This window comes from Arthrobacter sp. Hor0625 (assembly GCF_052567525.1).
The window spans coordinates 227,443-458,128 of record NZ_CP199586.1 but is presented as its reverse complement, the minus strand read 5'-3'; the positions used below and the strand labels follow the sequence as shown (position 1 = coordinate 458,128).

The 230,686-nt window shown below is 70.2% G+C and carries 182 protein-coding genes, 2 tRNA genes and 1 riboswitch (2 of these 185 running past the window's edge); of the genes, 115 read left to right on the top strand and 69 right to left on the bottom strand.

From position 1 onward, the window contains the following. Positions 1 to 839, top strand: partial view of a bifunctional phosphoribosylaminoimidazolecarboxamide formyltransferase/IMP cyclohydrolase gene (gene purH, locus ACTWLI_RS02015; RefSeq protein WP_445155046.1) — the 3' end only. 847 nt of this gene lie to the left of the window's left edge; 839 of the gene's 1,686 nt are visible here — the last part of the coding sequence; its start codon lies beyond the left edge, outside the window; its stop codon occupies positions 837 to 839. Between the two features lie 476 nt (positions 840 to 1,315). Here the strand turns inward: purH and ACTWLI_RS02010 are convergent, their stop codons facing one another. After that, positions 1,316 to 2,290 carry a trypsin-like serine peptidase gene (locus ACTWLI_RS02010; RefSeq protein WP_445155045.1) on the bottom strand — a complete coding sequence of 325 codons (975 nt, stop codon included), beginning with the start codon at positions 2,288 to 2,290 and terminating at the stop codon, positions 1,316 to 1,318. Positions 2,291 to 2,551: 261 nt separating this feature from the next. On the opposite strand from ACTWLI_RS02010, the gene ACTWLI_RS02005 reads away from it, so the two are divergent. Beyond that, entirely contained in the window at positions 2,552 to 4,771 is a 2,220-nt protein-coding gene (locus tag ACTWLI_RS02005) for an NADP-dependent isocitrate dehydrogenase (protein ID WP_445155044.1), read from the top strand. 128 nt (positions 4,772 to 4,899) lie between these two features. Here ACTWLI_RS02005 and ACTWLI_RS02000 read toward each other — a convergent pair whose 3' ends face one another. After that, positions 4,900 to 5,553, bottom strand: coding sequence for an SRPBCC family protein (locus ACTWLI_RS02000; RefSeq protein WP_445155043.1), 654 nt, complete (start codon positions 5,551 to 5,553; stop codon positions 4,900 to 4,902). Positions 5,554 to 5,848: 295 nt separating this feature from the next. Between ACTWLI_RS02000 and ACTWLI_RS01995 the strand changes: the two genes are divergently transcribed. Beyond that, on the top strand, positions 5,849 to 8,059 hold the full coding sequence (locus ACTWLI_RS01995; RefSeq protein WP_445155042.1) for a catalase: 2,211 nt from the start codon (positions 5,849 to 5,851) through the stop codon (positions 8,057 to 8,059). A 57-nt stretch (positions 8,060 to 8,116) separates the two neighbouring features. Here the strand turns inward: ACTWLI_RS01995 and ACTWLI_RS01990 are convergent, their stop codons facing one another. The 8 genes from ACTWLI_RS01990 to ACTWLI_RS01955 form a co-directional block, all read right to left on the bottom strand. After that, positions 8,117 to 8,671 carry a mucin-associated surface protein gene (locus ACTWLI_RS01990; RefSeq protein ID WP_445155041.1) on the bottom strand — a complete coding sequence of 185 codons (555 nt, stop codon included), beginning with the start codon at positions 8,669 to 8,671 and terminating at the stop codon, positions 8,117 to 8,119. Then, positions 8,668 to 10,044 carry a serine/threonine-protein kinase gene (locus tag ACTWLI_RS01985; RefSeq protein WP_445156100.1) on the bottom strand — a complete coding sequence of 459 codons (1,377 nt, stop codon included), beginning with the start codon at positions 10,042 to 10,044 and terminating at the stop codon, positions 8,668 to 8,670. Before ACTWLI_RS01985 ends, ACTWLI_RS01990 begins: the two co-directional genes overlap by 4 nt. 2,122 nt (positions 10,045 to 12,166) lie before the next feature. Further along, positions 12,167 to 13,237: a Gfo/Idh/MocA family protein gene (locus tag ACTWLI_RS01980; protein WP_445155040.1), complete on the bottom strand. Its 1,071-nt coding sequence runs from the start codon at positions 13,235 to 13,237 to the stop codon at positions 12,167 to 12,169. A gap of 459 nt (positions 13,238 to 13,696) precedes the next feature. Next, a complete protein-coding gene (locus tag ACTWLI_RS01975) occupies positions 13,697 to 14,797 on the bottom strand; it encodes a substrate-binding domain-containing protein (protein ID WP_445155039.1) in 1,101 nt (366 codons plus the stop codon). 80 nt (positions 14,798 to 14,877) lie between these two features. Beyond that, complete coding sequence (mmsB, locus tag ACTWLI_RS01970; protein ID WP_445155038.1) at positions 14,878 to 16,146, bottom strand: multiple monosaccharide ABC transporter permease; 1,269 nt, start codon at positions 16,144 to 16,146, stop codon at positions 14,878 to 14,880. 44 nt (positions 16,147 to 16,190) lie between these two features. Further along, a complete protein-coding gene (gene mmsA, locus ACTWLI_RS01965; protein WP_445155037.1) occupies positions 16,191 to 17,747 on the bottom strand; it encodes a multiple monosaccharide ABC transporter ATP-binding protein in 1,557 nt (518 codons plus the stop codon). 130 nt (positions 17,748 to 17,877) lie between these two features. Next, positions 17,878 to 19,068 carry an ROK family transcriptional regulator gene (locus ACTWLI_RS01960; RefSeq protein WP_056740077.1) on the bottom strand — a complete coding sequence of 397 codons (1,191 nt, stop codon included), beginning with the start codon at positions 19,066 to 19,068 and terminating at the stop codon, positions 17,878 to 17,880. Between the two features lie 72 nt (positions 19,069 to 19,140). Continuing rightward, complete coding sequence (locus ACTWLI_RS01955; RefSeq protein WP_445155036.1) at positions 19,141 to 19,659, bottom strand: gamma carbonic anhydrase family protein; 519 nt, start codon at positions 19,657 to 19,659, stop codon at positions 19,141 to 19,143. A 54-nt stretch (positions 19,660 to 19,713) separates the two neighbouring features. Here ACTWLI_RS01955 and ACTWLI_RS01950 point away from each other — a divergent pair, with 54 nt between their 5' ends. Next, complete coding sequence (locus ACTWLI_RS01950) at positions 19,714 to 20,253, top strand: DUF2231 domain-containing protein (protein ID WP_445155035.1); 540 nt, start codon at positions 19,714 to 19,716, stop codon at positions 20,251 to 20,253. A 272-nt stretch (positions 20,254 to 20,525) separates the two neighbouring features. Here the strand turns inward: ACTWLI_RS01950 and ACTWLI_RS01945 are convergent, their stop codons facing one another. Both ACTWLI_RS01945 and purU read right to left on the bottom strand, forming a co-directional pair. Further along, positions 20,526 to 20,924 (bottom strand): class I SAM-dependent methyltransferase, encoded by a 399-nt coding sequence (locus tag ACTWLI_RS01945; protein ID WP_445155034.1) that lies wholly within the window; start codon positions 20,922 to 20,924, stop codon positions 20,526 to 20,528. A 53-nt stretch (positions 20,925 to 20,977) separates the two neighbouring features. Further along, positions 20,978 to 21,838: a formyltetrahydrofolate deformylase gene (gene purU / locus ACTWLI_RS01940; protein ID WP_445155033.1), complete on the bottom strand. Its 861-nt coding sequence runs from the start codon at positions 21,836 to 21,838 to the stop codon at positions 20,978 to 20,980. A gap of 32 nt (positions 21,839 to 21,870) precedes the next feature. After that, positions 21,871 to 21,956, top strand: a riboswitch (ZMP/ZTP riboswitch). A 170-nt stretch (positions 21,957 to 22,126) separates the two neighbouring features. On the opposite strand from purU, the gene glyA reads away from it, so the two are divergent. The 11 genes from glyA to ACTWLI_RS01885 all read left to right on the top strand — a co-directional run bounded on the left by glyA (position 22,127) and on the right by ACTWLI_RS01885 (position 32,022). Then, positions 22,127 to 23,428 (top strand): serine hydroxymethyltransferase, encoded by a 1,302-nt coding sequence (glyA, locus tag ACTWLI_RS01935; protein WP_445155032.1) that lies wholly within the window; start codon positions 22,127 to 22,129, stop codon positions 23,426 to 23,428. A gap of 4 nt (positions 23,429 to 23,432) precedes the next feature. After that, positions 23,433 to 24,353, top strand: coding sequence for a bifunctional methylenetetrahydrofolate dehydrogenase/methenyltetrahydrofolate cyclohydrolase (locus ACTWLI_RS01930; protein ID WP_445155031.1), 921 nt, complete (start codon positions 23,433 to 23,435; stop codon positions 24,351 to 24,353). Positions 24,354 to 24,557: 204 nt separating this feature from the next. Then, positions 24,558 to 25,508, top strand: a complete 951-nt coding sequence (locus ACTWLI_RS01925) for an ABC transporter ATP-binding protein (protein WP_445155030.1) — start codon at positions 24,558 to 24,560, stop codon at positions 25,506 to 25,508. A 10-nt stretch (positions 25,509 to 25,518) separates the two neighbouring features. Further along, positions 25,519 to 26,373, top strand: a complete 855-nt coding sequence (locus tag ACTWLI_RS01920) for an ABC transporter permease (RefSeq protein ID WP_445155029.1) — start codon at positions 25,519 to 25,521, stop codon at positions 26,371 to 26,373. Next, positions 26,370 to 27,230: an ABC transporter permease gene (locus ACTWLI_RS01915; RefSeq protein ID WP_445155028.1), complete on the top strand. Its 861-nt coding sequence runs from the start codon at positions 26,370 to 26,372 to the stop codon at positions 27,228 to 27,230. The genes ACTWLI_RS01920 and ACTWLI_RS01915 overlap by 4 nt, the downstream gene beginning before the upstream one ends. A 34-nt stretch (positions 27,231 to 27,264) precedes the next feature. Further along, complete coding sequence (locus ACTWLI_RS01910) at positions 27,265 to 27,621, top strand: VOC family protein (RefSeq protein ID WP_445155027.1); 357 nt, start codon at positions 27,265 to 27,267, stop codon at positions 27,619 to 27,621. A 77-nt stretch (positions 27,622 to 27,698) separates the two neighbouring features. Further along, positions 27,699 to 28,271, top strand: coding sequence for a hypothetical protein (locus tag ACTWLI_RS01905; protein WP_445155026.1), 573 nt, complete (start codon positions 27,699 to 27,701; stop codon positions 28,269 to 28,271). Between the two features lie 10 nt (positions 28,272 to 28,281). Next, positions 28,282 to 29,115: an exodeoxyribonuclease III gene (locus ACTWLI_RS01900; protein ID WP_445155025.1), complete on the top strand. Its 834-nt coding sequence runs from the start codon at positions 28,282 to 28,284 to the stop codon at positions 29,113 to 29,115. 16 nt (positions 29,116 to 29,131) lie between these two features. Further along, the gene (gene trpS / locus ACTWLI_RS01895) at positions 29,132 to 30,247 is read left to right on the top strand and encodes a tryptophan--tRNA ligase (protein WP_445155024.1); all 1,116 of its coding nucleotides are present in this window, start codon (positions 29,132 to 29,134) and stop codon (positions 30,245 to 30,247) included. A 4-nt stretch (positions 30,248 to 30,251) separates the two neighbouring features. Further along, the gene (locus tag ACTWLI_RS01890) at positions 30,252 to 30,917 is read left to right on the top strand and encodes a 2'-5' RNA ligase family protein (RefSeq protein WP_445155023.1); all 666 of its coding nucleotides are present in this window, start codon (positions 30,252 to 30,254) and stop codon (positions 30,915 to 30,917) included. Continuing rightward, entirely contained in the window at positions 30,874 to 32,022 is a 1,149-nt protein-coding gene (locus tag ACTWLI_RS01885) for a YihY/virulence factor BrkB family protein (protein WP_445156099.1), read from the top strand. The genes ACTWLI_RS01890 and ACTWLI_RS01885 overlap by 44 nt, the downstream gene beginning before the upstream one ends. Here the strand turns inward: ACTWLI_RS01885 and ACTWLI_RS01880 are convergent. The 5 genes from ACTWLI_RS01880 to sdhC form a co-directional block, all read right to left on the bottom strand. Continuing rightward, a complete protein-coding gene (locus tag ACTWLI_RS01880) occupies positions 31,979 to 32,749 on the bottom strand; it encodes an alpha/beta hydrolase family protein (protein ID WP_445155022.1) in 771 nt (256 codons plus the stop codon). The two genes, ACTWLI_RS01885 and ACTWLI_RS01880, sit on opposite strands and share 44 nt — an antisense overlap. Positions 32,750 to 32,842: 93 nt before the next feature. Then, positions 32,843 to 33,625, bottom strand: a complete 783-nt coding sequence (locus ACTWLI_RS01875; protein WP_445155021.1) for a succinate dehydrogenase iron-sulfur subunit — start codon at positions 33,623 to 33,625, stop codon at positions 32,843 to 32,845. A gap of 1 nt (position 33,626) precedes the next feature. Then, a complete protein-coding gene (gene sdhA, locus ACTWLI_RS01870) occupies positions 33,627 to 35,426 on the bottom strand; it encodes a succinate dehydrogenase flavoprotein subunit (protein WP_445155020.1) in 1,800 nt (599 codons plus the stop codon). A gap of 120 nt (positions 35,427 to 35,546) precedes the next feature. Continuing rightward, positions 35,547 to 36,029 (bottom strand): succinate dehydrogenase hydrophobic membrane anchor subunit, encoded by a 483-nt coding sequence (locus tag ACTWLI_RS01865; protein ID WP_445155019.1) that lies wholly within the window; start codon positions 36,027 to 36,029, stop codon positions 35,547 to 35,549. A 2-nt stretch (positions 36,030 to 36,031) separates the two neighbouring features. Then, positions 36,032 to 36,412: a succinate dehydrogenase, cytochrome b556 subunit gene (gene sdhC / locus ACTWLI_RS01860; RefSeq protein ID WP_082575171.1), complete on the bottom strand. Its 381-nt coding sequence runs from the start codon at positions 36,410 to 36,412 to the stop codon at positions 36,032 to 36,034. A 292-nt stretch (positions 36,413 to 36,704) separates the two neighbouring features. On the opposite strand from sdhC, the gene ACTWLI_RS01855 reads away from it, so the two are divergent. From ACTWLI_RS01855 to ACTWLI_RS01740, 24 genes are all read left to right on the top strand, one after another. Next, a complete protein-coding gene (locus ACTWLI_RS01855) occupies positions 36,705 to 37,862 on the top strand; it encodes a mannose-1-phosphate guanylyltransferase (protein WP_445155018.1) in 1,158 nt (385 codons plus the stop codon). Between the two features lie 117 nt (positions 37,863 to 37,979). Continuing rightward, a complete protein-coding gene (locus ACTWLI_RS01850; protein ID WP_445155017.1) occupies positions 37,980 to 39,179 on the top strand; it encodes an amidohydrolase in 1,200 nt (399 codons plus the stop codon). Positions 39,180 to 39,402: 223 nt separating this feature from the next. Continuing rightward, the gene (locus ACTWLI_RS01845) at positions 39,403 to 39,795 is read left to right on the top strand and encodes a MarR family winged helix-turn-helix transcriptional regulator (protein WP_445156098.1); all 393 of its coding nucleotides are present in this window, start codon (positions 39,403 to 39,405) and stop codon (positions 39,793 to 39,795) included. A gap of 130 nt (positions 39,796 to 39,925) precedes the next feature. Continuing rightward, on the top strand, positions 39,926 to 40,357 hold the full coding sequence (locus tag ACTWLI_RS01840; protein WP_445155016.1) for an organic hydroperoxide resistance protein: 432 nt from the start codon (positions 39,926 to 39,928) through the stop codon (positions 40,355 to 40,357). Then, entirely contained in the window at positions 40,354 to 41,379 is a 1,026-nt protein-coding gene (locus tag ACTWLI_RS01835; protein ID WP_445155015.1) for an NADP-dependent oxidoreductase, read from the top strand. The genes ACTWLI_RS01840 and ACTWLI_RS01835 overlap by 4 nt, the downstream gene beginning before the upstream one ends. A gap of 333 nt (positions 41,380 to 41,712) precedes the next feature. Beyond that, positions 41,713 to 42,822 carry a BMP family lipoprotein gene (locus ACTWLI_RS01830; RefSeq protein ID WP_445155014.1) on the top strand — a complete coding sequence of 370 codons (1,110 nt, stop codon included), beginning with the start codon at positions 41,713 to 41,715 and terminating at the stop codon, positions 42,820 to 42,822. 166 nt (positions 42,823 to 42,988) lie between these two features. Beyond that, complete coding sequence (locus tag ACTWLI_RS01825; RefSeq protein WP_445156097.1) at positions 42,989 to 44,599, top strand: ABC transporter ATP-binding protein; 1,611 nt, start codon at positions 42,989 to 42,991, stop codon at positions 44,597 to 44,599. Continuing rightward, positions 44,592 to 46,022 (top strand): ABC transporter permease subunit, encoded by a 1,431-nt coding sequence (locus ACTWLI_RS01820; RefSeq protein WP_445155013.1) that lies wholly within the window; start codon positions 44,592 to 44,594, stop codon positions 46,020 to 46,022. Before ACTWLI_RS01825 ends, ACTWLI_RS01820 begins: the two co-directional genes overlap by 8 nt. Beyond that, positions 46,019 to 47,353, top strand: a complete 1,335-nt coding sequence (locus ACTWLI_RS01815) for an ABC transporter permease (protein WP_445155012.1) — start codon at positions 46,019 to 46,021, stop codon at positions 47,351 to 47,353. The genes ACTWLI_RS01820 and ACTWLI_RS01815 overlap by 4 nt, the downstream gene beginning before the upstream one ends. A 2-nt stretch (positions 47,354 to 47,355) precedes the next feature. Continuing rightward, entirely contained in the window at positions 47,356 to 47,790 is a 435-nt protein-coding gene (locus ACTWLI_RS01810; RefSeq protein WP_445155011.1) for a cytidine deaminase, read from the top strand. After that, the gene (locus ACTWLI_RS01805) at positions 47,787 to 49,121 is read left to right on the top strand and encodes a thymidine phosphorylase (protein ID WP_445155010.1); all 1,335 of its coding nucleotides are present in this window, start codon (positions 47,787 to 47,789) and stop codon (positions 49,119 to 49,121) included. Before ACTWLI_RS01810 ends, ACTWLI_RS01805 begins: the two co-directional genes overlap by 4 nt. Before the next feature lie 144 nt (positions 49,122 to 49,265). Beyond that, entirely contained in the window at positions 49,266 to 49,916 is a 651-nt protein-coding gene (locus tag ACTWLI_RS01800; RefSeq protein WP_445155009.1) for a DedA family protein, read from the top strand. 239 nt (positions 49,917 to 50,155) lie between these two features. Then, the gene (locus ACTWLI_RS01795; protein WP_445155008.1) at positions 50,156 to 50,872 is read left to right on the top strand and encodes a DedA family protein; all 717 of its coding nucleotides are present in this window, start codon (positions 50,156 to 50,158) and stop codon (positions 50,870 to 50,872) included. 64 nt (positions 50,873 to 50,936) lie between these two features. Continuing rightward, a complete protein-coding gene (locus ACTWLI_RS01790) occupies positions 50,937 to 52,100 on the top strand; it encodes an adenosine deaminase (protein WP_445155007.1) in 1,164 nt (387 codons plus the stop codon). A 76-nt stretch (positions 52,101 to 52,176) separates the two neighbouring features. Further along, entirely contained in the window at positions 52,177 to 52,776 is a 600-nt protein-coding gene (locus ACTWLI_RS01785; RefSeq protein ID WP_445156096.1) for a MazG nucleotide pyrophosphohydrolase domain-containing protein, read from the top strand. Positions 52,777 to 52,904: 128 nt separating this feature from the next. Then, positions 52,905 to 54,185, top strand: coding sequence for a phosphopyruvate hydratase (gene eno, locus ACTWLI_RS01780; protein WP_445155006.1), 1,281 nt, complete (start codon positions 52,905 to 52,907; stop codon positions 54,183 to 54,185). A 115-nt stretch (positions 54,186 to 54,300) separates the two neighbouring features. After that, complete coding sequence (locus ACTWLI_RS01775; RefSeq protein WP_445155005.1) at positions 54,301 to 55,053, top strand: septum formation initiator family protein; 753 nt, start codon at positions 54,301 to 54,303, stop codon at positions 55,051 to 55,053. A gap of 81 nt (positions 55,054 to 55,134) precedes the next feature. Beyond that, positions 55,135 to 55,851 (top strand): DUF501 domain-containing protein, encoded by a 717-nt coding sequence (locus tag ACTWLI_RS01770; protein ID WP_445156095.1) that lies wholly within the window; start codon positions 55,135 to 55,137, stop codon positions 55,849 to 55,851. Then, positions 55,848 to 56,795, top strand: a complete 948-nt coding sequence (locus ACTWLI_RS01765; RefSeq protein ID WP_445155004.1) for a Ppx/GppA phosphatase family protein — start codon at positions 55,848 to 55,850, stop codon at positions 56,793 to 56,795. Before ACTWLI_RS01770 ends, ACTWLI_RS01765 begins: the two co-directional genes overlap by 4 nt. Before the next feature lie 153 nt (positions 56,796 to 56,948). Then, the gene (locus tag ACTWLI_RS01760) at positions 56,949 to 58,490 is read left to right on the top strand and encodes a S8 family serine peptidase (RefSeq protein WP_445155003.1); all 1,542 of its coding nucleotides are present in this window, start codon (positions 56,949 to 56,951) and stop codon (positions 58,488 to 58,490) included. Positions 58,491 to 58,524: 34 nt separating this feature from the next. After that, on the top strand, positions 58,525 to 59,973 hold the full coding sequence (locus ACTWLI_RS01755) for an NAD(P)/FAD-dependent oxidoreductase (protein WP_445155002.1): 1,449 nt from the start codon (positions 58,525 to 58,527) through the stop codon (positions 59,971 to 59,973). An 88-nt stretch (positions 59,974 to 60,061) separates the two neighbouring features. Then, a complete protein-coding gene (locus tag ACTWLI_RS01750) occupies positions 60,062 to 61,036 on the top strand; it encodes an N-acetyltransferase (RefSeq protein WP_445155001.1) in 975 nt (324 codons plus the stop codon). Between the two features lie 98 nt (positions 61,037 to 61,134). Then, a tRNA-Leu gene (locus ACTWLI_RS01745) sits at positions 61,135 to 61,208 on the top strand. Between the two features lie 197 nt (positions 61,209 to 61,405). Next, a complete protein-coding gene (locus ACTWLI_RS01740) occupies positions 61,406 to 62,758 on the top strand; it encodes an ABC transporter substrate-binding protein (protein ID WP_445155000.1) in 1,353 nt (450 codons plus the stop codon). 920 nt (positions 62,759 to 63,678) lie between these two features. Here ACTWLI_RS01740 and ACTWLI_RS01735 read toward each other — a convergent pair. From ACTWLI_RS01735 to ACTWLI_RS01720, 4 genes are read right to left on the bottom strand one after another with little or no spacing between them, the layout of a single operon-like run. Beyond that, positions 63,679 to 64,452: an ABC transporter ATP-binding protein gene (locus ACTWLI_RS01735; protein WP_445154999.1), complete on the bottom strand. Its 774-nt coding sequence runs from the start codon at positions 64,450 to 64,452 to the stop codon at positions 63,679 to 63,681. Continuing rightward, a complete protein-coding gene (locus ACTWLI_RS01730; RefSeq protein ID WP_445154998.1) occupies positions 64,449 to 65,558 on the bottom strand; it encodes an ABC transporter ATP-binding protein in 1,110 nt (369 codons plus the stop codon). Before ACTWLI_RS01730 ends, ACTWLI_RS01735 begins: the two co-directional genes overlap by 4 nt. After that, positions 65,555 to 66,523: a branched-chain amino acid ABC transporter permease gene (locus tag ACTWLI_RS01725; RefSeq protein WP_445154997.1), complete on the bottom strand. Its 969-nt coding sequence runs from the start codon at positions 66,521 to 66,523 to the stop codon at positions 65,555 to 65,557. Before ACTWLI_RS01725 ends, ACTWLI_RS01730 begins: the two co-directional genes overlap by 4 nt. A 9-nt stretch (positions 66,524 to 66,532) precedes the next feature. Next, positions 66,533 to 67,816 carry a branched-chain amino acid ABC transporter permease gene (locus tag ACTWLI_RS01720; RefSeq protein ID WP_445156094.1) on the bottom strand — a complete coding sequence of 428 codons (1,284 nt, stop codon included), beginning with the start codon at positions 67,814 to 67,816 and terminating at the stop codon, positions 66,533 to 66,535. Positions 67,817 to 68,345: 529 nt separating this feature from the next. Between ACTWLI_RS01720 and ACTWLI_RS01715 the strand changes: the two genes are divergently transcribed. Then, the gene (locus ACTWLI_RS01715; RefSeq protein ID WP_445154996.1) at positions 68,346 to 69,257 is read left to right on the top strand and encodes a Bax inhibitor-1/YccA family protein; all 912 of its coding nucleotides are present in this window, start codon (positions 68,346 to 68,348) and stop codon (positions 69,255 to 69,257) included. Between the two features lie 105 nt (positions 69,258 to 69,362). On the opposite strand, the gene ACTWLI_RS01710 is transcribed toward ACTWLI_RS01715, so the two are convergent. The 3 genes from ACTWLI_RS01710 to galT form a co-directional block, all read right to left on the bottom strand. After that, positions 69,363 to 70,598 (bottom strand): acetyl-CoA C-acetyltransferase, encoded by a 1,236-nt coding sequence (locus ACTWLI_RS01710; RefSeq protein WP_445154995.1) that lies wholly within the window; start codon positions 70,596 to 70,598, stop codon positions 69,363 to 69,365. A gap of 86 nt (positions 70,599 to 70,684) precedes the next feature. Then, the gene (gene galK, locus ACTWLI_RS01705; protein WP_445154994.1) at positions 70,685 to 71,845 is read right to left on the bottom strand and encodes a galactokinase; all 1,161 of its coding nucleotides are present in this window, start codon (positions 71,843 to 71,845) and stop codon (positions 70,685 to 70,687) included. Beyond that, the gene (gene galT, locus ACTWLI_RS01700; RefSeq protein WP_445154993.1) at positions 71,842 to 72,993 is read right to left on the bottom strand and encodes a galactose-1-phosphate uridylyltransferase; all 1,152 of its coding nucleotides are present in this window, start codon (positions 72,991 to 72,993) and stop codon (positions 71,842 to 71,844) included. Before galT ends, galK begins: the two co-directional genes overlap by 4 nt. Before the next feature lie 78 nt (positions 72,994 to 73,071). Here galT and ACTWLI_RS01695 point away from each other — a divergent pair, with 78 nt between their 5' ends. The 4 genes from ACTWLI_RS01695 (at position 73,072) to ACTWLI_RS01680 (ending at position 77,409) form a co-directional block, all read left to right on the top strand. Then, a complete protein-coding gene (locus ACTWLI_RS01695) occupies positions 73,072 to 74,076 on the top strand; it encodes an aldose 1-epimerase family protein (protein WP_445154992.1) in 1,005 nt (334 codons plus the stop codon). Positions 74,077 to 74,279: 203 nt separating this feature from the next. Continuing rightward, positions 74,280 to 75,533, top strand: coding sequence for an AI-2E family transporter (locus ACTWLI_RS01690; protein WP_445156093.1), 1,254 nt, complete (start codon positions 74,280 to 74,282; stop codon positions 75,531 to 75,533). A gap of 12 nt (positions 75,534 to 75,545) precedes the next feature. Further along, positions 75,546 to 76,784, top strand: coding sequence for a threonine ammonia-lyase (gene ilvA, locus ACTWLI_RS01685; RefSeq protein WP_445154991.1), 1,239 nt, complete (start codon positions 75,546 to 75,548; stop codon positions 76,782 to 76,784). A 10-nt stretch (positions 76,785 to 76,794) separates the two neighbouring features. Further along, positions 76,795 to 77,409: a rhomboid family intramembrane serine protease gene (locus tag ACTWLI_RS01680; RefSeq protein WP_445154990.1), complete on the top strand. Its 615-nt coding sequence runs from the start codon at positions 76,795 to 76,797 to the stop codon at positions 77,407 to 77,409. Between the two features lie 51 nt (positions 77,410 to 77,460). Here ACTWLI_RS01680 and greA read toward each other — a convergent pair whose 3' ends face one another. Both greA and ACTWLI_RS01670 read right to left on the bottom strand, forming a co-directional pair. Beyond that, complete coding sequence (gene greA, locus ACTWLI_RS01675) at positions 77,461 to 77,955, bottom strand: transcription elongation factor GreA (protein ID WP_445154989.1); 495 nt, start codon at positions 77,953 to 77,955, stop codon at positions 77,461 to 77,463. A 180-nt stretch (positions 77,956 to 78,135) separates the two neighbouring features. Continuing rightward, positions 78,136 to 78,594, bottom strand: coding sequence for a DUF4307 domain-containing protein (locus tag ACTWLI_RS01670; protein WP_445154988.1), 459 nt, complete (start codon positions 78,592 to 78,594; stop codon positions 78,136 to 78,138). Positions 78,595 to 78,737: 143 nt separating this feature from the next. Between ACTWLI_RS01670 and mca the strand changes: the two genes are divergently transcribed. The 4 genes from mca (at position 78,738) to ACTWLI_RS01650 (ending at position 82,820) form a co-directional block, all read left to right on the top strand. Then, positions 78,738 to 79,643, top strand: a complete 906-nt coding sequence (gene mca, locus ACTWLI_RS01665) for a mycothiol conjugate amidase Mca (protein WP_445154987.1) — start codon at positions 78,738 to 78,740, stop codon at positions 79,641 to 79,643. A gap of 78 nt (positions 79,644 to 79,721) precedes the next feature. After that, positions 79,722 to 79,994: a hypothetical protein gene (locus ACTWLI_RS01660; protein WP_056740181.1), complete on the top strand. Its 273-nt coding sequence runs from the start codon at positions 79,722 to 79,724 to the stop codon at positions 79,992 to 79,994. Then, a complete protein-coding gene (locus ACTWLI_RS01655; protein WP_445154986.1) occupies positions 79,969 to 82,146 on the top strand; it encodes a thioredoxin domain-containing protein in 2,178 nt (725 codons plus the stop codon). Before ACTWLI_RS01660 ends, ACTWLI_RS01655 begins: the two co-directional genes overlap by 26 nt. Next, a complete protein-coding gene (locus tag ACTWLI_RS01650; RefSeq protein ID WP_445154985.1) occupies positions 82,143 to 82,820 on the top strand; it encodes an HAD family hydrolase in 678 nt (225 codons plus the stop codon). The genes ACTWLI_RS01655 and ACTWLI_RS01650 overlap by 4 nt, the downstream gene beginning before the upstream one ends. Positions 82,821 to 82,945: 125 nt before the next feature. Here ACTWLI_RS01650 and trhA read toward each other — a convergent pair whose 3' ends face one another. Next, complete coding sequence (trhA, locus tag ACTWLI_RS01645) at positions 82,946 to 83,587, bottom strand: PAQR family membrane homeostasis protein TrhA (RefSeq protein WP_445156092.1); 642 nt, start codon at positions 83,585 to 83,587, stop codon at positions 82,946 to 82,948. A 252-nt stretch (positions 83,588 to 83,839) separates the two neighbouring features. Here trhA and ACTWLI_RS01640 point away from each other — a divergent pair, with 252 nt between their 5' ends. Then, complete coding sequence (locus ACTWLI_RS01640) at positions 83,840 to 84,601, top strand: isoprenyl transferase (protein WP_445156091.1); 762 nt, start codon at positions 83,840 to 83,842, stop codon at positions 84,599 to 84,601. Positions 84,602 to 84,836: 235 nt separating this feature from the next. Next, a complete protein-coding gene (locus ACTWLI_RS01635; RefSeq protein ID WP_445154984.1) occupies positions 84,837 to 86,276 on the top strand; it encodes a PhoH family protein in 1,440 nt (479 codons plus the stop codon). Here the strand turns inward: ACTWLI_RS01635 and ACTWLI_RS01630 are convergent. Next, positions 86,273 to 86,923: a GNAT family N-acetyltransferase gene (locus ACTWLI_RS01630; protein WP_445154983.1), complete on the bottom strand. Its 651-nt coding sequence runs from the start codon at positions 86,921 to 86,923 to the stop codon at positions 86,273 to 86,275. The genes ACTWLI_RS01635 and ACTWLI_RS01630 overlap by 4 nt on opposite strands. A 153-nt stretch (positions 86,924 to 87,076) precedes the next feature. Here ACTWLI_RS01630 and ACTWLI_RS01625 point away from each other — a divergent pair, with 153 nt between their 5' ends. The 3 genes from ACTWLI_RS01625 (at position 87,077) to ACTWLI_RS01615 (ending at position 88,966) form a co-directional block, all read left to right on the top strand. Beyond that, the gene (locus ACTWLI_RS01625; protein ID WP_445154982.1) at positions 87,077 to 87,625 is read left to right on the top strand and encodes a prepilin peptidase; all 549 of its coding nucleotides are present in this window, start codon (positions 87,077 to 87,079) and stop codon (positions 87,623 to 87,625) included. Positions 87,626 to 87,634: 9 nt separating this feature from the next. Then, positions 87,635 to 88,105: an NUDIX hydrolase gene (locus tag ACTWLI_RS01620; RefSeq protein ID WP_445154981.1), complete on the top strand. Its 471-nt coding sequence runs from the start codon at positions 87,635 to 87,637 to the stop codon at positions 88,103 to 88,105. 201 nt (positions 88,106 to 88,306) lie between these two features. Beyond that, positions 88,307 to 88,966 carry a VWA domain-containing protein gene (locus tag ACTWLI_RS01615; protein ID WP_445154980.1) on the top strand — a complete coding sequence of 220 codons (660 nt, stop codon included), beginning with the start codon at positions 88,307 to 88,309 and terminating at the stop codon, positions 88,964 to 88,966. Between the two features lie 167 nt (positions 88,967 to 89,133). Here ACTWLI_RS01615 and ACTWLI_RS01610 read toward each other — a convergent pair whose 3' ends face one another. From ACTWLI_RS01610 to ACTWLI_RS01600, 3 genes are all read right to left on the bottom strand, one after another. After that, complete coding sequence (locus ACTWLI_RS01610; RefSeq protein WP_445154979.1) at positions 89,134 to 90,570, bottom strand: class II fumarate hydratase; 1,437 nt, start codon at positions 90,568 to 90,570, stop codon at positions 89,134 to 89,136. Positions 90,571 to 90,631: 61 nt separating this feature from the next. Further along, entirely contained in the window at positions 90,632 to 91,246 is a 615-nt protein-coding gene (locus ACTWLI_RS01605) for a carbonic anhydrase (protein ID WP_056740200.1), read from the bottom strand. A 10-nt stretch (positions 91,247 to 91,256) separates the two neighbouring features. Next, positions 91,257 to 91,946 (bottom strand): DUF4245 domain-containing protein, encoded by a 690-nt coding sequence (locus ACTWLI_RS01600; RefSeq protein ID WP_445154978.1) that lies wholly within the window; start codon positions 91,944 to 91,946, stop codon positions 91,257 to 91,259. A gap of 212 nt (positions 91,947 to 92,158) precedes the next feature. Here ACTWLI_RS01600 and glpX point away from each other — a divergent pair, with 212 nt between their 5' ends. Next, the gene (glpX, locus tag ACTWLI_RS01595) at positions 92,159 to 93,181 is read left to right on the top strand and encodes a class II fructose-bisphosphatase (RefSeq protein ID WP_445156090.1); all 1,023 of its coding nucleotides are present in this window, start codon (positions 92,159 to 92,161) and stop codon (positions 93,179 to 93,181) included. Between the two features lie 3 nt (positions 93,182 to 93,184). Here glpX and ACTWLI_RS01590 read toward each other — a convergent pair whose 3' ends face one another. From ACTWLI_RS01590 to ACTWLI_RS01565, 6 genes are all read right to left on the bottom strand, one after another. Then, the gene (locus ACTWLI_RS01590) at positions 93,185 to 94,180 is read right to left on the bottom strand and encodes an endonuclease domain-containing protein (protein ID WP_445154977.1); all 996 of its coding nucleotides are present in this window, start codon (positions 94,178 to 94,180) and stop codon (positions 93,185 to 93,187) included. Positions 94,181 to 94,338: 158 nt separating this feature from the next. Continuing rightward, a complete protein-coding gene (locus ACTWLI_RS01585; protein WP_445154976.1) occupies positions 94,339 to 95,298 on the bottom strand; it encodes a lipid II:glycine glycyltransferase FemX in 960 nt (319 codons plus the stop codon). 3 nt (positions 95,299 to 95,301) lie between these two features. Continuing rightward, complete coding sequence (manA, locus tag ACTWLI_RS01580) at positions 95,302 to 96,582, bottom strand: mannose-6-phosphate isomerase, class I (protein WP_445154975.1); 1,281 nt, start codon at positions 96,580 to 96,582, stop codon at positions 95,302 to 95,304. Positions 96,583 to 96,644: 62 nt separating this feature from the next. Continuing rightward, positions 96,645 to 98,282, bottom strand: a complete 1,638-nt coding sequence (locus tag ACTWLI_RS01575; RefSeq protein WP_445154974.1) for an LCP family protein — start codon at positions 98,280 to 98,282, stop codon at positions 96,645 to 96,647. Positions 98,283 to 98,292: 10 nt separating this feature from the next. After that, a complete protein-coding gene (gene purE, locus ACTWLI_RS01570) occupies positions 98,293 to 98,817 on the bottom strand; it encodes a 5-(carboxyamino)imidazole ribonucleotide mutase (protein ID WP_445156089.1) in 525 nt (174 codons plus the stop codon). Between the two features lie 71 nt (positions 98,818 to 98,888). Further along, positions 98,889 to 100,034 (bottom strand): 5-(carboxyamino)imidazole ribonucleotide synthase, encoded by a 1,146-nt coding sequence (locus tag ACTWLI_RS01565; protein ID WP_445156088.1) that lies wholly within the window; start codon positions 100,032 to 100,034, stop codon positions 98,889 to 98,891. Between the two features lie 232 nt (positions 100,035 to 100,266). Between ACTWLI_RS01565 and ACTWLI_RS01560 the strand changes: the two genes are divergently transcribed. After that, positions 100,267 to 100,836: a GtrA family protein gene (locus tag ACTWLI_RS01560; protein WP_445154973.1), complete on the top strand. Its 570-nt coding sequence runs from the start codon at positions 100,267 to 100,269 to the stop codon at positions 100,834 to 100,836. 66 nt (positions 100,837 to 100,902) lie between these two features. Here ACTWLI_RS01560 and ACTWLI_RS01555 read toward each other — a convergent pair whose 3' ends face one another. Next, entirely contained in the window at positions 100,903 to 101,628 is a 726-nt protein-coding gene (locus tag ACTWLI_RS01555; RefSeq protein ID WP_445154972.1) for a TIGR03089 family protein, read from the bottom strand. A gap of 398 nt (positions 101,629 to 102,026) precedes the next feature. On the opposite strand from ACTWLI_RS01555, the gene ACTWLI_RS01550 reads away from it, so the two are divergent. Genes ACTWLI_RS01550 through ACTWLI_RS01540 form a run of 3 tightly spaced genes read left to right on the top strand, consistent with a single transcriptional unit; the run spans position 102,027 to position 107,828 of the window. Next, complete coding sequence (locus tag ACTWLI_RS01550) at positions 102,027 to 102,572, top strand: WhiB family transcriptional regulator (protein ID WP_445154971.1); 546 nt, start codon at positions 102,027 to 102,029, stop codon at positions 102,570 to 102,572. A gap of 29 nt (positions 102,573 to 102,601) precedes the next feature. Continuing rightward, positions 102,602 to 106,024, top strand: coding sequence for a glycosyltransferase family 2 protein (locus ACTWLI_RS01545; RefSeq protein ID WP_445154970.1), 3,423 nt, complete (start codon positions 102,602 to 102,604; stop codon positions 106,022 to 106,024). Next, positions 106,017 to 107,828, top strand: a complete 1,812-nt coding sequence (locus tag ACTWLI_RS01540; protein WP_445154969.1) for a DUF5719 family protein — start codon at positions 106,017 to 106,019, stop codon at positions 107,826 to 107,828. Before ACTWLI_RS01545 ends, ACTWLI_RS01540 begins: the two co-directional genes overlap by 8 nt. Before the next feature lie 46 nt (positions 107,829 to 107,874). On the opposite strand, the gene ACTWLI_RS01535 is transcribed toward ACTWLI_RS01540, so the two are convergent. After that, the gene (locus ACTWLI_RS01535; protein ID WP_056740221.1) at positions 107,875 to 108,372 is read right to left on the bottom strand and encodes a metallopeptidase family protein; all 498 of its coding nucleotides are present in this window, start codon (positions 108,370 to 108,372) and stop codon (positions 107,875 to 107,877) included. A gap of 154 nt (positions 108,373 to 108,526) precedes the next feature. Here ACTWLI_RS01535 and ACTWLI_RS01530 point away from each other — a divergent pair, with 154 nt between their 5' ends. The 5 genes from ACTWLI_RS01530 to ACTWLI_RS01510 all read left to right on the top strand — a co-directional run bounded on the left by ACTWLI_RS01530 (position 108,527) and on the right by ACTWLI_RS01510 (position 113,520). After that, positions 108,527 to 108,916, top strand: coding sequence for a DUF3499 domain-containing protein (locus tag ACTWLI_RS01530; RefSeq protein ID WP_445154968.1), 390 nt, complete (start codon positions 108,527 to 108,529; stop codon positions 108,914 to 108,916). A gap of 82 nt (positions 108,917 to 108,998) precedes the next feature. Then, on the top strand, positions 108,999 to 109,241 hold the full coding sequence (locus ACTWLI_RS01525) for a Trm112 family protein (protein WP_445154967.1): 243 nt from the start codon (positions 108,999 to 109,001) through the stop codon (positions 109,239 to 109,241). 96 nt (positions 109,242 to 109,337) lie between these two features. Continuing rightward, complete coding sequence (ahcY, locus tag ACTWLI_RS01520; protein WP_445154966.1) at positions 109,338 to 110,816, top strand: adenosylhomocysteinase; 1,479 nt, start codon at positions 109,338 to 109,340, stop codon at positions 110,814 to 110,816. Positions 110,817 to 111,031: 215 nt separating this feature from the next. Beyond that, on the top strand, positions 111,032 to 112,258 hold the full coding sequence (locus ACTWLI_RS01515) for a L,D-transpeptidase (protein ID WP_445154965.1): 1,227 nt from the start codon (positions 111,032 to 111,034) through the stop codon (positions 112,256 to 112,258). Between the two features lie 17 nt (positions 112,259 to 112,275). Beyond that, positions 112,276 to 113,520, top strand: coding sequence for an Ig-like domain-containing protein (locus ACTWLI_RS01510; protein WP_445154964.1), 1,245 nt, complete (start codon positions 112,276 to 112,278; stop codon positions 113,518 to 113,520). Between the two features lie 52 nt (positions 113,521 to 113,572). Here ACTWLI_RS01510 and ACTWLI_RS01505 read toward each other — a convergent pair whose 3' ends face one another. Next, entirely contained in the window at positions 113,573 to 114,379 is an 807-nt protein-coding gene (locus ACTWLI_RS01505) for an RDD family protein (RefSeq protein WP_445154963.1), read from the bottom strand. Positions 114,380 to 114,460: 81 nt separating this feature from the next. Between ACTWLI_RS01505 and ACTWLI_RS01500 the strand changes: the two genes are divergently transcribed. Beyond that, positions 114,461 to 115,453, top strand: a complete 993-nt coding sequence (locus ACTWLI_RS01500; RefSeq protein WP_445154962.1) for a stage II sporulation protein M — start codon at positions 114,461 to 114,463, stop codon at positions 115,451 to 115,453. Between the two features lie 125 nt (positions 115,454 to 115,578). Continuing rightward, complete coding sequence (locus ACTWLI_RS01495; RefSeq protein WP_445154961.1) at positions 115,579 to 117,051, top strand: TIGR01906 family membrane protein; 1,473 nt, start codon at positions 115,579 to 115,581, stop codon at positions 117,049 to 117,051. A gap of 128 nt (positions 117,052 to 117,179) precedes the next feature. Here ACTWLI_RS01495 and ACTWLI_RS01490 read toward each other — a convergent pair whose 3' ends face one another. Both ACTWLI_RS01490 and ACTWLI_RS01485 read right to left on the bottom strand, forming a co-directional pair. Further along, positions 117,180 to 119,009 carry an AMP-dependent synthetase/ligase gene (locus tag ACTWLI_RS01490; protein ID WP_445154960.1) on the bottom strand — a complete coding sequence of 610 codons (1,830 nt, stop codon included), beginning with the start codon at positions 119,007 to 119,009 and terminating at the stop codon, positions 117,180 to 117,182. Positions 119,010 to 119,072: 63 nt separating this feature from the next. Beyond that, positions 119,073 to 120,803 (bottom strand): dolichyl-phosphate-mannose--protein mannosyltransferase, encoded by a 1,731-nt coding sequence (locus ACTWLI_RS01485; RefSeq protein ID WP_445154959.1) that lies wholly within the window; start codon positions 120,801 to 120,803, stop codon positions 119,073 to 119,075. 79 nt (positions 120,804 to 120,882) lie between these two features. Between ACTWLI_RS01485 and rsmI the strand changes: the two genes are divergently transcribed. Then, positions 120,883 to 121,806 (top strand): 16S rRNA (cytidine(1402)-2'-O)-methyltransferase, encoded by a 924-nt coding sequence (rsmI, locus tag ACTWLI_RS01480; RefSeq protein WP_445154958.1) that lies wholly within the window; start codon positions 120,883 to 120,885, stop codon positions 121,804 to 121,806. 203 nt (positions 121,807 to 122,009) lie between these two features. Then, entirely contained in the window at positions 122,010 to 123,509 is a 1,500-nt protein-coding gene (locus ACTWLI_RS01475) for an NAD-dependent succinate-semialdehyde dehydrogenase (RefSeq protein WP_445154957.1), read from the top strand. Here the strand turns inward: ACTWLI_RS01475 and ACTWLI_RS01470 are convergent. The 3 genes from ACTWLI_RS01470 to ACTWLI_RS01460 are packed head-to-tail and all read right to left on the bottom strand — an operon-like array spanning position 123,506 to position 128,495. Continuing rightward, positions 123,506 to 126,004 (bottom strand): transglutaminase TgpA family protein, encoded by a 2,499-nt coding sequence (locus ACTWLI_RS01470; protein ID WP_445154956.1) that lies wholly within the window; start codon positions 126,002 to 126,004, stop codon positions 123,506 to 123,508. The two genes, ACTWLI_RS01475 and ACTWLI_RS01470, sit on opposite strands and share 4 nt — an antisense overlap. Next, positions 126,001 to 127,392, bottom strand: a complete 1,392-nt coding sequence (locus ACTWLI_RS01465) for a DUF58 domain-containing protein (protein WP_445154955.1) — start codon at positions 127,390 to 127,392, stop codon at positions 126,001 to 126,003. Before ACTWLI_RS01465 ends, ACTWLI_RS01470 begins: the two co-directional genes overlap by 4 nt. A 14-nt stretch (positions 127,393 to 127,406) precedes the next feature. Beyond that, entirely contained in the window at positions 127,407 to 128,495 is a 1,089-nt protein-coding gene (locus tag ACTWLI_RS01460; protein WP_445154954.1) for an AAA family ATPase, read from the bottom strand. A gap of 162 nt (positions 128,496 to 128,657) precedes the next feature. Here ACTWLI_RS01460 and ACTWLI_RS01455 point away from each other — a divergent pair, with 162 nt between their 5' ends. From ACTWLI_RS01455 to ACTWLI_RS01435, 5 genes are all read left to right on the top strand, one after another. Then, positions 128,658 to 129,584 carry a TatD family hydrolase gene (locus tag ACTWLI_RS01455; protein ID WP_445154953.1) on the top strand — a complete coding sequence of 309 codons (927 nt, stop codon included), beginning with the start codon at positions 128,658 to 128,660 and terminating at the stop codon, positions 129,582 to 129,584. Positions 129,585 to 129,865: 281 nt separating this feature from the next. Continuing rightward, the gene (locus ACTWLI_RS01450) at positions 129,866 to 131,047 is read left to right on the top strand and encodes a ubiquitin-like domain-containing protein (protein ID WP_445154952.1); all 1,182 of its coding nucleotides are present in this window, start codon (positions 129,866 to 129,868) and stop codon (positions 131,045 to 131,047) included. A 136-nt stretch (positions 131,048 to 131,183) separates the two neighbouring features. After that, positions 131,184 to 132,092: a 16S rRNA (adenine(1518)-N(6)/adenine(1519)-N(6))-dimethyltransferase RsmA gene (rsmA, locus tag ACTWLI_RS01445; protein WP_445154951.1), complete on the top strand. Its 909-nt coding sequence runs from the start codon at positions 131,184 to 131,186 to the stop codon at positions 132,090 to 132,092. A 49-nt stretch (positions 132,093 to 132,141) separates the two neighbouring features. Then, a complete protein-coding gene (locus ACTWLI_RS01440) occupies positions 132,142 to 133,104 on the top strand; it encodes a 4-(cytidine 5'-diphospho)-2-C-methyl-D-erythritol kinase (RefSeq protein WP_445154950.1) in 963 nt (320 codons plus the stop codon). Positions 133,105 to 133,186: 82 nt separating this feature from the next. Further along, positions 133,187 to 135,016 (top strand): ABC-F family ATP-binding cassette domain-containing protein, encoded by a 1,830-nt coding sequence (locus ACTWLI_RS01435; protein WP_445154949.1) that lies wholly within the window; start codon positions 133,187 to 133,189, stop codon positions 135,014 to 135,016. Between the two features lie 72 nt (positions 135,017 to 135,088). Here ACTWLI_RS01435 and ACTWLI_RS01430 read toward each other — a convergent pair whose 3' ends face one another. After that, a complete protein-coding gene (locus tag ACTWLI_RS01430; protein ID WP_445156087.1) occupies positions 135,089 to 135,688 on the bottom strand; it encodes a TetR/AcrR family transcriptional regulator in 600 nt (199 codons plus the stop codon). A gap of 221 nt (positions 135,689 to 135,909) precedes the next feature. On the opposite strand from ACTWLI_RS01430, the gene ACTWLI_RS01425 reads away from it, so the two are divergent. The 11 genes from ACTWLI_RS01425 to sufU all read left to right on the top strand — a co-directional run bounded on the left by ACTWLI_RS01425 (position 135,910) and on the right by sufU (position 154,142). Beyond that, a tRNA-Gln gene (locus tag ACTWLI_RS01425) sits at positions 135,910 to 135,981 on the top strand. 221 nt (positions 135,982 to 136,202) lie between these two features. Continuing rightward, positions 136,203 to 137,687: a bifunctional UDP-N-acetylglucosamine diphosphorylase/glucosamine-1-phosphate N-acetyltransferase GlmU gene (gene glmU, locus ACTWLI_RS01420; protein ID WP_445154948.1), complete on the top strand. Its 1,485-nt coding sequence runs from the start codon at positions 136,203 to 136,205 to the stop codon at positions 137,685 to 137,687. A 5-nt stretch (positions 137,688 to 137,692) separates the two neighbouring features. After that, entirely contained in the window at positions 137,693 to 138,673 is a 981-nt protein-coding gene (locus ACTWLI_RS01415; protein WP_056740260.1) for a ribose-phosphate diphosphokinase, read from the top strand. A 281-nt stretch (positions 138,674 to 138,954) separates the two neighbouring features. Then, on the top strand, positions 138,955 to 139,578 hold the full coding sequence (locus ACTWLI_RS01410) for a 50S ribosomal protein L25/general stress protein Ctc (RefSeq protein WP_445154947.1): 624 nt from the start codon (positions 138,955 to 138,957) through the stop codon (positions 139,576 to 139,578). A gap of 102 nt (positions 139,579 to 139,680) precedes the next feature. Further along, a complete protein-coding gene (pth, locus tag ACTWLI_RS01405) occupies positions 139,681 to 140,268 on the top strand; it encodes an aminoacyl-tRNA hydrolase (protein WP_445154946.1) in 588 nt (195 codons plus the stop codon). 143 nt (positions 140,269 to 140,411) lie between these two features. Beyond that, positions 140,412 to 143,171: a LuxR C-terminal-related transcriptional regulator gene (locus ACTWLI_RS01400; RefSeq protein ID WP_445154945.1), complete on the top strand. Its 2,760-nt coding sequence runs from the start codon at positions 140,412 to 140,414 to the stop codon at positions 143,169 to 143,171. Continuing rightward, on the top strand, positions 143,149 to 145,884 hold the full coding sequence (locus ACTWLI_RS01395; protein WP_445154944.1) for a LuxR C-terminal-related transcriptional regulator: 2,736 nt from the start codon (positions 143,149 to 143,151) through the stop codon (positions 145,882 to 145,884). Before ACTWLI_RS01400 ends, ACTWLI_RS01395 begins: the two co-directional genes overlap by 23 nt. A gap of 325 nt (positions 145,885 to 146,209) precedes the next feature. After that, entirely contained in the window at positions 146,210 to 148,939 is a 2,730-nt protein-coding gene (locus tag ACTWLI_RS01390) for a LuxR C-terminal-related transcriptional regulator (protein WP_445154943.1), read from the top strand. 51 nt (positions 148,940 to 148,990) lie between these two features. Continuing rightward, positions 148,991 to 151,714 (top strand): LuxR C-terminal-related transcriptional regulator, encoded by a 2,724-nt coding sequence (locus ACTWLI_RS01385; RefSeq protein WP_445154942.1) that lies wholly within the window; start codon positions 148,991 to 148,993, stop codon positions 151,712 to 151,714. A gap of 630 nt (positions 151,715 to 152,344) precedes the next feature. Continuing rightward, positions 152,345 to 153,658, top strand: a complete 1,314-nt coding sequence (locus tag ACTWLI_RS01380; protein WP_445156086.1) for a SufS family cysteine desulfurase — start codon at positions 152,345 to 152,347, stop codon at positions 153,656 to 153,658. A 13-nt stretch (positions 153,659 to 153,671) separates the two neighbouring features. Further along, complete coding sequence (sufU, locus tag ACTWLI_RS01375; protein ID WP_445154941.1) at positions 153,672 to 154,142, top strand: Fe-S cluster assembly sulfur transfer protein SufU; 471 nt, start codon at positions 153,672 to 153,674, stop codon at positions 154,140 to 154,142. Between the two features lie 77 nt (positions 154,143 to 154,219). On the opposite strand, the gene ACTWLI_RS01370 is transcribed toward sufU, so the two are convergent. The 4 genes from ACTWLI_RS01370 to ACTWLI_RS01355 form a co-directional block, all read right to left on the bottom strand. Continuing rightward, entirely contained in the window at positions 154,220 to 154,633 is a 414-nt protein-coding gene (locus ACTWLI_RS01370; protein WP_445154940.1) for a VanZ family protein, read from the bottom strand. Positions 154,634 to 154,718: 85 nt separating this feature from the next. Next, on the bottom strand, positions 154,719 to 154,940 hold the full coding sequence (locus ACTWLI_RS01365; protein WP_056740279.1) for an SCO4848 family membrane protein: 222 nt from the start codon (positions 154,938 to 154,940) through the stop codon (positions 154,719 to 154,721). 3 nt (positions 154,941 to 154,943) lie between these two features. After that, positions 154,944 to 155,441: a DUF2505 domain-containing protein gene (locus ACTWLI_RS01360; RefSeq protein ID WP_445154939.1), complete on the bottom strand. Its 498-nt coding sequence runs from the start codon at positions 155,439 to 155,441 to the stop codon at positions 154,944 to 154,946. Between the two features lie 48 nt (positions 155,442 to 155,489). Beyond that, positions 155,490 to 157,025: an SDR family oxidoreductase gene (locus ACTWLI_RS01355; protein WP_445154938.1), complete on the bottom strand. Its 1,536-nt coding sequence runs from the start codon at positions 157,023 to 157,025 to the stop codon at positions 155,490 to 155,492. A 218-nt stretch (positions 157,026 to 157,243) separates the two neighbouring features. Here ACTWLI_RS01355 and mfd point away from each other — a divergent pair, with 218 nt between their 5' ends. Then, positions 157,244 to 160,879 (top strand): transcription-repair coupling factor, encoded by a 3,636-nt coding sequence (gene mfd / locus ACTWLI_RS01350; protein ID WP_445154937.1) that lies wholly within the window; start codon positions 157,244 to 157,246, stop codon positions 160,877 to 160,879. 6 nt (positions 160,880 to 160,885) lie between these two features. Then, on the top strand, positions 160,886 to 161,716 hold the full coding sequence (locus ACTWLI_RS01345) for a metal-dependent hydrolase (protein WP_445154936.1): 831 nt from the start codon (positions 160,886 to 160,888) through the stop codon (positions 161,714 to 161,716). 227 nt (positions 161,717 to 161,943) lie between these two features. Here ACTWLI_RS01345 and ACTWLI_RS01340 read toward each other — a convergent pair whose 3' ends face one another. The 4 genes from ACTWLI_RS01340 to ACTWLI_RS01325 all read right to left on the bottom strand — a co-directional run bounded on the left by ACTWLI_RS01340 (position 161,944) and on the right by ACTWLI_RS01325 (position 165,946). After that, on the bottom strand, positions 161,944 to 162,168 hold the full coding sequence (locus tag ACTWLI_RS01340) for a hypothetical protein (protein WP_445154935.1): 225 nt from the start codon (positions 162,166 to 162,168) through the stop codon (positions 161,944 to 161,946). A 63-nt stretch (positions 162,169 to 162,231) separates the two neighbouring features. Beyond that, positions 162,232 to 162,972, bottom strand: coding sequence for a deoxyribose-phosphate aldolase (deoC, locus tag ACTWLI_RS01335; RefSeq protein WP_445154934.1), 741 nt, complete (start codon positions 162,970 to 162,972; stop codon positions 162,232 to 162,234). Between the two features lie 113 nt (positions 162,973 to 163,085). Next, positions 163,086 to 163,961: an FAD-dependent oxidoreductase gene (locus tag ACTWLI_RS01330; RefSeq protein ID WP_445154933.1), complete on the bottom strand. Its 876-nt coding sequence runs from the start codon at positions 163,959 to 163,961 to the stop codon at positions 163,086 to 163,088. Positions 163,962 to 164,194: 233 nt separating this feature from the next. After that, positions 164,195 to 165,946 carry a phospho-sugar mutase gene (locus ACTWLI_RS01325; protein WP_445154932.1) on the bottom strand — a complete coding sequence of 584 codons (1,752 nt, stop codon included), beginning with the start codon at positions 165,944 to 165,946 and terminating at the stop codon, positions 164,195 to 164,197. Positions 165,947 to 166,167: 221 nt separating this feature from the next. Between ACTWLI_RS01325 and ACTWLI_RS01320 the strand changes: the two genes are divergently transcribed. Continuing rightward, positions 166,168 to 166,647 (top strand): RrF2 family transcriptional regulator, encoded by a 480-nt coding sequence (locus tag ACTWLI_RS01320; protein ID WP_445154931.1) that lies wholly within the window; start codon positions 166,168 to 166,170, stop codon positions 166,645 to 166,647. A 28-nt stretch (positions 166,648 to 166,675) separates the two neighbouring features. On the opposite strand, the gene ACTWLI_RS01315 is transcribed toward ACTWLI_RS01320, so the two are convergent. Further along, positions 166,676 to 167,494, bottom strand: a complete 819-nt coding sequence (locus tag ACTWLI_RS01315) for a purine-nucleoside phosphorylase (RefSeq protein ID WP_445154930.1) — start codon at positions 167,492 to 167,494, stop codon at positions 166,676 to 166,678. Positions 167,495 to 167,577: 83 nt separating this feature from the next. Here ACTWLI_RS01315 and ACTWLI_RS01310 point away from each other — a divergent pair, with 83 nt between their 5' ends. Further along, positions 167,578 to 168,993 carry an NAD(P)H-quinone dehydrogenase gene (locus ACTWLI_RS01310; RefSeq protein WP_056740777.1) on the top strand — a complete coding sequence of 472 codons (1,416 nt, stop codon included), beginning with the start codon at positions 167,578 to 167,580 and terminating at the stop codon, positions 168,991 to 168,993. A gap of 142 nt (positions 168,994 to 169,135) precedes the next feature. Beyond that, complete coding sequence (locus tag ACTWLI_RS01305; protein ID WP_445154929.1) at positions 169,136 to 169,342, top strand: hypothetical protein; 207 nt, start codon at positions 169,136 to 169,138, stop codon at positions 169,340 to 169,342. A gap of 69 nt (positions 169,343 to 169,411) precedes the next feature. Here the strand turns inward: ACTWLI_RS01305 and ACTWLI_RS01300 are convergent, their stop codons facing one another. Beyond that, a complete protein-coding gene (locus tag ACTWLI_RS01300; RefSeq protein ID WP_445154928.1) occupies positions 169,412 to 170,869 on the bottom strand; it encodes a benzaldehyde dehydrogenase in 1,458 nt (485 codons plus the stop codon). 109 nt (positions 170,870 to 170,978) lie between these two features. Continuing rightward, positions 170,979 to 171,845, bottom strand: coding sequence for a right-handed parallel beta-helix repeat-containing protein (locus ACTWLI_RS01295; protein ID WP_445154927.1), 867 nt, complete (start codon positions 171,843 to 171,845; stop codon positions 170,979 to 170,981). A 242-nt stretch (positions 171,846 to 172,087) separates the two neighbouring features. Between ACTWLI_RS01295 and ACTWLI_RS01290 the strand changes: the two genes are divergently transcribed. Then, positions 172,088 to 172,627 carry a flavodoxin domain-containing protein gene (locus ACTWLI_RS01290; protein ID WP_445154926.1) on the top strand — a complete coding sequence of 180 codons (540 nt, stop codon included), beginning with the start codon at positions 172,088 to 172,090 and terminating at the stop codon, positions 172,625 to 172,627. Here ACTWLI_RS01290 and ACTWLI_RS01285 read toward each other — a convergent pair. Continuing rightward, the gene (locus ACTWLI_RS01285) at positions 172,624 to 173,262 is read right to left on the bottom strand and encodes a hypothetical protein (RefSeq protein WP_445154925.1); all 639 of its coding nucleotides are present in this window, start codon (positions 173,260 to 173,262) and stop codon (positions 172,624 to 172,626) included. The genes ACTWLI_RS01290 and ACTWLI_RS01285 overlap by 4 nt on opposite strands. 155 nt (positions 173,263 to 173,417) lie before the next feature. Between ACTWLI_RS01285 and ACTWLI_RS01280 the strand changes: the two genes are divergently transcribed. From ACTWLI_RS01280 to ACTWLI_RS01270, 3 genes are all read left to right on the top strand, one after another. Next, on the top strand, positions 173,418 to 173,804 hold the full coding sequence (locus ACTWLI_RS01280) for a hypothetical protein (RefSeq protein ID WP_445154924.1): 387 nt from the start codon (positions 173,418 to 173,420) through the stop codon (positions 173,802 to 173,804). Between the two features lie 212 nt (positions 173,805 to 174,016). Further along, positions 174,017 to 174,853, top strand: coding sequence for an excalibur calcium-binding domain-containing protein (locus ACTWLI_RS01275; protein ID WP_445154923.1), 837 nt, complete (start codon positions 174,017 to 174,019; stop codon positions 174,851 to 174,853). Positions 174,854 to 175,097: 244 nt separating this feature from the next. Then, positions 175,098 to 176,510 (top strand): MFS transporter, encoded by a 1,413-nt coding sequence (locus ACTWLI_RS01270; RefSeq protein ID WP_445154922.1) that lies wholly within the window; start codon positions 175,098 to 175,100, stop codon positions 176,508 to 176,510. 152 nt (positions 176,511 to 176,662) lie between these two features. Here ACTWLI_RS01270 and ACTWLI_RS01265 read toward each other — a convergent pair whose 3' ends face one another. The 3 genes from ACTWLI_RS01265 to ACTWLI_RS01255 form a co-directional block, all read right to left on the bottom strand. Then, a complete protein-coding gene (locus ACTWLI_RS01265; RefSeq protein WP_445154921.1) occupies positions 176,663 to 177,394 on the bottom strand; it encodes a glutamine amidotransferase in 732 nt (243 codons plus the stop codon). A gap of 33 nt (positions 177,395 to 177,427) precedes the next feature. Continuing rightward, positions 177,428 to 179,236 carry an acetyl/propionyl/methylcrotonyl-CoA carboxylase subunit alpha gene (locus tag ACTWLI_RS01260; protein ID WP_445156085.1) on the bottom strand — a complete coding sequence of 603 codons (1,809 nt, stop codon included), beginning with the start codon at positions 179,234 to 179,236 and terminating at the stop codon, positions 177,428 to 177,430. 190 nt (positions 179,237 to 179,426) lie between these two features. Next, the gene (locus ACTWLI_RS01255; protein WP_445154920.1) at positions 179,427 to 180,104 is read right to left on the bottom strand and encodes a Maf family protein; all 678 of its coding nucleotides are present in this window, start codon (positions 180,102 to 180,104) and stop codon (positions 179,427 to 179,429) included. A gap of 82 nt (positions 180,105 to 180,186) precedes the next feature. Between ACTWLI_RS01255 and ACTWLI_RS01250 the strand changes: the two genes are divergently transcribed. Further along, positions 180,187 to 181,638, top strand: a complete 1,452-nt coding sequence (locus tag ACTWLI_RS01250) for a DUF222 domain-containing protein (protein WP_445154919.1) — start codon at positions 180,187 to 180,189, stop codon at positions 181,636 to 181,638. Positions 181,639 to 181,790: 152 nt separating this feature from the next. Here ACTWLI_RS01250 and ACTWLI_RS01245 read toward each other — a convergent pair whose 3' ends face one another. From ACTWLI_RS01245 to ACTWLI_RS01235, 3 genes are read right to left on the bottom strand one after another with little or no spacing between them, the layout of a single operon-like run. Further along, positions 181,791 to 184,337 carry an MMPL family transporter gene (locus ACTWLI_RS01245; protein ID WP_445154918.1) on the bottom strand — a complete coding sequence of 849 codons (2,547 nt, stop codon included), beginning with the start codon at positions 184,335 to 184,337 and terminating at the stop codon, positions 181,791 to 181,793. Position 184,338: 1 nt separating this feature from the next. Beyond that, positions 184,339 to 185,049: a TetR/AcrR family transcriptional regulator gene (locus ACTWLI_RS01240; RefSeq protein ID WP_445154917.1), complete on the bottom strand. Its 711-nt coding sequence runs from the start codon at positions 185,047 to 185,049 to the stop codon at positions 184,339 to 184,341. Positions 185,050 to 185,076: 27 nt separating this feature from the next. After that, a complete protein-coding gene (locus ACTWLI_RS01235; RefSeq protein ID WP_445154916.1) occupies positions 185,077 to 185,475 on the bottom strand; it encodes a YbjQ family protein in 399 nt (132 codons plus the stop codon). 182 nt (positions 185,476 to 185,657) lie between these two features. Between ACTWLI_RS01235 and ACTWLI_RS01230 the strand changes: the two genes are divergently transcribed. Beyond that, entirely contained in the window at positions 185,658 to 186,215 is a 558-nt protein-coding gene (locus tag ACTWLI_RS01230; protein WP_445154915.1) for a hypothetical protein, read from the top strand. 95 nt (positions 186,216 to 186,310) lie between these two features. Here the strand turns inward: ACTWLI_RS01230 and ACTWLI_RS01225 are convergent, their stop codons facing one another. Next, the gene (locus ACTWLI_RS01225) at positions 186,311 to 187,762 is read right to left on the bottom strand and encodes a dicarboxylate/amino acid:cation symporter (protein ID WP_445154914.1); all 1,452 of its coding nucleotides are present in this window, start codon (positions 187,760 to 187,762) and stop codon (positions 186,311 to 186,313) included. A 257-nt stretch (positions 187,763 to 188,019) separates the two neighbouring features. Between ACTWLI_RS01225 and ACTWLI_RS01220 the strand changes: the two genes are divergently transcribed. After that, entirely contained in the window at positions 188,020 to 188,379 is a 360-nt protein-coding gene (locus ACTWLI_RS01220; protein WP_445156084.1) for a VOC family protein, read from the top strand. Here ACTWLI_RS01220 and ACTWLI_RS01215 read toward each other — a convergent pair. From ACTWLI_RS01215 to ACTWLI_RS01205, 3 genes are read right to left on the bottom strand one after another with little or no spacing between them, the layout of a single operon-like run. Then, positions 188,376 to 190,085: a DUF885 domain-containing protein gene (locus tag ACTWLI_RS01215; RefSeq protein ID WP_445154913.1), complete on the bottom strand. Its 1,710-nt coding sequence runs from the start codon at positions 190,083 to 190,085 to the stop codon at positions 188,376 to 188,378. The two genes, ACTWLI_RS01220 and ACTWLI_RS01215, sit on opposite strands and share 4 nt — an antisense overlap. 53 nt (positions 190,086 to 190,138) lie before the next feature. Continuing rightward, a complete protein-coding gene (locus ACTWLI_RS01210; RefSeq protein ID WP_445154912.1) occupies positions 190,139 to 190,363 on the bottom strand; it encodes an acyl-CoA carboxylase subunit epsilon in 225 nt (74 codons plus the stop codon). After that, entirely contained in the window at positions 190,360 to 191,943 is a 1,584-nt protein-coding gene (locus ACTWLI_RS01205) for an acyl-CoA carboxylase subunit beta (protein WP_445154911.1), read from the bottom strand. The genes ACTWLI_RS01210 and ACTWLI_RS01205 overlap by 4 nt, the downstream gene beginning before the upstream one ends. A gap of 416 nt (positions 191,944 to 192,359) precedes the next feature. Here ACTWLI_RS01205 and ACTWLI_RS01200 point away from each other — a divergent pair, with 416 nt between their 5' ends. From ACTWLI_RS01200 to ACTWLI_RS01105, 20 genes are all read left to right on the top strand, one after another. After that, a complete protein-coding gene (locus tag ACTWLI_RS01200; RefSeq protein ID WP_445154910.1) occupies positions 192,360 to 193,265 on the top strand; it encodes an SDR family oxidoreductase in 906 nt (301 codons plus the stop codon). 185 nt (positions 193,266 to 193,450) lie between these two features. Further along, positions 193,451 to 194,368, top strand: a complete 918-nt coding sequence (locus tag ACTWLI_RS01195; protein WP_445154909.1) for a biotin--[acetyl-CoA-carboxylase] ligase — start codon at positions 193,451 to 193,453, stop codon at positions 194,366 to 194,368. After that, positions 194,361 to 194,966, top strand: coding sequence for a PH domain-containing protein (locus ACTWLI_RS01190; RefSeq protein ID WP_445154908.1), 606 nt, complete (start codon positions 194,361 to 194,363; stop codon positions 194,964 to 194,966). The genes ACTWLI_RS01195 and ACTWLI_RS01190 overlap by 8 nt, the downstream gene beginning before the upstream one ends. Next, positions 194,956 to 196,293 (top strand): adenylate/guanylate cyclase domain-containing protein, encoded by a 1,338-nt coding sequence (locus ACTWLI_RS01185; protein WP_445154907.1) that lies wholly within the window; start codon positions 194,956 to 194,958, stop codon positions 196,291 to 196,293. Before ACTWLI_RS01190 ends, ACTWLI_RS01185 begins: the two co-directional genes overlap by 11 nt. 152 nt (positions 196,294 to 196,445) lie before the next feature. After that, a complete protein-coding gene (locus ACTWLI_RS01180) occupies positions 196,446 to 202,631 on the top strand; it encodes an Ig-like domain-containing protein (protein ID WP_445154906.1) in 6,186 nt (2,061 codons plus the stop codon). Between the two features lie 165 nt (positions 202,632 to 202,796). Continuing rightward, a complete protein-coding gene (locus ACTWLI_RS01175) occupies positions 202,797 to 208,913 on the top strand; it encodes an Ig-like domain-containing protein (protein WP_445156083.1) in 6,117 nt (2,038 codons plus the stop codon). Between the two features lie 97 nt (positions 208,914 to 209,010). Further along, positions 209,011 to 209,982, top strand: a complete 972-nt coding sequence (locus ACTWLI_RS01170) for an AAA family ATPase (protein ID WP_445154905.1) — start codon at positions 209,011 to 209,013, stop codon at positions 209,980 to 209,982. 96 nt (positions 209,983 to 210,078) lie between these two features. Next, positions 210,079 to 211,410 carry a DUF58 domain-containing protein gene (locus ACTWLI_RS01165; protein ID WP_445154904.1) on the top strand — a complete coding sequence of 444 codons (1,332 nt, stop codon included), beginning with the start codon at positions 210,079 to 210,081 and terminating at the stop codon, positions 211,408 to 211,410. Further along, on the top strand, positions 211,407 to 213,941 hold the full coding sequence (locus ACTWLI_RS01160) for a transglutaminase-like domain-containing protein (RefSeq protein ID WP_445154903.1): 2,535 nt from the start codon (positions 211,407 to 211,409) through the stop codon (positions 213,939 to 213,941). Before ACTWLI_RS01165 ends, ACTWLI_RS01160 begins: the two co-directional genes overlap by 4 nt. A gap of 26 nt (positions 213,942 to 213,967) precedes the next feature. Continuing rightward, a complete protein-coding gene (locus ACTWLI_RS01155; protein ID WP_445156082.1) occupies positions 213,968 to 215,434 on the top strand; it encodes an RDD family protein in 1,467 nt (488 codons plus the stop codon). Further along, positions 215,431 to 216,459, top strand: a complete 1,029-nt coding sequence (locus ACTWLI_RS01150) for a PP2C family protein-serine/threonine phosphatase (RefSeq protein ID WP_445154902.1) — start codon at positions 215,431 to 215,433, stop codon at positions 216,457 to 216,459. The genes ACTWLI_RS01155 and ACTWLI_RS01150 overlap by 4 nt, the downstream gene beginning before the upstream one ends. Continuing rightward, on the top strand, positions 216,446 to 218,272 hold the full coding sequence (locus tag ACTWLI_RS01145; protein ID WP_445154901.1) for an FHA domain-containing protein: 1,827 nt from the start codon (positions 216,446 to 216,448) through the stop codon (positions 218,270 to 218,272). Before ACTWLI_RS01150 ends, ACTWLI_RS01145 begins: the two co-directional genes overlap by 14 nt. Continuing rightward, entirely contained in the window at positions 218,269 to 219,948 is a 1,680-nt protein-coding gene (locus tag ACTWLI_RS01140; protein ID WP_445154900.1) for a protein kinase domain-containing protein, read from the top strand. Before ACTWLI_RS01145 ends, ACTWLI_RS01140 begins: the two co-directional genes overlap by 4 nt. A 101-nt stretch (positions 219,949 to 220,049) precedes the next feature. Further along, entirely contained in the window at positions 220,050 to 220,754 is a 705-nt protein-coding gene (locus tag ACTWLI_RS01135; RefSeq protein WP_445154899.1) for a hypothetical protein, read from the top strand. Beyond that, a complete protein-coding gene (locus ACTWLI_RS01130) occupies positions 220,751 to 225,196 on the top strand; it encodes an FtsK/SpoIIIE domain-containing protein (RefSeq protein WP_445154898.1) in 4,446 nt (1,481 codons plus the stop codon). Before ACTWLI_RS01135 ends, ACTWLI_RS01130 begins: the two co-directional genes overlap by 4 nt. 171 nt (positions 225,197 to 225,367) lie before the next feature. Further along, entirely contained in the window at positions 225,368 to 225,634 is a 267-nt protein-coding gene (locus tag ACTWLI_RS01125) for a hypothetical protein (protein WP_445154897.1), read from the top strand. Positions 225,635 to 225,783: 149 nt separating this feature from the next. Further along, a complete protein-coding gene (gene ligA, locus ACTWLI_RS01120) occupies positions 225,784 to 228,057 on the top strand; it encodes an NAD-dependent DNA ligase LigA (RefSeq protein ID WP_445154896.1) in 2,274 nt (757 codons plus the stop codon). Next, entirely contained in the window at positions 228,054 to 228,884 is an 831-nt protein-coding gene (locus tag ACTWLI_RS01115; protein ID WP_445154895.1) for an inositol monophosphatase family protein, read from the top strand. Before ligA ends, ACTWLI_RS01115 begins: the two co-directional genes overlap by 4 nt. Positions 228,885 to 228,962: 78 nt before the next feature. Continuing rightward, positions 228,963 to 229,466, top strand: coding sequence for a GNAT family N-acetyltransferase (locus ACTWLI_RS01110; RefSeq protein WP_445154894.1), 504 nt, complete (start codon positions 228,963 to 228,965; stop codon positions 229,464 to 229,466). A gap of 128 nt (positions 229,467 to 229,594) precedes the next feature. Beyond that, positions 229,595 to 230,116 (top strand): hypothetical protein, encoded by a 522-nt coding sequence (locus ACTWLI_RS01105; protein WP_445154893.1) that lies wholly within the window; start codon positions 229,595 to 229,597, stop codon positions 230,114 to 230,116. A 101-nt stretch (positions 230,117 to 230,217) separates the two neighbouring features. Here the strand turns inward: ACTWLI_RS01105 and ACTWLI_RS01100 are convergent, their stop codons facing one another. Further along, positions 230,218 to 230,686 carry the 3' portion of a response regulator gene (locus ACTWLI_RS01100; RefSeq protein ID WP_445154892.1) on the bottom strand. 203 nt of this gene lie beyond the right edge of the window, so only the last 469 of its 672 coding nucleotides appear in the window; its start codon lies off the right edge, out of view — the gene reads right to left on this strand; its stop codon occupies positions 230,218 to 230,220.

Here is a 230,686-nt window from a genome sequence, read left to right as displayed (position 1 = left end):
CCGAGCCCGCCGTCGCGATCATCAAGCACGCCAACCCGTGCGGTGTGGCCGTCGGGTCCGCCGACGCCGCGGACCCGATCGCCGACGCGCACGCCAAGGCCCACGCCTGCGACCCGGTCTCCGCCTTCGGCGGCGTGATCGCGGCCAACCGCACCGTCACCGCCGGCATGGCCCGGACCGTGGCGGGCATCTTCACCGAGGTCGTCATCGCCCCCGGCTTCGAGGACGAAGCGGTGGAGATCCTGTCCAAGAAGAAGAACATCCGCCTCCTGACCCTGCCCGAGGGCTACGGCCGGTACCCGACCGAGTTCCGCCAGGTCTCCGGCGGCATGCTGGTCCAGGCCACGGACAAGGTCGACGCCGAGGGCGACAACCCGGCCAACTGGACCCTCGCCGCGGGTGAGGCCGCCGACGCCGGCACCCTGGCGGACCTGGCCTTCGCGTGGACGGCGTGCCGCGCCGCCAAGTCCAACGCCATCCTGCTCGCCGCCGACGGCGCAGCCGTGGGCATCGGCATGGGCCAGGTCAACCGGCTCGACTCCTGCCGGCTCGCCGTCGAACGGGCCAACACCCTGGGTGTGAACGTGGAGTCCGACGTCGAAGGCACCGGCGGGGCGTCGAACGCTGATTCGACCGGGGCTCCGGAGCGTGCCCGCGGCGCCGTCGCGGCCTCGGACGCGTTCTTCCCGTTCGCCGACGGCCTGGGGATCCTGATCGACGCCGGCGTCCGCGCCGTCGTTCAGCCCGGCGGCTCCGTCCGGGACGAGGAAGTCATCGCCGCGGCCAACGCGGCCGGCATCACGATGTACTTCACCGGCGCCCGGCACTTCTTCCACTAGGGGATCCGCGCCGCAGCTGACACAAAAAGAATGGACATGCCCACCCCTAGCGGGAGGGCGTGTCCATTTTTTTGGTGTCCGGGGCTGTCCTCCGGCTGAACGGAGCAGCCCCAACCGGACATGCTCATTCTTCGGTGCGAGCGGCGGGCATAAGGGTTAGTCCCCGCCGGACCTGCTCAGTGCTTGGTGCGAGGGGTGGGCATAACGGATTATGCACAGCGGCCGGGCTGCAAGACGGGCATGTCCGGGCCGGGGCCGGGGGACTCTGGCGGCCGGCCCACCCGCCGGACCACCCCCGACACGCGGAAACGCGGGGTCGCTGGGCCGCCCTGTCGAGGGGTTGGGCGGCCAGCGGCCCCGCGTTCCTTGTTCCTTCGGGGATGGGTTTCCTTTCTGGAGTGGGGATTCTTTCGGTGGGGTTCTGAAACCAGCAGATCCTCGTTGGGAGTGCCGAGGATCCCCGGGGCGGGGAGGGCCTAGGAGGCCGCGGCGGTGGTGTAGGTCTGCTGGATGACCGAGCCCCAGTAAGGTCCGTACATCACGGTGGAGCGGGTGCCGTAGCCGTAGCTGTTGATCGAGTTCTGGTAGCCGGAGGAGCTGGTACCGATGAACCAGGGGCCGCCCGAGGAGCCGCCGGTCATGTCGCAGGGGATGCCCTGGGAGTTGAACTGCGGGTTGTTGGGGTCGTTGGACGCCGGGCCGGTGCAGCTGACCAGCGACTGCCCGTCGAACGGGGACGCAGCCGGGTAGCCGTAAGACTTGTAGGTCAGACCGCGGGCGGCATTGAACTGGACACCGGAAGCACCGACGACGTCGGACAGGTTCTGGCCGTTCAGCGGGGACACGACGGCGAAACCAGTGTCGTACTGCATGTCGCCGGCCGAGCTCCACTGGGTCGGGGTGTAGAGGGCCTTGGCCGCCCACTTCCCGTACGGCGCGGAGCCGTTGAGGTAGGCCGGGACGAAGACGAAGTTGGTGGCGAACGCCCCCGGGCCCTCGTTGACGCAGTGGCCCGCGGTGGAGACGGTGCTCTTGTTGGTCGAGCTGACCGAGTTTCCGGAGCAGACGTAGTTGCTGCCGCCCATTGTGAAGAACACCTTGCCGATGTGGGACACCGGCGACTCCGAGGCGTGCAGGGTGGTCTTACCCTTGGCCGCCTTGCCCGAGATCTGGGTGCTCGCGCCCTTCTCGACGGCGGCCGCCGGCGACTTGTTCCCGCGGGCCAGGGCACGGTCGGCCAGCACGTCGCCGGGCAGGGCGGCCTTCATGCGCTCGGGGGTCCAGTAGTCGGCGGCCCGGGAGCCGTCGACTGCCTGGCTGGCCACCTGCGGAGACCCCTTGCCCTGGGCGGCGGCGGGCGAAGCCGTGGCCCCGCCGGCCGCGGTGACCGCCAGGAGCGCGGCGGCCGACAGGCTAAGGAAGCTGGTAACCAGAGTCTTAGGTGTTCTCATGGGTGTCCTAACCGGAAGATGCGGAGCGGCGAAACGGCCGCCGTGATGGAAAGAAACTACGTCAAATTGACGAACGTGTAAATACTTTTGTCAAAAATTGTCACGAGGCGTGATGGATGTCCCCGGGCATGCCGCGACGTCGCACAGCGGCCGGCGGAAGTCCCGGATAGGCGCCGGGGCGGCCACCTCGGGTAAGTTAGAGCCGTTGAGATAACACAAGATTTCCGGATATCCGCAGACTTTCAGGGAGACGCCCGAGCAATGGCCAAGATTATCTATACCCACACCGACGAAGCGCCGATGCTGGCCACCTATTCGTTCTTGCCGATCATCGAAGCGTTCGCCTCGACGGCCGGTGTGGAAGTGGAGAGCCGCGACATCTCGCTAGCCGGCCGCATCATCGCCGCTTTCGGCGACTACCTCACCGAAGACCAGCGCATCAACGACGCCCTGGCCGAACTGGGCGAGCTGGCCAAGACGCCCGAGGCCAACATCATCAAGCTGCCCAACATCAGCGCCTCCGTGCCGCAGCTGAAGGCCGCCATCGCCGAACTCCAGGCCCAGGGCTACGCCCTGCCGGACTACCCGGACAACCCCGCCTCGGACGAGGAGACGGACATCCGCTCCCGCTACGACAAGATCAAGGGCTCCGCCGTCAACCCGGTGCTGCGCGAAGGCAACTCGGACCGCCGTGCGCCGCTGTCGGTGAAGAACTACGCCCGGCAGAACCCGCACAGCATGGGTGCCTGGACCCCGGAGTCCAAGACCAACGTCGCGCACATGGACGCCGACGACTTCCGCTCCAACGAGAAGTCCGTGGTGATCCCCGCCGACACCAACCTCAAGATCCAGCTGGTCAAGGAAGACGGCACTGTCAAGGTCCTCAAGCGCGCATTCCCGGTCCTGGCCGGCGAGGTCATCGACGGCACCGTGATGCGCGCCGCTGCCCTCGATGAGTTCCTGAAGGCCCAGGTCGCCCGCGCCAAGGAAGAGGGCGTGCTCTTCTCCGCCCACCTGAAGGCCACCATGATGAAGGTCTCCGACCCGATCATCTTCGGCCACGTCGTCAAGGCCTACTTCGCCGACCTCTTCGCCACCTACGGCGAGCAGATCGCCGCGGCCGGACTGAGCCCGAACAACGGCCTCGCCTCCATCCTCAACGGCTTGGAGGACCTGCCGGAGGACATCCGCGGCGACGTCGAAGCGGCGATCCAGAAGGGCCTCAATGAGGGCCCCGAGCTGGCCATGGTCGACTCGGACAAGGGCATCACCAACCTCCACGTCCCCTCCGACGTGATCGTGGACGCCTCCATGCCGGCCATGATCCGCAGCTCCGGCCACATGTGGGGCCGCGACGGACAGGAAGCCGACACCCTGGCAGTCCTCCCGGACAGCAGCTACGCCGGCATCTACCAGGTCGTCATCGACGACTGCCGCGCCAACGGTGCCTACGATCCGACCACTATGGGCACCGTCCCGAACGTAGGCCTGATGGCCCAGGCGGCCGAGGAATACGGCAGCCACGACAAGACCTTCGAAATCCAGTCCGCCGGCACCGTCCAGGTGGTCGACGACGAGGGCGCCGTGCTGATCGAACACCAGGTCTCCCCGGGCGACATCTGGCGTGCCTGCCAGACCAAGGACGTGCCGATCCGCGACTGGGTCAAGCTCGCCGTCACTCGCGCCCGCGCCTCCGCCACCCCGGCCGTCTTCTGGCTGGACAAGACCCGCGCCCACGACGCCCGGATGATCGCCAAGGTCGAGGAATACCTCAAGGACCACGACACCGAGGGCCTGCAGCTCGAAATCATGTCCCCGGAGGAGGCCACGGCCTTCACCCTGGAGCGGATCCGCAAGGGTGAGGACACGATTTCGGTTACCGGCAACGTGCTCCGCGACTACCTCACGGACCTGTTCCCGATCCTGGAACTGGGCACCAGCGCCAAGATGCTCTCGATCGTTCCGCTGATCAACGGCGGCGGCCTGTTCGAGACCGGCGCCGGCGGATCCGCCCCGAAGCACGTCCAGCAGCTGCTGAAGGAAAACCACCTGCGCTGGGACAGCCTGGGAGAATTCCTGGCCCTCGCCGTGAGCTTCGAGCACCTCGCCACCTCCACCGGCAACGCCCGCGCCCAGGTCCTCGCTGACACTCTGGACCGCGCCACCGGCACCTTCCTGCTCGAGGACAAGTCCCCGAAGCGCAAGGCCGGCGAGCTGGACAACCGCGGCAGCCACTTCTACCTGGCCAAGTTCTGGGCCGACGAACTGGCCCGCCAGAGCGACGACGCCGAGCTGGCCAAGGCCTTCACGGCCGTCTCCGAGGCACTGTCGGCCAACGAGGAAACCATCACCGGCGAACTGCTCGCCGTCCAGGGCTCCCCGGCCGACATCGGCGGCTACTACCGCCCGGACGAGTCCAAGGCCTCCGCTGTGATGCGCCCCTCGGCCAAGTTCAGCGAAGTGCTGTCCCTGCTGGGCTAGCCTGGGCAACGCGAACGCCGCACCGGGATCTCCCGGTGCGGCGTTCGTTGGTTAAGGCCCCGCGGTGCGGGGCAGCGGCGGCGGGGCGACGACGGCGGCAGGGGAGCGCCGCCGTCGGGCCCGGCGGGTCAGCGGTCGGAGACCGGACGGCCCTCCGGCGCGTCCGCGCTGCCGGCTTCGCTGGGAGGCTCGGTGGCAAGATCCGGGTCCGCGTTCACCGGCGCGCCGGCCCCCACGACGTCGTACGCCGGATCCGACACCGGCGTCAGGCCGTCGGCTGTGCCGGCGGACGCGCCGGCGGTGCCGCCGCCGCCCGGCCCGGCGGCCTGCCCGCCGGTGACGCGGTCGCGCCATGCACCGGTCTCAAAGTCCCGGCCCTCAATGAAGTCCTTGAACCGCTTCAGGTCGGCCGCGACCTGGCGCGAGTCCAGGCCCACGGCGGCGCCGATCTTCTCGGTTGCCGATCCCGGCTCCCAGCTGAGTTCGACGTCGACCCTGGTCTCCGCCGGGCCGAGTTCCGCAAAGCGCACGGTGCCGGCGTTGCGCGGGGCATCGAGGCTCTCCCAGGAGACCTGCCGGTCCGGGTCCTGGCTGGTGATCCGGGCGTCATAGTCGCGTCTGACCCCGCCGACGCTGGTCTGGAAGTGGACGGTGGTGTCGTCGAGTTGCCGGACGGCGTCGACACCGCTCATGAACTGCGGGAAGTCCTCGAACTGGGTCCACTGGTTGTAGGCCTGGCTCAGGGGGACGTTCACGGCAATGGATTCCTGGACTGTTGCCATCGTGCTATTACTCCTTCGGCCGGCAGGCGGACCTGCGCATCGCGGACGGGACAGGGACGGTACAAGGTCGGACATCGGCTCGGACAACGTTTCGCGCCGGGGCGCGAAACGCCAGACCGTTTCCGGCCTGACTGACCAAGCTAGCCCGAACGCCGGGATAGTGAAAGCCGGTGGACCCCGGTTGCCCGCCGCCGGTATCTCGCCTAGGGTGCTAAGCAAGCTTAGTTTCGGTCCCGGGAGGCCGCCTTGCCCCCGGACGGCCGGGCCAAGACTGCCTATCCCAAGGAGAAATCCCATGCGCGAAGACAAGATCACCATCCCGGGCGCCGCCACCGTCGAGCCTCCGGAAGTCAAAGAACCCACGGTCCCGCGCGAACCATTGCCGCCCAAACCGGACCAGCAGGGTCCGGAGGCGGTGTCCCCGACCGGCACCCCCACCGGCGCCCCGGTCCACTCGCGCGCCCAGTCCGGTCCCTACCTGACCACCGCCCAGGGGCTCCGGCTCTCCGACACGGACCACTCGCTCAAGGCCGGCCGCCGCGGGCCCGTGCTGCTGCAGGACCACCACCTGCGCGAGAAGATCACGCACTTTGACCACGAGCGGATCCCGGAACGCGTCGTGCACGCCCGCGGTGCCGGCGCACACGGCGTCTTCCGCTCCTACGGCACGGCCGCGAACATCAGCCGCGCCGGGTTCCTCGCCAAGGACGTCGAAACCCCCGTGTTCGTCCGCTTCTCCACCGTGCTCGGCTCACGCGGGTCGGCGGACACCGTCCGGGACACCCGCGGCTTCGCCACGAAGTTCTACACCGACGAGGGAACCTTCGACCTGGTCGGGAACAACATCCCGGTCTTCTTCATCCAGGACGGGATCAAGTTCCCCGACATCATCCACGCCGGAAAACCCCACCCGGACCGCGAGATCCCGCAGGCCCAAAGCGCCCACGACACCTTCTGGGACTTCGTCTCGCTGCACACCGAGGCGCAGGCCCACACCATGTGGAACATGTCGGACCGGGCGTTGCCCCGGTCGTACCGCACCATGGAGGGTTTCGGCGTCCACACCTTCCGCTTCGTCAATGCCGAGGGCCGGACCAGCCTAGTGAAATTCCACTGGAAGCCCAAGCAGGGCGTCCACTCCCTGGTCTGGGAAGAGGCGCAGCTGATCAACGGCATGGACCCGGACTTCCACCGGCGCGACCTCGCGGACGCGATCGAGGCCGGCGCGTTCCCGGAATGGGAACTGGGCGTGCAGGTCTTCCCGGACACCGAGGAGGAGTTCTTCGAGGGGATCGACCTGCTGGATCCCACCAAGTTCATCCCCGAGGAGCTCGCCCCGGTGCAGCCGATCGGCCTGATGACACTGAACGCCAACCCGGTGAACTACTTCGCCGAAACCGAGCAGGTGGCCTTCCATCCCGGCCACCTGGTGCCCGGCATCGACGTCACTAACGATCCGCTGCTGCAGGTGAGGCTGTTCTCCTACATCGACACGCAGATCTCCCGGCTGGGCGGCCCGAACTTCAGCCAGCTGCCGATCAACCGGCCGCACGCGCCGGTGAATGACATGCTGCGCGACGGCATGCACCAGACCGCCGTGCACGGCGGAACCGCGCCGTACCACCCGAACTCCCTCGACGGCGGCTGCCCCTTCATGGCCGGGGCCGACGTCGGGGCCTTCATCGACGTGCCGGAGGAGCTCGCCGCGGCCGTGAAGGAGCGGAAGTCCCCGGCGTCCTTCGAGGACCACTACAGCCAGGCGCGGCTGTTCTTCCGCAGCCTGGCCCCGGTGGAGCAGGACCACGTCATCCAGGCCTACACCTTTGAGCTCGGCAAGTGCCGTGAGCAGGCGATCCGGGAGCGCCAGCTGCAGGCGCTGGCGAACATCGACGCCGGACTCTGCGCCGCGGTCGCCGCCGGCCTCGGCATGGCGGCCCCCGAGGCGACTGAGGAGGTGGCCGACGCGGCGCCAAGCCCGGCGGTTTCGCAGCTCGGCGGGACCTGGCCGGTGGCGGGCCGGGTCGTGGGCATCGTCGCGGATGCGGACAGTGATCTGGCCGCGGTCCAGGCGGCGCAAGAGGCTTTGGATGCGGCCGGCATTGTCCCGCTGGTGATCGCCCCCGCGGGCGGCACCCTCGGCGGGCCCGACGGCGGCATCACGGTCCAGCGTACCTACCTCACCGCGCGCTCCACCGAGTTCGACGCCGTGCTGGTGGCGGGCTCCGGGGCGCCGGCGCCCGACGCGCAGCCCGGCCGGGACGCGAAGGCGGGCCAGCCCGGATCCGCCGTCGATCCGCGCCTGGTGCTGCTCCTGACCGAGTTGTTCCGGCATGCCAAGGCCATTGGCGGCTGGGGCGCAGCGGCCGGGTGCCTCGACGCCGCAGGCATCCCGGAGGACGCCGCAGGCCTGGCGCTGGGCGACGCTCCCGCCGACGTGGTGCCCAGGCTGACGGAGCTCCTCGCCGCGCACCGGGCCTGGGACCGGTTTCCGGCCACCGGCGCGTAGGCGGGCTGCCGGCTTAGCCGGCAGTTAGCAGCAACACCCGGAACAGGGCGGGGGCGTTTAGCCCCCGCCCTTACCCTTGTCCTTGCCCTTGGGCTTTTTGGCCGGTTTGGACTCCGCCGCCGCGGCCGCGGCGGCGGCAGCGGCCGCCTGGGCCGCGGCCTGGTCGGCCGCCGCCTTGTCGGCTGCAGCCTTCTCCGCGGCTGCCTTCTCGGCGGCCGCCTTGTCCGCCGCGGCCTTGGCGGCGGCGGCTTTCTTGGCTGCGGCGTCGCGGGCCGCCTTGTCGGCGGCGGCCTTCTTGGCCGCGAGGTCGGCGCGGACCGCGTCGATGGCGGTTTTGATGCTTTGGTGCCGCCGGAAAGACACCTTGCCGTCCGCCGCGGCGGCGTCGAGCTTGGTGCCGAGTTCGTCGAGCAGTTTCAGGGCGCCGGCGGTGTCGTTCGCGGCGGCTGCCCGGGTGACGGCGAGGACCTGGCCCTGCAGCTGTTGCGCCGCGGCCCCGTCCAGTTCCGGTGCGGGTGCGGCGCATCCGGACAGGCTTCCCGCGGCCAGGGCGGCGCTGAGGGCGGCGCTGGCCAGGGTCCGGCGCCAGCGGCGGGTCATGGTGGCGGTCATGGCTGGACGCTCTCCTGGAGTTGCTGCAGGTGCTCGCCCAGTCCACCGGTCACGGCCGGATAGGGCACGGCGGGGGCGGGCTGCGGGACGGCGAGGGTCGCGACGACGGCGATCGCCGCCAGAAGCGCCACAACGGTCAGCGCGAGGGCAATTTTCGTGCCGCGCCGGGCCGAACGGAACCGTGCCGCGGCACGACTGGTTGCCCCGGCAAACCCCCGGCCCTGGCCTGGGGTCCGGCTCTGGCTCGTGGTCCCGCCCCGGCCGGCGTGCCGGCGGGGCCGGCGCGGGGCCGTGACCGCCGCGGTGCTCGCGGCCATGTCCGCCGTCGTGCCTCGTGGGCCGCCGGGGTGGTGCGGCGCCGGGGTCCCGCCGGGAGCGCGGTCCTGGGCGGTGTTTTGGGCGGTGTTCCGCAGCGGTTCCTGCCCGGTGTCGAGGCCGGGAGCCGGCGCGGACCGCGGCGGGCGGGCCGGGGGAGCCGGCAGCACGCGGGTCCGTTCCTCGGCGAGGACGCCCGGCAGCGAGTCGGGGGAGACGAGCGCCTGGCGCAGCGCGGCTTCCACGTCGGCTGCGGCGGGGCGGTCCAGCGGGTCCAGAGCCGTCATGGCCCGGATGACGGCGGCCCATTCGGCCGGGACGTGGTCGGGGATGGCGGGCGCACGGTGCAGGCGGGCGACGGCGGACTCCACCGCGCTGCCCGGGTACTCGACGCTGCCCTTGATGCACTCGAGCAGGACCAGCCCGAGGGAGTAAATGTCGCTGGCCGGGCCCATGTCGGCGCCTCGGGCCTGTTCCGGGCTCAGGTAGGCGGCGGTGCCCACCATGGTTCCGGTGGCGGTGAGCCTGGTTCCGTCGACGATCCGGGCGATCCCGAAGTCGGTGAGTTTTGGCCGCAGCGGCTCACCGGGCCGGACCCGCACCAGCAGGACGTTGGCCGGCTTGATGTCACGGTGGATGATGCCCAGGGAATGGACGTAAGCGAGGGCGTCGGCCAGCCCCGCGCCGATGACGGCCAGCTCGTCGAGCGGCACCGGACTGTGCCGGATCCGGCTGCGCAGGTCCTGGCCGTCCACCAGCTCCATGGTCAGGAACGGTCGCGGTTCGGACGGCACACGGGTGTCGGTGCCGGCGTCGAACAGCGTCACCAGGCTCGGGTGGTTAAGGGTGGCCAGAAGCTCGATCTCGGCCTGTTGGCGCCTGAGTTCGTCGGCGTCGGCGGACTGCGGGGCGAAAAGCTTCAGCGCCACGTCCCGGCCGAGGTTTTCGTCCCGGGCGCAGTACACCGAGGCCATGCCGCCGCGGCCGATGACCTCGCCCAGGCGGTAGCGGCCGCTCAGGAGCTCGGTCGTGACCCCACTTGGCGAAGCGTCCACGATGTTCCCCATCTTTTTTCGGCGCCGTGGTCGGCGCCCCCTAGAGAATAATACGGGCATGGGTATCCGCTTCCCGCATGGAGTGCCCCGTGCTAAGTGCTGATGAAGTGGTTGACCGCCTTTCGGTCGGACGGGTGGGCGGGCGCCGGAGCCGGCGGAGCCGTTGAATCCCCCAGCGGACCCAACGACTTCGCTCCGGCGGTAATTGGACCTGGACGGAGCGGCCGCGCGTTACGGCGGCCGTTCCGCGGGCGCGGCCCTCGGCGGGGCGGGGCGCCGGACGGGTGTGGCACGGCGCGCAGGGATGCGGCGGGCAGTCAAGGCTGCCGGGGCGAAGGTTCCGGGTGACGTCGCCGGGCCGGAGCGCGGGGGGCGAACGGGGGTGTCCATGGTGAAGTCTCCTGATTGACTGGCAGCGGGTGCCGATGGCAGCCCGAAGGACCGTGCTCTGCACAGCAAAGTGGCAGAGGACGGCCCTGCTAATCAGGAGAGGAGCCGGGGTCCGCAGATACAGCGGAATGGACGAGCTGCAGCGGTCCGCTGATCGGGTCGGTACCCATCAGCGGAATAAAGAAGTCATTGGTCGGCGCCCAGGCGGCGCCGGAGGGGGCGCTGGCCGCGGAGCCACTGCCCGAACCCGAGCCCGAGCTCGGCGGCAGGGCGCTGGGTGCTGGCAGGCCCGTGTCCCCACCGCGTGGCCGGGGGGTGTCGTTGCCGCCCGCGGGTGCGGCCGGCCCGCCCGCCCCGCCCGAACCGCCGCGCACCGGAGCCGTGGCCGGAACGGCCGGCGTGCTTCCGGAGACCTGGGGCGGGGGCGTGGAATTGAACAGCTCGGGGGCGAAGGCACCCGGGGAAGGTGCGGCCGCGGCTGGCATGTATCCAGGAACGGCAGGGCCGGACAGCAGGGCCGCCGCGTGAACCTGGACCGCGGCCGCCGCTTGACCCGCCGGGGCGCGGCCCGCCGTCGAGGACGCGGCAGCGCCGGGGGCGGGCGTTCCGGCGGCGGTGCCGCGGCTTGCCTGGATCGCACCCGACGACGCCGGGGGCGCCGGGGGCAGGACCGGCGTCGGGACCGCGGGCGGGACTGTTCCGGGCAAGGCTCCGCCTGCCGGGGCCTGCGGCGCAGGGCCTGGGAAAGCAACAGAACCGGTCCCCGGAACGGTATCCGTGCCCGGAGCCGGGCCGGTAACGGGCGGTGCGGGGTCGGGGGCCGGGGGCGCCGGATCGACGTCGGTGGCCGGCGGGACAGCGTCGCCGGGACCGGGCGCGTCGGTAGCCGGCGGAAGCACTTCAGGGTCGTCGGCCTCGCCCGCAGGCTCAGCCGGAACTGCCGGCTCCGGAACGGACGACGGCGCGGGGTCGGATGGCGCCGGGTCGGACGACGTGGTGGTGACGGGGACCGGGCCGGGTGCCGGGACAGTCGCCGTCGGGATGAGGGGAAGAGGAACGGTCACAGCCACGACCGGTTCCAGTTCCACGGACTGCACCGGCACGGGGGCCGGTGGCAGCAGCGGCGCGGGCTCGGGAACAGGGACAGCAGCCGGGTCGGGAGCCGGTGCCGGGGCGGGAACCGGTGCCGGGGCGGGGACCGGTGCCGGGGCGGGTTGCGGCGGGGCTGAGGGAAGCAGCGCATCCGGGTACGGATCGGGGGCAGGAAGGGCAGGCGCCGGAACAACGGTTGCCGGGGCCTCCGGAACGGCGCCTCCGGATCCCACCGGGTCGTCCGCCCGGGGCAGTTGGATCATGGTTCCCACCGACGGCCCGACGGCGTACGTTCCGACGCCAGCTATTCCAGTGGCAGATATCCCTGTGCCAGAGAGTCCTGCCTCCGCGACGGTGGCGGACGGGATCGTCTGGACCACCCTGGCTTCGTCGGCGCTGGCGCCGGCCGCGGAGAGTGCCAGCCACGCCACGCCGGCCCCGAGGGCCAGCAGGCCGCGTCGAAGAAGGCCGCGCACACGGGGAGAGACGGTTGCAGATTCCATGCGCAACACACCTCCCCGAAAGACTTCGACGATTGGCCTACAGGGTACGTCCGCAGGCCGTGGTGAGTCCAGAGTGTGCGGCTTACCGTCCCCCTCCGGCCCCGAAATCCGGGGTTAAAAAGCTGGCGGGCGGCGCACGGTCAGTGCACGTCGTTCGGGTAGCTCACGCCCAGCTGGGCACGGACGCCGTCGAACAGCCGCATGGTGTCCAGGGAGTCTTCCAGCGGCATCACCGGGCTTTCGGTGAGGCCCTGCTGGATGCAGCGGGTGACCTCGCGCAGTTCGTAGCAGTAGCCCCGGCCGACCACGTTGAACTGCTCGGTGCGCGGCTCGTCGAAGCCGATCCGCACCACGAGCTCCTTGGGGTTGTTGATCGAGCCCACGCTCTGCAGGAACCCCGCGCTGCCGGCCACGGTGGCGGTCCGGGGGCCGTGCGCCAGCAGCGAGGACGTCAGCTGCGCCTGGGCACCGTGGTGGTAGCCCAGGGTGAGGGCATTCTGGGCGTCCACGCCGTCGTCGTTGATCGAGCCGGTGGCGCTGACGGTCTGCGGGAATCCGAGCGTGCCGAGCGCCCACAGCAGGGGGTAGATGGTGATGTCGAGCAGCGCGCCGCCGCCGTCCTTCGGGGCCCAGAGCCGGGAGGTGGGGGAGTAGGGGGCCGGGAAGCCCAGGTCGGCGCCCACCCATTTGACCTCCCCGAGCTCACCGGAGGCAGCGATCTCAAAGGCCCGCTGCATGCTGGGTAGGAACCGGCTCCACATGGCTTCCATCAGGAACAGGCCCTTGTCCCGGGCCAGCGCCACGAGGTCGGCGGCTTCCCTGGCGTTGACCGTGAGGGCCTTCTCGCACAGGACGTGCTTGCCGGCGAGCAGGGCCGCGCGCGCAATCGCATGGTGCTGGCCGTGCGGGGTGGCGACGTAGACGACGTCGACGGCGTCGTCGGCCAGCAACCGCTCATAGCCGGCGGCGCCGCCGAGGTCGCCGTAGGCCCGGCTAAAACCGTAATCGGCGGCGAAAGCGTCGGCCGCCGCCTGGGTGCGGGAGCTGACCGCGTACAGCTGCGCGTCCGGCAGCAACTCAAGGTCCCGGGTCACGGCCGCGGCGATGCCCCCGGTCGCGATCACGCCCCACCGCAGCCTGGTGCCGGTGGCCGTCCGTGGATCCTGGTCGGGTTGGCTGGACAGCCAGGGTCTGGCGATGGGGGTACTCATGCTGCCATCCTCTCACCCGGGCCGCCGCCGTCGAGCCTTTCCGCTACGCTTCCGGACCGGCGCCGGGTTTCCGGACCGGGGCTGCGGTTCCGGACCAGGGCGGCGCTTCCGGACCGGCGCGCCCCGGGCCCGGCCCGCCGTCGTCCGAAACCGCCGCGGAAATCCGGACCCGCCGCGGAAACCAGACCGGCGCGGAAATCTGGAGCCGCCGCGGGAACGACGAACCCGCTGCGGAAGTCCGGACCGGCGCTGGGTTTCCGGATCGGGGCTGCGGTTCCGGACCGTCGCACCCCGGGCCCGGGCCGCCGTCGTCCGAAACCGCCGCGGAATTCCGGAACCGCCGCCGAAAACCGGTCCGGCGCAAAGAACTGCGCGCGGGAACAACGCAAAAAAGGGCTCCGGCCCTCCCGCGAGAACAAGTTCAGGCGGGAGGACCGGAGCCCTAGTGAAGCGCGAAGGCTACTTGGTCAGCGGTCCGAGTACCGGATCGTCGACGTAAGCGGTCTTGACGTTCTCCTTGGTCACGATGACCGGCTCCAGCAGGTAGGCCGGAACGGTCTTGACCTTGTTGTTGTAGGACTTGTCGTCGTTGATCTCAGGCGTCTTGCCGGCCTGGATGTCCTTGACCATGGTGATCGCGTGCTCAACGAGCTTGCGGGTGTCCTTGTTGATGGTGGAGTACTGCTCGCCGGCCATGATCGACTTGACGGACTCAACCTCGGAGTCCTGGCCGGTGATGACGGGCAGCGGCTTGCCGGCAGCCTTGACCGAGGTCAGGACCGCGCGGGCCAGGGTGTCGTTCGGGGACAGCACGCCGTCGAGGGGTGCGCTGCCGTAGCTGCCAGCCAGCAGGGTGTCGGCACGACGCTGGGCGTTCTCTGCCTTCCAGCCCTGGGTGACGGCCTGTTCGAAGGACTTCTGGCCGGACTTGACCACGAGGGTGCCGTCGTCGATCTTCGGCTGCAGCACCTTCATGGCGCCGTCGAAGAAGACCTTGGCGTTAGCGTCGTCGGGGGACCCGGCGAACAGCTCGATGTTGTACGGGCCTTCGGGCTTCTTGGCCTTCATGCCGTCCAGCAGGGCCTGGCCCTGCAGCTCGCCGACCTTGAAGTTGTCATAGGCGACGTAGTAGTCAACATTCGGGGTGTTCAGCAGCAGACGGTCGTACGCGATGATGGTCGCGCCGGCGTCCTTGGCCTGCTTGAGCTGGGTGCCCAGCTGGGCGCCGTCGATAGCGCCGACGATGATGACCTTGGCACCCTTGGTGACCATGGCGCTGATCTGGTTCTGCTGTTCCGAGACGCCGCCGTTGGCGAACTGCACGTCAGCCTTGAAGCCGGCGCCCTTGAGGCCGTCGTTGAACAGCTTCTCTGCCAGCACCCAGTTTTCACTGGTCTTCTGGGGGAGCGCGACGCCGATCGAGGAGTCCTTGGGGAACGCCTCGCCGCCGCCGCTCGCGCCGCCGGAAGTGCCGCTGTCGGAACGGCCGCAGGCTGTCAGCGCCAGTGCCGCAATAGCAGCGATTGCTGCTGCCTTTCCTGCTTTACCAATCATTTGCATTGCTTGGTTCACTTTCTATAGATGGTGTTCGGAGAAAGATGGAGTGGGGAGCCTCAGGGGACCCTGGCACCGCGGAGCGGTCAGGACTCCTTGGCAATGACCTCTTTGGTCGCCGTCGTCTCGTCGGGCTTGTTTTCGCTGCTGCGGCCGAAGTTCTTCATCATCATGCCGATGATCGACCGCTTGCCCTGGGACTTGTTGTAGACGTCGAAGGCGACGGCGATCAGGAGCACCAGGCCCTTGATGATCTGGGTCAGGTCGGCGCCGACGCCGAGCAGCTGCAGGCCGTTGTTGAGCACGGCCATCACGAGGCCGCCGACGATCGAGCCGATCACGGTTCCGACGCCGCCGGTCACCGCGGCGCCGCCGATGAAGACCGCCGCGATCGCGTCCAGTTCCCAGCCGACGCCGTCGAACGGGCCCGAAGCAGTGGAACGGCCGACGAAGATCATGCCGGCCAGACCGGCCAGGATCGACATGTTCATCATCACCAGGAAGTTGACCTTCTTGGACTGCACGCCGGAGAGCTCGGCCGCGTGGCGGTTGCCGCCGACGGCGTAGACGTGGCGGCCGATGATGGTCTTGGAGGAGATGAAGCCGTAGACCAGGACCAGGACGGCCAGGATCAGGCCCGGGATCGGGAACGAGGTGCCGGGGCGGCCGGTGGCGAACAGGTATGTGGCGTAGAGGATGGCGCCGCAGATCAGGACCAGCTTGGTGGCAGTCACCCAGGTCTCGGGAACCTCGGCGCCCAGTTCCTTGGCCTTGCGGCGGGAACGGAGCTCGCCGACGATCACGAAGGCCACCCCGGCCAGGCCGAGCAGCAGGGTCAGGTTGTTGTAGCCGGTGACGGGGCCGAACTCCGGCAGGTAGCCGGATCCGATGTACTGGAAGTCGGCGGGGACCGGAATGGTGTTCGACTTGCCGACGAACTGGTTGAAGCCGCGGAAGAGGAGCATGCCGGCGAGAGTCACGATGAAGGCCGGGATCCCGACATAGGCGGTCCAGAAGCCCTGCCAGGCGCCGATGACGGCGCCGAGCAGCAGGCCGAACAGGATGCCGAGATACCAGGGAATGCCCCAGTCCTGAATCATCAGCGCGACGCTGACGCCCACGAACGCCGCCACGGAGCCGACGGAGAGGTCGATGTGGCCGGCGATAATGACCAGCACCATGCCGATCGCGAGGATCAGGATGTAAGAGTTGCCGTTGAAGAGGTTGATCACGTTGCCCGGGGTGAGGGTGTTACCCCCTGTGGCGATCTGGAAGAAGATAATCAGTGCAACCAGGGCGAAGATCATGCCGAATTGGCGGGTATTGCCGCCAAAGAGCTTCTTGAGCGCGTTCATTGTGTCAGTCCTTGTTGTCCGGAATGTTCTGGATGGCCCGGCCGTCAGGCCGTCTTGCGGGCGGAAGTCATGAGCTTCATCAGGCTCTCCTGGCTGGCTTCCTCTTTGTTCAGCACGCCCGTGATGGCGCCCTCGAAGATGGTGTAGATGCGGTCGGACAGGCCCAGCAGTTCGGGCAGCTCGGAGGAAATCACGATCACGCCCTTGCCCTGGTTGGCCAGCTGCTGGATGATGCCGTAGATCTCGTACTTGGCGCCAACGTCGATCCCGCGGGTGGGCTCATCCAGGATCAACAGGTCCGGGTCGGTGAACATCCACTTCGCCAGCACCACCTTCTGCTGGTTGCCGCCGGAGAGCTTGGCGACGCCCTCTTCCACGGACGGGGTCTTGGTGCGCAGCGACTTCCGGTACTGCTCGGCGACCGTGAACTCCTTGTCGGCGTCGACGACGTTGCGCTTGCTGATCTTCTTCAGCGCCGCCGAGACCGTGGTGGCCTTGATGTCGTCCAGCAGGTTCAGGCCCAGGGACTTGCGGTCCTCGGTGACGTAGCCCAGGCCGGCGTCGATGGCCTGCTTGACCGTCTTCAGCTGCAGCGGCTTGCCGTCCTTGTAGACCTCACCGGAGATGAAGCGGCCGTAGGAGCGGCCGAAGAGGGAACGGGCGAGTTCGGTGCGGCCGGCGCCCATCAGCCCGGCGAAGCCGACGATTTCGCCGCGGCGGACGAAGAAGCTGGAGTTCTTGCAGACCAGGCGGTCCTGGATCTGCGGGTGGCCCACGGTCCAGTTCTTGACCTCGAAGAACGTCTCGCCGATATTCGGCTCGTGGTCCGGGAACCGGGATTCGAGCGTGCGGCCGACCATGCCCTTGATGATGCGGTCCTCGTCGACGCCGTCGGCCTTGACGTCGAGCGTCTCGATCGACTTGCCGTCGCGGATGATGGTGATCGAGTCGGCGATCTGTTCGATCTCGTTGAGCTTGTGCGAAATGATGATCGAGGTGATGCCGCGGCCCTTCAGGCCCAGGATCAGGTCCAGCAGGTGCTGGGAATCGGATTCGTTCAGGGCGGCGGTCGGCTCGTCCAGGATGAGCAGCTTGACCTTTTTGTTCAGCGCCTTGGCGATCTCGACCAGCTGCTGCTTGCCGACGCCGATCTCCTTGACCGGGGTGTCGGGATCCTCGCGGAGGCCCACGCGGGCCAGCAGTTCGGTGGAGCGGATGCGGGCCTCGGCCCAGTCGATCACGCCGCGCTTGGTCGGTTCGTTGCCCAGGAAGATGTTCTCCATGATGGACAGTTCCGGGATCAGCGCCAGTTCCTGGTGGATGATCACGATGCCGGCGTGCTCGCTGGCCCGGATGTCCTTGAACTGCTGGACTTCGCTCTGGTAGACGATGTCGCCGGTGTAGCTCCCGTAGGGGTACACGCCCGAGAGGACCTTCATGAGGGTGGATTTCCCTGCGCCGTTTTCACCGCAGATGGCGTGGATCTCGCCGGCCTTCACCCGCAGGTTCACCTCGGACAATGCTTTAACGCCGGGGAACTCTTTGGTGATGGAGCGCATCTCGAGAATTATCGGATCGCTGTGCGTGTTGAGGGACGTCATCTGCCCTTACGCCTCCAATGCATGACTTCGTTGTCCGCCCCTGCAAACCGCAGGGCCGTCTGATGGAAAAGTAAACTGGATCACGCCATTGTCGTCAAGTCTTTAACGCAACGGCCTGGTAACGGCTGGCTTAGTTGCGCCGGATTCCGGCGTGCTGGAAGACCAGGGCGGTGGCGCCGAGCGCCTCGGCCCGGTCGCCCAGCGAGGACATGGTCAGGGTGGTGGTTTCGCCGATGACGGGCACGGCGTGGCGGACCAGGCCGCGCCGGATGGGATCCAGCAGCAGCTCGCCAAGGCCGGCCAGCGGGCCGCCGACGACGATCACCTCGGGATTGATCAGGTTCGCGACATTGCCCAGCGCGCGGCCCGCGGCGAGCCCGGCGTCGTCAATCACCCGCAGGGTCGCGGAGTCCCGGGCCAGGGCCTTGCGGACGATGTCCTCGGGGGTCAGCGGCCGGTCGTCGCCACGGCTGAGGAGCTCGATCATGGTGGTGGTGGAGGCGATGGTTTCCAGGCAACCGCGGTTGCCGCAGCGGCAGACCAGGCCGTGTTCGTGGATGGTCGCGTGGCCGATTTCGCCGGTGATGCCGACGTTGCCGTAGTAAGGCATGCCGTTGAGGATCAGCCCGGCGCCGATGCCCGAGCCGATCTTCAGGAACAGCAGGTTGCTGATACCGGTGTGCGGGCCCCAGGTCACCTCGGACAGGGCGCCGAGGTTGGCGTCGTTGTCGACCCAGACCGGCAGATCGAGGGCTTCCTCGAGGCGCTGGAGGATGTTGATGCCCACCCATTCGGGCAGGATTGCGCCCTGCGCCACGGTGCCCGTGCGGCGGTCAATCGGCCCCGGGATCCCGACGCCGGCGCCGACCAAAGCGCTGCGTTCGACGCCGCTGTCGGCCAGCAGCCGGTCCAGCACGCCGACGGCGGCCGTGATGCCTTCCTCGGCGTGGTGGCCGAGGGGCAAGAGAACGGATTCCTCCGCGACCACGTGGTAGCTGAGCGAGGCGAGAACCACCCTGAGGTGGCGGCGGCCGAAGTCGATGCCGACGGCGACGGCGCCGTTGCTGTTGAGCCGGACGTTGAGGGCGCGCCGGCCGGAGCTGGTGGTCGGTTCGGTGGAGGCCAGCCCGGCGTCCTGCATGATCCTGACGATGTTCGAGACCGTCGCGGTCGAGAGCCCGGTCTGCCGGGCCAGTTCCGCCTGGGTGGACGGGCCGGCCAGCAGGCATTCGATGATGCGTTGCTGGTTCAGGTGCCGGAGGGCGGATTGCGATCCGGGGTTTTTGGTGCGGCTCCTCGTTGAGCGCGTTGGTGAGGGCATGCAATGAAGCGTGCCCCATCAACGCCTTGTAGTCAAGAAGTTAACGCAACCACTCCTCCGTGCCGTCGGGGGTCAGCCGTGCAGTTCGCGATGGGCGCGGGCCAGCTCCCGGTAGTGGGCGGCGTTGTGCTTGACGCTCTCGAACTCCTCGTCGCTGAGTTCACGGCGGACCTTGGCCGGAACCCCGGCCACCAGCGAGCGGGGCGGGACCACGGTGCCCTCGAGGACGACGGCGCCCGCGGCCACGAGGGAGCCGCTGCCGATCACCGCGCCGTTGAGGATGGTGGCGCTCATGCCGATCAGGCAGTCGTCCTCGACGGTGCAGCCGTGGACGACGGCACTGTGCCCGACGCTGACCCGTGCGCCAACGGTGCAAGGAAAATCCGGGTCGGCGTGCAGCACCACGTTGTCCTGCAGGTTGGTGCCGGCGCCCACGCTGATGGCCGCGGTATCGGCCCGGACGGAGACGCCGTAGAAGGCACTGGAATCTTCCGCAAGCGTGGCCTTCCCGATGATCGAGGCCGTGGGAGCGACGAAAGCGGTTTCGTGGACGGCCGGGCTGTCGCCGGCGAAAGCGTAAACGGGAGTCATGGAACCAGCCTAGGACACCTGCCCCTTGCGGGGCCCGGGACGCTGAGTAGGATCATGGCCAGTCCCACGCACATCCCGGAGGCGGCCGATATGTTCCTGGATCTGATGAAACGGCTGGAACACGCGGAGGCGCTTGACCCCGCCGCCCGCGCCGCGGCGCCCCTGGCGGAACGGCTGGTCTCCCGGCCCGGGCCGCGGCGCTTCTTCCACGGCGATGCCACGGGCATCCCGCCGCACGTAATCCTCACCGATGTGCCGTTCGGGGCATGGTTCATGGCGATCTTCCTGGACTTCTTTCCGGATGAAGGCAGTCGGGTCGCCGCCCGTCGGCTGGTGGGTCTGGGCCTGCTCGCGGCGGCGCCCACCGGGCTCAGCGGCTGGGCGGAGTGGGCCCGGGCCGACAGCGCCACCCGCCGCGTCGGCGTCGTGCACGCCTCCGCCAACCTCGCCGCGACGCTGGTCTTCCTGGCCTCGTGGCGCGCCCGGCGCAACGAACGCCACCGGTTGGGCGCACGCCTGGCGCGGGCCGGCGCAGTGCTGCTGATCGTGGGCGGATTCCTCGGCGGCTACATGCGCTCCTCCCGCCGCCCCTGAATCCAACCCTCCCTGAGATCCGGTAACAAAAGACCGGACCCTCCCTCACGCCCGGCGCCTAAAAACCAGACGCTCCCTCAGATCCGGCGCCTAAAAACCGGATCCTTCCTCAGACCCGGCAGCTAAAAACCAGACGCTCCCTCAGATCCCGCACAGATGCGGCGTCTCTCCCGCCGGATGTGAGGGAGCGTTGGGTGGGCGGACGCCGGATGTGAGGGAGCGTCCGGGAGATTGGCCCCGGATGTGAGGGAGCGTCGGGAGGGGGTGGGGGACTAGCCGGGGGAGCGGAGGACCGTGTAGCCGGGCCCGGGCTCGGGGAGGACGACGGCGATCGGGGCGCCGAGGGCGGCCACGCGCTTGAGTTCACGGACGACGCCGTCGGCCGCCCGGGGGTCGAGCCCCGCCAGCGCATCCACCGCCCAGACGGCGGCGAACGCGCCATCGGCAAAGGGCAGCGGCGCCCCCGTGGCCACTGACGCGGACAGGCCCCGGGCCCTGGCGACGTGGATGTTCTCCTCCGACGGGTCGACCCCGGTGAAGTGGATGCCGGCCCGGACGAAGGCCAGCCCGTCCTCGCCGGTGCCGCAGTCCAGGCCCAGCACCCCGTGCCGGCCCTCGGCCTTGAGCAGGGCGAGGAAGCCGTCCAGTTGCTCCGTCCGCGTGGTTGCCATGGCACCAGTTAAGGACCGGAGGATGCCGAAGACAAGCCCCGGCCGGCAGGGCCCTAGCTGAAGACGACCGTCCGGTTCCCGTCCAGCAGCACCCGGTGCTCGGCGTGCCACTGCACGGCCTGGGACAGCGTGCGGCCCTCGACGTCGCGGCCCATCTGGACGAACTGTTCGGCGGTGCGCCGGTGGTCCACCCGGATGACTTCCTGCTCGATGATCGGGCCCTCGTCCAAGGCCGCGGTGACGTAGTGCGCGGTGGCGCCGATGAGCTTCACGCCGCGGGCGTGCGCCTGGTGGTACGGCTTGGCGCCCTTGAAGGAGGGCAGGAAGGAGTGGTGGATGTTGATCGCCTTGCCGGCCAGGTCCGAGCACAGCTCGTCGGAAAGGATCTGCATGTAGCGGGCCAGCACGGTCAGCTCGATGTCATGTTCGGCCATGAGGCTGCGCAGCGCGTCTTCGGCCCCGGCTTTGGTGTCCTTCGTGACCGGAATGTGGTGGAAGGGGATGCCGTAGAACTCGGCCAGCCCGGCGAGGTCGCGGTGGTTGGAGACAATGGCCGGAATTTCGATCGGCAGGGTGCCGGAGCGCTGCAGGAACAGCAGGTCATTGAGGCAGTGCGCGGAGGTGCTCGCCATCAGCAGGGTGCGGACCTTCCGCCCCGCCGGGTTGAGGCTCCACTGCATGCCGAAGGCCTGGGCCACCGGCTCCAGCGCCGCCTGCAGTTCCGCCGCCGGAGCCGCCGTCGTGGCCTCGACCCGCATGAAGAAGGTCCCCGTCCCCTGGCTGCCGTACTGCTGGGAATCCGTAATGTTGCAGCCGGCCACCAGGAGGGCGCCGGCCACGGCGTGCACGATTCCGGGCCGGTCCGGGCAGGAAAGAGTGAGGATATAGGAGGCAGTCAGCTGGTCGTCAGTCACGAAAGAACAGCCTACCCGCGGCTGGGATAGGCTTGATCTGTCGCAACTGGCGTTGGGTGGCTAACCACCAGGGAGCGGCACGCACGCAGACCACGGATCGTACGCCTGGGCCGAGGGTCACGTTTTCCGGTCGGCAGCCCCCGCTGCCGCCCCGCCGTCGGACCCCTCTCGGGTGCCGCGCCGCGGTACGGATCCCCGCTTCGGGGTGCCGTAATTTAGCGGCGCCGCGGCGGGCCAGCCGGTAACCTGACCTTAAAGCAGTGACCGTTGCCAAGCCAGGAGTTCTTCGTGACTACTTCCCTTCGCCTTTCCTCAGCAGCCGTAAGCAACCAGCCGCTCGCTGAACTCGATCCCGAAATCGCCGCCGTCCTGGACCAGGAGCTCGGCCGCCAGCGCGGCACCCTGGAAATGATCGCCTCCGAGAACTTCGCGCCGCGCGCCGTGATGGAAGCCCAGGGCTCGGTCCTGACCAACAAGTACGCCGAGGGCTACCCGGGACGCCGCTACTACGGCGGCTGCGAGTACGTCGACGTCGCCGAGCAGCTCGCGATCGACCGGGTCAAGGCCCTCTTCGGCGCCGAGTTCGCCAACGTCCAGCCGCACTCCGGTGCCCAGGCCAACGCCGCCGCACTTTCGGCGATGATCACCCCGGGGGACAAGATCCTGGGCCTCTCGCTCGCCCACGGCGGCCACCTCACCCACGGCATGAAGCTGAACTTCTCCGGCAAGCTCTACGACGTCGCCGCCTACCAGGTCGAGGAAGACAACTTCCGGATCGACATGGACAAGCTGCGCGAACAGGCGCTCGCCGAGAATCCGCAGGTCATCATCGCCGGCTGGTCCGCCTACCCCCGCCACCTGGACTTCGCCGCCTTCCGCGCGATCGCCGACGAGGTCGGCGCGCTGCTCTGGACCGACATGGCGCACTTCGCCGGCCTCGTCGCCGCCGGACTGCACCCCAGCCCGGTGCCGCACTCCGACGTCGTCACCTCCACCGTGCACAAGACCCTCGCCGGACCCCGCTCCGGCGTGATCCTGGCCAAGCAGGACTGGGCCAAGAAGATCAACTCAAACGTCTTCCCCGGCCAGCAGGGCGGCCCGCTGATGCACGTCATCGCCGCGAAGGCCGTCGCGTTCAAGATCGCCGGCACCGAGGAATTTAAGGAGCGCCAGGAGCGCGTCCTGGAAGGCGCCCGGATCATCGCCGACCGGCTGAACCAGTCGGACCTCTCCGACGCCGGCGTCTCCGTCCTGACCGGCGGCACCGATGTGCACCTGGTCCTGGTGGACCTGCGCAACTCCCAGCTGGACGGCCAGCAGGCCGAAGACCTGCTCCACTCGGTCGGCATCACGGTCAACCGCAACGCCGTCCCGTTCGACCCGCGCCCGCCGATGGTCACCTCCGGCCTGCGGATCGGCACCCCGGCCCTGGCGACCCGCGGCTTCGGCGCCGAGGAGTTCACCGAGGTCGCGGAGATCATCGCCACCGCGCTGAAGCAGGGCAACGCCGCCGACGTCGAGGCGCTGCAGGCCCGCGTCGACAGGCTCGCCGCGGACTTCCCCCTGTACCCGCAGCACGAGCAGTGGTGATCCGATGACCGCCACCGACTCGACCGAAACCCACACCGCCCGGATCCTCGACGGTAAAGCCACGGCCGCCACCATCAAGGCCGAACTGACCGAACGCGTCGCCGCGCTCAAGGCCCGCGGCGTCGTCCCGGGCCTGGGAACCATCCTCGTCGGTTCCGACCCGGGCAGCACCTGGTACGTCGGCGGCAAGCACAAGGACTGCGCCGAGGTCGGCATCACCTCGATCCGCCGCGACCTGCCGGAAGAGACCACCCAGGAGGAGCTGCTGGCCGTGGTCCGGGAGCTGAACGAGAACCCGGAGTGCACCGGCTATATTGTCCAGCTGCCGCTGCCGGCGCACATCGACCAGGACGTCATCCTGGAAGCGATGGACCCGGAGAAGGACGCCGACGGCCTGCACCCGATGAACCTCGGCCGGCTGGTGGCCAACGTGGCCGGCCCGATGAAGTCCCCGCTGCCCTGCACGCCCAAGGGCTGCGTGGAACTGCTGACCCGGCACGGGATCGATCTCAAGGGCAAGCGCGTCCTGGTGGTCGGCCGCGGCGTCACCATCGGCCGCCCGGTCGGCCTGCTGCTGACCCGCAAGGACGTCAACGCGACCGTGATCCTGGCGCACACCGGCACCGTGGACCTGCCCGCCGAGCTCCGGCAGGCCGACGTCGTGATCGCCGCGGCCGGCCAGCCGCACATGATCAAGGCCGCGGACCTCAAGCCGGGGGCCGTCGTGCTCGACGTCGGCGTCAGCCGCGTCGACGACGGCTCGGGCAAGGCCGTGGTCACCGGCGACGTCGAACCCGCCGCGGCCGACGTCGCCTCCTGGCTCTCGCCGAACCCCGGGGGAGTGGGCCCGATGACCCGCGCCATGCTGTTGGCGAACGTGGTGGAAACCGCCGAGCGCCAGCTCGAGAACGCGCACCGCGCCTAGTCCGCACCCCCTCGGGGCGCCCCTCCTTCGGGAGCGGGCGCCCCGGGTGGTTAACCGGCCAGCCAGGGCCCTGAGACCCCGGCCCGCCCGCCGGGAGGACGGATTGGCAAATGACTGGAATTTTTTACGAAAAGACTCTTTCATAGTTTGCCGGGATCGAGTACCGTGTTCCGGGTGTCTGAACTTGTCGCGAAAGAATCTCCTGTGAGCAGCCCTGCCGGAACCGGCGAACCGCAGTACGTCATCACCGCCGAAAACCTGACCAAAAGCTACGGCGAGGTCACCGCCGTCGACGGTATTTCCTTCCGCGTGCCCGCCGGCGAGGCCTTCGGCCTGCTGGGCCCGAACGGCGCCGGAAAATCCACCACCATGAAGATGATCGGCGGGGTCTCCCAGCGCACCTCCGGCAGCCTGAGCATCATGGGGCTGGACCCGGAACAGCACGGCCCCGAGGTCCGCGCCCACCTGGGCGTCGTCCCTCAGCAGGACAACCTGGACGAAGAGCTCAAGGTCCGCGACAACCTGCTGGTCTACGGCCGCTACTTCGGCCTGCCGATGAGCTACCTCAAGCCCAAGGCCGACGAGCTGCTGGAGTTCGCGCAGCTGACCGACAAGGCCAAGTCCAAGGTGGACGCGCTTTCTGGCGGCATGAAGCGCCGCCTGACGATCGCCCGCTCGCTGATCAACGAACCGCGGATCCTGCTGCTGGACGAACCCACCACCGGCCTGGACCCGCAGGCCCGGCACATCCTCTGGGACCGGCTCTTCCGGCTCAAGGAACAGGGCGTGACCCTGATCCTCACTACCCACTACATGGACGAGGCCGAGCAGCTTTGCGACCGGCTGATCGTGGTGGACAAGGGCAAGATCATGGCCGAGGGATCCCCGGCGAGCCTGATCCGCGACTACTCCACCCGCGAGGTCCTGGAGCTGCGCTTCGGGTCCGAGCGCAACGCCACCGTCGGCGCCGAACTCGAGGGCATCGGTGAACGGATGGAGACGCTCCCGGACCGGGTCCTCATCTACGCCCACGACGGTGAAGCCGCCCTGGAGCAGGTTTCAGCCCGCGGGCTGCACCCGCTCACCTCGCTGGTCCGCCGCTCCTCGCTGGAGGACGTCTTCCTGCGCCTGACCGGTAGGAGTCTCGTTGATTAAGGAAGCAGCGTTGACTGAGGCAATACAGACGACGCCGGCAGCCGCCCTGCGCGCGCACTCGCCGGCCGTCTCGGCGGCCCGGGCGCGCCGCTGGGGCGCCTTCTACTACGCCGAGCAGGTCCTGCGGGTGATGAAAGGCTACGGCTGGACCATCGTCATGTACGGCGTTGGCCAGCCGGTCGCCTACCTCTTCGCGATGGGCGTCGGCCTCGCCACGCTGGTGGACACCGGCTCCACCGCGGCATTCGGCGGGGTCAGCTACTTGGCCTTCATCGCCCCCGCACTGCTGGTCTCTGCGGCCGTGATGACCGCCGCCAACGAGTTCACCTTCCCGGTGATGGACGGCTTCAAATGGCGCCGGGTCTACTACGGCCCGCACGCCTCGCCGCTGACCCCCGAGCAGATCGCCGCCGGGCAGATCATCGCCGTTACCGTCCGGTTCGTGCTGCAGTCCGCCATCTACTTCGGCGTCGTCGCGCTCTTCGGCGCCTCCCCGAGCGGCTGGGGCTGGGTCTCGATCCTGGTGGCCACGCTGGCCGGCCTGGCCTTCGGCCTGCCGCTGATGGCCTACGCCGCCACCGTCAAGGACGACAGGGGCCAGTTCGCCATGGTGATGCGCTTCATCGTCATGCCGCTGTTCCTGTTCTCCGGAACCTTCTTCCCGCTGGACACCCTGCCCCTGGCGGTCCGCTGGATCGGCTGGATCTCGCCGATCTGGCACGGGACGGAGCTGGGCCGGGTCTTCAGCTACGGCTACGAGGAAGCGCCGCTGCTCACCGTGGTCCACATCGTCTTCCTGCTTGGCCTCGCCGTCGCCGGCTGGGTCCTCACCCGGCGCCTGTTCGCCAAAAGGATGGCATCATGAGCGCCCTCGCCAGCCAGCACGACGGCGGCCTGAGCGGCGGCGGCCTGAGCGTCACCGACGCCGCCCGGAACCGCCGCTTCGGCCCGCTCTACTCGCGCAACGTGCGCGCCGTCGTCGCCCGCGGGCTGATGGCCACCAAGAGCAGCAACTGGATGGTCATGGTCTCCGGCTTCTTCGAACCCGTGCTGTACCTGATCTCGATGGGCGTGGGACTGGGCGCGATCGTCGGCGCCGTGCAGGGCCCCGGCGGGCAGGAGATCTCCTACGCGGCCTACATCGCCCCGGCGCTGCTCGCCGTCTCGGCGATGAACGGCGCAGTGTACGACTCCACCTGGAACGTCTTCTTCAAGATGAACTTCGCCAAGCTCTACCAGGGCATGCTCTACACCTCGCTGGGGCCGATCGACGTCGCGATGGGTGAAATCTTCCTCGCCCTGCTTCGGGGGCTCATGTACGCCACCGGGTTCACCGCCGTCATGGGCGTGATGGGCCTGATCACCACGCCGTGGGCCATCCTGATGATCCCGGCCTCTGTCCTGATCGCGTTCGGCTTCGCCAGCTTCGGCATGGGCATCACCAGCTTCATGAAAACCTTCCAGCAGATGGACTGGATCAACTTCGTGATGCTGCCAATGTTCCTCTTCAGCGCCACGTTCTACCCGCTGAGCGTCTACCCGCAGTGGATCCAGTGGCTGATCCAGGCGATGCCGCTCTGGCACGGGGTGGAACTGCTGCGCCAGATCAGCGTCGGGGTCTTCACCCCCGCCACCGCGGTGCACATCGGCTACTACCTGGTCATGATCGTGCTCGGCGTGGCCCTCACCACCGGCCGGCTGCGCCGCCTGTTCCTGAAGTAACGTCCCGGACCCTGATACCCCGAAGGAGCACCCCGTGATCGGCAAATGGCATGCCCTCGTCATGGACTGCGAGGACCCGGACCTGCTGGCGGGCTTCTACCAGGAGCTGCTGGGCATGGTCCGGGTGGAGGAGGACGCGGACTGGATCACCATCGGCGACGCCGCGGACCGCCCTGCCCTGGCGTTCCAACGGGTTGAGCGGCTGGTGCGGCCGCAATGGCCGGACGCGGACCATCCGCAACAGATGCACGTCGATGTCATGGTTCCGGACCTCGACGCCGCGGAAGCCCAGGTGCTGGCACTCGGCGCCACCAGCCTGAACGCCGGCGGAAAGGCCTTCCGGGTCTACCTGGACCCCAGCGGCCACCCGTTCTGCCTGGTGCTGTCCTAGTTTCCGCCCGGCGCGGGTGCCGTTCGCCGGAGGTGGAAGCGCGTCCGGGGCCCCGGACCGTTTGCGATAATGGGTCCATGCGATCCCTGGGTACCTCCTCGACCAAGCCGTCCGCGTTCAACGCCGCCACCGGAAAGTTCTCGATGTTCCGCATCGGCGGACTCGGGATGACGGTGTTCATCATCGCCTTCCTGGTCGCCGTCATTTTCGCGGCAAACCAGAACGACGTCGTGGGCTGGGTCGTCGCGGTGATCGCCGCCTTCTGGCTGGCGCTGGCGACCTTCGTGGTGTTCAGCATCCAGCGTGCCGCCAAGAAGGCCGGCGCCAAACTGAACGAGGCCCAGAACGCGTTCAACTCCGCCGTCGGCCGGGCGCCGTCGGCCGGCAGCGCCGACCACGGCGGCACCCGGCTGGTCGCCGAACGCCGGGAGGGCGCGGAAATCCGTGACATGAAGCTGGACCACTCTTTCAAGATCGTCCAGGTGCAGGTCCGCGTCGTTGAGCAGGAACGCGCCAAGGGCGAGGCGCAGGACCAGGACACCATCCGCCGCGCGCTCGAAACCATCGAAATCACCGCCACCAACGCGCGGGACATGATCAAGTCCTCCGGCGGCGCCGACGAGCCCGTCAGTGGAACCATCATCGACTAGAGTGGAACGGGTGAGCTTGGCATTGGAGAAGGACCACCTTCGCATCGCGTCGGTCAACGTCAACGGCCTCCGCGCCGCCTATAAAAAGGGCATGGCGGAATGGCTGGCGCCGCGCGGGGTGGACATCCTCTGCCTGCAGGAAGTGCGCGCACCGGACGCGATCGTCCGCCAGCTCCTCGGCGAGGGCTGGCACATCCTGCACGCCGAGGCCGAGGCCAAGGGCCGCGCCGGCGTCGCCATTGCCTCGCGCGCCGAACCGCTGGCCACCCGCAACGGCATCGGCGACGACTACTTCGCCACGGCCGGACGCTGGGTCGAAGCCGACTACCGGATTTACGACGCCGTTGGCCGGGCCTCCACGCTGACCGTGGCGAGCGCGTACGTGCACTCCGGCGAGGCCGGCACCCCGAAGCAGGACGACAAGTTCCGCTTCCTGGACGTGATGGCCACCCGGCTGCCGGAACTGGCCAAGCACAGCGACCATGCCCTGGTGGTGGGCGACCTCAACGTCGGCCACACCGAGCTGGACATCAAGAACTGGAAGGGCAATGTCAAACGTGCCGGCTTCCTGCCCGAGGAGCGCGCCTACTTTGACCGCTTCTTCGGGACGGAGATCGGCTGGAAGGATGTTCACAGGGGCCTGGCGGGTACCGTCAACGGCCCCTACACTTGGTGGTCGCAGAGGGGACAGGCGTTCGACAACGACACCGGCTGGCGCATTGATTACCACATGGCCACGCCCGCCTTCGCCGCAACCGCGGTCCAGGCAGTTGTCGACCGGGCGCCGTCCTGGGACACCCGCTTCTCCGACCATGCCCCGCTGGTAGTGGACTACCGGCTCTAGTTTTAAGGCTTCTCCCATGACCTCACCATCCACCGCGTCCACCATGGCCGACGCCGGCGTGCCCACCGGCGCTGCGCTCGCACCGGCCGCCCAGGCGCCGGCCGCGGCCGGCACCCGGAACCGCATCCTCTCCGGCATGCAGCCCTCCGCCGACTCGCTGCACCTGGGCAACTACCTCGGTGCGCTCGTGAACTGGGTCCGTATGCAGGACGAGTACGACGCCGTGTTCTTCATCCCGGACCTGCACGCCATCACCGTGCCCCAGGACCCGGCCGAACTGGCCCACCGCACCCGCGTCACCGCCGCGCAGTACATCGCCGGCGGCGTCGACGTCGACAAGTGCACGCTCTTCGTCCAGTCCCAGGTCCCCGAGCACGCCCAGCTGGCCTGGGTGCTGAACTGCATCACCGGGTTCGGTGAAGCGTCCCGGATGACGCAGTTCAAGGACAAGGCCCTCAAGCAGGGGTCCGAGCAAGCCAGCGTCGGGCTGTTCACCTACCCGATCCTGCAGGCCGCGGACATCCTGCTGTACCAGCCGCACGGCGTGCCGGTCGGCGAAGACCAGCGGCAGCACGTGGAGCTGAGCCGCGACCTTGCGCAGCGCTTCAACTCCCGGTTCGGCGAGACCTTTACGGTGCCGCAGCCCTTCATCCAGAAGGAATCGGCCAAGATCTACGACCTGCAGAACCCGACGGCGAAGATGTCCAAGTCCGCCGAGTCCCCGGCCGGCCTGATCAACCTGCTGGACGAGCCGAAGGTCATCGCCAAGCGGATCAAGTCGGCCGTGACCGACGCCGAGACGGAGATCCGCTTCGACCGTGAGAACAAGCCCGGCGTCTCGAACCTGCTGACGATCTACTCGGCCATCACCGGCCAGTCCGTGGAGCAGCTGGTCGCAGCCTACGAGGGCAAGATGTATGGCCACCTCAAGGTTGACCTGGCCGAGGTGGTGACGGCGCACCTGTCGCCGATCCGGGACCGCGCCAACGAACTGCTCGACGACCCCGCCGAGCTGGACCGGCTGCTGGCCCTGGGCGCGGACAAGGCCCGCGACATGGCCTCAGCGACGCTCCGGGACGTCTATTCCAAGGTCGGCTTCCTGCCCTACGCCGGAACGCGCGGGGTCCACTAGCGCGATGTCCTCCGCCAGCAGAGTCACCGCAAGCGGACGCGGGCGCGCCGTCCGGAACGGCCCCCGCCCCGGTCCGGGCGCCGCACCCCGCCAGGGTGCGGCGCCCGGGCCCGGGCAGACCCCGGAGGAGGGCATCAGCATCGGCGTCATCCTGGGCTTCCCGGCGGAGATCGCCACGGAACTGCGGCGCTGGCGGGCCTCGTTCGGTGACCCCATGGCCGCGACCGTCCCGGCGCACATCACGCTGGTGACCACCACGATGACCCAGGACTGGGACGCGACCCTGGACCACGTCCGCGAGGTGGCCCGCAGTCAGCAGCCCTTCACCGTTACGATCGCCGGCACCGGGTCCTTCCGGCCGGTGTCGCCGGTGGTGTTCCTGAACGTCGAGGACGGGTTCGGCGAATGCGTCAGCCTGCACCGCCGGCTGCAGGCCGGCCCGCTGGAACGCGAGCTGCCGTTCGCCTACCACCCGCACGTCACCGTGGCCCACGACGTGGCCCCGGAAAGCCTCGACGAAGCCGAAGCGGCGCTGAAGGATTACAGGGTAAGTTTCCCGGTGGCTAGCATGGGACTTTACGAGCACGACGACAACGGCATCTGGCAGCTACGGGAAGAGCTTGACTTTGGCACCGAACCTGACAACCGGCGGGGCCCGGCAGCCCGCTGACCCCCCGCTTCCCACCGAACTGGCCCTGCTGCGGCGCGAAGCCATCCGCAAGCGCGTCGACTGGGGCAAGGCCCGCCGCTCCGCCGGCGGCCCGGCCGCGCTGGCGGCCCTGGTCCAGTGGCTGGTCGCCCGGCTGAACGTCGTCCGGCCGATGCGCGCGTTCCAGCACTACAACCTGCAGCACGGCCCCCTGATGAGCGCCGGCATCGGCTTCAACATGTTCTTCTCCATCACCGGCCTGCTCGCCACCGGCTTCTCCGTCGCCGGCCTGCTGCTGCGCGGCCAGCCGGCGCTGCTGGACCGGGTGGTCGGCAGCGTCGCCACGAGCGCGCCGGGCCTGCTGAAGGTCGACGGCCGCGAGGGCCTGGTGGACCCGCAGGAGCTGCTGGACCCCAGCGGCCTCGGCTGGACCGCCGCCATCGCCGCCGTCGTCACCGTGGTGACCTCGCTGGGCTGGATCGCCGGACTGCGCGACGGCCTGCGCGGGGTGCTGCGGCTTGGCCCGCTGAAGGTCAACCCGGTGCTGCTGAAGCTGCGTGACTCCGGGACCCTGCTGCTGCTCGGCGCGGCCCTGGTCATCAGCGCCGGCGCCTCCCTGGTGTTCGGCACCGCCGCGGGGTGGGTCGCCGAGCAGCTCTCGCTGGATCCGCTGGTCGCCGGCCCGCTGACCACGTCCGTGAAGATCGCCGTGCCCCTAGTGCTCGGCTGGGTCACCGCGGTGGTGATGTTCCGGCTCGCCGGCGGCCTGAAGCTGCGGCGGCGGGCCCTGCTGGAGGGCACGGTCCTGGCCGCCGTCGGCACCAGCGTGCTGCAGATCTTCAGCGCCGAGCTGCTCGCCAGCGCTGGCCGGAACCCGATCCTCGCCCCGTTCGCCATCATCATCGGTCTGCTGATCTGGTTCAACCTGGTCAGCCAGGTCTACCTGGTCTCGGCGTCGTGGTCCGCGGTGCGGGAAGCGGACCTCACGGTCGAGCCGGCCGCCGCCACTGGCTGGGGCTCCCGCCAGGTGCAGCCGGGCCGGACGCCGGTGGATCAGCCCGAGGCGGCGGACCGCCGTCCGGTCAGTGTCCGGCGTCGAGGTATTGGTCGGCCCACGCCGAGATAATCTTCGCGGCCCGGGCGGCCTGGCCCTTGCCCGTGAGCAGGTGGTCCGAGCCCTCCAGCGAGACGAAGCTGCGCGGATGCCTGGCGGTCTGGAAGATGGTGCTGGCGTTCTCGATGCCGACCGTGTTGTCGGTGGGGGAGTGGAGCACCATCAGCGGCTTGTGCAGCCGCCGGATGCAGTCGGTCAGGTCCGCGTGTTCGAGGTCCTCGACGAAATGCCGGCGGATCTCCACGCGCTTGCCGCCCAGGTCCACCTCGGCGCTGCCCTCGCTGAGGATGCGGTCCAGCGCGGCGTCGAAGACGTGCGCGACGTGCTTGGGCGAGAACGGGGCGCCCACGGTGGCGACGGCGTCGAGTTCCGGGATGCTTCCGGCGGCCGCGAGCACCGCGGCGCCGCCGAAGGAGTGCCCCACGAGCAGCGATACGGGCCGGCCGGAGTCCCGCATGTACTCCGCCGCCTTGACCGTGTCCGCCACCTTGTGGCTGAAGGACCCCTCGGACCACAGCCCCGCGGACTCACCCAGGCCGAGGTTGTCGAAGCGGAGCATGCCCACGCCGTTGTCCGCCAGTGCCTTGCACATCCGTGACGCCGACGGGCTGTCCTTGCCGAGCGTGAAGCCGTGCGAGAACACGCCCCAGCCCTTCACCGAGCCTTCGGGCAGATCGATGACACCGGAGAGCCGTTCGCCGGTGGATCCTTCGAAGGAGACTTTCTCGGAGCGGGACACGGGGTCTTCTTTCAGTTGGTGGCAGAGACGACGGCGGCGCCCCCACCAAGGGTGGGAGGCGCCGTCGTCGTTAAAGCGTGGAGGCGAAGCCGGTTAGACCTTGCGGGCCAGGATGGCCTGCTTGACCTCGGCGATGGCCTGGGTGACCTGGATGCCGCGGGGGCACGCCTCGGTGCAGTTGAAGGTGGTGCGGCAGCGCCACACGCCTTCCTTGTCGTTGAGGATCTCCAGGCGCATGTCGCCGGCGTCATCACGGGAATCGAAGATGAAACGGTGCGCGTTGACGATCGCGGCCGGGCCGAAGTACTGCCCGTCGGTCCAGAACACCGGGCAGGACGAGGTGCACGCGGCGCAGAGGATGCACTTTGTGGTGTCGTCGAACCGCTCGCGGTCCTCGGCGGACTGCAGGCGTTCCTTGGTGGGCTCGTGGCCGCGGTTGATCAGGAAGGGCATGACCTCGCGGAAGGACTGGAAGAACGGCTCCATGTCCACGATCAGGTCCTTCTCGACCGGCAGGCCCTTGATCGGCTCGACCGTGATGGGCTTGGACGTGTCCAGGTCCTTCAGCAGGGTCTTGCAGGCCAGGCGGTTGCGGCCATTGATGCGCATGGCGTCGGAGCCGCAGACACCATGGGCGCAGGACCGGCGGAAGGAGACGCTGCCGTCGATTTCCCACTTGATCTTGTGCAGGGCGTCCAGGACACGGTCGGTGCCGTACATGGTGACCTTGAAGTCATCCCAGGTGGCGTCCTCGGAGACCTCCGGGTTGTAGCGGCGCACGCGGAGCGTCACGTCGAAGGAGGGGATTTCCCCGCCCCCGCCGACGCCGGCGGGCAGTTCGATCTTGGAGGCTGGCTCAGCGAGTTCAGCGGTCATCTTAGTACTTCCTCACCATCGGCTCGTAGCGCGTGAAGACCACCGGTTTGGTAGCCAGCCGGATGCCGGCGATCGCCTCGGCGGAACCGTCCGCCGGTGCGTGCTCATCCTTGTACGCCATGGAGTGCTTCATGAATTTTTCGTCGTCGCGTTCGGGGAAGTCCTCGCGGAAGTGTCCGCCGCGGGATTCCTCGCGGTGCAGGGCCGCCACGGTCATGACCTTGGCGAGCTCGAGCAGGAAGCCCAGTTCCACGGCCTCGAGCAGGTCCAGGTTGAAGCGCTTGCCCTTGTCCTGGACGCTGATCCGCTGGTACCGCTCCTCGAAGGAGGCGATGTCCTTAAGGACCTGGTTCAGGGTCTCGGCGGTGCGGAACACCTGCATGTTGGCGTCCATGGTGTCCTGCAGTTCCTTGCGGATCTGGGCCACCTTCTCGGTGCCGTCGGAGGTGCGCACGTGCTCGAGCAGGTTCAGCGTGTAGGCCTCCGGATCCGCGGGCAGTTCCACGAAGTCGGCGGTCTTGGCGTACTCGGCCGCGGCGATGCCGGCGCGCTTGCCGAAGACGTTGATGTCCAGCAGCGAGTTGGTGCCCAGGCGGTTGGAACCGTGGACCGAGACGCAGGCAACCTCACCGGCGGCGTAGAGGCCCGGGACGACGGTGTCGTTGTCCTGCAGGACCTCGGCGCTGATGTTGGTGGGGATGCCGCCCATGGCGTAGTGCGCCGTCGGGAAGACCGGGACCGGCTCCGTGTACGGCTCCACACCCAGGTAGGTGCGGGCGAACTCGGTGATGTCCGGCAGCTTGGCGTCGATGTGCGCCGGCTCCAGGTGGGTCAGGTCCAGCAGGACGTAGTCCTTGTTCGGGCCGCAGCCGCGGCCTTCCCGGACTTCGTTGGCCATCGAGCGGGCCACGATGTCGCGCGGGGCGAGGTCCTTGATGGTCGGGGCGTAGCGCTCCATGAAGCGCTCACCCTCGGAGTTGCGCAGGATCGCGCCTTCACCGCGGGCGGCCTCGGAGAGCAGGATGCCCAGGCCGGCCAGGCCGGTCGGGTGGAACTGGAAGAACTCCATGTCCTCCAGCGGGATACCACGGCGGAACGCGATGCCCATGCCGTCACCGGTCAGGGTGTGTGCGTTGGAGGTGGTCTTGAAGACCTTGCCGGCGCCGCCGGAGGCGAACACCACGGACTTGGCCTGGAAGACGTGCAGTTCACCGGAGGCGAGGTCGTAGGAGACGACGCCGGCGACGCGCTTCTGCTTGTACGGGGTGCCGTCCTCGCGGACCGCGTCTTCCTCGACGGTCAGCAGGTCCAGCACGTAGTACTCGTTGTAGAACTCCACGTTGTGCTTGACGCAGTTTTGGTAGAGCGTCTGCAGGATCATGTGGCCGGTGCGGTCCGCGGCGTAGCAGGCCCGGCGGACCGGGGCCTTGCCGTGGTCGCGGGTGTGGCCGCCGAAGCGGCGCTGGTCGATCCGGCCCTCGGGCGTGCGGTTGAACGGCAGGCCCATCTTCTCAAGGTCCAGGACGGCGTCGATCGCTTCCTTCGCCATGACCTCGGCGGCGTCCTGGTCCACCAGGTAGTCGCCGCCCTTGATCGTGTCGAAGGTGTGCCATTCCCAGTTGTCTTCCTCGACGTTGGCCAGGGCTGCGCACATGCCGCCCTGGGCCGCGCCGGTGTGGGAGCGCGTGGGGTAAAGCTTGGTCAGTACCGCTGTTCGCGCGCGCTGACCGGATTCGATCGCGGCGCGCATGCCAGCGCCACCGGCACCGACGATGACGACGTCGTACTTATGGACCTGCATACCAGATGCTCTTTCTCTCAAAATTCACTGTTTACCACCGCCGGCGGGGCCGGTGCGGTGAAATCTAGCGACCCGGGCCCGCGCGGGCAGGCAGGGATCAACGCCCTGGGGCGTGTGCCGCTACGGGGCGGGGCAGAACCCGCCGGGGAGCTGGACGCCGTCGACGACGGGGCACGGGTTGAAGGTGAAGATCACCAGCGTGCCGAGGATGACGATGGCCGCGGCGGCCGCGTACAGCACGATCTTCAGCCACATCCGCGTGGCGTCCTTCTCGGCGTAGTCGTTGATGATCGTGCGGACGCCGTTGGTGCCGTGCAGCATGGCCAGCCACAGCATGGCCAGGTCCCAGACCTGCCAGAACGGGTCGGCCCACTTGCCGGCGACGAAACCGAAGTCGATCGCGTGGATGCCTTCGCCCACCAGCAGGTTCACCGTCAGGTGGCCGAAGATCAGGACAACCAGGACGACGCCGGAGAGCCGCATGAACAGCCAGGCGAGCATCTCGAAATTGCCCTTGGAGGAACCGCTGCGGTTGTACTGCGGGGCGACTCGGCCGGCGCCAACCTTGGCCGCGCGCGGGCTCTGAATCTGCGTTGCGTCCATGGCTAGTGACCTCCGAGGGCGAGGGACAGGTGGCGGATGGAGAAGCCGACCATGACGACGACCCAGAGGGCCAGGACCGTCCACAGCATCTGGCGCTGGTACTTCGCGCCCTTCTTCCAGAAGTCGACGGCGATGATCCGCAGGCCGTTGAAGGCGTGGAACACGATCGCTGCGACGAGGCCCGTTTCACCCAGGGCCATGAGGGGGTTCTTGTAGGCACCGATCACGGCGGTGTAAGCCTCGGGCGACACACGCACCAGTGAGGTGTCCAGCACGTGGACCAACAAGAAGAAAAAGATCACTACACCGGTAACGCGGTGTCCAACCCAGGACCACATGCCTTCACGGCCGCGGTACAAGGTGCCAGCTGGTTTTGTCGGCACTGAATAAACCTCCCTGCAACACAGCGGCGCTGGCATGGGATCCACGCGGGGGGAACGCCTGCTGCGAGAGCACTCGTAAGCTCAAGCCTAAATCTAGGCTTCGCTGTTAGCTTATTCAATTCAGCGGAGCGACGGTGACGACGCCCTGCGCGGTTTTTGGGCAGTTTTGAGACGAACGCCACATTCAGCGGGCGCCCTGCCCGCCACGGGGGAGTGCCGGGACCCGCGCCGCGCGCCCGCTCCGCGCCCCGCTCCGGGGCGTCAGGCCGGGGGTCGGCTAAAGTAAGCCCTGATGACTACAGACAATATGACCAGCCTCGATTCCCCCCTCGGCACCGCGGCGGGCTCCCCGCTGGACCGCTTCATTGCGGTCATTCCGGCCGGCGGCGTGGGGACCAGGCTCTGGCCGCTCTCCCGGGCGGCGGCGCCCAAGTTCCTGCACGACCTCACCGGGTCCGGCAGTACCTTGCTGCGCGCCACCTACGACCGGCTTGAACCGCTGGCCGGCAGCAGGGTGCTGGTGGTAACCGGCACCGCGCACCGCGACGCGGTCTGCGGACAGCTGCCCGAGGTCAGCGAGGCGGACCTGGTGCTGGAGAGCGAGCCGAAGGACTCCGGCGCCGCCATCGGCCTCGCCGCGGCCATCCTGCACGAGCGCGATCCGGACACCATCATGGGCTCCTTCGCCGCGGACCAGGTCATCAGCCCCGACTCGCTGTTCCAGGACGCCGTCCGCGAGGCCATCCACACCGCGGCCGCCGGCAAGATCGTCACCATCGGCATCCGCCCCACGCACCCGTCCACCGGCTTCGGCTACATCCGGGCCGGCGAGGCGCTCAGCGTCCCGGGCGCCCCCAGCGCACACACCGTCGTGGAGTTCGTCGAAAAGCCCAGCGAGGAAGTCGCGCAGCAGTACCTCGACAGCGGTGACTACGCCTGGAACGCGGGCATGTTCGTCGCGCCCGTCTCGCTCATGCTCAAGCACCTCGAAGCCAACCAGCCCGAGCTGTTCGCGGGCCTGCAGGAAATCGCCAAGGCCTGGGACACCCCGCTGCGTGACGAGGTCACCGCCCGGGTCTGGCCCACCCTGCCCAAGATCGCCATCGACTACGCGGTGGCCGAGCCTGCCGCGGCCGCCGGGGACGTCGCCGTCGTGCCCGGCACCTTCCGCTGGGACGACGTCGGGGACTTCGCCTCCGTGGGCCGGCTCAACAGCGCCAAAGAGGTCGACGACGTCACCGTGATCGGCGAGGGCGCCCGGGTGTTCACCGAAAACGCCAGCGGCGTCGTCGTCACCGACACCAAACGGGTGATCGCCCTGATCGGCATCGAGGATGTCGTGATCGTGGACACCCCGGACGCCCTCCTGGTCACCACCAAGGCAAACTCGCAGCGGGTCAAGGCCGCCGTGGACGCACTGAAGGCCAGCGGCGACACTGACGTGCTCTAGGTGTTGTGCGCCCGCCCGGCCGGGCCTTCCGGCGGCAGGTAGGCGCGCCCGGGTTACCCGGGCGTAACCATGCGTCTGCGATGCCGGTATTTTTAGGACTCTCGCTACAGTGAATGTGTGCGCAATTACACGACTGAAGCAGAGCCAACAACGCTGGTGGGGCCGTGGCTGGAACCCCTGCTGCCGGAACTTATCGAATTCCGCCGGGACCTGCACGCGCACCCCGAGCTTTCCTTCAAGGAATTCCGCACCACTGACAAGCTGGCCCAGCGGCTCGAGGCCGCCGGCCTCGCGCCGCGCCGGCTCGACGGCACCGGCCTAACCGTCGACATCGGCGAAGGGCCCATCGCCACCGCGCTCCGCGGCGACATCGACGCCCTGCCGATCATCGAAGAGACCGGGCTACCGTTCGCCTCGAAGAACCACGGCGTCACCCACGCCTGCGGCCACGACGTGCACACCACCACCATGCTGGGCATCGCCCTGGTCCTGCAGCGGATGCACGAATCCTCCCCGCTGGGCGGCACCGTGCGGATTATCTTCCAGCCGGCCGAGGAGACGATGCCCGGCGGCGCGCATGCCTGCATCGAACAAGGCGTCCTGGACGGTGTCCCGCGGATCCTCGCGCTGCACTGCGACCCCCGCATCGAGGTCGGCAAGATCGGTACCCGGATCGGGGCCATCACCTCCGCTTCGGACACCATCAAGATCGAGCTCAGCGGCCGCGGCGGCCACACTTCCCGGCCGCACCTGACCGAGGAGCTGGTGTTCGCGCTGGCCCAGATCGCCATCAACGTCCCGGCCGTGCTCTCCCGCCGGGTCGACGTGCGCAGCGGCGTGTCCGTGGTCTGGGGCCATATCTCCGCCGGTTCCGCCCCCAACGCCATTCCCGCCAGCGGCTACATGGCCGGCACCATGCGCTGCCTGGACCGGGACGCCTGGCACAGCGCCGGCGAGATCCTCGACGAGGTGGTGCAGCAGATCGCCGCGCCGTACGGCGTCGACGTGCACCTCGAACACACCCGCGGCGTGCCGCCGGTGGTCAACTCCGAACACGAGACCGCACTGATCGAAGCCGCGGCCCGCGCCGAAATCGGCGAGAACTCCGTGGTGCTGACACCCCAGTCCATGGGCGGGGAGGACTTCGCCTGGTTCCTGGCCGACCTGCCCGGGGCGATGATGCGGCTGGGCACGAAGACCCCCGGCGGCGAGGAGTACGACCTGCACCGCGGCGACTACATCCTCGACGAGCGGGCCCTCGGCCTCGGCATCCGGGTGCTGACCGCCGCGGCCCTCCGCACCCTCCGCGACCTCTAACCCTCCCCAGAGCGCGAACGGACACTTCGCGCCCCCCTTTGAGCCCGAGCGGACACTTCGCGCCCTTACGACAGGGCCTGAAGTGTCCGTTCGCGCATCCGTCCGGGCCTATTAAGTTGTGCACAATTCAATTGTGGGTTACCGTTTTAAGGTGGCAATTAACGAACCCCTTGAGACACCCCGGCTCGACGCGCCCCGCCTTGACCGGCAGGTGTGCTTCGCCATGTACGCGGCGTCACGGGCCGCCACGGCCGCCTACCGGCCCATGCTCGACGAGCTCGGCCTGACCTACCCGCAGTACCTCGTGATGTTGGTGCTCTGGGAGGACCAACCGCGCAGCGTCCGGGAGCTGGGCACCGAACTCGGGCTGGACTCCGGCACGCTGTCACCGCTGCTCAAGCGGCTGGAGTCGCTGGGGTTTGTCGAACGACGGCGGTCGGCCGCGGACGAGCGGCGGGTGGAGGTTTTCCTCACCGACGCCGGGGCGGCGCTGAGCGCCCGGGCCACCGGCATCCCGCAGCAGCTCGCCGACGCGGCCGGACTCTCCGCCGCGGAGCTGGACCAGCTCCGCGAAACCCTCGGCCGGCTGACCGTGGCCCTGCAGTCCGGCCGGTAAACGCCGCCCCGCAGTCCTGCCCGTGAGTGCCTGCCGGTGAGCGCCGGCCCGGCAATCAACGCCCCGTGAGGCCCGCGGTCGGCCCGCGCCGGCACAGAACTTTCCTGACTCCCCAACAGATCGGAACCCCATGAAGACCCTCTATACGGCCGAGGCGCTGGCCTCCGGCGAAGGCCGCGACGGCACCGCGCAGACGCCCGACGGCAAACTCAACGTCACGCTGGCCAGCCCGGTCGAGCTGGGCGGCAGCGGCGACGGAACGAATCCGGAACAGCTCTTCGCCGCCGGCTACGCAGCGTGCTTCCACTCTGCGCTGCGGCTCGTCGGCCGCCAGCAGAAGGCGGACCTCAGCGATTCCGCCGTCGCCGCCCGGATCCACCTGGGCGCCCTGGACGGCGGCGCGGGCTTCGGCATCGCCGCAGAACTCGAAATCGCCCTGCCTGCCGTGGACCGCACCACCGCCGAGGCGCTCGTGGCCAAGGCCCACGAGGTCTGCCCCTATTCCAACGCCACCCGGGGCAACATCACCGTAGACATCAAGATCCTGGAGGTCGCCGCATGAGCACCGAAACCACCACCCTTCCCGCCGCCACCCGCGAGATCCGGCTCGCATCCCGGCCGCACGGACGGCCCGTGCCGGAGAACTTCCAGCTCGCCGAGTCCGCGCTGCCCGAGCTGCAGGACGGTCAGGTCCTGGTCCGCAACCAGTTCATCTCGGTCGACCCCTACATGCGCGGCCGGATGAACGACGTCAAGTCCTACTCCGCGCCGTTCGAGCTGGACCATGCCATGGAGGGCGGCGCCGTCGGTGAGGTCATCGCGAGCCGCTCTACCGAGCGCAAGGTGGGCGACGCCGTCGTGCACTCCCTGGGCTGGCGCGAGTACGCGGTCCTGGACGCCGCCGCCACCTCGCCCATCCGCACCGACCTGGCGCCGGCGTCGGCCTTCCTCGGCGCGCTCGGCATGACCGGCCTCACCGCCTGGGCAGGCCTGCTCAAGGTTGCCGAGTTCAAGCCCGGCGAGGTCGTCTTCGTCTCCGGCGCCGCCGGAGCCGTGGGGTCGCTGGTGGGCCAGATCGCCAAGGCCATGGGTGCATCCCGCGTGATCGGCAGCGCCGGGACTCCGGAAAAGGTCGCCCGCCTGCTGGAACTCGGCTTTGATGCCGCGTTCAACTACCACGACGGCCCGGTCAGCGAACTGCTGCAGGACGCGGCGGGGGAGCGGGGCATCGACGTCTACTTCGACAACGTCGGCGGTGAGCACCTCGAGGCGGCCCTGTCCGCGCTGACCGTCGGCGGCCGGGTCGCCATGTGCGGCGCGATCGCGCAGTACAACTCCACCGAGCCGACGCCGGCGCCGCGGAACCTCATGCAGGCCATCGGCAAGCAGCTGACGCTCAAGGGCTTCCTGGTCGGTGGCTACTGGCAGCACATGGCCGAATTCGTCGAGTCCATGGCCGGCTGGCTGGCCGACGGCACCATCCGCTACGACGAGACGGTGGTCGACGGGCTGGAGAACGCGCCGCAGGCATTCATGGATCTGCTCGACGGCGCCAACACCGGCAAGATGCTCGTCCGGCTCTAACCCCGCCGCCCCCGCGCTCCCCGCATCCCGCGGAAACAGCGCGAACGTACAGTTGAGGCCCCGAATCGTCGCAGATTCGGGGCCTCAACTGTACGTTCACGCCGGGGGAGGGGCGGGCGGGCGTACCGCTTGGTAACAAGTTCTCAACAATCTGGGAAACGCCCGGGGAGTGTGTTACCGGACGTGGCGCAGGACACTAAAGTAACTTCCATCAGTGCGCCTCGGCGCAGTGCTGCGAATCCGTCAGTGACAACAGTGTTTCGGGGGACAACCGGAAGCAGACACTCATTGAACTCCCGTCGTAGCGCCTATCACTTTCTTCCTGGAGGAACTTTGAAGAACTCCCTGCGCGCAACTTTCAAGCGCGGTTCAATGGCCGGTGTCGCCACCGCGGGTGCGGCCGCCCTGCTGCTCACCGGCTGCGGTGCTGCCCCGACCGCCAGTAGCAGCGCCAGCGCCACTGCCAGCGACTACACCGGCTGCATCGTCTCCGACTCCGGTGGATTCGATGACCAGTCGTTCAACCAGTCCTCCTACGAGGGCCTGAAGAAGGCCGAAAAGGACCTGGGCATCAAGGTTAACCAGGTCGAGTCGAAGACCAACAACGACTTCGAGCCGAACCTCCGCGCCATGGTCACCGCCGGCTGCGACCTGACCGTCACGGTCGGCTTCCTGCTCGGTGATGCCACCAAGGCCCAGGCCACCGCCAACCCGGACAAGCACTTCGCGATCATCGACTTCGGCTACGACAAGCCGATCGCCAACGTCAAGCCGATCATTTACGACACGGCCCAGGCCGCGTTCCTGGCCGGCTACCTGGCCGCCGGAACCACCAAGACCGGCACCGTCGCCACCTTCGGCGGCATCAAGATCCCCACCGTCACCATCTTCATGGACGGCTACGCCGACGGCGTGAAGTACTACAACGAGAAGAAGGGCAAGAACGTCAAGGTTCTTGGCTGGGACAAGGCCAAGCAGGACGGCTCCTTCACCGGTGACTTCGAAAAGCAGGACAAGGGCAAGCAGTTCACCCAGAACTTCCTGGACCAGGGCGCGGACATCGTCATGCCCGTCGCCGGCCCGGTCGGCAAGGGCGCAGGCGCGGCCCTGAAGGAAGCGAAGGCCGCCGGCAAGGACGTCAAGCTCATCTGGGTTGACTCCGACGGCTTCCTCACCGCCCCGGACTACAAGGACATCATGCTCTCCTCCGTCATGAAGCAGATGGGCGAGGCCGTGGAGACCGTGGTGAAGGAAGACAAGGACGGCAAGTTCACCAACGCCCCGTACGTCGGCACCCTCGCGAACGACGGCGTGCAGCTGGCTCCGTTCCACGACCTGGAGTCCCAGGTTCCGGCCGAGCTGAAGTCCGAACTGGACCAGATCAAGAAGGACATCGCCGACGGCAAGCTGAAGGTTGAATCCGCAGCCAGCCCGAAGGCCTAACTTCCGCCGCTAAGCGCCACGGCCCGGACGGTCCCCGACCGCACGGGCTGTGGCGCTTTTCGTTGCGGCCCCGCCTGCGCCGGAAGCGCAGGCACTAGGCTGGTGCTGCAGCCCCATCACCCCGTCCGGGCCGTGCCCCGGACACACTTCGAGATTGGTCAGAGTTTTGAAACTTGAACTCAAGGGGATCACCAAACGCTTCGGCTCCCTGGTAGCCAACGACCACATTGATGTGGTCGTTGAACCCGGGCAGATCCACTGCCTGCTGGGCGAGAACGGCGCCGGCAAGTCCACGCTGATGAACGTCCTGTACGGGCTCTACGAACCCACCGAGGGCGAAATCCTCATCGACGACAAGCCGGTCAGCTTCCGCGGCCCCGGCGATGCCATGGCGGCAGGAATCGGCATGGTGCACCAGCACTTCATGCTGGTCCCGGTCTTCACCGTGGCCGAGAACGTGGCGCTGGGGGCGGAAACCACCAAGGCCGGCGGCTTCCTCAACCTTGACGACACCCGCCGGAAGATCAAGGAAATCTCCGACCGGTACGGGTTCGACGTCGATCCCGACGCCCTGGTCGAGGACCTGCCGGTCGGTGTCCAGCAGCGCGTGGAGATCATCAAGGCCCTGGTCCGCGACGCCAAGGTGCTGATCCTGGACGAGCCCACCGCGGTGCTGACCCCGCAGGACACGGACGAGCTGCTGGACATCATGCGCCAGCTCAAGAGCCACGGCACCTCGATCGTGTTCATCTCGCACAAGCTGCGCGAGGTCAAGGCCGTCTCGGACACCATCACGGTGATCCGGCGCGGCAAGGTGGTCGGCACGGCCAGCCCGGAGGCCTCGACGACGGAGCTCGCCTCGATGATGGTGGGACGGGCCGTCAGCCTGACCCTGGACAAGGCCCCCGCCACGCCGCAGGAAACCACCTTCGAAGTCAAGGACCTCACGGTCATCGCGCCCAGCGGCCAGCACGTCGTGGACGGCATCAGCTTCGACATCGCCCGCGGCGAGATCCTCGCCGTCGCCGGCGTCCAGGGCAACGGCCAGACCGAGCTCACCGAAGCCATCCTCGGCCTGCAGGACCGGGTCCACGGCTCGATCCTGCTCGACGGCGAGGAGCTCCTGGGCCGCAGCGTCAAGGACGTGCTCAAGGCCGGCGTCGGCTTCGTGCCCGAGGACCGGTCGGTGGACGGGCTGATCGGCACGTTCTCGATCGCGGAAAACCTGATCCTGGACCGCTACGACCAGGAGCCCTTTGCCAAGGGCATCAGCATGAGCCCGGCCAAGGTGCTGGAAAACGCGAAGACCCGGATCGACGAGTTCGACGTGCGCACCCCCTCCGGCTCGCTCGCGGCCGGCACGCTCTCCGGCGGCAACCAGCAGAAGGTCGTCATGGCGCGCGAACTCTCGCGCCCGCTGCGGCTCTTCATCGCGTCCCAGCCGACCCGCGGCGTCGACGTCGGATCCATCGAGTTCCTGCACAAGCGGATCGTGGCCGAGCGCGACCACGGCACCCCGGTGATGATCGTCTCCACCGAGCTGGACGAAGTGATCGAACTCGCGGACCGGATTGCCGTGCTGTACAAGGGCAGGCTCGTCGGCATCGTCCCGGCCGGCACGGGGCGCGACGTCCTGGGCCTGATGATGGCCGGCCTGCCGCCCGAGGACGCGAACCCCGACACCAAGACCCCGGCGGCAGCGGCCGCCGCCCCGGCGCCCGCCGCCCAGCCCGCGCAGGAGACCAGCTCCGGCGCCGTAGGAGAGCACCATGACTGAATCACACCAGCCCCGCCACGCGGCTGAGCCGGACCCGGCCGAAACCCCGGCCACCCCGGGCACCGAAACCCCGGAAACCCCGGCGACCCCGGCATCCCAAACCCCGGAAACCGCCGACGCCGAGGTCCAGGCCGCCGACGCGGCCACCGCCACCTCGCTCGACACCGCCGGCGGGGCCATGCGCCCCTCCGCCGTCCCGGTCTCGGGCCAGAGCGGCACCGTCCCGGGCGGCCCGGACTCCCTGATGCGCAAGATCTTCACCGGCAGCGGCATGGTCTCCGTCCTGGCCGTGCTGCTCGCCCTGATCCTCGGCGGCCTGCTGATCGCCAGCACGGACAAGGCCGTCAGCACCTCCGCGGGCTACCTGTTCGCCCGGCCCAGCGACTTCTTCAGCGCCGTCTGGTCCGCCGCCACCCGCTCCTACGTGGCGCTCTTCCAGGGCGCGGTGTTCAACCCCCGCGGCAGCGGCGCGGCCGGCCAGTTCGCCCCGCTGATGGAAACCCTCACCATCGCCACCCCGCTGATCACCGCCGGCCTGGGTGTGGCCCTGGCCTTCCGCGCCGGCCTGTTCAACATCGGCGCGCAGGGCCAGATCATCATGTCCGGCATCCTCGCCGCCTGGGTCGGCTTCGCCCTGCACCTGCCGGTCGGACTGCACCTGCTGCTGGTCCTCGTCGCCGGCGTCGTCGGCGGCGCACTCTGGGCCGGGCTGGTCGGCTTCCTCAAGGCCCGCACCGGAGCCCACGAGGTCATCCTGACCATCATGTTCAACTACATTGCGCTGTACTTCCTGCGCTACCTGCTGAACACCCCGGCGTTCCAGCGGCCCGGCGAAACGAACCCGATCTCGCCGATCCTGGACCCCAACGCCGTCTACCCGCAGATCCTCGGCAGCCAGTACCGGCTGCACCTGGGCTTCCTGCTGGCGATCGCCGCCACCGTCTTCGTCTGGTGGGTGCTCAACCGCTCCACCATCGGCTTTGAGTTCCGCGCCGTCGGCGCCAACCCGAAGGCCGCGCTGACCGCCGGCATCAACGTCCCGCGCGCCACCATCCTGGTGATGGCGATCGCCGGCGCCCTCGCCGGCATGTCCGGCGTCGCGCAGGTGGCCGGCACCGAGAAGGTCCTCACCGACGGCGTTGCGGCCACCTACGGCTTCGACGCCATCACGGTCGCGCTGCTGGGACGTTCGACGCCGTGGGGCACCTTCGCGGCCGGCCTGCTGTTCGGCGCCTTCCGCGCCGGCGCCGTCCAGATGCAGATCCAGACCGGCACCCCGATCGACATCGTGCTCGTGGTCCAGTCGCTGATCGTGCTCTTCATCGCGGCCCCGCCGCTGGTCCGCGCGGTGTTCGGCCTGAACCCGCGCAAGAAGAAGGCCACCACGTCCAAGAAGGCAGCAACCACCGGAGCAGCAGCATGAGCACAACAGCAACCTCGCCCCAGCCGGGCCAGCCGCAGCCTGCCCCCAGCGAAACCCCGGCAGCCGCGGGCCAGCGGACCGCCGTGACGGCCAAACCCGTCACCTGGAAGGTACCCGTCACCCTGGGCGTGCTCGGCGTCGTGGCGTTCATCTTCTTCGGCCTGATGGGCCCGCACCAGACCGCCAAGTTCGGCATCTCCACCGGCAGCGACTTCTTCCAGCTGCCAGCCCTCGAAGTCGACGCGTTCATCGGCGGCATCGTGCTCTCGGTGCTCATGCTGGCGCTGGCCGCCTACGCCGTCGTGCTCAAGACCCGGGACCGCAAGGCCCCGGGCTGGGTCCCGGTTGTCTTCATCGTGCTGTTCGTCGCCGCGTTCCTGATCTGGGTGGTCGGCGGCGCCCGCACCACCAACATCTCCCTCGCCGGCCTCATCGCCGGGTCGGTGACCCTCGCCGTGCCGCTGGTATTCGGCTCCCTCTCCGGCGTGCTTTGCGAGCGGGTCGGCGTCGTCAACATCGCCATCGAAGGCCAGCTGCTCGGCGGCGCCTTCACGGCGGCGATCATCGCCACGCTTACCCACAACCCCTTCCTGGGCCTGCTCGCGGCCGCCGTCGCCGGGGCGCTGGTGTCCATGGTGCTGGCCCTGTTCAGCATCAAGTACGTGGTCAACCAGATCATCGTCGGCGTCGTCCTCAACGTGCTCGTCTCCGGCGTCACCGGCTTCCTCTTCAGCACGGTGATGCAGGCGGACAAGGACAAGTTCAACTCCCCGGCACACCTGGACCCCATCACCATCCCGGTCCTGGGCGACATCCCGCTGATCGGGCCGATCCTGTTCAAGCAGTCCCTGATCGGCTACCTGATGTACATTGCCGTGATCGTCGTCTGGGTCGGCCTGTTCAAGACCAAGTGGGGCCTGCGCGTCCGCGCCGTCGGCGAACACCCCCAGGCCGCCGACACCATGGGCATCAAGGTCAACGCCACCCGCTTCTGGAACGTCACCCTGGGCGGGGCGATCGCCGGCATCGGAGGGTCCTTCTTCACGCTCGTCGCGATCGACAGCTTCACCAAGGAGATCTCCGGCGGCCGCGGCTTCATCGCCCTGGCCGCGCTGATCTTCGGCCGCTGGAACCCGATCGGTGCGTTCTTCGCCGCCCTGCTCTTCGGCTTCGCCGACAACCTGCAGAGCATCGTGACCATCATCGGCACCCCGGTGCCGAGCCAGTTCATGGCCATGCTGCCCTACCTCGTGACGGTCCTCGCCGTCGCCGGACTCGTGGGACGCTCCCGGCCGCCGGCGGCCAGCGGCATCCCCTACGTGAAGGGCTGAGCATGGCGCCGAACGTAGCCCCGTCCGACGCCGGCGCAGGCTCCGGCGTCGACTGGGCGGCCCTGGAAGCCGCGGCCGTGGCCGCGATGCGCAACGCCTACGCCCCGTACTCGAAGTTCCCGGTGGGGGCGGCCGCCCTCACCGCGGACGGCCGGATCGTCAGCGGATGCAACGTCGAGAACGCAAGCTACGGGTTGACCCTGTGCGCCGAGTGCGCGCTGGTGGGCAACCTGCACATGAGCGGCGGCGGCCTGCTGCGCGCCTTCTACTGCGTGGACGCGGACGGCACCGTACTGATGCCCTGCGGGCGCTGCCGCCAGCTGCTCTACGAATTCCGGGCCCCGGACATGGAACTCATGACCACACAGGGCATCAAGACGATGGACCAGGTGCTTCCCGATGCATTTGGTCCCCAACACCTGGAGGAAACCCGGTGAGCCAGACCACCAGCACCACCGCCGACAACGCCAAGGCGTTCGACGCCGTCGACATCATCCGCACCAAGCGGGACAAGGGCGTGCTCAGCGCCGCCCAGATCGACTGGACGATCGACGCCTACACCCGCGGCGCGATCGCCGACGAGCAGATGGCCGCCCTGAACATGGCGATCCTGCTCAACGGGATGAACCGGGAGGAGATCTCCCGCTGGACCGCGGCGATGATCGCCTCCGGCGAGCGGATGGACTTCTCCAGCCTGCGCAGGCCCGACGGCGGCGTGAAGGCCACCTCGGACAAGCACTCCACCGGCGGCGTGGGGGACAAGATCACCCTGCCTTTGGCACCCTTGGTGGCCGTGTTCGGCGTCGCCGTCCCGCAGCTCTCCGGCCGCGGCCTGGGCCACACCGGCGGCACCCTGGACAAGCTCGAATCCATCCCCGGCTGGCGGGCGGACCTGAGCAACGAGGAAATGCTGGCCCAGTTGCAGGACGTCGGCGCGGTCATCTGCGCCGCCGGCGCGGGCCTGGCCCCGGCGGACAAGAAGCTGTACGCCCTGCGCGACGTCACCGGCACGGTCGAGGCCATCCCGCTGATCGCCTCCTCGATCATGAGCAAGAAGATCGCCGAGGGCACCGGCTCGCTGGTCCTGGACGTCAAGGTCGGCAGCGGCGCGTTCATGAAGGACGAAGCCCGGGCCCGCGAGCTCGCCGAGACCATGGTGGCCTTGGGCAAGGACGCCGGCGTCAACACCGTCGCGCTGCTGACCAACATGAACACCCCGCTCGGCCTGACCGCGGGCAACGCCATCGAAGTTGAGGAATCGGTCGAGGTGCTCGCCGGCGGCGGCCCGGAAGACGTCGTCGAACTCACCGTCCGGCTGGCCGAAGAGATGCTGGCCTGCGCCGGCGTCCGTGACGCCGACCCGCGCGCCGCGCTCCGCGACGGCCGGGCCATGGACGTCTGGAACCGGATGATCGAGGCCCAGGGCGGCGACCCGCGCGCCAAGCTGCCGGTCGCCAAGGAATCCGAAACCCTCTACGCGCCGGCCGACGGCGTGCTGGTGGAGCTCGACGCAATGGCCGTCGGCGTCGCCGCGTGGCGCCTCGGCGCCGGGCGGGCCCGCAAGGAGGACCAGGTCCAGGCCGGCGCCGGGGTGCGGATGCACGCCAAGCCGGGGGCCACGGTCCGCGCCGGCGAGCCGCTGATGACCCTGCTGACCGACACCCCGGAGAAGTTCGACCGGGCGAAGGAAGCCCTCGAGCACGCCGCCGTGATCGCCCCGGAGGGATCCCGCCCGGCCCAGCAGCTCATCATCGACCGGATCGCCTAGCACCGCCCGTTGCTCTCTCACTTATGGTCCTTAAACCCCCGGGTTAGGGACCATAAGTGAGAGAGCAACCGGGCCGGGGCCGGGCAGTACACTGGCACCACAGCAGTCCGGGAGAAACCCGGCGCCGCCGTGCGTTAGGAAACCGTGCAGGCTATCAACGACTTCATCCTGGCAGCCGCAGGCCAACCGTGGGTCCTGCTGCTGGTGTTTGCCTGCTGCGTGGTCGACGGGTTCTTCCCGCCGGTTCCCAGCGAATCCGTCGTGGTGGGCCTCGCCGCCGTCGCCGCCACCGCCGAGGTGCCCAACGCGCTGGTGCTGATGCTGGCCGCCGCCGCCGGAGCCTTCGCCGGCGACAACATTGCCTACCTGATCGGCCGCGCCACCGGCACCGGCCGCTGGGCCTGGATGCGGGGCCACCGGATGCAGCGCGCCTTCCTCTGGGCCGGCGGCGAACTGCGGAAACGGCCGGCGTCGCTGATCATGGTGGCGCGCTTCGTGCCGATCGGCCGCGTCGCCGTCAACCTCACCGCCGGGGCCACCAATTACCCGCACGCCCGCTTCGTGGGCCTGACAGTGCTCTCCGCGGCGCTGTGGTCCGGCTACTCGGTGGGCATCGGCTTGTTCTTCGGCCAGTGGTTCGAGGACAACCACCTGCTGGGGGCAACCATCGCGATCATCTGCGCGGTCCTGCTCGGCATCGGCGTCGACGTCGTCCTGAGCCGGCTGCGCGGCAGCTCGCCCGCACGCCTGCGCCCGGACGCGACGGACCCGGCAGCGCCGCCGGCTGACGGCTAAGGCCACGCGCCCCAGGCGCCGGAGCCCGCCCGGCCGACGTCCCGGTCGACGCCCCGGACCGGGCCCGCAACAAAGCCGCAACAACCTCGCACTGCGGCCCGATTCGATGCCCAAACGCGTAGCGCGGGACGCCCCGCGCATGGGACACTTAGGTGCGATTCACGTCACGCCGGTGCCGTGACCCTCTTGTCCGCCCCGGGTCCTTTCCACCCGTCCAGTTTTCTAGGAGCACAGCCCGCGTGGAGTTCATTAACGAGGCCGTCCTCCATGCAGCCGGCCAATGGTGGATTTACCCCCTGCTGCTGGTGTTCTTCTTCATCGACGGCTTCGCTATGGTGGTCCCCAGCGAGACCCTGATCGTGGCACTCGCCGCCTACTCCCGCCACAGCGGGCAGCCCAACCTCTGGATCCTCGGACTCACCGCCCTCATCGGCGCCATCGCCGGCGACAACATGGCCTACATGCTCGGCCGGCGCATCGGCCTGGAGCGCTTCCGCTGGATGCGCAAGCCCAAGGTCCAGCGGGTCTTCGCCTGGGCCCGGTACGAGCTGGAAAAGCGCGGCGCCGTCCTGATCTTCACCGCACGGTACATCCCCTGGGGCCGGGTGGCCGTGAACTACGTTGCCGGCACCACCGGCTTCCCGCACCGCACGTTCTTCTTCCTGGACGCGTTCGCCTGCGTCACCTGGGTGCTCTACTCGATCGGCATCGGCCTCCTGGCCAGCTCCTTCCCGTGGCTGCACCACAACCCGCTGCTGAGCGCCGGGATCGCCGTCGTCTTCGCCATCGTCCTGGGCGTCCTGGTGGACCACGTGCTGCGCTGGTGGCACAAACGCCTGGCCCGGCACGACGAGCCGGCCGACGGGGAGCGCGACGGCGGGGTCCGTGCCGCCTCGGCGCCGGCCGCTCCCGTGCCCGCCGCCGCCCCCGTACAGTCCGACGCCGCCCGCAAATAGGGCCGCTGCCAACGTGGCCGGCGGCGAGTAGCGCCCGGGGCCGTCCGACCCTAAGGTTGGAACCGTGACTGAGACTATTCTTGACGCTGCCCCTGACCTCGAATTCGACCTGAAGGGCCTTCCCAAGGTTTCCCTTCACGACCACCTGGACGGCGGACTGCGTCCGGCCACCATCATCGAACTTGCCGAGAAAGTCGGCCACACCCTTCCCTCCACCGACCCGGTTGCGCTGGGGGAGTGGTTCCGCGAATCCGCAGACTCCGGCTCGTTGGTCCGTTACCTGGAAACGTTCGACCACACCATCGCCGTCATGCAGACCAAGGAAGGCCTGTTCCGGGTCGCCAAGGAGTTCGTCGAGGATCTCGCGGACGACGGCGTCGTCTACGGTGAGGTGCGCTGGGCGCCGGAGCAGCACCTCCAGCAGGGACTGAGCCTGGACGAGGTTGTCGAGGCCGTCCAAGCCGGGCTCGAGGCCGGCGTCGACGCCGTCTCCGAAACCGGCCGGGAGATCCAGGTCGGCCAGCTGATCACCGCCATGCGCCACGCCGACCGCGGCCAGGAGATCGCCGAACTGGCCGTCCGCCACCGCTACAAGGGTGCAGTCGGCTTCGACATCGCCGGCGCCGAGGACGGCTTCCTGCCCTCCCGCTTCAAGGACGCCTTCACCTACCTGGCCCAGCACAACTTCCCGGCCACCATCCACGCCGGTGAAGCCGCGGGACTGGAGAGCATCCAGTCCGCCCTGGTGGACGGCCGCGCGCTGCGCCTCGGCCACGGCGTGCGGATCGCCGAGGACGTCAGCGTCGAGTTCGAGGAAGCCGATGCAGCCGGCACAGACCCTGAAAGCGACGAGGTCGACGACAACATCGGCCTGGTCACCCTCGGCGAACTCTCCTCCTGGGTCCGTGACCGCGGCATCGCCCTGGAAATCTGCCCCTCCTCCAACCTGCAGACCGGCGCCATTGCCGGCTTCGGCGAGGGCATCGAAAGCCACCCGGTGGACATGCTCTACCAGTTGGGCTTCAACGTCACGATCAACACCGACAACCGGCTGATGAGCGGCGTGACCCTCACCGACGAGTTCGAACTGCTCGTGGAGACGTTTGACTACGACCTGGACGACCTGCTGGAGCTGACCCTGAACGCAGCCGAGGCCGCCTTCCTGCCGCTGGAGGAAAAGGAAGCCTTGGTCGAATACATCAACGAGGCCTACGCCGACCTTGGCTAAGGACTCCAACCAGGTGGACGCGCCGCTCGGGGACTTGTTGCGAACCATCGCCGAGTTGCGCGTCCACTGCCCGTGGATGGGTGCCCTCAGCCACGAATCCCTCGTCGAGTACCTCCTCGAGGAGGCCCACGAGGTAGCGGAGACCATCGAAGCCGGCGGAGGCGATGCCGAGCTGCAGGCCGAACTGGGCGACGTGCTGCTGCAGGTACTGCTCCACGCCCGGATCGCCGAGGAGCGCGGCTCCTTCGACTTCGACGGCGTCGCCGCCGGACTGCGCGCGAAAATGATCCGCCGGAACCCGCACGTCTTCCGCGCCGACGGCACCCTGCAGGACTCCTTTCCCGCCACGGTGGAGGAGATCGTGCAGACCTGGGACACCGTCAAGAAAGCCGAAAAGCCCGGACGGACCCACGCCTTCGAGGGCGTCCCGGCCGCGCTGCCGGCACTAGCCCGGGCGCAGAAGCTGCTGGACCGGGCGGACCGCGCCGGGCTGGCGCCGGAACCGGCGTCGGCCGCCCCGGCGACCGAGCAGGAGCTGGGCGACCTGCTGTTCGGCATCGTCGCGCAGGCCCGCGCCGCCGGGCTCGACGCCGAACGCGCCCTCCGCGCGGCGAACCGCCGGTTCGTCGACGCGGCGTCCGGCGCCGCACCCGGACCGCGTCCGGACGCTGGATAGCTTTCCGTAACTTAGCCCACTCTCGACTAGGCTAGGGGCCGACGAGGACGTCGGTTTTAGCTTGATCCACCGCTTACTTCCCAGCTGTCAGAATCCCAGCAGACCGCTTCACCCAAAGGAGCATATTCATGGCGCTTATCGATGCCATCCACGCCCGCGAAATCCTCGATTCCCGCGGCAACCCCACCGTAGAAGTTGAAGTCCTGCTCTCGGACGGCCAGATCGGCCGCGCGGCAGTTCCCTCCGGCGCGTCCACCGGCGAGCACGAAGCCGTGGAACTCCGTGACGGCGACAAGGGCCGCTACCTCGGCAAGGGCGTCCAGAAGGCCGTCGACGCCGTCATCGACCAGATCGCCCCGGCCCTGATCGGCTTCGACGCCACCGACCAGCGCAGCATCGACCAGGCCATGATCGACTTGGACGGCACTGCCAACAAGAGCAAGCTCGGCGCCAACGCCATCCTGGGCGTCTCGCTGGCCGTCGCCAACGCCGCGGCCGCCTCCGCGGACCTCCCGCTCTACAAGTACCTGGGTGGTCCGAACGCGCACGTCCTGCCGGTGCCGCTGATGAACATCCTCAACGGCGGCTCGCACGCCGACTCCGACGTCGACATCCAGGAATTCATGGTTGTCCCGCTCGGCGCCGAGACCTTCTCCGAAGGCCTGCGCTGGGGCGTGGAGGTCTACCACGCGCTCAAGGCCGTGCTGCAGTCCAAGGGCCTGGCCACCGGCCTCGGCGACGAGGGCGGCTTCGCCCCGAACCTGCCCTCCAACCGCGCGGCCCTGGACCTGATCCAGGAAGCGATCAAGAACGCCGGCTACACCCCGGGCAAGGACGTGGCCCTGGCCCTGGACGTCGCCTCCTCCGAGTTCTTCAAGGACGGCGCCTACCAGTTCGAGGGCAAGTCCCTGAGCTCCGCCGAGATGAGCGCCTACTACGCCGAACTCGTCGCAGACTACCCGCTGGTCTCCATCGAGGACCCGCTGGACGAGAACGACTGGGACGGCTGGAAGACCCTGACCGACACGATCGGTGACAAGGTCCAGATCGTGGGCGATGACCTGTTCGTCACGAACCCGGAGCGCCTGCAGACCGGCATCGACGCCAAGACCGCCAACTCGTTGCTGGTCAAGGTCAACCAGATCGGTTCCCTGACCGAAACGCTCGACGCCGTGTCCCTGGCCCAGCGCAACGGGTACACCACCATCACCTCGCACCGCTCCGGCGAGACCGAGGACACCACCATCGCCGACATCGCCGTGGCCACCAACGCCGGCCAGATCAAGACCGGCGCCCCGGCCCGTTCCGAGCGCGTCGCCAAGTACAACCAGCTGCTGCGCATCGAAGAGGAACTCGACGACGCCGCACGCTACGCCGGGCGCAGCGCGTTCCCGCGTTTCAAGGGCTAGTACCCGCGAAAACCCGGAACCGGTGGCTATGGTGGAAGAACCATGGCCACCGGTTCTCTTTTTTGGCCGGCTCTCTTTTTGGCCGGTCCTTTTTTGGTCAGTTTGAAGGAGTGACATGGCAACCCGTCGTCCCAAGGTCCCCCGGGCCGCTGCCGGGACCCCGAAGGCTGCTGACGCCCAGCACGCTGACCCCGCCGACGGCGGCGACGTGATCCGCGCCGATTTCGGCGCCCCGCGGCACGCCCCCGGTGCGGCCGGCCCCGCCCCGCGCCCCGGCCATGACGGCGGCCCCCGTGGTGCCGAACCAGTCGCCCCCGGCATCCGGATGCCCGGCCGGCCTGCCGCCGGCCCGCACGGAGCTGCCCGCGCGGGCACAGCCACCACCGCCCCCGGGGCGTCCGGAACCGCCCCCGGCCCCCGCGCCGGCACAGCCACCGCAGCCCCGGCGGAACCCGGGACCGCCGACGGGCTGGACCCGGTCCCGGCCAAAGCGTTCTCCGGACGGCTGCTGGCCCTTGGCCTGGTCATGATCGCCATCACCATCATGCTGGCCCCCACGGTCCGGATTTTCCTCGAGAAACGGGCCGAGATCGCCGAGCTCCAGGCCGACATCGAGGCCCGGCAGGCCCGGCAGACGGACCTGAAACGGCAGGTCTCGCGCTGGCAGGACCCCAACTACGTCAAGCAGCAGGCGCGCGACCGGATTAACATGGTTATGCCCGGCGAGACCGGCTACTGGGTTTACGGCAGCGATCTGCCCGCCGCCACCTCCGGTGCCGGCGCCGCGGCCGGCTCAGCACAGGACCCGGCCAACCTGCCGTGGGTGGATTCCCTCTGGGAGTCCATCCGGCGGTCGGCCACAGACTAGGAGCGGCGCCCGCCGCCGGACTGCCGCGACCCGGCAGTCCCAACAGGGCAGGAAGGTGCCGCGCCAGTGGACGAGAACCGAATGGACGATCCCCGTACCGGGACCCCCGCCGAGGCGGGGTCCGGCCCGACAACAGGGGAGTCCCGCCAGCCGTCGGCCCGCGACCTCGACGTGCTCAGCCGCCAGTTGGGCCGGCCGGTGCGCGACGTCGTCGAAATTCCGGCCCGCTGCGTCTGCGGCAACCCCCTGGTCGCGGCCACCTCGCCGCGGCTGAGCAACGGCACGCCGTTTCCCACCACCTACTACCTGACCCATCCGGTCATCACCTCCGCGGTCTCGCGGCTGGAAGCGGACGGGCTGATGAACGCGATGAACGACCGGCTCGGCGCGGACACGGCGCTGGCGGCGGACTACCGCGCCGCCCACGAGGCCTACCTGCAGGCCCGCGCCGAGATCGGCGCCCGCGCCGGCGTCGGGGCCGTCCCTGAAATCGATGGCATCTCCGCCGGCGGAATGCCGTCCCGGGTCAAGTGCCTGCACGTGCTCGTCGGCCATTCCCTTGCCGCCGGCCCGGGCGTTAACCCGCTCGGCGACGAGGCCATCGCCGGCATCAGCGAATGGTGGACCCGCGACCGCTGCTACTGTGACGGCGCCTGGGACACCGCCGGGGAGGCCCCCTCGCGGGACCTGAGCCGGCACGGCCCGCAGGGGCTGCCGGAGATCGTCGGCCGGCCCGCGCCGGTCCGGAAGAACCGCGCCGCCGACGGCGCAGCCGGCACCGACGGGAGCGGCCAGTGACCCGCGTGGCCGCGATCGACTGCGGCACCAACTCCATCCGCCTGCTCATTGCCGACGTCGACGCCGGCGGGGACCGCCCGAAGCTCACGGACATCGTGCGCCAGATGCGGGTGGTCCGCCTGGGCCAGGGCGTCGACGCCACCGGCGAGTTCGCCCCGGAGGCCCTGGACCGCACCCTGGCGGCCACGGCGGACTACGCCGAGCTGATTCGTCGGCACGGCGCCGAGCGGGTGCGCTTCGTCGCGACCTCCGCCACCCGGGATGCCAGCAACCGTCAGGTCTTCATCGACGGCGTCCGCGAGCTGCTCGGCGTCGAGCCAGAGGTGATCAGCGGCGATGAGGAAGCGGCCCTCTCCTTCGCCGGGGCCAGCAGCGTGCTGCCCTCCCGTGGCAAGGACCCGGTGCTCGTCGTGGACCTCGGCGGCGGCAGCACCGAATTCGTGCTCGGCGACGCGGACGGCGTGATCGCCGCGAAGTCGGTCGACGTCGGCTGCGTCCGGATGACCGAACGGCACCTCAGGACGGACCCGCCGACGGCGGAGCAGATCACCGCCGCCGAGGCCGACGTCGACGCCGCGATCGGCGAGGCCGCGCAGACGGTCCCGCTCGAGCGCGCCACCGCCGTCGTCGGCGTCGCAGGCTCCGTCACCACCATCACCGCCCACGCCCTGGGTCTGGACGAATACTCCGCCGCGGCCATCCACGGCACCGAACTGGACCTCGCCACCGCCCGGGCGGCCTGCACCTCACTGCTGCACCTGAGCCGGGACGAACGGGCCGCGCTGCCCTACATGCATCCCGGCCGGGTGGACGTCATCGGTGCCGGCGGGCTCGTCTGGCGGCGGGTGCTGGAGCGCCTGGCCCACGTCACGCAGGGCCGCATCGCGACCGCCGTGACGAGCGAACACGATATTCTTGACGGGATTGCCCTGAGCATCAGCTGACCTTGCGCCCGCACCGGGCGTCTCCGGCGCCGCATCCCGGCGCCACGGGAGGACCCCGTCGGCACTGTCCTGCCAGGGGCCTGCCGGCACGACGCACCCGGCCCCCGGCCGCCTGCCGACCGCCCCCCACGCCATACCGCCGATTGGACCCGAATGACCAGAGCAACAGCCCGGTACCGCCGGACCGCCTCCGCGCTGATGGCCCTCGCCCTGGCCGGCGCCGGCGTGGCGGGCTCCCTGCCCGCCGCGCCCGCCGCCCATGCGGACAGCACCCGGGACAAGGAATACTGGCTTGCCGGATCCGGCATCAAGAAAGCCTGGGAGGTGTCCAAGGGCGCCAACGTCAAGGTCGCCGTCATCGACAGCGGCGTGGACGGCAAACACCCCGACCTCAAGGGCGTGGTCTCCGGCGGCACCGACGTCTCCGGCGCCGGGGCCGCGAACGGGCAGAAAAGCATCGGCGCGACCCCGGAGCACGGCACCTTGGTCGCCACCATGCTGGCCGGCCGCGGCCACCAGCCGAAGAAGTCCAAGTCCAAGTCCGACGCCGGCCCTGACGGGATCATCGGCGTCGCGCCCGAGGCCCAGATCCTCTCCGTCTCCACGTGGCTGGGCTCGACCAACCCGGGCGGCAAAAGCGACCTGGACCAGATTCCCGAGGCGGTCCGCTGGGCCGTGGACAACGGGGCCAAGGTCATCAACATCTCGCTCGGCAGCACCTCCCCGGAATGGCCGCAAAGCTGGGACGCGGCGTTCCTGTACGCCGAGCAGAAGGACGTGGTGATTGTCTGCGCGGCCGGCAACCGGCTGGGCGGAAACATCCAGGTCGGGGCTCCTGCCACCATCCCGGGCGTGCTGACGGTCGCCGGCCTGAACCGCAAGGGCGTGGCGAGCATCGACTCCTCCTCCCAGGGCATCAGCATCGGCGTTGCCGCGCCGGCCGAGGACCTGGTCGGCGGCCTGCCCGGCGGCGGCTACGCGGAGTGGGCCGGCACCTCCGGGGCCACCCCGATCGTGGCCGGCGTCGCGGCCCTGATCCGGTCCAAGTGGCCGGACATGCCCGCGAGCCAGGTCATCAACCGCATCGTCAGCACCGCCAAGGATGCCGGCGCCCCCGGCAAGGACCCGCTGTACGGCTACGGCGTGCTTAACGCGGAGGCCGCACTGAAGGACGACGTGCCCGAAACCAAGGCCAACCCGCTGGGGACGATCTCGGACTGGATCCGCGTCCACCGCCGCGGCAACCCGGTCGGCAGCCCCGCCGCCCCCGCCCCCGCGCCCTCCAGCGCGGCCCCCACCCTGCCCGAGCCCACTGTGCCGGTGGCGCAGGCTCCCTCCCCGGCCGACAGCGCCGTCCCGGCCATGGTCGTCCTCGGTTTCGGTGCCCTGTTTGTCTGCATCATCGCCGGCGCCGCCATCCAGCTCCGGCGGGTGGTCCGTGGGACCGCGGGCCCGGCCGGCGGCACCGACAGCGCGGAGGCGGGCCCGGCCGGCGACCCGGAGCCCGGCCCGGTTGGCAGCCCGGAACCCGGTCCTGCGGCAGGCGGCACGGACAGTCGGGAACCCGGCCCTGCGGTAGGCGGCACGGACAGCCGGGAACCCGGCCCTGGGGTAGGCGGCACGGACAGCCCGCAACCCGGCCCTGCGGCCGGGGACACGACTGTTACGGCGAAAAGTCCTACGCCGGGCAGTTAGTGAAGGTTTTCACAAACTGCGGTATTCTGGAGCCATGGCATCCACTCCTCAGCTCCAGGACCGTCCCAGGGTACTCGTCGTCGGCGGCGGGTACGTCGGCCTGTACGTAGCCCTCAAACTGCAGAAGAAGATCGCTAACGCCGGTGGCATCGTCACCGTCGTTGATCCGCTGCCCTACATGACCTACCAGCCCTTCCTCCCCGAGGTGGCCGGCGGCAACATCGAGGCACGCCACGCCGTCGTCTCGCACCGCCAGCACCTCAAGCAGACCGAACTGATCCAGGGCCGCGTCCTCTCGATCGACCACGAGAACCGCAAGGCTGTCGTCGCCCCGACCGACGGCGGCGAGAACTTCGAGATTCCCTACTTCGACGTCGTCCTGGCAGCCGGCGCCATCACCCGCACCTTCCCGATCAAGGGCCTCGCGGACAAGGGCATCGGCCTGAAGACCATCGAGGAAGCCGTCGCGCTGCGCAACAGCGTGCTGGAACGCATCGAAGCCGGTTCTCTGATGACCGATCCGGCCGAGCGCGCCCGCGCCCTGACGTTCGTCGTCGTCGGCGGCGGCTTCGCCGGCATCGAGTGCATCACCGAAATGGAAGACCTGGCCCGCGCCGCGGTCAAGAACAACCCGCGCGTCACGCAGGAGGAAGTCCGCTTCGTCCTGGTCGAGGCGATGGGCCGGATCATGCCTGAGGTCACCGCGCAGCAGGCCGAATGGGTGGTGGAACACCTGCGCAGCCGCGGCATCGAGGTGCTGCTGAACACCTCGCTGGACAGCGCCGAGGGCTCCCTGAAGCTCATCAACCTGCCGGACAAGACCCCGGCGCAGGAATTCGAGTCCGACACCCTGGTCTGGACTGCCGGCGTGCAGGCCAACCCGATGGTGCGCTCCACCGACTTCCCGCTCGAGCCGCGCGGCCGCGTCCGGGTCCTCCCGGACCTGCGGATCTCCGGCGACGAGGGCATCGTCGAGAACGCCTGGGCCGCCGGTGACATTGCCGCCGTTCCGGACCTCTCCGGCGGCGGACTGCCCGACGGCACCTGCGTCCCGAACGCCCAGCACGCGCTGCGCCAGGCCAAGCGCCTTGCCAAGAACCTGTGGGCCTCCCGCTGGGACAAGGAACTCAAGGACTACAAGCACAAGAACCTGGGCGCCGTCGCCGGCTTCGGCGAATGGAAGGGCGTCGCGAACATCAACCTGCTCGGACGCATCGGCCTCAAGGGCCCGCTGGCCTGGCTCGCACACCGCGGCTACCACGGCCTCGCCATGCCGACCGTCGAGCGCAAGATCCGCGTCATCACCGGCTGGTTCTGGCAGCTCTTCCTGGGCCGCGACACCACCCAGCTGATGGACCTGGACAACCCCCGCGGAGCCTTCGTGGCCGCGGCCACCCCGGCCCCGAAGCCCGCCGTGGCTCCCGAGGCCGCCAAGCCCTCCGAGGCTCCCGCCAAGGAACCGGTCAAGGCGAACGCCAAGTAGCACCCTGCACCACCGACGACGGCGGTCGTTCCCTTCGGGGAGCGGCCGCCGTCGTCGTTGGCCCGGACCTCACGCCTAGACTGGGGCCATGACTGGCGCTGAAAAGGACCTGAACACCCTGCTGGCGGCGATGCGGCCGACGATCCGCGAGGGCGAGTACGTCTACGCCGTCTGGCCGGACGGCAAGCCGCTGGCCGGGCACATCGCCGCCGCCGTCCGGGAGGCCGAGGGGCTGACGGTGGTGCTGCCGCGGGCCGACGCCGACGCCCTGGGCCTGCACTACGACTATGTGGCGGCCTGGATTACCCTGCAGGTCCATTCGGCGCTGGAAGCCGTTGGACTGACGGCCGCCGTCAGCGCCGCCCTTGCCGAGGCGAAAATCAGCTGCAACGTTCTCGCCGGGTTCCATCACGACCATTTGCTGGTGCCGGTGGCCGACGCCGCGCGCGCCGTGGAGGCGCTGCACGAACTGTCCGACCGCAGCCGGGCCGCCAACGGCGCCGGGCAGCCTGCCGCGCCCCGCCTGGTGCTGCGGAGCGAAGACCCGGCGGACCGGGCGGAGCTCCTGGCCCTCACGGCGGCGGCCTTCGCGATCTCGCCGGTGACCGGCGAGCGGGTCGAGGGGGAGCCGGAGGAGGTGGACCTGCTGCGCCGGCTCTTCGACTGCCCGGAGTACCTGCCGGAGTTCAGCATCGTCGCGGAGCTCGACGGCGAGCTGGTGGGGCATGTGATCAGCACCCGCGGCCGGGCGGGGGAGCTGGAACTGCTGGGGCTCGGCCCGATCGGCGTGCTGCCGAGGCTGCAACGGCACGGCATCGGCTCGGCCCTGATGAAAGAGACCATCGACCGGGCGAACGCCGCGGGGGAGCGCGGCATCGCCCTGCTGGGCAGCCCCGACTACTACGCCCGGTTCGGCTTCGTTCCCTCCACCTCGCTCGGCGTCCAGGCTCCCGACGCGGCCTGGGGTGAGCACTTCCAGATCCTGCCGCTCGCGCTCTGGCCCGGCGGCGCGAGCGGGGTCTTCCAGTACGCGCAGCCCTTCGACGGCCCGCCGTCGGCCTGACGACGTCGGCCCCGCCCACGCGGGGCTGTCCCCGTCGGCCGCGCGCCTGCGGCGGAAGCACCGCCGGCGCCGCAGGCCCGGGATACCATTGACCGGGCGCCCCAGTAGCCCAATTGGCAGAGGCAGCGGACTTAAAATCCGCGTGTTCAGGGTTCGAGTCCCTGCTGGGGCACAATTTTTCCGGCACTTCAGGCTGCCCGGATCCGGAGGCCCCGGGTCCTCGATTTCCTCTATGCAACGAGTGTTATAAGGATGTGACCCTAGTCACTTATGTTCGGCCTGAAATTGCATTAGCTTGAATCTAAATCAGGAACACCTGATCTTTCGCATCAAAGGCCGTTCGCACCTTTAGATCGAGGAGACTTCTCTATGACTTCAGTCCCCCAGGTGGCGCCGCGCATTGCTAAGCTCACAGCGCTCAGCATCGGCGTCGCCCTTCTGGCTACGGCTTGTGGCGGTTCGTCCAACACGCCGTCGGCAACCGGTTCGGCATCCGCCCAGGCCGCAGGCATCGCCTGCCCCGCCCCGAGCGCAACCGGCGGTGCCACCAGCTCGGCCAGCGCCGAGGGCTCCGTGCCCGCATCCTCGACCACGACGGACACTCCGCTCAAGATTGGCTCGCTGCTGCCGACCACCGGCTCCCTTGCCTTCCTCGGGCCGCCGGAAATCGCTGGCGTTAACCTCGGCATCAAGGAAGTCAACGACGCCGGCGGCGTCCTCGGAAAGCCTGTCCAGGTCATCCACCGCGACTCCGGCGATACCAAGACCGACATCGCCACCCAGTCCACCACCGCGCTGCTCGGCCAGGGCGTGAGTGCCATCATCGGTGCCGCATCCTCGGGCGTTTCGAAGACCGTGATCAACCAGATCACCGGTGCCGGTGTCATCCAGTTCTCGCCGGCCAACACCTCGCCGGACTTCACCTCGTGGGACGACAAGGGCCTCTACTGGCGCACCGCCCCCTCGGATGTCCTGCAGGGCAAGGTCCTCGGCAACTACATGGCCACCTGTGGCGCCCAGACCGTTGGCATGATCGTACTGAACGACGCTTACGGCACGGGCCTGGCCAAGAACGTGAAGTCGGCCGTTGAAGCCGCCGGCGGCAAGGTTGTCGCGGAGGAGCTCTTCAACGAAGGCGACTCCCAGTTCAGCAGCCAGGTGGACAAGGTCCTCGCGGCCAAGCCGGACGCGATCGCCCTGATCACCTTCGACCAGGCCAAGAGCATCGTTCCGCTGATGACCGGCAAGGGCATCAAGCCCACGCAGATCTTCATGGTGGACGGCAACATGTCCGACTACAGCAAGGACTTCAAGGCCGGCACCCTGAAGGGCGCCCAGGGCACCATCCCGGGCACCTTCGCGAAGGACGACTTCAAGAAGAAGCTGCTCGCCATCGATCCGGCGCTGAAGGATTACAGCTACGCCGGTGAGTCCTACGACGCCGTCAACCTGATCTCGCTGGCTGCCGAAGCGGCCAAGAGCACCAAGGGCGCCGACATCGCCAAGCAGCTCAAGGCGGTTTCCGAGGGTGGCGAGAAGTGCAACAACTTCGCCTCCTGCGTCACCCTGCTCCGCAACGGCAAGGACATCGACTACGACGGCCAGTCCGGCCCCGTAACGTTCTCCGACGCCGGTGACCCGACGGAAGCCTACATTGGCATCTACGAGTACCAGGATGACAACAGCTACAAGCCCGTCAAGGAAGAGTTCGGCAAGCTCTAAGCCCGCCTAGCTTCCAGACAGCAAGAGACCCCCGTCCGGCCGGACGGGGGTCTCTTTGCGTCCGGCCCAGGGGAGCACCGGCCGTGCGGGGGCTGGGGGATCTGTACCGTGTCCTGCGCGGCGGATCCGGATCCTCGCAGTGGTTTCGGACCAGGGCTACCTGGGCCCGAGGTGCGCCGGTCCGAAACCGGCGCGGAAACGAGAGGAGGGGGTGCTCGCGGGGCTCCGGCGGGGCGGGGCGGTTGGACCTGCACGCAGCCGCAGGAAGGCACCGCCGGGCACCTGGAGGCTAGGGTCCCGGATTCTCGCGGCGGTTCCGGACCAGGGCTACCTGGGCCCGAGGTGCGCTCGTCCGAAACCGGCGCGGAAACGAGAGGAGGGGGTGCTCGCGAGGCTCCGGCGGGGCGGGGCTGCAGAAAGCCCGCACGCAGCCGCAGGAGGCGCCGCCGGGCACCTGGAGGCTAGGGTCCCGGATTCTCGCTGCGGTTTCGGACCAGGGCTACCTGGGTCCGGGATGCGCCGGTCCGAAACCGGCGCGGAAACGAGGGGAGCGGGCGCTGGTGGGGCTCTAGGGGGCGGGGCGGTGGGCCCGCACGCAGCCGCAGGAGGGCTCCGCCAGCCGCGTGGGGGCTAGGGAAATGGATTCTCGCGGCGGTTCCGGACCAGGGCTCCGCGGGCCCGGGGTGCGCTCGTCCGAAACCGGCGCGGCAACGTGGCTCAGAAGGAAGGGCGACGGAGGCAGGCTCTGGCGAAAGCGCCGTTGTTGCGCGAGGAACGAGCGCAGGCGCCGAGCAAGTGGCTGCGGAGGGGCCCGGACGGCACACGAGGACCGCACACGCGCCGGGCATGCAGAATGGCCGCCACCGGTGGTGACGGCCCTTCGAAGCGCACGACGCGGTCGTCCGGCCCGGAGGCCTGGCCTACTCGACCGTGTCGGCCAAGGTGCCCAGGTAGAGCTGGATGACCTTGGGATCCTTCATCAGTTCCCGGCCGGTACCCGTGTACGCGTCCTTGCCCTGGTCCAGGACATAGCCGCGGTCACAGATCTGCAAGCAGCGCCGGGCGTTCTGCTCGACCATGATCACCGAGACGCCGGCCCGGTTGATCTCGTGCACCCGCAGAAAGGTCTCGTCCTGCTTGACGGGGGAGAGGCCTGCGGAGGGCTCGTCGAGCAGCAGCACGGCGGGGTCCATCATCAGCGCCCGGCCCATGGCAACCATCTGGCGCTCGCCGCCGGAGAGCGATCCGGCCCGCTGCGCCCTGCGCTTGGCCAGCTCCGGGAACAGCCCGGCGACGAAGTCGAACCGCTCGGCGAAGGCCTTGGGCCGCTGGAACATGCCCATCTGGAGGTTTTCCTCGATGGTCAGCGCCGCGAAGACGTTGTTCGTCTGCGGGACGAAGCCGACGCCCTTGGTCACCAGCTTGTTCGCCTTCAGCCCGGTGATGTCCTGGCCGCGGACCACGACGGACCCGGAGTGGACCTTGACCAAACCGAACATGGCCTTGAGCAGGGTCGACTTGCCGGCGCCGTTGGGGCCGATGATGCCGATCAGCTCACCCTTGCGGGCCTCGATGCTGCAGCCGTTGAGGATGTTGACGCCCGGAAGGTACCCGGCCACCAGGTCGGTGACCTTGACGACCGAATCGCCGTCGTAGGCATTTTTCGCGGCCGGGGCCGCACTGGTGGCGCTCATTCGGTGTCCTTCACTGTCCGGGGCGGCTGTTCGCCGCTCGTGGGCTCCTCGGCGCTGTGCCGCCCGTGTGCCGTGCCAGGCGCGGCGCCGGACCCGGTCTCGGCCTCGGCGGCCAGGACGTCGGAGGAGATGATGCCGGCGCTCTCGGTACCGACGATCGATTCGTCGTCGGCTTCGAGTTCGGCGGCGAGCTCCTTGATGCCCTCGGAATCGCCCAGGTCCACGTCGTGGTGGGCGCCGAGGTAGGCGTCGATCACGGCAGGGTTCTTCATGACGTCTGCCGGCGGCCCTTCGGCCACGATCTTGCCCTCGGCCATCACCACAACCCAGTCGGCGATGTGGCGGACCATGTGCATGTCGTGTTCGACGAACAACACGGTCATGCCCTCGGCCTTGAGGTTCTTGATGTGGTCCAGCAGGGACTGGGTCAGCGCCGGGTTGACGCCTGCCATCGGTTCGTCGAGCATGACGAGCTTCGGGCGGACCATCAGCGAGCGGGCCATCTCCAGGAGTTTGCGCTGGCCGCCGGAGAGGGACGCGGCGTAGTCGTCCTTCTTGGCGTCGAGCTTGAACTTCTGCAGCAGCACGTTGGCTTCTTCGGTGATCTTCTTTTCCTGGCCGCCCCAGATGCCCTTGAACAAGGCCTTGTAGAGCTTCTCGCCGGCCTGGTTGGACGCGCCGAGGCGCATGTTTTCCATCACCGTCAGCTTGCCCATGACCTTGGTCAGCTGGAAGGTGCGCACCATGCCCATCCGGGCCACCTTGTAGGAGGAGACGCCGGCCAGGCTGTTGCCCTCGAACTGCCACTTGCCCGTGTTCGGGGTGTCGAAGCCGGTCAGCAGGTTGAACAGGGTAGTCTTGCCGGCACCGTTCGGCCCGATCAGGGCGGTGATCTTGTGCCGGGGGATTTCCAGGTATTCGACGTCGACGGCGTTGATGCCGCCGAAGCTGCGGGTGACGTTCTCCGCCACCACGATCGGATCCCGCTTCTTGCATCCGGGCGCAATCTCACCGGCGGCAATCGGACGGGTGTCCGTCATGTAGTCGATGGTTTCGGCGCCGGTGCTCCCGGCGCCCGTCTGGGGTGTTTCGCTGTGCATGCTCATGCGAACGCCAGCTCCTTCTTATTGCCGAAGACGCCCTGGGGCCTGAAGATCATCAGCAGCATCAGTGCGATGCCGACCAGGATGTAGCGCAGCTGGCCGGCCTGGACCGTGTTCAGCCACGTGACGGCTCCCGATTCGATCAGGCCGTAGAGCACGCCCTGGGTGAGGGAGAGGACCACCCAGAAGATCATCGCCCCGACGACGGGCCCGAGCACGGTGCCGAGGCCGCCGAGCAGCAGGCAGGTGTAGAGGAAGAAGGTCAGCTCCGTGCCGTAGTTGGCCGGCTGCACCGCACCGCGGGGGAGGGTGAAGACCATCCCGGCCAGGGCACCGAGCACGCCGCCGATGACCAGGGCCTGCATCTTGTAGGAGTAGACGTTCTTGCCCAGCGAACGCACCGCGTTCTCGTCCTCGCGGATGCCCTTCAGCACCCGGCCCCAGGGGCTGCGCATCAGGAGCCAGACGAGCAGGCAGCAGACGACGACGAGGGCCCAGCCGACCACGCGGATGAAGAAGTCGCGGTTGTTCATGCCGAAGTAGTCCCCGTTCGGGAACGGGTTCATGGCGTAGAAGTCGCCCTCGAACGCGGCCAGGCCGTTGGCCGAGCCGGTGACCGAGGTCAGCTGGTTGGTGGTGACGATGTAGCGGACGATTTCCGCGGCCGCGATCGTGACGATGGCCAGGTAGTCCGCCCGGAGCCGGAGTGTCGGGATGCCGAGCAGCAGGGCGAAGATTGCCGAGCAGACGACGGCGATGAGCAGGCCCACGAAGAACGGCACGTGGAAGGTCAGGGTGGAAATGGCGAAGCCGTAGGCACCGACCGCCATGAAGCCGGCCTGGCCGAAATTCAGCAGGCCCGAGTAGCCGAAGTGCACCGCGAGGCCGAGCGCGGCAAGCGCGTACGCCGCCGTCGTCGGGCTGAGCAGTTCACCGGCAGCGCTGGAAAGGATGAATCCGAAGTCCATATTTGTCTCCTAACCCACGCGCTCGCGGCGGCCCAGGATGCCCTGGGGCCGGAACAAGAGGACAACGATCATGATGAACAGTGCTCCCACGTACTTGAGGTCGGCGGCGAGGCCGAAGACGGTGGTCAGCTCCACGAAGATGCCGACGATGATGGAACCGAACAGGGCGCCCCAGACCGTGCCGAGGCCGCCGAGGGTCACGCCGGCGAAGATGAGCAGCAGGATCTGCGAACCCATATCGAACGTGACACCGGGCCGGTAGTACGCCCACAGGATGCCGCCGAGGGAGGCGAGCATGCCGCCGGTGACCCAGACGATGCGGATCACCGAGTCGACGTCGATGCCGGAGGCAGCCGCCAGGGCCGGGTTGTCGGCGACCGCGCGGGTGGCCTTGCCCAGCCGGGTCTTGAGCAGGATGACGCCGAGCACCGCGATGACGACGAGGCTGATCAGCAGGGACCACAGGTTGTTCGGCGAGATCGAGACCGGGCCGATCTGGATTTCAGCGCTCTGCGCGTAGGGCAGCTGCTGGGTGGCGCCGCCGAAGTAGAACTGGATGACATACCGGACGGCGAGGGCGAGGCCGATGCTGACAATCATCATCGGGACCAGGCCGGTGCCGCGGCGCCGCAGCGGCTTCCACAGCCCGGCGTCCTGGGCGTAGCCGAAGAGGCCGCCGCCGAGCAGTGCCAGCAGGATGGCCAGCCAGAAGGGCAGGTTCATCGCGTTGAACGCAAAGACCAGGACGGCGCCGAGGGTGACCATCTCGCCGTGGGCGAAGTTGGTCAGGCCGGTGGTGCCGAAGATCAGCGACAGGCCGACCGAGGCCAGCGCCAGGAGCAGGCCGAAGCTCAGGCCCGCCACGAGGCGGTTGAGCAGGTTCTGGCCGAAGTCCTGCTCCTGGACGACGATGCCCTTGCCGAAAGCGAAGATCACCGAGAGGTTGGAGGTCTGGCTGAAGGTGACCTTGCGGGGGTTCTCCTGGCCGTCGGCCAGCTTGATTCCCTCGGGGAGGGTGTTGACGTCCAGCTCGACCTCGTAGGTGCCCTGCGTTGGGACACCGATGGTCCAGGAGCCGTTGGCACCCGATTTGGTCGTTCCGGTGAAGTCTCCGCTCTTGGCGGTGATGGTGACATCGGCGAGCGGAGCGCGGTCATCGCCGCGGAGGAAGCCGCTGATGCTGTTCTGGAACGTGGTGCTCGACGGGGATGGTGTCGGCGCGGGGGTCGCGGCCTGGGATGCCGGGGCGACAATGAGCAGAAGGGCGGCCACGGCGGCGAAGACGGCCCCCACAGCTTTCAACAATCTGCCCCGCCTCTGCGACAGGCCTCTCGGTGTGCTTCTCAAATTGAAAACCTCCACATGGGGGTGGTGCGGGTTGCTCCATTGCAACCGCTGCGAACGGTGAGGTGACGGGCGGGCCGCGAGGCTGTGATGTCCGTCACCCTGTGGCCCAATGCTACAGGCCGGAGGAGGTGAAAAAGACCGCTCTCGACGGCGGAAACATCGCGATCCCGTAACAACCGTGAAGCGCGGCCGTCGCAGAGGTTTAGCAGTACTTAAGAAAACTTTTGTTGTTCCGGCGGCCTTCTAAACAGTCCAGCGGTCCTGCGCCCCGCCGCTTGCGCGCAGTGCCTCGGGCCGCGGTGGCCGAGGCTTCGGGCTCCCGGGCGCGCGCCCGGCGGGCGGGAGGTCACGGTTGGGTTGCGGCCCCGCGGCCGGGGAACTATCCCTGCCCGCCGGACGTGGAAGTTGGTAGCGTGGGTCTTATCGATCCGCATGACCGATCATCACTTACCCCCTTACTTGGAGGACACCAGCAATGGCACTAGGCGGAAACCCGATCTTCAACGGAAAGAACTTCCGTGGAGCCACCCAGGCGCCGCCGGCCCCGCCAGCACACTACGGCCAGGGCCAGTACGGCTACGGCCAGGCGCCCTACGGCCAGCAGCCGTACGGCCAGGCCGGTTGGAACCCCGCGCAGCAGGCCATGAGCAGCGACCAGCTGCAGGACATGTACAACCGCCCAGCCGCCGGTCCGGCCGACACCGGCCGGATGACCTTCGACGACGTCATCATGAAGACCGCGGCCTGCCTCGGTGCCGTGATCGCCGGCGCAGCCGTCACCCTCGTGGTGGCACAGGGCCTGGCCTCCATGCTGATGATTGTCGGTGCCCTGGGCGGCTTCGTGCTGGCCATGGTCAACACCTTCAAGAAGCAGCCCTCGCCGGCCCTGATCCTGGCTTACGCTGCCCTCGAGGGACTCTTCCTTGGCGGCCTGACCCGGATCCTCGACGGCATGTTCCCCGGCGTCGGACTGCAGGCCGTGATCGGCACGCTCTCGGTCTTCGCCGTGACCCTGGTGCTGTTCAAGAGCGGCAAGGTCCGGGCCACCCCGAAGGCCATGCGCTTCTTCATGATCGCGCTGATCGGCTACGCCGTCTTTGCCCTGATCAACATGGTGATGATGTGGACCGGCGCGGTCGACTCCCCGTTCGGCCTGCGCACCAGCTTCGAGATCTTCGGGATCCCGCTGGGTGTCTTCATCGGCCTGCTCGCGATCGGTCTGGCTGCCTTCTCGCTGATCATGGACTTCACCAGCATCGAGGCCGGCGTCCGCGCCGGCGCCCCGCAGCGCTTCTCCTGGACCGCGGCGTTCGGCCTGACGGTCACCCTGGTGTGGCTCTACGTGGAGATCATCCGCCTGCTCGCCATCCTGCGCGGCGACGACTAAAAGCCCCGGCCTGAGCGCCGGGCAGTACCACCACGGCGGGCCCCGCCGGACCGAACTCGATTCGGCCGGCGGGGCCCGCCGCTGTGTCTGCGGTCCGCGCCCCGTTCAGGCGAGCCGCTCCAGCACCAGCGCCATGCCCTGGCCGCCGCCGACGCACAGCGTGGCCAGGCCCAGGTTGCCGTCGCGTTCGCGCAGCCCGTTCAGCAGCGTGGTGGTCATCCGTGCGCCGGTCATGCCGAAGGGGTGCCCCAGGGCGATGGCGCCGCCGTGGACGTTCAGCCGGTCCGGGTCGATCCCCAGTTCCCGGGCGCTGGCCAGCACCTGCACCGCGAACGCCTCATTCAGTTCCACCAGGTCGATGTCGCCGATGGACAGCCCCGCGGTCTTCAGGGCGCGGCGGGTCGCCTCGACGGGGCCCATGCCCATCAGTTCGGGGGAGAGGGCACTGACGCCGGAGGAGACGACCCGGGCCAGGGGCTGCAGCCCGAGTTCCTTGGCGCGGGTGTCACTCATGACGACGAGGGCGGCCGCTCCGTCGTTAAGCGGGCAGGCGTTGCCCGCCGTGACGGTCCCCTCGCCGCGGAAAACCGGCTGCAGGGCCTCCACCGCCTCAAGGCTCACGCCCGCCCGCGGCGAGTCGTCCCGGTCTATCACCGTTCCGTCGCGGCGCGTGTAGGGGGTGATTTCGCGGGCGTAGAAGCCCGAGGCGATCGCCGCCTCGGCCCGGTTCTGGCTCTGCACCGCCCAGGCGTCCTGTTCGGCGCGGCTGACCCCGTAGCTGGTGGCGACGTTCTCCGCGGTCTGCCCCATGGAGATGTAGATGTCCGGCATCCGTCCGCCCAGCCGGGGGTCGGTCCACGGGGTGTTGGACGCGGCCCGGGCCGCCGTCCGCTTCCCGGCCGCCTCGAACAGCGGATTGTGGGTGCCTGCGTCGGTCTCCCCGGCTCCGGCCCAGTCGCGGTAGCGGGACACGGCCTCGACGCCGGCGGCGACGAAGGCCGATCCCTCGCCGGCTTTGATGGCGTGGAACGCCATCCGGAGTGTCTGCAGGCTGGAGGCGCAAAAGCGGTTGATGGTCGCGGCGGGCACGTTGTCGAGCCCGGCGAGGATCGTCACGACCCGGGCCATGTTGGAGCCGGCCTCGCCGCTGGGTTCGGCGCAGCCCAGGTACAGGTCGTCGAGGCCGCGTCCGGCGTCGTTTGGGTCGAACCCGGGCAGCTTCGCCAGGGCGGCGGTGACCATGGCGGCAGCAAGGTCGTCGGGCCGTTCGTCCTTCAAGGACCCTTTGAAGGCGCGGCCGATGGGGCTTCGGGCAGTGGCGACAATGACAGCTTCCGGCATGCGGCCCAGCCTACTCCCGGCCGGCGGACCGGGGACCGGATGGTCGGCGGCCCGGGCGACGCACGGGAAGGCGGCCGGCGGTCCGGTCAGGCCAGCCGGCGCGCGCCGGCCGCGGGACGGACCGGGAACACTGTGGGGGCGCCGAAGCCGGCGTGCGCGAACGCCCGGCCGACGTCGGCCCGTACCCGCTGCTCGTCCTCCGCCGGCACGAGGGCGATCGCGGAGCCGCCGAAGCCGCCGCCGGTCATCCGGGCCCCGATCGCGCCCGCGGCGCGCGCCGTGTCGACCGCGAGGTCCAGTTCGGGACAGGAAATCTCGAAGTCGTCCCGCATCGAGGCGTGCGAGGCGTCCAGCAGCGCGCCGATCGCCCGCGGCCCGGCGTGTTCGAGCCGCTCCACGGCCTGCAGTACCCGGGCGTTCTCGGTCACGACGTGCCGGACCCGGCGGAAGGTCTCCGCATCCAGCAGCCCGGCCGCCTCCGGCAGGTCGGAGAGGGCCACGTCGCGCAGCGCCCGGACGCCCAGCACGTCCGCTCCCAGCTCGCACGAGGTCCGCCGGGCCGCGTACCCGCCGCCGGCGTGCGAATGGGTCACGCCGGTGTCGATCACCAGCAGCACCAGCCCCGCGGCCCCGGCGTCGAAGGGCACCAGCCGGGCGCTTTGGTCCCGGCAGTCCAGGAACACGGCCCGGCCCTCGGCGCCCCGGAGCGAAGCGGACTGGTCCATGATGCCGGTGGGGGCGCCGACGAACTCGTTCTCCGCGCGCTGCGTGGCCAGCACCAGGTCGGCGGTTCCAAGGCTGGCCGCGGTGAGGTTGTTGAGGGCCAGGGCGACGGCGCACTCGATGGCGTGCGACGAGGACAGCCCGGCGCCCCGGGGCACGTCCGAGTCGAGCAGCAGGTCCAGGCCGGGGACCGCCACGCCGCGCTGCTGCAGGGCCCACATGACGCCGAGCGGATATTTGGTCCAGCCCTTGGCCGTGGCCGGATCCAGCGCCGCGGCATCCGCCGTCGTCAGGCCCTGGTTGCCGAAGGTGGAGAGCATCCGCACGGTGGAATCGGTCCGGAGCCGGACCGCCACCCGGGCTGCCCGGTCGATCGCGAACGGCAGCACGAAGCCCTCGTTGTAGTCGGTGTGTTCGCCGATCAGGTTGACCCGGCCTGGGGCCTGCCAGAGGCCGTCGGGGGCGGCGCCGAAGGTCGCTTCGAACCGTGACCGCAACTCGGCGGTGCCCAGGGGAGTGTTCATGCGGTGCTGCCTTCCGTGCCGGCGGAGGAGGTGTCCGCGCCCGCGGCGCGCAGCCGGGCCGCGACGGCCTCCGGGGTGGTGTCGTTGATGAAGGCCCCCATGGCGGCTTCGGAGCCGGCCAGGTATTTCAGTTTGTCCGCAGCGCGGCGGGGTGAGGTCAGCTGCAGGTGCAGGTGGCCGGCGGCGCGGGCCCCAGCGTCCAGCGGGGCCTGTTGCCAGGCGGCAATGTATGGCGTCGGCGTGGGGTACAGGGCGTCCAGTCGGCGCAGCAGCGCCAGGTACAGCACGGCCAGTTCGTCCCGTTCGCCACCGTCGAGCGCGGCAAGGTCCGGGACCTGCCGGTGCGGCACAAGGTGGACCTCCAGCGGCCAGCGCGCGGCGAAGGGCACGTAGGCGCTAAAGTGCCGTCCCTCCAGTACCATCCGGCTGCCGTCCCGGCTCTCCGCGCGCAGCAGCGAACCGGTGAGCGTCTCCCGGCCGCCGGTGGCGTCGTAGTGCCGCTGCGCCACAGCCGACAACACGGCGGCCCGCGGCGGAACGTAGGGGTAGGCGTAAATCTGGCCGTGCGGGTGGTGGAGCGTGACGCCGATGTCCGCGCCGCGGTTCTCGAACGGGAACACCTGGCGGACCCCGGGCAGCGCGCTGAGCGCGGCGGTGCGGGCCGCCCACGCCTCCACCACCGTGCGGGCCCGCGCTTCGCCGAGGCCGGCGAAGGATCCGGTGTGCTCCGGGGTAAAGCTGATGACCTCGCAGCGGCCACAGGCGGGCGTGCTGGTTCCCCAGCCTGTCTGCTCCGGGAGGTGTCCGACGTCGGGCCCGAGGGACGGGAAGCGGTTCTCGAACACCGCCACGTCGTAGTCCGGGGCCGGGATTTCCGAGGGGCGCTCCGGGGTGCTGGGGCAAAGCGGGCACTCGGCCGCGGGCGGCAGGTGGGTGCGGGCCTGGCGGTGCGGGGCGATGGCCACCCATTCGCCGGTGAGCGCATCGAAGCGCAGCTCCCCGGCGCCGCCGCGGGCTTCCGGTGCCCGGCGGTCCGGGACCTCCCGGGGGTCGGGGAGTGCGGGACCGCCGGTCCTGCCCGCGTCGGCGAAGTAGAAGAGCTCCCGGCCATCGGCGAGGGTGACGGGGGTGATGCTGTCGGCGCGCATGCCATCATTCGATCAGACTTCGGAGGAATCCGGTAAAGCCCCGCGTGTAAACGTACGCGGTTCGGTACCGTGGTGCCCATGGACTCCACCGCCGACCCGGCCGCGCCCGCTACCGCCCCCGATTCCAATGCCCCCGCCCCCGATTCCAACGCCCCCGCCACCGACGCTTCCGCCCGGCGCTACGCGACCGGCCGGCAATACGAGCTGCGCCGCGGCGACGCGCTCGCCGTCGTGACCGAACTGGCCGCCGGCCTGCGGCTCTACACCCGGGCCGGGACCCAGCTGACGGAGACATACGCGGACGCGGAGATCGCCCCCGGCGCCGCCGGCATCACCCTCGCGCCCTGGGCGAACCGGGTGGAGGACGGCGTCTGGACCCTCAACGGGAAGCAGCAGCAGCTGGACATCACCGAAGTGGGGCGGAACAACGCCAGCCACGGCCTGCTAAGGAACTCTCCCTACGAACTGGTGGACGAGTCCGAATTCTCGGTGACCCTGGAGGCGGCGGTCTTCCCGCAGCACGGCTACCCGTTCCTGCTCCGGCACCGGGTGCGGTACACGCTCGGGGAGGACCTGGGCCTGACCGTCCGGCAGACGCTGGTCAACGACTCCCAGGAGCCGGCGCCGTTCGTCCTCGGCGCGCACCCCTACCTGCGCCTTGGCGAGGTCCCGAGCGAGGACCTCACCCTGACCGTCAGCGGACGGACCCGGCTGGTGACGGACGGGCGGCTGATTCCCCGCGGCACCGAGCCGGCCGACGGCGACTTCGACCTGCGGGCCGGCCGCCGGGTGGGCAGAATGCCCCTGGACTGCGCCTACACGGACCTGGACTTCGACGGCGGGACGGCCCGCAGCACGCTGCGCGCGGACGACGGCCGCAGCGTGAGCCTCTGGCAGGACAGCTCCTGCGGCTACCTCCACGTCTTCGTGACGGACAAGTTCCCCGGCAGGGCCACGGCGGTGGCCCTGGAACCGATGACCGGGCCAGCGAACGCCTTCAACAGCGGCGACGGCCTGCGCTGGCTGCCGGCCGGGGAGTCGTTCAGTATGGAGTGGGGAATTACAGCCGAGCTGGGCAGCTAGGCACCGCAGGTACGGCACCCCAGCTAAGGCACCCCGCGGCCGCTGTTCCCGTCACCCGCGGGCCGTGTCCGTTTCCTTTCCCAGCCGCACTGCGGAATTATGGGGCTATGACGCCAGCTGAGGACGCCGCCAACCGACCCGATTCCGCGCTGCCCGGCTTCGCCGCCCCGGAACTTTCCGCCCCCGCCGCCGCTGCCACCGCCATGCCCGGCGGGGAGGCCGCCGCGGACGTCCCGGCCGCCGCGCCGGGTGCCGTACCGGCAGCGGGCCCCCGGCGGGTCCGCAGCGACCGGGACCTGGACGAGGACATCCCCTACGGCGTCCGGATCGCGGCGTCGTGGGCGTGGCGGATCGGCCTGATCCTGCTCGTCACCGGGGCGCTGATCTGGCTGCTGAGCAAGATCAGTTTCCTGATCATCCCGGTGATGGTCGCGGCGCTGCTGGCCGGGCTGCTCAGCCCCGTCACACGCTGGCTGCGCAGGCACCGGGTTCCCAACGGCGCGGCAGTGGCGATTACCCTGCTGGGCTTTATCGGCTTGATCGGCGGCGCGCTGGCCCTCGTGGGCCGGCAGCTCTTCACCGGATTCGGCGAGCTCTGGGGCCAGGCACTGGCCGGCGTCCAGCAGATCCAGACCTGGCTGGCCGAGGGCCCGCTGCACCTCACGGCAGCCCAGATCGACACCTACATCCAGGACGCCACCGCAGCGCTGCAGAAAAACAGCAGCAGCATCCTCAGCGGGGCCCTGACCTTCGGCAGCACCGCCGGCCACTTCGCCGCCGGACTCCTGATTGCCCTGTTCGTCACCATCTTCTTCCTGCTCGAAGGCGAGCGGATCTGGAAGTTCCTGGTCCGGCTGATGCCGCGCAAGGCACGGCCCGCCGTCAACGGCGCCGGCCGGCGCGGCTGGACCTCGATGGTCAGCTACACCCGCATCCAGCTGTTCGTCGCGTTCGTGGATGCCCTCGGCATCGGCGTCGGCGCCGCGATCATCGGCGTCCCGCTCGCCCTGCCGCTCGGTGTGCTGGTCTTCATCGGCTCGTTCATTCCCCTCGTCGGCGCGCTCGTGACCGGCGCCATCGCGGTGCTGCTGGCACTGGTGGCCAACGGCCTCGTCAACGCGCTGATCATGGTAGGCATCGTGCTGCTTGTCCAGCAGCTGGAGGGCCACATCCTGCAGCCCCTGGTCATGGGCAAGGCGGTGTCGCTCCACCCGGTGGCCGTCATCCTGTCCGTGGCCGCCGGTTCCTACCTTGCCGGAATCCCGGGGGCCCTGTTCTCGGTCCCGATCCTCGCCGTAGCAAACTCGGCCATTCGCTACATTGCGGGCAGAACGTGGGAACATGATGAAGAGCTGGCAGCCGCAAGCACGCAGGGAGCCCCTGCGCGTGCCGGCGCCGGTGAGGACCCGGGCGCCAGGGAGGTCCACCTTCCGGGCGCCGACGCCGGAACCCCCTAAGGAGATTAGTTCGTGAATACCCCCGAGAGCCTGCCCGTCACGCTGGACGATGTCCTGGAGGCGCAGAAGCTGCTCGACGGGATTATTACGCGCACCCCGGTGGAGTCCTCCCGGGCCCTCGGCGGCCTGGTGGGCGGCGAGGTCTACTTCAAATGCGAGAACCTGCAGCGCGCCGGCTCCTTCAAGGTCCGCGGCGCCTACGTCCGGATGGCCAAGCTCTCCGAGGCGGAGAAAAAGCGCGGCGTTGTCGCGGCCTCGGCCGGCAACCACGCCCAGGGCGTGGCCGTCGCGGCGAAGGCCCTCGGCATCAAGGCCCGGATCTACATGCCGCTCGGGGTGGCGCTGCCCAAGCTCGCCGCCACCCGCAGCCACGGCGCCGAGGTGGTGCTGCACGGCCACAACGTGGACGAAGCGCTCGCCGAGGCCAAGCGCTACGCGGATGAGACCGGCGCGGTGTTCGTACACCCGTTCGACGACGTCGACGTCGTCGCCGGCCAGGGCACCGTCGGTCTGGAGATCCTCGAACAGGTACCGCACGTGGACACCATCCTGATGGGCGTCGGCGGCGGCGGGCTGCTGGCCGGCGTCGCCGTGGCCGTGAAGGCGCGGGCCAAGGAACTCGGCCGGGAGATCCGGATCATCGGCGTGCAGGCCGAAAACGCCGCCGCCTACCCGCCCTCGCTCGCGGCGGACGCCCTCGTGCCGCTCAAGCGCGTCTCCACCATGGCCGACGGCATCGCCGTCGGCCGGCCGGGGCAGCTGCCGTTCAGCATCATCCGCGAACTTGTCGACGACGTCGTCACGGTCAGCGAGGACGCCCTGGCCCGGGCCCTGATCTTCCTGCTGGAACGGGCGAAGATGGTCGTCGAACCCGCCGGCGCCGTGGGCGTCGCGGCGCTGATGGAAGGCAAGATCGAAAACCCCGGCACCACCGCCATCGTGCTCTCCGGCGGCAACATCGACCCGATGCTGATGCTCAAGGTCATCCAGCGCGGCCTCTCCGCCGCCGGACGCTACATGACCGTGCGGATGATGCTGGACGACCGGCCCGGCTCGCTCGCGACCATCGCCCGGATCATCGCCGAAAACGACGCCAACGTCACCGGGCTGGACCACACCCGGGTGGGCGGCTCCATCAGCATGGGCGACGTCTCCATCACCGTCAACCTCGAAACCAAGGGCCACGAACACTGCGAGCAGGTCCTGGGCGCGCTCCGGGCCGAGGGCTTCCAGCCGATCGTGGTGCACTAGGGGAGTCACGGTGCTGCAGGCGTCCGGCGGGCAGCGGCGGGTCACGGCCGCGGCCCGGGCGCGGCAGGGCCTGCTGGTGGTGGGGTCCTTCGTGCTGCTGCTCTACGCCATCGAGTTCCTCAACACCCTGCTGTTCCACTCGCTCAACGGCACCTTCGGGCTGCGTCCCCGCTCGGCCGACGGGCTGCTGGATATCCTGACGTTTCCGCTGCTGCACGCAAACCTGGCCCATCTGGCCTCGAACACCCTGCCGCTGATCATCTTCGGCTTCCTGGTGTTCCTCTCCGGCGTCCGGGTTTTCGCCACGGCGCTGGCCGCCAGCTGGCTGGGGTCGGGGGCCGCGGTGTGGCTGATCGGCGGCTACAACGTCACGGTCGGTGCATCCGGGCTGGTTTTCGGCCTGTTCGCGTTCCTGCTGGTGCGCGGCTTCGTCAACCGCCACTGGGGCCAGATCCTGCTCTCGGTGGTGCTGTTCCTGGCCTACGGCGGGATTCTGTTCGGTGTGCTGCCGACCGTGGCCGGCTACGTCTCCTGGCAGGCCCACCTGGGCGGTGCCGCGGGCGGCGTCGCCGCCGCCCTGCTGCTGGGCCGGCGCCGGCCGCGGCCGGCCGGGGAGGGCGGTTAAACGCCGACGCCGGCCCGCCGCGGAAGCGGGGGCCGGCGTCGTGGCTGGCAGTTAGCCGGCGTACGGCTTGGCGGAGATGATCTCCACCGCGATGTCCTTGCCGTTCGGGGCGGTGTAGCTGAGCTTGTCGCCCTCCTTGTGGCCGACGATCGCGGACCCCAGCGGGGACTTTTCGCTGAAGACGTCCAGGTCCGAGTCGCCGGCGATCTCGCGGGAGCCCAGCAGGAAGCGTTCCTCGTCACCGGCAATCCGGGCGACCACGAGCATGCCCGGCTCGACGATGCCGTCGTCGGCAGGCGCCTCGCCCACGTGCGCGTCGCGGAGCAGTTCGGTCAGCTGGCGGATGCGGGCCTCGATCTTGCCCTGCTCCTCCTTGGCGGCGTGGTAGCCGCCGTTCTCCTTGAGGTCGCCTTCCTGGCGGGCAGCTTCGATCTTCTGAACGATGTCTGCACGCCCGGCGCCGGAGAGGTGGTCCAGCTCTGCCTTCAGGCGGTCAAAAGCTTCCTGGGTAAGCCAAGCTGCAGTTGCGCTGTTGGTGGTCGACACGGACTTCTCCTTTTGATGGTCAAACAAGCTGGTCAAACAAGCAAAGACCCCGCCACGGTGGCCACTTATGGATCTCAGTAACCAGCTCAGCGGGGTAGAGGTAATTCATCCATTGTAGTCAATGCTGTGGATAAACCCAAGAACCCCTGCGTCGCAGGTCACACCGTGTTACTTCGCCGGTTACTTTGCGGCGTCCGGGATCCAGCAGCTGTCGACGACGGCGGAGACGGCCTGCGACTCGGTGCGGACCGTCGCCCGGTGCACGGTGGTCCGGCCGCCGTCGCTGCCGGCGTCGGCCGCGTTGGGCCCGACGTCCACGACCTTCCAGCCGACGACGGCGAACTTGGCGTCGAGGGCCTTGACCGCGCACTTGGCGGCGGTGCCGGGGTTCTTGGTGACCTGGAAGTCCAGCTCGGTCAGGGTGGCGTCGGTGGTGCTGTAGCCGATGTCCTTGAAGCTGACGGACTCGGTGGCTGCCGACGTCGAAATCCAGGCCGCCACGCCGATTCCGAAGGCGAGGGCGAGGACGAGGATGATGCGCTTGGCCTTCCCGCCGAGGGCGCGCTTTTGGGCTCCGTAGCGATTGGCTACGCTGTTAGGTGCCGGCACGGTCGCCGCGGGCTGCTCCTCGGAAGTCACCCGTCCAGTTTAGTGTGGATCGGGCGGGGGAATTTCCGCGCCGCCGTTGCGCGTTACTCCGGGCGTGGTCCCGGAGTCCGGCCCACGAGCGCCAGTACCGCCCCGCAGCAGAATTCCGCCCAAGAAAGAGGAGCCGTCCCGCCATGACAGCGTCCCCCAGCCCGTCAGCCCCGCTTCGGCTGCTCGCCGTCCACGCGCACCCCGACGACGAATCGAGCAAGGGCGCCGCGACGATGGCCAGGTACGCCGCCGCCGGCGTCGACGTCCTGGTGGCGACCTGCACCGACGGGTCCCGCGGCGACATCCAGAACCCGGCGATGGAAAGCGCGCCGCACCCCAAGCGCGACATGGCCGGCGCCCGGCGCCTGGAGATGGCGAACGCGGCCAAGGTCCTCGGCATCCGCCAGCACTGGCTGGGCTTCGTCGATTCCGGGCTGCCCGAGGGCGACCCCTTGCCGCCGCTTCCCGCCGGCTCCTTCGCCACCCTGCCGCTGGAACGCGCGGCCGCTCCGCTGGTGCGGCTGGTCCGCCGGTTCAAGCCGCAGGTCATCCTCAGCTACGACGAGAACGGCGGCTACCCGCACCCGGACCACATCATGGCCCACCGGGTCGCCGTGGAGGCGTTCGAGGCCGCCGGCGACCCGGAGCGGTATCCGGGCACCGGCGACCCCTGGCAGCCCAGCAAGCTCTACTACGACCGCGCCTTTAGCCCCGAACGGTTCCGGGCGCTGCACTATGCGCTGGAGGAAGCCGGACTGCAGTCGCCGTACGCCGAGCGGATCGCGGCGTGGCTGGAGGCCGACGCCGAGGGGCACACCCCGCCCGCCCCGACGCATCCGACCACCACGCAGATCGAGTGCGGCGACTTCTTTGAGGCCCGCGACGACGCCCTGCGCGCCCACCGGACGCAGATCGACCCCGAGGGATTCTTCTTTGCGGTCTCGCCGGCGATGCAGCGCCAGACCTGGCCGTGGGAGGACTACTCCCTGATCCAGTCCAAGGTCCCGGCGGACCTGCCCGAAACAGACTTTTTCGCCGGGCTAAGATAGACCACGCAGGGACTTCTATGCCACGTAGAACTGGCGGCCGGGTCCCGCAGACGACAATCCCCACAGAAGGTTCCCGCCGTGCACTCCTTGCTCATCGCCCTGGCGACCGCCCCGGCGCCCGCGCCGTCGCCGTCGCTGCGTCCCGGGCTCACCCAGGACCAGGTCACACCGGGCCTGCTGGGCTTCCTGCTCACCGCCTTCATCGTGGTGCTCACGGCGCTGCTGATCGTGGACATGGTCCGGCGGATCCGCCGGGTCCGCTACCGGGCGCAGGTCGAAGAGGAGCGCGCCGCCGAGGCCGCCTCCGGCCGGCCGGAGACCGACGGTGACGCAGGACCCGGCAGCCGCTGACGGCGGCCGGCCTGCCGGAACCGGCGGCATCCCCGGGGCGTCCAACGCCCTGGGCGCGGAGCCGTCCGCCTATCTGCGCCAGCACGCCGGCAACCCGGTCCACTGGCGGCCGTTCGGGGATGAGGCCTTCGCTTTCGCCGCGGCCCGGGACGTCCCGGTCTTCCTCTCGATCGGGTACGCGGCCTGCCACTGGTGCCACGTCATGGCGGGGGAGTCCTTCGAGGACCAGGACACCGCCGACTACCTGAACGCCCACTTCGTGCCGGTCAAGGTGGACAGGGAGGAACGCCCCGACGTCGACGCGGTCTACATGGCCGCCACCCAGGCGATCAGCGGTGAGGGCGGCTGGCCGATGTCCGTCTTCCTGCTGCCCGACGGCCGGGCCTTCCACGCCGGGACCTACTATCCGCCCCGCCCGATGCCCGGCCGGCCCTCGTTCCGCCAGGTGCTGGAAGCGGTAGAGGAGGCCTGGCGGGAACGCCGCGGCGCCGTCGAACAGAACGCCGCCACCCTGGCCCGCGGCCTCGCCGCCGCCCAGGCTGCCTCCGCTGTCCGGCTGGATGCCCCCGCCCCCGAGCTCCGGCCGGAACTGCTGGCCGATGCGGTGCGTGCCCTCGCCCGCGCCGAAGATTCCGACGGCGGATTCGGCGCCGCCCCGAAGTTCCCGCCGTCCTCCGTGCTGGAATTCCTGCTCCGGCACGCGGCCGTACCCTCGGACACGGCCGCCCTGGCCCGCGATCTCGCCGGCCGCACGCTCGCCGCGATGGCCCGCTCGGCCCTCTACGACCGGGTGGAGGGCGGCTTTGCCCGGTACTCGGTGACCCGGGACTGGTCCGTTCCGCACTTCGAGAAGATGCTTTACGACAACGCCCAGCTGCTGCGCTGCTACCTCCACTGGGTCCGGCTGGGGGGGACGGCGGGCTTCCCGGCCGCGGAAGCGGCGGAGGCTGCCGGCAGCACCGCCGACTGGATGCTGGGTGCGCTGGGGCTCACCGGGCCCGGTGGCCCCGACGCGCTGGCGTCCTCGCTCGACGCGGACACCGTGGTGGACGGGGAGCACGTCGAAGGCGGCAGCTACGTGTGGACACCCGCGGAACTGGCGGAGCTGCTGGGCCCGGAGGACGGCGAACGCACCGCGGCCCTGATGGGGGTGCACGGTCACGGCGGCGGCCCGGACGCCGGGGCGCCGCTGCATCCGGGCCGGGCGCTCGACGCCGCCGAGGCCGCGCTGTGGCAGCGGGTGCGCCCGGCGCTGCGCCGTGCCCGCGCGGAGTGGCCGCAGCCGGCCCGCGACGAGAAGGTGGTGGCGGGCTGGAACGGCCTGGCCGTCGCGGCCCTCGCCGATGCCGGCGCGCTGCTGGAGCGGCCGGCGCTGCTAGCGGCCGCCGAGCGGATCGCCGGCTACCTGGAGCGGGTGCACTGGACCCCCGGCGGCCCGGCCGGCGCCGGCCGGCTGGTCCGCGTCTCCCATCATGGGACCGGCCGCGGCATCGAAGGGCTGCTGGAGGACTACGCGTTCTGCGCCGAGGGCCTGCTCGCGCTTTACGCGGTCACCGGCCGGATCCGCTGGTACACCTTCGCCGGGGACCTCCTGGCCGCCGCCCGGGTCCGGTTCGCCTCCACCGGCGCACTGCGTGACGCGGTGGGGGAGTCGGCGCAGCTGGCCAACGCCCAGGGCGGCGCTGCCGGGGCGGAACCGTTCGACGACGCCACCCCCAGCGGGGCAGCCGCCTTCGCCGGTGCCCTGCTGTCCCACGCCGCCCTGTCCGGCGCCGCCGAGGACCGCGCCCTCGCCGGCACCATTCTGTCCCTGCTGCCGCCGCTGGCGGCCCGCGCACCCCGGGCGGCCGGCTGGCTGCTGGCGACGGCGCAGGCGGCCCTCGCCGGGCCGCTGGAAGCTACCGTCGTCGGTCCGGATACACCGCAGCGCGCCGCCCTGCACCGCGCCCTGCTGAACTCGCCCAGCCCCGGACTGGTGATTGCGCTGGCCGCGGAGGAGGCAGCCCCCGGCCAGGAAGTGCCCCTGCTGCGCGGACGGACGGCCGGGCCCGACGGGACGCCCCGGGTCTACCTCTGCCGCAACATGGTGTGCGCCCTTCCGGTGGGTTCCGTCGCGGCACTCGGCGAGCAACTGGCTAGCATGGCTGAATGACTCCTCCTCCGCCCGCCCGGGATTCCTTTGAACTGGTGGTTTTTGACTGCGACGGCGTCCTGGTGGACTCGGAGGTGATCGCCGTCCAGGTGGACCAGCGGGTGCTGGCCGACCTTGGCTGGGAGCTGGAGATCGAGGAAATCGTGCGGCGCTTCGTGGGCAAGAGCGAAGCCAACTTCATCGCCGGCATCGAGGAGCATCTGGGCATCGAACTCGCCGAGGGCTGGGACCGGGACTACCAGCGCTGGTACGACGAGGCCTTTGAGCGGGACCTTACGGCGGTCGACGGCGTGGAGGACGCGCTGGACCGGATCCTGCTTCCGCACTGCGTGGCCTCCAGCGGCAGCCACGCGAAAATGCAGCGGACGCTGGGCCGGACCGGGTTGCTTCAGCGCTTCGCCGGCCGCATCTTCAGCGCCACGGAGGTTGCCAGGGGCAAGCCAGCCCCCGACCTGTTCCTGCACGCGGCCGGGACGCTGGGGACGGCGCCGGAGGCCTGCGCCGTCGTCGAGGACAGCGCCTACGGGGTCCAGGCGGCGCGGGCGGCGGGGATGCATGTCTTCGCCTACGCGGGCGGGGTCACTCCGGCGGAACGGCTGGCGGGACCCGGAACCACGGTCTTCCACGACATGAGCCAACTCCCGGAGCTGATCGCCGCGGGCCGGCCGGGCTGAGGATGGCGCCGGACGTTCGGATTTCCCCACCTTCGACGGCGGTGCCCGGCGTGTCGGGCCGGACGCCCGGTGCGTCCCGGCGTCGGGCAGTCAAAGGTGGGGAAAATCCGGCAGGCCGACGGCGGTCAGCCCAGGACGGCGATGGCGATGGCGGTGTAGTGCGCCGCAAAGGCAAAGACCGTGAAGGCGTGGAAGAGTTCATGAAAGCCGAAGTGCTCGTAGCTGAAATTCGGCTTCTTGAGCGCATAGAAGACGGCCCCGGCGATGTAGAGGGCGCCGCCGACGCAGATCAGCACCGCGGCGGGGACGCTGGCGGCGAAGAAGTCCGGCAGGTAGAAAAGGGCCCCGCAGCCCAGGGCAATGTAGATCGGCACGTACAGCCAGCGCGGGGCGTGCGTCCACAGCAGGCGGAAGAGCACGCCGAGCACGGCGCCGGACCAGATCACCCACAGCAGCAGGACCGCCTTGGGCCGCTCCAGCAGCGCCCAGGCCAGCGGCGTGTAGCTGCCGGCGATCACCAGCATGATGTTGGTGTGGTCCAGCCGTTTGAGTACCATTTTCACGCCGGGGGACCAGTTGCCGCGGTGGTAGACGGCGCTGACGCCGAAGAGCAGCACCCCGGTTACGGCGTAAACCGCGGAGGCGGTCTTCAGCTCGGCCGTCGGGGCCAGCAGCACGAGGACCAAGCCCGCGGCGAAGGCCAGCGGCGCCGTGGCGGTGTGGATCCACCCCCGCCATTTCGGCTTGATCATCAGCAGTTCGGCGATTTTGACCGCCGCATCGTCCACGGGGCTGGTGCCGCCGGACGGTGACGTGTGGTGCTGCGCGGACCGCTCGGGCCCGGGCTCCGGACTGGTTCCTTCCATCCGGCCATAATAACCTACGGCGCGGTAAGTTACCGATGAGTAACAAGCTTTGCTGGCGGCGCCCCGGCGGTGGCGTGCACTCCCCGGGCCCTCCGGCGGGTAGCCTAGGAATGCACTGCCCTCAGAGCCCAAGGAAGCCAGGTGAAACTCCGGATGGAACTGCCCGGATTCCTGTATGGCTTCTACGAGCGCAGCCTGCAGCGGTCCCTCGACCCGGAACGGGTGCCCAAGCACATCGGCGTCATGGTCGACGGCAACCGGCGCTGGGCGCGGCAGTTCAATGCCCCCACCAGCCAGGGCCACCAGGCCGGCGCGGACAAGATCCACGAGTTCCTCGGCTGGTGCCAGGAGCTGGGCATCAAGGTGGTCACCCTGTACATGCTGTCCACGGACAACATGAACCGCTCCGGCGAAGAGCTCGACCTGCTGATGGGAATCATCGCCAACACCCTGGACCGGCTTGACGAGGACGAGGACATCTCGGTGCACGCCATGGGCGCCCCGGAGCTGCTGCCCGACTACCTCGCCGAGCGGCTCAACAAACTCACGGCCCGCACGCCGGCGCACGAGAAGATCCATGTCAATGTCGCCGTCGGCTACGGCGGCCGTCGGGAAATCGTCGACGCCGTCCGCGAACTGCTGCACGACGCCGTCGCCCGCGGCGCGGACATCGCCAAGCTGGCCGACGAGCTCAGCGTCGATGACATCTCCCGCTTCCTGTACACCCGCGGCCAGCCCGACCCCGATTTGGTGATCCGCACCTCCGGCGAGCAGCGGCTGTCCGGTTTTTTGATGTGGCAGAGCGCGTACAGCGAGTTCTATTTCTGCGAGGCGCTGTGGCCGGCGTTCCGCAAGGTCGACTTCCTCCGGGCGCTGCGTGACTACGCCGGCCGGCAGCGCCGCTTCGGTTCCTGAGGCTGTTTACCAGGGCTTCACCTGATGGCCGGAAGAATCGCCGACAGATTGCCCGGCAATGGGCCCGGTACGGACGTACGTTAATCCCATCAGCAGGCAAACCGCCGGCTGATCGGGGAGGCCAGTACATGGAGCGGAACTTCGCACCGGATGTATGGGAGGCCGGATCCGGCCTCCAGGCCGAGCCGCCTCACCACTAACAATTCCGGGCCGGCGGCCCGGGGCTGGAGTCGATGTGGCTATTTCTGCAGCACTGCCCGGTGTTCCTTCCGACCAGGGCACGCACGCTACCTCTCGCACCACGCGAGGCACCTCACAGATCGGCACGGCGCCGTTGGACGCCGCGGCCGGTCCTGCTGTTTCCGGGGAAGGAACAGCGGAGGACACCGCCCGAAGCTACGTCATCGACACCTCCGTGCTGCTCTCGGATCCGCGCGCCCTGCTGCGCTTCGCCGAGCACGAGGTCATCCTGCCGATCGTGGTCATTACCGAACTCGAGGCCAAACGGCACGACCCGGAACTGGGCTACTTCGCCCGCAAGGCGCTGCGGCTGCTCGACGACCTCCGCGTCGAGCACGGCGGCCTGGACCGCCCCATCCCGCTCGGCCACCACGGCGGCACGCTGATGGTGGAAATGAACCACATCTCCGCCGACGTGCTTCCGGCGGGGTTCCGCGGCGGCGACAACGACAGCCGGATCCTCGCCGTGGCCAAGAACCTCGCCAACGAGGGCCGGGACGTCACCGTGGTTTCCAAGGACCTGCCGATGCGGGTCAAGGCCTCCGCCATGGGGCTGCTGGCCGACGAATACCGGAACGAACTGGTCAAGGATTCCGGCTGGACCGGCCTCGCAGAGCTCGACGCCGGCGACGAGGACGTGGCCGCGCTGTACGGCCACGAGGCGGTGTTCATTCCCGCCGCAGCGGAGCTGCCGGCCAATACCGGCCTGGTGCTGCTCTCCGGCCGGGGCTCCGCCCTGGGCAGGGTAGGCGCCGACAAGCAGGTCCGCCTGGTCAAGGGCGACCGCGATGTCTTCGGCCTGCACGGCCGGTCCGCGGAGCAGCGGCTCGCGATCGACCTCCTGATGGACCCGTCGGTCGGGATCGTGTCCCTGGGCGGCCGCGCCGGCACCGGCAAATCCGCGCTGGCGCTGTGCGCCGGGCTTGAAGCCGTCCTGGAACGCCGGGAGCACCGCAAGGTCGTGGTCTTCCGCCCGCTCTACGCCGTCGGCGGCGAGGAGCTCGGCTACCTGCCCGGCTCCGAGTCGGAAAAGATGAATCCCTGGGCCCAGGCCGTCTTCGATACGCTCGGGGCGCTGGTCAGCCAGGAAGTCGTGGAGGAAGTCATGGACCGGGGGATGCTCGAGGTGCTGCCGCTGACCCACATCCGCGGGCGGTCCCTGCACGACGCCTTCGTGATCGTGGACGAGGCGCAGTCGCTGGAGAAGAACGTCCTGCTCACGGTGATGAGCCGGATCGGCCAGAACTCCAAGATCGTCCTCACCCACGACGTCGCCCAGCGCGACAACCTTCGGGTCGGGCGGCACGACGGCGTTGCCGCCGTCGTCGAAACCCTCAAGGGCCACCCGCTCTTCGGCCACATCACCCTCACCCGCTCCGAGCGCTCGCCGATCGCGGCGCTGGTGACGGAGATGCTCGAGGGGGCGGAGATCTAAGCCCGGATTCCCAGGTACCGTGCAGTGGGCTCGTGGCCTCGGACGTTCAGGGTCCAGTCGGGCCGGTTGAAGCCGGCGGGGGTGAGCCGGACTCTCTGGGAGTCCTGCACCGTGCCGCCCCAGTTGGCACGGGTGACGCCGTTGGGTTCGTAGCCGAGGGACCGGGAGACCCCTAGGGACTGCCGGTTCCAGGCGGCTGCCTCGGATTCGGCTATCTCGGCGCCGAGCCAGTCGAAGGCGTACAGGGCGACGGCGGCGCGCATCTCCTTGCCCAGCCCGCGGCCCTGCACGCGCCGGGTGAGCCAGGAGCCGGTGCTGACGGTCTTCAGGGCGGCGAAGTCCTTCGCCGCGATGTCCTGGCAGCCGACGAACTCGCCGCCGTGCCAGATGCCCAGCAGCAGGGTCCAGTCTTCCGGCGACATGGTGCCCCGGCAGCGCCAGTACCACTGCGCCATGTTCGGGCCGAGCTCCTCGGCCGGGGCTTCGGCCCAGGGCTGGCTGAACGGGTTCCGGCCGGGTTCGTGCACGCCGTCCAGGGCCGCCTGCACCGCCGCCGGGATGTCTTCATCCCGGATCGGCCGGAGCGTCAGCCGGGGCGTCTCCAGGGTCAGGGCGAACGGGGGCCAGTAGGATTCGGGCGCGGTCATCCCGGAAGCCTAACGGCGCCGGGCGTTCGGACGCCACCTGGCCGGGCGCGGGGCGTGCGGGGTGTGGCGTCCGGGCGCGCGGTGAGGCGGCCCGTCGGGGCGGCGCGGAGCCGGGAGCCGCGCGGCTGCGGCGGAATCCAGTAGCATCCGAGGGTGATCGATCGTCTCGGCGAACTCGGGGGAGCCGCCCCGCCGGCCTTCTGGCTGGTGCTGCTGGCGTGCGCCTACTTCGCGTTCATGGCCGCGCGGCTGAGCGTCATCGACATCAGGCACCACCTTTTGCCCAACCGGATCCTCTTCCCGTCCTACGCCGTCGCCGGGGTGCTCCTGCTCGGGGCGGCCGGTTTCGGGGCACTAGCCCCGGCCGGCGGGGACGGCAGCGCCGCGCTGTTCGGGATCCCGGGGCTGCGTGTCGTGGCCGGCGGCGCCGCCCTGTGGCTGTTCTACTTCCTGCTGCGCGCCGCCTACCCGCCGGGGATGGGCTTCGGTGACGTCAAGCTCGCCGGCGTGCTGGGCATGTACCTCGGGTTCCTCGGCTGGGGACACGTCTTTGCCGGCACGTTCGCCGCATTCCTGTTCGGCGGACTCTGGAGCGTTGCCCTGCTGGTTTCACGGCGCGGAACGCTCAAATCCGACATCCCGTTCGGCCCGTTCATGCTCGCCGGGACGGCCGCTGCGATGCTGCTGCTGCCGGCGGGTTAGGCTGGCGGGATGGCCACCCCGGACTTCATCCTGAAACTGCGCGAGAAAATCGGCCACGAGAGCCTGTGGATCCCCGGCGCCCGCGCCGTGGTGTTCGACGACGCCGGCCGGGTCCTGCTGGGCCAGCGGGCCGACAACGGCCAGTGGGGGCTGATCACCGGAATCCTCGAACCGGGTGAAGAGCCGGCGCCCGGCCTGCTGCGGGAGGTGCTGGAGGAAACCGGGGTGGTGGCCGTCGCCGAGCGGCTGGTCTCGGTGGACGCGGTGGGCCCGACCGTCTACCCCAACGGAGACGTCTGCCACTTCCTGACCCTGGTCTTCCGCTGCCGCTATGTCTCCGGGGAGGCCCGGGTCAACGACGACGAATCGCTCGCCGTCGGCTGGTTCCGGCCCGGGGAATTTCCCGCGCTGATGCCGGGCCACCTCGAATCAATCGACCAGGCCCGGAACCCCGACGGCGCCGCGCACTTCCGGAGCTGACGGCTGGGTGCCGCCACTGGCACGCAGCGCCCAGCAGGGCAGGGCCGGGACGCAGCGCCCGGCAGGGCCCGGAACACCCAGAACGCCCGGCGGCACCAGGGCGCGGGGAATAGTGTCGGTGCCCCGCGTTAACCTGCTGCCATCCAGCCTGGGCGCTGGCTGACAGTGGTCCGGACCCGTCCGGACCGGAAACGGGGAAGCATGACAGATTCAGCGCTGACGCACGTGTACGTCCTCCTGGACCGCTCCGGCTCCATGAGCTCCATCGCCGACGACACCATCGGCGGGTTTGCCGCGTTCGTCCGGGAGCAGCAGGCGGTTGCCGGCCGCTGCCGGTTGTCGCTGGCTCAGTTCGACGACGTCTATGAGCGGGTCTACGCCGCGGTGGACATCGCCGAGGTCCCGCCGCTGCGGTTGCAGCCCCGCGGCAGCACGGCCCTGCACGACGCCATGGTCCGGCTGATCGGCGAGGCCGGCGCGGAACTGGCGGCGCTGCCGGAGGAGGAACGGCCCGGCACGGTGCTGGTGGCGGTGCTGACCGACGGGCACGAAAACGCCTCCCGGGAGGCCAGCGGTGCCGCGGTCAAGGCCCTCGTGGAGCGCCAGCAGAGCCAGTGGGGCTGGCAGTTCACCTACCTTGGCGCGAACCAGGACGCAGTCCTGACCGCAGGCGGCCTCGGCATCCGGGCCGAGGACGCGCTGACCTACGCCGCCGGCAACGTGGACGCAGCCTTCTCCGGCCAGTCCGCGAAGACCCGACGGCTGCGCGAGGCCCGGATGGCCGGAGCCAGCCTGGACGAGGCGGCAGCGTATTCGGCCTACACCCCGGACGAACGCCGCGCCGCCGGCGGGACGCAGTAGCCCCTGCGGGCCGCGCCGGGGGGAAAGCGGGCGGCGGCGCACCAGCCGCCGGCCCGCGGATACCGCCGCGGACAGCGACGGCGGCCGGCACCTCCCCGCTGGAAAGGTGCCGGCCGCCGTCGGACGCTGCTGACGGTGCCCTCCGCCGGGAGGGCACCGGGTTGTTACTAGGCCTTGTGCGGCGGACGCGTCATGGACATGACGTCCAGCGCGGTGTCCAGCTGCTCTTCGGTCAGTTCGCCGCGCTCCAGGAAGCCCATGGCCACGACCGTCTCACGGATGGTCAGGCCTTCCGCGACGGCCTTCTTGGCGATCTTGGCGGCATTCTCGTAGCCGATGAACTTGTTCAGCGGCGTGACGATCGAGGGGGAGGCCTCGGCAAGGTAGCGGGCGCGCTCGACGTTGGCGGTGATCCCGTCGATCATCTTGTCGGCCATGACGCGGCTGGTGTTGGCCAGCAGCCGCACCGACTCCAGCAGGTTGGCGGCCATCACCGGGATGCCGACGTTGAGCTCGAAAGCACCGTTCGTGCCGGACCAGGCGATGGCGGTGTCATTGCCGATGACCTGGGCGCAGACCATGATGGAGGCCTCGCAGATGACCGGGTTGACCTTGCCGGGCATGATCGAGGAGCCGGGCTGCAGGTCCGGGATGGCGATTTCGCCGAGGCCGGTGTTGGGGCCGGAGCCCATCCAGCGCAGGTCGTTGTTGATCTTCATGAAGGAGATCGCAATGTTGCGCAGTTGGCTGGAAGCCTCGATCAGGCCGTCGCGGTTGGCCTGGGCCTCGAAGTGGTCGCGGGCCTCGGTCAGCGGCAGGCCGGTGTCGGCGGCGAGCAGTTCAATCACACGCTCCGGGAAGCCGGCCGGGGTGTTGATGCCGGTGCCGACGGCGGTGCCGCCCAGCGGAACCTCGGCGACGCGGGGGAGGGAGGCGTTGATGCGTTCGATCCCGTAGCGGACCTGCGCCGCGTAGCCGCCGAACTCCTGGCCGAGCGTGACCGGGGTGGCGTCCATCAGGTGCGTGCGGCCGGACTTCACGACGTCCTTGAACTCGGCGGCCTTGCGCTCCAGCGACTCGGCGAGGTAGCCCAGCGCCGGGATCAGGTCGTTGATCAGGGCCGACGTGGCCGCGACGTGCACGGAGGTCGGGAACACGTCGTTGGAGGACTGCGAGGCGTTGACGTGGTCGTTGGGGTGGACGACCTTGTCGCTGCCGGCCGCCTTCAGCGCCCGGGAGGCGAGTTCGGCGAGGACCTCGTTGGTGTTCATGTTCGAGGAAGTACCGGAACCGGTCTGGAACACGTCGATCGGGAAATCGCCGTCGTACTTGCCGGCGGCCACCTCGTCGGCGGCGTCCGCGATCGCCTGGGCCAGCTCGCCGTCGAGCACCCCCAGCTCCGCGTTGGCCTGCGCCGCGGCCTTCTTGACCCGGGCGAGGGCCTCGATGTGGGCGCGCTCGAGGGTCTTGCCGGAGATCGGGAAGTTCTCGACCGCGCGCTGCGTCTGGGCGCGGTAGAGGGCGTTCACGGGGACGCGGACTTCGCCCATCGTGTCGTGTTCAATCCGGAATTCTTCAGAGTTCAAGTCTGCTGTGGAAGTCATGGGGTTAGCTTATTGGCCCGGGGCGTTCCACCGAAAACCGTGAACCGGGGTCCCGGCCGGGCTAGAGCTCGCCGATGCCCGACACCAGGTCCGCGCGGCCCTCGGCCAGCCGGTAGGCAAGCCCGATCACGGCGGTCTGGCCGCTGGCGACGGCGTCGGAGATCACGCGGGAGCTGTCCACGAGGCGCTGCGAGGTCTGCTTGACGTTCTCGACGACCATGTCGTTGACGTCCGGCTGCTCGTTGCGCAGCGACGTCAGCACGGCGGGGGTGATGCGTTCGACCAGGCTGCGGATAAAGCCTGCGGGCATCTGGCCGGTCTCCACAGCCTCCTTGGTGGCGATGACCGCGCCGCAGCTGTCGTGGCCCAGGACCACGATCAGCGGCACGCCGAGGACGCCGATGCTGTACTCGAGCGAGCCGAGCACCGCGTCGTCGATCACCTGCCCGGCGGTGCGGACGACGAAGGCGTCCCCGAGGCCGAGGTCGAAGATGATTTCCGCGGCGAGGCGGGAATCGGCGCAGCCGAAGATGACGGCGAAGGGGTTCTGGGTCTCCACCAGCGAGGAGCGCCGCGAGGCGTCCTGGTTGGGGTGGGAGGATTCACCGGCGACGAAGCGTTCGTTGCCTTCGCGCAGTCGGCGCCAGGCCAGGGCGGGAGTCAGCGTAGTAGTCACCCTGCTTACTTTACGGTGCAGTCGTCGCCTGCGGGGAACTTGTTGCAGCCGGATTACGTTCCAGCGACGCCACCACGGCCGCGGCCAGCACGGAGAACTCTTCCAGCGACGCGGGGCCGGTCAGAACCACCGTGGTCCCGCGGAAGTCCAGCACCATGGACTTCTCGCCCTTGCCGGTGTCCCGGAGTTCCCACTCGCGTCCGCCCGCGGCCCGGGTGCCGGTCACCGGCGCGTTGCCGGTCTGCTGCAGCAGCCACGTGGGGTTCGCCTGCCGGGTCTGCACCAGGCCGATGAAGGAGTCCTTGGGCGTCAGGTAGCCGACTTCCCAGGTGGCCACCCCGCTGCTGGAACCGGACTCCCAGCGGGCGTAATTGGGCCGGAATGTGTCGCCCGTGTCCGGGGCGGCCGGTGTGAATCCCGCCACATCCGCGGCGTTCCGGGCGACGGCGGTGACGTTGACATCGGGCCGGTAGCCGCCGGTGTCCGGCGTCGGGTTCATGAGGACCACGGGCAGGAACGCCGCGATGCTGACGACCAGGGCGATGATCATGCCGATCACCGAGGCGTTGGCCCGCTTCGCCGCGGCGGCGCGGATGACGGGCTTGACGGGCGGCTGGTCGGCTGGCTGCTGCGCCTCGGGACCCGCCGCGCCGGGCGGCGGTCCAGGGGTTCCGGGCGAGGTGTCCTGCAATTCGTTCACCCCTCTATAGTCGCCCATTCCGGGCCGATCTCACATTCGGCCGGGGGCCGCCGGCGGAGGACCGCCCGGGTCACGGAACGGTCATGCCATGACCGATGGAGGCCGCCGCGACTATGATCGGAAACAGACGAATCACCGCGGCCGCCGCAGACCGGGGGCCGCGGGTTCAATGATCGCCACTCGAAGAAGAGGTTCACGTGTCACCAGCGTCCATGACCCAGAAGTACTCCACGCTTTCCCCGTCGCTCGCCGTCGGCATTGACGAGCCCGACCGCAACCTTGCCCTGGAACTGGTCCGCGTCACCGAGGCCGCGGCCATCGCAGGCGGCCACTGGGTCGGATTCGGCGACAAGAACAAGGCCGACGGCGCCGCCGTCGACGCCATGCGCTCCTTCCTCCAGACCGTCCACTTCAATGGCGTCGTGGTCATCGGTGAGGGCGAAAAGGACGAAGCGCCCATGCTGTTCAACGGCGAGCGGGTGGGTGACGGCACCGGACCCGAGGTCGACGTCGCCGTCGACCCGATCGACGGAACCCGGCTGACCGCCCTCGGCATCAACAACGCCCTCGCCGTGCTGGCCGTCGCCGAGCGCGGCTCCATGTTCGACCCCTCCGCCGTGTTCTACATGGAAAAGCTCGTCACCGGCCCGGAAGCCGCCGACATGGTGGACCTCCGCCTGCCGGTCAAGCAGAACCTGCACCTGATCGCCAAGGCCAAGGGCGTCAAGGTAAACCAGCTCAATGTGATGATCCTGGACCGGGACCGGCACCGTCCGCTGGTCGAGGAAATCCGGGAGGCCGGTGCCCGCACCAAGTTCATCATGGACGGCGACGTCGCCGGCGCCATCGCGGCGGCCCGTGCCGGGACCGGCGTCGACGCCCTGATGGGCATCGGCGGCACCCCGGAAGGCATCGTCGCGGCCTGCGCCATCAAGTCCCTGGGCGGCGTCATCCAGGGCCGTCTCTGGCCCACGAGCGATGAGGAAAAGCAGAAGGCAATCGACGCCGGGCACGACCTGGACCGGGTGCTCTCCACCAACGACCTGGTCTCCAGCGACAACTGCTACTTCGCCGCCACCGGCATCACCGACGGCGACCTGCTCAAGGGTGTGCGCTACTCCAAGAACAAGGTCCTGACCCAGTCGATCGTGATGCGCTCGAAGTCCGGCACCATCCGCTTCGTCGACGGCGAGCACCAGGCCAGCAAGTGGGAAGGCTACGCCCGCCCCAGCTAGCCCTCAGATCGCGCGAACGTACACTTGGGGCCCCGAATCCGCACGGTTCGGGGCCCCAACTGTCCGTTCGCGGGGTTCGCGACCGGACGCGGCGCGAACTTTTTCGACAACGAAGGGCCTGTCGCCGTCGAGGTCCTCCTTAAATACCCGGATTTCCTTCCACCCCAGCGCCTCGGTGACCGCCCGACGCCGCTCATCCACCGCCTGCTGCCACGGGTCGGCATGGTGTGCGCCGTCGTATTGCAGGGCTATGCGCCGGTCCGGGTAGGCGGCGTCGGGCCAGACGCGGGCGCGGCCCCAGGTGTCGCGGAGGATGCGGTTGAGCACCGGCTCGCCCAGGCCGGCGCGACAGAGGATCAGCCGCATTTTCGTTTCCTGCGGCGAGTCCGCGCCAACGCGGATGTCCGGCAGGGCGGCCCGGGCGGTGCGCACGCCACGCATGCCCGGATGTGCGGCCACGATGCGCTGAAGATCGCCCAAGGTGGCCAGGGCTCTGCGGGGAACCGGAAAGTCCGGCCCGTGCTCGACCACGAGCGAGTCGCCGGCGGCCACGAGTTCGTCGATGGACAGCAGGGCGGCGAGGTCCAGCCAGGTCCGTGCCGGTGACGTCACCCGCAGCCCTCCCACCAGAACCACCTCGCCCGGGAGGAAGGTGAGCCGGTGGCCGACGACGTTCCGCCGTCGGGGTTTGCTGCCGTCACGACGCCGGGCCACGTGGACCCGCCAGTCCTCCTGCAGCCACCCCGGCAAGCCGATATTCCAGAAGGCTCCGCCGGAGTGGTGCGTGATGACCGAAACGTCGTCGAGGTCCGAATAGGCGTGCAGGCAAGCGGCCGGGCCACCAGCCCCGGCTGCCGGCGCCGCGGGGATCCTGATTCCGCGGGAGGGCACATAGACATCGGAGCGTCGAAGACGTTTGCGCGAGACCCCCGCCAGATCAGCAGCGTGGGTGGTGAAGGATCCGGTAAGCAGCTCCGGCGGCAGCGGGCGTCTGGACATGCTTCAGTCTGAACCGGCGCGGGGTCGTCGAAGCGGTTATCCACAGGCCCGGCCCGTTCAGACGCGCGAACGGACACTTGAGGCCCAAAACCCACGCCGCTCGCGGGCGCGAAGTGTACGTTCGCGCTGTGGGGCGGGGCGCGAAGTGTACGTTCGCGCTATTTGCGGAGCTTGGAGCGCAGGGCCTTCAGCAGCTGGGCGGCCTTGCGGGCGGACTGGTAGGCGCCGTAGCGGAGCTTTTTCACAGGGAGGTCCCAGGTGCCCGGGTAGGCCACCTCGCGGCCGCCGAAGGACTTCTTGAACGCCGTGAAGCCGGCCCACTTGTGGTCCGGCTGGTCCGCCGGGGCCACGCCCCAGAGGTCGACGTGCGCCAGGCCCTTGTCTTTGGCGTCGGCCATCAGGGTCACCAGGAGGGGGATGCCGGCGCTGAGCTTGCGGTGCGAGTCGTCCAGGGCGGCGTGGGCGTAGGTGCGGGTGTCCGCGGAGTCGTAGGCCAGGGCCGCCGCGATCGGCGTGCCCTCCAGTTCGGCGATAAACAGGGTCGCCGCGCCGGCCGGCATCAGCGACTTCGCCACCTGGCCCAGGTACTCGTCGCTCTGGGGCTTGAAGCCGTTGCGTGCCGCGGTCTGGTGCAGGAACTCCAGCAGCACCGAGATCTCGGCGGGATCCTGGGAGGACCGGAAGCTCACGCCCTTCTTGTGGATGTTGCGGTACAGGTTCCGGTTGACCGGCTTCATGTCCGCCAGCACGTCCTTGAAGTCCCGGTCCAGGTCCACGATCCAGCTCAGCTCCGGCTGCAGGTTCGCCGGCGCGGGCCGCAGGCCGCGGCTCCCGAGCACGGTGGCCGCCTCAGCGGCGGTAAATCCGGCACTGACCGGTTCCAGCCGGATGAAAACCGCCCCGCAGGACCGGGCCAGCGACGTCAGGGATGCCAGCGCGGCGTCGAAGGCGGCGACCGACTCGGCGAGCGGGCCGTACGGGACGTAGAGAAGCTTGCCGGCGGGGTTGCTCTCCTCGACGGACAGGTAGCTCCAGCCCTCGCCGGCCTGCTCGTGCACGGTGCGGCCGAGCGCGCGCTGGACGTCGGCCCAGTGCGGGCCCTGCAGGAAGTAATCCACGGTTCAGCCTTTCAATCCGGTGGTGACGGCAAAGGCCACGGCGGGCCCGGCGGCGTCGGCGACGGGGTGGACGTTGACGGGGGCCTCGGCCGCCGGCAGGAAGGCCGAGGCGCCGCGCTGCAGCTGCAGGTCGCCCTTGGGGGAGTCCAGCAGCACGGCGCCGGTGACCACGATGATGACCGCGGCGCCGGACTGGGCCAGCGGCACCGGCTCTGCGCCGGGCAGTAGTTCCACACGCTGCAGCTGGAACTCCTTGAACGGCGGCCGGTAGAGCTCCTGGCCCAGCAGGGTGGTCTCGCCATCGAGCGACGGCACGCCGACGGCCTCGAAGGCGATCGTCTTCAGCAGTTCCGGCACGTCCACGAATTTCGGGGTGAGGCCGCCGCGGAGCACGTTGTCCGAGGAGGCCATCACCTCGATGCCCAGGCCGTGGAGGTAGGCGTGCACGTTGCCGGCCGGCAGGTACACGGCCTCTCCGGGCGCCAGCGAGATCCGGTTCAGCAGCAGCGAGATCAACACGCCGGGGTCCCCGGGGTACTCCCGGCCCAGCTCGACGACGGTGGCCAGGGCCGCCGCGTGCGCCCCAGAGTCGTGCGCCCCGGAGCCGGGGTCGCCATAGCTTAGTGCCCCCGAGTCCAGCGCCGCGACGACGGCGTCCGTCGCGGCGGCCACCTCCGGGCCCCCGGCGATCAGCCGCTCGAAGGCGGCGCGCAGGGCCGCAGGCTCCCCGGGCGCGGCGAGGTCCGCCACCAGCTGCCGGAGCAGCTCCGGGGCCTCAAGCCCGGCCCGCTCCAGGACCTCCACGAGGTGCCCGACCACGGCCCGGGAGTCCGCCGCCGGCCGGAAACCGCAGAGCGCCTCGAAAGGCGTCAGGGCGAAGATCATTTCGGGCTTGTGGTTGTCGTCCTTGTAGTTCCGCTCCGCGGCGGCCCGGTCGACGCCGGCGGCTTCCTCCCGGGCGAAGCCGGCCCGGGCCTGCTCCAGCGTCGGATGGACCTGTAGCGAGAGCGGGTGCTCGGCCGCCAGGACCTTGAGCAGGAAGGGCAGCCGCGGACCGAATTCGGCCACACTGTCGCCGCCCAGGTGGTGGGCCGGGTCCCCGGAGATCAGCTCGTCCAGCGCCAGCCGGCCGCCGTCGTCGAGCGCGAGCGAGGGGGAGTCCGGGTGGGCGCCGATCCATAGCTCCGCCTCCGGGCCGCCGGACGCCGGACGGCCGAGCAGGCCGGCGATCGCGGTGGACGAGCCCCAGGCGTAAGGCCGGAGGACGTTCTCAAGTTCGTACACGGAATACCTATCTGCTCAGGGGAAACGGCGGCGGGCCGGCCGGCGGGGCCGGGGTTCCGGCGCTACAGCGGGGCGCACTGGCCGTTGGTGGCCACGAGGTTGCGGATGGACTGTTCGTCGCCGTTGCGCTTGAAGTCGTTGAGCATCTTTTCCGTGATCGGTTCGCCCTCGGGCGTGGTGGTCACCGGCGTGAAGTCCGACGACGACGGCGACGGCGCGGGCTGCGTTGCGGCCAGCGCGTCGGGCCGGGCACCCGCCGCGGACAGCGGGCCAGGCACCGCGGCCGTGCCTCGGAGCGAGTCACCGGCGGCACCCGCCGCGGGGGCGGGGCCCAGCAGCTTGTCCACGGCCTGGTGGATCTTGGCGAAGTCCGGCACGGTGGAGAAGGACGCGTCGAAGTCGGGCGGCCCGATCGTGAGCCGGCTGACCGGCTGGGACTTGGACTTCATCGCGAGGTCCACGAAGCTGCCGAGCTGGCTGGCGGAGATGTTGGAGTCCACCACCTTGGTGCCGGCCTTGACGATGTCCTCGAACTTCGAGAGCAGCGTCGCCGGGTCCAGCTGCTTGAGCATGGCCTGCTGGACGCACTGCTGGCGGGCGATCCTGGCGTAGTCGTCGACGAATTCACGCGAGCGGCCGTACCAGAGGGCGTGGTAGCCGTCGAGCTTGTTGTCGCCTGCCGGGATCCAGCCCAGCGGCATGCCGTGGATGCCGTTGGCCTCATCCACCGTCTCGCCGCTGATCGGGACCCAGCCGCCGGCCTTGATCCGGATGCCGCCCATCGCGTCGATGAGCTTCGCGAAGCCGTCCATGTCCACCAGCACGTAGGCCTGGACCTTGATGCCGAGGGTGCCGGAGACCGCCTCCAGCGTCGCCTGCGCCCCGGGGTCCTCGACGCCGGGGTAAAGGTCCTGGTACTTGTTCGTGACCTCGGTGTTGATGGCGTTGATGAGGCATTCGTTGCCGCAGTCGTAGCCGTCGGGGTAGATCTTCCGCATCGGGGATCCCTCGCTGAACTGGGCGTTCTGGAGGTTGCGGGGGATGGAGATGATGGCGGACTTGCCGGTCTTGGCGTCGACGCTGATCACCGAGAGGCTGTCCGGCCGGCGTCCGGTGCGGTCCGAGCCGGCGTCGCCGCCCATCATCAGGAAGTTGTACCGGCCCTCGGAGGGCTCCATCGCCGGGCCGTTGGAGAAGATCGTGCCGATCGCTGCCCGGCCGACGTTCAGCAGGTAGGCCGCGTAGCCCAGGCTGCCGCTGCTGAGCAGCATGGCCAGGACCAGGGCGGCGACGACGGCGGCGCGCACCCGGGGGGCCAGCAGCACCGGGCGGATCAGCCGCAGGGTGTTCAGGAACAGCGCCGCCCAGCCAAGGGCGAGCACCGCCAGCACGATCACGAGCAGCAGGGCGGTGATGGGGTTGGCGATCAGGTTGATCAGCGTGGGGCGGGAGACCAGGAGCAGGACGAGGGCTGCCGCCCCCAGCAGCCAGGCCGTGAGGGTGATGCGGAGCGCGAAGCGGCCCAGTCGCCTGTTGCCTGCGACGACCTGGGCGCTGCCGGGGACCAGCAGGGTCAGCGCGATCAGCAGGAACGCGCGGCGGGCGAGGACGCCCGGCCCGGCGCCGGCGGGGTGGCGGACCGGGTCCGTCAGGGAACCTTGCCGCGGCGTGTCCCGGGCAGTGGCAAGACTTTTGCTCATGAGGGCTTCCCTACCGGCCGCTCCGCGGCGCGCTGTTGTCCTCGGAGAAGACCTCGGCCACCTTGCTGCGCAGGCTGGCGCCCTTGCGGGTGGCGGTCTCGTTGAGCTCGCGGGCGAAATCCAGCAGGTCGGACTGCAGCTGCCGGGCGAGCGCGTCCGTGCCGGAGGCGAGCATCCGGACCGCCAGCAGCCCGGCGTTGCGGGCGCCGCCGATCGAGACCGTGGCGACCGGGACGCCGGCAGGCATCTGGACGATCGAAAGCAGGGAGTCCATCCCGTCCAGGGTCTTCAGCGGCACGGGCACGCCGATCACCGGCAGCGGAGTGACGGAGGCGAGCATGCCGGGCAGGTGCGCGGCGCCGCCGGCGCCGGCGATGATCACGCGCAGCCCGCGCTCGTGCGCGGTCTGCCCGTAGCGGATCATTTCGGCGGGCATCCGGTGGGCGGAGACGACGTCGGCCTCGAAGGGGATGCCGAACTCGGCCAGCGCCTCGGCGGCGGCTTCCATGACGGGCCAGTCGGAGTCCGATCCCATGACCAGCCCGACGATCGGGGCCTCGCGGCCGGAGGAGGCCGTCGCGGCGGCGTCGGGGGCTTCGGTGCGGTTCACGCGTTCTCCTCGGAGGTGCCGGCGGTACCGGCCTGCGGCCGCCCGTCCCGGATGATGTTGGCGACGGCGCCGGCCCGCTGGCGGACGGCGTCGACGTCGGCGGCGGAGCTGCCGACCAGGTTGACGTGGCCGATCTTGCGGCCCGGCCGGACGGCCTTGCCGTAGCAGTGGACCTTGGCCGCGGGTTCAGCGGCGAGCGCGGCCGGGTAGGCGGAATACAGGTTCTGGTTCGCGCCGCCCAGGAAGTTCTTCATGACCACGACCGGTCCCAGCAGGTCGGTGGCGCCCAGCGGCAGGTTCAGGATGGCGCGCAGGTGCTGTTCGAACTGGCTGGTGACCGACCCGTCCTGGGTCCAGTGGCCGGTGTTGTGCGGCCGCATGGCGAGTTCGTTGATCAGGAAGCCGGCGCCGGTGCCGGGGGTTTCGAACATCTCCACCGCCATCACCCCGGTCACACCGAGTTCGTTGGCGATCCGGATGGCGGCGTCCTCGGCCGCCGCGGCCACCTCCACCGGAATGTCCAGGGCGGGGGCGATGACTTCGTCGCAGACGCCGTCGACCTGGATGGTGTGCACCACCGGCCAGGCACGGGTTTCACCATCCGGGGTGCGGGCCACCATGGCGGAGAGTTCCCGGCTGAAGTCCACCTTGGCCTCGGCCAGCAGCGGGGACATGGCCTCGAACCAGTCCGCCGCGGCGGCCGCGTCGTCGGCGGAGCCGATGATCCGCACGCCCTTGCCGTCGTAGCCGCCGCGGGGGGTCTTCAGCACGACCGGCCAGCCGGTGTCGTCCCCGAACGCGACCAGGTCCGCCACGCCGTGCACGGCGGCCCAGCGCGGGTTCGGCAGCTCCAGCCGGTCGACGGCGGCGCGCATCACCAGCTTGTCCTGGGCGTTGACGAGCGCGTCGGGGCCCGGGTGGACGTTGACGCCCGCATCGATCAGCGCACGCAGATGCCCGGTGGGCACATGCTCGTGGTCGAACGTCAGCACGTCGAGGCCACGGGAGAACTCCAGCAGGTGGTCGAGGTCGGTGTAGTCACCGACCGGGGCGTTGGCGACGGCGGCAACGGCCGAAACGTCCGGGCCCTCGGCGAGGACGCGCAGTTCGAAGCCGAGGGCAGTCGCGGCAGGGGCCATCATGCGGGCGAGCTGGCCGCCGCCAACCACGCCGATTACAGGAAAAGTCACATCTCCCAGCCTACCGAACACCTCGGCGGAACCGGCCCGCGCGCGGCCGGCCGCCGACACGGCCGGCAAAAACCGGGCCATTTCAAGGACCCGGAAAGCCCGCGGGCGGGCGCCGGCACAGGCAACGGCGCTAAAATGGGCCGGCGGCCGCTTGGCCGCCGGATTCTATGGGCCACGGAGGGTCATGACTAACTCACTAGCAGATCGTGCGCGCGGACTCGTTTCGCTCTTTTGGCGCGAAGTGGCCAAGTTCGGCGCCGTCGGCGGTGTCGCCTTCGTCATAGACAACGGGCTGACGTACTACCTGATGCACGGGCCCATGTCCGACAGCGAGGCCAAGGCCCGATTCGTCGGTGCGACGGTCGCGACAATCTTCTCCTGGATCGCCAACCGCTTCTGGACCTTCCGGCACCGCCGCCAGGAGAACGTGCTGCGCGAGTTCGCGATGTTCGTCCTGATCAACGGCATCGGCATCGGCATCTCCACCGGCCTGACCGCCCTCGCCAAGTACGGCATGGGCATCACGGACAAGAACATGCTCTTCCTGGCCGGCGTCGTGGGCATCCTGGTGGCCACCGTGGTGCGCTTCTTCGCCTACCGGTTCCTGGTCTTCAACAAGGAACTCGACGACGAGCCGGAGTTCTCCCACGACCACGAGATCATCGAACGGCACCCGCACGGCCAGGAGCCGCTCGGTGTTCCGGGCCAGCGCGGCCGGGACGCGGACACCCCCGGTTCCGCAGACCCCCGCTGAGCCGCCGCGGCCCGCGCAGCGCGTTCTGCGCAGCGCGGCCTGCCAGCGCGGCCGGCGCAGCGCCGCTCAGGCGGCGCTGATCCGCTCGTCGGCGAGCAGCCGCTCGGTCACCGCAACCTCCGGGTGCACCAGCACCACTGAACCGTCCCGCGCCCACACGCCGAGCACCCGGGCGAGCACTGGCCCGACGCCGTCCTCTGCCCGGAGCAGCACCCGCTCAGGCTCGTCCGGGCCCGCCTGCTCCGCCGGTCGGGGCGCGGCGAAGTCCGCCAGCAGCGCGCCGTGGGTGTACGTCGTGCCGTCGGCTCCGCGCACCGCGGGGCGGTCCGCCTCCGGTTCCACGAAGGGCATAAAGAAGTCACCGTGGGAGCGCACCTCCGCGGCGTAGTCCACGACGCCGGAGGGCAGGTCCCCGGGCCACCGCATGGCCAGCGCGCCGAGCGCGACGGCCAGGACGGCGTCGGAGCCGGCAGCAGCGGCCGCCGGTGCCGGATCGGCCGTGGCGAGCAGTTCCGCCTCGCCGCCGTCGAGCACCACTTCCATCCCCAGCTGCCAGGCGCCGAGGGCCAGCACCATCGTCTTCCAGTGCGCCGGCAGCTCCAGGGCCAGCCGCGTGCCCGGTTCGGCATCGAGCTCGTCCTGCAGCAGGTTGCTGGTCTTGGCCACCCAGTTGTCCAGCACCCGGCCGGAAAGCTCGACCCGTTCAGCATCGGGGCCGTACCAGGTCAGCCGGGGTGCGGTGGACCGGCCCGAACGCAGGGCGGACATCAGTTCAAGGGCCGGGATGCTCATGCCCTCATCTTGCCACGGCGGCCGGGCGGCGGCCCCGGCCCCTGTGACGTTCCTCACCGCTGGGCGCCGGCCCCGGGCGGCCGTCGCCGTGATGCCGGGTGCCACGTGGAGGAAAACGCCCAAAAACGCAGGAAATTCCCAGCAGAAACGCAGCGTCCGCGCAAAGAAACTGCTCAGCAGGCTGTCTTTTACGGCCCGCGGCTGCGGCGGCGTCCGGAAAGACCGGGCGTGGCGTGCCCGGAAAATCCACCGGCCGCTGATTATTATCTCCGCTGCGGCTTGACTCCCGACGACTTACACCCGTGTAATTAGGTATCGAAAGCCAATGCGCAAAAGTCGGCACACAACCGAGTGTCCGAGGGTCAGGCAAAGGCTGCCAAATCAGAGAGGGAACGCCAATGGGGCTTGCAGAGCGTATCCATGAAGATGAAGTCGTCGCCGGTCAGGCGACGGCAAAGTACCGGTCCCGCGGGGTGCCCAGCGACTGGTACGTGGACCCGGCCGATCCGGACGCCGCCGTGCGGTACAACGAACACACCCAGGACTCGCTGCAGGACCAGGCCACGGCCTTCCTCGCAGCCCATGAAGCACTTCTGGCCGGGGACGCGGAGTCGGACAACGACCCGCTTGACCCGCCCATGGAACTCCAGGCACTGCCCGCCGGAACCACCGCCCAGCCGGTGTGGATCGGGCTGCCGCTCCGACAGGACTTCGATGACGAAGGCGAACTCGGGTGGCAGACGGACGCACTCTGCGCGCAGACCGACCCCGAGGCTTTCTTCCCCGAAAAAGGCGGCTCCACCCGCGACGCCAAGAAGGTCTGCGGCGCCTGCAACGTCCGTTCGCAGTGCCTGGAATACGCCCTGGCGAACGATGAGCGTTTCGGCATCTGGGGCGGACTCTCCGAGCGGGAGCGCCGCCGGCTTAGGAAGCGGGCAGTCTAATTCTTCATGAAGTACGGGTCACCGCCGTCGTGGTAGCCCACGACGGCGGTGACTTTCTTCCCCGGACCCTCGCGGCCCTGGCCGCGCAGACGCGCCCGGCCGACGCCGCGATCGGCGTCGACACCGGATCCCGCGACCACTCCCTGGCCCTGCTCGGGCAGGCGCTGGGCGCAGCCAATGTCACCGCCATCGACCCGGGCCGCAGCGGCCTGGGCGGCGCCGTTGAGGCCGGCCTCGCGGCCCTCGCGCCGCGACCGGCCGGGTCCGGCAGCTCCGACTGGATCTGGCTGCTGCACGATGACGCCGCTCCGGCGCCGGAGGCCCTCGCCGAACTGCTGCACGCGGTGGAGCGGGCCCCCTCGGTCACAGTGGCGGGCTGTAAACAGCTCGACTGGCATGCGGAACGGCGGCTGATCGACGTCGGCCTGTCCACCAGCCGCTGGGCCGAGCGGCTCTCCCTGATCGAAGCCGACGAACTCGACCAGGGACAGTACGACGGGCGCAGCGACACCTTCGCGGTGAACTCGGCCGGCATGCTGGTCCGCCGGGACGTCTGGGAGGACCTGCGCGGCTTCGACCCCGCCCTGCCGGGGACCGGGGACGACGTCGACTTCTGCTGGCGCAACCGCCTGGCCGGACACCGTGTCGTGGTGGTACCGAGCGCCCGGATGTTCCACGTCGCCCACCGGCCGCACGGCGCCGGCACCGCCAAGGCGGCCCGCAAGGCCCAGGTCCATCTGAGGCTCAAGCACGCCGCGGCCTGGAAGGTTCCGCTGCACGCGGCCGGCGCCCTCCTGGGCGGCTTTTTTAGATTTGTCCTCAGCATCGCGGTGAAGGATCCCGGCCACGGGTTCTCCCAGCTGCTGGCCACCCTCGCCGCCCTGGCCCGGCCGGCGGCGGTGGTCCGGGGCCGGCGCAACGCCGCGCGCACCCGGAGGATCCGGCGGTCCGTGATCAAGGGCCTGCAAACGCCCCGGCGGGAAGTGTGGGCGCACCGGCGGTCGCTGATTGAAGCGTTCGGTTCGGACGAAGCGGAGGACACCGGCCACGATCCGCTGGCCGAACAGCCCACCGGCGATTCCGCCGACGACTTCTCGGCCCTGCGCACTCCCGAGCGGGGCTGGGCCGGCAACGGGGCCCTGCTGGCCGTGTTGCTGGCCGCGGCCGCGTCCGTCCTGGGCCTGCTGGGCCTGTTCCGGGCCGACGCCGTCACCGGCGGGGCCCTGATCCCGGTCTCGGCCCGGCTGGGCGACATCTGGGACCACGCCTCCGGCTGGTGGATCACCCTGGGGGCCGGGCTGCCCGGGCACGGGGATCCCTTCGGCTACCTGCTCTGGCTGCTCGGAGTGCTCGGCGCGGGCAACGCCAGCGGAGCCGTAGCCTGGCTGCTGCTCCTGGCCATGCCGCTGTCCGCCCTCGGGGCGTGGTTCGCCGCCGGTGCCCTGACGCGCCGCCGGCGGCTGCGGCTCGCGGCGGCACTGGTCTGGGCCGGGGCGCCCGCCCTGCAGGTGGCCTTGAACCAGGGCCGGCTCGGTGCGCTCATCGCCCACATGCTGCTGCCCCTGCTCGTCCTGGCCCTGCTGCGCGCCACCGGGTCCGTCCCGGGCCGCGGGCTGTTCGCCGTGCCGGCGCCGGGGGAGCGCAGGTTCACCGAGAAGCCCCCGATCAAGCCCGGCATCAACGGCACCCCGTCCTGGACCGCCGCTGCCGCGGCCGGCCTGGCCCTGGCCGCGGTGACCGCGGCCGCCCCGTCCCTGCTGGTGCCGGCGGTCACCATCGTGGTGCTGTGCGCCGTGCTGCTCCGGCGCCGCGGGCGCACGCTGTGGTGGACGCTGCTGCCCGCCCTGGCCATGTTCCTTCCCCTCGCGCTCTCCGTCCTGGACCGTCCCCGGGCGCTGCTGGCCGACCCTGGCCTGCCCCTGGGTTTTGACGCCGCACCACTCTGGCAGCAGGCGCTCGGCCAGCCGTTGCGCTTCGAAGCGGGCGCCGGGCTGGCCGGTCTTCCCGCGTTCGGGCCGGGCGCTGTCCCGTGGGCCCTGCTCCTGACCCTGCTGCTCGGCCTGCCGGTCCTGCTCCTGGCCCTCACGGCGATCTTCCTTCCGCGCCGGCCCGGCGCCGGCCCCGGTCCCCGGCTGGCCCGCTGCCTCTGGGCCGGCGCCCTCCTGATGCTGGCCGGCGGCTGGCTGGCCGGGCACATCGCCACCGGCGCCAGCGGGGACGTCCTGGTCACCCCGTTCAGCGGCCCGCCGGTCTCCGCGGCGGCTTTCGCGCTCCTGGGCGCTGCCCTGATCGGTGCCCAGGCCCTGCTCGACGCCGCCGACGCTCCAACGTCCGGCACCCCCGACCGGCGCATCAGGGTCCGGCGCCTGGTGGTCCGCGGGACGGCGGCTGCCGCGACCGTCCTGCTGATCGCAGGCCCGCTCACCGGCCTTGCCGCGTGGGCCGCCCACAACCTGCTCCAGCCCGGCCCGGCCCCCTCGGCTGCGGCTGCGCCCTCCGGCGGGATCGCCGGTGCGGACGCCGGCACCTCGGGAGCCGGCGCCTCGGGAGCCGGCACAGACCCGACGCGGGCTGCCTCCCTCGGGGTTCCGCGGCTGGTGCAGGCCGGCCCCGCCCGGACCCTGCCCGCCACCGCCGTCGACCGGGGTGAAGGCCCCGAACAGACCCGCACCCTCGTCATCTCCACCCGGGAGGACGGGACCTATGCCGCCGCCCTGATGCGCGGCGCCGGCACCAGGCTCGACTCCTTGTCCGCCGTCGCCTCCGCCCGCCGGATCATGGGCGGCCCCGGCGAAGAGACAGTCCGCGACGACGACGCGGTGACGGCTGCCCTGCGCGGTGCGGTCGCGACAATCGTGGCGGCCGACGGCGTCGATCCCCGGCACCGGCTCGAGCAGCTCGGCGCCGGCTTCGTGCTCCTGGAAGCGGCAGACGACTCCGCCGAGTTGCTGGCCAGCCGCATGGACGCCGTTCCCGGCCTCGTGGCTGTGGGCCGTACCGGTTCCGGCTGGCTTTGGCGGATCACGCCGTTGAACGAGGCGGCCGCCGAGGCGGCCGACGTGGCCCACCGCGTCCGGATCGTCGACGCCGCCGGGAAGTCCGTGGGCCTGCTGCCCGCCGGGCCGGTCAGCGCCGACGCGCCGGTGCCCGACGGCCCGGAAGGCCGTCTTGTGGTCCTCGCCGACCGCGCGGACCCGGGCTGGAGCGCCTGGCTGGATGGCCGGCGGCTCACCGCCACCACCTCCGACTGGGCACAGGCCTTCACCCTGCCCAGCCACGGCGGCCAGCTCAGTATCCGCTACGACACCCCGTGGGCTCCCTGGACCGGCATCGTGCAGGCCATCGTGATCGGCCTCACCGTACTGCTGGCCATTCCGATGCCCGCCCGCCGCCGCAACACCGGCTTCTCCCGGGACGAAGTTTCCCTGCGTAAGGACCACCAACATGCGTGACCACCGCGACGACGACGCCGGGCAGCCGGGCGGGGACGCCCGGGCCGGCCAGGCAAGGGACGCGGGCCGGCAGCCCGAGACCGCCGCGAAGCCCGACACGGCCGCGAAGCCCGGTTCCACTCCGGCGCAGCCCGACACCGCCCCGGTCCGCGACCGGAGCGGCAGGCCGGGCCCGGCGTCGCGGACACCGGCCGCGCGCCGGCTGCGCACCGCGGCCGCAGCCGTCGGAGGCCTCGTCTCCGCCGCCGTGCTGGTCGCCGCCGGCGGGGGACTGATCGCCGCGGACCGGATCGCCCCCCAGGGGCCGGGCAGCCGGCAGCTACAGGCGCCGCTGACCGCGGTGCCGGCCGGCAGCAGCGTGGGCATCTGCCCCGGACCGGCCCGGTTGCTGCAAGGAACCCCCGTGGGAACCGATCCGCAGTTCAGCCCCGAATCGGCCACCGCCCGGAGCGCCGTGACCGCCGTCGTCCTCAGCGCCGGCAACGGCACGCTGCCCGGGAGCCGGCTCGCCGCGCTCGGCGGACGCACTCTGGCGGAACTGGCCAAACCGGTGCCTTCCGCCAGCGCGCCCGCGCCGTCGGCCCCTGTCGCCGGTCCGGCCGCGTCTGCGCCCGTCCCGAAGGCCGCCGTCGAACCCCAACGCGGGGTCCAGTCCGCCACCGTGCTCAGCGCTGATGCGCTGGCCAACCAGCAGCCCTCCGCCGCCGGACTGCTCAGCTACACCGCCGCCGACGGCGACCTCCGCGGCGCCGCCGCGGCCGCCTGCCAGCGGCCCTCCAACGACCAGTGGCTGGTGGGCGCGAACACCGCCCTCGGCCGGACCGCGGTGCTGCACCTGAGCAACGCCTCCGGCACCCCAGCCACCGTCGGCCTCGACCTGATCGGCGCCAAGGGCGCCATCCAGGCCCCCGGAAGCCGCGGGCTCCTGGTGGCACCCGGAAAAACCCGGTCAATCATCCTGGGCGGGCTCGCCCCCGGACAGGACCGGCTGAGCGTGCGGGTGCGCAGCACAGGCGGGCCGGTCTCGGCCATCATCCAGCAGAGCGTGCTCCGCGGGCTGACCCCCGGCGGCGTCGACTTCATCGCCCCCGGCGCGGCCCCCGCCGCGCGGCAGGTCATCTCCGGCATCGACATCCAGGACCCGGCCGCCGTGCGGGCCCTCGGCGGGAAGACCGGCTTCGCGGACGCCGTGCCCGGCCTGCAGATCACCGTGCCGGGCGCCGCGGACGCCGTCGTGGAAGTGAAGTTGTACGGCCGGGACGGGCAAAAGCCGCTGCCCGGCGGCGGCGTCGTCACCGCCAAGGCAGGCGCGGTCACGGAGATCCCGCTCGCGGGGGTGCCCGCGGGCCACTACACCGTCTCCGCGACCTCGGATGTTTCCTTCGCCGCCGCCGCCCGGGTCACCCGCGGCGTCGACGCCGGGGAAGCCACGGATTTCGCCTGGGCACCGTCCTCGGGCAGGCTCGGCAGCCAGCACGTCGTGCCGGTGCCGCAAAAGGGGGAGCGGTTCCTGGTCTTCGGCGCGCCGGAGGGCCGGGCCAGGATCAGTTACGCGCCGATCACCGCGGACGGCAAGGTCCGGGCCGCCGCCACCGCGGACATCGCCGGCGGAACCACCGCGTCCGTCCGGGTCCCGGACGACGTCGGGGGCTCACCGGTGGCCGGCTACCTCGTCTCCGCCTCGGGGGACGCCGCCTACGGTGCGGTGCTGCTGCAGCAGGCGGGCCGCGCGGACGTCGCGAGCGTCGCCGTCACGCCCGGCGCCGCCGGGAGCCAGGAAGTACCGGTCTCGCTCGGCTACTAGGCCGCCGCCCGCGGGCGCGGCGCTGTAACCTCCCGCCCAAGCGGGGTCAGTAGCGGCGGCGGTATACCGGGTCCAGCGACTCGGGCGGGACGCCCAGCATCTCCGCCGTGCGCTCGACGACGACGTCGTGGACGAGGTCCTGGAGTTCCTCACGGCTGCCGCAGGCCTGTTCGACGACCCTGCGGTAGAGCGTGATCACCGGGCCGTCCTCCGCCGTCGCCGGCGTGTACTCGCCCATCGGGGCGGGGGTGCCCTCGGCGACCAGCTGTTCGAGGCCGGGCGGGATTTCCTCCACCGCGAAGCGCACCCCGTCCAGCGGCTTGCCCCAGATGTCGTGCAGGCGCTGGGCCGAATCCAGGACGAAATCATCGAACCGGTCCGACCGGGTCCGGTAGCCGGGCAGCGTGGGCAGCATCAATTCCCCGCGCAGGCCCCGGCCGTGCCGGTTCCTGCGGCGTTGCCGGAAGCTCTTCCCCTTGCTGCCGCTGCCGGCGGGGTCAGCCAACCGGACCGTAAAGCCGGAATCATGGTGCGATGACTGCATATCTCGACTCTAAACCCGGCGCCTGATTTCTGCGAGACGGCGGCCCGGCGGCCTTCCTTCCCGGCCGGTGCGCGGCCGCCCGGGAAGCGGTTCCCGCCCGGACCAGCGTTTCAATGCGCGGCTGCGGCGTCCGGGCGGAGTAATCTGTGATGTCGTGGGTGCAATTCGTCAGTGTTCAAGGTCAGCCTGCCGCAATTCGGCGGTGGCGACTTTGACGTACGTCTACGCGGACTCGACCGCCGTCCTCGGGCCGCTGGCCACCTACGCGGAACCGCACTGCTACGACCTGTGCGAACAGCACGCCGACACCCTCACCGTGCCGCGCGGCTGGGAAGTCCTGCGGCTCGCCATGCCGGCCACGCCGCCCGGCCCCGGGCCCGACGACCTGCTCGCCCTGGCCAATGCAGTCCGCGAAGCCGCCGCCCTGCCCGCCGCTCCGGATCCCGCCCAGGGCCGGCGCGCCGCGCACCCGGCGCTGGAGGCACCGGCCCAGGCCGAGGGAACCCGCCGGGGGCACCTGCGTGTCCTGCGCGAACCCTCCTGAGCGACGAACTGGCGGTAGGCTGGGAACCGAACTTTCCGAACGCCACCGGCGCCGTCGGCGCCGCCCCCAGGGAGCCCTTAACATGTCGCTGATCAGTCCCGAGCTGCTGTCCGTCCTGCGTTGCCCCGTGACCGGCTCCGCGCTGGTCCAGGAAGGCGAGGAACTCGTCGCCGCTGCCCCCGACGCCGAGGGACGCCGGTTGCGGTACGCAATCGAAGACGGCATCCCGCTGCTGCTCCCGCCGGAACTGCTCGCGGCGGCCACCGCCGCCCCCTCCGACCAGCACGATGGCGGCCGCAGCGGCGGCCGCCACGCCGCGGAGTAGGCGCCCGGCGGCGCGGCTGCCGCCCATCGGAGCCCGACTCGGCTCCGAACCACTCCCAGCCCCACGCTTCCATCCCGGCTAGTACAAAGGATTCCCATGACCTTCGATTACAAGATCGCCGACATTTCCCTGGCCGAAGCCGGCCGCCACCAGATCCGCCTCGCCGAGCACGAGATGCCCGGCCTGATGGCCCTGCGCGAGGAATTCGGCGCGAGCCAGCCGCTGAAGGGCGCCCGGATCGCCGGGTCGCTGCACATGACCGTGCAGACCGCCGTGCTGATCGAGACCCTCACCGCCCTGGGCGCCGAGGTCCGCTGGGCCTCCTGCAACATCTTCTCCACCCAGAACGAGGCAGCCGCCGCCGTCGTCGTCGGCCAGGGCACCGTCGATGACCCGCAGGGCGTGCCGGTGTTCGCCTGGAAGGGCGAGACCCTCGAGGAATACTGGTGGACCGCCGAGCAGATCCTGACCTGGCCCGGCGCGGACGAGAACCCGGACCTGGGCCCGAACATGATCCTCGATGACGGCGGCGACGCCACCATGCTGGTGCACAAGGGCGCCGAGTTCGAAGCCCTCGGTGCCGTGCCCGCCGCCGCCGACGACGAATCCGAGGAAGGCCGCGTCTTCCTCGAGGTGCTCCGCGCCTCGCTGCAGAAGGACCCGCAGAAGTGGACCCGGATCGGTTCCCGCCTGCTCGGCGTGACCGAGGAAACCACCACCGGCGTCCACCGCCTCTACCAGCTCGCCGAGCAGGGCAAGCTGCTGTTCCCGGCGATCAACGTCAACGACTCCGTCACCAAGAGCAAGTTCGACAACAAGTACGGCATCCGCCACTCGCTGCCGGACGGCATCAACCGCGCCACCGATGTGCTCATGGGCGGCAAGGTCGCCGTCGTCTGCGGCTACGGCGACGTCGGCAAGGGCGCAGCCGAGGCGTTCCGCGGCCAGGGCTCCCGCGTAATCGTCACCGAAATCGACCCGATCTGCGCGCTGCAGGCAGCGATGGACGGCTACCAGGTGGCCACGCTGGAAAGCGTCCTGGCCGAGGGCCACATCTTCATCACGACCACCGGCAACAAGGACGTCATCATGGCCGAGCACATGGCCGGGATGCGCGACAAGGCAATCGTGGGCAACATCGGCCACTTCGACAACGAGATCGACATGGCCGGCCTGGCCCGGATCCCCGGCATCCAGAAGGTCGAGATCAAGCCGCAGGTGCACGAGTGGGTCTTCGACGCCGGCACGGACGAGCAGCGCTCCATCATCGTGCTCTCCGAGGGCCGCCTGCTGAACCTCGGCAACGCCACCGGCCACCCCTCCTTCGTCATGAGCAACTCCTTCGCGAACCAGACCATCGCGCAGATTGAACTGTTCACCAAGGCGGGCCAGCCGGAGGGGGAGCGCGAATACGACAAGCAGGTCTACGTGCTGCCCAAGATCCTCGACGAGAAGGTCGCCCGGCTCCACCTCGCAGCCCTCGGCGCGGAACTGACCGAGCTCACCAAGGAACAGGCCGCGTACCTGGACCTCGACCCCGCCGGCCCCTTCAAGCCGGAGCACTACCGCTACTAGCAGCCCGCCCGGCGGGCGGCGCGGTTACATAAGGGGGTTCCGGACCTGCGGGTGCGGAACCCCCTTTTTCGTAACCGGATCGTGCCGCGGCACGCGGCGGCCACCGCCGGAACGTCGCTTATGCTGGCAAGGTAACGCCTGCGTCGGCGGTGCCGGTGGAGGCCAGGAGCGCCCGCCACCCAGCCGACGTCCGAGGCCCGGAAGGACCGAGTATTGTGAACGCCCCCAAACGCTGGAGTACCGGCCGGAAGGCCGCCGTGCTGGCTGCAGCATGCGCCCTGGCAGCAGGCGGCGGCGTCTTCGCCGCGGCCGGACCGCTGGCCCACCCGTCATTCGCCTCCGAGGCCGCCACCCCGGAGCGCTCAACCCAGGGCCTGGCCTTCCCCGTCGTGCCGCCGCTCCAACTCGCCGCGGTCCCCGCCGACTCCGCCGTGCAGGTCAACCCGGCCGCGCCGGTGACCCTGAAAGTCGGCAACGGCAAGATCGAGCGCGCCGCCCTGACCAGCGAATCGGGCAAGGCCGTGAACGGAACGCTCGCCGCCGACGGCTCCACCTGGGCCGCCGCCGGACCGCTGGACTTCAACACCCGCTACACCTACAGCTACTCCGTCGTCGACGCAGCGGGCCGCAGCACCGAGGCCACCCGCAGCTTCACGACGGTGACCACCGCGAACGAGGCGGACGCCGCCATCTACCCGCTGGACGGCATGAAGGTGGGCGTGGCGCAGCCGCTCCAGCTGACCTTCAGCGAACCGGTGCTGAACCGCGCCGCCGTGGAGAAGGCGATCAAGGTCCGCTCCACGTCCGGCCAGCGCGGGGACTTCCACTGGTACAGCAACACCATGGTCCGGTACCGGCCGCAGAACTTCTGGGCGGCCAACAGCACGGTCACGATGGACATCAAGCTCTTCGGCGTCGACCTGGGCAAGGGGCAGATCGGCAACTTCAACAAGACCGTTACCGTGCACATCGGCGACAAGAAGATCGCCTACGCCGATGCCAAGGCCCACACCTTCACCGCCACCATCAACGGCCGGAAGGTCGGCCAGTGGCCTGCGACCCTGGGCGACACCAGGTTCCCGTCGGCCCGGGGCTACCTGGTCTTCATGGAGAAGTACCGGGTGGAGCACATGGACGCCTCCACGATCGGGCTCAAACCGGGGGACCCGGCCTACTACGGCCAGCTGGACGTCAACTACGCCACCCGGCTGACCCCCAGCGGCGAGTTCATCCACCAGGCCACCGACTCCGCGATGCCCTTCCTCGGCAAGGCAAACCTCTCCCACGGCTGCATCGGTCTGGGCCCCGCCGGGGCGAAATGGGTCTTTGAGCACATGACCACCGGCGACGTGGTCCAGGTGGTCAACACCGACGGCGACTACGCCGCCCACGACGACGGGTTCGGGGACTGGAACATCCCCTGGGCCAAGTACGCGAACTGACCAGGACGGACAAACACATGGGGACCGGGGGCGCCGTGCGCGGCGGAGGCAGGAACACGGGCAAGATGCTGGCGGTGGCAGGGCTCTGCCTGGCCATCGGCGCCGGCGGAATCGGCGTCGCCACCGCACCGGTCTGGGCGGACAGCGAACTGCCCTCGGAAGCGGCGTCGCCGCTGCGCAACGTCGCCGGGCTGGCCGCCCCTGTGGTCAAACCCGTCGAACTCGGCGTCACGCCGACCGACGGCGCCCGGGACGTCAACCCGGCTGCGCTGCCCGCGGTCAAGGCCGTCAACGGCGCCGTCAAGGACGTGGTGCTGCAGTCCGAGGGCGGCGCCCCGGTCCCCGGCACGGTGAGCGCCGACGGTTCCACCTGGACCGCGGGGGAGCCCCTGGACTTCAACACCCGGTACAGCTACCGGTTCACCATCGTCGACGGCGCCGGCCGGGAAACGACGAAGGAACAAAGCTTCTCGACCGTTGGCACGGCGAATGAGGCCGATGCCGCCGTCTATCCCCTCAACGGCAGCACCATCGGGGCCGGGCAGCCGATCGAGATCGTCTTCAGCGAACCGGTCCTGAACAAGGCGGCCATGGAGAAGGCCGTCACCGTCAAGGTCTCCTCGCGCCAAGCCGTCGCCTGGCGCTGGTACTCGGACCGCCGCGTCCGGATCCGGCCGGAGAAGTTCTGGGCTGCGAACACCAAAATCACGGTGGATTTGAAGCTCTTCGGCGTCGACTTCGGCAACGGCATGGTCGGCAACTCCAATGTCCCGGTCTCCTTCACCGTCGGGCCGCAACGGATCGCCGTCGTGGACGACGTCACCAAGACCATGAAGGTGTACTTCAACGGGACGCTGGTCCGCACGGCGCCGGTCACCCTCGGCGGCGAGGACTGGCTCTCGCCCTCCGGCTACGCGGTCATCATGGAGCAGGAGCGCCGGTCCAAATTCAACGCCGGCAGCATCGGGCTCAAGCCCGGCGACAAGGGCTACTACCCGCCGCTGACGGTCGAATACGCGAACCGGCTGACGACCTCGGGCGTGTACGTCCACCAGGCGCTGGAATCGGCCTGGGGCGCGGTGGGCCGGTTCAACGTCTCGCACGGCTGCGTCGGGCTGCTGCCCGCGGACGCCCAGTGGTTCTTCACCAACATGAAGACCGGCGACGTCGTGCAGACCCTGAACACCGGGGCCGCGCCGGTGGAACCGCTCGAAGGTTTCGGGGACTGGAACATCCCCTGGGCGCAGTACGCCAAACGCTGATAATCGGTCCGGCGCACCGCGGTCCGGCGCGCTGCGGTCCGGCGCGCCGCGGTCAGCGGAGCCGGGCGTGCGGCAGCCGCCGGAGCCGGACACCCAGGCGCGTGCTGCGCTCCCGTGCCGCCTCCAGCCGGCCCAGCTCCCGCCGGCTGCGCTCGCCCAGGACGGCCGCCAGATAGTCCTCCGGCCCCGTTCCGGCCGGCGGCGGGGGAGCGACATGGGCGGCGACCTCGGTGGCCAGCGACTGCGCCAGGGCCGCGCGGGAGGCAGGGGCCATCCGGCCGGCCTGGCGCAGGAACAGTGAGGCCCGCCGGGCAGCAGCATCCGGAATCCGGCCGATGTCAGCGGCCGCCACCCATGGCTGCAGCGGGTACGGCACCCGGTGCAGCACGGGCGGTTCGGCCCGCACCCGGCGCCGCAGCGCGTAGGTGCCGGCCACAAGATCCCCGAGCCGCTTGGACTTGCCGTTAAACAGCGCGACGGCCACCGCCAGGCCCCCGAGGATGGCATAAATCTCCAGGAACCCGACCAGCCCCCGGATGAGCGCATGCCGGAAGCGGATGGAACCGCCGTCGTCGCGCACGATCCGCAGTCCGGTGGCGAGCTTGCCGACCGAGAGGCCGCGGCTGAGCGTCTCCACGCCCACCGGGACCACGACAAAGCTGAACACGACCGCCACCGTGACCAGGGCACCGAGCGCGGCGTCATCCAGTCCGGGGGCGGCCGAGCCGACCAGGACCAGGATGATCCAGAGCACGGCAACATTCACCACGATGTCGAGCAGCAGCCCCAGCGCCCGGGCCGCGAACGACGCCGGTCGCAGCTCGAGGACGACGGCCTCGCCAGTGATGATTGAACTCAATGCGGCCCCCGCTCCTCTGCAGTCAGGCACAGTCTAACCACCCTCCGCCGCCCGCTTGGGGGGTGGGGCTATGGTGGTGCCGTGGACATCGAGGCGTTCGCCCTGGTCAACGGGGCCAAGTGGGCCAGGCTGCACGCCCTGGCGCACCAGCGCAGGCTCAGCGGCGCCGACGCCGACGAGCTGCTCCGGCTCTACCAGGAGGCCTCGGCCGACCTGTCCCTGCTGCGGTCCCTGGAACCGGAGAGCACGCTTTCCTCGTCGCTCTCCGCCACCCTGGCCCAGGCCCGCACCCGGTTTACGGGCGCCCGCTCCAACTTCACCGAAGACCTGGCCCGGTTCTTCGTCATCGCCCTGCCCGCCGCCCTGTACCGGATCCGCTGGCTGACACTGTGGTGCGGGCTGGCCTTCTGCCTGATCGCCGCAGCCTACGCGGCCTGCATCGGCACGTCCCCGGAGGCGCTGCGCGCCCTGGGCTCGGACGCGCAGGTCCGCCGCTACGTGGACGAGGACTTCATCGACTACTACTCCGAGAACCCTGCCGCGTCCTTCGCCGGCCTGGTCTGGACCAACAACGCCTGGATCGCCGCCCAGGCGGTGGCCCTGGGCGTCACCGGCTTCTGGGTGCCGATGATCCTGGTGGCGAACGCGCAGGGCGTGGGCGTCGCCGCCGGGGTCTTCGCCGCCACGGGCAAGCTCGACGTCTTCTTCAGCTATATCCTGCCGCACGGACTGATGGAATTAACGGCGGTGTTCGTCGCCAGCGCGGCGGGTCTGCGGATCTTCTGGGCCGCCGTGGCGCCCGGACCGTACCGCCGCTCGCAGGCGCTGGCGGCCGAGGGCCGGTCGCTCGTCACGGTCGCCCTGGGGCTGGTGCTGGTGCTGCTGGTCTCCGGCGCGGTCGAAGGATTCGTGACCCCCAGCGTGCTTCCGGTCTGGGCCAAGATCGCCATCGGCGCCGGGGTCCTGGCCGGCTACTGGTTCTACGTCCTGCGCTACGGCGGCGCGGCCCACCGCGCCGGTGCCCGCGGGGACCTCGACGGCGGAGACGCCGGCTACGCCGAAATTTCCGCCTGAATCGGCCCGGTCCCGGGGTGGCACCTCGCCCGGGCTAAGGCGCGGACGGTAGGCTCGGAGTCAGATATGTGGCGGTGCCGGGCCCAGCCCCCGGCAGCGCGGAACCCTACGGAAGCGAAGCTGCAGTGACTGAACAGAGTCCCACCCCTCCGAACCGGCAGGATCCGGAGACGGACCCTGCCGGGGACGCCGACGAGCCCGCCTTCGAATGGATGAAGCCGGCAGCCGGCAAGCGCGCCGGAACGCCCGAGGCCGCAGCGCCGGCCGCGGCTGATTCCGGCCGGGCGTCCGACGCCGCGGCCCCCGCTGCCACGGCGCCTGCCGGGTCCGGATCCCGCCCGGCGCCTGCCGACAATGCGGCCGCTCCGGCGGCGGCTCCCGCGCGGGAGAGCGCGGCAGGGTCTGCTCTGCCCGTACCCGGCGAGCGGCAGGGCCGCCGCGCCGACCGCCGGGCAGTGGATGCCGCCCCCGCCGGCCGGAACGATGCGGTCTTCAACGAGTCGCTGCCGACCTCCGCCCTGCAGGTCCGGCCGCCGCAGGAGGAAGTGGAACGCCGCAACGCCGAACGTGAGCAGGCCGCCCGGGCCAAGCCGGTGGCGCCGCGCGTGATGCAGGTCCTCCTGGCTGTGTGCTTCCCGGTCATCCTGCTGGTGGCGGCCGTCCGCGCCGTGACCAGTCCGCTCTTCCTCTGGGTTGAGTACAACCGGCCCGGCTTTCCCGGCGACGGGTACGGCTTCAACACCGATGACCGGATGACCTACGGCTCCTACGCCGTCGACTACCTCGGCAACTGGTCCGGCCCGCGCTACCTCGGCGAACTCGTCAACCGCTCCGGCGAGCCTCTCTTCCGGGAGGGCGAGGTCAGCCACATGGCCGACGTCAAACTTGTCATCCTGTCCGCCTTCGGCGCCGGCGTCCTGCTGGCCCTGCTGAGCCTGATCGCCATCCTCTACCTGCGCCGCCGCAGCACGGGCGGGGTCCGCCGCGGCCTCTTCGCCGGGTCGATCGTGACCCTGGTGCTCATCATCGGCCTCGGCGTGCTCGCGGTGCTCGGCTGGGAGCAGTTCTTCACCGAGTTCCACCGCATCTTCTTCGCCAACGGCACCTGGACCTTTGCCCTGTCGGACACACTGATCCGGCTGTTCCCCGGCCAGTTCTGGGTGGACGCGGGAATCGTAATCGGCGCCCTCGTGCTGATCGCATCGCTGCTCACCCTCATCCTCACCTGGCCCACCCGGCGCCGCCGCGGCCTGCCGCCGCGCACCCGCAAGGCCGCCGCGGCCGCCGACCCGGAGGACGGCTCCTTCGACGGAGCCAACGCGGCCAACGCGGCCAACGCCGCCGACGCGGCCGACGCCCCCGGGCCGAAGGGCCGCCGCTTCAAGCGTGCCCGGCACGGCACCGGAGAAGCGAACGCCGCGCCCGGTTCCGGTGACGACAGCCCGGCCGGCGCCACGGATACCGGCGCCGCCGCAGGGGAGCGCCCCGCCCGCGGGGAACGCCCCGGCTCCGGAGAGCCCCCCGCGGCCGCAAAAACCGCGGCCGACGGCGCACCGTCGCCGACGCACGCCACGGCCGCGGACCGGAAACCGCAGTAGCCACGCCGGCGGGGGCCGGGCGGCCTCCCGCCCGGCCCCCGCAGGAGCACGGACGCACAAGAGCGGCCGGCACACCCGTGCCGGCCGCTCTTGTGTGCGTCCTGCGGGACGCCCGCGGACTAACCGGCCTAGCCGTAGATTTGGTTGATCTGCTCCTCGAAGTCCCGCACAACGGCGGCGCGCTTGAGCTTCAGCGAGGGCGTCAGGTGCCCGGACTCGACGGTGAAGTCGGCGTCGAGCACCACGAAGCTGCGGATTGACTCGGCCTTGGACACGAGCGTGTTTGCCTCGTCGATGGAGGCCTGGATGGCCGCCCGGACCCTGTCATCCTGCGCCGCGTCGGCGAGCCCCATGGCGGGGATGCGGTGGGTGGCGCACCAGTTCTCCAGCCCCTCGGGATCCAGGTTGACCAGGGCCGAGACGAACGGCCGCCCATCGCCGACCACCACGGCCTGGGCCACGAGCTGGTGCTCGCGGATCTTTTCCTCCAGCGGCCCGGGCGCCACATTCTTCCCGCCCGCGGTGACCAGCAGATCCTTCTTGCGGCCGGTGATGGTCAGGAACCCGTCCGCATCGAGGCTGCCCAGGTCGCCGGTACGGAAGAACCCGTCTACGAACGCCTCGGCGTTGGCCGCCTCGTTGGCGTGGTAGCCCTTGAAAACGCCGATGCCCTTGACCAGGATCTCGCCGTCGTCGGCGATCCGGATGGTGGTGCCCGGAATCGGAATGCCCACCGTCCCGACTTTGGTCAGCGAGGGGATATTGGCCGTACACGGCGCCGTCGTCTCCGTCAGCCCGTAGCCCTCCAGAACCGGCACTCCGGCGCCCCGGAAGAAGTGCGCGTCGTGGGCGCTCAGCGGGCTCGCCCCGGACACGGTGTAGCCGAGGCTGCCGCCGAACGCCTGGCGGAGCTTGGGATAGAGCAGCCGGTCAAAGAGCCGGTGCCTGGCGCGCAGCCCCCAGCCCGGACCGGGTCCCTCGCCGCGGGCGGCGGCGTCAAGGGCCTGCGAATATCCAACGGCGACGGCGGCGGCCGCACCGAAGAGCCGTTCCTTCCCGGCCTGGGCCGCCTTCTGGGCGGCGCCGGCATAGACCTTCTCGAAGATCCGGGGAACCACCAGCAGGAACGTGGGCTTGAAGGTGCCCAGGTCCTCGAGCAGTTCCTTGGCGCTGGAGGTGTGGCCCAGCGTGGTGCCGGCACTGAGGCAGACAACCTGCACGGCGCGGGCCAGGACGTGGGCCAGCGGCAGGAACATCAGGGTCCGGGTCCGGTCCTGCAGCAGGATTTCCTGCAGGAACAGCACGATGTTCTTCGCGACGAGGGCGAAATTGCCGTGCGTGATCTCGCAGCCCTTGGGCCGGCCGGTGGTGCCGGAGGTGTAGACCAGGGAGGCGACGTCGTCGAGCCCGGCCGTGCTGCGGTGCCGTTCCAGCTCGGCGTCGCTGACGCCGCTGCCGGCGGCCGCCAGGCTGGCGAGGTTGGGGGCGTCGCCGTCGTAATCCATCCGCACGACGCCGAGGACGCGGCCGGCCAGCAGCGCCGAAGCGTCCACCACGCCCTGGACGAGGGCGGCCTTCGCGCGGTCCTCGACGAAGACGTGCCGGGCGCCGGAGTCGTGCAGGATCCATTCGACCTGGCTGGCGGAGGAGGTCTCGTACACCGGAACGGTGACACCGCCGGCGAACCAGATCGCGAAATCCACCACGGTCCACTCGTAGCGGGTGGCGGACATGACCGCGACCGTGTCGCCGGGTGCGAGCCCGCCGGCAATCAGGCCCTTGGCCAGGGCCCGGACCTGGTCCAGGAATTCTCCGGCCGGCACGTCGGTCCACCCGGAGGGCCCCTTGCGGGCATAGAGCGCGTGGCCGGGATCCTTGCCGGCCTGTTCCAGCAGCAGGTCCGTCACGTTGCTTTCCGGGTACAGCTCCACGAGCAGCCCGGTGCTAGCTTCTCTCACAACCCAATGTCTCCCGTTCCGGTCCGCGGCCCGGTGGTCGCGGCATCCGCTAGTAATCCTGCCCTAGATCCAGGAGGGCATCCACATCCGGAGCCGCCAGTCCTGGTACGTGATCAGCTCCGCGGTCCACACCGGGTAGAAGAACGCCGACAACAGCACCGCCGCGACCACGAACAGCGCCACCAGGAACAGCCCGGAGCGGCGGCGCCACAGCGGGTCGGTACGGCGGCCCAGGACCAGGCCCAGGCAGTACACGAGGGCCAGGACCAGGAACGGTTCGAAGGACACCGCGTAGAAGAAGAACATGGTGCGTTCCGGATACATGAACCACGGCAGATACCCGGCGCCGACGGCGGCCAGGATGGCCCCGGCACGCCAGTCGCGGCGCCCAGCCCACCAGAACAGCAGGATGCCGAGGCTGACCGCGGCGCTCCACCAGATCAGCGGATTGCCGACCGAGAGGATCGCCGAGGTGCAGCTGGGCAGATCGCAGCCTTCGGAGCCCTGCTTGGCTGATTCGTAGAAGAACGACGTCGGACGTCCCAGTACCAGCCAGCTCCAGGCGCTCGCCTCGTAAGGGTGCTCCGCACTCAGTCCCTGGTGGAACTTGTACGCCTCGAGGTGATAGTGGGCCAGGGACCGGAGTGAATCGGGGATCCAGCCCCAGCCGGCCGACGGGTTGGTCTCGGCCCAATGCCGGAAGTACGCGTTGCCGGAGCGGAACCAGCCGGCCCAGGTGGCGGTGTAGACCAGCGCCGCGACCGGAACCATGCTCAGAAAGGCGCCGATCCCGTCTTTGAGGATGCCGCCGCTGATCCAGCCGTGCACCCCGGCGATGCGGCGCGCGCTGAGGTCCCAGAAGACGGTCAGCAGCCCGAACCCGGCCAGGAAGAACAGGGCGGACCACTTGGTGCCGACCGCCAGGCCCAGGCACACGCCCGCGGCGATCCGCCACCAGCGGATCCCCAGCCACGGGCCGGCGGCAAGCTGCAGCCGGGAGGGGACGCCGTCGGCGGACGCCGCGGCCTGCCGGCCGAGCCGTGCCGCGAGCCGGCGGCGGCCGTCGTCGCGGTCCATCAGCAGCGCCCCGAAGGCCGCCAGGACCCAGAACATGAGGAAGACGTCCAGCAACGAGGTCCGGGACATCACCAGGTGGTGGCCGTCGACCGCCAGCAGCGCCCCGGCCACGGCGCTCAGGGTGAGCGAGCGGAACAGTTTCTGCGCCACCAGGGCGAGCAGGAAGATTGAGAGGGTGCCGGTCAGGGCCGCGCCGAAGCGCCAGCCGAACGGGTTTTCCGGGCCGAAGAGCCACATCCCGGCCGCGATCATCCATTTGCCGACGGGCGGGTGCACGACGTATTCGGGGCTGTCCAGGAGCACCCCGGGGTTGCCGGCGATGAATGCGTCGTTGGCTTTTTCCGGCCACGCCCGCTCGTAGCCGCTGACCAGCAGGGAGTACCCGTCCTTGACGTAGTAGGTTTCGTCGAAGACCAGCTTGTGCGGCACGTCCAGGCGGACAAAGCGCAGGATGCCGCCGAGCAGCGCGGTCAGGGCGGGGATGAGCCAGAACCACAGGCGCAGCGACGGCGGGTAGTCCCGCCAGCTGCGGATGCTGCCGATCAGCCGCTGCTGCAGGGCCTCGACGGTGAACGCCTCAGCCGGCCGGGCGATCCAGCGGTGCCCCTCGAGGTTGCGCCTGGTGCCGCCGGGGTGGCTGATGCCGTCCGGGCGGGCGGCGGCGGGCGCCGATGCGGCTGAACCGGGCCCGGCAGGCCGCATGGGGGTCTGCGTCACCCTGCTATGCTACCGTCGACCGCCGCGATCGAGGGCCGGGCCCGTCGGACCGCGCGCCCGGCGGCAGTAGGCTGGTGGTGTGGATTCCGATCAGAGCACTTCCCCCGCGCCCGCCCGCGATGACGCCGCCCCGGACGCCGCCCCGGCAGACACAGCGCAGGCGGCCGGCGGGCCGGGCCGGATCGTGCTGGCCGCCACCCCGATCGGCAACGTCGGCGACGCTTCCGCCCGGCTGATCGAACTGCTGGAGACGGCGGATATCGTCGCGGCCGAGGACACCCGGCGCCTGCACCGGCTGGTGCAGAGCCTCGGCGTCACCGTGGCCGGGCGCGTGATCAGCTACCACGAGCACAACGAGGCGGCCAAGACCGCGGACCTGCTGGACCAGGTGCGGTCCGGGAAGACGCTGGTCATGGTGACCGACGCCGGCATGCCCGCGGTTTCGGACCCCGGTTTCCGCCTGGTGGAGGGTGCTGTCGCTGCCGGCCTGACGGTCACCGCCGTGCCCGGCCCGTCCGCCGTGCTGACCGCCCTGGCGCTGTCCGGCCTGCCGACGGACCGGTTCTGCTTCGAAGGGTTCCTGCCGCGGAAGGCCGGCGAACGCGCCTCCCGGCTGGCGGACCTCGACGCCGAGCGGCGGACGATGGTGTTCTTCGAGGCCCCGCACCGGCTCGAGCCCATGCTCCGCGCCCTGCACGAGCGGTTCGGAGCCGACCGCCGCGCCGCGGTCTGCCGCGAACTGACCAAGACCTACGAGGAAGTCATCCGCGGCACCCTGCGGGAACTGCTGGAATGGGCCGAAACCAACGAGGTGCGCGGCGAGATCGCCGTCGTCGTCGGCGGCGCCCCGGAGCGCGAGCCCGGCAGGCCGGAAGACCACGTCGCCGCCGTCAACGCGCTGATCGCCCAGGGCATCCGGCTCAAGGAAGCCGTCGCCGCCGTCGCCGACGACACCCGGGTCAGCAAGCGGGAACTCTACGCCGCCGTCCTCGCCGCCCGCTAAGGCCGTCGGCCGCCCGGTCGACCGCCCCGGCACCGGCCGGTCCGTGCTTGTGCAGCTGCACAGCGGAAAGCGCCGCGCCTAGTGCGCGGAAGCGTAGACACCCCGGAGAATCCGGCAGTACCGTGGCAGTAGCCCGGCCCTGCGGCACCAGCCGTGCGGAGCCGACCAGAAATTCCGAACCCATCGCTGACGAGGGAGTCATTGTGACTGTTACTGCCCAGCCCACCGTTACCGCGGAACGTGAGGCCGCGCTGCTGGCCTCCGTGCCGACGGGCCTGCTGATCGACGGACAGTGGCGTCCGGCCGCGTCCGGGAAGACCTTCAATGTGGAGGATCCGGCGACCGGGAAGGTGCTGCTGAGCCTGGCCGACGCCGGCCCCGAGGACGGCGCCGCCGCCCTCGACGCCGCCGCCGCCGCGCAGGAGTCCTGGGCCAAGGTCCCGCCGCGGGAGCGCGGCGAGATCCTGCGCCGCGCCTTCGAACTCGTCACCGAGCGGGCCGAGGACTTCGCCCTGCTGATGACCCTGGAAATGGGCAAGCCGCTGGCCGAAGCCCGCGGCGAGGTCACCTACGGTGCCGAGTTCCTGCGCTGGTTCTCCGAGGAAGCCGTCCGCGCGTTCGGCCGCTACTCGGTCTCCCCGGACGGGAAGTCCCGGCTCCTGGTGACCAAGAAGCCGGTCGGCCCGTGCCTGCTGATCACGCCGTGGAACTTCCCGCTGGCCATGGCCACCCGCAAGGTCGCCCCGGCGGTCGCCGCCGGCTGCACCATGGTGCTGAAGTCCGCGAACCTGACCCCGCTGACCTCGCAGCTCTTCGCCGCCGTCATGCTCGAAGCCGGGCTCCCGGCCGGCGTGCTGAACCTGATCCCGACCTCCACCGCCGGCGCCACCACCGGGCCGCTGATCAAGGATTCCCGGCTCCGCAAGCTCTCCTTCACCGGCTCCACCGAGGTCGGCCGCCGCCTGCTCGCCGACGCGTCCGAGACGGTGCTGCGGACCTCGATGGAACTTGGCGGCAACGCCCCGTTCGTGGTGTTCGAGGACGCCGACCTCGACGCCGCCGTGGCCGGGGCGATGCTGGCGAAGCTGCGCAACATGGGCGAGGCCTGCACCGCGGCAAACCGGTTCATCGTGCACGAGTCCGTCGCGGACGAGTTCGCGGAAAAGTTCGCCGCCAAGATGAAGGACATGACCACGGCCCGGGGCACCGAGGCCGAATCCAAGGTCGGGCCGCTGATCGACGCCAAGAGCCGGGACAAGGTCCACGAGCTCGTCACGGACGCGGTGAACTCCGGTGCCGTGACGGTGCTCGGCGGCTCCGCCGTCGAGGGCCCCGGCTACTTCTACCAGCCCACGATCCTCAAGGGCGTCACCGAGGGCACCCGGATCCTGGCCGAGGAGATCTTCGGACCCGTCGCCCCGATCATCACCTTCGACACCGAGGATGAAGCGGTCCGGCTGGCCAACAACACCGAATACGGCCTGGTCGCCTACGTCTTCACCAAGGACCTCAACCGCGGCCTGCGGATGGGCGAACGCCTCGAAACCGGCATGCTGGGCCTGAACGCCGGCGTCGTGTCCAACGCCGCCGCCCCGTTCGGCGGCGTCAAGCAGTCCGGCCTGGGCCGCGAAGGCGGCCTCGAAGGCATCGAGGAATACCTCTACACCCAGTACGTCGGCATCGCCGACCCCTACGCCGGCTAACGCCCGCGTAGCCTGCGCGCGGCGCCGCGGAGCCCGGACCCGGGCCCTGCGGCGCCGTTCGGCGTTTTCCCGGCCGGTCCGGCCGGTTCCGCGACAGCGCGGCGGGGCACGGCGGCCCGGTGCCGCCAGCGGGCCGCGAGCGACGGCGGCAGCCAGAGCGCGCGCAGCCGCGTCCACCACGTGGCCCGCTCCCGCAACCGGCGCCGCACCAGCAGGAGCCGGTCGGGAGCGGGATCCCCGGACGCGGGCCCGGCGTCGGGCGCGGCGTCGGGCCGGCCGTACCGCCAGCGCTCAAAGTTCCCGGTCAGCGCGGACACCGCGGCCTCCGCCCCGCCGTCACGGCTTCCGGGTCCGCCCAGCGCCGCGGATCCCAGGAGCCGGGCGGCGAAGTGCCGCGGGGTTTCGCTGGCGTGCGGCGGGACGCCATAGTCGGCGGCGAGGTCCTGCAGTTCGGCCCACGCCGCCGCGGCCGCGTCCGGGCCGCCGGCGGCCTTCAGCCGGCGCCGCCGCATGCCGGCACGCGCCAGGGCGGGGGAGGACAGCAGCAACGCCAGCAGGGCCACAGCGCCCGCGCCGTACAGCACCGGCACCAGCCGGCCGGCGGCCTGGTCGCCCTGTTCCGCGGCAGGCACCGGCAGCGGCGCCGGAGCCGGCGCCGCCGAGGGCCTGGGATCGGCCTCGGGAATCAGCCCGTCGTTGTTCTCGTTGGTGCTGGCCCCGCTGGGGGCCGACGGCTCCGCGGCATACGCCGGCACCACGCCGCGGGAGGGCGTCGGCTCAAAGGCCACCCAGCCCACGCCCTCGAAATACAACTCCGGCCAGGCGTGCGCGTCCCGGGCATCAACCTCGTACTCGGGCAGCGCACCCCGCCCGGCCACCGACACCGTGGCCCCCGTGGCGCGGCCCGGCGCATACCCCACGGCGATCCTGCTGGGGATGCCCTCCAACCGGGCCATCACGGCCATGGCCGAGGAGAAATGGATGCAGTACCCGCTCTTCTGGGCCAGGAAGTCGGCCAGCACTGACAGGCCGTTGCCGTCGTAGCCGTTCTGCACCGGGGACTGGAGCGAGTAGCTGAACTCGGCGGAGCGCAGGTACGTCTGGATGGCCATCGCCTTGGCATAGCTGGTGGTGCTGCCCGCGGTGACGGTCTCGGCGCGCTGGCGCACGATCGGCGGCACATTGGCGGGAACCCGGGTAAAGGTCTCGGACACCCCCTCGGCGCCGGACCCCGCCTGGGCGAGCACGGCCCGGGAGAGCCGCGGCGCGACGGACGTCACCACATACTGCTGGTTCCGCGAGTTGGTGTCCACGCCTTTGATGCTCAACGTTGCCGGGTCCCAGCTCCAGCGGCCGGTCAGGCCGTTCACCGACTCCGGGGCGTAGGGCACGGGCAGGTACGGACTGGTGAACTGGCCTGCATTGACGGCGGTCACCACGCGGAGCTGTTCCTCGGCGGCGGAGTCGGTGCCGGGGTCCATCCGGCCGGTCCCGATCCGCCGGCCGGCGTCGCGGTCATCGGGGGACCACGCGTCGCCGTCAAAGTTGTCCACGGTGACCGAACGCAGGTACGGCGCCTGGGTGGCGCTGGTCGCGTACGTGATCCGGCCGTCGCCGCTGGGGGCGCGGAGGTTGTTGCCCAGGCTGATCATGGGGTTCAGGCCGCTGGCCGAACCCCAGGGGTTCAGCCGCGAGCCCTGCGGGAAGAGACCCTGGTCAAAGCCCGGGATGGCCAGCTGGAAAACCAGCGTCAGCGCCAGGGCCGCGGCCCCGGTGACGGCGGCCCGGCGGAGCTGGCCGGGTCCGCGCACGGTGTCCACCCGGGTCCGCGAATTTGGGTGGAACCAGTGGCTGGCGGCCAGGATCGCCAGGTACCCCGCCGCGGCGGCCGCGAAGCCCAGCCACCCGACGCTCTGCGGCTTCACCATGGCCGGCACCACCAGGATGGCGAGGACCCCGAGCCCGCTGGTGGCCGGCAGCGCGAGCGGGACGGCGAGGGTGTCGACCAGGATCACCAGCAGGCCCAGCACGCCGCAGGCCAGCAGTACGATGCCGGCGTTGGGCGCCACCGGTGAGCTTTCGGCCAGCACGGTTTCGCTGGCGCGGCGCAGATACCGGGGCAGCTGGGCCAGGGTTTCGGACGACGGGATGAACCCGGCGATGCTGTGCTGCCGGAAGAAGGTGCTGGTCAGGACGAGGACCAGGGCCGCTAGGCCGCCGGCGGCCACGACGGCTCCGCGCAGCCGCAGGGCCCGCAGCCCCGCCATCGCCATCGCCACGGCGACGACCGTGGTGAGTACGGACGGATACCACGCCCAGCCGCGCAGCACCCCGTTGAGCCCCAGCGACGCGCCCGCGACGGCGGCGGCCACGGCCAGTCCCATCACCCAGGGCTCAAGCCGCGCCGTGCGGCCGCCGCCGGGCGGCCCGGCTGAAACTCCGGGAGCGGCCCCGGACGGCGCCGGGGCCGTGCTGCGCTGCGCTGCCAGGGTCATCGCCGCACCTGCTCGGGCTGGGCCCCGGGGGAGGGGCGGTGTGCGGCCTGTGCCGGGCTTTCGGCCTCGTCGAACGCGGACCAGGCCGCCGGCAGGGGCGTCGCCGGGGATACGGCCACGGCCCGCCAGCCGCCGCGCCGCAGGATCTCCAGGGCCGCGGCGGCCTCCGCCGGGCGGTCGGTGGCCAGCAGGGCGAAGGCGTTGGCGCCGAAGCCGGCGGCCGGGGCCAGGGCCCGCGCCTCCGTCGTCGTCAGCCGGCCCAGTACGGCCAGGATGGGGCCGCGCAGCCGGTGCGCAGCGAGCTTGTCCATGAGCCGGTCATCGAAGGCTGCGGGTGCGGCCTCCGGTGCGGCGTGGCGGGCGTCGCTGAGCTCGATGGCGGCCAGGCTCTCGGCGATGGACAGCAGGCCGCCGGCCCCGCTGTACTCGTCGGCCGCCGGCTCCGGTGCCGAGGGCGAATGCAGGAAGGCCGGCCCGCCCGAGGGGTCGAGGCAGCGCAGCGAGTAGTTGCGTTCGGCGAGGTGGGTGCTGATGGACATCGCGGCGGTGACCGCCCACTCGAAGGTGTCGCTGCTGACCAGGTCATGTCCGTCGGCCCGGGCCCCGCCGGAGACGTAGCCGGCGCCCTGGGCGTAGGCGTGGAACCGCTGGTCCAGGATGATCGTGGCCTCCGGGGTGGTCACGGACTCCTCTTGCCGCACCATGAGGGAGCCGTGCCGGGCCGTTGCCGCCCAGTGCACCCGGCGCATGGGGTCGCCGTGGCGATACTCACGGGTCATCGCGTCGTCGTCGCTCGGGTTGGCGCGGATCCGCGTGGCCGTCACCCCGTCGTGGCCGCGGGCGCCGGCCAGCCCGGTCGCCGGCAGGTCCACCGCGGCGGGCGTCACCGTGAGGACATCGCCGCCGTCGATCGCGTGCCGGTGCACGGAGAGCCCGAAAGGGTCGCTGAATTCCGCCGTGACCGGTCCGATCAGGAACTGGCCGCGCTTGGCGCTGCGGAGCTGGTACTCGTAGCGGCTGGTCCCGCCGGCGGCGCTCCGGGCCGGGAAACGGAACACCGGGGAGTGGCCGAACCTGGCCGGCAGCCGCTCCTCCATCAGCGCCTGGCCGCTCCCGGGCCCGGTGCGGGCCACCGCCAGGCGGACTGTCGTCGCCGCCGAGGTTTCCACCGGAGACGGGTCGAACTCGCGGTAGACCCGGAACCGCGGCTTGAGCACCCGGGTTCCGGCGAGGGAGAGCAGGGGCAGGATCAGCAGCAGCAGGGCCAGCGCCAGCAGGTCACGGCGGCCGAGCAGCTGGGCGGCCAGTAGGGATCCGACGCCCGCGGCCAGCAGGCCCCAGCCGCGCGAGCTGAAGATATGCCCCGGGAATCGGTCCAGCAACGCCACGGCCGCGTCCGACCCTAACGTCCGGCGGACGGCGCCGCGGGCTGGGCGCTGTCCTGTGCCACCGGGACTTTCGCGACGATGGACCGGATAACGCTCTGTGCCGTCTCGCCGGTGCCCGCGGCCTTGCGGTCCAGGATGATCCGGTGTGCCAGGACCGGTTCGGCCACGCTGACGACGTCGTCCGGCAGCACGAAGTCGCGGCCCTCCAGGGCTGCGGTCGCCTTGGCGGCCCGCAGCAGCTGCAGCATGGACCGGGGACTCGCGCCGAGCCGGAGCATGCTGCTCTCCCGGGTGGCCCGGCCCAGGGCCACGGTGTACTCCTTGATCGCACGCGACACATAGACCTGCTGCACGGTGGCGATCATGGCCGCCACCTCGTCGGCGCTGACCACGGCCGTGACCCGGGCCAGCGGGGAGGTGGACTGGTGCGTCTCGAGCATCTCCAGCTCCGCGTCCCGGTCGGGGTAGCCCATGGAGATCCGGGCCATGAACCTGTCGCGCTGGGCCTCCGGCAGCGGATAGGTGCCTTCCATCTCGATCGGGTTCTGGGTGGCCACCACCATGAACGGCTCATCGAGACGGTACGATTCCCCGTCCACCGTGACCTGGTGCTCTTCCATGCACTCCAGCAGGGCCGACTGGGTTTTCGCGGACGCCCGGTTGATCTCGTCCCCGATCACGATGTTCGCGAAGACCGCCCCGGGCCGGAACTCAAACCTCCGGGAAGCCTGGTTGTAGATGGAGACGCCCGTGACATCGGAGGGCAGCAGGTCCGGGGTGAACTGGATCCGGCTCACCGAGCAGTCGATGGTGCGGGCGAGCGTCTTTGCCAGCAGGGTCTTGCCCACGCCCGGGACGTCCTCCAGGAGCAGGTGGCCCTGCGCCAGCAGCACCGTCAGCGCCAGCCGGGCCGCCTCCGCCTTGCCGTCGATCACCGTGTTGATCGCGCGCAGGATGCGCTCGGTGGCGGCGTGGAACTCCGCGACCTCCATGGCCGGGGGGAGCACCGGCGCTCCGGGCTCCGGCGCAGCCGTGCGGGCAGCGGCGAAGCCCTCCGGTTCCGGCAGCGCTTCGTCCACGGAGGTGCTTCGGTGGTAGTCCATCGGCAGCCTTTCAGCCCTGGTGCGGCTCCGGCGGGGCGGCTGTGTGTGACCGGCCCCGCCCGTGGTGTCCGCCTGTTTGGTCCTAGCGTACTAACACAACTGCCGAAGCAGACAGAGAGTTCCGGGGTAATTCCCGGACCCGGCCGGGACTAGGCTGGAAGAATGTGCGATCCGCTGACCCCCGCCCCCTACCGCGAGCCCGGGGAGACCGGTACCGACGGGACCGGCAAGGCATCCGCCGGCCGGAAACCTTATCCGCCGGCGCCGGAACCGCTGCCCGTTGCGGTGTTCGACAACCACACCCACCTGGACTTCCCCGACGCCGGCACGCAGGGGTGGCCGCCGGCGGTCGGCATCAAGGATGCCCTGGACGCCGCCGAGGCTGTCGGCGTCCGCGGCGCCGTGCAGGTCGGCTGCGATCTTGAATCATCCCGCTTCACGGTCCAGGCGGTGGAGCAGGACCGCAGGCTGCTGGGCGCCGTCGCCCTGCACCCCAACGACGCCCCGCACTACGCCGCCCGCGGCGAGCTAGAGGACGCGCTCGCCGAGATCGAGGCACTGGCCGGGCACCCCCGGGTCCGGGCGATCGGTGAAACCGGTCTGGACTTCTTCCGTACCGAGGGCGAGGGGCTGGCGCACCAGCGCTACTCGTTCCGCCGCCACATCGACATCGCCAAACGGCTGGGCCTGGCGCTGCAGATCCACGACCGTGACGCCCACGACGACGTCGTGCAGGTCCTGCGCGAGGAAGGGGCCCCGGAGACGGTGGTTTTCCACTGCTTCTCGGGCGACGAAGGGCTGGCCAGGACCTGCAACGAGGAAGGGTGGTACCTCTCCTTCGCCGGCACCGTGACCTTCAAGAACGCCGCGAACCTGCGCGCCGCCCTGGCGCTCGCCGAGCCCGGCAGGATCCTGGTCGAGACCGACGCCCCGTTCCTCACCCCGCATCCGCACCGGGGCCGGCCGAACGCCAGCTACATGGTGCCGTATACAGTCCGCGCCATGGCCGAATTGACAGGACGAGACCTGTCCGAGCTCTGCGCCCAGCTGGCCCAAAACACGGTGCGGGCCTACGGATCCTGGGGCTGAACAGGAACCGCCTCCGCCCCTCCCGTAACATACCCGGTATGCATAAATTCTTGGCCGCTTTATAACGCTACGGTTACAGTGGTCAACTATTAGCCGGGGTCGGGGAAGGCCTTCGGAGAATTTCACCACCAACGGACGCGCACCGTGGCCCACAATCCACGTGTGCGCTCTCGCTTGGCGGTGAGGCGGTGCCCGCGTTTTCCGCGAACATCCGGACCCGGTCCGGACCTGCCCTTGGGGGTTCGCGCAGGGGAGACGCGTGCACTTTTCCCCGTGCCCGGATGGTCCAAAAGATACGGGCAATCGTGGTCAAGTTCTTCACATCGGACGGCAAGTTCAGTTTCGTCAAGGTCGGTTCGCAGCTGGTAGTGCTCGTTGCGCTCGTGCTGGGCCTGGTCGCCTTCGTTGGCAACAACAAGACGGTCACCCTCAACGTCGACGGGAAAGTGAGCTCCGTCCAGACCTTCGGCGGCACCGTGGGCCAGGTGGTCCGTGCCGCCAAGGTGGAGCTGCAGCCGGCCGACAAGGTCTCACCGGCGGCGGACTCCAGTGTGCAGGACGGCGCGGTCATCAACGTCAACCTCGCCAAGGACGTCAAGGTGAGCGTCGACGGCGCGGAACGGACCATCAGCACCACGTCGCCGACGGTGGGGGGCCTCGTCACGGAGCTCGGCCTCGCCAGCGCCTCGGAAGTCTCGGTCCCGAAGGACGCGCAGCTCGCCGTCTCAGGATCCTTCGTCAGCATCTCGACCCCCAAGGCCGTCACCCTGGTCGCCGACGGCAAGGCCACGAAGACCACGACGACGGAGGCGACCGTGAACGGCCTGCTCGCCGACGCCGGCATCAAGCTCGGTGCCAGCGACCGCCTCTCGCAGCCCCGCAACGCCCCGGTGGTCAACAACATGGTGGTCAAGGTCTCCCGGGTCGACCTGACCAAGACCGCGTCCACCACCGAAACGATCCCGTTCGAGACCCTGACCTCCGCCGATTCCGGCATGCTCAAGGGTGAACAGAAGGTCACCCAGGCCGGCGCCGCCGGCAGCATCAGCAAGAGCTTCAAGCTGGTCCTGGTCGACGGCCGGATCGCCTCCAGGACCCTGGTGGCCCAGAAGATCACCCGTGAGCCGGTTACCGAAAAGATCGCCGTAGGCACCAAGGTCAAGGAAGAACCCAAGGTGGAGGCGGCCGCCAACACCGGCGCCGCTGCCCCTGCCATGATGAACGAAGCCATGTGGGACAAGATCGCCCAGTGCGAGTCCGGCGGCAACTGGTCGATCAACTCCGGCAACGGCTACTACGGCGGACTCCAGTTCGACATCCAGACCTGGCTCGGTTCCGGCGGCGGCGCGTATGCATCCAACGCCAGCCAGGCCTCCAAGGCCCAGCAGATCGCCGTCGCCAACCGCGTCTACGCGCAGCGCGGCCTCCAGCCCTGGGGCTGCGGCTGGGCTGCCTCCAGCTAGTCCCCGATCCGGCCGCGAGACCGGATGCACGGCCACGGTGCACCCGCCCGACCAGGGCGGGGCAGCACCACCGAAGGCCGGTTCCGCGCTGCGGAACCGGCCTTCGGGCTCTCCGGCCGCGGGATAGGATACCTAGGTGACTGAACCGACCCCTTCCGCCGCCGGGGCCGCCGGGCCCCCGCCCGCCGCCGGCCCCGCTCCGCTCATGGGCGCCTCCGACATCCGCAGGCTGGCGGAGGAAATCGGCGTCCGGCCCACCAAGACCCTGGGCCAGAACTTCGTGATCGACGGCAACACCATCCGCCGCATCGTCACGGCAGCCGGCATCGGCCCGGACGAAACCGTCCTGGAGGTCGGCCCCGGCCTCGGCTCGCTGACCCTGGGCCTGCTGGATGCGGCCAAGTCCGTCGTCGCGGTCGAAATCGATCCGGTCCTCGCCGCGAAGCTTCCCGACACGGTCGCGCGCTGGCGTCCCGACGCCGTCGGGGACTTCCACTTGGTCCTCGCCGACGCGATGAAGGTTACCGAACTGCCGGTGCAGCCGACGGCGCTGGTGGCCAACCTCCCCTACAACGTTGCCGTGCCGGTCGTGCTGCACCTGCTGCAGCACTTCCCGGGCCTGCGCCACGGCCTGGTGATGGTCCAGGACGAGGTGGCCGACCGGCTCGCGGCCGGCCCCGGCACCAAGACCTACGGCGTCCCGTCGGTCAAGGCCGCCTGGTACAGCGGGATGCGCAAGGCCGGCGTGATCGGGATGAACGTCTTCTGGCCGGCCCCGAAAATCCACTCCGGACTGGTGGCCTTCACGCGCCGGGAACCGCCGGCCACCACCGCCAGCCGGGAAGAGGTGTTCGCCGTCATCGACGCGGCCTTCGCCCAGCGCCGCAAGACCCTCCGGGCCGCGCTGGCCGGCTGGGCCAGCAGTGCGGCCGAGGCCGAACGCTGCCTCCGGGCCGCCGGCGTCGACCCGACGGCCCGCGGTGAGGTGCTCGACGTCGCCGCCTTCGCACGGATCGCCGAAGCCCACGCCAGGCCCGCGTCCTGACCGCCGCCCCTGCTTGGAGCGACGGCATCCCATGCCATAGCGTGGAGCCATGAACGCAGTGAGAGGGCGCTTTTCCGCGAGGACTGTCCGGGTCAAGGCGCCGGGCAAGGTGAACGTCTCACTGGAGGTAGGGCCGCTGCGCGCGGACGGCTACCACTCGGTGGCGAGCGTGTACCTGGCCGTCTCGCTCTACGAGGAAGTCGCCGCCACCAGCACGGACACCGGCGCGATCACCGTCAGCATCAGCCCGGCCAGCACCCTGGACCTGGACGGCGTCGACATCCCGCTGGATGAGCGCAATCTGGCCTACAAGGCCGCGGCCATCATGGCGGACGTGTCGGAGCATTCCACCGGCGTCCACCTCGAAATCACCAAGCGTGTCCCGGTGGCCGGCGGGATGGGCGGCGGCTCCGCCGACGCGGCGGCCACCCTGCTGGCCTGCGACGCGCTGTGGAACAGCGGGCTCTCCCGCGACGAACTGGCCCACCTGGCGGCCGAACTCGGCGCCGACGTGCCCTTCTCGCTGCTCGGCGGCACCGCCGTCGGGCTCGGCGTGGGGGACGAACTCTCCCCGGCGCTGGTCAAGGCCCAGACGGACTGGGTGCTGGTCACCGCGGACTTCGGCCTGCCCACCCCCGAGGTCTACCGCACCCTGGACCGGCTGCGCGCCGCGGAAGGCGCCGCCGTGACGGAACCCACGGCGGTGGACCCGCGCGTCCTCGCCGCGCTGCTCGGCGGCGACGCCGACGCCCTCAGCCGGGTGCTGGTCAACGACCTGCAGCGGGCCGCCGTCGAGCTGGCCCCGGGCCTGCGCGAGGTGCTGGGGCTGGGCGAATCCTGCGGCGCGATCGCCGGGATCGTCTCCGGCTCCGGTCCCACCGTGGCGCTGCTGGCCCACGGCCCCGCCGCGGCCGAGGGGCTCGCCGGCGAGCTGCGCCGGCACGGCCTGGACGCCCTTGCGGTCCACGGTCCGGTGCACGGCGCCCGGATCATCTCCGATACGCTCCTTTAGTAACTTTGACTGTATATACGTCAGTCCACCGCGGGCCCCGAAGCGCCGGCCCGACCATCTTCATCTAGGAAAGCAGTTCCCCGTGGCACACCTGCTCGGCGGCGAGAACCTCACGGTCTCGTACGCAACCCGCACCGTTCTCGACGGCATCACCCTCGGCCTTGAAGAGGGGGACCGGATCGGCATGGTGGGCCGCAACGGCGACGGCAAGTCCACGCTCATGCGGCTGCTGGCGCTGCGAGCCACCCCGGACTCCGGCCGCGTCACCAAGCGCGGGGACGTGAACATCGGCTACCTCGACCAGAGCGACGTGCTCGACGGCGACCTCACCGTCGGCGCCGCCATCGTCGGCGACCAGGCCGACTACGAATGGGCCCGCAATCCCCGGATCCGCGAAATTATGGGCGGCCTCGTGTCCGACGTCGACTGGCACGCCAACGTCCACGCCCTCTCCGGCGGCCAAAAGCGCCGCGTCGCGCTGGCCAAGCTCCTGATCGAAGACCACGACGTCATCATGCTCGACGAACCCACCAACCACCTCGACGTCGAGGGTGTGGCGTGGCTGGCCCGGCACCTGAAGACCCGCTGGCGGGCCAACCAGGGCGCCTTCCTTGTCGTCACCCACGACCGCTGGTTCCTCGACGAAGTCTGCAACAAGACCTGGGAGATCCACGACGGCATCATGGATCCGTTCGAGGGCGGCTACGCGGCCTACGTGCTGGCCCGCGCCGAACGGGACCGGACGGCCGCCGTCGTCGAATCCAAACGCCAGCAGCTGGTCAAGAAGGAGCTCGCCTGGCTGCGGCGCGGCGCCCCGGCCCGCACTGCCAAGCCCAAATTCCGGATCGAGGCGGCCAACGCCCTGATCGCCGACGTCCCGGAGCCGCGCGACTCGACGGCTTTGAGCAAGATGGCCACCGCCCGGCTCGGCAAGGACGTCCTGGACCTCGAGAACGTCTCGCTCGACTTCCTGGGCGGGGACGCCGGGCAGAAGCTCTTCGACAACATCACGCTCCGGCTGGCCCCGGGCGAGCGGCTGGGCCTGGTCGGCGTCAACGGCGCCGGCAAGACCACCCTGCTGAAACTCCTCAACGGCGAAATCCAGCCCACCTCCGGGAAGGTCAAGCGCGGCAAGACCGTCGTGACAGCGGTGCTGAGCCAGGAGGTCAAGGAGCTTGACGACGTCAAGGACCTCCGGGTCATCGAAGTGATCGAGCGCGAAAAGCGGTCCTTCAACGTCGGCGGCAAGGAATTCACCGCCGGCCAGCTCGTGGAACAGCTCGGTTTCACCAACGAGAAACAGTGGACCCCGGTCAAGGACCTCTCCGGTGGCGAACGCCGCCGCCTCCAGCTCCTGCGCCTGCTGGTGGGGGAGCCCAACGTGCTGATGCTCGACGAGCCCACCAACGACCTCGACACCGACACCCTCGCCGCCGTCGAGGACGTGCTGGACGGCTGGCCGGGCACCCTTGTGGTGGTCAGCCACGACCGCTACCTGCTCGAACGCGTCACGGACCACCAGATGGCGCTCCTTGGCGACGGCAAGATCCGCGCCCTGCCGCGCGGCGTGGACCAGTACCTGGAACTGCGTGAAGCGGCGCTGGCCGGCTCCACCATCACCGGCGGCGGCAACCCCGTCACGGCAGCAGCAGGCGCCCCTGCCGCGGCAGCATGGGGGCCGACAGAGGCGGAGAAGCGGGACGCCCGCAAGGCCAAAAACCGGATCGAGCGGCAGCTCGGCAAGCTGCAGCAGCAGGAAGACAAGATCCACGCCCAGATGACCGCCGGAGCCGGCGACGCCAGCAAGTTCGACGAACTGGCGGCCCTGAACGCCAAGCTTCAGGAGCTCGCCGGAGAACGCGAGGCCCTCGAACTCGAGTGGCTTGAGGCCCTCGAGGTCCTCGGCGAGTAGGCCCGCCACTGCGCAAGCGGCGAAGGGCCACTGCGCCGCGAAGGTGACCACGGGTGACGACTGACGGCAGACTTAGTCGTCGCTGCGGAGCTCCGGCTCCTTGCGCAGTCCCGTGAGTCCGTTCCAGGCCAGGTTCACCAGGTGCGCGGCAACCTCGCGCTTGTCCGGGGTGCGGCTGTCCTGCCACCACTGGCCGGTCATCGCGACCATCCCCACCAGCATCTGCGCATACATCGCACCGTCCGCGGCGCTGAAACCCCGGCGCGCGAACTCGTCGGCCAGGATGTGCTCGACCCGTGCCGTGACCCGGGAGAGCAGCGAGGAGAAGGCGCCCTCGGGCTGGGAGGGCGGTGCGTCCCGCACCAGGATCCGGAACCCGTCGGTCCGGTCCTCGATGTAGCCCAGCAGGGCCAGCGCCGCCCGCTCCACCAGCACCCGCGGCTTGGCCTCCTCGGAGAGGGCGTCGTTGATCGCGCCGAGCAGGATCCGGAACTCGTGGTCCACCACCTGGGTGTACAGGCCTTCCTTGGAGCCGAAGTGCTCATAGATCACCGGCTTTGAGACCCCGGCGGCACCGGCAATCTCCTCGATGGTGGTGCCGTCGAGGCCGCGCAGGGCGAACAGGCCCCGGCCGACGCCGATCAGCTGCGCCCGGCGCTGGGCCCCGGTCATCCGGGCCCTCGGCAGCGGTCCTGCCGCCCGTCCCGGTCCGCCGGGAGGGAGTTCCGCTCCTGCGGACGCGCCTGCGCTGTTGCTCACCGCTCCATCATGCCCTACCGGCGCCGCAGGCCGGCCGGAGTCCGGCCGCGGCCCGGCCACGCCCGGAGTCGCACGAGCCGCGGCGTTCGTGGCAGAATTGGCTCTTGTGCCACAGGCTAGACGCTGCGGCACGGTCCGCTCTGGTGTAATGGCAGCACCCCGGCCTTTGGAGCCGTGGAGTATAGGTTCGAGTCCTATGGGCGGAACTGGCCCGGCGGCCCCCGCCCGCCGGATCCGGGCCTGTGGCCGCACACGGAGGAACCGGACCGCGGCCGTCCAGTAGGATGAAGAGGATGCCGCGACCGGTACGCGGTCCGGCGCGGCCGCGCGGAGCCGGCAACGAGGTGGACCACCTGGCTGCCGCCCCGGGTCAACCGAGATCGAACAGCGGCACCGAACCAGGCCGCTGAGCAAGGAGAGCCCGTACGTGAGCCCCGAGAAGACCGGCCCCGCGGCCGTCATCGTCCTAGCTGCAGGTGCCGGTACCCGGATGAAGTCCCGCACCCCCAAGATCCTCCACGAAATCGGCGGCCGCTCGCTCGTCGGCCACGCGCTCAACGCCGCCCGTGCCCTTGCTCCGCGCGAGCTGGCCCTGGTCGTCCGGCACGAACGCGACCTGGTCGCCGGGCACATCGCCGAGATCGACCCGCAGGCCCTGATCGTGGACCAGGACGAGGTGCCCGGCACCGGCCGCGCCGTCGAGGCCGCCCTCGAAGCCCTCGACGCCCGGCACCCCGACGGCCCGCTGGCCGGGACCGTCGTCGTCACCTACGGCGACGTGCCGCTGCTCACCGGCGAGCTGCTCGCCGAACTGGTCACGGCCCACGAAACGGTCCGCAACGCCGTCACCGTGCTCACCGCCGTCCTCGACGACGCCACCGGGTACGGCCGCATCCTGCGCGGCACCGACGGGACCGTCACCGGCATCCGCGAACACAAGGACGCCAGCGACGCCGAACGCGCCATCCGCGAAATCAACTCGGGCATCTACGCCTTCGACGCCGCCGTGCTGCGGGATGCGCTGGCCCAGGTCACCACCGACAACGCCCAGGGCGAGAAGTACCTCACCGATGTCCTGGCCCTGGCCCGCGCCGCCGGCGGCCGGGTCGCCGCCGTCGTGACCGAGGACCGCTGGCAGGTCGAGGGGGCCAACGACCGGGTGCAGCTCTCCGCCCTCGGCGCCGAACACAACCGGCGCACCGTCGAGGCCTGGATGCGGGCCGGCGTCACCGTCGTCGACCCCGCCACCACCTGGATCGACGCCACCGTCACGCTCGATGAGGACGTCCGCCTGCTGCCGAACACCCAGCTGCACGGCACCACCACGGTGGCGCGCGACGCCGTCGTCGGCCCCGACACCACCCTCACGGACGTGCAGGTGGGGGAGGGTGCCAAGGTCATCCGCACCCACGGCTCCGGCTCGGTCATCGGCGCAAACGCCAGCGTCGGGCCCTTCACCTACCTGCGCCCGGGTACTGTCCTGGGCGAAACCGGCAAGATCGGCGCGTTCTACGAAACCAAGAACGTCACCATCGGCCGCGGCTCCAAGCTGTCCCACCTCGGCTACGCGGGCGACGCGGAAATCGGCGAGGACACCAACATCGGCTGCGGCAACATCACGGCCAACTACGACGGCGAGAAGAAGCACCGGACCATCATCGGCTCCGGCGTCCGCACCGGCTCCAACACCGTCTTCGTCGCCCCCGTCCAGGTCGGCGACGGCGCCTACAGCGGCGCCGGCGCCGTGATCCGCAACGACGTGCCCGCGGGCGCCCTGGCCCTGTCGCTGGCCAAGCAGCGCAACTCCGAGGGCTGGGTCGTCTCGCACCGCCCGGGCTCCATCTCCGCGGCGCTGGCCGAGGCCGCCGCCCCCACAGCTTCCAGTACTCCGGCATCGACAGAAGAGGGCTAGCAATCATGAGCGAAATTACGGCACACGGCGAAAAGAAGCTGGTGCTCGCCGCGGGGCGCGCGCACCCGGAACTGGCGCGCGAGATCGCCAAGGAGCTGGGAACCGAGCTGCTGCCGCTGGATGCCTATGACTTCGCCAACGGCGAGATCTACGTCCGGGCCGGCGAAAGCGTCCGCGGCACCGACGCCTTCGTCATCCAGGCGCACCCTGCACCGCTGAACAACTGGCTCATGGAACAGCTGATCATGATCGATTCGCTCAAGCGGGCCTCCGCCAAGCGCATCACGGTGGTCTCTCCCTTCTACCCCTACGCCCGCCAGGACAAGAAGGGCCGCGGCCGCGAGCCCATCTCGGCCCGCCTCGTCGCGGACCTGTACAAGACCGCCGGCGCCGACCGCATCATGAGCGTGGACCTCCACACCTCGCAGATCCAGGGCTTCTTCGACGGTCCCGTGGACCACCTGATGGCGATCCCGCTGCTCGCCGACTACATCCGCACCCGCGTCGGCTCGGACAACGTCACCGTCGTGTCGCCGGACACCGGCCGCGTCCGGGTCGCCGAACAGTGGGCCGAACGCCTCGGCGGCGCGCCGCTGGCCTTCGTTCACAAGAGCCGCGACCTGACCGTGCCGAACCAGGCCGTCTCGAAGACCGTCGTCGGCCAGATCGAGGGCCGCACCTGCGTGCTGATCGATGACATGATCGACACCGGCGGAACCATCTCCGGCGCCGTCCAGGTGCTGAAGAACGCCGGCGCCAAGGACGTCATCATCGCGGCCACCCACGCCGTGTTCTCGGACCCCGCCGCGCAGCGCCTCGCCGAATCCGGCGCCCGTGAAGTCGTCGTCACCAACACCCTGCCGATCGCGGCGAACAAGCGCTTCCCGCAGCTGACCGTGCTCTCGATCGCGCCGCTGATCGCCCGGGCCATCCGCGAAGTGTTCGACGACGGTTCGGTCACCAGCCTCTTCGACGGCAACGCCTAACCGGCTTCGACGCCTGCTTGGCGGGGCCGCCGGAACTCCGGCGCCCGCCCCGGCGTGCCGGGCCCCGTTTTCGCGACGGGGCCCGGCCCTGCTAGACTCGAGGGCGATACCTTGGCGAGGGAGAGCGCCGGCGGGCCGCGAAAGCGGACTCCGCCGAACTGCTGGTCTCCGTTATCGACTGGGTCTGAATCTCCTTCTGAAGGGCGGCCGTGCCGCCCGGCGTTGAAGGTCGCTGACAGACCTCCGCCCTTGCTACACCGATCACATCACAGGAGATATCCATGTCTGAGCAGAAGCTCGCAGCAGAAGTCCGCACCGAATTCGGCAAGGGCTTCGCCCGCCGCGCCCGCATGGCCGGCCGCATCCCCGCCGTAATCTACGGCCACGGCGCCGAGCCGGTCCACATCACCCTCCCGTCCAAGGCGACCACCCTCGCGGTCCGCACGCCCAACGCCCTGCTGTCCCTGGACATCGAGGGCGAAGCGCGCCTGGCCCTGGTCAAGGACATCCAGCGCAACCCGATCAAGCAGATCGTCGAGCACCTCGACCTGCTGACCGTCCGCCAGGGCGAAAAGGTCACCGTCGACGTCCCCGTCCACGTCACCGGCGACGTTGCCCCGGGCAACGTGCACAACCTGGAGATGACCACCATCTCGCTCGAGGCCGAGGCCACCCACCTGCCGACCGCCGTCGAGGTCAGCGTCGAAGGCCGCGCCGCCGGCGAGCACGTCCACGCTTCCGACGTCGTGCTGCCCAAGGGCACCGTCCTGTTGGCCGACGCCGACGCCCTGGTCGTCAACGTCTCCGAGGCCGTCGAGATCGTCGAGGAAGAAGAGACCGCGGAAGAGGCCGCCCCGGCCGAAGGCGCGGAAGCCGAAGAGCAGTCCGAGGCTGCCGCCGAGTAATTCCGGCGAATCCTCCGGCGGCCGGGTCCCAGTGGGGCCCGGCCGCCGTCGTCTCCGCCCGGCCCGGCCACGGCCCGGCGCCCTGCCCCGAAGGATGGACCCATGACCGACACCTGGCTGATCGTAGGCCTCGGCAACCCGGGCACCGAATACGCCCACAACCGGCACAACGTCGGCCAGATGGTGCTGGACGAACTCGCCCACCGGGTGGGCGGCAGCTTCAAGTCGCACAAGTCCCGTGCCCAGGTCCTCGAGGGCCGGTTGGGTATCGGCGGGCCACGGGTGGTGCTGGCCAAGCCGCTGAGCTACATGAACGTCTCCGGCGGCCCGGTCTCCGCGCTGGCGAAGTTCTACGGCATCGAGCCGGACCGCGTGGTTGCCGTGCATGACGAGATCGACATTCCGTTTAATACGGTCAAACTTAAGCTCGGCGGCGGCGAAGGCGGCCACAACGGCCTGCGTGATATCTCCAAGGCGCTGGCGACCAAGGACTACCTGCGCGTCCGCGTGGGCGTCGGCCGGCCGCCGGGACGGATGGACACCGCCGACTTCGTGCTGCGCGACTTCGCCGCGGCGGAGAAGAAGGAGCTGCCGTTCCTGATTGACGACGCCGCCGACGCCGTCGAGGCCCTGCTGCGCGACGGACTGCAGGCCGCCCAGCAAAAGTTCCACCCCGCGAAGGCCCAGTAGCCCCCAGTTTTTCCAGTCATTTTCCTTTCCAACCGTCCTACCCGGCCGTTATGCTCTGTCTACTTGTCCGGGGGAGGGGTTACCCTACTTCTGGACGGACGGTCTTGGGGTTGCCGTCCGCGAGGCGGTGCGAAGGAAACTTTATGTCGAGGGACTCACTGGGCTGGGGGAATGTTTCCACGGCACCGGCGCTGGCCGGAACCCGGCAGGCGGCCGGACCGGTCAACAAGCACGCGTGGTCAGGCCTTGCCCGCGGTGCCGATGCCGTACGGGTCCGCAATGCCCTGGACGCCCCCGGCAGCATGGGGGTCGTTATCACCGGGGACCGCGGCGTCGGCAAATCCCTGGTCGGCCGCAGCGCCCTCGCCGGCCTCGGCCCGCAGGTCTTCACCCTCCAGCTGCGCACTTCGGGAACGGGCGCCAACACGCCCTACGGCTGCCTGGCCTTCACCCTGGTCAGGCTGCCGCAAAGCGCACTGGGCTCGCCCACCGCGATCCTGCACGGAATCACCTCGCTCATCCGGGATGACGCGGCCGGCCGGCCGTGCGTGATCCTGCTGGATAACGCCGGTTCCCTCGACGAACAGAGCACGGGGGTCCTGCTGAACCTGCTGCAGACCGGGACCGCCAAGCTGATCGCCACCGCGCAACGCACCTCCGACCTGCCGCCGGACTTTTACTGGCTGATCAACTCCGGCCAGCTGGCGGAGGTCCGGCTGGCCGCGATGACGGAGATCGAAACCCAGGAGGTGCTGCAGGCCGCCCTCGGGCACCGGGTATCGACCGCACTGGCCTCCCAGCTGCATGAACTCGTCGGCGGCAGCCCCACCCTGCTGCAGGCGGTAGTCTCCGAACAGATCGAGCGCGGCAACCTGGTGCTGTCCGGGTCGGTCTGGACGCTGCTCGACGAGGTGGTGCTGGACGGGAAGACAGCGCTGGAGGACATCGTCCGGGCACGGTACGCCCGCGAGACCCCGGAAGCGCGTGAGGTGATCGAGGTGCTCTCCTGCGCCCGCACCATGTCCCTGGCCCGGCTCGCGCGGATGTTCGGCCCGGGACTCATCGCGGACATGGAGGAAGCCGGCCAGATCGTCGTCGACCGCACCGACCAGCACCTCGTGACCCTGGGCGACCGGTATCTGGGCGACATCGTCCGGAACTGGCTGAGTGTCGAACGCCGGCTGGAACTGCGCGACAAGGTGCCCGGCCACCAGGAACAGGAACTCGAGGAACTGACCGTCGAGGACCTGCTCGGTTACGCCGCCTGGACCCATGACTGCCACGCCGAACTCGCACCGGCGCACGCCCTCGCCGCCGCCCGGGCCGCGGTCCGCCTGTTCGACCCGAAGTTTGCGCTCAAGTGCGCCGGCAGCATCCGCCCCGGGGACAACGAATGGCCCGAAGGCCAGCTGCAGAAAGCCGCTGCCTACCTCCAGCTCGGTCTTCCGCTCCAGGCAATGGCCGCCCTGGACGATATATCCGAGGCCCAGGCCGGCCGGCTCGGCCCGGTGGCCTTCGCCGAACTGACAGCCGCCCGGACGGACTGCATGGCCTGGTTGCCGGACCGTTCCGGGAAGGTCCCGGAACGGATCCGCGCGGCCAGGCTCCGGCTCGAGGAACTCGGCGACGCCGGGAACTACCGCCCCGACAGCGACGAGGCCCGGGCGCTGGCGCGGGCCGGGCTGTGCATGGACCTCTGCGAGTTCAATTACCTGTCCTTTATCGGCGACTACGAGCCGATGATGGACCGGCTCCGGGCCGCCGCCACCTCCGCCGATGCGGACACGCTGGACCCGGCGCACCGGCTGCGGGCGTCGATCATCCTGATGGAAGCGCTGTGCGTGACGGGCAAGGAACTGGACGCCCGGCGCCTGATGCGTGAGCTCGGCGGCACCCTGGGCGAATGGTCCCACGTGCCGCGCATCCGGGAGAACTTCGCCTGGCGGGCCTACAACGTGCTGCTGCTCTCCGGCCAGTGGCGCCAAGCCATCGACATGCTCAAGGACGCCAGCGGCCGGGCCGGGCACGGCCTGCACTCCGGCAGCGCCGCCACGGACCTCGCCGTCGGCGTCGCCTACGTGTACGCCGGCCGCGGCCACCTCGCCCTGGATCCGCTGCTGGCCGCCATCGCCCAGCTTGAGGTCAGGACCAGCCTGCATGCGCTGCGCCAGGCGTACGCCGCAACGGCGTTCGCCTACGCGCAGACGGGCAACTCCGTCCAGGCCACCGTCTACCTCGACCGGGCCCGGTCCGCAGACGGTCCGGCCCGGTTTGTCATCAGCAGCTCGGCGGACTTCTGCATGGACATGGCCTCCCGCTGGCTCGGCGATCCGGGCGCGAAGGACCGGCTGGTCCGGGCCGCCGAGCAGCACTTCCGCGCCGGCCGGTACACCCCCGCCGGCATCTGCATGCTGGGCGCCACCGTCAACGGCACCGCCAAGGACTTCCAGTTCATGGAGGACATCGCCGCGCACCGCCAGGGGCCGCTCGCCGAGCTGTCCCGGGCGGTGGCGGTGGGAAGCCGGAAGAAGGACGCGGCGCTGATGCTGGAGGCCGCGCGGCTGGCCGACGCCATGGAACTGGATGCGGTGCAGGCCAGGTGCGCCGCGCTGGCCTACGATTTCGCCAGGAATGCGGGCCTGACGGCGAGCGCGACCGCGGCCCATACGATGCTTGAGTCCCTCGCCGAGTCGGTGCCCACGCTGCCCGTGGTGCCGAAGACCAAGGGGCCGCTGCTGACCGACCGGGAGCGGCAGATCGCTGCCCTGGCCGGGAACGGGGTTTCGAACAAGGACATCGCCCAGGAAGTGGGTATTTCGGTCCGGACGGTGGAGGGGCACTTGTACCAGGTCTTCACAAAGCTCGGCGTGTCCTCTCGGAGTGATCTGCTTGGACTCATCTAAGGCCCGCGCCGTGGCGCCTGCCGGCGGGCAGCCCCGCGTGCCCACGGGCAGGTCCGACGAAACCAGGTCCGCCGTGGAAGCCTTGCAGGGCGGCGCCCACGCCGCGGTCCTGGTCCTCGGCGACCACGGTATCGGCAAGTCGACCCTGATGGAGGCCGTGGCTGACGGGCTCGGCGGGCAGGTCACACCGGTGCGCCTGCACGGCAGCCCCGCCCTCCGCCACGTGCCCTACGGGGTGCTGGCGCCGTTCATCGTGGAGCTGCCCGTGGAGGAGGCGACGTCCCAGCTGGCGGTGCTGCGGGTTTTCTGGAGCTACCTCGAGGGGGAGCGGCGCACGGCCGGGAAGCCGCTGCTGCTGGTCGTCGACGACGCCCACGACCTCGACGACGCGACGGCTGGGGTCCTCGTGGAGCTCGCTGCCGCCGGCTGGGCCAAGCTGCTGGTCGGCGCCGCCGCCCGCCCGGGCCTGCCGGAGCCGCTGCTGCAGCTCTGGTTCGAGGGCGTCGCCGAACGCCACGACCTCCGTCCGCTTTCCCGGGAGCAGAGCGCCGAAGTCCTCGCCGAGCGGCTGGGTCCCCAGGTGCTGCCCAATGTGGCGGAGGTGCTCTGGGAGGCGTCCGCCGGCAACCCGCTGCTGCTGAGCTGCCTGGTCGATGACGCGACCAGCGACGGGACGCTGCTGCAGCGCAACGGCGTGTGGCTGCTCTCCCGGGCGCTGAACAGCCACGGCGAACGCCTGACCGATGTCGTCCGCCGCCAGTTGCTGCGGCGGTCAGCGGCGGAACGCACGGCCCTGAACCTGGTGGCGTTAGCCGAGCCGGTCTCCCGCAGCCTGATCGAGGCGGTGGTGGACGAGGAGACCGTGGCCGGGCTGATCGACCAGGAGCTGCTGCGCGTCGGGGACGGACCCCGGGCCGAGCTGCGGCTCTGGCACACGGTGTACGGGGACACCTTGCGGAACCTCATTTCGCCCGCACGCAGCCTGCAGCTCCGGCAGAGCCTGCTGCGGCTGATGGACCGGGAGCCCGTCACCGCCGAGGGCCTCCTGCGCCAGGTGAGCTGGTCGCTGGAATGCGGCGTCGACGTCGAGGACCGGCAGCTGCTGCGGGCCGCCGTGCTGGCCAGCCGGCTCTTCGAAGACGACCTCGCCCGCAGGGCCGCGTCGCACGTCAAGGACCCGGAACTGAAGCTCACGGCCCGCTCGGTGATCGCCCGCACGCACTACAACACCGCAGACCACGAGGCCGCACGGGACATCCTGGAAGCGGATTTTGCCAAGGGACAGACGGTGGCGGGTGTCCTCGCGGGCTCCCTCCTGTGGGCGGCGGTCTTGTCCGCGCTGGGGCATTCCCCGGCCGAGATCATGGAGCGCGCCGAGGCCCTGCTGCGCGCCGGCGAGCGGCTCGCCGCGCAGAACCCGGACGACGCCGAGGGTATCCTCACGGCCGTCCGGGACCGGGTGCAGACCATCGGCAGCATGGTCCTCGCGCTCGCCGGGGAGGATGCCGTGGAAGGCGGCCCGGACGACGCCGCTCGGTCCCACGGCGCGGGCTCCGACGGCGCGTCAGCGGGCAACCACCTGGAAGAGGCGTTCAGGCTGGCCCTTCACGCGGAGCGGCTGCTGGTCCGGGGCCTGCCCGACAGCGCCTCCTCCGCCGCCGCGGCGGCGCTGGCAGCCGCGGGTGCCGACCACGACGAGCTGTATTTCCTCAACGACTTCCTTGCGGTGCGGGCGATGACGGCGGCGATCCACGGGGGCGACTGGGAGACCGCGGAGCGTCTGATGGGCGGGTTCGTGGCTGCCTACGGTCCCAGCCTTATTTCCTTCGGCGGCGGGGTCCATACGGCCACCGGCATCATCCTGCTCTACCAGGGCCGGTCGGCAGAGGCCAAGCGGACGCTGCGGGCGGCGCTCGAATCACTCCGCGTGGCCGACCCCCAGCAGCTGTTCTCCGTGACGGCCGCCATGGCCTTTGCGGCGGCTGCCGACATCGGTGCCCGGGACAAGGCCGCGGGGCTGCTGGCCGACTACGAGTCCGCCCGGCCGGCGGTCTCCCGCTACCTGCGCACCCTGTCCGAAATGGCCGTGGTGTACGGCAAAGCCCGCCTCGACGGCAGCCTGGGCGCCGCGGCGGAAGAACTGGACCGGCTGGGACAGCCCGACGGCGGCCCCCGCACCGCGGGACTGCAGTTCGATGCGCTCACCTTCCGCCTGGCCCTGGGGGACCTGGAGGCGGCCTCCCGGCTGCGCGAGCTCAAGCCCGGCCTGCAGGGCCGCCGCGCAGCCGCCGTGTGCGGCTACGCCGACGCGCTCGGGTCCGGTGATCCCGGCGGCCAGCTCGATGCCGCCAAGGCCTGCGAAGCGGCCGGTCTCTGGGGCTTCGCCGCCCAGGCCTACGGCTCCGCCGCAGCCGCCTACCAGGCAGCCGGGGACACCCTGCGCGAGCGGATGGCGGCATCGCAGCGGCAGCGCTGCCGCGACCGGGCGGACAGCCAGGACGGAGCGGAAGCGGACGACGAGGACAGCGGCCTCGGCCTCCTGACCCGGCGGGAACGGGACATCGTGGCGCTCGCGGTCCGGGGCCTGAGCGACCGGCAGATCGCCGCCGAACTTCAGGTCTCGGTCCGTACCGTGGAGGGCCATCTCTACCGCAGCTACGCCAAGCTGAACATCAAGGGCCGCGACCAGCTCCGCCAGGTGGCCCCGGACTAGGTGACCGCCGGACCAGGTAGCAGCCGCCGATCCCTGACTGCACCCGAAGAACACCGAAGAACACCGGAGCAAACCCGCGGACACGCGTCCTGCCGCGCCGCCACTACCCGGCGGCCACCCGTTCCGCGACACACTACTTGGGCGCGGCCACCCGGGCGGCCCGCTCTTTCTGAGTACAGGCACGTAGGCGCCGACTCCGTACCCGCTCCGCAATCGAGTAGTACTTACGGATGCCGTCGCCTGCACGAGTGCCTAGCGTGGATTTATCACTGGTCCATTGATTGCGAAGGTCTCGAAGGTCTCTCCAGATTGCGAAGGTCTCTCCATGTTTCAGCAGGAATCCGGCGTGTCCGCCGGCAGCGGTAAAACCGAGGCGATTCCGCCAGCACGCCGGCCATTCCAGGAGCGGCACGAAAAACCCTTCACCCGCCAGCACACCGTCACAGACATCGTCTCCACGCTGAAGTCCGGCGTCGGCTGCGGCGTCGTGCTCGTCGGCGAGCACGGGGCCGGAAAGTCCTTCATCGCCCAGCGGGCCCTCGAACAGCTCGGCGGGGACCACCTGGTGGTCCAGGTCCGGGGGAGTTCCATCGCGTCCAAGCTTCCGTACGGGGCGCTCAGCGTCCTGCTCAACGACCTCGACGCGTCCCACCTGGAGCACCCGCTGATGGTATTGCGCGGGCTGACCCAGCTGCTCCATGCCAAGGCCCAGGGCCGGGGCGTGGTCCTCTTCGTGGACAACATCCACGACCTGGATGACCTGTCCTGCATGATGGTGGCCCAGCTCAGCGCCGGCGGACACGTCACGCTGCTCGCGGCCTGCGTGGATCTGCACCATGTCGGGGGAGACATCATGGGCCTGTGGAAGGACGACCTGCTGCGCCGGGTTGACCTGGCCCCGTTCGACTTCGCGGAGACGGCCGCGACGCTCAACCAGGAGTACGGCGGCCGCTTCTCGCACTCGGCCGCCCGCGCGCTGTGGAACGCCAGCGGCGGGAACGCCCTGTTCCTGCACTCGTTGGCGCGGGAGCAGATCAAGCTCGGCACCATCGTCCGGCAGGACGGCGTCTGGGTCCTGGGCGGCCGGCCGATCGCCCTGACCGGGGAGGTGCGGGACGTGGTCAAGGCGCGGCTGAACCGGCTCACCCCCGGCCAGCGGGACGTCTTCGAGCTTTTGGCCCTCGCCGGCTCCGTGCCCCTGCAGGTGCTGATGCGGATCTTCAACCCGCAGGACATGGACAGCCTGCAGGAACGGGCGCTGATCCAGGTCAGCCACGACCATCCGCCGATGGTCGCGGTGGCCAACCCCGTGACCGCCGCGATCGTGGCCGGCGTCGTGCCTCCGGGCCGCAGCGCGGAACTGCGGCGGCGGCTGACCGCCGTGCTCTCGGACGCCGAGCAGGACGCGCCCCGCGGCCCGGCCGGCGTGGCCTGGGCGCTGGACTGCGGGGAAACGATCAGCGCCGGAACAGCCCTCGTGGCTGCACGGGCCGCCAATAACGCCTCCGATCCGGCCCTGGCCCTGCGCTTCATCGAAGAAGCCGACGGGTGCCGGCAGCTGGCCGGGGCGGCCGTCGAGGCGGTGCAGGCGCACATCGCGGCAAACGACACCGAAGCGGCGCGGCGCGTCCTCCACGGCGTGGACGGCCCGCCGGGCGCGGATCTTCCGTCGGGAGAGTGGGTGGCCCTGCAGCTGCTGCGGATCGAGCTGGACCTCCGCAGCCACGGCGCGGCCGGGGATGCCAGGGCCACGCTGCAGCGCGTTCGGGAGCGCGTCGACGGGGAATCCGACGGGATGGCTGCGCAGGGCGTCCGTGCCCAGGTCCGCCTGGCCGAGGCCAGGCTGGCTGCCTTCGAGGGCCGCTACGACGATGTCCTGGCGATCCGGAAAGACTTCGACCCCCAGCTCGGCACGGAAACCGGAATCCTCACCGCCAGCCTGCTGTGCGAAGCCATGGCCGTCAGCGGCAACGTCCTGGGCGCCATGGGACTCGGCAAGCAGATTATCGCGGCCGCCGCGGCCGTGCCGCTGGCAGACCGGACGGTGCGCGAGATCCGCGGCCGCTTCCTGCTCCTGTTGCTGCTGTCCGCGAAGTTCCGCGAGGCCAGCGCGTTCATCGCGTCCGCGTCCGGCACGTCCGAGCCGCAGGCTCGCCTTGGCGGCATGTTCGAGATCGGCCAGGGCGTCATCGACCTGCACGCCGGTCGGCTCGAGCTCGCCGCCCCCTGGCTGGAAGCAGGAATGTGGCAGCTGCGCACCGGCGATCCCGACGGCCTGTCCGCACTGGCGACGGCGGCCTGCGCCTACGCCGCAGGCCTCGCCGGCGATGAAGAGAAGGCGGCCGGGCTGCTGGCCGACGTGGCACAGCCGCAGGGCAACAGCTCCTGGCTGGTGCGGCGGATGACCCGGTACTTTGAGCTGTGCGCGCTGGCTGAACTCGGGCAGCGGGCCTCCGCGATCCGCACCCTCGTGGACGAGGCCGGAAGCGAGGCCGACGCCGGATCACCGGCCACCGGGCTGCTTTTCCTCTCCGCCGCGGCCCGCCTCGGGGACCGGCAGCTGTGCCAGAAGCTCGCCGGTCTCGCCAGCCAGGTCACCGGGCATTTCGCCATGCTGTGCCTGCGCCTGGCGGAAGGGGTCAAGGACGGTTCCAGCGAGCAGCTGCTCGCGGTGGCCAAGGACGCGGACGCCGCCGGGAACGCGGTGTTCGCCCGCGACGTGGCCCGGCGGGCCGTGTTCTGCGCCAACGAGGCGGGCAACCGGATTGCGCTGCGCGTTGCGCAGCGGACCGAGCAGTCCCTGGACAGCAGGTTCGGTAATCCGGGCAACGGGCTGCATTCCCTCACCACCACCACGCTGACCGCCCGGGAATGCGAAGTGGCGGTCCGGGCGGCAGCCGGGACCCCGAACCGCAAAATCGCCGAGCAGATGCACGTGTCGGTCCGCACCGTGGAAGGGCACCTGTACCAGGTTTACGCGAAACTCCACGTGGCCAGCCGGTCGGAGCTCAAAGATGTCATCTCGGGACCGGCCGCCAGCGCGCGCATCGGCTGACCCGGGGGACGGCGGCCCCGGCCCGGACAGCGGCGGCGGGTGAGGAGCCTCGTGGAAAGCCTGACAGATGCCGCCATCCTGATCGGCCGTTCCGGGGTGGTCAAGGATGTGGTCCACTGCCTGCGGGACGAGGGAAGGGCCGGTGCCCTCATCCTGGGCGGGGCCGGGTCGGGTAAAACCGTCGTGGTCAAGGCCGTGCTGGCCGAGCTCCACGGGCAGGGCTCCATCATCCGGCTCACCGCCACCCAGGCCCTGGCCTCGGTCCAGTTCGGGGCGCTGGCCCCTTACCTGGCCGGGCTGCCGGACCACGACCTTGATTCCTCCAGCGCCGTCCTGGCGGCGGTGACAGCGGCCCTCAGGGCCGAACCGGCGCTCGCGCTCTTCGTCATCGACGACGCCCAGTACCTGGACCGGGGGACCACACGGCTGCTCGCCCAGGCGGTCGCCACCGGGGCCGCGCGGCTGCTCGCCGCCTGCCGCCCGGGCACCCAGGTCCCCGAGGAGTTCCTCGCCCTCTGGGGCGACGGCGTCGTCGCAAAGTTCGATCTCGTCCCGCTGAGCCGGGCCGAAGTGCACCAGCTGTGCGAACAGGTGCTGCACGCCGACGTGTCCCCCTGGGTGAGCGAATTGTTCGCCAGTGCGACCGAGGGCAACCCCTACATGCTGCTGTCCCTCATCGAGCATTCCCGCGCCACCGGGGCCCTGGCCAAGCGCCGGGGAACCTGGTTCCTGCTGGCGCCCCCGGACCTCGGCGACGTGCCGGCGGCGGACCTGCTGGACCACCACCTGCGTTCCATGTCCGACGAGGAGAAGACCGCCGCCGCAATCGTCGCCCTCGCCGGTCCGCTGTCCCTGGGCCAGATCCTGCGCTTCAGCAGCCCGCGGGCCGTCGACGCGCTGGAAGGGGCGGGCATCATCACCGTCTCGCGGGAGCCGGACCGCATCGTCCGGCCAGCCAGCCCGCTGATCGGGGAGATCATCCGGCGGCGGGTGCCCGCGGGCCGCAGCGCCGGACTGCGGGCCAGCCTGCTGGCCCTTCCCTGGGCGGGCAAGGTCCTGCCCGACGCCGTCCTGAACCAGCTGCGCTGGGCGCTGGACTCCGGGGCCGAGCCGCCAGCCGGTGACCTGCTGGAGGGAGCCATCGCGGCCAACGCCGGCCTGGACACGGCAACGGCTCGCCGGGCCGCCGAGGCCATCGGCCCCGGGCCGCTCCGCCCTGAAGCACGGCTCCAACTGGCCTACTCTGACTACATCCTCGGCCGGCGCTCGGACGCCGCGGACGGGCTGCGGGCGGCCCAGCCGCTGCGGTACGGGCGGGCGTCCTATCTGGCCGCGCTCCTGGCCGGCCGGCTTAAGGATCTGGCGGCCGGGCTCGACGTCCCGCTGGCGGCGTCCGGGACCGACGCGCAACCGCCCGGACAGGGGCCGGACAAACCCGGCGGGCCGGACGCGGCGGGCCGGGACGCTACCGGCCCGGACGCTGCCAGCGGGGACCCGGCAGGGCGGTCCGCCTGGTTGTCGCCGGGAGTGGGCCTCGCCTCCGCCCTGGCCCTGGAGGACTGGGACGGCCGGACCGCGGAACTGGCGGAACGGCTCCAGGCCCTGCTCGCCGAGGCCGACAACAACCCCGACATCCGCATCCCGGCCGCCTCCCGCCTGGCCGAGGCATGGATGGCCGAGGGCCGGGTCCTGGCGGCCCTCGGCCTGGGCCGCGAGGCCTGGCATGCGGCCCGGACTGACGGGCTGGCCCTCCCGCTGAGCTACGAGGACGTGCTGGCGCGGCACTGCCTGGCCCTGGCCCGGGCCGGGGAATGGGAGGAACTCGCCAGCGTCCTGGATGACTACGCCTCGGGAATGCCGACGCGGCTGCTCTACAGCGGCGGGCTGCTCCACCTGATGCGAGGCTACTCCCGGCTGCGCCAGGGCCGGGTCCCGGAAAGCCTGGCCGAGCTGTTGCTCGCCGTGGAGGAGCTGCTGATCGCCGACCCCTGGCAGGTCCTCGCTTTCGGACGCGCACTCGCCGCCTATGCCGCCGCCACCGCAGGGCAGCTCGACGAAGCCGCCGAACAGGCCCAAGCCTTCCGCAGTGCCGACTACCGGGCACCGGAAACGTTGAGGCTGCTCGCCGAGGCGTACTGCACCGCCGCCGAGCAGGGCGCGGGCGGGGACGCCGGGGCCGCGCGGCGGGAACTGGCTCGCCTCGCGGACGAAGCGCAGCGGCAGGGGCTCCGCACCGTGGAGACGGACATCCGGCGGCTTGCCGTCCGCGCCGGCGACACCGGCGCGGCCGAGCAACTGGCAGCCAGCAGCGCCGCCCTGGAGGGGCCGGAGGCGCGGCTGCTGCACACCTACGCACTGAGTGTCGCCGCAGGGGATTCGCCCGGCCTCATGGCCCTCAGCGACCAGGCCATGAACGCCGGGCACCTGCTGCTGGCCCTCGAAGCCGCCCAGCAGGCTGCTCGGCTCTTGAAGGACGACCCCGAGAAGTGGAAACTGACCGCGGTCCAGCGCAAGGTGCACCACCGGATGGTCGCCGCCGGCATGTCCGGCCAGCTGGACATCGTGCACGGCGAAAACCACGCAGAGCTCACCGCCCGCGAGTCCGAGATCCTTGACCTGGTGGCGGGCGGCGCCACGAACGCGGAAATCGCCGCCAGGCTGACCCTGTCCCAGCGCACCGTCGAGGGACACCTCTACCGGATTTTCGGAAAGCTCGGCGTGAGCCGGCGCGGAGAGCTCCTGAACATCCGCAACAACAACCACCAGCCGCCGTAGCGCCCGGGACCCGGGTGCCGTGGGCCACGCCCCACGCGCCACGCGCCACGCACCAAGGGAATTGGGGGTGGCGTGAGTATGGGCAAGTAGTGGACCCCTGGGGAACCGTGAAGAAGTCGGGTAAACCCTACTCGTGTGCGGATTGGGCCATCACGATTGACTTAAGCCAGTCCCCGGAACGGGAGAGCCTTACCGGGGACGACCACATTGGGGGACCGGACTACCCGCGCATTCGCAAGGCGAAGTACTAAACGAAGTTTCAAAGACACGATCTAAAATAGTGCTAAGAGGGCGGCCTTGGCCGCTCCTTCCCGAACTCCTTCATTGGAGCCGTACGGTGCCCCTGGCAGCCGTACCCCAAAGTCGGAGCCGGCGGCGTCAGAGCCTTCTGAGACCGAGGCTCTCCCCCCAGCCGCCGCCGGCTCCCTTAACCCGGTCCCACCCGCAGGGGACCAGCAGGAACTCCGCGGAACCGACGCCCCGCCCGGGCCCCAGATCCGGGCGGGGCGTTCGGCTGTCCGCCGCCGCCGGACCGCCGTGGGATAATTAGGATTAATCTGCGTGACGTATTTCCCCGCGCCGGCGGCACAGCCGGCCGCGGCGTCCGCGCGAGGACCGATCCAGGAGTTTCTGCCCATGGTTGCCACCCCAGCCCATCTCCTCCGCTCCGCCACGGCGCTGGGCAACGAGGAAGTCATGCGGATCCGCAACGATTTCCCCATCCTGCAGCGGACCGTCAACGGCCGGCCGCTGGTCTACCTGGACTCGGGCGCGACGTCGCAGAACCCGCTCAGCGTGCTGGAGGCGGAGCAGGAATTCTACGAGCAGCGGAACTCCGCGGTACACCGGGGTGCGCACCACCTCGCGGTGGAAGCCACCGACGCGTTCGAGGACGCCCGGGAGACGGTCGCGGCCTTCATCGGCGCAGACCCCGACGAACTGATCTGGACCTCCAACGCCACCGAGGGCCTGAACCTGCTCAGCTACTCCTTCCTGAACGCCTCGTTGCCCGGCTCGCCCGCAGAGGCCAGGCGCTTCGCGCTGGCCGAGGGCGACGAGATCGTGGTCACGGAAATGGAGCACCACGCCAACCTGATTCCCTGGCAGCAACTGGCCGCGCGCACCGGCGCGGCACTGAAGTACATCCCGGTCGACGACGCCGGCGACCTGGACCTCGACGCCGCCGCCCGCCTCATCGGCAGCCGCACCCGGATCCTGGCGTTCACCCACGCCTCCAACGTCCTCGGCACCATCAACCCGGTATCCGAACTGGTCGCGCTGGCCCGGGCTGCCGGCGCCCTGGTCGTGCTCGACGCCTGCCAGTCCGCCCCGCACCTGGCCCTGGACGTGAAAGCCCTGGACGTCGACTTCGCCGTCTTCTCCGGACACAAGATGCTCGGCCCCACCGGGATCGGCGGCCTCTACGGACGGGCGGAACTGCTCAACGCGATGCCGCCGTTCCTGACCGGCGGATCGATGATCACCACCGTCACCATGGACCGCGCCGCGTTCCTTCCCAGCCCGCAGCGCTTTGAGGCCGGCACCCAAAAGATCTCGCAGGCAGTCGCGCTCGCCGCCGCCGCGAACTACCTGGGTGAAACGGGCCTGGACCGGATCCACGCCTGGGAAACGACGCTGGGCCAGCGGCTCGTGGAGGGCCTCGAAGCCATCCCCGGAATCCGGGTGCTGGGGCCGGCCGCCGGGCGGGAACGGATCGGACTGGCCGCGTTCGACGTCGCCGGCGTCCACGCCCACGACGTCGGCCAGTTCCTCGACAGCCGCGGCATCGCCGTCCGGGTGGGCCACCACTGCGCCCAGCCGCTGCACCGCCGCCTTGGCCTGACGGCCAGCACCCGGGCCAGCACTTACCTGTACAACACCACCGACGACGTCGACGCCTTCCTCGAGGCGGTCGCCGGCGTCCGCGGATACTTCCAAGCCTAAGGACACCCCCAGCATGAGCCTTGACCAGTTGTACCAGCAGATCATCCTGGAGCACTCCAAGCTGCGCCACGGCAGCGGCCTGGCCGGGGCGGAGCTGCCGGCGGGGGCCGCCAGCGGCCAGTCGCACCAGCTCAATCCGGTCTGCGGCGACGAAATCACCGTCCGGGTGACGGTGGCGGACGGGAAGGTCAGCGGGCTGCGCTGGGACGGCGAAGGCTGTTCCATTTCGATGGCCTCGGCCTCCGTGTTGACCGACCTGGCCGACGGCCTTGAGGCGGCCGAACTGCAGCGCGTGATCGACAGGTTCCGTGAGGTGCTGCGCTCGCGCGGCAAGGTTCCGGCTGATCCGGAGATCCTGGGCGACGCGGCGGCCTTTGAAGGCGTGGCGCGCTACGCCGCCCGGGTGAAGTGCGCCATGCTCTCCTGGGTCGCGGCGGAGGACGCCCTCGCCCAGGCGCTGGCCGGCCAAGACCACCAGGCCTGACCCCGCGGTACCGGGTCGGACGCGCACCAGGGCCGGACGCGCACCAGGTCCGGCGGCACCCGGGCGGGCGCGGGCCGTCAGGACCGCCGTCGCCGGCCCAGCAAGGCGGCGAGCAGTGTCCCCAGCACGGCGCCGAGGGTATTGGCCAGCACGTCGGCGGCGGTGGGGTAGCGGGCCGGCAGGAAGAGGAACTGCGCAGCTTCGATCGCACAGGAGGTCAGCAGTCCAGCGGCTGTTCCCAGCCACCAGAAGCCGGGGCCCGCGAGCCGGGACACCAGCAGGCCGAGCGGGATGAAGAGCAGGACATTGGCGGCCGACTCGACGGCGCCGTAATCCACCCAGCCGGGCGCGCCGTTGCGGTGCAGCCAGCGCAGCGCGGAATGCAGCAGCCCGGCCACCGGCCGGTCCACGGGCTGCGGCCAGAACGCCACTGCAGCGAGCAGGCCGAGGTAGGCCAGAAGGGCCCAGAGGGCCACACGGTGGGGCCGCACTGGCATCTTCCCTTCGACAGCGGACCGGCAATGGCCCGAGTCTAGCCCCGGCGCGCCGCCCTGTCCCGCGGCCCCGGGGCGGCGCCTAGCCGAGCAGGCCCGCGACCCCGATCGCCGCCGTCGCCGCGCCCAGCAGCATCGAGACGCTGACCAGCACGACGTGGACGGTCAGGAACCGGGTGGCCTTCCCGGCCGCGTCCCGGGCCCGCGGGTCCTTCATGACCCGGCGCAGGAACTGCGGCCAGACGGCCAGGGACCAGACCCCGGCAATGACCAGGACGACGGCGAGGGCCGCGGGCAGCTCCATCGCCTAGTGGCTTTCGAGCCAGGCCTGGGCCTGGGTGGACTGGATGTTCAGGGCCTTGCCGACCATCGGCTCGGCGGCGTCGGCGATCTTCCCGCCCAGCAGCGGCACGGACGAGGTCACCGTGCCCTCAAGCTCGATCCGGGTGCTGCCGCCGTCGGCGACCAGGCGCTGCACGGCGTTGACGTCCAGCGGGGCGCCGGCGACCTTGAGCGAGATGCTGCTTTCCCGGGAGCCGTCGGCGGCCGGGGCGGCCCAGCTCTCAAGCTGGGTGACCTTCAGGCTCTCGCCGACGAACTTCCGGGCCAGGTCGGGCATCCGGGTGGTGGGGATGGTGCGGACGGTGGTGGTGTTGAACGCGCCGGCGAGGTCGCCGTCGACGGCGAACGATTCCAGGGTTCCGCCGACCAGCTCGCTGGTGTGGCGCAGGAAGTCCTCGTTGACGAAAACAGCCGTGACGCTCTCAACGCTGTGCGGCAGGGTGGTGGATGCACTCAGGGCCATGGGGGTCCTCCAAAAAGGGTGAACTGGTCGTTTCGGGCTCCCAATATCCTACGCGGTGGGCCCGGCCGGTTCCGATTCGGCCGGTGGCTCCGTCTCTCGCTCCGTCTCTGCGAGGCGTTGCGCCGCCGCCGCGATATTCCGTGACATGGCGGGGAAAATGAGGCTGTGGAACGGCAGGACCGCGAGCCAGTACAGCTTGCCGCTGAGGCCCTTGGGAAAGAAGATCGCCCGCTGCCGGTAGCGGCTGCCGGCGCCGTCGGGCTCCACCGACAGCTCGAGCCAGGCCCGGCCGGGTGCGCGCATCTCGGCCCGCAGCCGGAGGAGCCGGCCGCGGTCGATCCGCTCGACCCGCCACCAGTCGACCACCTCGCCCTCGGCCAGCAGGTGCGGGTGCCGCCGTCCGCGGGCCAGCCCTGCGCCGCCGGTCAGCTTGTCCAGCCAGCCCCGTACGCTCCAGGCCAGCGGCAGCGAGTACCAGCCGTTGCGGCCGCCGATCCCTTCGATGATGGTCCAGACATGCCGGGGGTCCACCGGGCTGGAGTAGGAGCGCTCATCCACGTACACGCGGTGCCCGGCCCACTCGGGGTCGCTGGGCAGCGGGTCGGCGTCGGCCCCGGCGTTGGCCCAGGTGGTCTCCACCTGCCCGTCCCGTTCCTTGCCCAGGGCCAGGGCCACCGCCCGCCGGTACGGGGTGAGGCCGCTCTCGGGCAGCGGGATGTAGTCGTCGATGTCGTGTTCCCGGGAGACGGCGTCGTGCTGCAGCGACTCCACGAGGGGCAGCGACATGGACAGCGGAATCGGCGTGGTCAGGGCAACCCACATGCCGGCGAGCTTGGGCGCGGGGATGGGAAGGGCCAGCACCACCCGGTGCGGAAGTCCGGCCTCGGCGGCGTACTCCTGCATCATCCCGGCGTAGCTGAGCACCTGCCGCGAGCCGATGTCGAAGGTGCGGTTGATCCGGCCCTCCAGGGACGCCGCGCCGACCAGGTAATGCAGCACGTCCCGGACCGCGATGGCCTCGATCTTGTTCCGCACCCAGCTGGGGGCCGGCATCACCGGCAGGGTCTCGGACAGGTGCCGGATCATCTCGAAGGACGCGGAGCCGGAGCCGATCACCACGCCGGCCTGGAACACGACCGCGTCCACCGGCCCGTCGAGGAAGACCTTGCCCACGGCCTCGCGGGAGCGCATGTGCGTGGACAGTTCGGCGCCGGAGGGGTGCAGCCCGCCCAGGTAGACGATCCGCTCCACACCGGCCCCGGCGGCAGCCTTCGCTGCCGTCTCGGCCATGGCTTTCTCCTTGGCCTCGAAGCCGGCTCCGCCGGCCATTGAATGCACCAGGTAGTAGAAGACGTCGACCCCCTCCAGCGCCGCCTGCAGCGCCGCGCCGTCGTCGAGGCTGCTCTGGACGACCTCGACCTGCTCCAGCCACGGGACGCCCGCAATCTTGGCCGGGGTCCGGACCAGGACCTTGACCCGGTGGCCGGCCTCGAGCAGCCGGGGGACCAGGCGGCCGCCGATGTAGCCGGTGGCGCCGGTGACGAGGACGCTCTTCGTGGCCTGGGCGTCGGGGGTGCCGTTCATGGTGGCTCCTTACTGTGGGCGGACATAAGGCATTCGGAGCGCCGCCCCCGCCGGACTGGGCGGCGGGACTGCGGGGCGGGCCGGCGCCCGTTCCTGCCAGCTTAGCCCCGGGTCCCGGCCCGGCGCCGGGGCGCGGTAGGCTGGAAGCACCCCGGGATTCTTGTGAATTTCGGGTATTCGTGTTGCCTGCCTCCCCGCGATTACCAGGAGTTTCAGCCATGAGCCTCAACGGCCCCTCTCTTACCGGCCTGCGGCGCGTCCTCGCCGCGGATGCCACCTTCGCCCGGGTGCAGGCCGAAGCGTCCCGGCCGTTTGCCGCCCGCAGCGAGGGCTACCAGATCAGCGCCCCGGCCGGGTTGCGCGCGGCGCTGCTCGCGGAGGTCGCCGACGGCCTCGCCGCCGGCGCGGACGACGGCGGTGCCCCGGTCGTGCTGGCGGTCACCGCCACCGGCCGGGAGGCCGAGGACCTTGCCGCGGCGCTGGCGGCGTTCCTGCCCGCGGACACGGTCGCCGAATTCCCCAGCTGGGAGACCCTGCCGCACGAGCGGCTCTCGCCGCGCTCGGACACCGTGGGCCGCCGGCTCTCGGTCCTCCGCCGCCTCGCCCACCCCGGAAGCGACGGCGGCGCCGCCCTGCGCGTCATCGTCGCGCCGGTCCGCGCCGTGGTCCAGCCGATCGTGGCCGGGCTTGGCGAGCTGGTTCCGGTGACCCTCACCGTGGGCCAGGAAGCCCCCTTCGGCGGCGTCGTCAAGAGCCTCGCCGACGCCGCCTACGCCCGGGTGGACATGGTCACCCGGCGCGGTGAGTTCGCCGTCCGCGGCGGCATGCTGGATGTCTTCCCGCCCACCGAGGACCACCCGATCCGGGTGGAGTTCTTCGGCGACGAGGTGGAGCAGATGCGCTGGTTCGCCGTCGCCGACCAGCGGTCCCTGTCGGCCCCCGGCGTGCACCACCCCACCGTGCTGCACGCCCCGCCGTGCCGCGAAATCCTGATCACCCCCTCGGTCATGTCCCGGGCCGCGACGCTCAAGGCCGAGCTGCCGGCCGCGGCGGACATGCTGGAGAAGATCGCCGGGGGCATCGCCGTCGAGGGCATGGAGTCGCTCGCGCCCGTGCTGGTCGACGCCATGGTCCCGCTCCTGGACCAGTTCCCCGCGGGGTCGATCTCGGTCGTCATCGAACCCGAGAAGGTGCGCACCCGTGCGCACGACCTGGCCGCGACCAACGAGGAGTTCCTGGAGGCCGCCTGGTCCACCGCGTCCGACGGGGGAGCGGCGCCGCTGGACCTGAGCGCCGCCGCCTCGCAGGCGCTGCACTCGGCCAGCTTCCGGTCCCTGGCTGAGACCCGGTCCACGGCGCTGGAGCACCAGGTGTCCTGGTGGGCGATCAGCTCGCTCGCCAGTGACGAGGAGCTGCTGCCCGAGGTGGACGTGCTGAACCTGCGTGCCCGCGAACCGCGCGGCTACCAGGGCGATGTCGCCGAGATGATGGATTTCATCGGCTCTCACGTGCGGGACCAGTGGCGGATCGTCGTCGCCACCGAAGGGCCCGGACCCGCCCAGCGCCTGGCCGAGCTCTTCCACGACAATGACATCCCCTGCGCCCGGGTGGAGGCCCTGGAGGCCGAGCCGCAGCCCGGCCTGATCGAGGTGACCACCGCCTGCGTCGGCCGCGGATTCGTCCTCGACGGGCTCAAGACGGCGCTGCTGACCGAAGCGGACCTGCTGGGCCGGACCTCCGCGGGGTCCACCAAGGACATGCGGAAGATGCCCTCCAAGCGGCGCAACGCCGTCGACCCGCTGCAGCTGTTGGCCGGGGACTTCGTGGTGCACGAACAGCACGGCATCGGCCGGTTCGTGGAACTGATCCAGCGCAAGGTGGCCGGAGGCGGCGACGGCGTGCGCGAATACCTCGTGCTTGAATACGCCCCGTCCAAGCGCGGCGCGCCGGGGGACCGGCTCTTCGTGCCCACCGACCAGCTGGACCAGGTCACCCGCTATGTCGGCGGGGACACCCCGGTGCTGAGCAAGATGGGCGGCTCCGACTGGGCCAGCACCAAGTCCAAGGCCCGCAAGGCGGTCAAGGAGATCGCCGGCGAGCTGATCCGGCTCTACTCGGCCCGGATGGCCTCCCGCGGCCACGCCTTCGGTCCGGACACCCCCTGGCAGCGCGAGCTCGAGGAAGCCTTCCCCTATGTGGAAACCCCGGACCAGTTGACCACCATCAACGAGGTCAAGGCCGACATGGAACGGGAAATCCCGATGGACCGCCTGGTCTCCGGCGACGTCGGCTACGGCAAGACTGAGATCGCCGTCCGGGCCGCGTTCAAAGCCGTCCAGGACGGCAAGCAGGTCGCCGTGCTGGTGCCCACCACGCTGCTCGCCCAGCAGCACTACGAGACCTTTACCGAACGGTTCTCCGGCTTCCCGCTGCGGGTCAAGCCGCTGTCCCGGTTCCAGAGCCCGAAGGAGGCCAAGGAAACGGCCGAGGGGGTCAAGAACGGCGCGGTGGACGTGGTGATCGGCACCCACCGGCTGCTGTCCAAGGACTTCGCGTTCAAGGACTTGGGCCTGGTGATCGTGGATGAGGAGCAGCGCTTCGGGGTCGAACACAAGGAAGCGCTGAAGAAGATGCGCACCAACGTGGACGTCCTGGCCATGAGCGCCACCCCGATCCCGCGCACCCTGGAGATGTCGCTGACCGGCATCCGGGAAACCTCCACCCTGGCCACCCCGCCGGAGGAGCGCCACCCGGTGCTCACCTACGTCGGCCCGTACACGGACAAGCAGACCTCCGCCGCGATCCGGCGCGAGCTGATGCGCGAGGGGCAGGTGTTCTTCGTGCACAACCGCGTCTCCACGATCGAACGGACCGCCGCCAAGATCCGCGAGCTTGTCCCGGAGGCCCGCGTGGAGGTCGCGCATGGCAAGATGTCCGAGAGCCGGCTGGAGCAGATCATCGTCGACTTCTGGGAAAAGCGCTTCGACGTGCTGGTCTGCACCACGATCATCGAGACCGGCCTGGACATCTCCAACGCCAACACCCTGATCGTCGACGGCGCGGACAAGTACGGCCTGTCCCAGCTACACCAGCTGCGCGGGCGCGTCGGCCGCGGCCGGGAACGCGCCTACGCCTACTTCCTCTACCCCTCGGAGAAGCCCCTGGGCGAGGTGGCGCTGGAACGGCTCAAGGCCGTGGCGACGCACAACGAACTCGGCGCCGGCATGCAGCTGGCCATGAAGGACCTTGAAATCCGCGGCGCCGGCAACCTGCTCGGCGGTGAACAGTCCGGCCACATCCAGGGCGTCGGCTTCGACCTCTACATCCGGCTGGTGGGTGAAGCTGTGGCGGACTACCGCGGCGAGGCCGAGGAGAAGGCCGCCGAGATGAAGATCGAGCTGCCGGTCAACGCGCACCTGCCGCACGACTACGTGCCCGGCGAACGGCTGCGCCTGGAGGCCTACCGCAAGCTGGCCGCCGCGCTGACCCACGAGGCGATCGACGAGGTCCAGGCCGAACTCGTGGACCGGTACGGCGAGCTGCCGCTGCCGGCCCAGAACCTCGTCGCCGTGGCCCGCTTCCGGGTCGGGGCGCGCGAGGCCGGCCTGACCGACGTCGCACTGCAGGGCAACTTCATCAAGTTCTCCCCGGCGCAGCTGCCCGAGTCCAAGCTGATGCGGCTGGCCCGGATGTACCCCGGTTCGCAGGCCAAGCCGGCCCTGGACGCGGTCCTGATCCCCAAGCCCAAGACGGCCCGGATCGGCGGCCGCGACCTGCAGGACGCCGAGATCCTGGCCTGGGCCAACAGCGTGATCGAGGCGATCTTCTCCGACGCCCCGCTCTCCGTGGGCTAGCCCGTGATGGGAGGACACCACGCCGCGTCCGGGGCCGCGGCGTGGGTGGCGATCGCCTCGACCGGGCCGTACGCGCTGGGCTGGTATCCGCTGGACCCCACCGGGATCGTGATCGGCGGGATGGCGACGGCGGGCACGGCCCTGGTCTGCGACTGGGACCACCGCTCAAGCACGGTCGCGCACGCCCTGCCGCCGCTGTCGAACCTGATCGCGGTGGGGATCGAGAACGCCTCCGGCGGCCACCGCCAGGGCACGCACTCGGTGCTCGGCGCGGCGTTCTTCGTGCTGCTCGCCGCGCTGGCTGGGAAGATCCAGCTGCAGACCGACTGGGGCCTGCTGTCCGTGGGCGCCGGGCTGCTGTGCATGTTCATGATCAACATCGCCGCGAAAGCACTGAAGCTGTTCCCCAAGTACGGCGTGGTCAGCAACTGGATCTTCGCGCTCGCCATGGCCGGCCTGGTGACCTGGTTCGCCCCGCACCAGTGGTCCTGGCTGCCGGTGTCCATGCTCACCGGCGTGTTGGTGCACATCGTGGGGGACATGATCACCACCGGGGGAGTGCCGCTGCTCTGGCCGGTGGTGGTCAAACCGCCCAAGGTCCTGCGCAGGCTGCCGCTGGTCAAGGACATCTGGAAGGCCAACGGGGCCTTCTCCATCCCGCTGCTGGGCCGGGCCGGATCACGGCGCGAATGGTTCGTGCTCATCCCGGTCAGCGCCTACGCCATGATCGGCCTCTTCTCCGCTGGCCTGGCGCTGGCCAAGGGGCACTTCCCGGCCGCGCTCGCGTTCGGCACCGCCCTCATCGACCGCCTGCTCGGGGCCGTCGGCGGGGCGTAGCGGCTGCGGCATCGGCGCCGGGCCCTCCGGCATCAAACCGGGACGGCCCGACGTCGGCCCTTGCCGTTTTCGCTATGGTTTCGGACCGGCGCCCCCGGGGCCCCGGGTGCTTAGGTCCGAAACCGCCGCGCGTTTCCGGATCCGGCGCGAAAAGAGGCGCCGCGTTCGGGGCCGCCGGGTTAAACGACTGAAGCCCCGGCGGACCGGGGCTTCAGGGTAAGACGTGTTTAGCTTTCGCCCGCGGAATCCGAGCGGCCGGTGATGGTCTGCGGGATCCAGAACGCCAGCGCGAACAGCCCCAGGCAGGCAGCCATCGGCCACGGGTTGCCGAGCGTGAGGAAGGACAGCGAGTACAGGGCGCCAAAGAACAGGGCCATCATCAGGACAAACAGCACGACGCTGGATGCCAGGCTGCTCTCGCCGCGGCGGGTCTTGGTGGTGTTGCTGGACATTCGTTCCTCCTCGGCCCCGGGGGGCTCAAAACTGTGGCGTCAGCGTCTTGTGCCGGCGGGCGGTCAGTACGCGGATGAACCCTGTTCACCCTTGACGATCGCGATGCCGGAGCTGGCGCCAATACGTGTTGCACCTGCAGCAATCATAGCCTGAGCGTCGGCGAGCGAGCGCACGCCGCCGGAGGCCTTGACGCCGAGGTCCGGGCCCACGGTGCGGCGCATCAGCGCGATGTCCTCGACCGTGGCGCCGCCGCCGTTGAAGCCCGTGGACGTCTTCACGAAATCCGCGCCGGCCTCGACGGCGGCCTCGCAGGCCAGGACCTTCTGGTCGTCGTTGAGCAGTGAAGTCTCGATGATGACCTTCAGGATGGCATCGCCGGCGTGCACGGCCTCGGCCACCGCACGGATGTCGTCCACCAGGGCGCCCTTGTCATTGGCGCGCGCGGCAGCGATGTTGATGACCATGTCCACCTCGTCGGCGCCGTCGAGTACCGCGCCGCGGGCTTCGAAGGCCTTCACGTCGCTGGGCGTTGCGCCCAGCGGGAACCCGACCACGGAGCAGGTCAGCACGCCGGAGCCGCGCAGCGCCGTCTTCACGGTCTTGACCCAGACGGGGTTCACGCAGACCGACTTGAACTGGTACTCGGCCGCCTCGGCGCACACCTTCAGGATCTCGGCCTCACTGGCCTCCGGCTTGAGCAGGGTGTGGTCGATGAACGCGGCAATGTTTCCGGCGGTGCCCGCGGCGGTGCCGGGGGTCTCGCTGCCGGCGGTGCCGGCGGCCGTGGTGGCTTCGTTGCTCATGTGGTCCCTTTCGTGGCGGAACCGGACCGTCCCCGGCCCGTCCTGCTGACACGGCGTGTGTCCTTGCTTGTCAGTGCACCATCTTGCCATAAGGGGTCCGGCCGGCGCCGGTCCTACGCCGCGTCAGCAAGGGGCTCCGAGAGGCACACCTGGAGCAACCCCGCGGCGCAGGCACCGGCGGCGGTTGCAGCGGCCGCGAGCAGGCCCAGACGGACACCGTCGAGGGATGCGGCGTCGCCGATGGCCCAGATGCCCGGCACCGAGGTGCGGTAGTCGGGCCCCACGGCGATCCCGCCCTGCGCTGCGGTGGCCAGACCGGCGGTTGCCGCGAGGCCGTCCCGGGCCACCCGCTCCTCGGCGAGGACCACCAGGTCACCGCTCATGCTGGAGCCGTCGTCGAACACGATCCCGGCGGCGGGCAGCGCCGAGCCGGCGAGGGTGGGCAGGACCGCCGCCGGGCGCACGGTGGTGCGGACCGGGCGGACACCGCGGGCCCGCAGCACCGCTTCGGCCTGGCCCGCCGCCGTGCCGGTGCCCACGAGGATGCCCAGCGGCCGGCGGCCGAGGACCCGGGTGACGTCCCTGACCGCGTCCCCGAGGCGGGTGGCATCGTCAATGGTGGAATAGCTCAGGCACCGGGCCGCACCCTCGATCGGGGCGTGCGCGGGGGCCGATCCGGTAGCGATCACCAGCTGGTCGTAGGCGAGCTCCAGGCCGTCGGCGGTCGTGACCCGGCGTGCTTCGGCGTCGATGAAACTGGCCGGCTGGCCGAACCGGACCGAGACCTGCGGCAGGAGCGCCAGGTCGAGCAGTTCCTCCGGGGCGTCGTCGCGGTTGCTCAGCACCGTGATGGCGCCGGCAAACGGGGTGCGGATGAGCCGGCGGACCAGGGCCTGCGCTGCCGGCCCGGCCCCGGCGATCACGATGCGCGGCCGCGCCGGGGATCCGGCGGGGGCAGTGGAGGTGGCGGACGCTTCCGTGACGGACATGTGCTGGCCCTTTCGCTGGTGGGCCGGATGTGGCCCGTGTTCCTGATGGTCCCAGCGTAGGGGTGTGCTTTTTCCGGCAGATTTCCGCGGTGTTGCAGTATTTTCGCGGTCCGTTCGCCAGTTGTTACCAGGTGGTAATGCCGTGGGTCACACACGGATCCGGTAGCCGCCGAGATGACACGTCGTGGCAGTGTTGGGGCCGGACACTGCCACGACGTGTCATCTCGGGGAGGTTAGAGCCCCAGCGCCTCGCGGACGTCGGCGAGCACGCCGTCCAGGGCGGCGCGGGCCTCGAGCCGTGCCTGCGGCAGCTCCGCGGCGGACCCGACGCTGCGGATCACCTCCAGGTAGCACTTGAGCTTCGGTTCGGTGCCGCTGGGGCGGATGATCACGCGGCTGCGGTCCTTGGTCAGGTAGAGCAGCCCGTCGGTGGGCGGGAGCTGTTCGCTGCCCTCCGCCAGGTCCGTGGCGGTCTCGACGGCGGAGCCGCCGAACGATTCGGGCGGGCTGACCCGCAGCCGGTTCATCATGGCGTCCAGCAGGCCCAGGTCAGCGACCCGGATGCTGAGCTGGTCGCTGGCGTGCAGGCCGTGCACCAGGTAGAGCTCGTCCAAGGTGTCGAAGATGGTTTTGCCGTCGGCTTTCGCGGCCGCGGCGAGTTCGGCGATGAGCACCGCGGCGGAGATGCCGTCCTTGTCCCGGACCAGGGACGGCGCGACGCAGTAGCCCAGCGCCTCCTCGTAGCCGTAGAGCAGCCCGGGGACCCGGGCGATCCACTTGAAGCCGGTGAGGGTTTCCTCGTGCGCGTACCCCGCCGCTGCGGCAATCCGGGCCAGCAGCCGGGAGGAAACGATCGAGTTCGCGAACACCCCGGAACCGGCACTGGGGGCACCGGCGTCGCCGGCTGCCAGGCGCGCCACGACATGGGCCCCCAGCAGGGCGCCGACCTCGTCGCCGCGCAGCATCCGCCAGGCGCCGGTATCGGGGTCCTTGGCGGCCACCGCTGCGCGGTCCGCGTCGGGATCGTTGGCGATCACGATGTCCGCGTCCACCCGGGCGGCGGTCTCCAGGGCGAGGTCGAGGGCGCCGGGCTCCTCCGGGTTCGGGAAATTCACGGTGGGGAAGTCGGGATCCGGGTCCGCCTGCTCGGCGACCAGGGTGACATCGGCGAAGCCTGCGGCCTCCAGCACCGCCACGGCGGTCTCCCCGCCGACGCCGTGCATCGGCGTCAGGACGATTTTCAGGTCGCGGGCCGGGAAGTGTCCGGGATCGGCGAGGGCGGCGACGGCGGCACGGTAGTCGGCGGCGATGGACGCCTCCAGGACCGTCCAGCCGTCCGTGGCGAGCGTGATCGTTTCCAGGGGGCCGACGGCGTCGATCTCCGCGGCGATGAGCGCGTCGTAGGGTGCCACGATCTGGGCGCCGCGGCCGTTGTCCTCGACGGCGTGGCGGCCTAGGTAGACCTTGTAGCCGTTGTCCTGCGGCGGGTTGTGGCTGGCGGTGACCATGACCCCGCCGTCGCACTCCAGCGCCCGGACCGCGTAGGCCAGCAGCGGCGTGGGCAGCGCGGCGGGCATCAGGAACGTCTCGATGCCGGCGTCGGTGAAGATCGCGGCGGTTTCTTCGGCGAAGATGTCCGAGTTGTAGCGGGCGTCGTAGCCAACGACGGCGCGCGGCCGGGTGCCGGGGGCAGCCTCGGCGACGGCGCGGGTGAGGAAGGCCGCGAATCCTGCGGCGGCCCGGCGCACCACGACGCGGTTCATCCGGTTGGGGCCCGCGCCGAGGGCGGCACGCAGGCCTGCGGTGCCGAACTGGAGGGTGCCGCTGAAGCTGTCGGCCAGTTCCTGCCGGGCGGCAGCGACGCCGTCGCCGGCGAGGCCCGCGAGTTCGGTCAGGGCGGCGGCGGTGGCGGGATCCGGGTCCTGGACGGCCCACTCACGGGCGTCGCTCAACAGTTGGGTCAGTGCGGCATCGGAAGACGTCATGGGTACCAAACTAGCGCCAAAACGGGGCCCGGCGCGCCCCGACAGGCGCGGGCGGGTCAGCGGGCCGGCACCCCCGTGGCAGCGATCAATGCCGGCTCCGGGGACAAATGCCTTCCCGGTTGCCTTCCCGGCGCAGGGCTTCCGAAGGATCTGCGCAGGATGGCTACGGAGGGACCGCCGCTCATTGACAGCAAATTTTCCGGACACGTAGCGTCTGGAATATGAAAATGGGTCGAGGGGTCGAGTGGGCACTGCACGCCTGCGTCAACATGTCCTGGACGCCGGCCGGGGAGGCCGTGAACAGCGCCCGGCTGGCGGCGTTCTACCAGCTCCCGGCCGCGTACCTGAACAAACAGCTCCAGGCCCTGGTCCGCGCCGGGATCCTCACCTCAGTCTCGGGCCCCCGGGGCGGCTTCCACCTGGCCCGGCGGCCGGAAAACATCAGCGTGCTGGATGTGGTCCTGGCGCTGGAAGGGCAGGAACCGAGCTTCCGCTGCGAAGCCATCCTGGGCGATGTCCCCGACGCGGACCGGCAGGAGAACTTTGTCCGGACCTGCCTGATCTCCCAGACCATGCGCCAGGCGGAGCTGGCGTGGCGGCAGGCGCTGGCGCGCCAGACGATCGCCGGGGTCGCCGAATCCATGGAGCGGCGGTTCCCGGGGGACCGGGAGCGGACGCTGACGCACCTGGCGGCCGGCTGAGAGATTGGCGCCCGGCGCCGGCGCCCGCTCAGAGCTTGGCGATAATCTCCGCGAGCAGCTTCGAGATCCGCGGCCCCGCGGCCTGTCCGGCTTCGAGGACCTCTTCGTGGCTCAGCGGCACCGGGCTGATGCCGGCGGCCAGGTTGGTCACGAGCGAGATGCCGAAGACCTCCATGCCCGCGTGCCGGCCGGCGATGGCCTCCAGCGCGGTGGACATGCCCACCAGCGATGCGCCGATCCGCTTGGCGTACTGGACCTCGGCCGGGGTCTCGTAGTGCGGGCCGGTGAACTGGGCGTACACGCCCTCGTCCAGGCTCGGGTCCACCTCGCGGGCCAGGCCGCGGATCCGGGAGGAGTAGAGGTCGGTGAGGTCCACGAAGGTGGCGCCTTCGAGCGGGGAAGCGGCGGTGAGGTTGATGTGGTCGCTGATCAGCACCGGGGTGCCGGGCGCCCAGGCCTCGTTCAGTCCGCCGCAGCCGTTGGTCAGGACCAGGGTCTTGCAGCCGGCGGCGGCGGCGGTGCGCACCCCGTGCACGACTGCGCGGACGCCCTTGCCCTCGTAGTAGTGCGTGCGGGCGCCCAGGACCAGGGCGCGCTTGCCCTCGCGGGTGAGGACCGAGCGGATGGTGCCGACGTGGCCCACCACGGAGGGGGAGGAGAAGCCCGGGACCTCGTCCGCGGAGAGGGTGGCAGTGGTTTCGCCGATCAGTTCCGCAGCGTCACCCCAGCCGGACCCGAGCACCAGCGCGACGTCGTGGCTGTCGACGCCGGTCTCTTCGGCAATGTAGTCGGCGGCGGCGCGGGCGGCGTCGAAGGGGTCCGTGTTCAGGAATTCTGTATTACTCACTGGTACAAGCTACCCTGCCCGTCCGGCCCAGCCCAGCATGCTTTATTGGTGGCGTCGGTCCGGATGATGGACAATGGATGATTGTGACTACGCATCCCGATTTCAGCGCACCCCGGATCGCAATTCTTGGAGGAGGGCCCGGCGGCTACGAAGCCGCCATGGTCGCCGCCTCGCTGGGGGCGCAGGTCACCATCATTGAGCGCGCCGGTCTCGGCGGCTCCGCGGTGCTGACCGACGTCGTGCCGTCCAAGACCCTGATCGCGACGGCGGACCTGATGACCCGTGTGGGCGAGGCCGGCGAGCTGGGCGTCAAGTTCGACCTCGACGGCGGCGACTGCACCCCGACGATGCGCGCGGACCTCAAGCACATCAACGACCGCCTGCTGGGCCTGGCCCGGCAGCAGTCCTCCGACATCCAGAAAGGCCTCGAAGGCCAGGGCGTCCGCATCCTGCTCGGCTCCGGCAGGATGCTGGACAACCACACCATCGAGGTCCTCACCGCCGAGGGCACCGAGACCATCGAGGCAGATGCCATCCTGCTGGCGGTCGGCGCCCACCCGCGCGAGTTGCCCACGGCCCGCCCGGACGGCGAACGCATCCTGAACTGGGCGCAGATCTACAACCTGGACGAGCTCCCCGAGGAGCTGATCGTGGTGGGCTCGGGCGTCACCGGCGCCGAATTCGCCTCCGCGTACAACGGCCTGGGCTCCAAGGTCACCTTGATTTCCTCCCGCGACCGGGTGCTGCCCGGCTCGGACACGGATGCCGCCGAGGTGCTGGAGGGCGTCTTCGAACGCCGCGGCGTCACGGTGCTCTCGCGCGCCCGCGCCGAAACCGTGGAACGCACGGACGACGGCGTCGTGGTCACCCTCGGCGACGGTTCCAAGGTCACCGGCAGCCACTGCCTGGTGGCCGTGGGTTCCATCCCCAACACCGCCGGCATCGGCCTCGAGGAAGCCGGCGTCGCACTGACCGAGAGCGGCCACATCAAGGTCGACGGCGTCTCGCGCACCACCGCGCCGAACATCTACGCCGCCGGCGACTGCACCGGCGTGCTGGCCCTGGCCTCGGTGGCGGCCATGCAGGGACGCATCGCCATTGCGCACTTCCTGGGCGACAGCGTCACCCCGCTCAAGCTGCACCAGGTGGCCTCGAACATCTTCACCTCCCCGGAAATCGCCAACGTCGGCGTCTCGGAGGCCGAGATCGACTCCGGCAAGTACCAGGGCGACGTCGTGAAGCTCTCGCTGCGCAGCAACGCCCGCGCCAAGATGCGCAACCACAAGGACGGCTTCATCAAGATCTTCGCGCGCAAGGGCTCCGGCACCGTGATCGGCGGCGTCGTCGTCGGCCCCAACGCCTCGGAGCTGATCTTCGCGATCTCCCTCGCCGTGACGCAGAAACTGCACGTCGACGACGTCGCCAGCACCTTCACCGTGTACCCGTCGCTCAGCGGCTCCATTTCCGAGGCGGCACGGCGGCTGCACGTCCACATGTAGTACCGGGTTTCCTCCCGGATTGACCGGCAGCGGCCGCGGATCCCTAGACGCGTCGCGGCCGGAGGCGTTGAATATGCTCGGTGCACTAAGCACTGCCGGCCGCAGCCGTGGCCCACGGCTGCTTTGCGAAGGAGCAAGTCCAATGGCGGGAATTGAAGATCATTTCGACAAGGCGCATCACGGCAAGTCGGTGGCCGACCTGGCGAATTCGCCGGTCGACGCACTCAAGGGTGTAACCGAGGCCGACGGCGAGCATTTGAAGGCCGCGTTCGGCATCACGACGGTCAAGGACCTGGGGACGAACAAGTTCTTCCTGTGGGCTCAGGAGGTAGCCAAGCAGGCGGGCTGAGTCGACGGAGGGCCCCACTGGCCGACAGCCAGTGGGGCCCTCTTTTTGTGTCCTGCAGGCAGTGGCGGATTAGAACGGGTAGGGCGCAATGTCCGGGCGGACCGTGAGCCACTGGATTTCGGTGAACGACTCCATGTTGGCGTGGTGGCCGCCGATCCGGGAGCCGTTGCCGGAGTTCTTCACCCCGCCGAAGGGCGAGTTCGCCTCGTCCGAGACGGTCTGCTCATTGATGTGGACCTTCCCGGAGTCCAGCCGGTCCGCGATGGACATGGCCATGCCGACGTCGCCGAGGATGCCGATGGAGAGGCCGTACTCGTTGTCGTTCGCCAGCGCCACCGCCTCATCGAGGGTGGAGAACTTCATCACCGGCGCCACCGGGCCGAAGATTTCATCCTTCCAGGCCGGGCTGTCCTCGGCCAGGTCGACCAGCACCGTGGGCTGGTAGAAGCGGCCGTCGTGGGTGCCTCCGGCGGCCAGCCGGGCGCCGGCCTGCACCGCGTCCTGGACGATCCCGTCCACCCGGTGCAGCTGCCGCTCGTCGATCACCGGGCCGAGCGCCACGGTCCCGCTCTTCGGGTCTCCCACCGGCAGGTGGCCGGCCTTCTCGGCCAGGGCGGCGACGTAGTCGTCGTAGATGTCCTCGTGCACGATGTGCCGGCCAGCCGCCATGCAGATCTGGCCCTGGTGCATGAACGATCCGAACGCCGCCGCGGAGGCCGCCTTGGCCAGGTCGGCGCCGGGGAGGACGATCAGGGCATTGTTGCCGCCGAGCTCCAGATGGGCGCGTTTGAGTAGCCGGCCGGCGGTTTCGCCGATCTTTCGGCCGGCCGCCGTCGAACCCGTGAACGCGATCACCCGGACTTCGGGGGCTTCGACGACGGCGGCGCCGATGTCCGCGCCGCCCGGCAGCAGGGAGAGCAGCCCCGCCGGGAGCCCGGCTTCCTCGAAGATACGCATCACCGTGACCCCGCCGCAGACGGCGGTGCGCGGGTCAGGCTTGAGCAGCACGGCGTTGCCGAGGGCCAGGGCAGGGGCGACGGCACGGATCGAGAGGATCAGCGGGAAGTTGAACGGCGCGATCACGGAGACCACGCCAACGGGCCGGCGGCGGGCGAAGGACCAGCGGTTCTCGTTGGAGGTGAGCACGTCGCCGGCCGGGAGCGAGGGCAGGGCGGAGGCGTCGTAGCACTCGTTGGCGGCGATATGGGTTTCCAGCCCGGCCTTGGGCGGGATGCCGCCGGATTCGCGGACGATCCAGTCCTGGATTTCGGCGGCGTGCTCCTCCCACAGCTGTCCGGCGCGGCGAAGCACCGCGGCGCGGTCCTCGGGGTTGCGGGCGGCCCACTCCTTTTGCGCCGCTGCTGCGGCGCTGGCGGCCTCGCGGACGTCGTCGACGGAGGCGACGCCGTAGCTGCCGAGCCGCTCGCCGGTGGCCGGTTCGATACTGTCGCCGCTCCCGCCGCCGCCGGGGCGCCAGCCGTTGAGGTAGATCTTGCCCTCCCAGAGGGCGGAGTCGAGCAGGGACATGTCCTGTCCTTTCGGTTCCGGACGGCGGGCGTCCGGCAGGGGATGATCCGGAATCAGTTCTCGTCCATCACATGCTGTCCGGACGCCGCCGTCAAGAGCACTGCTGCCGTCAGGTCGCCTTGACGAACTTGATGCATTGTCCCTGGTTCTTGAACGCCGGCATGAAGGACTTCCAGCCGTCGTTTTTGCAGCTCTGTGCCGAGAGAGGCAGTACCACCTTTTCGCCGGTCCGCTGGTCCCAAGCGCTCATACCGTTGTTTGCGGCGCTCAGGACCGCCATGGACGGGTACCGGCCGCGCTCGGTCCCGCCGAAGACGACGAAGCCCCATTCGCTGGGCATTGCCGGGTCACCCGAGCGGTTGTCCTGGAACGAGAAATTGGCGTTGTCGATCAGGAAGTCGCCCTTGGTGTTGTACAACGTGTTCCCCTCGATCAAGCCGCTGCCGTTGGGGTTGAGGTAGGCGCCGCTGCGCACTGAATAGATGTTGTTATTGCTCAGGGTGAGGCCGGTGATGCTGCCTTGGGTAACCACGCCGCGGTTGGCCACCCAGCTGCTCATCGGGAGCGCCTGCGCCGGACCGTACACCGTGTTGCCGGAGATGGTGACATCCGCGGCGCCCACCTGGATGAACTCCTGCGGGTAGGGGACGTTGCTGGTGATAGTCAGGTCCGTCAGGCTTGCGCCGGACGCGGCCAGCAGGACCGTGACAGCGTTGGTTGTCTGGGTCACGGTGGCGCCCGGGGCGCCTGCGACGGTGACGTCCTTGTTGACGACGGTGGTGCCAGAAACCGCCAGGGTGCCCTGGACCTGGATGGTGTCCCCGGGCTGGGCGGCGTCGACGGCGGACTGGATGCTGGCATAACCGCATCCGCTGGTGCAGACGGTGCGCAACTCGGCGGCGGTGGCCGCCGGCGCCGCGATCCCTGCCCCCGCGAATCCGGTGGCGAGCAGCACAGCAAGGAATGGTTTTTTCACAGAGGTCCCCCATAAAAGTGAATTGACCGGACGTCGTCATCGGCGTCGGCGACCCCCGGGCCCGGCATCCCGCAGGATCCCGGTGGCAGGGGTTCAGGCAACCCTAGATCAGAAAACAGGCCGGGGGCGGGTGCCGGGGTACTCGTATTTTCGCGAGCACTACTTGGTCCGGGCAGAGCTCCTTGCGGGCCTGCTGACGTAAGTCCCTAGCGGGCGCCCGGCTGCCAGGTACACCGTGGACCATGGCCACCATTTACCTTCCCTTTGGCACGATCGAGGGCCAGACCGCCCGGATCGCCGAGTACATCGCCGATGTCATCCGCGAGCGCGGCCACGAGGCCCGCACCGCCGACCTGCGGACCGCCGGCCATGCGCTGCCCGGGGACTGCGACGGCGTCATCGTCGGCGCCTCCGTGCACATGGGCCGGCACGAGGGGTCTGTGACGGACTTCGTCCGCGCGAACAAGGCGGCGCTGGAACGGCTGCCCTCGGCGCTCTTTTCGGTGAGCCTCGCCGCCCAAGGGGATGAGGGGAGCGCGGAGGGCTACGTGGAGAAGTTCGAAGCGGAAACCGGCTGGCGTCCGGCCCACGTGGGTCTTTTCGCCGGGGCGCTGCTGTACACCCGGTACGGGTTCCTCAAGCGCCACATGATGAAGCGGATCACCAGCAGCAAGGGTTCCCCGGATACGGACCTGTCCCGCGACTACGTTTACACCGAGTGGGACGGCGTCCGGCGTTTCACCGAGGATTTCCTGGCCGCGCTGCCCGCGGCGGACGCCTAGGCCGTGGTGGCCCGCGCCTGGTCCGCCGTGGACCTCCCGCGCGCCATCCGGGCGGCCAACAGGTAGACGACCCCGGTGACCAGCGGGACAGCGCTCGCCGCGGCCAGCGAAGACGCCGGACCGGACCTTCCGGCGACCGTGAGCAGGAGCGGCAGGACGCCCAGGGCCAGCAGCAGCCAGCCGGCCGGGCCGGTCCGTTTCAGGCCGAGGACCGCCGCCGGGAAGGCCAGGGCGACGACCCCGACGGCGAGGACCGGCCCGTTGGCGTCCTGCAGGCTGCGCGCCGTCGCCGGGTCCAGGGCAAACCACACGCCCACCGCGATCAGGGCAGCCGTCACCGCCATCAGCAGGGGAGCGGTGCCGGCGGGCCAGATCCAGGCGAGCACCGCCAGGACCAGCATGGGGACCGCCCAGGCGAGGATCATCAGCAGGCCGGTGGACCCTCCGGGTGCTTCCATGGCGTAGCCGCCGATGAAGGCGCCAGCGAAGACGGTGAAGACCGTCATGAGCACCGCTCCCGTCCGCGTCAGCACCGCCGCGCGCCGCCTCGGATCCTTCTGCCGGGCAAGGACCGTCGCCAGTACGACGACGGCCACGACGACGGCGGCGACCGCCAGGATGATCGGGACGGACACGGGTGCCTCCTGCGGCGAGTGGGAGCCTGCGCTCATCTAATCCCGTCCGGCTGCCGGGGCCAAGGGGACAAAGCCCCGCCGGTCCTGAGGAGGGGGTGCGATCAGGGATAAAGTCCTCTACCTGCGGCGGTCAGGCGTTTGGCATAGTGTCCGCCATGGGGAAGAAGTCCCGTAAAAACCACGGATCGTCTGCCGGCCTTGTCCTCGCGCTGATCGCCATTTCGCTGGTGATCGCGTTGTGGCAATGGATTGTGCTCGGGATCCTCCTTTGGGCGCTCTTCCGGGTCCTGTGGAAGATCCACCTACGCAAGGACGCCGGCAGGGTACCGCAGCAGGCTAAGCGGCGGCCGGCCCAGTCCGCTCCGCCACGAACCAGCCCGGTGCCCGGCCGCGCCCTGGCCCCCGCGGGCCGCAAACCTCATCCCAAGCCCGCGCGTGAACTGCCCGCGCCGGACTACCTGCCGCGCTGGACCACGGACCGCCGGTTCCACGCTGACCGGGAGCACCACGACTGGCAGAGGCAGTTCGACAGCATGGTGTAGCGGGTCGGGAGTACAGGCGTTGCTGGACGGTCGCTGAATCACGCGTCGTTACGTCAGACGCGACAGTTCAACCACGCTGTACCGCTGCGGCCGGGCAGGCTGCGCTGTGCCTTCGCGACCGGCCCGCTCCAGACGCGGCGCAGACTCCTTTATTTGGAGTGTTAGCATGACGTGATTGCACAGCATCACATCTTTTTTGGGGGATAACTACCATGTTTAACGGCTCTACTGCCGCGCGCCCGAAACGGCGCACTCTCTGGATCCTCGCCGTGTTGGCGTTGCTCCTGATCCTCTTGGCCGCCGGAGGAATTGGCGGCATTCTCATGATTCTCGGCATCGTTGTCCTGCTCACCGCGCTCTTTGCCCTCATCACCCAGCGGCGGACTTGGATGCGCCTGCCGCACCGCAAGTCCGCCGGCATCGTCGCCGGTCTTGGAGTCGTCGCTCTATTTGCCGGCGGAGGAGTGGTCGGTGCGACCGCGGCTCCGAGCGCTCCGGTCGCAAACAAGTCAGCGCTGCTGGCGTCCCCGGCGGCGACGCCGGCCGATACGCCCACGCCAACGCCGACCGCCACCAACCCGGTGCGCACTGCGTGCTTCTCGGCCGCGGCCACCCAGGCGTATCAAGGTGCTGCCCTTGTTTGCACCAAGGATGCTGATGGCGAACTGCTCTGGTTGCCGGAGGCCGAATCCAAGCGGATCGTAAAGGCCGCTGCGGACAAGGAGGCAGCGGAGAAGAAGGCTGCGGCTGACAAAGCTGCGGCTGAAAAAGCTGCCGCTGAGAAAAAGGCGGCGGAGCGGAAGGCTGCCCAGGAAAAGGCGGCGGCAGATAAGGCCGCTGCGAATGCTGCGGCCGCCGAAGCGGCGCGCTTGTCGCCGCCGGCGCCGCCAGTACAGGTAGCTCCGGTGGCTCCTGCAGCGCCGGCCGCGGTTTACTTCCCGAATTGCGCCGCGGCCAAGGCGGCTGGTGCTGCTCCCATGTTCGCGGGTTCGCCGGGCTACCGCCCGCAGTTGGACCGCGACAAAGACGGCATTGCCTGCGACAAGTAGGCAAACCTAGCTACAAGGCCCGAAGGAATTTTCGGGCCGCCCTGCATCTCCGAAGGCCAGGTCCCCGAGTGGGACCTGGCCTTCGGAGCACAGGCGAGGGGACCACTCCGTGGGACGACACGGAATGTCCAAATAGCGGAACATTTGTCCATTGGGTGGACGTAGGGAACTAGTATGGGGATATATCCATTCCTTAGCCGGCCGCCTTCCGCAAGGCGGCCGGTCTTCATGAAAGCGTTCCTACATGTCATCCACTGCCACTTCAACGGAGCATGGGTCTGCCAAGCAGGTGAACTCGCGCGGCCGCGTGATCGTCGCCAGCCTGATCGGCACCACCGTTGAGTTCTACGACTTCTATGTCTACGCCACGGCCGCCGTCCTGGTCTTCCCGAAGCTCTTCTTCCCGGGCCAGAACGAAACCACCCAGCTGCTGAGCTCCTTCGCCGTCTTCGGCGTCGCCTTCATCGCCCGCCCGCTCGGGTCGATCGTCTTCGGCCACTTCGGCGACAAGTTCGGCCGTAAGGGCACCCTAGTTGCCTCGCTGCTCACCATGGGCATCGCGACCTTCCTGATCGGCTGCCTGCCGACGGCGACCGTCCCCGGCTGGTCCTTCTGGGCCCCGGCACTCCTGGTCGTCATGCGCTTTGCCCAGGGCCTCGCCCTCGGCGGTGAATGGAGCGGCGCCGCGCTGCTCGCCACCGAGAACGCCCCCGCGAACAAGCGCGCCATTTACGGCACGTTCCCGCAGCTGGGCGCCCCCATCGGCTTCATCATCGCCAACGTCATCTTCCTGGTCTTCAGCTACACCCTCACCCCGGCCGCCTTCGAAGCCTGGGGCTGGCGCGTGCCGTTCCTGCTCAGCGCCGTCATGGTCATCATCGGCCTCTACGTGCGCCTAAAGCTGATCGAGACCCCCGCCTTCACCAAGGTCATCGAATCCAACGAGGTCGCCAAGCTGCCCCTGGGCCGCGTCTTCAAGACCAGCTGGCGCCAGCTGATCCTCGGCACCTTCATCATGCTCGCCACCTACGTGCTGTTCTACCTGATGACCACCTTCACCCTGACCTACGGCACCCGGGCTTCCAGCCTGGACGCCGCCAAAGCCGCCGCGGAAAAGGCCGGCAAGCCGATGACCGAGGCCGCCGCCGCCGCGTTCGTCCCCGGACTGGGCTACAGCCGCAACGACTTCCTCTGGATGCTGATCGCCGGCGTCGTCTTCTTCGGCATCTTCACTCTGGTCTCCGGCCCGCTGGCTGAAAAGCACGGCCGCCGCAAGATGCTGATCGCGGTCACCGCGGGCATCTTCGTCTTCGGCCTGCTGTTCGTTCCGCTGTTCAGCGGCGGATTCGTCGGCACCATGGCGCTGCTGATCATCGGCTTCTCGCTGATGGGCCTGACCTTCGGTCCGATGGGAGCGTTGCTGCCGGAACTGTTCCCGACCAACGTCCGGTACACCGGTTCGGCCGTCAGCTACAACGTCTCGTCGATCCTCGGCGCGGCCGTGGCCCCGTTCATCGCCGTCTGGCTCTGGGAAATGGCGAAGGGCAGCCCGGTGCTGGTGGGCGTCTACCTCACCGCCATGGCGGTGCTGACGCTGATCGCGCTGTTCATCAGCCGGGAAACCCGCGACCTGGACTACGAGAACAACGTGGCCTGACGTTCCAGCCCAGTTACTGCGGCGAATGCCCGGCGTGTGCACCCGACACGCCGGGCATTTCCGTGTCCGGGAGGGTGCGGCCGGGAGTAACTGGGGAGGAGCGTACGCCGACGGCGGCGGCGGGCGGAGTGTCGGGGGAGCGAAGGGGCCGGCTAGCGGGCGTAGCGCTCCACGAAGTTGCGCAGGATGGCCATCGGCTCGGTCACCGCGTGCTCCCGGGCCTGGGCCATCAGCTCCTCCGCGGAGTCGGGCGGGAAGTAGCCGGCGTGGCGGTAGATGTCGATCCGGGTGGTGAGGCCGTCGGCGTCGAGCTCCGGATGGAACTGGGTGGCGTAGAGGTTGGTCCGGATCCGGAACATCTGCACCGGACAGGTCGCGGAGCTCGCCAGCAGCACCGCCCCGCCGGGCAGCACGGTGCACGCTTCCTTGTGGCCGACGAAGGCGGTGAACTGCTCCGGCAGGCCGCGCAGCAACGGGTCCTGCTGGCCGGCGGAGGTCATGCTGACGGTCACGCCGCCGAGCCCCTCGCCGTAGGTCCGGTCAATGACGGCGCCCTGGTGCAGGCCCAGGGTGCCGACGCCGTAGCAGGCACCCAGGAACGGGAAGTCCTCGGCGACGATCCGGTCCAGCAGGGCGAACAGTTCGCGTTCCACCCGGTGCTGGATCTCGCTCTTGTGTTCCGCGGGGTCGCTGGAGGTGAACGGGCTGCCCCCGACAATGACGCCGGAGTAGTCCTCGAGCTCCAGCCGGGGCAACGGCGCGGCCTCCATCCGGACCCGGTGCAGCTCGGTCTCGGCCAGGCCGGTGTAGCGCAGGTAGGCGAGGTATTCGTCGTCGGCGGCGGCGTCCTCGGCACGGGAGGCGAGGAGCAGAAAGGGCTTCACGTAACTAAGTCTGCCCCCGCCAGCCCGCGGCCGCTATTCGGCGGTCTCGCCGTCCTCGATCATGGCGATGACGGCGCCCGCGGAGACGGTCTCGCCAGCGGCTGCGGAAAGCCCGATCACGATGCCGGCGCGGTGTGCGGTGAGCGGCTGCTCCATCTTCATGGCTTCCAAGACGACGACGAGGTCGCCCTCGGCCACCCGCTCGCCTTCCGCGACGGCCACCTTGACGATGGTGCCCTGCATCGGGGAGGTCAGGGCGTTGCCGCCGCCGGCCGCCGCTGCCGGGCCGCCGCTGCGGGCCCGCTTCTTGGCCTTCGCCGGCTTGCCGCCGCCGGAGACGGTGCCCAGGGATGCCGGGAGCACCACCTCGAGGCGCTTGCCGCCGACCTCGACGACGACGCGCTGGCGTTCGCCGGCGTCGGCCGCTTCAGCCGCAGCGCCGGTGGGAGTCCAGGCGGGGATGTCGTTGACGAAGGCGGTCTCGATCCAGCGGGTGTGGACCTTGAACGGGCCCTCGGCCGGAGCGAAGTCGGGGTTGCTGACGACGGCGAGGTCGAACGGGATGACGGTGGGGATGCCCTCGACCACCATTTCCTGCAGCGCGCGGCGGGAGCGCTGCAGCGCCTGGGTGCGGGTGGCGCCGGTGACGATCAGCTTGGAGAGCATCGAGTCGAAGTTGCCGCTGATGACGTCGCCCTGTTCGACGCCGGAGTCGACGCGCACGCCGGGGCCGGTGGGGTTCTTCAGCCCGGTGATGGTGCCGGGGGCGGGCATGAAGTTCCGGCCCGGGTCCTCGCCGGTGATGCGGAATTCGATCGAGTGGCCGCGGACCTCGGGGTCGCCGTAGCCGAGCTCCTCGCCGCGGGCCAGCCGGAACTGCTCGCGGACCAGGTCGATCCCGGTGACTTCCTCGGAGACGCAGTGCTCCACCTGGAGGCGGGTGTTGACCTCAAGGAAGGAGATGGTGCCATCCTGGCCCACGAGGAATTCGCAGGTGCCGGCGCCGAGGTAGCCGGCTTCCTTCAGGATGGCCTTGGACGATTCGTAGAGCCGCTGGTTCTGCTCAGCGGTGAGGAAGGGGGCGGGGGCCTCCTCGACGAGCTTCTGGTTGCGGCGCTGTAGCGAGCAGTCGCGGGTGGAGACGACGACGACGTTGCCGTGAGCGTCGGCGAGGCACTGGGTCTCAACGTGGCGCGGGGCGTCCAGGAAGCGCTCGATGAAGCACTCGCCGCGGCCGAACGCTGCGGTGGCTTCACGGACGGCGGATTCGAAGAGCTCGGGGATTTCCTCGCGGGTGCGGGCCACCTTGATGCCGCGTCCGCCGCCGCCGAAGGCAGCCTTGATGGCGACCGGCAGGCCGAACTTGTCGACGAATTCGAGGATTTCCTCGGCGGATTCCACCGGGTCGGCGGTGCCGGGAACCTGCGGGGCGCCGACCTTCTCGGCGATGTGGCGGGCTTGGACCTTGTCGCCCAGGGCGGAGATGGCCTCGGGGGAGGGCCCGATCCAGGTGATGCCGGCCGCGATGACCTTGGCGGCGAACTCGGCGTTTTCGGCCAGGAAGCCGTAGCCGGGGTGGATGGCGTCGGCGCCGGAACGGTGGGCGACCTCGATCAGCTTGTCCATCACCAGGTAGGACTCTGCCGCGGTGTTCCCGCCCAGGGCGTAAGCCTCGTCGGCGAGTTTGACGTGCAGGGCGTCGCGGTCGGGGTCCGCGTAGACCGCCACGGAGGCGAGGCCCTCGTCCCGGGCAGCGCGGATGATGCGGACCGCGATTTCACCGCGGTTGGCGATCAGCACCTTGCTCAGGCGGTGGGTGCCCGGGGTGGTGGCTGCGGGCACTGAAGTGGCGAACTGCTCCGAATTTGCTGACAAGGCGTCTCCTTCTTTCCTTCGAGGAGCCTAGCGCGGTTTTGTGGGTTCCGGCGAGATTACTTGCGGATCCCGCGCGTAAACCGCCGATCCTTTGTGTGGTTCCTACAAGCCGGTGCGAATTGGCTCACGCGGCAAGGAGCACTGCGGCGCCCCGGCGTTACTCGGCGCGGATCTCCGCCGGGTCCGCGGCGCCGCCGGTCCACAGCTCGGTGACGCCCACTCCCGCCTGGCGCAGCAGGCTGCGCAGGGTGGACACGGAAAGACCGACGACGGCATGCGGGTCGCCGTCGACCTTGCGGATGAAGGCACCGCCGTAGCCGTCGATCGTGAAGGAACCTGCGCACAGCAGCGGCTCTTCGGTGGCGATGTAGGCGTCGATTTCCTCCTCGGTCATCTCCATGAAATGCACTTCGGCGGAGGAGACTGCACCGAGGGTCGCGCCGGAGCCGGGGCCGCCATCGGTGCTCCCGGCGTCGGTGTCGCGGCAGTCCACGAGCCAGTGGCCGGTGTGCAGCACGCCCATGCTTCCGCTCATCCGCAGCATGCGTTCCCTGGCGACGTCGGCGGTGTACGGCTTGCCGTGGGCTTCGCCGTCGAACTCGAAGACCGAGTCGCAGCCGAGCACCAGGGCGCCCTCGCTTTCCGACAGCGAGGCGACGGCTTCGGCCTTAGCCCGGGCCAGCAGCAGGGCGGTGTCATGCGGGTCGGTCACGCCGTAGCGGGCCTGCACGGCGTCCTCGTCGACGTCGGAGACGAGCACCTCATGCGCGATGCCGGCGTTGCCGAGCAGCTTGGTACGGGCGGGGGACTGGGAGGCAAGGATGAGGCGGGTCACGGATCCAGCGTAGTTGCTCGGGCTCGCCGCTGACGTTTCGGGCAAGGCGTTAAATGTCAGACCCCTGCTGTTGACTTGATTCATGGGAAGCAATCGAGAGCTGTCCAGGGTTTCCATCGACGATCTCGCCGAATTGGGTGCGGAGGCGATTGTTGATCAGCTCCGCGCTCTCGAAAACGAAAAATCTGCACTCTCGGCCCGGCAGGCCCGGCTCGCCTTCGCCTTGGACCTGGCCCGGCGCGCCGAGCAGGCCGACGTCGGGATGCCCGCCGAGAAGCTCGGTGCCGGGGTCGGAGCCGAGATCGCCCTGGCGCGGCGGGAATCCCCGGCCAAGGGCTCCCGCCTCCTGGGCTTGGCCAAAGCGTTGGTGACCGAGATGCCGCGCACCCTCGCCGCTTTGGAAACCGGGCAGCTGGACGAATGGCGCGCCACGCTCCTGGTGCGAGAGACGGCCTGCCTCTCCGCCGCGGACCGGGCCGCTGTCGATGAAGAACTCGCCGCGGACGCCGGGACTTTCGACGGCGCCGGCGACCGGACCATCACCGCCGCGGCCCGCGCGGCCGCCTACCGGCGGGACCCGCGCACGGTTACCGAGCGGGCAGCCCACGCCGCGACCGAACGGTACGTGAGCGTCCGCCCTGCGCCGGACACCATGTGTTACCTCACCGCGCTGCTCCCGGCAGCCCAGGCCGTTGCGGTCTACGCCGCACTAAGCAGGGCCGCGGTCGCGGCCCGCAACGACGGGGACCCTCGCAACGACGGGGACCCCCGCACCCGCGGCCAGCTGATGGCCGACGCCCTCGTCGACCGCACCACCGGAACGCCCGGCGGAATCAGCGGCATCGGAATCCAGCTCGTCATGACCGACCGGACCCTGTTCCAGGGCGACAGCGAACCCGCGAGGCTTTCGGGCTACGGCATCGTTCCCGCCGGCTGGGCCCGGGCCCTGCTAACCGGCGGTACGGAAGGCCCGGCGGGCGATGACAGCGGCCGAGGCATCGGAGGCGGCGTAGGCAAGAACCTGTCCTTCCCGGTCTGGCTCCGGCGGCTCTACACCGCCCCCACCACCGGCGAGCTCACCGCCATGGACTCCCGCGCCCGCATCTTCCCCGCCGGGCTCCGCCGCCTCATCCAAACCCGCGACGACACGTGCCGTACCCCCTACTGCGACGCCCCCATCCGCCACCTGGACCACGTCGTCCCCTGGCACACTGGCGGGCCCACGGCAGCCACCAACGCCGCCGGGCTCTGCGAACACTGCAACCACACCAAAGAAACCCCGGGCTGGAGCGCGCAACCCAGACCCGGCCCAGGCCGGCACACCCTTGAACTGACCACCCCCACAGGCCACAGCTACCGCTCCACGGCCCCACCCCTGCCCGGCACCGGACCGCCAGACGGGGTGTGCCGGATCAGCCCTACGGCAGGAACTACGGATTCGGGTGCGAAATCGAGCCGAGAGCGCCGGCGGGCCCGCCACCGACGGGCCAGGGCCCTGCTGCACGGCCGGGTGGAAGACCGGACTGCCGCCTGAGGTTCAGCGCGAACGGCTCGGGCGGGTCGGTGGCGGGACCAGCACTCGGCCGCCGTCGTGCCTTTCCTCCGGCCGCCGGCGGAGGGACCCGCCCACAACAAAGCCGCCCGCCGATCGCAGTGATCGACGGGCGGCTCCGGCGCGGGCGGCGGTTAGCGGACCGCGGCTGCGGCCGGTTCGGCGTCGCCGGCATCGCTGTCATCGGCGGACGCCGGCTTGCGCAGCTTGGCGCCTTCGACGTCGACGTCCGGCAGGATGCGGTCCAGCCAGCGCGGCAGCCACCAGGCCTTGCTGCCCAGCAGGTACATCACGGCCGGAACGATCGTCATGCGCACCACGAACGCGTCCACCAGCACGCCGAACGCCATGGCGAAGCCCATCGGCCGGACCATGTTCAGGTGCGAGAAGACGAAGCCGGAGAACACGCTGACCATGATGATCGCGGCCGCGGTGACCACGGCCGCCGCGTGGCTGAAGCCGGAGCGGACCGCGTGCTTGGCGGTTTCCCCGTGCATGTACGCCTCGCGCATGCCGGAGGCGATGAAGACCTGGTAGTCCATGGCCAGGCCGAACAGCACACCGATCAGGATGATCGGCAGGAAGCTCAGCACCGCGCCGGGGTTCTCCACGCCGAAGACAGTGCCCAGCCAGCCCCACTGGTAGACCGCGACGACGCCGCCGAACGCGGCGGCCAGGGAGAGCAGGAAGCCGCCGGTCGCCAGCAGCGGGACCACGATCGAGCGGAAGACGAGCAGCAGCAGGATCAGGGAGAGTCCGACGACGATCGCAAGGTACGGCGGCAGGGCGTCGCCGAGCTTGGTGGAGACGTCGACGTTGCCGGCGGTCTGGCCGGTCAGGCCGATCCCGACACCGGTGGAGTCCTTGATCCGGTCCTTCTCGGCGCGCAGTTCGGAGACGACCTCGACGGTGCTGGCGCTCGCCGGCCCTTCCTTCGGGATGACCTGGAAAACGGCGGTGCGGCGGTCGTCGCTGAGCGCCAGCGGCACGGCCGCGGCCACGTTGTCGGTGTCGCGCAGGATGTCCGCGACGTCCAGCTGCTTGGCCTGGGCGTCGGCGGCGCTGAGCCCCGCGGGGAAGTCACCGACCACGATGATCGGGCCGGTCATGCCCTCGCCGAAGCTGCGCTTGGTGACGTCGTAGGCCTTGAAGGCCGTGGAGGCGACCGGTTCGGAACTGGCGTCCGGAAGGGCCAGCCGGAGCTGGCTGGCCGGCAGCGCGACCACGCCCAGCAGCAGCACGCCGGCGAGCAGTGCCAGCCACGGGTGCCGGGTGACGATGCCGCCCCAGCCGTGGCTGCTGCGGTATTCGTCCCGGGCCTGGTCCTCGGCGTCGTGGCCGGGCGCGGCATTGTGCTGCTCGGCCTTGGCCCAGGCGCGCTTGGACACCAGCTTGCGGCCCACCAGGGACAGCACGGCGGGAGTCAGGGTCAGCGCGACGACGACGGCGACGGCCACCGTCGCGGCGGCCGAGAGGCCCATGACGGCGAGGAACGGCAGTCCGGGCACCACCAGCGCCGCGAGGGCGATGATGACGGTCAGGCCGGCGAAGAGCACTGCGTTGCCGGAGGTACCGGTGGCCAGGGCCACGGACTCCTCAGGATCCATGCCCGCGAGCAGCTGCCCGCGGTGCCGGTTGACGATGAACAGGGAGTAGTCGATGCCGACGGCCAGGCCGAGCATGAGGGCCAGCATCGGGGAGATGGAGCTCATGTCGACGGCGCCGCTTAGCGCGAAGGTGCCGCCGACGCCGACGGCCACGCCGACGATTGCCATCAGCAGGGGCAGGCCGGCCGCGACTAGGGTGCCGAGCATGATGATCAGGACCAGGGCCGCGACGGCGATGCCGATGATCTCCGCGGTGCCGAAAATCTCGGAGATGTCCTCGCTGATTTCCTTGCTGGGCAGGGCGGTGACGTTGGCGGAAGAAACTTCCTTGACGATGTCCTGGACCTGCTGCCGCACCTCGGGCTTGAGGCCGTTGATCGAGGTCTTGAACTGCACCTGTGCGATCGCGGCCTTGCCGTCCTCGGAGACGAAGCGCAGGCCCTTGGAGGCGTCCAGCTGCCGCTTGCCGAGGGCCAGCTTGGCGTCGCCGGCCTCGAGTTCCTTCATGCCGGCGTCGAGCTTGGCCTGGCCGGCGGCGAGGGCTGCCTTCTGCTGTCCGAGCTGGGCGTCGATGGCTGCCGGCGGGAGCCCAACCGCGGCCATCTGCTTTTCGGCCTCGGCCAGCTGGGCCTTGCCGGCGGCCAGTTTCGCGGCAGCGGACTTCAGCTGGTCCTTGCCCGCGGCGGCTTTCTGTTCGCCTGCGGCCAGATCGGCAGCGGCCTTGTCCAGCTGGGCCTGGGTGGCGAACGGATCGACCGTGCCCTGGACATCGGGGATGGTCTTCAGCTTGGCCAGCGCCGCGGTGACCGCGTCCTTGCCTGCCTCGCTGAAGCGGGCGTCATTGGCCTCGAAGACGATGCTGGCCGAACCGCCGGAGGAGGACGGCAGGTCCTTCTTCAGCTTGTCCGCCATCTGCTGGGTCTCGGTGCCGGGAATCTGGAAGTTGTTGGACAGGGTGCCGTGGAACGCTGCCGCCGCCCCGCCGACGGCCACCATGATGGCCAGCCAGAGGGAGATAACGAGCCAGCGGTGGCGGTAGGAGAACTTGCCGAGGCGATAAAGCACTAGTGCCATGTCAAAACCGATCTTGGGTAGGTGCGGCGGAAGGGGCGGCGGTGGGGGCCGCTGCGGCAGCCGGGGAGGAGAACCCGGAACCGAGCAGGCTCATGGAATCGATCAGCAGCTGGCGCAGGATCGACAGGGAGTCGGGGGAGAGGGAACCGCCGCAGCGTGCGAACCAGACATCCATGGCGGCCTTGCCGCAGGAGATGACCGATCCGGCCAGGGCGCGCAGGTACAGTTCGTCGATGCCGGCGCCGGCGGCGCGGTCGAAGCGCTCGCGGGCGGCTTCGATGATCTCCGCCGTGCAGTGGTCCCAGGCTTCCAGCTCGGAGCGGTTGAGCTGCGGGTTGGCCTGGCCGAGGCTGTAGAGCTCGGCCAGCGGAGCGATGCTCATCGGATCGGCGAGTTCCATCAGTGCCGCCCGGGCGGATTCGAGGACGGGTTCGCCGGCGGGCCGGAGCCGGAACTGCTGAAGAGCGGCGTCCAGGAACCCGTGGGTCACCGATGCGATCACGACGTCGGTGCTGCTGAAGTAGTTGAAGAAGGTCCGGCGGGAGATTCCGGCGGACTCGGCGATGTCCTCCACGGTGAAATTGCCCGGCCCGCGGGAGCGGAGCAGGCCGAGGGCGGCATCGGTGATCGCCTGCCGGGTGGCGGCCTTGTTGAGTTCCCGGCGCGACGGGGGGGCGGACTCGTCGTCGGGTCCGGACAGGGGTGTGGGCATGTTCTTACACTAGGTGCATCTTTGCACTCAGGGCAAATTTTGCGGGCGCGCCCCCGCTTGCTCCGCGAGCCGGGCCGACTGGGCGGTGGCGCCGGCCTCCCCGGCGGCCAGCGGGACCGCGTATACGGCCGTCCCGTAGGCGCAGATTTCCGACCAGTTGTTGGCCATGTGGGCGGTGTCGAAGCGCATGGCCACAACCGCGTTGGCGCCGCGCTGCGCGGCTTCGGCCGTCATCCGGGCCATGACTTCCTGCCGGCTCTCGTACAGCACCTGGGTCAGTTCGCGCAGTTCCCCGCCGGCCAGGGACCGCAGCCCGGCCACGACCTGGGCTCCGACGTCGCGGGACCGGACAGTCAGTCCCATGACTTCGCCGAACACGGCGTCGATCCGGTGGCCGGGAATCTCGTTGGAGGTGACGATCAGCATGAGCCGAGCCTAGCCATTCCGCGCCCGCTGGCAAGGGAGGGTGTCCGGGAGCATTCACAGCAAGATGAAAGCTTGGCGACAGCCGGCGCCGAATTCGCCGCCGCACACTGGAACCACGCCTCGCAGAAGGCTGCAACCCAGCACCAGCGCCGTCGCCGTACGGCAGATTCAGGAGACAGCAGATGTCACGCACGAAGAAGATCACGCTCGGCATTTCCGCCGCCGCTCTGGCACTTGGCGCCGGCATGGGAGTCGCCGGAATGGCCTCGGCCACCACGACGCCGGCCCCCAGCCCCAGTTCAAGCGCGTCGTCGGATTCCGCCGGCCCGGGGGAGGGCATGGGCATGCGCGGAGGCCATGGCGGCCGCGGGGGCTTCGGCGGCGTCCGCGCCACCGAACTCGCCGCCAAGCTCGGCGTCGACGAGGCCAAGCTGACCGAGGCGCTGCAGGCCTTCCGCGAGGCCCACAAGCCGTCCGCTCCGCCGGCCGAGGGGAGCAGGCCGGACCGCGCGGCGATGGAGGCGGAACTGGCGAAGTCGCTGGGCGCCTCGCTGGGCATCGACGAGGCCAAGGTCACCGCGGCCCTGGCCGAGCTCCGCAGTGCCGAACAGGCCGAGCACGCCGCCGCGCTCAAGACCAGGCTGGACAAGGCTGTCAGCGACGGCACCCTGACCCGGGCCGAAGCCGACGCGGTCACCAAGGCTGTCGAAAAGGGTGTCATCGGCGGCGGCCGGATGTAGCCCCGGCTGGCCGGGCGGCAGCAGGCGACAAAAGTAGTCCCCGGGAGCAGGCTCCCGGGGACTACTTGTGCGGTGCGGCTACTGCGGTGCGACGGTTACGCCTTCGCGGCCGCCAGTTCCCGCTCTGCCGGGGCAGCGGCACCAGCGTCGTTGTCGGCGTCGGCGTTGACCGCGCCGTCGACCGCGTCGGTGTCATCGGCGAACGGGTCACCGTTGCGAGGGGCGTTGTACAGCGACTCGTCCAGGATGCCCTGGCGCTTGGCCACGATCGTGGGCACGAGGGCCTGGCCGGCCACGTTGACCGCGGTGCGGCCCATGTCCAGGATCGGGTCGATCGCCAGCAGCAGGCCGACGCCGGCCAGCGGCAGGCCCAGCGTGGAGAGCGTCAGGGTCAGCATGACGACGGCGCCGGTGGTGCCGGCGGTCGCGGCGGAGCCGAGGACGGAGACCAGGGCAATGAGCAGGTACTGGGTGAAGTCCAGCTGGATGCCGAAGAACTGGGCCACGAAGATCGCGGAGACGGCCGGGTAGATCGCGGCGCAGCCGTCCATCTTGGTGGTCGCGCCCAGCGGCACGGCGAAGGAGGCGTAGCCGCGGGGCACGCCCAGGGACCGTTCGGTCACGCGCTGGGTCAGCGGCAGGGTCCCCACCGAGGATCGCGAGACGAACGCCAGCTGGACGGCGGGCCAGACACCGGAGAAGTACTGCTTGATGGACAGGCCGTGGCTGCGGACCAGGACCGGGTAGACGACGAACAGCACGAGGGCCAGGCCGGCGTAGATGGCGACCGTGAACTTGCCGAGCGAGCCGATGGTGTCCCAGCCGTAGACGGCGACGGCGTTGCCGATCAGGCCGACGGTACCCAGCGGGGCGATCCGGATGATCCACCAGAGGACCTTCTGGATCACGGCCAGGGCGGAGGCATTGAGGTTCAGGAACGGCTCGGCAGCCTTGCCCACCTTGAGCGCGGCGATGCCGACGGCGATCGCGATGACGAGGATCTGCAGCACGTTGAAGCTCACCGCGGTGGTGGCGACGCCGTCGGTGACGGTGGTGCTGGCGCCAAGGCCCAGGAAGTTCTTCGGGAACAGGCCAATCAGGAAGGCCCACCAGCTGCCGACCTTCGACGGCGCTTCGCCCTGGCCGTCGATGCCGGTGTTGGCGCCGGGCTGCAGGAGGACGCCGAGGCCGATGCCGATCAGCACCGCGATCAGGGAGGTGATCGCGAACCAGAGCAGCGTGTTCCAGGCCAGCCGGGCCGCGTTGGACACGGCGCGCAGGTTGGAGATGGAGCTGACGACGGCGGTGAAGATGAGCGGCACGACGGCGGTCTGCAGCAGCGAGACGTAGCTCGAGCCGATGGTCTGCAGCGTTGCGCCAAGGGCGTTCGGGTCCGCCTTGGTGCTGCCCGTGTACTTCGCGAGCAGGCCGAGGCCCAGGCCGACGATCAGGGCGGCAATGATCTGGAAGCCGAACGAGCCGGCCCATTTGGGCAGCCTGAATCCGGGCTTGCCTGCGGTTGCGGGGGTGCTTGTCTGAGTGGTCACCCGAACACGCTAGGACCGGGTCGCATAACACGGCGAACGGATGTTGAGAAATGTTACGCCGGCGGATTTGCGCGGCTGCGGCAAATTTCCCGCCAGTTCGCCGGAAGACTGCCCGTGTGTGAAGTTATTCCAGCCTCCGGTGTGGCGATTGTCTCGCCCGGGCTCCCGTGCCGAGATGACAGTTCGCGGCAATGTTTCCGCAAAACATTGCCGCCAACTGTCATCTCGTTTGTTGCCCGGCGCCTAGAGTGTGCCCCATAGCTATCGCACGCTTCCCGGCCGTCGTCCTCGACTGCCCGGACCCCAGGACCCTGGCGCAGTTCTACGCCGCCCTGCTCGACTGGAAAATCGACCAGGACGACGACGGCTGGAGCTCCATCCGCGCGGACTACGGGGATTCGATCAATTTCCAGAAGGTCGAATCCTTCGTTCCGCCGCAGTGGCCCGGCCAGGAAGTGCCGCAGCAGATGCACCTCGACCTCGTCGTCGATGACCTCGACGCGGCCGAGGCGGCGGTGCTCGAGCTCGGCGCGACCAGGCACGAGCACCAGCCGGGAACGACCTTCCGGGTCTTCCTGGACCCGGCCGGCCACCCCTTCTGCCTCTGCCTTAGCTAACCCAGGAGCGCCCGCTTCAGGGTGTCCAGCCCGACGGAGCCCATGTTGAGCGCCTTGGTGTGGAAGGCCTTGAGGTCGAAGCCCGGCCGGGCCTCGAGTTCGGCGCGGATCTGCTCCCAGAGCCGCTGGCCCACCTTGTACGAGGGCGCCTGTCCCGGCCAGCCCAGGTAGCGGGTGAACTCGAACTTCAGCTGGCCCTCGCTGATCGCGAGGTTCTGCTTCAGGAACTCGTACCCCGCCTCCGGAGTCCAGGTGCCCGACCCCCAACGCTCGGGCACCTCCAACTCCAGATGCACGCCGATATCGAACACGACGCGCGCGGCCCGCATGCGCTGCATGTCCAGCATGCCCATGTGGTCGCCCGGATCCTTCAGGTAGCCCAGCTCCTGCATGAGCTTCTCGGCGTAGAGGGCCCAGCCTTCGCCGTGGCCCGACGTCCAGCACACGTTCCGGCGCCACTTGTTCAGCAGCTCGCGGCGGTAGGTGGCGGTGGCAACCTGCAGGTGGTGGCCCGGCACGCCCTCGTGGTAGACCGTGGTGGTCTCGGCCCAGGTGGTGAAGGTGTCCTCGCCCGGCGGGACGGACCACCACATGCGGCCCGGGCGGCTGAAATCATCCGACGGGCCGGTGTAGTAGATGCCGCCCTCCTGGGTGGGGGCGATCTTGCATTCCAGGGTCTTCATGGCCTCGGGGATGTCGAAGTGCACCCCCGCAAGGTCGGCCACGGCCCTGTCGGAGAGCTCCTGCATCCAGGTCCGGAGCGCGTCGGTGCCCTTGAGCTGGCGTGACGGGTCGTTGTTCAGGATCTCCTTGGCCTCTTCGACCGAGGCGCCGGGCTTGATCTCGTTGGCCACGCGCTCCTGTTCAGCGATCAGCCGGTCCAGCTCCTGCACGCCCCAGGCGTAGGTCTCCTCCAGGTCCACCGTGGCGCCGAGGAAGGACCGGGACGCCAGGGCGTAGCGCTCGCGGCCCACGGCGTCCTTCTCCGGCGCGGCCGGCAGCAGCTCGGCCTCCAGGAAGCCGGCCAGCCGGGCGTAGGCGGTGCGGGCGGCCGCGGCGCCGGCGTCGAGCTTGGCCTGCACCTCCTCGGGCAGGGCGCCCTCGGCGGTCTTGGCCCCGGCGGCCAGCGTGGCGAAGAAGCCGTCCTCGGCGGCGTGCTTGGTGGTCTGCTCGATCACGATCCGCACCTGGCGGGCGGCGGAGACCCGGCCGGCGTCCTTGGCCGTGCGCAGGGACTCGATGTACCCGTCCAGGGCCGTCGGCACATTGTGCGCGCGGCCGGCGATGTGGTCCCACTGGGCGGCGGTGTCGGTCGGCATCAGGTCGAAGATCGCCCGGATCTCCTGGGCGGGGGAGGCGATGTTGTTCAGCTCGGCCAGGTCCCAGCCGGACTCGTGGATCTCCAGCTGCAGGCCGAGGCGTTCGCGCATCGCGTCCAGGGTGACGGCGTCGACGTCGTCGGCCGGCTCCAGCCCTTCCAGCGCGGCGAGGGCTTCGCGGGCCGCGGCGGCGAACGCCTCGTGGCCGGCGGGGGAGAAGTCCTGGTACTCGGTCTCGTGCCCCGGGAGGCCGAGCTCGGTGGCAAAGCTCGGGTTGAGCCGGATGAGCGTGTCCGTGAAGGCATCGGCGACGGCGTCGATGGCGGTGTGCGGGCGCGCCGCGGGCGGGCTGTCGGGCGTGGGGTTCTGGGAGGTTTCGGTAGTCACCCGAACGAGACTAGCCGGGCCGGCCCAGTTATGAAAGGGTTACTGAACTTTTTCTAGCCGCGGCTGCGCTTCCACGAACCCGGACCGGGCCGGGGCGCCAGCTGCAGTTGCTGCCGCCGGATCCAGTGCCGCACGCCTGGCTTGGCCGGGGCGGCGTCCGGGCTGCTGCCCAGGGACAGGACGACGGCGGTCACGGCGGCCAGTTCCTCCGCCGTCGGATCTCCCTTGACCACGGAGAGCAGGGGCTGCTCCGCCGGTGCCGGTTCCGAGCCGGTCACAGCGGGATGTTCCCGTGCTTCTTGGCGGGCAGGCTGGCCCGCTTGTCCCGCAGCGCCCGCAGGCCCTTGATGATCTGCAGGCGGGTCTCGGAAGGGGCGATCACCGCGTCGACGTAGCCCAGCTCCGCGGCCTGGTACGGGTTCAGGAGCTCCTCCTCGTACTGCCGGATGACCTCGGCGCGCTTGGCCTCGACGTCGCCGCCGGCCTCGGCCACTGCTGCCAGCTCGCGCCGGTACAGGATGTTCACGGCCCCCTGGGCGCCCATGACGCCGATCTGCGCGGTGGGCCAGGCCAGGTTCAGGTCCGCGCCGAGCTTCTTGGACCCCATCACGATGTAGGCGCCGCCGTAGGCCTTGCGGGTGATCACGGTCAGCTTGGGAACCGTCGCCTCGGCGTAGGCGTAGAGCAACTTGGCGCCGCGGCGGATGATGCCCTGGAACTCCTGGTCCTTGCCCGGCAGGAAGCCCGGCACGTCCACCAGCGTGATGATCGGGATGTTGAAGGCGTCGCAGTGCCGGACAAAGCGGGCTGCCTTTTCCGAGGCGGCGATGTCCAGGGTGCCGGCGAACTGCATCGGCTGGTTGGCCACGATGCCGACGGTGTGGCCCTCGACCCGGCCGTAGCCGATGATGACGTTCGGCGCGTAGAGCGACTGCATCTCCAGGAAGTGCGCGTCGTCGACGATCTGCTCGATCACCTTGCGCATGTTGTAGGGCTGGTTGGCCGAGTCCGGAATCAGCGTGTCCAGGGCGAGGTCGTCGTCGTCGAGCTCCGGCTGCTGGCTGTGCTCCAGCACCGGGGCTTCCGCGAGGTTGTTGGAGGGCAGGAAGTCCAGCAGTTCGCGGACGAATTCGACGGCGTCGGCCTCGTCGGCGGCCAGATAGGTGGAGGTGCCGGTGTTGGCGTTGTGCTGGCGCGCCCCGCCAAGGGTCTCCATGTCCACGTCTTCGCCGGTGACGGTTTTGATCACGTCGGGGCCGGTGATGAACATGTGCGAGGTCTTGTCCACCATGACCACGTAGTCGGTCAGGGCGGGGGAGTACGCGGCGCCGCCGGCGGAGGGGCCCATGATGAGGGAAATCTGCGGGACGACGCCGGAGGCGTGGACGTTGTTGCGGAAGATGTCCGCGAACATGGCCAGCGAGGCGACGCCTTCCTGGATACGGGCGCCGCCGCCGTCGAGGATGCCGACCACCGGGCAGCCGTTGCGCAGCGCGAACTCCTGGACTTTGACGATCTTCTCTCCGTTGACCTGGCTCAGCGAACCGCCGTAAACCGAGAAGTCCTGGCTGTAGACAGCGACGGGCCGGCCGTCGACGGTGCCGTAGCCGGAGACCAGGCCGTCGCCGAGCGGCTTCTTCTTCTCCATGCCGAAGGCGGTGGAGCGGTGCACGGCGAGAGCGTCGAACTCGACGAAGGAGCCGGCGTCGAGCAGCAGGTCGATGCGCTCGCGGGCGGTGTTCTTGCCGCGGGCGTGCTGCTTCTCGATCGCCTCGGGGCCGGAGGGCTGCTCGGCACGGGCCTGGCGCTCGCGGAAATCGGCAATCTTTCCCGCGGTCGTGGTCAGATCGTGGCTCATCAAGTGTCTCCGGCTCTGTCGTTCGCTGTTCGTGTCGCGGGCCCGTGCGGTGGCGCTTAAGTGGATTCCACACAAAAACAAGGCCGTGATGGCAAGTCTAATGAGGGTATTCGTCCGTGCCGCTGTAGAAACCCTACAATTTTCGGCCCGATCCCCGGCGGGTGACTGTACCTTCCCGGCCAGTTACCCGCGGTGTGACCCGGCCCAGCCCCCGGCGATCCGCGGCGGCGGGCGGCCGCCGGCGGGTGCCCGTACCTTCCCGCCCAGTTACCCGCGGTGTGCCCCGCCCGGCCCCCGGAAATCCGCGGCGGCGGGCGGCCCGGAGGCGACCCGGGCCGGAGTAACCGGGCGGGAGCGTACGGGAGGGGTCACAATGAGGGATGTTACTGGTCGGTAACATCGGCTAAAGTGGGCCTATGACTTCAAGCAACGACGCTTCGGACACCCCCGGCCCCGCCCAGCACCAGAGCCCGTACCGGGCCACCGGCTCCCTCGCCGGCCGCACCATCCTGATGTCCGGCGGCAGCCGCGGCATCGGCCTCGCGATCGCCCTCCGCGCTGCAAAAGACGGGGCCAACATCGCCCTGCTGGCCAAAACCGGCCAGCCCCACGCCAAGCTCGAAGGCACCGTCTACACCGCCGCGGAGCAGATCGAAGCAGCCGGCGGCCAGGCCCTGCCGCTGGTCGGCGACGTGCGCAACGACGACGACGTCGCCGGCGCGGTGGCCGCGGCCACCGAACGCTTCGGCGGCATCGACATCGTCATCAACAACGCCTCCGCGATTGATTTGTCCAAGACCGACGCCGTGGACATGAAGCGCCACGACCTCATGCAGGACATCAACGTCCGCGGGACCTTCCTGCTGAGCAAACTCGCCCTGCCGGCGCTGCGCGAGTCCGGCGCCGGGCAGATCCTCACGCTCTCGCCGCCGCTGAACCTGGACCCCAAGTGGGCCGGCATGCACCTGGCCTACACGATGGCCAAGTACGGCATGAGCCTGACCACCCTGGGCCTGGCCGAGGAACTGAAGGTGGACGGGATCAGCGTCAACTCGCTCTGGCCCTGCACCCTGATCGACACCGCCGCGATCCGCAACATGCCCGGCGGCGAACAGATCGTGCGCGGCGCCCGCGGACCGCAGATCATGGCCGACGCAGCCCACGCGGTGCTGACCGCCGGCAACGCGATTCCCGAATCGGGCAGCTGGAGCGGAAACTTCTACACCGACGAGCAGGTACTGGCCGCGGCCGGGGTCACGGACTTCTCCCCGTACAGCCTCGGCGCGCCGGAGAACCGGCTGGTTCCTGACATTTTCCTCTGAGTTCCCTGCGGCTTCCCGCCGTCCGGGGGAGGACCACGCCGCCGAAACTCCCCACCTTTGCGGGTCCGACGCCGGAATTCCACGGCGTTTCGGCCCGACGCGCCGGTGGTTGCGGTCCAACGTGGGGCAGTTCCGCGGCGCAGGGTCCGGCGCCGCGGCGGCAGTTCCTCGGTAGGATTCAAGGCATGGAAGCCGCGCAGGAGACCCCGGACCGTCCGCCCCTGAACCAGGACGCGCTCGGCGACGCCGCTTTCCTCGCCGGGACCGGAATCCCGCAGCTGACCGTCGTGGAGACCACCGGCTCGACGAACGCGGACCTGCTGCGCGGCGTCACCGTCGACCCGCGCGCCTGGCCGGACCTGTCCGTGCTCACCGCGGAGTACCAGAGCGCGGCGCGCGGCCGGCTGGAACGGCACTGGGAAGCCCCCGCCCGCAGCTCGGTGTCGGTCTCGATCGTGCTCCGTCCGGTCAACGCCGACGGGCGTCCGCTGCCGACCCAGAGCTACTCCTGGCTCTCCCTGCTGGCCGCGCTGGCGCTCCGTGAAACGCTGCAGGACACCGCCGGGCTCCCCGCCGAACTGAAATGGCCGAACGACGTCCTGGTCCGCGGCCGGAAAATCGCCGGCATCCTGGCCCAGCTCGGCCCGATCGGCGACGGCGCCGCGCCCCCCGTGGTGCTGGGCACCGGCCTGAACGTCACCCTCACCGAGGCGGAGCTCCCGGTTCCCACCGCCACCTCCGTGCTGCTCGAACACCCGGCGACGGCGGACCGGACCGAGCTGCTCAAGGGCTACCTGACCCGCTTCGCGGCCCTCTACCGCAGCTTCTGCGACGCCGACGGCGACCCGGCCGCCGGCCTGGCGGGCGGCCCGTCGCTGCACAAGCGGGTCGAACACGTCCTGACCACCCTGGGCAAACAGGTCCGCGCGCAGCTGCCCGGCGACCACGAGATCATCGGCCATGCCACCCGGCTGGACGAGTACGGATCCCTGCTGGTGGTGGATGCGGCCGGGCACGAACACGTGGTGACCGCCGGCGACGTCGTACACCTGCGCCCGTGGACCCCGCCCGGCGCGACCAGCGGCGAAAGCGGCTATGCGTAAAGAGCTTTTCCCGGGCGAGCAAGTGATCGTTGTGACCCGCCCGCAGCCCCGGACGCTGATTGCTCCGGCCCTGGTTTTCATCCTGGTCTCCGCCGCGACCGCCTTCGCCTGCGCCTGGATCCTGCGGGGCGGGCCGGCCCGGCTGATTCCGGCCGCCACACCGGACTGGACGCCCTGGCTGCTGGGCACGTGCCTGGCGCTGGCCGGCTGGGTACTGCTGGCCTACTGCCTGCCACGCGTGCTGGCCTGGCACGCGAGCCGGTACACCCTGACCAGCCAGCGCCTGATCGCCCGCCACGGCCTCTGGCGGCGGCGGGACCAACAGGTTCCACTGGCGGCGGTCCGTAATGTGGTCGTCGAACAGACCCTGCTCCAACGGTCCTTGCGCTCGGGGACTATATCCTTGGAAACCGGGCACCCGGGCGGTGCGGTGATTCCGGACGTTCCGGAGGTCATGACGTTCCGGGATTTCATCCTCGACGCGATCGAGGAACTTCCGCAGGACGACATGCAGGACGACATGCAGGGCGGCGACGCGCTGCACGGCCCGGCCGGCTGGCCCGATGACAGGAGAGAAGGTGGAAGAGATGAGCGCTGAGAACATGCACCCCGACGCCGGACTCCTCGCCGCCGAACCTTCTGACGTCCCCGACGCGGTGGTCGATCCTGCCGCCCTGGAGGCCGCCGTCCTGGAATCGATGCCCGATGACGACGGTGGCAGCGCGGATTCGTTCGACGCGCCCGACGCGCCCGACACTCACGACGCCGCTGACACGCCCGGTACCCCCGAGGATCCTGCCGGCTTCGGCGCGGAGGCCGACGAGGAGCCGGAACCAGCTTCCGACGCCGCAGCACCCGCCAGCCCGGCCCCCACCGGCACGCTCTCCGCCGACCGGCTGGCCGCCAAAGCCCTCGAACAGCGCCTGCTCGGCGGCGAACGCAAGCTGCGCCGCCGCGAGGTCGCCGCCGGAGCGGGATTGTCGCTGCTCTCCGCCCGCAAACTCTGGCGCGCCCTGGGCTTTCCCAACCTCGGGGACGAGGACGTGGCCTTTACCGAACGCGACCAGACCGCGCTGAACACCATCGTGGACCTCGTCCGCGCCGGCAAGCTCACCGAGGAAGCCGCCATCTCCGTCACCCGCGCCATCGGCCAGATGACGGACCGCATGGTGGTCTGGCAGATCGAGGCCCTGGTCGAGGACATGGTCCAAAAACAGGGAGTGACCGACGCCATGGCCCGCAAGCGGCTGGTCAGCGAACTTCCTTCGCTTGTGGACGCCCTGGAGGAAATGCTCGTCTACTCCTGGCGCCGCCAGCTCAACGCCGGGGTGCAGCGCCTGGCCGTCCGGGCCGAGGCCGGACTGGCCTCCAGCGAGGAAGGCCGCGAAGGCGACGAGGACGACGCCCCGCTGCCGCTGGCCCGCGCCGTCGGCTTCGCTGACTTGGTCTCCTACACCAGCCTGTCGCGCCGAATGAACGAAAAAACCCTCGCCCAGCTGGTGCAGCGCTTTGAGAACAAGTGCGCCGAGATCATCTCCGTCGGCGGCGGACGGCTCGTCAAAACCGTCGGCGACGAAGTCCTCTACATCGCCGAAACCCCCGCGGCCGGCGCCGAGATCTCGCTGGCCCTCTCGCAGGCCTTCAACGAAGACGAGATCCTGCCGCAGGCCCGCGTCGCGATGGTCTGGGGCCGGATCCTGTCCCGGCTCGGAGACATCTACGGGCCGACCGTGAACCTGGCCGCCCGGCTCACCGCCCTGGCCGACCCGGGCACGGTGCTGGTGGACTCCATGACCGCCGCGGCCCTCGACCACGACGAACGCTTCGTGCTGCTGCCCCGGGACGCGGAGAACGTCCGCGGCTTCGGCGAGATCCACCCGGTGGAGCTGCAGCGCGGCAGCGGTAAAGGCCTGGTCCTGGACTGACCGAACCCGTCACACCAGCTTCCCTGAGGGGTCCCCAGACCGGACCCGAGGGGTTTCTCAATTCGATAGCCAATATGCCATAGTCGGGGGTAGCAGCCCACGCAGCGGCACTCCACCGCGCCCAGGGCGTGACACCGGGGGACAGCAGAACCATGAACAGCATCCTCAATACCGTGCGGGCAAAAACACGCCCCGGCTTCCGTGCTGCCCGGCCGCAAGGCCGTCCCCGCCTGCCGCGCAACCTTCTGTCTGCTGCCGCTTTTGTGGTGGCGGGTGTGGTGTTGGTGGTGGCTGCGGTGTTGTATCCGGGGTTTAAGACCGCTGAGGTGGAGTTGAATGACGGCGGCGTGTGGGTGGTGTCGAAGTCGAAGAACGCGGTGGGGCGGTTGAATTATCCGTCGCGGGTTCTTGATGGTGCGGTGACGCCGGCGTCGACGTCGTTTGATGTGTTGCAGGATGCCGGGACCGTGTTTGTGGATGATGCTGCGGGTTCGACGTTGAACCAGGTGTCGGCGGCGCAGATGCGGCTGGGCGGGGATAAGAAGTTGCCGGGTTCGGCGGTGGTGAGTTTCGGGTCGAAGGTCATTGCGGTGACGGATCCGGGGCGTGGCCGGGTGTGGGCGTTGTCGCCCTCGACGGTCAATGGTTTTGATGAGGAGAATTCCGAGCCGGTGCTCTCGGGGTCGCAGGGCACCGTGTCGGCGGTGGGTTCCGATGACCGGATTTACAGCGCCGACCCGGTCTCCGGGCTGGTGACGGTGACGGCTGTGGACGCGGACGGTGCGGTCACGGAGTCGCAGGCCAGCACGTGGGAGGCCCTGAAGGGTGCCGGGAGCATCCAGTTGACCGTGGTGGGGGACCGGCCGGTGGTCCTCGATGCGGGCCGCGGCAAGTTGTTGTTGCCGGGCGGGCGCGAGGTGGCGCTGGCGGATGCGGCGGAGGCGCGGCTGCAGCAGCCGGGTCCGGGTGCGGATGCGGTGGCCGTGGCGACGTCGAAGGCGTTGGTTGAGCAGCCGCTGGACGGGTCGACGGCGAAGACCGTCACCTTTGGCGGGCAGGGGGTGCCGGCGGCTCCGGTGCAGCTGGCCGGGTGTGTGCATGCGGCGTGGTCGGGGGCGAATAAGTATGTCCGGGACTGCTCCAGCGATGCGGATGATAAGAATGTGGCGGTGCCGAAGGCGTCTGCGTCGCCGTCGTATGTGTTCCGGGTGAACCGGGACCTGGTGGTGCTCAACGATGTGAATTCGGGCAATGTGTGGCTGGTGAACCAGAACATGCAGCTGGTGAACAACTGGGACGACGTCATCCCGCCGCAGCAGACCTCGGACGACGCGGACCAGGACTCCGCCGACGAGGTGCAGCAGACCGTCCTGCCGGACCGCACCAAACCCAACCGGCCGCCCGCCGCCAAACCGGACACCTTCGGGGTGCGCGCGGGCAAGACCACCATCCTGCCCGTACTCGACAACGACACCGACCCCGACGGCGACATCCTCACCGTCCGCTCCCCGGAACCGCTCAAGTCCGGAACCCTCGCACCGATCTACGGCGCCACCGGCTTCCAGGTCAGCGTCGCTGCCGGCAAGACCGGCTCCGAGACCTTCAAATACACGGTCGACGACGGCCGCGGACTCTCCGCCGGCACCGACGTCACCCTCAACATCGTCCCGCCGGGGCAGAACACCGCGCCGAAGCAGAAACCGAACCGCAACACCACCCTCGTGGTGCAATCCGGGAAAGCGGTCAGCCAGAACATCCTCACCGACTGGACCGACCCCGACGGCGACGACCTCTTCGTCGTGGGCGCCTCCGGCAGCGACCCCCGCGACCAGGTCAAGGTCCGGCCCGACGGCCTGCTCAGCTTCCAGGACTCCGGCTCCGAACCCGGCCGCAAGCTCATCACCGTCACGGTCTCCGACGGCCGCTCCACCGCAGAGGGCAAGGTGGCGGTCGAGGTGCGCCCGGCCGGAGCCCTGCCGCCAATCGCCAACGCGGACCACCTCGTCGCCGTCGCCGGTGTCAACACCGTGATCTCCCCGCTGAAGAACGACTCGGACCCCCTCGGCGGCGCGCTCCGCCTCGCCCAGGTCACCCCGGACGGCAACTCCACCGCCACCATGGGCGCCGACCAGCAGACCTTCACCTTCAACTCCACCGCCCTCGGCGCCCACTACGTCAGCTACCTGGCCACCAACGGGCCGGCCAGCGCCCAGCAACTGGTCCGCGTCGACGTCGTCCCCGGCGGCGGCGACGGAGCGCCGGTCGCGGTCCGCGACACCGCACTGCTCCCGGCCGGCGGCAGCGTGCTCGTGGACGTGCTCGGCAACGACTCGGATCCCTCCGGCGGCGTCCTGGTGGTGCAGTCGGTCACCGCGGCGGACGGCCTGCCGCTGAGCGTCGCGGTCCTGGACCACTCGGTCGTGCGGATCACCGACATCCGCGCCCAGGGGCAGCTCAACGTCAAATACACGATCTCCAACGGGAAGGCGTCCGCCAGCGGCGAGATCGCCGTCCTGGTGGTCCCGGCGCCCGCCAAGTTGCAGGCCCCGCAGGCCAAGCCGGACGAGGCCACCGTACGCGCCGGCGACGTCGTGACCATCCCCGTGCTGGAGAACGACACCGACCCCAACGGCGGCCAGCTCAGCCTCGAACCTTTGCTGGCGCAAAAGCCGGACACAGCAGACGGCCGGATCTTCACCTCCGGCCGGACCCTCCGCTTCATCGCCGGCCCGGTGCCCAAAACGGTCTACGCCATCTACAAGGTCACCAACGCCTCCGGGCAGGCCGACTCCCAGCAGGTCGCCATCCGGATCCGGGCCCGCGACGATGAACGCAACACCCGGCCCGAACCGAAGAACCTCACCGCCCGCGTCGTGGCTGGCATGACCGTTCGGATCCCGGTGCCGCTGGACGGCATCGACTCCGACGGCGACTCGGTCCGGCTGATCGGCGTGGACAAGGCCCCCGCCATGGGCACGGCCCTGGTCAAGGACGGTTACCTCGAGTTCACCGCCGCGGGCAACGCCGCCGGCACGGACACCTTCAGCTACCGGGTCCGCGACCGGATCGGCGCCGAGAACACCGGCACCGTGATCGTCGGCATCGCCCCGCAGGAAACCAACAACCAGAAACCCATTGCCGTGGACGACGCCGTGGACGTCCGGCCCGGACGCAAGGTCGCCGTCGACGCCCTCGCCAACGACACGGACCCCGACGGCGACCCCGTCAGCCTGGTCCGCAACGGCTTCGAGGCCCGCCCCGAGCTCGCGGTCGAGGCCGCCGACGGCGGCAAGGTGCTGCTGACCGCCCCGGGCGCCGCCGGGAACGACAGCGTCAGCTACAAGATCCAGGACGACAAGAAGGCCCAGGGCAGCGCCGTCATCCGGGTCCGGACCAGCCCGGACGCTGCCCTCAAGGCCCCGGTGGCGAAGGACGACGTCGTCACCCCGGCCGAGACGCTCGGCAAGACCGCCGTCGACGTACCGGTCCTGAAGAACGACGAAGACCCCGACGGCGTCGCCGCTGACCTCAAAATTGGCCTGCCCGATGCCAACCCGAACGCCCGCGTGGCCGGGGAGGGCACCGTCCGCGTGGCGCTCACCGCGCAGGACCAGTTGGTGCCCTACACCGTCACCGACGTCGACGGCCAAAGCTCGACGGCGGTCATCTGGGTCCCCGGCCAGGGCGAACAGCACCCCACCCTGGCCAAGACCGACGTCGTCGAGGTGATGGCCGGCAAGGAGGCTACCCTGGACCTGGCCGAGTACGTCCGCGTCCGCGAGGGCCGCGCCCCGCGGATCACCCAGGTCGACTCCGTCAAGGTCCAGGGCGCCGAACCGGAAAACGTCGTCGCCCGCAACGGCGGCGCCCTGCGCTACGCGGCCCTCACGGACTACGTCGGCCCCGGATCGGTCACCTTCGAAGTCACCGACGGGACCGGGCCCGAGGACCCGCAGGGCCTGAAATCCACCCTCACCATCGTCACCAGGGTCCTGCCGGACCCCAACGCCAACCACCCGCCGACCTTCAGCGGCGCCACCCTCGACGTGCCCCGGGCCGATTCGGCGAGCCTGGATCTGGCGAACCTTGCCAAGGACGTGGACGCCGCCGACCAGGACAAACTCCGCTTCGAACTCGACGGCACCCTGCCCGAGGGCTTCACCGCCACCGTCCAGACCGGAACCCTGAAGGTCACGGCGGACGCCGGCAAGGCCGCCGGCTGGAAGGGCAGCATCCCGCTCAAGGTCACCGACGGCCGCTCCGACCCGGTCCGGGCCACCGTCACCGCCACCGTCACCGCCTCCAACCGGCCGATGCCCGTGGCCAACGAGGACGTCGTAGACAAGGCCAACGCCGGCAAGACCGAAAAGGTCAACGTCCTGGCCAATGACTTCAACCCGTTCGCCGACACGCCGCTGCGGATCGTCGCCGCCAGCGTGGAAACCGGAACCGCCGCCGGGCAGCCGGCGGTATCCGGCGATTCCATCACCGTCACCCCCGCCCCCGGGTCCAAGGGCGTCATGGTGGTCCGCTACACCGTGATGGACAAGACCGGGGACGTGTCCCGGCAGACCGACGGCCGGATCCGGATCACCGTCCGGGACAAACCCGACGCCCCCTCCGCGCCGTCCGCCACGGACGTCCGCAGCCGCACCGCCGTGCTCAAGTGGACCCCGCCGTCGGACAACGGCGCCGCGATCAGCAAATACACGGTGCGTTCCGGCAACGGCTTCAGCCAGGACTGCGCCACCACCACCTGCACCCTCACCGGCCTGACCAACGACGTCAAGTACGTCTTCACCGTCACCGCCACCAACGAGGTAGGCGACTCCGCCCCGTCGGCGGCGTCCAACGAGATCCGGCCGGACGAGAAACCCTCCCCGCCGGACGCCCCCACGGTTAAAGCCGGCGACAAGAACATGGTCATCACCTGGCCGGCCGCCAAGACCGAGGGCTCCGCCGTGAAGAACTACAACCTGGAAATCTCGCCGCCGCCGGCCACCGGAGTCGCCGTCAAGAACGGCGTGACCGGGCTGAACTACACCTGGCCCGGGCTGACCAACGGCGTGCGCTACAAGGTCCGCGCCCAGGCCGTCAACGAGCTCGGCCCCTCGGACTGGGGCCAGTACTCCGCCGAGGACAACCCCGCCGGTGTCCCGGCCGCCCCCGCCGCGCCGACGACGTCGGTCGCCTCCGCCGTCGGAACCTCCAACCAGCTCAAGGTGGACTGGAACGAACCGAACACCAACGGTGACGCGATCAGGAACTACTACGTCACCATGAGCGGCGGCGGCGGCGCCGCGCAAACCCAGGTGGTGTCCGGTACCGTCCGGACCGCGAACTTCACCGCCGCCAACTCAGAGGCGTCCTACAGCTTCACCGTCCAGGCCGAAAACAAGGCCGGCCGGGGCGCTGTCAGCGCACCGTCCGCACCCCGGCGTGCCACGGGCAAACTCGGCCAGGTCTCCGGCGTGAGCGCCACCGAGGCCAACACCGGCGGCGCCGGCCGGGCGCTGACCATTACCTTCCGCGAGCTCACCGCCGCCGAACGTAACGGCTCCGCCGCCTCCGAGGTGGGCTACACCTACCGGGCCAGCACGGGCCAGTCCGGACCGATCACGTCCGGCCAGACCGTCGGGGGATTCGCCAACGGCACCCCCACCACGGTCACCGTGACCGCCAACTCCACCGTCGCCCCCAGCTCGGATGCCAGCGCCGGGGCCAACGCCAACCCGTACGGCTCAACCGGCAGGCCGTCAGCGTCCGGGACCGACGGCGCCGAGAACCAGCGCAACCTGACACTGAACTGGGCCTCGCCGGACGCCGGCAGCCACGACATCGCCTACACGCAGATCAGGATCGACGGCGGCGGCTGGGAACGGGTAGCGGCCTCGGGCAGCCGCACGGTCAACACCAACGGTTTCAACGAGCGGCATACCATCGACGTCCAGACCGTCAACTCCCGCGGCACCGGCAGCCCGGTTGCGTCCGCGTCCGCCGCGTCCGGAGCCGAAAAGACACGGTGGACCACCCGGTTGAGTTCCGGGATGGACCGCAGCTGCACCGACCTGCCCGGCGCCACCTCCTACGACCCGGTGAAGCACACCTGCGACGGCCGGGGCGGCTACGACCGGCCGTGGATGTCCCAGTTCGACACCTTCGACGTCATGTGCTGGAAGCCACATGGCACCACCTACGGCGGCGACGGGCAGTGGTACTACATCATGCGCGGCTCCCCGAACCAGACCCGCTGGATCCAGTCCCTGCATACCACCATCGGCTCCCCGGCGCAGAGCGGCGTCCCGCTGTGCACCTTCCCGACCGGTGCCACGCCGTAGCGGCGCGGGCCCGCGGACGGGCCCAGCGGGCAGTCCTCCCCATCGCGCTCCCGGGCGTCGTTGGGTAGGCTGTCGCGGGACGTGGGGGCCTGATCTGAGGTCCGCCGGGGGAGCTACCACCGCAATTCTGAGGGAAAATCTGACGCTGTGACACGACTTTTTGCCATGCTGGGAACCAGGAAGCCGGGTTTGTCGACGCCGCGCCTGCGGGCGCGCCGCAACCTTTTGTCTGCTGCCGCTTTTGTGGTGGCGGGTGTGGTGTTGGTGGTGGCTGCGGTGTTGTATCCGGGGTTCAAGACCGCTGAGGTGGAGTTGAACGACGGCGGTGTGTGGGTGGTGTCGAAGTCGAAGAACGCGGTGGGGCGGTTGAATTATCCGTCGCGGGTTCTTGATGGTGCGGTGACGCCGGCGTCGACGTCGTTTGATGTGTTGCAGGATGCCGGGACCGTGTTTGTGGATGATGCTGCGGGTTCGACGTTGAACCAGGTGTCGGCGGCGCAGATGCGGTTGGGCGGGGATAAGAAGTTGCCGGGTTCGGCGGTGGTGAGTTTCGGGTCGAAGGTCATTGCGGTGACGGATCCGGGGCGTGGCCGGGTGTGGGCGTTGTCGCCGTCGACGGTGAATGGTTTTGATGAGGAGAACCTGGACCCGGTGGTGACGGGGTCGCAGGGCACCGTGTCGGCGGTGGGTTCCGATGACCGGATTTACAGCGCCGACCCGGTCTCCGGGCTGGTGACGGTGACGGCTGTGGATGCGGACGGTGCGGTCACGGAGTCGCAGGCCAGCACGTGGGAGGCCCTGAAGGGTGCCGGGAGCATCCAGTTGACCGTGGTGGGGGACCGGCCGGTGGTCCTCGATGCGGGCCGGGGGAAGTTGTTGTTGCCGGGCGGGCGTGAGGTGGCGCTGGCGGATGCGGCGGAGGCGCGGCTGCAGCAGCCGGGTCCGGGTGCGGATGCGGTGGCCGTGGCGACGTCGAAGGCGTTGGTTGAGCAGCCGCTGGACGGGTCGACGGCGAAGACCGTCACCTTTGGCGGGCAGGGGGTGCCGGCGGCTCCGGTGCAGCTGGCCGGGTGTGTGCATGCGGCGTGGTCGGGGGCGAATAAGTATGTCCGGGACTGCTCCAGCGATGCGGATGATAAGAATGTGGCGGTGCCGAAGGCGTCTGCGTCGCCGTCGTATGTGTTCCGGGTGAACCGGGACCTGGTGGTGCTCAACGATGTGAATTCGGGCAATGTGTGGCTGGTGAACCAGAACATGCAGCTGGTGAACAACTGGGACGACGTCATCCCGCCCAAAAACCAGTCGGATGACCAGGACCAGGAGTCCGCGGACAACAACACCATCAACGTCCTCCCGGACCGCACCAAGCCCAACCGGCCGCCGGAAACCCGGCCCGACGCCGTCGGCGTCCGCCCGGGCCGCACCACGGTGCTCTCGGTGCTGGACAACGACTCCGACCCCGACGGCGACGTGCTCACCGCCTCCCTCGCCGGAAACGGCCCCGACTCCGGGCAGCTGCAGAACATTTACGGCGGCACGGCGTTCCAGATCACCGTTCCGGCCGACGCGCAGCCCGGCACCGAAACCTTCGGCTACAACGCCGCGGACGGCCGCGGCCTCTCCGCCGCCGGCAGCATCACGCTCAACGTCGTGGGCCCGGATGAGAACAAGCCGCCGCTGTTCAAACGCGGCGAACCCACTACCATGCTGGTCGAGCAGGGCAAGGCGGTCAGCCAGAACATCCTCACCGACTGGACCGACCCCGACGGCGACGACCTGGTGCTGCTGGACGCCAAGGCGGACAACGACCAGGACCAGGTCAAGGTCCGGCGCGACGGACTGCTCAGCTACCAGGACGCCGGCGCCGCCCCTGGCAAGAAGACCGTCACCGTCACGGTCTGGGACGGCCGCGCCACCACCACCGGACGGGTCATCGTCAACGTCCAGCCCCCCGGAGCCCTGCAGCCGGTGGTCAACGCGGACCACGTCACCGCCGTCGTCGGCCAGGACCTCGTCATCGCCCCGCTGAAAAACGACGTAGACCCCAACGGCGGCGCGCTGCGCCTCGCCCAGGTCGAGGCGGCCGGAACCGCCCAGCTCGGCCCGGTGACCGACGGCGGGACCTTCACCTTCCGCAGCGACACCCCCGGGCCGGTCTACCTGACCTACATCGCCAGCAACGGCCCGCAAAGCACCCAGGGGCTGATCCGCGTCGACGTCGAATCCGGCAAGGACACCGGCGACCCCGTGGCCGTGCACGACGTTGCCCTGCTCCCGGCCGGCGGCAGCGTCCTGGTGGACCCGCTCGCCAACGACTCGGACCCCGCCGGGGGAGTGCTGGTGCTGCAGTCCGTGCAGTTGCCGGAGAACGCCACGGCCTCGGTCAGCGTGATCGACCACGCCGTGCTGCGGGTCACCGACATCAGCGGCAGCAAGGACCCGTTCATCTTCCGCTACACCATGTCCAACGGCACCAAGTCCGCCACCGGCAGCGTCTCCGTGGTCCCCGTCCCGGCCCCCGCCGTGGTCGAGGCCCCGCAGCCCAAACCGGACGAGGTGAACGTGCGCGCCGGCGACGTCGTCACCATCCCCGTCCTGGCCAACGACACGCACCCGCAGGGCGCCAAGCTGACCGTGGACCCGGTGCTGCCGCAGCCCGTCCCCGCCGCCGACGGCAAGAGCTTCGTCTCCGAAAACACGCTCCGCTTCATCGCCGGCGCCGTGCCCAAGACCGTCCGGGCCATCTACAACGCCGTGGACCCGCAGGGCCAGAAGAGCGCCGCCGCCGTCACCATCCACATCCTGCCGCTGGACGGAGCCGAAAACTCGCGCCCGCAGCCGAAGAACCTCACCGCCCGCGTCGTCGCCGGCGGCACGGTCCGGATCCCGGTCGAACTCGACGGGATCGACCCCGACGGCGACTCGGTCCAGCTCACCGGCATCGACAGCACCCCCTCGATGGGCACCGCCACCTCCGGCAGCACCTTCATCGACTTCACCGCCGCCGGCGACGGCGCCGGAACGGACACCTTCCGCTACAAGGTCGTGGACCGGCAGGGCGCCGTGAACACCGGCACCGTCACCGTCGGCATCGCCCCGCGCGGGGAAACCAACCAGAAGCCGACGCCGGTGGACGACACCGTCGCCGTCCGCCCCGGCCGGCAGATCGCCGTCGACGCCGCCGGCAACGACACCGACCCCGACGGGGACCCGATCCGGATCCTGACCAACGGCATCGAGGCCGCCGCCGAACTGCAGGCCACGGACAGCAAGCAAAGCGGCCGGATTATCCTGCTCGCCCCGAACCAGGAAGGCACCGTCAACGTACGCTACAAGGTCGCCGACGACCGGGGTGCCACCGCGCAGGCCGCCGTCGCCGTCAAGGTGCAGAAGAACGTGCCGCTGCAGGCCCCGATCGCCCGCGACGACCGGGTCACGTCCGCGCAGACGCTTGGCAAGACCGCCGTCGATGTGCCGGTCCTCAAGAACGACGAAGACCCCGACGGCGTCGGTGAAAACCTGAAGGTCGGCACCGAGGCAAAGACCGCCCGGCCCGGCCCCGACGGCACCCTGATCGTGGAACTGACCGAGCAGCCGCAGCTGATCCCGTACACCGTCGAGGACGTCGACGGGCAGAAGTCCACCGCGATCGTCTGGGTCCCCGGCCTGGGGCAGCAGGTCCCCACCCTGGCCAAGGACGAGGTCGTGGAAGTCGTCGCGGGCCAGTCCGTCACCGTGGACCTGAAGGAATGGGTCAAAGTGCGCGAGGGCCGCTCGCCGCGGATCACCCAGACGGACCGGATCAAGCTGATCGGCGCCGACGGCTCTGACCCCGTCGCCAACGGTGGCACCGCGCTGAAGTACACGGCCGGGAAGGACTACGCCGGCCCCGGCTCGCTGAGCTTCGAAGTCACCGACGGCACCGGCCCGGACGATCCGGCCGGCCTGAAATCCACGCTCAGCATCCGCACCAAGGTGCTTCCCGACCCGAACCGGAACAACCCGCCGGAACTGCTGGGCAGCCAGCTGGACGTGCCCGAAAGCGACACCGTCGTCACCGACCTGACACCGCTCACCACCGACCCGGACGACGGCGACGTGGAGAACATGAAGTACGAACTGGCCGGAAACGTCCCGGCCGGATTCAACGCGTCCATCGACGGCAAGACCCTCAAGGTGTCCGCCAAGGACGGCACCGAGGCCGGAGCCACCGGCGCGGTTCAGGTCGCCGCCAAGGACCGCCGCGGACTGGAAGCCACGGCGACCTACCAGCTGACGGCAACAGCCTCCAACCGGCCCAAGCCGGTGGCCAACGACGACGTCGAGCCGAATGCCGCCGCCGGCAAGCCCGTCACCGTTCCGGTGCTGGCCAACGACGCCAACCCGTTCCCGGAGACGCCGCTGAAGATCGTGGCGGCGACCACCGAGACCGGATCCGGGAACGTCGGGGTCGACGGCGGCAACGTCGTGGTCACCCCGGCCGAAGGTTTCTCCGGGACCATGGTGGTGTCCTACACGGTCGCCGACAAGACCGGCGACCCGTCCCGGCAGGCCACCGCCCGGATCCGGCTGACCGTCAAGGACAAGCCGCAGGCCCCCACGACGCCACTGGCGTCCAGCGTCGGTGACGGCACCGCCCTGCTGAACTGGACGGCGCCGGCGGACCGCGGCTCTCCGATCACCAAGTACACCGTCTATGGCGACAACGGCTTCCGGCAGGACTGCCCGGCCAACTCCTGCACCCTGACCGGGCTGACCAACAACACCAAGTACCACTTCCAGGTCACGGCAACCAACGCCATCGACGAATCCGAGCGGTCCCCGGCGTCGGCCGAGGTGCGCCCGGACGTCAAGCCGGATACCCCCGCCGCGCCGTCGCTGAAGTTCGGCGATAAGCAGCTCTCCGTCGCCTGGACCGCCCCCGCCTCCAAGGGGTCCCCGGTTAAGTCGTACGACCTGGAGATCTCGCCCGCACCGCCGGGCCAGAACGCGCAGCTCCAGAACCTGACCTCCACCAGCTACGTCTGGAAGGGCCTGGAGAACGGCGTGGCCTACAAGGTCCGCGTCCTGGCCCGCAACGACGCCAAGGAACCCTCCGAATGGAGTGCCTACTCGGCAGCGGAAACGCCCGCGGGCAAACCGGCCACCCCGGCGGCACCCAGTGCCACGGCCGCCCCCTCCGTCGGCACCCAGAGCCAGCTCAGGGTGAACTGGACGGCCCCGGACAACAACGGCGACGCCATCTCCTCCTACACGCTCACCACCTTGCGCGGCGGGGCCGTCGTGGCCACGCAACAGGGACTCACCGGGACGACGCAGAACGTCACGGTCGACAACTCCGAGTCTGACTACACCTTCACCGTCTCCGCGACCAACAAGGCCGGGACCTCCGGGACGAGCGCCCAGTCGGCAGCGGTCCGCGCGGTGGGCAAACCCGCTATGGTCAGCGCCCCGACGGCGTCCCTCGTGGACACCGCGGGCGACGGCGGAAAGATCAACGTCCGCTTCACGCCGCTCACCGCGGCGCAGCGCAACGGATCCAGCGAGTCGGAAATCACCTACCGGTACAAACTGACCTCGGGCAGCGGCAGCGGCAGCATCCGGGCCGGCGGCGAGGTTGTGGCGGCCCCCAACGGGACTGCCACCGCCGTCGTCGTGTGGGCCGTCTCATCGCGGAGTTCCAGCGCAGGTGACGCCAGCAGGCCCTCGAACACGGTCAACCCCTACGGGCTCGCCTTCGCCCCCAACGTCAAGGGCAGCGGCAGCGCCGGCCCCGGGGACAAGACCGTGTCCTGGACCTGGAACGAGCCCAACGGCAACGGGCGGGCGGTGACCGGCTACCAGTACAGCCTCGACGGCGGAGGCTGGCAGTCCACGCAGCAGCGCTCCTTCTCCAAGAGCGTGGGGTACAGCGAAACCCACACGCTGCGCGTCCGTGCCATCAGCGCCGGCCAGCCCGGCCGGATCGGCAGCGACACCTCCCGCAGCGGTGCCGAGCCGAAGCCGCCGCAGCCCACCTCATGGGACATCCGGGCTACCCCGGTCCGGACGTGCACGGAGCCCAACAGCGGCACCAACAGCTACCGGAACACCAACCCGGACAAGTGCATCAGCCCGGGCAAGTGGTTTGACACCGGTTATACGGCGCAGGCCGACCGCTACGTGGTGTGGAACGGCAGGGTCTGGTACCACCTAACCTCGGGCGCGGCCGACGGCAACTATGCCCGCGGCGACACCACCAGCCTCGGCACAAACCCGCCCGCGGGGATGCCGGGCCCCTGACCGCCAGACCCTCACCTAAACTAAACGCCGGACACCAGCAGGAAGCCGCGGCCGGCGGACACCTCGACGCTTTACCCGAACAGAACAGGACCACCCCATGACGATGACCACTGAGCAGGCCGAATGGTTTGCCGGCACCTTTGAGAAGCTCGTCGCCAACGTGGGCCAGGCGGTACTGGGCAAGTCCCACGTCATCCGGCTGACCTTCACGGCGATGCTCGCCGAGGGACACGTGCTCTTCGAGGACGCACCCGGCACCGGCAAGACCTCCCTCGCCCGCGCCCTCGCCGCCACCGTCCAGGGCTCGAATAACCGCATCCAGTTCACCCCGGACCTGCTGCCCTCCGACGTCACCGGTGTGACCATCTATGACCAGAAGACCCAGCAGTTCGAATTCCATAAGGGCCCGATCTTCAACAACATCGTCCTCGCCGACGAAATCAACCGGGCCTCGCCCAAGACCCAGTCGGCGCTCCTGGAGGTCATGGAGGAATCCCGGGTCACGGTGGACGGGGCGACCTACGAGGCCGGCCGGCCGTTCATGGTCCTGGCCACCCAGAACCCGATCGAGCAGGCCGGCACCTACCGGCTGCCCGAAGCGCAGCTGGACCGCTTCCTGATCAAGACCTCGATCGGCTACCCGGACCACGCCTCCACGGTGCAGCTGCTCGGCGGCGCCAACCTCAAGGACCGCTCCCGGGAGATCGGCGCCGTCATCACCACCCAGGCCGTCGCGGACATGGCCGACCTCGCTGCCACCACCCATGTGGACACCGCGGTGCTGGAATACATTTCCCGGCTCTGCGAGGAAACCCGCAACGCCCCGGAGACCCGCCTGGGCGTCTCCGTGCGCGGCGCCCTGGCCATGGTCCGCGCCGCCAAGGTCTGGGCCGCCAGCCAGGGCCGGAACTTCGTCCTGCCCGACGACGTGAAGGACCTCGCCGCCGTCGTCTGGACCCACCGCCTGGTGATGGACCCGGAAGCGGAGTTCTCCGGCGCCACGGCCGACGCCGTCCTGTCCCGCGTGCTGGCCGAGGTCGCCGCCCCGCAGCAGCGCGCCGCTGTCTAAAAACCCCTCCGCCGGACCGGGCCATCTCCGGCCCGGCCACCGTCCGCCCACACAGCGGGGCCCCGGCCCCGCCCATGCACGAACAAAGGCACCCATATGTCCACCGGCACCGCGTTCACCCGGTTTACCGAACGCCTGAAAAAGCCGCTGTCCCGGGCCGGCACGCCCGCCCGGCTGCACCCCGGAGCCGTCTGGTCCGAAGCGAGCAGCACCGCCGCCCTGGCGCTCGCCCCCGCCGGGCGCGCCGTCCGGGACCTTTTCCGCCGCCACGTGGCGCCGGTGCTCTCCGTCGTCAGCGTCCTCGGCTGGGCCGTGCTGGCCGGCGCGGTGCTGCTGTGGACCCTCGGCCAGGCGTACGGCTGGCAGGAAGCCAAGGCCGCCGCGATCGCCGCCTTTGTGCTGCTGCTCCTCGCGGTGGGATTCATCCTGGGCCGCTCCTCCTACGGGGTGCTGCTGGACCTGGCCCGGACCCGCGTGGCGGTGGGGGACAGCGCCGTCGGCAGCATCACGGTCACCAACACCTCGGCCCGTCCGCTGCTGCCCGCCGCGCTGGAACTTCCGGTCGGGGCGGCCACCGCCGTGTTCCACCTGCCCCGGATGAAACCCGGACAGGCGCACGAGGACCTCTTCACCATCCCCACCGCCCGCCGCGCCGTGATCGTCGTCGGCCCGGTCCGCTCGGTCCGCGCCGACCCGCTGCACCTGCTCCGCCGGCAGGTGCTGTGGACCGAACCCGAGGACCTGTACGTGCACCCCAAGACCGTGGCCCTGGGCGGCTCCGCCGCGGGCTTCATCCGCGACCTCGAAGGCATGCCCACCACCGAACTCTCCAGCGCCGACGTCTCCTTCCACGCCCTGCGCGACTACGTACCGGGCGACGACCGCCGGCACATCCACTGGAAAACCACCGCCCGGACAAACAAGCTCATGGTGCGCCAGTTCGAGGAAACCCGCCGCGCCCACCTGGCGGTCGCGCTCTCGACCAACACCGACGAGTACGCCTCCGAGGAGGAGTTCGAACTCGCGGTCTCCGCCGCCGGCTCGATCGGGCTGCAGGCCATCCGGGAGCAGCGCGACCTCGACGTACTCACCCAACAGGGTCCGCTGCGCTGCGAGACCGGCCGGAACCTGCTGGACAGCCTGACCCGGATCGTGGGCGCCCCGGCGCGCAAGGACGCCGTCGACCTGGCCCGCAGCCTGGCCGACACCGTCCCGAACGCCTCCGTGGTGTTCCTGGTCGTCGGCAGCAACGTCACCCCCTCCCAGTTGCGTTCCGCCGCGGCCTCGGTGCCGCCGGGTGTGCGCAGCCTGGCAGTCCGCGTCCATGCCGGCGCCGCCCCCGCCCGGGCCAACATCGCCGACCTCACCGTCCTGACCCTGGGCGACCTTTCCGAACTCGCCATCGTGCTCCGCAAGGCCGCCGCATGAGCGCCCCGACCGGCCTCCGCCCGCGCCGGAGTGCCCCGGCCCCGCGCCGCTCCGGTTTCGCCGGCCAGCCGGCGTGGCACTTCGCGCTCGACGCCGGAGCGCTCACCGTGCTGCTGGGCCTCGGCGTCCTCGGGTTCAGCCCCAGCTTCGGCGGGGACCCGTACTACCTGGTTGCCGGGTTCGGCGGCATCGTGCTCGGGCTCGGCGTCGCTGCCGCGAAGGTCCACTTCCGGCTCGGCGCCCTGATCACCGCCGCGCTGGCGCTGGCCGGGTACCTCGTCTTCGGGACCGCGCTTGCCGTCCCGGACGCGTCGATCGCCGGCGTGCTGCCGAGCCTGGAATCGCTGCGGACCCTGCTGGCCGGGGTCGTCTTCGCGTGGAAGGACATGCTCACCGTCGGCGTGCCGGTCGGCACCGCCGGCGGCACCCTGATCGTGCCGTTCCTGAGTTCGCTGCTGACGGCCCTCGCCGCCGGGCTGCTCAGCTGGCGGCTGAAGAGCCCGTACTGGCCGCTGCTGCCGGTGCTGGTGCTGTTCGTCACCGGCATCGCCTTCAGCACCAGCGCCGGTTTCCTGACGGTCGAACGCGGCATCGCGCTGACCGTCGTCGCGATTGCCTGGGCGACATTCCGCCGCGACGCCCTGCGCCGCAACGACACCCGCACCGTCTCGGTCAACCGGCCGGAGGCCGACCAGTCCGCGCTGCGCACCGCGCGGCTGCGGCGCACCGGCACCGCCGCGGCGGTGATCGCCGCCGCCGTCGCCGTCACCGCCGTCGCCTCCCCGCTGGTGACCGCCGCCGACGACCGGAAGGTGCTCCGCACCACGATCGTGCCGCCGTTCGACCCGAAGGACTACATCACCCCGCTGGCGAGCTTCCGGAACCTCGTCAAGGACAAGAAGGACGACAACCTCTTCCTGGTCAAGGGCCTGCCCAAGGACGCCCGGGTCCGGCTCGCGGCGCTGGACTCCTTCAACGGCACCAACTACAACATGGACCCCAACGGTTCCGGCAGCTTCAGCAAGGTCGGTGACGCGAAGTCGCTGAACACTCTGGCCGACACCACCGGGATCGTGCCCACGAACAACTACACCCTGGGCATCACGATCGAGGACTACCAGGGCTACTTCCTGCCCGGCGGCCGCAAAACCACCGGGATCAGCTTCGACCGGGACGGCAGCGGTGCCGCGTCGGGGCTGTACTTCAACGCCGGCACGGACACCGCCGTCACCACGCGGGGACTGGCCAAGGGGGACTCCTACAGCGTCCAGGTGGCCGACCCGGTGCGGCTCGAACACGGCCAGCTCACCCAGTACGACTTCGCCAAGATCCCGCTGCCGGACCCGGCGGAAGTCCCGCCGGTGGTCGGCTCGCAGGCGAACGACCTCGCTGCCGACGCGCCCACCGCGATCGACCGGGTCCGCCAGATCGAGGCGCACTTCCAGAAAAAGGGCGCCTTCAGCAACGGGCTGATCGCCGACGGGCAGCTGCCCAGTGTCTCGGGCCACAGCGCCGGCCGGATCCGGAACCTGCTCACGGCCAAGCAGATGCTCGGCGACGATGAACAGTACGCAGTGGCGATGTCCCTGATGCTGCGCCACCTGGGCATTCCCTCCCGCGTGGTGATGGGGTTCTACCCGGACCCCAAGAGCCCGGAGAACGGCGCCGGCGAGGTGCAGATTACCGGCAAGGACGTGCACGCCTGGGTGGAGGTCGCCTTCGACCGGGTGGGCTGGGTGTCCTTCGACCCCACCCCGCCGAAGGACAACGTGCCGATCCCGCCGGATCCGGAAACCAAGTCCAAGCCCAAACCGCAGGTCCTGCAGCCGCCGCCCCCGCCGCAGGAACCGGCGGAGCTGCCGCCGGACTCGGCGCCGGACGCGCTCGACGCCGACGAGAAGAAGAACAACCCCTGGTTGTTCTGGGGCCCGCTGCTCGCCGCGATCGGCACTGCGCTGATCCCGGTCGCCATCCTGGCGCTGCCGCTGCTGCTGATCGCGCTGCTGAAGTCGCGGCGGCGGAAGGCGCGCTTCACGGACGGCCACCCCGCCCAGCGCGTGGGCGGCGGCTGGAACGAGGTCGTCAGCCTGGCGACCGACCTCGGTGCCGGCGTGGACGCCCGCGCCACCCGGCGGGAGTCCGCCGCCGTGCTCGGCGAGGCGTTCCCGGCAAGCCGGGACACCACGACCCTGCTCGCGAGCCGGGCCGACGCCGCGATCTTCGGCGCGGGGCAGCCCAGCGAGGACCAGGTCCGCGAGTACTGGCAGATCGTGGACGGTTCGCTCAAGGAAATGACCGGGTCGCTGGGGTTCTGGCGGCGTCAGCAGGCGCGCTTCTCGCCGCGGTCGCTGCTGGCCGACGGACGTGCGGCCCTGAAGCTGCGCGGCCTCCGGCCGGTGCTGCCGGTCCGGAACCGGTCCGGTGCCGCCGGTGCGGGCGGAGCGTCCGGGGCCGGACCGGCCGCGGTTGACCCGGCCGCGTTCGGCCCAGCTAGTACAGTGGAGCCCGGCCCGAACCAGGAACCGCAGTGACCAGCCAGGAAGATCCGCACCGAACCATGAGCGACGACGTCGAGCGCTGCCCGCGCTGCCACCAGCCGGTCCGCCCCGGCGCCGCGTTCTGCACCACCTGCGGAGCGCCGCTGAGCAACCGGGCGGCCCGCAATGCCCGCCGCCCGGACCCTGCACCCGGTACTATCCCGGTAGCGCCGGCCGCGGCGCCGCACGGTCAGGGTCCGCACCATCCGGGTCCGAACGCACAAGGGGGAGGCGCCGTTTTGCCACACAAGCTGGAACTTGTTCCCGCCGACGCCGGAAAGCGGCTCGGCGCCGCCGTGCTGGACTGGACGGGGCCCGTCATCCTGCTCGCGGTGCTCTTCACGCTCGGTTTCGCCGGCGTGACCCGGACGCGCAGCGGCGGGACCATCATTTACGACACCTCGTCGTTGGTGCTCTTCGGCGGCATCGGAGTCGGCATTACCGTGGCCTACCTTGTGGTGCAGGCGGTGCTTGAGGGCCGGTCGGGAACCACCCTGGGCAACCGCATCGTGGGAATCCGCACCGCCGACGCCGACGGCTACGCTCCCGGCGGGGGAGCGGTCTTCCTGCGCGGATTGCTCACCGGCGCCGGCGTGCTGCTCACCGTCCTCGCCGCCGTCCTCGTGGTGGTCTTCCAATGGTTTGCCGCGGCGCCCTGGATCCTCGGTCCGCTCGCCCTGCTCGGCGCGGCCTGGGCCGTCGTCGTGGTGGTCTCCAACACCTGGGACGCCAACCACAAACTGCGCGGCTGGCACGACACCGCCGCCAAGACCCTGGTCTTCGACATCAAGGCCGGGCGGAACCCGATCACCACCGGCGGCATCCAGGGCCCCTACAGCTTCGCTCCGCTGGACCTCCCGCCGGTGCAGCAGGTCGCCTCGCCGGTGGCCGGCGCGGCACGGCTCGCCGCGCCCGCCGCACCGGTGGCCCCCGTGCAGCCGGCCCCCGCGCAGCAGCCTCCCGCCCAGCCGGCCGCCCAGCCGGCCGCCGGGACGGCCGCTTTCGCGCCTGCCCCGGTCCGGCAGGTCCCGGCCGGGCAGGCACCGATCGAGGCCGCACGCAGCCACGCCGTGAACAGCCGGGCCTTCAGCCCGCATCCGGACGACGACCACGACCGCACCCAGGTCCGCGGCGACAGCACCGCCCCCGTTACCCTGGCGGTGCCGCGGATCCGGATCGACGACGGCCGGGAAGTTGAACTCGACCGGGAAATGCTGATCGGCCGCAACCCGGCAGGACACCCCGGCGAAGAAGCGGTGCAGCTGCTGCCCGTGGCCGACCCGGGCCGCTCCATCTCCAAGACCCATCTCCATGTGCTGGCCGGGAACGGCGGCATCTGGGTGACGGACCGCAACTCCACCAACGGCAGCGCCGTCACCACCCCCGACGGCATCCGCACCGCCCTGGCGCCCGGGGAACCTACCCACGTACGCCCCGGATCCACCGTGCACTTCGGTGACCGCTCCTTCTACCTAGGACAGGCATGACATCCCAGCCGGCATCCGTACCTCCCGCCGGGGCAGCAGCCCCTCCCGGACCCGCCTCCGGCAACGCTCCCAGCAGTGTTGAGAGCAGTGTCCCCGGCAGTGTTCAGAGCAGTGTTCAGAGCCTGCGGCTCGATTGCGGCTACGGCACCGACCGCGGGCTGCGCCGCGAGATGAACGAGGACTCCTTCATCGCCTCCGACCCCGTCTACGCTGTCGCCGACGGCATGGGCGGCCACGAGGCCGGTGAAATCGCCAGCGGCATCTGCGTGCGCACCCTCGCCGGAATCCCGCAGCTCGCCTCAGGCGGGCGGGACGCCACGGCCGCCGTCGTCCAGGAATACCTGCTCGAAGCCGACGCCGGTATCCGCGACGCAACCGGCTCCCGCGCCGGCACCACGCTCTCCGGCGTCGTCGTCGTGGAGCAGAACGGCGTGCCCTACTGGCTGGTGCTCAACATCGGCGACTCGCGCACCTACCGCCTCAGCCAGGGCAAACTCAGCCAGGTCAGCGTGGACCACTCGGAGGTGCAGGAACTCGTCGACGCCGGCGAGATCAGCCGGGCCGAAGCCGCGGTCCACCCGCGCCGCCACGTCGTCACCCGTGCCCTCGGCACCGGCGACGAGACGGAGGCCGACTACTGGCTGCTGCCCGTCGAAGAGGGGGACCGGATCCTGGTCTGCTCGGACGGGCTCAACGGGGAACTCGACGACGACCGGATCGCCGGCATCCTGGCGGCCCAGCCGGACCCGCAGGCCGCCGTCGATGAGCTGATCCAGGCGGCCCTGCGCAGCGGCGGCCGGGACAACGTGACCTGCATCGTCCTCGACGCAAGCAACGTCGCCAGCGACCACGGGACCCACACCGCGCCGCGCACCCCCGACCAGGCCGAGGAAGAAACCACGCTGCCGCGCACCGAGGTGCTCGACGTCGCTCCCGACGGCCAGGTCGCCGGCACCGCAGCGGAATCCGGCGCGGCCCGGGACGGAGCGGACCGCCCGGGCGGGGAGCCCCATGCCGACCGCTGAGCGCCCGGCCGTAAGCTACACCCCGGGGACCTGGCCGGCCGTCGTCCGCTCCGGCACCGTGGTGCTGCTGCGCCCCGGCACCGACCCGGCCCTGCTCGATTCTCTCTGGTCCCTGCTGGCCCGGCAGCCTGAGGTGCACGAGGTCCTGGACGCCGTGACCGCGGCGTCGGGCGGCTCGCTGGCCCGGCTGCCCTGGTTCGGCATCGCCTCGCTGCGCGGATCCCTGCAGGTGTTCCTGCGCGGCGACATCGACCTGGACGTCCGGCTGCCCGGTGGGGAAACCTCGGCGCTCAGCGGCCGGGACGTCACCACCTGGACCGAACGGCGCTTCGCGGCCGCGGACGGCTACACCCTGTCCGCTCCTGACGCCGCCCCTGATGCCGGCACCGACGCCGCGCCCGACGCCGGCACCGGCCCGGCCTGGGGAGCGCCCGCGCTGCCGCTGGCAGAGGGCGTGGTCCTGCTCCGGGAGCTGCACTGGTCACCGGCCGGGGTGTCCGCTGATGCGCTGATCGCGCCGGTCAGCAATGCCGCCGTGCCGGCGAAGGTCGAGGAACAGCTGCTGGCCGCGGCTGCGGCCGACATCGCCGCCGAGCAGGACGACGACGCCAGTTCCGCCCAGACGGTGCTGGACTTTCCCGACGAGGGCCTGGATGGTGCGACTGACAGCGCGCCGGAAACCGGACCGGCCCAACCCGCCGGGCACGACGAGCCGGAAGCCGCCGAACCCGAACCCACCGCGGCCGGACCTGCGCCGGCCGGCGCCGAAGCCGCCTCCGCACCGGCTGAAGCGGCCGAACAGGAACCGACCAGCAGCTACGACCACCTCTGGGAACAGACGGTGATGCGGAACATCGAGGACGCCGCCGTGCGCGAGGATCTCGACGCCGACGAGGAAGCTGAAGCGCCCGCGCCCGCGCCCGCGCCGGCCGACGCCGTGCCCGGACCGGCCGGCGCCGAGCCGCCGTCGTCCGTCCTGCCGCCCTCCGCGCCGCCCGCGGCTAAGGAGCCCGAACCCGCGCCCGCGCCCACCGCTCCGGCGGTGCCCGGCGGACTGATCGACTCGGTGCCTTGGCGCACCGGCGGTGACCGCCCGGCCCCGGCAGCGCCGGCCGCCCCGCGGGCCGGCACCGGACCCCTGGCCCCGCCGTCCCTGCTCGCGCCGCCGTCGTTGCAGGTCCCGCCCGCCGTGCCGCAGCCGGGCAGGCCGGCCCCGCACTCCGCACCGGCCGGGTCCGACGACGCCGACCACGACGGACAAACCGTAATGAAGAGCGACCTCAAAGAAACCGGAAACCCCGCCGGCGCCGCGGCCGCCCCCGCAGCACCCCCGGAGGGCAGAACCCCCGCCACCGGGCCCATGGTGCTGGCCCGGATGTGCCCGCAGGGACACGCCAACCCGCCGACGAACGCGCAGTGCGCGTTCTGCGGCCAGGCGCTGCAGGGCGACGGCGTGCAGATCCGGCGCCCCCGGCTGGGCCGCATGCGGCTCTCCACCGGGGAACTGATCGACCTTGACCAGTCGCTGATCGTGGGCCGCCAGCCCTCGGTGTCCCGCGTCCAGGGCGCGGTGATGCCCAAGCTGATCCAGGTGGCGAGCCCCAGCGGAGACATCTCCCGGTCGCACGTGGAGGTCCGGCTCGAGGGCTGGCACGTGATGCTGTGCGACCTCAAGGCCACCAACGGCACCGTGCTGCTGCGCGAGGACCAGGCCCCGCGGCGGCTCGCCCAGGGCGAGATGGCCATCCTGTTCGACGGCGACATCGCCGACCTCGGCGACGGCATCCAACTGCGTTTCGAGGAGCTGCTGTGAACGCCAAACGTCCCGTCGCGCCGCCGCCGAGCATCCCCGGCTTCACCTACATCAGCCTGCTCGGCTCCGGCGGATTCTCCGACGTCTACCTCTACGAACAGGACCGGCCCCGCCGCAAGGTCGCCGTCAAGGTGCTGCTCTCCGACCTCAAGACCGAGGGCGCCCGCCGCCGCTTCGAGTCCGAGGCGAACCTGATGGCGCAGCTGTCCTCACACCCCTACATCGTGACGATCTTCGAAGCGGAGATCACCGACTCGGGCCACTCCTACCTGGCCATGGAGTACTGCTCCCGGCCCAGCCTGGACATCCGCTACCGCCGCCAGCGCTTCAGCGTCGACGAGGTCCTGGCCATCGGCATCCAGGTGGCCTCCGCCGTCGAAACCGCCCACCGCGCCGGCATCGCCCACCGCGACATCAAGCCCGCGAACATCCTCGTCACCGACTACAACCGGCCGGCGCTGACCGACTTCGGCATCTCCGGCACGCTGGCCGGGGGCCAGGACGAGGACGCCGGCATGTCCATCCCGTGGTCCCCGCCCGAACAGTTCAGCGGCGGCCAGGTCGACGGCGTGCTGGTGGACGTCTGGGCGCTCGGCGCCACCCTCTACACGCTGCTGGCGGGCCGGTCCCCGTTCGTGCTGCCCGGCGCGGACAACTCCCAGCGCGAACTCATCTCCCGCATCACCACGCTGCCCCTGCCGAAACTGGGCCGCGCCGACGTGCCGGAATCGCTGGAGCTGGCGTTGGCGACGGCGATGGCCAAATCACCCGCCTCCCGCTACAGCTCCGCCCATGCCTTCGCCCTGGCCCTGCAGCGCATCCAAGCCGAGCTGAACCTGTCCGTGACGCCGTTCGAGGTCCTGGAGGAACCGCGCGGGGACGAACCGCACCCCGACGACACCTTCGAGGAAACGCGTGTCCGCAGCGTGGCGGCGATCGACCCGGACGCCACCGGCCACGCCCCGACGTTCCCCACCCGGTTTCCGGGCGGCCCGGTCCCGGAGGACCCGGCCACATTCCGCCGCCCGCTCCCCGGCACGGGCGCCCCTGGCCTGGACACGGGGAGGAACACAGGCCGGGACACCGTGGGACGCCCCGCCGGGCTTCCGGTCTTCGGCACCGCCCCGGCACGACCCGTGGAGGACGACGACGTCGCCGCCACGGTCAACCGGTCAAGCATGCCGGGGGCGGACCCCGGCGACGCCGCCTCCGCCGGGGGAGCAGACAGCGGATCCCCGGCCGGCCACGGCCGCCGCAACCTCGTGCTCTCGATTGTGGGCGGGGCGGTGCTGGCCGGCGCGGTCGTGATCGGCGTCATCGCCGGCACCACCCGGCCCGACCCCGTCCCGCAGGCGACGGCGCAGGTCAGCAAGCCGCCCGCCGACGCCCTGGACAGCGGCACGGTCCCGGACGTGGCCGCCCTCGCCGGCCGGCCCGGCGGCGCCGGGAACCTGACCTTCAGCTGGCGCAACCCGCAGCCGCGGCCCGGGGACAGCTACAAGTGGCGGACCTACTCGCCGAAGGGGAACGGCGAGTTCCAGGCCACCGCCAAGACCAGCATCCAGGTCAAGCCCAACCCGACGGGGGAGACCTGCATCCAGGTCATGATTGTCCGCTCCGACGGCGCATCCTCGCCCCTGGAGCAGGACTCGATCGGCTGCGCCGGCCAACCCTGAGCCGCGCACCGGCACCCGGCACCCGGCACGCCCGGCCCGTACTGCACCCCGCAAGCACACCCGCACCCACCGGCCCAGCGCCGAACAAGGAGAAACCGACCATGGGGGACCTGGCGATAGATTTCTGCGGCGAATGGCATGAGCCATCCGACGAGGACATCTTCAGCATCGGCCGCGAGGGCGACCTGGAAGTGGACGACAACCCGTACCTGCACCGGCAGTTCCTGCAGATCGCCCGCTACGACGGCATCTGGTGGCTCAGCAACGTCGGCAGCATGCTCAGCGCCACCGTCGCCGACGCCTCCGGCGGCATGCAGGCCTGGCTCGCCCCCGGCGCCCGGATCCCGCTGGTGTTCAGCCACACCAATGTCATCTTTACCGCCGGCCCCACCACCTACGAGTTTGCCGTGCACCTGCGGACCCCTGCGTTCCGGCAGGAGGCCCGCGCCGACGACAGCGGCGGAGACACCACGATCGGGCCGGTGGTCTTCACCGACTCGCAGAAGGCGCTGATCGTCGCCCTCGCCGAGCCGATGCTGCGCCGCGACGGCACCGGCTTCAGCGCCATCCCGTCCTCCGCCGAGGCCGCCCGGACCCTGGGCTGGACCCTGACCCGGTTCAACAGAAAGCTGGACAACGTGTGCGACAAACTTGACCGGGTCGGCGTCGCCGGCCTCCGCGGCGGCGGCGGGAAACTCGCCACGAACCGCCGCGCCCGCCTGGTGGAGCACGCCGTGACCTCGCACCTGGTCACCGCCGCCGACCTGGTGCTGCTGGAGACGCAGCACGGAGGAGACGAACAATGAGGATCCGCCTGACCCTGCGCCGGGACCCTGCCGAGGCCAAGGACCTCGCCGTCACTGTCGACGGCCTGGCCACGGTGGCGGACATCGCCACCGAACTCTGGGCGGCGGACCCCGCCCGGCGCGGCACCCCGCCGCCGTCGAACCTGTCCCTGAGTATCGAGGAGTCCTTCGCCGCCGGCGGGCTCAAGGGCAGCGTGCTGAACCGGGAGGACAACTTGCTCGAATCCGGGCTGCGGCCCGGTTCGATCATCTCCCTGACCCAGGTCAGCGAGCAGTTCGCGGCGCCCGGCGCGAACCGCGGCCCGGCGGCGGCGACGCTGCGCGTGCTCTCCGGCCCCGACGTCGGACGCGAGTTCTCGCTGCCCTCCGGCACCAGCTACATCGGCCGGGACCGGGACGTCGACGTCCGGCTGACCGACCCGCTAACCTCCAAGCGGCATGCCCGCATCACGGTGGGCGAAACCGTGGAAATCGTGGACACCAACTCCGCCAACGGCCTGCTGATGGACGGACTGCCGGTCGGCCGGGCGACGCTGAACTCCTCGGACACCGTCACGCTCGGGGACACCACCATCGCCGTAGTCTCCCTTGGTGGCGGCCAGGGGGCGGCGCCGAGCTCCCCGCTGATCGACTTCAACCGTTCGCCCCGGGTGGTGCCGCGCTTCGCGCCGCGCAAGCGCACACCCCCGGCCGGCCCCAAACGCGCCGAGCACCACCCGTTCCCGTACATCATGATGGTGGCCCCGCTGATGATGGGTGTGGTCATCTTCGCGCTCACCCAGAACATGATGTCCGTCATTTTCATGGCCATGATGCCGCTGTTCATCGTCGGGCACTATGTGGACCAGAAAATGCAGGGCAAGCGCGAACGGAAGGAACAGCTCAAGACCTTCCGCGCCGCCATGGCCGCGTTCCGTGAGGACATCGACGCCCTGCAGAAGGTGGAGCGCTCCGTCCGGCTGCAGGAGGCGCCCTCGGTCAGCGACACCGTGGACTCGATCTACAAGCTCGGCCCGCTGCTGTGGACCCACCGGCCCGAACACACCGGCTTCCTCGGCGTGCGCTTCGGCCTCGGCACCGCGCCGTCCCGGATCGAGTTCGAGGAACCGACCAGCAACGACACCGAGCCCGAATACATGGCCGAGATCCAGGACTGCATGGACCGGTTCAGCCGGATCGAGGGCGTGCCGATCGTCTCGCAGCTGCGCACCGCCGGCTCGTTCGGCATCGCCGGGCCCCGCGGCCTCGTCGACGACGTCGCCCGCGGCATGGTGCTCCAGCTCGTGGGGCTGCATTCCCCGGCCGAAGTGGTCCTCACGGCCATCACCTCCGCCCAGTCCAAGGACCGGTGGGAATGGCTGCAGTGGCTCCCGCACGCGGGCTCGGGCCACAGCCCGCTCAGCGGCGACCACCTCGCCGCCGGACCCGCCGGCGGCTCCGCCCTGCTGTCCCGGCTCGAGGACCTGATCGACCAGCGCGAGGCCGCCGCGCAGTCGCCGCGGCCGGAACTCCGGCCCGGCCTGGCCCAGGAGCAGGCCGAGCTTCCCGACCCGCAGCTGCCCACCGTGCTGCTCGTCGTCGAGGACGACGCCCCGGTGGACCGCGGCCGGCTCACCCGCGTCCTGGAACGCGGCCCCGACGCCGGCGTGCACGTCATGTGGGTGGCGGCCTCCGTCCAGCAGCTCCCGGCCGCTTGCCGCGACTTCATGGCGGTCGACGGCGAACACGGCACCACCACCGGCCAGGTCCGGCTCGGCCGGCACACCTTCCCGGTCAGCTGCGAGAGCCTCGACGCCGGGCTCGCCGCCCAGCTGGCGCGCATGCTCGCCCCCGTCGTCGACGTCGGTAAACCGCTCGAGGACGAATCGGACCTGCCGCGCGCGGTGTCCTACGCGACCCTGATCGGCAAGGACTTCCTGGACAACCCGCAGGCCGTCGCGGACCGCTGGAGCGAAAACAACTCCGTGCACGCCACCGCCAAGCCCAACCGCAAGGACAACGGCACGCTCCGCGCCCTCGTGGGATCCAAGGGCATCGAACCGCTCTACCTCGACCTGAAGAACGAGGGCCCGCACGCCCTGGTCGGCGGCACCACCGGCGCCGGCAAATCCGAATTCCTGCAGTCCTGGGTGATGGGCATGGCAGCGGCGTACAGTCCGGACCGGGTGAGCTTCCTCTTCGTCGACTACAAGGGCGGCGCCGCGTTCGCCGACTGCCTGCACCTGCCGCACACGGTGGGCCTGGTCACCGACCTCTCACCGCACCTGGTCCGCCGGGCCCTGACCTCGCTCCGGGCCGAACTGCACCACCGGGAAAAGCTGCTCAACCGCAAGAAAGCCAAGGACCTGCTGGAGCTGCAGCGCCAGGCCGACCCCGAGGCCCCGCCCTACCTGGTGATCATCGTCGACGAGTTCGCCGCCCTCGCCACCGAGGTGCCGGAGTTCGTCGACGGCGTGGTCGACGTCGCCGCCCGCGGCCGGTCCCTCGGCCTGCACCTGATCCTCGCCACCCAGCGGCCCGCCGGCGTCATCAAGGAGAGCCTGCGCGCGAACACCAACCTGCGTGTGGCGCTGCGCATGGCCGACGAGGACGACGCCATCGACATCCTCGGCGTCCCCACCGCGGCCTACTTCGACCCGTCCATCCCGGGCCGCGGCGCGGCCAAGACCGGGCCCGGCCGGATCCAGGGCTTCCAGACCGGCTACGCCGGCGGCTGGACCACGGAGAAACCGCAGCGCCCGCAGATCGACGTCGTCGAGATGGCCTTCGGTTCCGGCGCGGCCTGGGCCGCCCCGGCTGCCGAAACGCCGGCCCAGGCGGAACCGGACGGGCCCAACGACATCGCCCGGATGACGGCGAACATCATCCGGGCCGCGGACGTCCTCGCGATCGAACCTCCCCGCAAGCCCTGGCTGGACGAGCTCGCCACCACCTACGACTTCTCCAGGCTGCCGAACCCGCGCACCGACGAACGGCTGCTGCTGGGCGTCGCGGACGACCCCGCGCACCAGGACCAGCCGACGGTGTTCTACGAGCCGGACCGCGACGGGAACATGGCCATCTACGGCACCGGCGGCTCCGGCAAATCGGCCGCCCTGCGCGGCATCGCGATCGCCGCGGCCGTCACCCCGCGCGGCGGTCCGGTGCACGTCTACGGCATCGACTGCGGCTCCGGCGGCCTGTCGATGCTCGCGGAACTGCCGCACGTCGGCGAGGTCATCAACGGCGACGACGTCGAACGCGTCGGCCGGCTGCTGCGCTGGCTGCGCGACCTCGCCGAGGACCGCTCGGCCCGCTACGCCGAAGTCCGGGCCGGCACGATCGTGGAATACCGCCGGCTGGCCAACATGCCGGAGGAAAAACGCATCTTCGTCCTGGTCGACGGCATGTCCGCCTTCCGCGAGGGCTACGAATACAGCAAGCTGTCCGGCCTCTGGGACATCTTCCTGCAGCTGGCGACCGACGGCCGGCCGCTGGGCATCCACCTGGTCGTGACCGCCGACCGGCCCAGCGCCGTGCCGGCGTCGCTGCTGGCCTCCATCCAGCGCCGGCTGGTGCTGCGGCTCTCCGCCGAGGACGACTACCTGTCCATGGACGTGCCCAAGGACGTACTCGGCGCCGGTACGCCGCCGGGCCGCGGGCTGCTGGACAACCGCGAAGTCCAGCTCGCCGTCCTCGGCGGGAACTCGAACCTGGCGGTCCAGGCCCGTGAGGTGCACAAACTCCGCGAAGCCATGCTGCGCCAAGGCGTGGAGCGGGCACCGCAGATCGAACGGCTGCCCGACTCGGTGGACCTGGACCTGCTCCCGGCCGGCAGCCCGGACCTGCCCGTCATCGGCGTCGACGACGAGACCCTGCAGCCGGCCGAAATCCTGGCCAAGGGGCCGCTGCTGCTGGCCGGTCCTCCGGGCTCCGGCCGCACCGTGGCGCTGGTGACGCTCGCCTACGCGCTGCGCCGGTCCAACCCCGGCGTGGAGCTGATCTACCTCGGCTCGAGGCGCTCCGCCGCCGCGTCGCTGAAGCTCTGGGACCGCTCCGTCGTGGGCGCGGACGACGTCGAGGAGGCCCTGGACGAGCTCGTGGACTACTCCACGGGCACGCCCGGGAAGCTGGCGATCTTCATCGAGGGGCTGACCGAGTTCAGCGATACGCTGGCCGAATCCGGCATCGGCCGGCTGGTCACGGCGTCGATCAAGGCCGAACAGTGGGTGGTCGGCGAATCGGAAACCTCCACCTGGTCCTCGGCCTGGTCCCTGGCGCAGCCGTTCAAGTCCGGCCGCCGCGGCCTGCTGCTGAACCCCGGCGACATCGACGGCGACAGCCTGCTCAACACCCCGCTGGGCCGGGTGGGCGGCGGGTTCATCCCGGGCCGCGGCTACATCGTGGGTCGCGGCAAGGTCCGCAAGCTCCAGGTCGCCCTGCCGCCGGAGGACCGCAGCTGACCCGGTCCCCGCACCGGCCCCGGCGGGGCCGGGTGCGGGGATGGGGAGGGGTGCCCATCGACAGTGTTTTGCGCGGTCGGGTAGGTTCGAGGCATTGGATCTTCCGGAACAGCCGGGGGCCGCTGGGGATGCCGACAGGGTCGGGTCCGATGAACTATGGAGTTTTTTCAAATGGCTATTTGGGGTGCAGATGTTGATCAGCTCAAGGTCCTGGGCACGAAGCTGCGGGCCGGTGCGCAGGAGATCGACAACCAGCGGTCGATCCTGACGAAGGTCCTGGCCGGCACGCAGTGGCTGGGGCCCGACGCCGATAAGTTCCGTAACGAGTGGAACGGCGAGCACGTCGCGAACCTGTCGCGCATCTCGCAGGCGCTGCAGCAGGCCAGCCAGCAGGCCAACCGCAACGCCAGTGACCAGGAAGGCGCCTCCACCCGCTAAAGGCCGGCAGCTTTTCCTGACGATGGTCTTCGATGGCCCGGACGCCCCGCGTCCGGGCCATCGGCGTCCCCGGGCTACGTCGCCCGGGGCAGCAGCACTGTCGGTCCGCGTGACCGGACAACACCGCGGATCTAGGGCAGGATAGGTCTGTGAGCACAGGGAAGACTGCAGCAGAGACCGAAACCTCCAGCCCGTCCGGGGAGCTCGTCCCCTCCGACGCCGTGCGCGCGGAGTACGAGGAACTGGTCGAAGAGGTCCGCAAGCACCGCTTCGCGTACTACCAGGAGGACGCCCCGATCATTTCCGACGCCGAGTTCGACGAACTCTACCGGCGCCTGGAAACCCTCGAGGCCCTGCACCCGGAACTGGTGGCCAACGATTCGCCCACCCAGGAAGTGGGCGGCGAGGTCTCCGCCGCGTTCGCCGCCGTCGAACACCTCACCCGGATGTACAGCCTTGAGGACGTGTTCTCACTCGAAGAGGTGGAAGCCTGGATCGCCAAGGCCGAGGCCGCCGCCGCAAAGATCGGCAACGGCGGCAACCCGCCGTCGTGGCTGACCGAACTGAAGATCGACGGCCTGGCCGTCAACCTGCTCTACCGTGACGGCGCCCTGGTCCGCGCGGCCACCCGGGGCGACGGCTTCACGGGGGAGGACATCACCCACAACGTCCTGACCATCAAGGAAATCCCGCAGCAGCTCACCGGCTCGAACTTCCCGGCCGAGATGGAGATCCGCGGAGAGGTCTTCATCCCGTCCAAGGACTTCGCCGCCTTCAACGAGGCGCTCATCGAGGCGGGCAAGGCGCCACTGGCCAACCCGCGCAACGCCGCGGCCGGGTCGCTGCGGCAGAAGGACCCGGCGGAGACCGCCAAACGCCCGCTCAAAATGTACGTGCACGGCATCGGCGCCCGCGAAGGCCTCGAGACCGCCAGCCAATCGGACACGTACCGCCAGCTCGCCGAATGGGGCCTGCCCACCAGCCCCTACTTCGAGGTCCTGCCCGGGCTGAGGGACGTGCTGGACTTCATCAAGCGCTACGGGGACAAACGGCACAGCCTCAGCCACGAGATCGACGGCATCGTCATCAAGGTCGATGACCTCGCCACCCAGCGCGCCCTGGGCTACACCTCGCGGGTGCCGCGCTGGGCGGTGGCGTACAAATACCCGCCCGAAGAGGTCAACACCAAGCTCCTGGACATCGCCGTGAATGTCGGCCGCACCGGCCGCGTCACCCCCTACGGCGTGATGGAACCGGTCAAGGTGGCCGGCTCCACCGTGGAGATGGCCACCCTGCACAACCAGGAGGTCGTCAAGGCCAAGGGCGTCAAGATCGGCGACATCGTGGTGCTCCGCAAGGCCGGGGACGTCATCCCGGAGATCGTCGGGCCGGTCCTGGCCCTCCGTGACCAGCAGGACCCGCCGGTGCGGGACTTCGTGATGCCCACCGAATGCCCCGCCTGCGGCACCCCGCTGGCGCCGGCCAAGGAAGGCGACGTCGACATCCGCTGCCCCAACGCCCGGTCCTGCCCGGCGCAGCTGCGCGAACGCGTCTTCCACCTGGCCGGCCGCGGCGCCTTCGACATCGAGGCACTCGGCTGGGAAGCGGCCATCGCCCTGACCCAGCCCACCGAACCCGAGGTGCCACCGCTGACCACCGAGGCGACGCTCTTCCGGCTCACCCCCGAAGACCTTGCCGATGTCCGGATCCGCCGCGAAAAACGCTCCAAGGGCGTCGCCACCGGCGAATTCGAGCTGGTGCCCTACTTCTACACCAAAGGCACGGCGAAGAACCCGTCCAAGCCCACGGCCAGCACCGAGAAGCTCTTCAGCGAACTCGAAAAAGCCAAGACCCAGCCGCTCTGGCGCGTCCTCGTGGCGCTGTCCATCCGGCACGTCGGCCCACGGGCGTCCCGCGCCCTGGCCACCGCGTTCGGAACCATGGACGCGATCCGCCAGGCCTCCGAGGAGGAACTCGCCGGCGTCGACGGCGTGGGCCCGGTAATCGCCGTCGCGCTGAAGGAATGGTTCGCCGAGGACTGGCACCGCGAGATCGTCGACACCTGGGCCGCCGACGGCGTCCGGATGGAAGACGAGGTCGACGAGTCCACCCCGCGGACCCTGGAAGGCCTGACCGTCGTGGTCACCGGAAGCCTGGAAGGCTTCAGCCGGGACGAGGCCAAGGAAGCGATCCTGGTCCGCGGAGGCAAGGCCGCCGGATCGGTGTCAAAGAACACCAGCTACGTCGTGGCCGGCGAGAACGCCGGCACCAAGCTGGACAAGGCCGAACAGCTCGGCCTGCCGGTCCTGGACGAGGACGGCTTCCGCGCGCTGCTCGCCAACGGGCCCGACGGCCTGGCCGGAGCCGGTGCCGGGGACGCCGACGTCGAGGACGGCGAAGACCACCAGGAAGCTGCCGAGTGACCGGCGGTCCCGCCGGCGTCGAGGATCCCGCCGCGCTCCTGGCCCTGGCCCGGGAGGCCGCCGCCGCGGGAGCCGCGGTGCTGGCCGGGCGCAGCTCCACCGGCCTGGAGGTCAACAACAAGGGCGACTCCGGGGACTGGGTCACCGCCTTCGACCTCGCCGCCGAAGCCGCCGTCCGTGAGGTCATCACCCGGGCCCGGCCCAACGATGCCATCACCGGCGAGGAGGGCGGCACCGTCCGGCCCGAGCACCCGAGCGGCTACCGCTGGTCGGTCGACCCGCTCGACGGCACCACCAACTTCATCCGCGACATCGTCTACTACGCCACCTCGGTGGCGGTCGCCGGCCCCGACGGCGCCTGGCTGGCCGGCGTCGTGCATGCCCCGGCGCTGGGGCGGGTCTACTACGCCGCCCGCGGCCAGGGCGCCTGGCGCGAGGACAACGGCCGGCGCACCGCCCTGGACGGGCCGGTGCCCGGCCGCACCGGCCAGATCCTGGCCACCGGCTTCAGCTACGACCCCGGCGTGCGCGCCGAGCAGGCCGCCGCCCTCGGCGGGCTGATGGACGGCTTCGCCGACGTCCGACGGCTGGGATCCGCGGCTCTGGATCTCTGCCTCGTCGCCGAGGGCACCCACGACGCCTACGGTGAACGCGGCCTCAACGAACACGACTTCGCCGCCGGCGCCCTGATCGCCGAAGAGGCCGGGTGCTGGGTCCGCCGGCCCCGGCTCACCAGCGTCCTCGACGGCGGCCCTTCCGACGACGAGCGGCTGGCCGCGTGGACCTGCGCGGGGCCGCTGGAACTCTCCGGCACGTTCCCGCTCTGACCGGCGGGGACTGATACCTCAATCACGGAAACGGCCGTTTGGCGGGGCAGCCGGCGCGCCGGCCCGTACCATGGACAGGTGAATCCGCAGATCCTGATCCGGCCCGCCGTCCCGGCCGACTACGACGCCGTCGCCCGCATCACCCGGGACGCCTACCTGGCCGCCGGCCACTTCGAGGACGCGGACCACCCCTACATGCAGCAGATCCAGCAGGTCGCCCGGCGCCATGAGGCCGCGACCATCTGGGTCGCCGAGCGCGCCGGCCAGGTGATCGGCTCGGTGACACTCGCCGTCGCGGGGGAGCCCTACGCGGACATCGCCCAGCCGGACGAGCTGGAATTCCGGATGCTGGTGGTGGACCCGGCCGTGCAGCGCAGCGGCGCCGGCAAGGCGCTGGTGGAAGCGATCGTCGAGCACGCCCGCACCCTGCCCGGCATCACCGGCGTCGCCCTGACCACCGGCGTGACCTGGGAGAGCGCCCACGGCCTGTACCGCAAGACCGGCTTCCGGCGGACACCCGAACGTGACTGGTTCGTGCCCGGCACCGACATCAAGCTGCTGGTCTACCGCCTCGACCTCTAGGCGCTGCGGACGATGACCGCTGCGTGTCGCGGGGCGCGTTCCGGGCCGGCGACGGTGCGGGTAGGGTTGCTGCCAGAGCACCATCCCTGACCCACGCTGGCAACAGCACGAGTACAGCCGGAGGACCCATGGCACCGCACATCCCAGAATCGATCGACGAGAAGCTGCTCGGGCTCTACCTCTCGGACCACCTGACCGGCTCCACGGCCGGCCTGGGCCGGATCGAACGGATGGCCAGGGACTTCACGGACACCCCCGTGCACGCCGACATCGCCTCCGTCGCGGACGAGATCCGCCGGGAGCGCGAACTGCTCCTGGGCCTGATCAAGGACCTGGGCATCCGCCAGCGCCCGCACCGGCAGGCCGCCGCCTGGCTGGCCGAACACGCCGGCCGCCTCAAGCTCAACGGCCGGCTGGTGAACCGGTCCCCGATGACCCTGGTCCTGGAAACAGAGCTGATGCGCGGCGCGATCCTGGCCAAGATTGGTGGCTGGCAGACTCTGGAGAAGCTCGCCCCCGAACTGGGGCTGGACGCAGCCACCTTCACCCGCCTCGCCGCCGACGGCCGGGCACAGATCGAAGCGCTGGACCGGGTCCACGAGCACGCCCGCAACAACGCCTTCCACAAGAACCGGGACATCGCCGGCTGACCACCGGCCCGCGTTCCCTCATGCCGCGAGATGACAGGTCGCGGCAGTGTTTCCGCACAACACTGCCGCGACCTGTCATCTCGGCGTCCGGCGGCGCGCCCCTAGCGACCCGCGCCCGGCGGCACGCCGTAGCGGTGCTCCGGCCGGCCCGTGGTGCCGTAGCGCAGCTGGATCTCGACGGCGCCGTCGTCCGCGAGGGCGGACAGGTAGCGCTGGGCGGTGGCCCGCGAAACGCCCACCCGGCCGGCGACCTCCGCGGCGGAATACTGTTCGCCCGGCTCCAGCGAGTCCAGCACCGCGGCCTCCGTGGCGGAGCGCGGCCGGGCCGACGGCGTGACGTCGCCGGGGATCAGGGCCCGCTTGGCCCGCTCCAGCGTCTCCTGCGTGAGGTTCCCCGGCTGGGCCAGGATCCGGCGGTAGCGGGCATAGGAACGCAGCTGCTGGGACAGCGACTCGGCCGTGAACGGTTTGAGCAGGTAGCCGAGCGCCCCGCGCCGGAACGCGACCCGGACCGAGGCCGCGTCGGAGGCGGCGCTGAGGATCACGGTGTCCACGTCCAGCTGGTGCAGC

Coding starts and splice junctions, on each gene's coding strand:
- ACTWLI_RS01845 (WP_445156098.1), top strand. CDS start 39,403: ATGTACGCGGCGTCACGGGCCGCCACGGCCGCCTACCGGCCCATGCTC.
- ACTWLI_RS01865 (WP_445155019.1), bottom strand. CDS start 36,029: ATGGACGCAACGCAGATTCAGAGCCCGCGCGCGGCCAAGGTTGGCGCC.
- glpX (WP_445156090.1), top strand. CDS start 92,159: ATGACCCAGAAGTACTCCACGCTTTCCCCGTCGCTCGCCGTCGGCATT.
- ACTWLI_RS01710 (WP_445154995.1), bottom strand. CDS start 70,598: ATGCCGGAAGCTGTCATTGTCGCCACTGCCCGAAGCCCCATCGGCCGC.
- ACTWLI_RS01640 (WP_445156091.1), top strand. CDS start 83,840: ATGGAACTGCCCGGATTCCTGTATGGCTTCTACGAGCGCAGCCTGCAG.
- ACTWLI_RS01590 (WP_445154977.1), bottom strand. CDS start 94,180: ATGTCCAGACGCCCGCTGCCGCCGGAGCTGCTTACCGGATCCTTCACC.
- ACTWLI_RS01275 (WP_445154923.1), top strand. CDS start 174,017: ATGTTTAACGGCTCTACTGCCGCGCGCCCGAAACGGCGCACTCTCTGG.
- ACTWLI_RS01750 (WP_445155001.1), top strand. CDS start 60,062: ATGACTGGCGCTGAAAAGGACCTGAACACCCTGCTGGCGGCGATGCGG.
- ACTWLI_RS01150 (WP_445154902.1), top strand. CDS start 215,431: ATGACATCCCAGCCGGCATCCGTACCTCCCGCCGGGGCAGCAGCCCCT.
- ACTWLI_RS01855 (WP_445155018.1), top strand. CDS start 36,705: ATGACTACAGACAATATGACCAGCCTCGATTCCCCCCTCGGCACCGCG.
- ACTWLI_RS01105 (WP_445154893.1), top strand. CDS start 229,595: ATGGCACCGCACATCCCAGAATCGATCGACGAGAAGCTGCTCGGGCTC.
- ACTWLI_RS01960 (WP_056740077.1), bottom strand. CDS start 19,068: ATGCCCTCACCAACGCGCTCAACGAGGAGCCGCACCAAAAACCCCGGA.
- ACTWLI_RS01195 (WP_445154909.1), top strand. CDS start 193,451: ATGGAAGCCGCGCAGGAGACCCCGGACCGTCCGCCCCTGAACCAGGAC.
- trpS (WP_445155024.1), top strand. CDS start 29,132: ATGACCTCACCATCCACCGCGTCCACCATGGCCGACGCCGGCGTGCCC.
- ACTWLI_RS01305 (WP_445154929.1), top strand. CDS start 169,136: ATGGCGGGAATTGAAGATCATTTCGACAAGGCGCATCACGGCAAGTCG.
- ACTWLI_RS01360 (WP_445154939.1), bottom strand. CDS start 155,441: ATGGCCCTGAGTGCATCCACCACCCTGCCGCACAGCGTTGAGAGCGTC.
- ACTWLI_RS01175 (WP_445156083.1), top strand. CDS start 202,797: ATGCTGGGAACCAGGAAGCCGGGTTTGTCGACGCCGCGCCTGCGGGCG.
- ACTWLI_RS01915 (WP_445155028.1), top strand. CDS start 26,370: ATGAGCGCCCTCGCCAGCCAGCACGACGGCGGCCTGAGCGGCGGCGGC.
- ACTWLI_RS01325 (WP_445154932.1), bottom strand. CDS start 165,946: ATGACGTCTTCCGATGCCGCACTGACCCAACTGTTGAGCGACGCCCGT.
- ACTWLI_RS01730 (WP_445154998.1), bottom strand. CDS start 65,558: ATGAGCATGCACAGCGAAACACCCCAGACGGGCGCCGGGAGCACCGGC.
- ACTWLI_RS01990 (WP_445155041.1), bottom strand. CDS start 8,671: ATGACCGCCACCATGACCCGCCGCTGGCGCCGGACCCTGGCCAGCGCC.
- ACTWLI_RS01760 (WP_445155003.1), top strand. CDS start 56,949: ATGACCAGAGCAACAGCCCGGTACCGCCGGACCGCCTCCGCGCTGATG.
- ACTWLI_RS01930 (WP_445155031.1), top strand. CDS start 23,433: ATGACCGCCACCGACTCGACCGAAACCCACACCGCCCGGATCCTCGAC.
- galK (WP_445154994.1), bottom strand. CDS start 71,845: ATGAACACTCCCCTGGGCACCGCCGAGTTGCGGTCACGGTTCGAAGCG.
- ACTWLI_RS01525 (WP_445154967.1), top strand. CDS start 108,999: ATGTCGCTGATCAGTCCCGAGCTGCTGTCCGTCCTGCGTTGCCCCGTG.
- ACTWLI_RS01280 (WP_445154924.1), top strand. CDS start 173,418: ATGGGGAAGAAGTCCCGTAAAAACCACGGATCGTCTGCCGGCCTTGTC.
- ACTWLI_RS01320 (WP_445154931.1), top strand. CDS start 166,168: ATGAAAATGGGTCGAGGGGTCGAGTGGGCACTGCACGCCTGCGTCAAC.
- ACTWLI_RS01650 (WP_445154985.1), top strand. CDS start 82,143: ATGACTCCTCCTCCGCCCGCCCGGGATTCCTTTGAACTGGTGGTTTTT.
- ACTWLI_RS01620 (WP_445154981.1), top strand. CDS start 87,635: ATGGCCACCCCGGACTTCATCCTGAAACTGCGCGAGAAAATCGGCCAC.
- ACTWLI_RS01205 (WP_445154911.1), bottom strand. CDS start 191,943: ATGAGCCACGATCTGACCACGACCGCGGGAAAGATTGCCGATTTCCGC.
- ACTWLI_RS01415 (WP_056740260.1), top strand. CDS start 137,693: ATGAGCGAAATTACGGCACACGGCGAAAAGAAGCTGGTGCTCGCCGCG.
- ACTWLI_RS01735 (WP_445154999.1), bottom strand. CDS start 64,452: ATGAGCGCCACCAGTGCGGCCCCGGCCGCGAAAAATGCCTACGACGGC.
- purE (WP_445156089.1), bottom strand. CDS start 98,817: ATGGGATCGGACTCCGACTGGCCCGTCATGGAAGCCGCCGCCGAGGCG.
- ACTWLI_RS01440 (WP_445154950.1), top strand. CDS start 132,142: ATGAACGCAGTGAGAGGGCGCTTTTCCGCGAGGACTGTCCGGGTCAAG.
- galT (WP_445154993.1), bottom strand. CDS start 72,993: ATGCGCGCCGACAGCATCACCCCCGTCACCCTCGCCGATGGCCGGGAG.
- ACTWLI_RS01950 (WP_445155035.1), top strand. CDS start 19,714: ATGGCCAGTCCCACGCACATCCCGGAGGCGGCCGATATGTTCCTGGAT.
- ACTWLI_RS02010 (WP_445155045.1), bottom strand. CDS start 2,290: ATGAGAACACCTAAGACTCTGGTTACCAGCTTCCTTAGCCTGTCGGCC.
- ACTWLI_RS01130 (WP_445154898.1), top strand. CDS start 220,751: ATGAGGATCCGCCTGACCCTGCGCCGGGACCCTGCCGAGGCCAAGGAC.
- ACTWLI_RS01560 (WP_445154973.1), top strand. CDS start 100,267: ATGACTAACTCACTAGCAGATCGTGCGCGCGGACTCGTTTCGCTCTTT.
- ACTWLI_RS01430 (WP_445156087.1), bottom strand. CDS start 135,688: ATGACCGGGGCCCAGCGCCGGGCGCAGCTGATCGGCGTCGGCCGGGGC.
- ACTWLI_RS01235 (WP_445154916.1), bottom strand. CDS start 185,475: ATGCTGATCGTCACCTCCAACGAGATTCCCGGCCACCGGATCGACGCC.
- deoC (WP_445154934.1), bottom strand. CDS start 162,972: ATGAGCAACGAAGCCACCACGGCCGCCGGCACCGCCGGCAGCGAGACC.
- ACTWLI_RS01240 (WP_445154917.1), bottom strand. CDS start 185,049: ATGCCCACACCCCTGTCCGGACCCGACGACGAGTCCGCCCCCCCGTCG.
- ACTWLI_RS01995 (WP_445155042.1), top strand. CDS start 5,849: ATGCGCGAAGACAAGATCACCATCCCGGGCGCCGCCACCGTCGAGCCT.
- ACTWLI_RS01565 (WP_445156088.1), bottom strand. CDS start 100,034: ATGATGGCCCCTGCCGCGACTGCCCTCGGCTTCGAACTGCGCGTCCTC.
- ACTWLI_RS01875 (WP_445155021.1), bottom strand. CDS start 33,625: ATGACCGCTGAACTCGCTGAGCCAGCCTCCAAGATCGAACTGCCCGCC.
- ACTWLI_RS01365 (WP_056740279.1), bottom strand. CDS start 154,940: ATGGAGCTGCCCGCGGCCCTCGCCGTCGTCCTGGTCATTGCCGGGGTC.
- ACTWLI_RS01125 (WP_445154897.1), top strand. CDS start 225,368: ATGGCTATTTGGGGTGCAGATGTTGATCAGCTCAAGGTCCTGGGCACG.
- ACTWLI_RS01470 (WP_445154956.1), bottom strand. CDS start 126,004: ATGACCCTGGCAGCGCAGCGCAGCACGGCCCCGGCGCCGTCCGGGGCC.
- ACTWLI_RS01725 (WP_445154997.1), bottom strand. CDS start 66,523: ATGGACTTCGGATTCATCCTTTCCAGCGCTGCCGGTGAACTGCTCAGC.
- ACTWLI_RS01340 (WP_445154935.1), bottom strand. CDS start 162,168: ATGTCCAGCAACACCACCAAGACCCGCCGCGGCGAGAGCAGCCTGGCA.
- ACTWLI_RS01550 (WP_445154971.1), top strand. CDS start 102,027: ATGGGGCTTGCAGAGCGTATCCATGAAGATGAAGTCGTCGCCGGTCAG.
- ACTWLI_RS01890 (WP_445155023.1), top strand. CDS start 30,252: ATGTCCTCCGCCAGCAGAGTCACCGCAAGCGGACGCGGGCGCGCCGTC.
- ACTWLI_RS01460 (WP_445154954.1), bottom strand. CDS start 128,495: ATGGACTACCACCGAAGCACCTCCGTGGACGAAGCGCTGCCGGAACCG.
- ACTWLI_RS01185 (WP_445154907.1), top strand. CDS start 194,956: ATGAGCGCTGAGAACATGCACCCCGACGCCGGACTCCTCGCCGCCGAA.
- ACTWLI_RS01300 (WP_445154928.1), bottom strand. CDS start 170,869: ATGTCCCTGCTCGACTCCGCCCTCTGGGAGGGCAAGATCTACCTCAAC.
- ACTWLI_RS01250 (WP_445154919.1), top strand. CDS start 180,187: ATGGGAAGCAATCGAGAGCTGTCCAGGGTTTCCATCGACGATCTCGCC.
- ACTWLI_RS01155 (WP_445156082.1), top strand. CDS start 213,968: ATGAGCGACGACGTCGAGCGCTGCCCGCGCTGCCACCAGCCGGTCCGC.
- ACTWLI_RS01455 (WP_445154953.1), top strand. CDS start 128,658: ATGTGCGATCCGCTGACCCCCGCCCCCTACCGCGAGCCCGGGGAGACC.
- ACTWLI_RS01165 (WP_445154904.1), top strand. CDS start 210,079: ATGTCCACCGGCACCGCGTTCACCCGGTTTACCGAACGCCTGAAAAAG.
- ACTWLI_RS01715 (WP_445154996.1), top strand. CDS start 68,346: ATGGCACTAGGCGGAAACCCGATCTTCAACGGAAAGAACTTCCGTGGA.
- ACTWLI_RS01330 (WP_445154933.1), bottom strand. CDS start 163,961: ATGTCCGTCACGGAAGCGTCCGCCACCTCCACTGCCCCCGCCGGATCC.
- ACTWLI_RS01345 (WP_445154936.1), top strand. CDS start 160,886: ATGGGAGGACACCACGCCGCGTCCGGGGCCGCGGCGTGGGTGGCGATC.
- ACTWLI_RS01200 (WP_445154910.1), top strand. CDS start 192,360: ATGACTTCAAGCAACGACGCTTCGGACACCCCCGGCCCCGCCCAGCAC.
- ACTWLI_RS01390 (WP_445154943.1), top strand. CDS start 146,210: ATGTTTCAGCAGGAATCCGGCGTGTCCGCCGGCAGCGGTAAAACCGAG.
- pth (WP_445154946.1), top strand. CDS start 139,681: ATGACCGACACCTGGCTGATCGTAGGCCTCGGCAACCCGGGCACCGAA.
- ACTWLI_RS01355 (WP_445154938.1), bottom strand. CDS start 157,025: ATGAACGGCACCCCCGACGCCCAGGCCACGAAGAGCGTCCTCGTCACC.
- ACTWLI_RS01630 (WP_445154983.1), bottom strand. CDS start 86,923: ATGACCGCGCCCGAATCCTACTGGCCCCCGTTCGCCCTGACCCTGGAG.
- ACTWLI_RS01820 (WP_445155013.1), top strand. CDS start 44,592: ATGACTGAATCACACCAGCCCCGCCACGCGGCTGAGCCGGACCCGGCC.
- ACTWLI_RS01610 (WP_445154979.1), bottom strand. CDS start 90,570: ATGACTTCCACAGCAGACTTGAACTCTGAAGAATTCCGGATTGAACAC.
- ACTWLI_RS01945 (WP_445155034.1), bottom strand. CDS start 20,924: ATGGCAACCACGCGGACGGAGCAACTGGACGGCTTCCTCGCCCTGCTC.
- ACTWLI_RS01980 (WP_445155040.1), bottom strand. CDS start 13,237: ATGAGTACCCCCATCGCCAGACCCTGGCTGTCCAGCCAACCCGACCAG.
- ACTWLI_RS01540 (WP_445154969.1), top strand. CDS start 106,017: ATGCGTGACCACCGCGACGACGACGCCGGGCAGCCGGGCGGGGACGCC.
- ACTWLI_RS01290 (WP_445154926.1), top strand. CDS start 172,088: ATGGCCACCATTTACCTTCCCTTTGGCACGATCGAGGGCCAGACCGCC.
- ACTWLI_RS01145 (WP_445154901.1), top strand. CDS start 216,446: ATGCCGACCGCTGAGCGCCCGGCCGTAAGCTACACCCCGGGGACCTGG.
- mmsA (WP_445155037.1), bottom strand. CDS start 17,747: ATGACGTCCCTCAACACGCACAGCGATCCGATAATTCTCGAGATGCGC.
- eno (WP_445155006.1), top strand. CDS start 52,905: ATGGCGCTTATCGATGCCATCCACGCCCGCGAAATCCTCGATTCCCGC.
- ACTWLI_RS01135 (WP_445154899.1), top strand. CDS start 220,050: ATGGGGGACCTGGCGATAGATTTCTGCGGCGAATGGCATGAGCCATCC.
- ACTWLI_RS01400 (WP_445154945.1), top strand. CDS start 140,412: ATGTCGAGGGACTCACTGGGCTGGGGGAATGTTTCCACGGCACCGGCG.
- mca (WP_445154987.1), top strand. CDS start 78,738: ATGACAGCGTCCCCCAGCCCGTCAGCCCCGCTTCGGCTGCTCGCCGTC.
- ACTWLI_RS02005 (WP_445155044.1), top strand. CDS start 2,552: ATGGCCAAGATTATCTATACCCACACCGACGAAGCGCCGATGCTGGCC.
- ACTWLI_RS02000 (WP_445155043.1), bottom strand. CDS start 5,553: ATGGCAACAGTCCAGGAATCCATTGCCGTGAACGTCCCCCTGAGCCAG.
- ACTWLI_RS01785 (WP_445156096.1), top strand. CDS start 52,177: ATGGGTGCCCTCAGCCACGAATCCCTCGTCGAGTACCTCCTCGAGGAG.
- ahcY (WP_445154966.1), top strand. CDS start 109,338: ATGACCTTCGATTACAAGATCGCCGACATTTCCCTGGCCGAAGCCGGC.
- ACTWLI_RS01170 (WP_445154905.1), top strand. CDS start 209,011: ATGACGATGACCACTGAGCAGGCCGAATGGTTTGCCGGCACCTTTGAG.
- ACTWLI_RS01690 (WP_445156093.1), top strand. CDS start 74,280: ATGCCCGGCGGGGAGGCCGCCGCGGACGTCCCGGCCGCCGCGCCGGGT.
- ACTWLI_RS01755 (WP_445155002.1), top strand. CDS start 58,525: ATGGCATCCACTCCTCAGCTCCAGGACCGTCCCAGGGTACTCGTCGTC.
- mmsB (WP_445155038.1), bottom strand. CDS start 16,146: ATGAACGCGCTCAAGAAGCTCTTTGGCGGCAATACCCGCCAATTCGGC.
- ACTWLI_RS01695 (WP_445154992.1), top strand. CDS start 73,072: ATGGACTCCACCGCCGACCCGGCCGCGCCCGCTACCGCCCCCGATTCC.
- ACTWLI_RS01615 (WP_445154980.1), top strand. CDS start 88,307: ATGACAGATTCAGCGCTGACGCACGTGTACGTCCTCCTGGACCGCTCC.
- ACTWLI_RS01740 (WP_445155000.1), top strand. CDS start 61,406: ATGACTTCAGTCCCCCAGGTGGCGCCGCGCATTGCTAAGCTCACAGCG.
- sdhA (WP_445155020.1), bottom strand. CDS start 35,426: ATGCAGGTCCATAAGTACGACGTCGTCATCGTCGGTGCCGGTGGCGCT.
- ACTWLI_RS01770 (WP_445156095.1), top strand. CDS start 55,135: ATGGACGATCCCCGTACCGGGACCCCCGCCGAGGCGGGGTCCGGCCCG.
- mfd (WP_445154937.1), top strand. CDS start 157,244: ATGAGCCTCAACGGCCCCTCTCTTACCGGCCTGCGGCGCGTCCTCGCC.
- ACTWLI_RS01810 (WP_445155011.1), top strand. CDS start 47,356: ATGGCGCCGAACGTAGCCCCGTCCGACGCCGGCGCAGGCTCCGGCGTC.
- ACTWLI_RS01905 (WP_445155026.1), top strand. CDS start 27,699: ATGCGATCCCTGGGTACCTCCTCGACCAAGCCGTCCGCGTTCAACGCC.
- sufU (WP_445154941.1), top strand. CDS start 153,672: ATGAGCCTTGACCAGTTGTACCAGCAGATCATCCTGGAGCACTCCAAG.
- ACTWLI_RS01555 (WP_445154972.1), bottom strand. CDS start 101,628: ATGAGCATCCCGGCCCTTGAACTGATGTCCGCCCTGCGTTCGGGCCGG.
- ACTWLI_RS01190 (WP_445154908.1), top strand. CDS start 194,361: ATGCGTAAAGAGCTTTTCCCGGGCGAGCAAGTGATCGTTGTGACCCGC.
- ACTWLI_RS01955 (WP_445155036.1), bottom strand. CDS start 19,659: ATGACTCCCGTTTACGCTTTCGCCGGCGACAGCCCGGCCGTCCACGAA.
- ACTWLI_RS01160 (WP_445154903.1), top strand. CDS start 211,407: ATGAGCGCCCCGACCGGCCTCCGCCCGCGCCGGAGTGCCCCGGCCCCG.
- ACTWLI_RS01775 (WP_445155005.1), top strand. CDS start 54,301: ATGGCAACCCGTCGTCCCAAGGTCCCCCGGGCCGCTGCCGGGACCCCG.
- ACTWLI_RS01180 (WP_445154906.1), top strand. CDS start 196,446: ATGAACAGCATCCTCAATACCGTGCGGGCAAAAACACGCCCCGGCTTC.
- ACTWLI_RS01245 (WP_445154918.1), bottom strand. CDS start 184,337: ATGGCACTAGTGCTTTATCGCCTCGGCAAGTTCTCCTACCGCCACCGC.
- ACTWLI_RS01510 (WP_445154964.1), top strand. CDS start 112,276: ATGGGGACCGGGGGCGCCGTGCGCGGCGGAGGCAGGAACACGGGCAAG.
- ACTWLI_RS01410 (WP_445154947.1), top strand. CDS start 138,955: ATGTCTGAGCAGAAGCTCGCAGCAGAAGTCCGCACCGAATTCGGCAAG.
- ACTWLI_RS01815 (WP_445155012.1), top strand. CDS start 46,019: ATGAGCACAACAGCAACCTCGCCCCAGCCGGGCCAGCCGCAGCCTGCC.
- ACTWLI_RS01575 (WP_445154974.1), bottom strand. CDS start 98,282: ATGAGCAAAAGTCTTGCCACTGCCCGGGACACGCCGCGGCAAGGTTCC.
- ACTWLI_RS01230 (WP_445154915.1), top strand. CDS start 185,658: ATGTCACGCACGAAGAAGATCACGCTCGGCATTTCCGCCGCCGCTCTG.
- ACTWLI_RS01535 (WP_056740221.1), bottom strand. CDS start 108,372: ATGCAGTCATCGCACCATGATTCCGGCTTTACGGTCCGGTTGGCTGAC.
- ACTWLI_RS01835 (WP_445155015.1), top strand. CDS start 40,354: ATGAGCACCGAAACCACCACCCTTCCCGCCGCCACCCGCGAGATCCGG.
- ACTWLI_RS01270 (WP_445154922.1), top strand. CDS start 175,098: ATGTCATCCACTGCCACTTCAACGGAGCATGGGTCTGCCAAGCAGGTG.
- ACTWLI_RS01975 (WP_445155039.1), bottom strand. CDS start 14,797: ATGCAAATGATTGGTAAAGCAGGAAAGGCAGCAGCAATCGCTGCTATT.
- ACTWLI_RS01840 (WP_445155016.1), top strand. CDS start 39,926: ATGAAGACCCTCTATACGGCCGAGGCGCTGGCCTCCGGCGAAGGCCGC.
- ACTWLI_RS01450 (WP_445154952.1), top strand. CDS start 129,866: ATGGTCCAAAAGATACGGGCAATCGTGGTCAAGTTCTTCACATCGGAC.